We start from the raw sequence: 230,686 nt of genomic DNA, 5'->3' as shown, positions 1-230,686 counted from the left end.
GCCTCGGCCACGTCGGCCGCCATCGTCCCGAACGAGTAGTGCCCACGCCACGGCGCCTCACCGTGCCCGCGAAAGTCTGGTGCGTAGACATCGCCGTCCCACAGCTCGGCCACGACGTCCCACACGTGCCGGTTGGCACCCAAGCCGTGCAGCAGGACCAGCGTCAGGCCGTTGCCCGCCTGCCCGCTCATCGCGGCCGCTCGCCGTAGTCGCCGTGGGGAGCATCCCGCTCAGCGATGACCTGGCGGAAGCCCTTCGTCTCGAAATCCTCCACCCAGCGGTAGGCCTCCTCGGTATGCCGAGTGACGCCGTCGAAGAACGTGCCGAGCAGCTGACTCGTGCGTAGTCCCATGTTCTCGAACGCCTGGTTGATGAGCAGCTTGTTGAGCGCCAGCTGATTCGCCGGGATATGCGCAAGCCGGCGGGCGAACGCCTCAATCTGCTCGCCGAGCTCGTCGGGCGGGTACACGTAGGCGACCAGCCCGATGCGATGGGCCGTCTCGGCGTCAATGGCGTCGCCCGACAGCAAGAACTGCTTGGCGTGCTCGAGGCCCAAGCGGTAGACCCACATCATCGTGGTGGGCGTGCCGTAGATGCGTGAGGGGGCATAGCCGATGTACGCATCTGAGGCCATGAACAGCAGGTCGCAGCACAGGATCATGTCGGTGGCTCCGCCGATTGCCCAGCCGTGGATCTGCCCCAGCACCGGCTTGGGGCATTCCCAGATCTTCATGAATCGCTTCACGTTGTGGCCCATGAACTGCCAGTCCCGGACAGGGTCCCAGGCACCCTCGCGAGGCTTCGGACCAGGAGCGCTGTAAGGGCTGCCCCACGAGTCGTACAGCTCCCCTGAGCTCGATTCTCCAGTGCTCGCTGCCACATTGCCGTGGCTGCCGCCACGGGTGCTGCCCCCGCCGGGGTTGAGGTCATATCCCGCTGTCAGCGTTGGGCCGCTGCCTCGGAGCACGATCGAGCGAACGCTTCTCGATGCCGTCGCCCGATCGATCCCGTCCGCCACCCCCGCAATGACGCCCTCGGTCAGCGTGTTCATGCGCTCGGGCCGGTTCAGGGTGATGAAAGCGACAGTGTCGGCCTCGGTGTACAGCACCACCGGCTCAGCCTCTGCTCTACCTCCCGGACGGCCTTCTGCGGATGGTTCTGCGCTCATGACGCGGACGCTAGTTGGGCGTGCAGCCAAAGCTCGGAGTGAAGTTGCTGTGAGGGCAGCTCAGTCTTCGACATGGAGACCCAACGCCACGGCAAGTTCGGTCACGAAGGCCAAGCCGTTGCCGACGCTGAGGTCTGCGTGAACGATGTCTGTGTTGAACCAGTCGTGGCCTCGTCCGTTGCTGTCGTAGATGATTGCCGTATGTCCAGCTTGTTCGACGATGGCCAGCAGTATTCGCATCGGCTCACGTGCGTGGTCAGCGGCGACTTCAACTTGTCGCGAGTGCCAGATGAATCCGGCGGTCGGTTGCCCGCCGATCGATGCCTGAGCTCGTTGCTGCGCCCATCTGCGTGTGCACGCATAGTGCTCTGGGGGACTGGCAATGAGCTGCTCACGCCCGATCCCGTAGTGGTCGAGTTGGTCGTCGCGTAGGTCTATGACGCGAAGGTCTGTCAGGCATGTGACGCGGCGCAGGCATCGTCCACGCAGATCTGTGCGCTGAATGGTTGCAGTTGCACCCCAGACGTCGTGCAAGGCGCTCTCCAGCAGCGCACCTACGTGGTTCTGTGCCAGATAGACGTGGGGGATCGGCTGGCCGTCGGTGGCGGGAAGTGGGCTGAATCGGCTGTCGCCGACTCCTGTGCTGTTGAAGACCTCGGCGTGGCGCGACACGTTGAACCACGATGTCCCAGCTTTGATGACGTGAGAGCGGAGATGCTTGGGTACGTCAGGGCGCGCTACCGGACAGTTGCCCGGATCGGGGCAGTTCACGCGGCGATTTGGATGACCCGTCGCCGGGCCGCTGCGTAGACCCGCTCAGGACTCGACTCGATCAGCTCGGCGGCGATCTCGCCGGACAATCCTGCGTTGGGTTCCGCGATCCATCGCCAGATGCCCCAGCCGGTCATCCCAGCGTCTTGCAGGACAGAGATCACCCGCTGCCAATGTGCACGGAACTCAAGTGCCTCATCGAGTAGGACGGCCGGAATGTGAGTCTCGCCGTTCACTGTGACGGCCAGCACTTCGCCTCGCTTGCCGGCCCGCTGGATCTGTTTGTGCACGGTGTTCACAGGCCGCCCATGCGCTGCTGCGAGTTGCTTGACAGTGAATGCCCCGCTGTCGAGCAAGGTCTGTCGAGCGGCATGCACACGGTGGGCGTTGAGGATGCTGACTTCCATGTCGGGTCGCAGATAGTGATCCTCTACGACCCCAAGGACATCTTCGGCGCTCGGCTCGCCTTTTTCGGGACCAACGGCGATGCTCCGCGGCGGGTTCGCGAGCACGAGATCAGATGTCGTTAGGCCCCACTCGGTGAGCCATGCGCTGGCCGCGGCCATCCGCCCAGCCATCCGTCGACCTGCCTGCGTCGCCTCATCTTGACCGAGCGTCTGTGCCATGCCGCCTCTCTTGTCCAGATTATACACGACAGCACTATTGGTGACAGTTATGACACACGATGCGGCGCTCGGGCATCGATGTGCTTGTCACCGAGTGACTATGGCTCGCGAAGCGGATCGTCGTATGTCAGCAGTTCGACGGCGCTGACGGCCGTGATGTGCTCGTCGAGGGCGAACCGGTGAGTGCCTGCGTGGACGACGTAGAGGTGGTCGAGTTCCAAGTCGGCCAGGGCGCTGCGCATGGAGCGTGTCACTGAGGGACGTTCGGTTCGCTTGATCTCGATTCCCAGTGTCCGCCCTTCGATTTTGAGGCGCAGATCGAGTTCGGCGCCGCTGTGGGTGGACCAGAATGCCGCCGTTGCGCGGGCTGCGCTGTCGAGTTGGGCGAGGAGTTGCTCGATGACCATGCCCTCCCAGCTCGCGCCGAGCTGCGGATGCCGTTCCAGGTCAACACGATCGGCAATGCCGAGCAGACGGTGCAGCAGGCCGGTGTCGCGCAGGTAGACGCGGGGCGCCTTCACCTGCCGTTTGGAGATGTTGGCGAACCAGGGTGGAAGTTGGCGCACGACGAGCGCATCGGTGAGCGCGTCGAGGTAGCGGCGCACAGTGCTAGCTGAGGCGTCGATCGACCGGGCGACGGTGGCGCCGTTCCATGTCTGGCCGTGATAGTGGGCGACCATCGTCCAGAAGCGCCGCATGGCAGCGGCGGGGATGCGGAAGCCGAGGTTTGCAAGGTCGCGTTCGAGGAAGGTGGCGATGTAGTCGTCCCGCCAGCGGTTCGAAGCAGAGAGGTCTGGTGCCAAGTAGGAAGGAGGCAAGCCGCCTCGCAGCCAAAGTTCGTCGAGGTGATCCCCACCGAGGTCGCCGACTCGGAAGCCCGAGAGCTCGACAAGGCTGACACGCCCGGCGAGCGTTTCGGCGCTCAGCCCGGTGAGGTCGGGGGAGGCGCTGCCGAGGACGACGAAGCGACCCGGTCGGCGGTTCTCGTCCACGAGCACACGCAGCGATTCGAAGAGCTGGGGCATGCGTTGTGCTTCGTCGATCACGATCGTCTCGCCGGTGTCGCGCAAGGCGAGCAGGGGCTCGGCGAGACGCGCTTGGTCGCGATAGTCCTCGAGATCGAAGAACGCCGCCGGCGAGGGATCGATGACTTGGCGTACCAGCGTCGACTTGCCTGCCTGGCGCGGCCCCGTGAGCAAGGTCACGGGTGCATGCGCCACTGCAGTACGTAGCGAATCTTCGTCATGCGGCCGAGGCACAAACTCCACAGCAGCAATCCTATCCTTGAAAATCAGAGTGTTGACTACTGATTTTCAAGGATAGGAAGCGGAGCTGTGCATCAGCAGGGCGGTCATGCCCGCCGGGACACGCCAAGAGGTCGTCGGGACAGCCACAGATGCGTTCCTGTGAGAGAAGTGTGCGGGCCGAATCCTTCAACGTGCCAGCCGCTCCCCGGTAACGACGCGCACGACTACTGTCGCGCAGCGCGCAGCTGCCCGCTCCGATGACCAGGCTGGTCGCCAGGAGTGTCCGAGCGACGCCAACTCCGGTTGTGGAGAGTCCACGGTGAACATTTCAACCATCCTTGATCTCATCGACAGCGGCGACATCGCTTTGCCGAAGTTCCAACGTGGCTATGTGTGGAACCGCGACCAGGTACGGGGGCTGATGGATTCGCTGTACCGTCGTCACCCGGTCGGGAGCCTGCTCGTGTGGGCGACGGCAGCGGAGGGAGCGCCGCACCGCGGTGAGCAGGATCTCTCACCGGGTGTCGTGCGGCTGCTTCTGGATGGGCAGCAGCGAGTCACGTCGCTCTACGGCATCATCCGCGGGACTCCGCCAGCGTTCTTCGACGGCCACGCGAGCGCTTTCGCTGGTCTCTATTTTCACCTTGAGAGTGAAGAATTTAGGTTCTATCAGCGCTTGAGGATGAAGGATGATCCACTCTGGATCGATGTCTCCGCGCTCATGAAGGAGGGGAACGCAGGACTTGGGCAGCACATCACTCGGCTGGGACAGCTTCCCGATCTCGGCGCGATGCAAGGTGAGTTCATCGGACGGCTCAACCGGATTGTCGGCATTCGCGACATCAACTTGCACATCGAAGAGGTGACCGGCACTGACAAGACGGTCGACGTTGTGGTCGACATCTTCAACCGGGTCAACAGCGGCGGAACCAAGCTCTCGCAGGGCGACCTCGCGCTCGCGAAGATCTGTGGCTCGTGGCCGGAGGGACGCGAGCGCATGCAGTCGATCCTCGGGCGCTGGCGGGGGAATGGCTACGACTTCAACCTCGATTGGTTGCTGCGCAACGTGAACGCGATCGTGACGGGCGAGGCGCGCTTCGTGCATCTTCACGACGTGTCGACGGCCGCTGTCAAGGATGGACTTGCTCGCGCCGAACGGAGCATCGACTACGCCCTCAATCTGATCGCTGGGCGCCTCGGTCTCGACCACGATCGAGTCCTCTTCGGCCGCTACGCCCTGCCCGTGCTGTCGCGCTACATCGACAAGCACGGCGGCCACTTGGCCGATACCGCAGAACAAGACCGGCTGCTTCACTGGTACTTCCAGAGTGCCATGTGGGGCCGCTTTTCCGGCTCGACGGAGACCACGCTCGATCGAGACTATGAAGCGATCGAGGACCTGGACGGCAGTCTTGACCGGTTGCTTGATCAGCTGCGCCTCTGGCACGGCAGCCTGCGCATCGAGCCAGAGCACTTCCGCGGCTGGAGTCTCGGGGCACGGTTCTACCCCGTGCTCTACGCCCTGACACGCGTGGGCGAGGCGAAAGACTGGGGTACGGGACTCGTTCTCAAGAACGCACTGCTGGGCCGCATGAACGCGCTTGAGGTGCATCACATCTTCCCGAAGGCACTGCTGTACCGGCACGGGTACCACCGCTCGCAGGTCAATGCTGTGGCGAACTTCTGCTTCTTGACCAAGAACACGAACCTGAAGATCAGTGACCGAGCGCCTGCTGAGTACTTCGTGGAGATTGAGAAGCGGCATCCGGGAGCGCTCGGGTCTCAGTGGATTCCCATGGACGAAGCGCTCTGGGAAACGGCCAACTATCCCCAGTTCCTCGAGGAACGTCAACGACTGCTCGCTGCGGCCGCGAATGCGTTGCTAGGGGAACTGCTCCACGACGAGACGCGGGTCGAGTCGGTGGTCGAGGCACCGCCGGTCGGAGTTGTTCCGGCGAAACCTTCGGCGTTGGCATCGATTCCGGGCGGTATCGAGGACGAGGAAGAGGAAGCTGTTCTGCGCGCTCTGAACGAGTGGGTACGCAAGCAGGGCCTCCCGGCGGGGCAGATCGAGCACGAGATCTCCCATCCGGGCACGGGGGACCCGGTTGCCATTCTCGACTTGGCGTGGCCGAATGGTTTGCAGGCGGGTTACAGCGAGCCCGTGGCGTTGCTGCTCGGCGAAGAGCAGGAGACGCTGCAAATCGCAAACGACCACGGGTTCCGCCACTTCACGACTCCTAAGGCGTTCAAGCGGTATGTGGAAGCCGATGTACTGGCGCTGGCCGGTGACGGGGCTGAACTCACGCCGAGTAAATCTGCGGCACTGCCCTCGCGATGACTTCAGTCGAGGCGGTTCGCGACAGTGGCTGGATCCTGTCGGGTGCCGGATGTCGTTCGGCGCAGTCCGGGCAGGTAGTCCTCCGGGGACGTGCCTGTGAGCCGCAGGTAGAGCGCATCGGCGCACAGGTCGATGCTGTCGCCCCAGCAAATCGCCCGCGCCGGACCGATCCGCACCGAAGCCAAGACGGCGGGCTCAGGTCAGTGCACTGATGGTCAGCGGCACCCAGATGGTCAGCATGAAGCCGGCCACAGTGACCATGAGCATCCGCGTCTGGCGCGCCAGTGCGGTACTGATCGCGGTACTGACGGCGCTGTCGACGTAGTTGCGCATTCGTTCTTCGAGTGCTCGGAGGTCGTCCTTGGTGGCCAGGTAGTCGGTGCCGTTGGGATAGACGCACTTCATGAGGGTGGCGGCCGGTTTCTCGCCGAGCGTGTCGATGAGCTGTTGCCCCATCTCGGACCGTTCGATCTCGTCGATTGCCATCGGGCGTTGCTCCTCAGTGTAGGTGTGGCCTGGGGGTCGCCTCCGATGGCTGACAAACGAGGGCAGCGATGTGCGGTGCGGTGGTGAACGTAGGGCAGGGAAGCGGTGCGGACCAAGCGATTTGCCGTTGAGCGCGGCATGCCGGTTGCGACGCGCAACGTGGCCGATTTCGCCGACATGGGCCTCGATACCATGGATCCTTGGACTGTGCGAGGAGGCGGTGCCACAGGTCGATGACGTCACAGAAGCGACCGGCGATGCCGGCTCTCATCGTGGAGCGGTTCGATGGCGGGAGCCGCCGCGCTCAACGGATATTCGGTGGATCGCTGCTGGTCATGGGTGTCGGGTTGGGCGCGCTGGCCGTATTCGTGCCCGACGATGACCTCTCCGGTGCCGGCCGGCTGTGGGTTTCGATTCTGCTGGTGGCTGGGTTCGTTGCTGCGTCGTGGATGTTCGGCCGCATGCGTTTGGATCTGCAGATCGACGATCGCGGCTTCACCGCCCGTGTGCGGCCGTTTCGCCGGGTGCGTGTCGATGCCCGAGCAGTTGTGCATGCAGAGCTCGTCGAGGTGCAGCCCTTCAGCGAATTCGGCGGCTGGTGGGACAAAGGCCTGCGAGGCAACCGCCTGCTCGGCGGCACCGGCCAAACGGCCCTGCGGGTGACCTACTTGGAACAGACCGCAGCACGCGAGCCGAAGACCTGCCGCCTCACCCTGCTGAGCACCCACGCCGAGCGCCTGTTCGCCGTGGTCGGCCCCGGTGCGGGGCCGAGCGAGAGCGCTCAACCGGTACAGCGGCGACCGACGCTGGGTTAACCTGCGTCAAATCTTCCCCGTCTTTCAGGACGCCTCGCGCTTGACCTGGAATGGCGGGGCTCTTAATTCCAGGCGCATTGCGATCCCAGAACTTGCGCTTTGACGCGGGACCGGCAATCGGTTAGCACCAAGTCGCCCCTTGGGCCTCGTACATCTTGGGACGTGGGGACTCGACGCCCGGCAGAGTGCGTCGCGGCCATCGCTGGGCGGTAACGCATCAACTCGCTCAAGAGTCGCATCTGCGGCGTCCACAGCGGTGTCGCGCTAGCGAGGTCCTCATTGCTGTTGCACCCCGTCACTACCGTTAGCGACGTGCAAGAAAGCATCATCAATTCAACGGGAATAGAGGCACGCCCATGACGGACTTACTCGACTTGGATCGACTCCTTCGGGGCTGCGCGGACGATTCGTTCGACGATGGGCTGCTGATCGAGGCAGAGCTCCAGCCGACGGCCGGTACGGGAGCACCGGTGAAGCCGGCTATCTACGAGGGGGGCCGCTACCAGCAAGACCGTCGATGGGCTTCGCCGGATGATGCGGTCCCACAGAACGTCATCGTGATCGACAACGTCCCATCGCAGGCCAACCGGCACGAGGAGCAACTGCGGCGCGCGCGTGCACGTTGTGGGTTGCCCGAAATCGTGCTTGATCTCGCAGACATGGACTGGATGCCGCCGCATCTGCCTCGACAACTTTCGAGCTACCAGTTTCCGCACCGGAACGCCGATGCCTATCTACGCGATGCCGAGCTCGACGGGCAGCAGTTCATCAAGACCGAGATGGGGAGTCAGATCGTCGGGGCGACGCCGTGGTTAGCGGGGCCTCTCGTCGCTTGGTTCCCCCAGGCATTGCTGTACGGCTTTTGGCAGTCGCACTTGGGCAAGAAGGGCGCGCGGACCAAGCACGCTCGCGGATGGGTGTCCGAGATTGTTGGCTGGCAGCCGGCGGCGCAAGGAACTAAGGCTCTGGGACTGAAGGGTGATCCCTTGAACCTGAGTGTGGACGAGAGCGCAGTCTTTGATCCCAACAACCAAGCCGGGTGGCGACTCGGTGAGAAGGCAGAGAAGGGTGAAGAGAAGAAGAAGCTGTCTGAACTCGGGCATGGCCAAGTGCCCTTCATGAGAGACGATGAGACTGCCCCTGCCGGCATTTCCTTCCGACGGGTTGCCCAGCGCGCATCGCTGTCGTTCGCGCAGCTCCGACGGGTCGGACTCGGGACTGGTTGTCCCGACGCTGACGCGGCTGCCCGCGCGCTGGTTGTGGCGCTCGGACTGCACGCTCACACGATGGCCTTCGGGCGCGGCTTTGCCCTGAGATCCGGGGCTGAATTGCGGCCGGAACGGACGTCGATCACTTGGCTGGGTGCGAATGGCGACTCGCCAATCGATCTCGGTGGCGCGGAACACACTGAGGCGCTCCTGTCAGAGGCCAAAGAATCGGCGCGGGCCGTATCGGTGCCGCTTGACGGTTGGGATCGCGAACCGTTGGTGCTCCACGCCAACGAATCGCTGCGCATTTCCATCGCCAAGACGTGGCCAAATCTGGACGCGTGATGCTGAGCGCAACTGTCGAACTCTTGCTCGGCACCTATCGGGCTGACCCGGACGGAACCGCACATACCGGACGTCTTGAGCAGGGCGAATGGCCCCCGTCGCCGTCGAGGCTGTTTGCGGCGCTCGTTGCGGCGGACGGCACGCGAGATCGCTGTCGGTACACAGACGGTTCGGAACTCGAGTTCCTGGAGGCGGCTCCTGCGCCGTTCATTGAGGCCGCGATCGAGGTGTATCACGAGCAGCTTGAGTCCCGGTTCGTGGTCAAGCAGACGGGCCGCTCGCAGCCGAACAAGCAGCAACAGGAGTACGTCGCGAGAGATGCCTCTCTTGTGCGTCCGGGTGTCCGGGTAACCCCGCGGCAACCTGTGATTCGGTACCTCTGGCCAGTGGAAGTCGAAGATCGGCAGTTGCGCGCTCTGCAAACGCGGGCGGCTCGCATCGGCTACCTGGGCTGTGCCGATTCTCCGGTGCGTGTTCGCGTCGAGCGCATACCGGATGAATCTGAGGTCGCGAACGATCTGATGTATGCGCCGGATCCCGACGGTGCTGTGTCGGTTGATGTACCTGTGCCCGGTCGACTTCGGCTGCTGGACGCGGCATTCGATGAATGGACTGAACACGGCACATCTGTGGGACGCAATCAGTATCCGGCGCTCTCCGCCAAGGTGAGTTATCGGTCACCACGTGCCGAAGCTCACGCCGCATCGAGTGGGCGAATTGTGGCGTCGTTGGTGCTACGGCCGAGCCTTTCTGGGCGTCGGATCTCGTCAGTCACCGCGACCTTCAAAGCAGCCGTTCTGGACCGTTTTCAGGAATTGATCGGTGATCCTCCCGCAGAACTACACGGTCACGGGTTCGCGGAACGTGGCTACGACCTTGCGCATTTCTTGGCGCTGCCCGATGTCGGCCACTCCCACGCCCGGGGACGCATTCACGGAGTTGCTCTGTGGCTACCGGCGGCCTGTGATGACGATGTCGCTCGTGCGGCCCGCGATGTCGTTCATTCAATTCGGCGACTCGTCGGGCCAGGCGTCGATGCCAGCTCCGAAGTGTGGGCTGGCCAGAGGAAGCCGAGAGCCGCAGCACCTGGTCGCTGGGTGGGGCCGTCGCGCCGTTGGGTCACCGCATTTCCGGCCATTCACGAACGGCACGTGCCACTGACTCTCGAGGAGATCTGTCGTTGGTGTAACCACACAGGAGTTCCGCATCCGTCGTCGTTTCGATCGTTGCGTTCTGCGCTGATGCCCGGAGCTGTGTCCCTGATGCCCTCAGAAGTCCATCGTCAGGGCATGCCAAGCCGACCCTATTCGCATCTGGAGTTGCTGTTCGAAGAGCCGGTGCGTGGTCCGATTGTGATTGGCTCAGGGCGCCAGCGCGGGTTTGGGATTTGTGCACCCGTCGGTGACCGATCGACTCTGCCGAAGCCTGAGCGTCATCGTGACTGAAGCTCTGACGCCTGCTGCCGACGCTCGGTCACTACCCGACATGCCGAGCTTCAATGCGTTCTATGCCGCCGTCAACGACGGCCGGCGTCCTTTCCCGTGGCAGTCGCGACTTGCAGAGCAGGTGCGTACCGGCGGCGGATGGCCGCAGGAGATTGGGATCCCGACGGGGCTGGGCAAGACTGCATGTCTTGATATTGCGGTGTGGTGGCTCGCTGCCGATGCGAGTTCTGAACTGTGTCGGCGCGTGGCGCCGACTCGAATCTGGTGGATCGTAAATCGCAGGCTGCTCGTCGACGCGACCCATGAGCACGCCGAGCACATAGCGAGCCTGTTGCGAGAGCCAAGCAGGGCGAGTGGTGAGGATCAGCGCGAGACGCTCGCCGCTGTGACGTTACGCCTGAAGAGCCTGTCGGGCGCAGACGGCGAGGTACCTCTGCAGATCGTGAGGCTCCGCGGTGGCATCGCTGCCAACCGGCCCCGTGAGCCTTCGCAGCCGGCAGTGATCTTGTCAACAGTGCCAATGTTCGGCTCCCGGCTGCTGTTTCGCGGCTATGGCTCGTCCCGTTCAATGCGGCCCATCGATGCTGCTCTCGCAGGCACAGACAGCTTGGTGCTCGTCGACGAGGCACATCTAGCTGCACACCTCATGCGGCTTGTGCCCGCGTTGGCGGAGTGCGTCCCGACCGCAGCACCTGTCCTGCGCAAGGAGCGTTCCAGCGCGCAGATCGTGTCGCTCACCGCCACCGGGGACGCAACCGACGACCGATTCGAGCTCGACGATGCGGATCTCGCCCATGTGATCGTGCAAGAGCGCCTCGACGCGCCCAAACGGCTCGAAGTGCGCAACGAAGCGAAAGGCAGCGCGCCGAAGCTCCTCGTGGACGCTGCCATTGACTTGATCGGACGGGTGGACCAACCGACATCGTGCGTCGTGTTCACCAACACCCCCTCTTGCGCGAGGGACGTGTTCTCCGCACTTGGTCCGCGACTTGGGAGCCAAGCCGACGTGCTGCTGTTGACGGGACGCAACCGGGAACGAGAAGCGGAGTGCATTCGGCAACGCATCTTGGATCCCGAGAATGGTGTCTCAGCAAGTCGAGCGGCAACGCCGCGGGTATGCACGCTCGTCGTTGTTGCCACTCAAACGCTCGAAGTCGGCGCGGATGTCGATTTCGAGTTCCTAGTGACTGAACAGTGCGGTGTTCGATCCCTCATCCAACGTCTCGGCCGGCTCAATCGGCTCGGTGAGTTCTCGCACTCCCGTGCGATCTACGTGCACTTGCCGCCGCCGAAGCGGGATGGTGGAAGCAATCAGGGCTGGCCCGTGTATGGGGAAGAGCCCGCGTCTGTGCTCGAGCAGCTCGAACGCGCGCAAGGATTCGCTGTCGATGTTGACGTCTCGCCGCGACGAGTTGCAAACGTGCTCGGTGCGCCCATGGAAGACCTTGGCAGGGCGCCCGAGGTCTTGCCGGCCTTGCTGTGGGAATGGACGAAGACCTCGACCCCACCGCCGGGCGAGGCCCCGGTCGAGCCGTACTTCTCAGGCATCGCAGATCAAGATCGATCGGTCTCGCTCATATGGCGCTGCCACGTTCCGCCCGCCGGGAACCGATTGTGGCCGCGTCCCCGGGCCACAGAGACTGTCGACGTACCTCTTCGCGAATTCCGCGACATTTTGCGTGACGACGAGGCGATGTGCCGGCTCGGATCTGACGGCACCACCATCGAAGGAGTCAGTAATTTCCAGCTGCGGCCCGGCGACACCGTGGTGTTGGAAGCGAATAGGGGACTGCTCGATGAATTTGGCTGGGCACCCGAGTCATCGGCGATCGTCACTGACGACTCTCTCGCTGATGCAGGTTTGCCGCTTGATGCGGTTGCGCTACGGCATTCTTGTGGCGCCGACGTAGCCACCGAAGTCGCGGGCGTACTGCAACTTGAAGTTGAAGAATCCGATGACGACGAACGAAACAGAGCCGCATCGGCATTGATCGAAGTGCTGCGCGAGCATCAGGCCGCGGGTCTGACTGAGGCAGCATGGACTGAGTTCCTCAACCAACTCGTGCCGCAGCCTGCGGACGTCGCTGGCGAGGTCAGTCGGCTTCAATTGAGAAGCGGTGACGAGGGCGGCTCGTCGTACGACGAGTTCGACGAGGTATCGCTTTCTCCCGAGGCGGTCGAACTGGATCGACACGGTGCTGCGGTGGGCTCTCGCGCCAAGAGGATCGCTGAGGCTCTCGGCGTCGAACGCGAGTCAGTCGAGGTGATCGCGCGTGCTGGCGAATCTCACGATCTTGGCAAGGCCGACCGGCGGTTTCAAGGTTGGCTCAGGGACGGCGAACCGGGAGAACCAGCGCTGGCCAAGTCGAAGGTGGCCCGTCGGCGGTGGGCGGCGGCAAGAGTCGCCGCAGGCTGGCCCCGTGGCGGCCGGCACGAGGAACTCTCGGCCCGTCTTGTGCGCAGCTGGCTGTGCAGCAACGCTGACCCGGCGGACGGTCTTGACACGGACCTACTTCTGCACTTGGTAGTGAGCCACCACGGCTGGGGCAGACCGCTCGTCTTGCCCGCCGTCGACGGAACCGATGCGATCGTCGAGTACGAGATCGAAGGTGTGCCGGTGTCAGCCAGCGCGGATCTGGCCCGAGTCGATTGGGAGCAGCCCGAGCGTTTCGCGCGCCTGAATGACCGATTCGGCCCTTGGGGCGTCGCTCTGCTCGAAGCCATTGTGAGGCAGGCGGATCACATCGTGTCGGCAGCGACAGAGGTGCGCTGATGACAGAACTCGAGTGCCCGGGGCTCCCGGCGTCGTGGCTCAACGCATGGTTAGCCGCCGTTGGCACCACCGTCTTGGTGCCCAATCTTCGTCTGTCGTGGACTGAGAGCCCAAGCCCGCACGCCGTCCTTGTATGTGACGGTGATATCAATCCCGTCGACGCGGTTGTCGAATCGTGGCCGGATAGCGATCGCATCGGTGATATGCCAATCGCAGAAGACTGGCGATCATGCGAGCCGACAGTACCGAACATCCCACTGCCAATCTTTCGCGAGCGGGCAAGCAAAGGCAGGGGCCACAAGGACGCTTGGTCGTTGTCGTCGACGTACACGGACATGCATGTCGACGCAAGCAAACCAGAATCAATGATCGTCGCACGTTCCAAACTGGCGCCCGCTGCTCCAGGGTCCAACAGAACAATCCACTTCCGCTTGGCGCGTGTTCATGGTCTTGTTGGTGATCTACGAGATCGTGTCGCTGCGACTCTCGCCGGCGAGGCTCGGCGCGTCAATGCCAATGGGCTGGGGTTCGACGTAACCCGCATTACCGCGCTCGGAGACGCCTCCGACAAGCGAGTTGACCCGGTGATTGAGGTACTCGCCTTCTTTGGACTCGCACTATTTCCGATACGAGGTTCCGGCAGCCAACGCTCCGGCGCGCGCGAAGGCGTCCTGAGTTTCGCCCGACAGCGTGGCTGGAACGCGGCTGATGATGACGTACCGCGGATGACATGGCCCGCATGGAGCAGTCCCGTAGCCAAGAGCGGCATCGACGCTCTGCTGGACGCGTGGAATCCGTACCGCCTCGACACATGGCGCCGAATGGGTGTCCATGCAGCATGGAAGAGTGTCGAGTTCATCTGGCAGGGCAAAGATCAAACTCGCGGTATCGGGTCAGAGGCTCTCTAATGCTTGAGCCCATCGTCCTGATCTCGGCCCTCGAGCACTATGAATATTGCGAACGCCAATGCGCGTTGATTCACGGCGACGGCGTCTGGGCGGACAATGCGCACACCGTGCGAGGTACCCGGGCGCATCGCCGCGTCGACAGCGGCAAGCACCGCCGTGAGCGAGGTGTGTTGACGTTGCGCTCCATTCCGCTGTGGAGCGAACACTTGGGCTTGTCTGGTCGGGCGGATGCTGTCGAGATTCGTGACGGCGACATATTCCCCGTGGAGCACAAATCCGGGACGCGCCACGGTCGAGCAGCGGATTTACAGGTATGCGCGCAGGCGATGTGCTTGGAGGAGATGCTGCAAGTCGAGATTCCGTCGGGATTTGTTTGGTACGGCGGCCCACGGCGGCGAGAGATTGTCGTCCTCGACGCGCATCTGCGTTCGGCGGTCGTCGACGTGGTCACGGCGATTCGAGATCAGATGATTTCTGGAAAGCTGCCGGCTGCGCCAAATGACAGTCGCTGCGATGAATGCCAGCTCGAGCCGCACTGCCTGCCCCACGTCACGGCGACTGCTGACCGCATCGGTCGCCGGACCGCAGAGGAGTTGATGGTGTGAAGGTTTTGAGCACCGTGTACGTCACTGAGCATCGCGCCAAGGTCGGGTTCCGCCGCGGATCGCTGACGGTGACTCGGGAATCTGGCGCTACCAGAATTCCGATGGAGGGCATCGACAGTCTCATACTCCTCGGCCGCGCCCAGGTCACATCAGACGCCTTGGCCGGTTGTGCCGAGCGTGGGATCCGTGTCGCATCCCTGAGGCGTAACGGATCGCTCCGCTTCGTCTGTGGTGGCCCTATGGGTGGCAATGTCCATCTCCGGACGGCCCAGCACGCCGTCGCTGCCAACGAAGACCAGTCCCTCGACCTCGCACGTAGGTTCGTAGCGGCCAAGCTCCGGAATTCCTCCACGGTTGTCGATCGGTGGGCGCGCGACGCGAGCGGCACACTCGCCAGCACGCTTCGGAGGAGAGCTAAGCTCATCCGTGAGCGGCTGAGCCGTATCGCAAGCGCCCGTGACGGGGATCATCTGCGCGGCATTGAAGGTGACGCTGCGCGGCTGCACTTCGCTTGTGTCGGCCAGGCGCTGGCAGAAAGCCCCTTGCGCTTCGTGTCCCGCACGCGCCGGCCGCCTCGCGATCCAGTCAATGCTGCCTTGAGCTACTGCTATGGCCTCCTGTCCACTGAACTCATCGGTGGCCTAGATGCGGTTGGCCTCGACTACCAAGTTGGCTTCTTGCATCGTGCAAGATCCGGCAGGCCGTCGCTCGCGCTCGACTTGGCTGAGGAGTTTCGCCCAGTCTGTGATCGATTCGTCGTTACGCTGGTTCGGCGCCGGCAACTTGGACCGGGTGATTTTGAACGGGTGCCCGGCGGCGCCGTCTACCTCAATGACGTTGGTCGGCCCCGCCTGCTCGAACGCTGGGAAGAGCATCGTGAGCACTCGTTCCGGCACGCCGTGCTTGAGCGCTCGATCGACCGCTGGGCGCTCCCGACAGTCCAAGCAACCCTCCTTGCGCGGCACTTGCGAGGCGATCTGCCCGTATACGCGCCATTTATCCTGTCGTAGCGATGGATGTACTCGTGACCTACGACATCGCCACCGACAAGAAGTCAGACGCCAAGCGCCTCAAGCGCGTCTCGGATCTGTGCGCAGAATATGGTCAACGCGTGCAGTACTCAGTCTTTGAGTGTCGGGTGACTCCAGCTGCATTGGCCAAGCTTCGAGCCGACTTGGAAGACACAATCGACTGGAGCCGCGACTCGATCTCCCTCTACCGGTTCCGAAGTTCCATTCAGGAAGCCAAGACCACTCTCGGAGTCGACCTCGATCACCACACAGGCAATCCATGGATCCTGTGAGAATCCTGCGAACCCGCAGTGCTCCTTGAAAATTTCATACTCAGCTTCTCGCGGAGATACCCAATTCGCGCGCATTGTGGCTAAATCGGCCCGTTTCGTCCCTGTATTGTCACGTAACGTGGCAGCAAGGCTTGAAGGGGGAATATTTCCCCTTCCTTTGTTGAGCGACGAGGGTCGCGCATCTGCTCGGCTCGCAGGGTGTCCGCTTGAAGGGGGAATATTTCCCCTTCCTTTGTTGAGCGCCGAGTGCGTCCTATGTCGATCTGCATCAGGAGGTGTCTTGAAGGGGGAATATTTCCCCTTCCTTTGTTGAGCGAATAGTGCCGGCGGCTGGAACAAGGAGGACCCAAGATCTTGAAGGGGGAATATTTCCCCTTCCTTTGTTGAGCGCGGCTCGCCACCAGCCCGCACGTCCCGGCGGTCGCTCCTTGAAGGGGGAATATTTCCCCTTCCTTTGTTGAGCGATGTTGACTGGTTCGGTGGGTGCTGCTGTGGAAGAGCTTGAAGGGGGAATATTTCCCCTTCCTTTGTTGAGCGCACCAGGTAGCGCCATACCGGTGCCGCTTCCCCTTCCTTTGTTGAGCGACGTACACCCCGCCGGGAGGAGTGCCGACGGTGCTCCTTGAAGGGGGAACATTTCCCCTTCCTTTGTTGAGCGAGCTGGCTGAGGCGCCCGAACACAGGCCTCGGGATCCGGTTGCAGGGGGAATGCTCCGCCTCCCTTTGTTGAGCAGTGGACGCTCGGATCGAGGCCCAGACAGCGGAGCACCTGTTGGAGAGGGAGTATTCCCCTTCCCTTTGTTGAGCGGAGCGTCGGCTCGACCAAGAGATCACTCAGCCCACAGACTTGGCGGGTCAATTGACCCGCCCTTCATTGAAGCACCTGTGTGAACACCGGTTGGCTGGCTCCTCGAGAGCGTTTGACGGGTCGATTGGCTCGTTCTTCATTGAGCATTGGTGAGCTGCGTGCGGCTTCGTGCTCTTGGACGTTGCTCGAGGCGGGGGATCCCTCTTGGGTCGAGAACAGGCGTGACGACGGGTTGGCCTCCGTCGCGAGCTATGGACCAACGGCTACGCTCTCGCCGGTGAGGTTCGCCTCACTCACACAACCCAAAACTGACAGACCAGGCAGCGCCCTCAAACGTGAAACCGTTCGGGGGCGCTGTCGCGTACTGAGCGGTGGTCGGAACTTGGTTCGGCCTTGCCGAGTTCTTCAGCCTCGACTGAGACTCAGCCCGGCGGTTCAAGAAGCGAGTGCACGCGCAACGGCGTTGACGATGCGTTCGGCTACATCGGCTGCTGCGCGGACATGAGTCGCGTTGAGCTTCCTGGAAGCAAAGTCCCCGTATTCTGCGAGCGCCCGATCCTGACGGATCTCGTTCGCATCGACGAGATCGCTCGCGGAAATGGCTCCTGCCAATTCGCGCCTGGCGTAGTCAATCGCCAAGCGGTGGGCACCTTCGCCAGCGCGCACTCGGAGTCCGTGTGCCGACATGTGCCCAACCAGGGCCTTGCGGATGGCGTCGTGGCATGCGGACATGGCGAGGGTTGTGTCGCTCTCAGCGAGCTTGCGAGCCGACGCGACGTGTCGTCTGGCGTCGTTGACGCGTTCGCCAGCCGCTCCCATGTTGGCCTTGACTCGTTCAATCCGGCGGGTCGCGATCGCTTCAGCAAGCCAGTCAGACGCCACGTTCGACTTCTAGCACGATCGGCACCAGGGGCTGCTCTCGAATATGAGCGACGAACGGTTCCGGCGAAGGGGAGTCCCAGCTCTCACGGTCGATCACGATGGGGTTGACCTCTACCCGCAGATCCTCTTCGACGTCACGGCATGCCGCGCGAACCACCCGCAGCGGCGCTATGCCAATCACAGCGACATCGATGTCGTTGGGAAAGAGGCCGGGCTCGCCTACAAAGCGGCTTGCCCACGAGCCGTAGACAAACGCATCGTCCACATCCTCAACGCCAGCCAGCGCGTCACCGAGACGTCCCAGCACGCCGACAGTCTGGAGCAGTATGGAGCGGAGTTCCGGGGCCCACGGAAGTTCCCAATTGGGGCGGACGAGCCTGTTGCGGCCCAGCAGGCGGGTGACCAGGAGCCCGTGCTCTTCAAGTCGTGCCACTTCCCTGCTCACCGTGGCTTGCGCGACGCGCGCTCGTTCGGCGATTGCCCCGATTGTGAGTTCGCTTCCAGTGCCGGCGAAGAGGACCCCGAGGATGCGCAGTTGTTGATCTGACCTGAAGAGCGGCGCCAGAGCCGGCGCTGACCTACTCACAATCTCGATTATATCATTGAGAGTGCAGATATAAGAGAATCGGCTGAATTCGACACGCCCGGCAGGGCTAGGTGTAATGCCCATGGACCTTGTTGACAGTTCTGCTGCTGTGACAGGTTGAGCCTCCGTGGCAGTGTGGGGTTTGTTGGAATCCCAGGCTGCGAACGGAGGCTCAGTGTCGGACAGTACTTCAATCAGGGTTCGTGGGGCTCCGCGGCCTCGGCTGTCGGTTCATTCTCGGATGGTGATGGTCGAGCGGATGGCAGCGGGCCAGTCGGCGACGGCGGTCGCGGCGCAGATGGGCTGCTCGCGCCAGACCGTGCACAAGTGGGTCAAGCGCTTCGACGCTGAGGGCGTGGTGGGTCTGGAGGATCGTTCCAGCCGGCCTGCGAGGTCCCCGGCGAAGGTCTCGGCGCGGGCCGAGAAGAGGATCTGCGGTCTGCGTCGGCGCCGCCGGTGGGGTCCTGTGCGGCTGGCGGCTGCGACCGGGGTGCCGGCTTCGACGGTGCATCGGGTGCTGTGCCGGCACGGGCTGAACCGGCTGGCGTGGATCGATCGGCCTACCGGGGAGCGGGTGCGCCGCTATGAGAAGGCTCATGCGGGCGAGCTGGTGCACATCGACGTCAAAAAGGTCGCCAAAGTGCCGCCCGGCGGGGGGTGGCGCGTCCACGGCCGCGGCTCGGCGGCCGCCAAGCGCAACAACAAGCGCCGCAAGCGCCTCGGGTACACCTATCTCCATGTCGCCGTGGACGACCACTCCCGCCTCGCCTACGTCGAGGCGCACGACAACCAGAACGCCCAGACCGCCGCAGCGTTCTATCGACGCTGTCGGGACTGGTTCGACCGCCTCAACGTCGCCGTCGACGCCGTCATGACCGACAACGCCAAGAACTTCACCGCCACTGCGTTCGCCGACGCGCTCGCCGAGCGGCACGTCACCCACCGCCGCACGCGCCCCTATCGGCCCCAGACCAACGGCAAAGCAGAGCGGTTCAACCGCACCCTGGCCGACGAGTTCCTCTACAACTACAAATTCCGCTCAGAACCCGACCGCCGCCGCAGACTCCAGACCTGGGTGCACACCTACAATCTCCACCGGCACCACACCGCCATCGGAGACACACCCGCCAGCCGCGTCAACAACCTCTGTGGGCATTACAGCTAGGCGAGGCGGCGACAAACGGCGACCAGCTATTCCAGCGGGAATGGGAGTTGGAGCCACCAAGGGCGGTCGACGGGGTCGATGCGGCTCACCCACTTGACCCACCAGAAACCCCGCCTTCCAGGCACCACCAGCCGTACTGGGGAGCCGTGTCCGCGGCGCAGCGGCTCACCGCCGTAGCCGACGGCCAGGTACAGGTTGGCAGCGTCGCGAGCGGGGAAGAGGCGGCTGTAGCCGGTCAGCGACGTGACCTCCAACGTGGGCGCGTCCACCGACGGCAACAGCTCGGCCAGCGGCACCGCGTCCCACGACTGGTGGCTCCACCACCCACCCGTGCAGTCGAGGACGGCTGGCACCGGCGTGGCCCGGGCCCCCAAGCTCTCGAGCGTCACCGGCTCGCCTGCGACAGTGAGGTCCCAGTCCGAAGCGGCCACTCGTGGCGACTGGTCGTTGAGCCACATGGTCGTTGGCATCTGCGACGGGTTGAACGAAGCGATCTCGTGTGAGCCGGTGAATCGCCGGTTGTCGCCCACCGCCAGCTGCTGAATCCAATACACCGCTCCAGCGGCTGCCAGTGCGATGCCCCCGCCGATCAGTGCCCTGCGGTCGAGGTCGACCGCTTTCGGGCGACCCGGTCGGCTGACGATATGCCACACCAACAGAGGGGCCAGCAGAGCGGCCAGCAGAACATGGGTCCACAGCGCCGACCAGTAGCCCACCCCGTGCCACAGCCCGGTGGCGTGGAGGACGCCGAGCACGACGGTGGCAGTGACCAACGCTCCCAGCAGCATCGACAGCCACCGGGTAGCGCGGCGGCGCTTCAGCCCGGAGCGCACCGAGCCTCGGAGCTTGGCCGGGGCCAGCGCCAGCAGGCTCAGGCCGGCCAGGGCGTGCATGATCGTTAACCAGCGAGCCCATCCGGTGCCCACCGCCCAGGACGCCAGCCCGGACCCGGCCGCCGCCGTCGCCGCGACAGCCAGGAGCAGATCCACCCGCCGCGCAGTGAGCCAATTGCCAAGTCTCATGTCGTGTCGATCTTTGTCGCTGTTCCCTGATGGTCCGGACGGATGAACAGTTCAGGTCGGCCACCGAATGGGCGATGGCCTTTCCGAACTGTTGCTTGCATCAGTTGAAGCAATTGATGCAAATGATTCCGCCTACTGATAACGTCAGCGCATGAGGCGCGTCACGGTGACCATTCCTGACGAGCTGGAGGCTGGCTTGGACCGGTTCGTCGCTGAGCAGCCGGTGCCACCCTCGGTGACTGCCGTGCTGCAAGCGAGCTTGGAGCAGTTTCTCGCCCAAGGCGGTGGACCTGGCCGCTCGACCCAGCTTGACCGAGTGTTGCGAAGCCGTCGGCACATCTCCGCGACCGCCCGAAAGTACGGAATCAGCGATATACGCATCTTCGGCTCGGTCGCTCGTGGCGAAGCGCGCCCCGACAGCGACATCGACATCCTCGTCTCAACGGGTCGCGGGACTGGGCTGTTCGATCTGGCTCGGCTGAGGATGGAGCTGGAGCAACTCCTTGAGGCTCCGGTGCATCTTGCGACCGACGGCGGCATGACAGATGCTCAGCGTGAAGCGGTCCTCGCTGAGGCCATCACACTGTGACCGACGCAGACCGGCATCGGTGGCAGCACATTCTGGAAGCGGCCGAGGCAGTTGCGCTCTATGCAGCAGTCGGCCACGATGAATTCAGACGCGATGCGATTCGCCGCGAAGATCCGGCGCATTGTTGACGAGGCCTGACCAGAGCCTGGCCCGAGCGTCACAAATGCTCCCCGCAAAGCGGTCTCTGGCCGACAGGGGCGACGGCGATTGACTCGCCGCCGCCCCCAAATCGGTCTGGTGAGTGCGCGAGTGGTTACTCGCCGCCGGGGAGCAGCTCGACAGTGACTCGCTGCCAACCGTCACCCACGACATCGATGCCGGCCTCCCGCAGATTCGCCACCGCCTCGGTCGCGATGTCGGTGCGGTAGGCGCCCTCGGTGGGTGCCGAGGCCAGAATGCCCTCGCTGGTCGCCACCTCGACGGTCTGCGCCCACAGGTCAGGATCCATGATGCCAGCGCCCAGTGGCGATGGCCAGATCAATGCGCTGATCTCGTTCATCTGCCATGTCTGGTGCGATTCGCCCAGCGTCGGGACATTGTCGAGCACGATCTGCACGCACTCGGCGGGATTGTCGCGGCAGTGGATCCAGCCTCTCAGCGACGCCTCAACGAACCGGACAGCCGCATCGCGGTAGGCCGGATCGTCGTCGAGGCGGTCGGCGTCTGCCCACAGAGCGTCCTGCAGCATCGCCGTGCCCACGTCATTCCAGTTGATGACGTTGAGATCCCCAGGCTGGAAGAGTTCGCCGGTGGCGGGGTTCTCCGTCTCGAGCACTTGGGCGTACTCGTTGTAGATCATGGCCTGCGCCGCGTCGATCTGTCCATCGATCAGAGCCAGCATGTCGAAGTTCTGCTGCACCAGCTGAACGTCGGAGTCCGGGTCGAGCCCGTTCGTGCGAAGTCCCGCCAGCAGCTCGAACTCGTTGCCGAATCCCCAGTTGCCGACCGTGCGGCCCTCGAGGTCGCCGACCTCGCTGATGCCGGAGTCGGCGAAGGACACCTGCAAGGTGGCGCTTCGCTGGAACACCTGGGCAATGTTGGTGATGTTGGCACCCTCTTCCCGGGGCACCAAACCTCTCGGCACCCATGAGACCGCGAATTCGGCGGCGCCTGAGTCCAGAACCGAGGCCGGCACGATGTCAACACCGCCCTCGAGGATCTCCACGTCGAGCCCGACATCTTCATAGAAGCCGAGCGCTTGGGCCGCGTAGTAGCCGGCGAACTGTGCCTGCGTGAACCACTGCAGCTGCAGCGACACTTCGGAAATGGGCTCGAATTCGGGCTCATCGGTTGCGTCATCGCTGCCGGTGCAGGCCGCGGTTAGTAGGCCGAGTGCCAGCAGCGGTGCCAGCGCCCGTATCAACGTTTTCTTAACCTTCATAATTCCCCCCTGTTAGGTTCCCCAATGGGATCTCACGCTGAACGATCACCTCATGCCGCCTTCCGCGCCGCGAAGTACCACGGCATGATCAGCCGTTCGAGCACCGCAGCAATCGCGTACAGGCCGATGCCCACCAGCGATCCGGCCAGCACCGCCGCCCAGGCGTCGTCGTAGCGGGTCAGTCCGGCCGAGTTGGTGATGACGTTGCCAAGCGCGTCCTGGCGGCCGCCGAAATACTCGGCCACGATGGCCGCGATCACCGCCAGCGACGTGGCGAGCTTGAGCGCAGTGAAGAAGTACGGCATCGCGTTCGGGATGCGCACTTCGCGCATGATCCTCCACTTGCCGGCGCCGTAGGACTCCATGAGCTCGACCTGGCTGGGCTCGGGCTGCCCGAGCCCCCGGGTCGTGTTGATGAACACCGGGAAGAAGACCAGTACGACCACGACGGCCTGATTGGAGCGGGGCGACAGAATCCCGAACCAGGCGTTGAAGATGGGTGCCAGCGCGATGATCGGCACCGCGTTGACGGCAACAGCCAGCGGTGTGATCGTCTCGTGGGCCGAACGAAAGGCTGTGACGAGCACGGCGGCCGTCGCTCCCGCCAGGACCCCAGCGAGGAGTCCGGTGACGATGATGAAACCGGTGATGCCGGTCGCTGTCGCAATCGTGCCGAAGTTCTCGGCCACCGCACTGCCGATGCGCGAGGGCGGCGGGAGCACGAAGCCGTCAGGGCTGATCACTGCCAGGAGTGCCTCCCAGCCGCCGAACATGATCAGCGCGGCCACCATCGGAGGCAGCCATGAGCGAAGCAGCGCCTTTGCCGCGGTCACGAGGTGTGACCTGCGCGCAGTGCGTTTCGCACTGCCGTCACGTTGGCGAAATACGCCGGGTTGTCGCGGGTTGCCTCGCTGCGCTCCCCAAGGTCGGTGTCGATGACAGCGGAGATCTTCCCCGGACGGGGCGACATGACCACCACCCTCGTGGACAGGAAAACCGCCTCGCTGATGGAGTGGGTCACGAAGATCACAGTGGTCTGTGTCTCGGTCCAGATCCGCAGCAGCTCGTTCTGCATGTGCTCGCGGGTCATCTCGTCGAGGGCGCCGAACGGTTCGTCCATCAACAGCAGCTTCGGATCGAACGACATCGCCCGAGCGATGGCGACGCGCTGCTGCATGCCGCCAGACAGCTCCGCCGGGTGGTACCTCGCGAACTCGCCCAGCTTCACCAATTCGAGCATTTCGGCTGAGCGCTGCCGACGGTCGGCCGCTTTCCAGCCCATCAGCTCGAGCGGCAGCTCAATGTTGCGCGACACGTTGCGCCAGTCGAACAGACCTGCCCTCTGGAACACCATCGAGTAGTCGCGGTCGAGACGGGCACGGTCGGCTGGCTTGCCGTTGACCTTGACCGACCCGTCGCTCACGTCGATCAGTGCAGCGATCAGCCTCAGCAGGGTGCTCTTGCCGCAGCCGGACGGGCCGATCAGCGTGACGAACTCGCCGGAGCCGATCCGGAGATCGATGTCGGTGAGTGCGACGACTTCGTTGGGGCGTCCCGGGTTGAACACCTTGGAGACGCCCTCCACCTCGACGGCTGCCGCACCGTCGAGGTTGTCCATGTCGCCCGCACCGCTCATGTGCCCACAACTCATGTGACAGACTCCCGGCCCTTGCGTCCCACGAGCGCGTACTCGACGGACGAGATCACCGAGAAAACGACGACCCCGAGAACCGCCGCCCCCAGCACGGCCACATAGAGGCGCTCGGGCCCTGTCGTGTAGCGCTGGGCCTCCAGCAGCACCCGGCGGCCCAGACCGCCCTTCACCCCGGCAGAGATCTCGCCCACGATGGCGCCCACAACGCTGGCTGTGGCCGCAATCTTGAACGCAGCGAACAGGTAGGGCAGCGACGCCGGCAAGCGCAGCCGCCACAGCGTCTGGCCCCATCGCGCCGCGTAGGAGTCCATCAGCTCGAGGTTCTCGGGCCGGGGGGACAGCAGGCCTCGCAGGCCGTTGATCGTCACCGGGAAGAAGGTCAGGTAGGTGGCGATGACCGAAACCGACATCCAGTCCTGCCACTCGAAGGGCAGGAAGTCCAAGCTCTTGCGGCCCCAGATCACGATGATGGGCGCGATGGCGATCAGCGGGATGGTCTGGCTGGCGATGACGTGGGGCACCAGCGCGCGCTCCAAGCGCCCCGACGTGGTGAGCACGATGGCGATGCCCAAGCCGACCAATACCCCGATGGCGAACCCCACCGCTGCCTCTCGCAGAGTAAAGGCGGCTTCGGTGGCGATGATCGTCCAGAAGGCCTGGCCCGTGCCCCTGGGCTCAGCGAAGATCCCCGAGACGATGTCGGTCACCGGCGGCATCTTGAGGTCGTTGGTCTCGGGCAGGAACGACCCGATCACAGGCCAGCTGGACTGACCGTCGTCAATGGCTGTTCCCACCTTCTTGTAGGCGGTATAGGCAAGGCCCAGCAGGCACACGAAGAGGGCCAGCACGACCACCTGCCGCAAGGTTTGGCGGACGCGAGCGCGGCGGCGCTCGCGGGCCGCCTGCTGTCGAAGAAACTGGTCTCGGACGATCGGGTCGATCGTCGCCGGGGCAGTGGTGTCTGCTTGCACGACGCGCCGGTCAGGTTCCCAGCGCCGGAATGATCTGCTGGCCGTAGGCGCTCAGTGTCTCATCTTTGGCGTCGTGCATCAGGTAGATGGCGAACTGGTCAACGCCCAGTTCGCGCAGCTCGGCGAGCCGGGCGATGTGGCTGCTGGCGTCGCCGAGAATGCAGAAACGGTCGATCACGTCGTCGGGGACGAAGTCAGTGTGGACGTTGCCGGCCTTGCCGTGCTCGGCGTAGTCGTAGCCCTCGCGCCCGGAGATGTAGTCGGTGAGTGCTTGAGGCACCCCGCCACCGGTGTCGCCGTAACGCTCCACGAGGTCGGCCACATGATTGCCGACCATGCCCCCGAACCACCGGCACTGATCGCGCTGATGGGCGAGGTCGTCGCCGACGTAGGCAGGCGCGGCGACGCAAATGTAGAGGTCGTCGGGATTGCGACCAGCCTGCGCCGCGGCCCGCCGGACGGCGGCAACGGTCCACTCGGTGATCTGAGGGTCAGCCAGCTGCAGGATGAAGCCATCGGCCTGCTCGCCGCAGAGCTGCAGCGCCCGCGGCCCGTAGGCGGCCATCCAGATGTCGAGCCGACTGCCCGCCGACCACGGGAATTGCTGCCGCGTGCCGTTGTATTCGACCTCGCGGCCCTCGGCCAAGCCCTTGATGACCTTCATCGACTCGGCCAGCGTGGCGAGGCTGGTGGGGGCGTGCCCGAGCACTCGCATGGCCGAGTCGCCCCGGCCGATGCCGCATACCGTGCGGTTGCCGAACATGTCGTTGAGCGTGGCGAACATCGAAGCGGACACCGTCGGGTTCCGGGTGCCCGGGTTGGTGACCATCGGGCCGACGACCATGCGATTCGTGGCCGACAGCATCTGGCTGTAGATCACGTACGGCTCCTGCCACAGCACGTGGCTGTCGAACGTCCACCCGTAGGAAAAGCCCAAGGTCTCAGCCCGCCGGGCCAGGTCGATCACTCGCCACGCGGGAGGATCCGTTTGCAGAACAACGCCAAAATCCATGTTCTCAGTCCTCCGATCTGATCAGCGGGAATTGCGTGTGGTCGAGCTGGGTCCTGGCGTCGCCTCCTATTGCAGGTATTGGCAGAGGCCCCGGGGCAGGTAGTGCCCATCGCCGGCGCGGCCTAGGTACTGGCCGTCGTCGATGATCCTGCGGCCCCGCGAGAACACGGTGTCGACGTGGCCGGTCACCTCGACACCCTCATACGCCGAGTGGTCGATGTTCATGTGATGGTTGTCGACGCTGACGGTCCACCGCTTGTCGGGGTCGTAGATCACGACGTCGGCGTCGGAACCCGCCGCGATGATCCCCTTGCGGGGGTACAAGCCCATCATGCGGGCCGGAGTGGTGGCGCACAGCTCGACCCAGCGAGCCAGGCCGATCTCGCCGGTGACCACGCCCTGGTAGATCATGTCCATGCGGTGCTCGACGCCGCCGATGCCGTTGGGAATCGCCCGGAAGTCGCCGAGCCCCAGCTCCTTCTGCTCCTTCATGCAGAACGGGCAGTGGTCGGTGGACACGACGGCCAGGTCGTTGGTTCGCAGGCCCTTCCACAGTGCGTCCTGGTGGCCTTCGGCCCGTGAGCGAATGGGTGTCGAGCACACGTAGGCCGCGCCCTCGAAGCCCGGTCGGTTGAGGTGCTCCTCCAGGCTGAAGTGCAGGTACTGCGGGCAGGTCTCGGCGAAGACATTCATGCCGGCGTCGCGTGCGAGCGCCACCTGCTCCAACGCCTCGGCCGCCGACAGGTGCACGATATACAGCGGCGATGCCCCCACCTTGGCCAGCTGGATTGCCCGGTGGGTCGCCTCGGACTCCAGCTCGGGGCGCCGCACGTAGCCGTGGGTGACCGGAGCGGTCTCGCCCCGCTCGAATGCCTGCGCGGCCAGCACGTCGATGGCCAAGCCGTTCTCGGCGTGCATCATGATCAGCCCGCCATTGCCGGCTGCCTGCTGCATGGCCCGCAGGATCTGTCCGTCGTCAGCGAGGAACACTCCCGGGTAGGCCATGAACAGCTTGAAGCTGGTGATGCCCTCGTTGACCAGCAGGTCCATTTCCTTGAGCGAGTCGTTGTCGACGCCGCCGATGATCATGTGGAAGCCGAAGTCCACAGCGCAGTTGCCTTCGGCCTTGGCCATCCAGGCGTCGAGGCACTCACGCACGTTCTCGCCGGTCTTCTGCACCGCGAAGTCGACGATGGTGGTGGTGCCGCCCCAGGCCGCGGCCCGCGATCCGGTCTCGAATGTGTCGGAGGCATAGGTGCCGCCGAACGGCAGCTCCATGTGGGTGTGCACGTCCACCCCGCCGGGCACCACCAGCCGTCCGGTGGCGTCGATGACTTCGGCACCGTGGGTGGCCGCAACTGCGATGTCGCTGCCTGGTTGCAGAACGGCCACGATCTTCTCGCCGTCTATGAGCACCTCGGCCGGATCTGCACCGGTCGAGCTGACAACGGTGCCTCCCTTGATCAGCGTCGCCATCGTCGTGTCCCCCTGTGCGGCTAGCTCAGCGTTGTGGCGGTGTAGTCGGTGATCCGCGTCAGGATCGCCCGGTTCAGGGCGCCGTCAGCGACCCGTAGGAGTCGGGGCGGCGGTCCCGGTAGAAGGCCCACTGGTTGCGGACCTCGTCGATCATCTCGAGGTCGAGCTCGCGCACCAAGAGCTCTTCGTCCCGGTCCGATGCGGCCGTCTCCACGATCTGGCCCCGCGGGTTGGCGAAGTACGACGTCCCGTAGAAATCGTTGTCGCCCAGCGGCTCGACGCCGACCCGGTTGATGGCCCCGACGTAGTACATGTTGGCCGCCGCGGCGGAGGTCTGTTCGAGCTGCCACAGGTAGGCGGACAGTCCCCGGCTGGTGGCGGAGGGGTTGAAGACGATCTCCGCTCCGGCGAGCCCGAGTGCCCGCCAGCCTTCGGGGAAGTGGCGGTCATAGCAGATGTAAACCCCGACCGTGCCGACTGCTGTCTCGAATACCGGGTAGCCGAGGTTGCCAGGCCGGAAATAGAACTTCTCCCAGAACCCCTTGACCTGCGGGATGTGGTTCTTGCGGTACTTGCCGAGATAGGTCCCGTCGGCGTCGATCACGGCTGCGGTGTTGTACAGGAACCCGGCCTTCTCACGCTCGTACATGGGCACGACCAGCACCATCTCGTGCTGCGCGGCGAGCTCACAGAAGCGCTTGGTGGTCGGGCCATCGGGGATGGCTTCCGCGTAGGAGTAGTACTCGGTGTCCTGCACCTGGCAGAAGTAGGGACCGTAGAACAGCTCCTGGAAGCACATCACCCTGGCACCGGCAGCGGCGGCCTCGGCGACGTGCTTGGTGTGCAGCTCGATCATGGAGTCCTTGTCGCCGGTCCAGGCCACCTGGACGATCGCGGCGGTCACCTTTCGGGCCATGTGGTGCCTCCCTCGCTCGATCGCTGGACGAGTTTCCGTGGTGAATAGAAAGAAAGGGGTCTAGATCAGGGTGCAGAGGGGCTTTTGCCCCCGACGCGCACCGGACTGGATCGGGCAGGATGTACCGATGTCGGGACGCACCACCACCTTCCGCGGATGGAAGGTGGTGCGTGCAGGGGCAGTGATCCAAGGGCTGCAGAGTGCGTTCGTCATGCACTCGCTGGGTGCCTACTTGGTGGAGATCGAGAGGGAATACGGCTGGAGCAAGACGGCCCTGTCGGGCGCGTTTGCCGTGAACCGAGCCGAGACGGCACTGCTCGGGCCAGCGCAGGGCTGGCTGATCGATCGCTTCGGACCCCGTGTCATCACCCGGGCGGGTGCGGTGGGCATGGCGGTCGGTTTCGTGTGGTTCAGCCAGCTGCACTCGCTGTGGCAGTTCTACGGCGCGTTCTTGGTCATGGCGGTCGGCAGCGCGTTCTGCGGGTTCCTGACGGTCACCGTCTCGATCGTGCGCTGGTTCGAGCGGCTGCGGGCCCGGGCGCTCGCGTTCGGGGGCATGGGCCTTGCGGCGGGCGGCATGTGCGTTCCCCTCGTGGTCCTGTCGTTCTCGTGGTTCGGCTGGCGCACGACCGCCGCCGTGACCGGCGTCGCGGGAGCTGCCGTTGCATGGTGGCTTGCCAAGTATCTCGACGGCCGCCCCGCTGATTTCGGCGAGGAGGTCGACGGCGGGAAAGAGGTCGTCGCGAACGGCAGGACGGTGCGCGCGGAAGGCGTGAGCGACGTCCATTTCACGGCCAAGGAGGCGATGCGCACGAAAGCGTTCTGGACGATCTCGTTCGGGCACCTGAGCGCACTGTTCGTCGTCGGCGCAGTGATGGCGCACCTACAGCTCTACCTGACTTCTGAGCGGGGCTACACCTTGCAGCAGGCCAGCTTCGTGGCCGCCGCGCTGCCCCTGATGCAGCTCGGCGGCATGGCCGTGGGCGGCTGGCTGGGAGATCGCGTCAACAAGCGGCTGATTGCATCGATCGCCATGTTCGGGCACGCCGGCGGCGTGCTGCTGCTGGCCTGGGCCGTCAATGTGTTCATCGTGGTGTTGTTTGTGATCCTGCATGGCCTCGCGTGGGGAGTGCGCGGTCCGCTCATGCAGGCGCTGCGCGCTGACTACTTCGGGTCGTCGGCCTTCGCGGCGATCATGGGGGTCAGCTCGCTCATCGTGATGATCGGACCGATTGTGGGTCCGCTCGCCGCGGGCTGGCTGGCTGACACAACCGGCAGCTACGCGACTGGTTTCGTTGCGCTCGCCGTGCTGACGGCTCTGGGAATGCTCTTCTTCGTCATCACCAAGCCACCGGCACCGCCACTGCGAAGCACTGTCGACAACACGGCCGCGACCACCCCGCAGATGCAGCCCAAGATGGCACGCTGAGCGCTATGCCCGGCTCCGGTACTGAGTTCCGATCCGACCTCGACCCGACGCCGCTGTTCGATCCGCGCACCTACCTCGACGGTGTGCCTCACGACCTGATTGCCGAGCTGCGGGCACGCGCCCCGGTCCATTGGGTGCCCGAGCCCGAGCTCATGGGGTGGGAGGCCGGACCCGGCTTCTGGGCGGTGCTCACCCACGAGCTGATGAACCGGGTGCTCCGTGATCCGGGAACATTCTCGTCACACCTGGGCGCTACGCAGATCCGCGACCCGCAGACCGCTGAAATGCTCGAGTTCGTCCAGCGGATGATGCTCAACCAGGACCCGCCGCAGCACACACGGCTGCGCCGCCTGCTGATGCGCTCATTCACGCCGAGCGCAGTGTTGGAGTTGGAGGCCACCATCTCGGCTCGTGCTGAACGGCTCGTCAGCGCCGTGGAGGACCGGGGACGCGCCGACTTCGCCAAGGACGTCTCGGCCGAGCTGCCACTGCTGACGCTCGCCGACATCATGGGCGTGCCGACGCAGGACCGGATGCTGCTGTTCGACTGGTCGAACCGGGTCATCGGCTATCAGGACGCAGAGTACGCGGCCTCGGACGTTTTCGATCCGGCGACCGGCACCGAGATGGCACGGCGTTCCCGGGAGGTGCGCGCCGATATCCGCCCGGGACCCGACGGTCGCATGCCCGACCCTCGCTCCCGCGAAGGCCTCGCAGACATGTACGCCTACGCGCAGGACCTCGCCACCTACAAGCGGGCGAACCCGGGCTCCGACGTGGTGTCGATCCTGCTGGCTGCGCCCGACGACGAGGGCGGCATCACCAACGAAGAGTTCGAGACCATGTTCTTCCTGTTCGCGGTGGCGGGCAACGAGACGCTGCGCAACGGCATGCCGGGCGGCATGTGGGCGCTGCTGCGCCATCCCGACCAACTTGGGAAGCTGCTCGCGGACCCCGCTCTGCTGCCGGGCGCCATCGAGGAGATGCTGCGTTTCATTCCGCCGGTCGTGCACTTCCGGCGCACCGCTACCCGCGACGTCGAACTCAGCGGCTGCCGGATCGGGACTGGCGACAAGGTGGTGGTCTTTCACGTGGCGGCGAACCGGGATCCAGCCGTGTTCGCCGAGCCCGACCGTTTCGACATCGAGCGCAGTCCGAACGACCACCTCACCTTCGGCGCTGGACCGCACTTCTGCCTGGGTGCGCACCTGGCGCGCCGCCAGATGACCGCCATGTTCACTGAGTCGCTATCGCGGCTCCACAATCTGCGGCTCGATCCCGCCCGCCCGCCGCTGCGCCTGCTGTCGAACTTCCAGCACGGCTTCAAGCACCTGCCGGTGATCTGGGATGTGACGCGCGCCGAGCGGATCGCAGCATGAGAGCGGCTGAGCGCGCCGCCGTGCCGTCTATCCGGGTCGGTGTCACGCCCGACGTGAAGCTCTGGTCGCGACCGTGGGCTGAGCGCCGCCGCATGGTGGAGCTCGTCGCCGATGCCGGCATCGACTGCATGTTCTTCGCCGACCACGTCAGCTTCCGGATCGGGCACGGCAATGACGGCATGGTGACCGCAGCAGCGCTGGCCAATCTCCACCCCGAACTCGGTGTGTACCTGGGCGTGTACCTGCTGCCGCTGCGTCACCCGGTTCCCGTCGCCCGCCAGCTGGCGAACCTGGCCGAGATGGCCCCCGGGCGCATCAGTTTCGGCGTCGGCATCGGCGGCGACGACCGGCACGAGGTCGAAGTGTGCGGTGTCGATCCCCGCACCCGCGGGCGACGGTCCGACGAGTCGCTCGACATCGTGTTGCGGCTGCTGGGCGGTGAGACCGTCAATCACCAGGGCGAGTTCTTCTCGCTGTCACAAGCCCGCATCATCCCGGTGCCCGACCCGCCTATCCCGACTTACGTCGGCGGGCGATCCGACGCGGCGATCCGCCGCGCCGGTCGCTTCGCCGATGGGTGGCTGGGCATCTGGTGCACCATCGAGCATTACCAGACGGCGCTGCGCCTCTACGCCGAGACTGCTGAGACCGAGCGGGCGGTTCCGGGTGCGGCCCCGGACGTTCCCGACCATGGCATCCAATTGTGGGTCGGCATTGGCGACAGCCGGGAACAGGCGGCGGGCTGTGTCGGCCCCGAGCTCGAACGCTTCTACCGCGTGCCCTTCAAGGCCTTCGAGAAGTACACGCCCTATGGCACCGTCGATGACATCGTGGACTTCTTCTTGCCGTACCTCGAGGCGGGCTGCCGGCACGTGAACATGACCCCGTGCGGTCCCGACCCCAATGAGGCGATACTTGCGGCGGGGGAAGTGGCACGGCGCCTGCGTCAGGCAGATCCGCTGGCGAAGGCCACGGCGGAGACCGTGCCCCGCGGGACGCAGCACGGGAGCGAGGACCGATGAGCACGACAGCGGCACCGGGGTCGACGGCCGTTTCAGAACAGCCCATATCAGGACAGCCCAAATCAGAACAGCCCGGCGCAGGACTGCTCGACGTCCGGCCGCTCGCGGGCGCGCTCGGCGCCGAGCTGTGGGCGGCTGGGGGCGGCGCACTCAATGTGAACGCACTCGATGACGAACACATTGCATCGATCCGCGAAGCGCTGTGTGCCTGCCACGTGGTGGTCATCCGCGACCAGCACATGGAAGTCAGTGACGTGGCCCGCTTTGGACGTCGCTTCGGCGAGTTGGAGCGTCACCCATACCTCGGCGGCACATCGGACGAGCCCGAGGTGGTCCCCGTCATCAAAGAGCCCCATGAGACGGTCAACTTCGGCGGTGGCTGGCATTCGGAGATGTCGTTCTTGGAGTGCCCCCCCATGGCGACAGCCTTGTATGCGGTCGAGGTGCCGAGCTTCGGCGGGGACACGCTGTTCGCCAATCAGCAAGCGGCCTACATCGGCATGTCCGACACGATGAAGGGCTTCGCCGAGAGTCTCAGCGCGGTGCACTCAGCGGCCCGCCAGTACGGGCGGGGCGGCGAGGGGGACCGGTACTCCGGGCGGCGCAGTGCGATGACGGTCAACGTGTCCGACGACGCCCATGAGCAGCTGACCCATCCGGTCGTGCGGACCCATCCCGAGACCGGTGCGAAGGCGCTGTACGTGAATCGGGCGTTCACCGAGGCCGTCTCGGGCATGCGCCGGCACGAATCGAAAGCGCTGCTCGAGATGCTGTGGCGCCATGCAGTGGACGAGCAGTTCACGTGCCGGGTCCGCTGGGAGCCGGGAACGCTGACCATGTGGGACAACCGCAGCGTCCAGCACTACGCATTGAACGATTACCACGGGCAGCGCCGGCACATGCTCCGGGTGACGATCGCCGGCGATCGGCCCCGCTGAGGGCCATCGAGTTGAGGACCGGCCCGACACTGCAGGCCGACGGGGGATACGAACGCTGATGAAACCGCTGGCTGGCGTCCGAGTGGTCGACATGAGCCGCGTGCTGGCGGGTCCGTTCGCCGGACGGATCCTCAGCGACCTCGGCGCGGACGTCGTCAAGGTCGAGCCGCCCGAAGGCGACATCTCCCGACTGTGGGGAGTGACCCGCGCTGGGCTCGCGGGCTTCTACACGCAGCAGAACGTGGGCAAGCGCAACGTCTGCATCGACCTGCGCGCCGAGGGCGGGTCCGAGATGGTGAAGCGCCTTGCCTCGAAGGCGCATGTGCTCATCGAGAACTTCCGCCCCGGCGTCATGGCACGTCATGGCCTGTCGTTCGCCGAGTTGTCCGAGGCGAACCCGGCACTGGTGATGCTCTCGATCAGCGGTTTCGGCCAGGAGGGTCCCGAATCGCATCGGGCGGCTTACGCGCCGGTGCTGCACGGTGAATCGGGCTGGTTGACTCGGGCGGCCGAGATACACCAGCAGCCGGTACAGGAGCCGTACCTGGCGGTGGCTGACACCTACGCATCGCTGCATGGGTCGGTCGGCGTCCTGGCGGCGCTGCGTGTCGCGGAGCTGACTGGTCACGGCCAGCACATCGACATCGCGATGCTCGAGTCGTTTCTGGCCACCGACGAGGGCAGCCAGGCAGGACTCGACGGTGTGTCCTACCAGTCTCAAGGCGGGTTGGTGTGGGACGGCGTCGACGGACCGATCTTGACCGCAGGCGATTTCCGGTGGATCTGGAAGCAGCTGAGCGAGACCCATCAGATAGCCGATCCCTCGCCTGCTGATGCCGACATCGGGACCAAGCGGTCGCACCGCTCCGACGCGATCAACGCTTTCCTGAGCTCGTTCGAGACTCGAGCGGAGATGCTGGCAGCCCTTGATGAGGCGAACCTGGCGTGGGGCGACATTCGCACGACCGCGGAGGCGCATGAGTCGCCCACGGCGATTCATCGTGGCTCGTCGGTGGAGATCGACGCTCGGGACGGGGGTACCCGGCGGGTGACCCAGACGCCCTACCGATTCACCGGCACCTCCGCGGAAACCTCGGTGACCTCCGGCATCACATCGGGAGCGCTGGCGTCTCACTTGGGCGAGCACAACGACGAAGTGCTGGCCGAATGGCTTGGCTCCGGTCGCGCAGAGATCGAGGCGCTGCGACAATCGGGTGTGCTCACCGAGGACATGTTCGCGGCGGAGGCGCGCTCCGACGAGCATTCATGAACGACACGGAACCGAATCGGTCTGGCGGGAGTCTGAGGGGGCAGGCAGTCTTCGTGGGGACGTGGAATGACTGGCGCGCTCGTTGCATTCGTAGATCTGCATTCGCCGATCGGTCACGGTCTGGTGGGCGCAGGCACGATCCGTACTGGATTGACAGTGAGCGCTGCTGAGGGTGCGGCCTCAACCGGATCCGCCCGGGTGGATGCCGTGGCGCTCCGGTTCGAGGACTTCTATGCGGCCCACCGCGACGAGATGGCGCGAGCGCTCGGGTTGGCGATGCGCGATGCCGCGCTGGGCGCCGAGGCTGCCGACGAGGCATTCGCCCGCGCCTGCCAGCGCTGGGGACAGGTCAGCGCCTATGCGAATCCGCAGGGCTGGGTGTACCGGGTCGGGCTGAATTGGGCTCGATCGTGGCTGCGACGGGTCCGGCGGGAGCGTGAACGCCAGCCCTTGCTGGCACAACCGCACTCCACCGAGGACCGGGCGCGCGATCTGGATCTTGAACGTGCGCTCGCGACGCTCAACGAGGCACACCGCGCCGTGATCGTGGCGCGCTTCTACCTGGACTGGTCGGTCGCCGAGACTGCGGAGGCCTTGGGCATCGCGACCGGCACGGTGAAGAGCCGGCTCAGCCGGGGTCTCGAACAGCTGCGGGAAGTGCTGGAGTCGGGTTCCGACGAAGGAGAGGCGTCATGACGGCTGAGGATCGCCTCCGCAGCCAGCTGCGTGACGCTGGGGCGTCAATGCCGGTCGGCTCGGGCTCGCTCGCGGGCGTCCAAGCACGAGCGGCTCAGTTGCAGCGCCGGCGCAACGCGGTGCGCGGCGGGGCGGGCGCGTTCGCGCTCGTAGCCGTGGCGGCCGTCGGTCTCGTGTCGCTGCGAGACGGCGGCATCGAGGATTTTGCAGCATCCGTCGAGACAGAGTCGCTGAGCGAACTCGAAGGCATGCCCGCAGCTACACAAGCGAGCAGCGCCGAGAGCGTGGACCTCGACGAGATGACGGAAGACGAAGTCTTCGAAACTGCCCCTTCGGAATCGATGAGCGCCGACGAGTCTTTCGAGGAACAGATTGAGGTCGCGGCAGCCTCGGAAGACAGCGTCGAGGATCCCCCAGCAGTGTCCGACGGCGCCGAGATGTCCGAAGGCGCCGTGTTCGCCACAGCGGTGTCGGCGGTGTCGCCTCCGGCCCAAGCCGAAGGCGTCGCGATGCGCTATTCGTTCAGCGGCGCGCACGCGGTCGCTCAAGCTGCCGACGACTGGTACGCCTACGACGGCTCGCAGTGGCAGTCAGTGGGCTTGCCCGAGAACATCGAGGTAGTGGCGGTCGACCTGTCGGGGTCCGAGCGGATCGCGATTCTGGGAGTCGTGCGGCCGCTCGAATGCGCCATCGAGTACGTCATCGGCGTACAAACGGCAGATGGCTGGAGCTTCGCACGCATTGATGACGACACCCCCCCGATGGTGAACTCCGAGATGCTCGGGGCGCGCATACGTGTTACCGACTCTGCCGTCGAAGTGGAGCGGACCGAGCTGCTGACGCTGTTCGATGAGTGTGCCGATCCCGAGGAGTACGCCGACCCGTTCGGCGACGCTGCGAAGCTGGTGGCCGACTTGGAGCAGCTCGGCGAGATTCAGCGGCAAAGTTGGCTGGTCGCGGAGCTCGAACCGGACTTCGCTCAGCACTGGCCGCGGGTGGCAAGCGATGACGCGCCGGCGGCGGCGCTGCAGGGTTCTGAGTTGCGGTGGACGGCGACGGAAGCACCCCTGTACACCGTCGAGGCGCGAGAACTCACTGCTGCGCGCACCATCACGGACGATGCGATCGCAGTTGCACTGCACGAGACCACGATGCTGGAGGTCGCGACGAGCGTCGAGGTGTCCGACGGCATGGCAGTGCTGCGACACGGCGACCAGTCCTGGGACGTCTGCCCGATCCCGGACCCCGACGAGGCGCACGGGGAGATCGGCTGGGCTGGCGAGCATCTCGCCGTCGTGGTCGGCAAGCCCGAGCAGACGTTGTTCGTCGTCAAGCGCGCTGGGTAGCGCTTCGGGCCACGGCGCTAGTCCACGGCGCCACTTCAGAGCGTCAAGCAGGAGTCTCAGGCGAGGACATCAGCGGTCCTAGTGTGACCCGGGTGTCTGGCAGTACGACGAGAACACAAGAGTTTCCCGAGCTGGGCTTCTACATGCTGGCTGGTGAAGCTGATCAATCCGCAGATGCGTTGACCCAGGTCCAGGCGGCGGAAGAGCTCGGGCTTGGGCGAGCCTTCCTGGGAGAGCGGCCGAACCGCAAGGAGGCGGGTGCCATCTGCGGTGCCGCTGCCGCGGTCACCAACTCCATTGGTGTCACCCTGGGAGTGACAAACATCAATACTCGCCACCCACTGCTGACTGCTGGCCTTGCGCTGATCGTGCAGAATCTCGCTGGCGGGCGATTTGTGATGGGTATCGGTCGTGCTTTGCGGTTGTGAGCGACGAGGTGCCCTACGACTTGCAGCTGCGCAAGACGGTCGGACGCCTGGCCACCTACTTGCAGTACTACGGCGACTTGCTCGTGCGGATCAACCGGTGGGACCCCGATGCACTGGCACCGGTCCTTGACGCCTACCGGCGCAGCGCTGCGTGACCGGTGGGACTCCGTCCGGCGCGGTGCCGGTTCTCGGTGAGATCGGTGCTGAGGGGTTGACCGCCGCTTGCGGGAGGCTGTTCGCGACGATGGCCGGCCACCACGCGACCTACGTCCACGACATGGATGCAGCCGAACTGCTGGAATGAGCTCATGGCAGATGATCTGGCACTGTGGAGCGCGACCGATCAGGCAGCGGCGATTGCATCGGGGCAGCTGTCGAGCCGTGAGCTGACGAGTCATGTCGTTGATCGCATCGAGCGGCTCGACGGCGACATCAATGCGGTGGTGACCCGCGACTTCGAGGCTGCGCTGCAGCGTGCCGAGACTGCAGATGCCGCACAGGCCCGCGGCGACACGCTCGGGCCGTTGCACGGTGTCCCGTTCACCGCCAAGGACGCTCTGATGACTGCGGGAATCCGCTCCACTGGCGGGGCGCGGGAGCTGACCGACAACGTTCCCCAGATGGACGCCGCCGTCGTCGCCGCGACCCGTGCTGCCGGTGCGATCGTGATCGGCAAGACCAACCTGCCGCGCTGGTCGGCCGACAACCAGTCCTTCAACGACCTGTTCGGCACCACCAGCAATCCTTGGGATCTGTCGAAGGTTCCCGGCGGCTCCTCGGGCGGTGCTGCAGCCGCCACGGCGATGGGTTTCACCGGATTCGAGATCGGCACCGACATCGGCGGCTCGATCCGCTTCCCGGCCTCGTACAACGGCATCTGGGGACACAAGCCGAGCTTTGGGCTGATCCCGACCACCGGTTATCTGGACCACGTCAGCGGCGGCACGACCGAGTCCGACATCAACGTGTTCGGCCCGCTGACCCGGAGCTGCGACGACTTGGAGCTGCTGTTCGACGTGCTGTTGCGCCGCGAGACGCCGTGGGTGCCGCAGCTGCCGCCCGCACCCGACGACGCGGGGTCGCTCCGGGTGGCTGCGTGGCTCGACGACGAGTACTGCCCGGTCGACGGAGATGTCCTGGGCGTGATGCATGCGGCAGTCGAGGCGCTCGAGAGCAGTGGCGTGAGCGTCGACCACGAAGCGCGGCCCGACATCGATCCGCTGCCGGCGTGGGAATCCGGCCTGTGGCTGGTGCGAGCGGCGATGACGTTGGCCGGCCGGGGCGAGGGGCCGAAGCATCGTGAGTGGCTGGAGCGCCACATCGCCCGTGAGGAATGCCGCCGCAAGTGGGCGGAGTTCTTCACCCGCTACGACGCGATCCTGATGCCGGTGAGCTTCCATCCGCCCTTCGACCACATGCCCGAGGGCACCTTCGCCGAGCGTCGGCTGCCGGCCAACGGCATCGAGCGGCCGTACATCGAGATGACCCGCTGGACCATCCTGACCGGCATGTCCTACCTGCCCGGCACCGTGCCACCGCTGGGGCTCACCCCCCACGGCCTGCCGATCGGCTTCCAGGTCGTCGGCCCGTACGGCGGCGATCGCACCACGATGGCGCTGGCACGCCGCATCGGCGAGCTGACCGGCGGCTACCAGCCCCCTCCCCGCGCGCTGGGCTGAGCGCCCACGAGCTGCGTCTGTTGACGCGACGCTCTCGTCACTCGACGTGTGCCGACAAGTCCGTCAGCCTGAGTGCTCAGGCGGCGACGTTCGACGCTACGTCCTCGACTTCGACGATGGCTCTTGCCAGGTCGTCTCCTGCTAGAACGCCTGACCGAGCAGGCCCGTCGCTCGAGAGGAAGAGGAACACCACCTCGGAGACGCGGCGCCCCGTCGATCGCTCAAGGCACCAGGCGTACGTGGCGCCCTGCAGGCGGTAGTCGTCAACCTTGCGCCGAAGTGAGGCCTCGTCGTCGACCCGGTCGGTCTTGTAGTCCACAACGACGAGACCTCCGTTCTCTCGCTCATAGAGCAGGTCGATGTAGCCCTCGATGACTGGGGCAGAACGGCTGCCCATGTGCGTGCCTCCGCGGTTGCTCGCTGAGTCGGAAGGTGCCGCCGTATAGATCTCACGCCAATGGCGTCCTCGTATGGCTTCCGCCACAGTCGGGCTATCGAGGGCAGAGCGCACATACCGCTCGATGGCACGTCGCTGATCGGAAAGACCCTCAGCTGCTGCGGCGGCCTGGGCCAGCGGCGCCAAGTGATCGCCGTTCCGCAGATCGACGTCTTGGAGCACGGCGTGCACAGCCCGGCCCAAAGACGTTCCGTAGCGCCCCCGGGAGCCGATCGCGTGTTCGACCCCAAGGTGGTCGTCGGGACCATCCTTGGCGAGTCCCGCCGCAAGATCGGTCGTGTCGGCATCGTCAAGAGGTTCCCCCTGCTGGGCACTGGCTCGGGCGATGGCGGTGGCGCTGAGCGAGGCCGCTGCCTCCGTGGACGCCAACGCCGCGTCGAGGCGGCTTCGCCATTCGGGGCGTTCGATCATCGGAACCGGTTGCGCCGGCCCACGGGCGGGAGACACGGCGTCGAAGTCACCGGACCAATCGCCTGCCCACACTGCGTGATCGATCGCGTCACCCGCACCAATCGCTTCGCAGATGACCTGCGCGCTGGTGAGTCGATGCTCTTCAGGCCTGGATGCCGCGAGCGGCTTGCGGTGGAGCGACACGACCAGATGGTCGCGGGCACGGGTCGCTCCCACGTACAGCAGGCGGACTCGCTCGTGGTGGTCGGCCACCTGCTCGTCGGTGACCCAATCGTCGTAGTCGGCGGTCTGCACGCCGCTGCGAAGCCGAATGGCCGGTGGTGACCCTGCTGCCCCAAAACCGACTTCAGTGGAGTCGCGATTTCCTCCAGCGGTGTTCTGCAGGCCCGCCACGATGACGATCGGGAACTCGAGGCCCTTCGAGGCGTGAATCGTCATAACCCGAACCGCGTCGTCGTCGGACTCCGGCAGTACCGCTTCGGTCACCTTCGCGCCCTCGGATGCTTGACGGCGCGCCCAACGCAGAAAGCTCCGCAAGCCGCTGTGCTGGCTCTCGGACCACGCGCGCGCCTGGTCCACGACGAACCGGAGTTGTCGCCATGCCTCGCGCGTCCGCGGCCCGGCGACTGCCTGTTCGAACACCCGGCGATCGCGTAGCAATCGGTCGGCGATGACGGCGGGCGATACCAACGAGTGGGCCTCGTGCAACTCGCGCAAGTGGGCGAGGCCATTGGCAACCGGATGATCGGGGCCGTCTGGAACACCCTGGGGACAGGGTGAGAAGTAGTTCCACCCGGACGCGTGCTGCGCGTACACGTACAGGTCGTCGTCGCCGCATCCGTAGAGAGGGGTGCGCAGCGCGCTCACGATCGCCAGATCGTCGGTCGGGTCGGCTATCGCCTGCAAGCACATCATCAAGTCGCGGATAATTGCACTGCGCCAAACAAACGAGGATGCTTCGAGTCGATACGGGATGCCCGCATTCGACAGGCCCACTTCCAATTCGTCGAGGCTCGTGCGCGTCGGGATCAGCACTGCGACGTCCTCGAACCGAGCTTGGCGAGACTCGCCGGTGTGGGGGTCGGCAACGCTCCAGTGGCCCTCGACGACAGCCACGATCGCTCTGGCCACGTCAGCGGCTTCGGCGACGCGCACTTCGGCGGCCGAAGTGTCCCTGCTGTGCTCGTTGCGACCCAGCAAGGTGACCGGTGCACCCTCCTCGGCAGCAGGGCGCCACGGACGCAGGGGCGCGTAGTCGGGCTGGCTGGACGGGTGCGGCACGATCATGACGCTGAACACGCGGTTGATCCACTCGATGATGGGCGCTGTGGTACGGAAATTGACGCTGAGCGATGTCTGCGTGCCGGTGAGAGTTCCGAATCGTTCACGAGCAGCCAGGTACAGGCCGATGTCGGCTCGCCGGAAGCGGTAGATCGATTGCTTGGGATCGCCGACGAAGAAGAGCCGACCTGGCTCAGTTTCGACCTGCTGCCAGTCACGTGGTGATTCGTCGACGTCAACCGAACACATCAGCGTTGCAAGCTCGACTTGGATCGGATCGGTGTCCTGGAACTCGTCCAGCAGCAGGCGCCGGTATCGCTGGCTGAGCGCGGTGCGCACCTCCGAGCTTTGCGGCGAGTCGCGCAGCAGCCACCGGGCCCACACCAGCAAGTCGTGAAACTCGAGCGTGCCACTCGACCGCCGATCCTCCGCGGCGTCGAGTGTGAATGTGCGGATCTCTGTGGCGAGCTGCCCGATGGCGGCGTCCAGCACCTCGCATGCCGCTTCACTGCGCGCCTCGTCGAGCTCTGCGAAGCCATCCCGGATCGACACCACATCAGGCCAGTTGGCCTTGCTGCCGACCCTCCCGACCTTCGGGATGCCTTCGGCTCCACTGGCGAGCAGCACGGCCAGACGCTCTCGGTCGTTGCGCGCCGCATCGAGACGTGCGGTCCATGCTTCGAGCTGGCCGAATCGTGCCAGCAGCTTGTCGGTCGACTCGGTGCACTCGTTGCTGCGCAGGAGCAATCGTCGTGCGGCATCGACCAGGGATTCGACGGGGATCGATGGTGTCGCGGCAGTGCCTGGCGTCCAGTTCAGGCGATCCCAGTTGTCGTTGAAGTGCAGGGCCATCTGCCGCAGCGAGTCAATCCCCACGCCAGCGGCATCGACCATCTCGATGGCCCAGCGGCATCTGGAGTCTGACGACAGGAGTGAGTCGACGAATGCGCTCCAACGCTCGTCAAATTGGACCTCGCTCGCGATCGGGTCGAGGGTCTCGAACATGGGCGGCAGCCCGGCCTCGACGGGATGCTCGCCCAGCAGGCGCCGAGCGAAGCTGTGCAGCGTCGAGATGGCAGCCCCGTCAAGTTCATCGAGCGCAGATTGGAGCCGTTCGACGCTGATGGCGTCATCGTCCGAGGGATTGTCGACGGCACGGGTGAGTTCGACATGCAGCTCGGCTCGGATGCGATTGCGCAACTCTGCAGCTGCTTTATCGGTGAAGGTGATCGCTGCGATGTTCGAGAGCGGGATCGATTCGGGACCTGTCACAAGCGACAAGACCCGCCGGATCAGCGAGTTCGTCTTCCCCGTTCCGGCCCCAGCCTCAACGAACAAGGTATTGCCCAATTCGTCCCGGACGCGATCTCGCTCGGCCTGGTCGGCCGGCAATACCCCAGGCTTGGCGGAGGCATTCATGATGAACCGACGCCCTCGGTATGAGTGAGATCTGCGGCCGCCTCGTCCGGCTCGGCCAGCTGAAAGAACGGGGCGAGGGCCGGGTCGCTTCGCTTGGCAATCCACTGCCGGCGAAGCTGTGTCGAGCCGAGCCCGTCTGGATCGCACGCAGGACAATGCATGCCGCTGTGACGGCCATCCGCAGCCGTGACATATCCCGGAAAGACGCCCGCGTCGATTCCCTCCAGAATCGTCCTGACAACTTCGGCAAAGCGCTGCATCGCCCAGTCCGTCACATCGAAGCCCATCCACTGCCAGTCGCCTCGTACCGACGTGATGAACCAGTAAGCGACGTGGGCGACGGAATCGCGGGGATCCGTGCTGCCGCCGAAGTGGTGAGCCGCGGCGAGTGCGTAGACGCCAAGCTGCAGTTTGGTGCCGCGCACGGTCGGATCGTGCGGACTGGCACCGGAACGACTCGGCGGCGCGACTCCCCGGTAGCTGCGGTGGCTGCCGGTCTTGTAGTCGATGACGACGAGCCGCCCGTCGGATTGCCGTTCGATCCGATCAATGGCGCCTCGGAAGTACACCTCGCGGCCGTCGCCAAGATCCCAGCGCACCGGAGGGGCAGAGTCATCGCCGAATCCGAAGCGATGCTCTGACGCGATGATCTGCCCAGAGGGACCTGATCGCTCGAGGTCTCGCTGCACGAATTCGCCGAGATCCGCCAGCATCGTGGCGCGATCGAGTTCCCACAACAACTCGAGCCCGGTCAATCCTCGCCGCTCGAGATCGGACGCAAGCTCTGCACCGATGCCCACGAGCTCGCTTTGACCGGGTTGCATCGCCGATCGTCGGATGCCGTCACTGCGTGATGTCCCGGCGAGCAGATCGGAGAGGAATCGGTCGATCGCATCGTGCATCATCCGGCCGCGCTCGAACGGGCTCAGCCGCACAATGGACTCGGGCTCCTCGATCTCGGTCACTCTCAGCAAGCGGTCCAACATGTACTGCCGAGGACACCGCGCCCACTGTTCGATCCGCGTCGCAGAAAGGACACTTGCGGGCCCACCGGTTGGGACTGTGACGCCGCTCAGGTTGCCGTCGAAACGGGTGAAGAGGGAACTGCGACGTGCCGCTGCAAGCTCGACCCCTCGCCGGAACGCGACATCGACGCCGAACAGCGGGTGTCGATCGAACGTGGTGCCGTCGCCCCGGGCTGCGAGCAGGCTCGCAGAGTCGTATTCCTGGGCTGTTGCGGGGAACGGCGCGTTGCGCACGCTCCCGATCAATGACGCAACCTCGATGATGTCAGCGGCCTTGCGGTCTCGCGCTGCCGCAGCGAGATCATCCCCATCGACGTAGTCGCGGACCTTCCGTTGAGCTCCCGATGTGAGCTTGCGCGCGGTCGGCAACAGCCATCGTGACGGCACATTCTCGGCATTTCGTCGAAGATCGCCCCTCGGGAACAGCAGCGTGACGCGGCCGGAGGCATTCGAGAGTGCGGCGAGGAAGTCGCGATGCTGTTCAGCGGTGTAGCTCCCGCTGTGCACCAGGGCGTTACCGAGCAGCTTGCGCTCTTCGTCAGCAACGAGCCCGTCGGTTCGCTGCCGCGTCGGAAACGTGCCTTCTGCCATCCCCAGCACGTACACGCGCTCGGTGACGAGATCGACCGCTCCGGCAATCTTGCCCACGAACACGCCGCGGCCCGTTGTTCCGCTCCGGCCATGGGGCTGGTCGAGTGCTCCCGCCAGGATGCGGGCCATGACGGCCACGCTCGCCGCGTCCTCGACGGCGGCGAGATCTCTGAGCTCGCCGATCACTCTGTCGATGCGTCCCGAAGCAGTCACTTCCCACTCGGGCCACTCGGCGGGGTGGGACTCCGCGGTGACGGTGCCGAGGTAGCGATCGATCAGGCCACCAAGCCAATTGCACAACTGCGGCCACTGCTTGAGAGCACGCCCCTTATTGAGGTTGGCTGCGAGTTCTCGCATGAATGTTGCAAGGTCTTCGCAACGCCGCGCATCTTGTTCGAGCCGGTTGATTCTGGTTTCGGACGGATCGTCACTGGCACGCTCGCGTTCGGCCTCGGCGTTCAGCTCTTCGCGATGCCGAGCCAGTCGGTGCTCCCAGTCGTCACCTTCGACGACGTGTGCCGCGCGCGCCAGGCGTTCCCATGAACCCACGGGCACTAGAGCCGAGCTCCTGGAACTGTTCCAAGATCGACCCAAACGTTGGATCGGCACATCGGCCAGCAGCTCGAAGACGTCCGACCGATGCAGGCGCCGCCCGAAGGCTGTGGTGGCCGCCATGCCTGCCAGGCCCAGGACGAGACGACCGACCGCAGACTCGGCCAGCGTGCGACCCGAGTTGCCGTGCGTCGTGACTCCGACGGCCTCGAACTGTTCGGCCAGAATGCGTGCGTACGGCTCCGTTGGGCCGTGGAGCACGGCGATGCGACTCGGCGCGACGCCCTCGTCGAGGTCCGAGATCACCGAACGCACGACCGTCCGAACTTCGGTGTCTGCGTCGCTGACGCTGACGATGCGGTTTGCGGTCGTGGGGCTGATTTCGTGGTGGGGGAGGGCCACGCTCAGCCGTCCACACACGGCTTCGGCAATCTCATCGGCTCCTGGCTCGCCCGTGACGCCGAGCACGATGTGGACATCGCGCACCGGCGCAATCGCCCCCAGCAGTGCCGCTTCGTGCCGCAACAGCCTTCGGGGGAGGTGAATGATGAGCGTTCCGAGACCATCGATGAGTTCTGCATCGTCAGTCGAAGCCGCTCCCGATGCGGCCGGATGTCGCCGAGCCAGACGGGCTGCCTCGCGCAGCAGGTCGAATTCGTCGTACCAGTCGTCGGCGAGAATCTGGGAGGCGCGTTGGTGCAGGCGGACGACTTCACGAGCCCGCGAAGACATTTGCTGCAGGTGTTCGAGCTGGTCGGCTCGCAGATCGCGCAGTTCTCGGTGCACACGCGCGAGCGCTGTTTGAGTAGCGGGGTGATCGGCGACGGCTGCGAACATGCCGGCGTCTTCGGCAAGCGCATGCCGGATGGCTCCATCGACGATGTGGTTGGTGACAGGGCGGCGACCGCGTACGTGCATCCTCGGCGCCGCCAACCGCTGCGCCAGTCCGAACATCGTGACTGCGGTGACCGCAGCCAGACCGTCTCCGAAGCTCGACACGGGACCGCACGTCCCGGAGGCCAGCGCGCGCCGAAGCGCGACACCCGCATAGTTGGTCGGCACGACAACCGTCACTTCCGCGAAGGGATCGTGCGCCTTGGAGCTCGCGATGAGTTCGGCGAGTAGCGCGAGCGCGGGACCTCCGAACTCGACCGGGTGCACCTTGATGCCCGCCAACACGGACGGGTCGGCTCCTGAGTCGGAGGTGGTCACGACGGACAACCTAGGACTGCGGTGTCACAGGAATTGCAGATCTACGACGGCGTTCACTTAAGGCGCAGGCGCTTCGGCAGCAGCGCTCAGGTGCCCGCCAGCCGAGCTACCACGGGTGCCATGGCATCGACCTCGGGATCGTGGATGGCGATGTAGCTGGCGCCGTAGGCCTCACGGTGATGGTGCAGCTGCTCGCAGATGTCATCCACCGTGCCCGCCAGCACCAGGGGCACCTCACGCGCCTCGGCCACCGTCAGACCAAAGCCGGGCGCGAACTGCTCGAGAATGCTGTCGGCGTCTTCGGTCACGAGAGCCATGAACGTGTTGAGCTGGATCTCGATGTCTCCGAAGCGCTCGCCCGCGGCGTCGGCAATCCATTGACGCCGCTCAGCGAACTTGTTGGCCACCGAACTGCGTGCCGCATCGGCTCCCACGGTGCCTTCCCGCAGGTTCGGGTTCAAGCTGATGATGTCGGCCAGCCGGGCTGCCTCTGTCAGCACTCGCTTGCCACCGCCGCCGATGATGATCGGCGGCCCGCCCGGCGTGTGCGGCAGTGGCCGACCGACCATCCCCGAGACCTGGTAGTGCTCGCCGTCGTATTCGAACGGCTCGCCGAGCCACAGCCCCTTGATGACCTCGAGAGCCTCGATCATCCGGTCGATACGTACGCCGGGCCGGTCCAGCCGGATGCCCGACTGCTCGTAGTCCTCAGTCAGCCAGCCGGCACCGATCCCGAACTCAGTTCGGCCCTCGGCAAGCAGGTCAAGCGTGGCGAAGTCTTTCGCCAGTACTGCGGGGTGGCGGTAGTCCGCAGCGAACACCAGGGTCCCGACCCGCAGCGTCGTGGTGATCTCCGCCGCGATCGCAGGATGCACGATCGGCGACCAGCTGTCCCAGAAGTGGTCGTGGCAGTAGAGCGTCGAGTAGCCCAGGTCCTCGACCTTGCGCGCCATCTCCCGAAACGCCGCCGGACTCTCCGGTTTGCCGTACTGGACTGCGAATCTGAATGGATGCACAGCGGCACCCTACGCGCCGCCGAGCGGTGCTCGATCGTGGCCGCCGCAAGCCAGCCAATGGGGTGCAAACGCGCCCACACAGCGGCACGCATGGACATCGTCGCCGTAGCGGTGTCTGTCACGGTGCCCCCTCCCCAACCAGGTGAGCCAGCATCGCAGACCAGCGACTTGTCATCCTGCCACCTAGATGATTAGTTCCAAGGGTTTAGTGGTCGTAGGCGGTGAGTGAGCGGCTGGGGCGTGTTCGGTGGTAGGTCTCGTTGTGCCAGATGGCGGCGGTGAGGGCGAGGAGCCGGGCGCCGATGCGCGCGGCGACGCCGGCTTTGGTGCGGCCTTTGTGGCGTTCGAGGCTGAGCTGGCCTTTGAGGGTCTGGTTGATCGATTCGATGATCTGGCGCAGGGGCCGCAGGAATCTGGCGCCGGGCCGTGGGGCCTCGGATCGGGTGGCGGGGCGCAGCACGGTGATGCCGACGTCGTTGAGGTCGGCTTCGAACGCAGCAGAGCGGTAGCGGTTGTCGGCGATGAGGGTCTGGCCCGGCCGGGCGATCCCGGCGGCGTCGATCATGTCGGCGCAGACGTCGCGTTCGTCGGCTTTCGCGCCGGCGAGAGCGAACGCGATCGGCAGCCCCGCCGGGGTGGCCACAAGATGCAGCCGCAAGCCCCAGAACCAGCGGGAATGCGACGCGCAGTAGCCGTATTGGGCCCATCCCGCGAGGTCAGAGCGCTTTTGGGTCTCGCGGCTGGTGCCGCACTCGACCGGGGTGGAGTCCACCAGCCACACGTCGTCGTGCCACGACTCGCACTCGCGTGCGAGGCATCCCATGACACGAGCGATCATCTCGGCGCTGCGCCGCAGCCGCTTGTTGTAGCCGTCGCGGTTGGGCAGATACGGGAACCACGGCCCCAGATGCGCTCTCGCGTAGCGCACGAACTGCGACTCGTTGTCATAGCCCAGCAGCGCCGAGATCACCGCCAAGGTGACCAGCTCCGCGTCCGACAGCTTCGGGGCGAACCCCACCACAGGCCGCCGCGGAGCCCACCCAGGGTTCTGCGCCAACAGGTCATCGATCCTCACATACAGTGCGGTCGCGAGGGTGTCCAAGTCCGGGCCCATGCTGAGAACCTCCAAGATCGAAGCGTGAATACACACCCCGAGCTTGGACACCCTCACCCCACAACCGGTGGACCCGACCCCTTGGAACTAATCATCTAGCTTGTCGCCGTGGCGAGCATGCCCTCAGAACGCCCTGGGGCGACCGCGGATTCCCGGGCCGCAGCACCGCAGGGGGTCATGCCGCCTGGGCTGTACGTGCAGGAGCCGGGCGGGGTGCGCGCCACGGAGTTGACGCGCGGTCCTTGGGCCCTTCAGGTGATGCACGGCGGTGCCATCTGCGGGCTGCTGGGCTGGGCAGTCGAGCGCGAGCAACGGAGCCTGGGCATTGCTCAGGTGTGCAGTCGGTTGACCGTCGAGATCCTCTCGGGCATGCCGATGGCTTCCTACGAGGTCACGGCAACCACCGTCAAAGCCGGTAAACGGACCGCGCTGATCGATGCCGAAGTGCGGGCCGCGCCGCCTGAGACAGGTGCGCCTGGAGATGGTCGCCTTGTGGCGCGCGCCACCTCGCAGTGGCTGACGCCCACAATTCCAAGCGGTGAGCTCGTGAGCGACGGGCAGGCGCTGCCGCCGATCCCGGCGGAGCGTGCCGACCCTGGCGCCAACCCCGACATCGACTACCCGCGGCCCGGCTTCAATGCCGACGCCGTGGATCTCCGCTTCGTCGGCGGATCAACCGAGGAGCCGGGCCCTGGCCGCACGTGGGCACGGCTGAATCATCCGCTCGTGGCGGGCGAGGAGACATCGCCGCTGGCCCGGATTGCGACGCTCGCCGATCTCGGGGCAGCTGTCGGCTGGGACTATTCGCCGACGGGCGGCGCCTACATCAACACTGACGTGACGCTGCAGCTGCTGCGGCCGCCAGCAGGGGAGTGGATCTTCTTCGACGCAGAGACTCTCGGCACGTCACAGGGTCTGGCCGGTACCCACTCCGTGATCTTCGACCAGCACGGGCTGCTCGGCTGGGTGCTGCAGAGTCAGGTCACCGCACCCGCCGAGATCGGCTTCCCCGGCGGCATGGCTGCCGCCCGCAAGGCCGCATCCGGCTGACTAGCCGGCCCGTGCTTGCTTGTCGCCGATTACCCGGCGACCTCGGCGAGGAGGTCGTCGATGACGTGGGCCATCTGGCTGTAGTCAGGCCGCTTCATCACGAAGGCGTCGGCGCCGAGGTCGTAAGCCCGGGCACGGTCGTCGGCAGCCTCCTCGGTGGTCAGCGCAACCATCATCACCTTGTCGAACTCGTCAGCGGCACGTATCTCCGCGAGCAGGTCGAACCCGCTCACGACCGGCAGTTTCAGGTCGAACAGCACCAGATCGACCTCCGACGGTCCCACGGCGCGCACGAACGACAGCGCGTTGGCGCCGTCGTGGGCGACACGCAGCTGGTTGCGAGTTCCCGCCTCGGCGAGCGCCAGGGTGATGACGTCGACGTCGTGCTGGTTCTCTTCTGCCAGCAGCACGTGGACGGTGTCGTCGGGAGTGTGCAGCACGGGCGGCTCGAAGATCCCTGCACGGTCGACGGTCTGGGTTGCGGCCGAGATGTGCTCCACCGGCACACCGAAGCGTCGCTGGAGGCGATGCGGCAGGTCCAGGTGCAGCCACCGGCTGGCACCGGCGGGCAGCGTGCTCAGGATGATGAGGTCGGGGTTCAGCCGGTCGATCGCCAAGTTGACCGCTACGACAGGGTGTGCGGGACCCACTTCGCCGGTGACGCGGGCGCCGATGTCGTCGAGGGAGTCGAAGGCCTGGCTGAGCCGACGGCGAGCGCCCGCCAGCGCCCGCGCGGGGTCGGGGCCATTGGCGCCCGTCGCGGGCACGACGATGTGGAACCGGGTTTCGGGGTCGACGGCCAAGATGTGCTCGACCCGCTCATGCAGGTGGCTGCCGACGAGGGTCTGGTTGGCCACGATCAAGACATGTCGCATGCCCGTGCCTCCTTGCGGAGAGAACTGTGCGGGCGAACTTAGCCTGAGGTGTTGGTCTGTACCGGGTCTAGTGGAGGCGGGTTGTTGGATTCTGTTGCCTTGGTCATCGAGGAGGGCTAGTGGCACGGAGGGGTTATCCGCGGTTCCACGGACCCCTTCAGCGGCGCAGAACCTTGGGGACGGTCGTGCCGAAGTCCGACGGCAGCTTCACTATCGTCACGCCACACTCCCGCATGAGCTGCACCTTCTCGGCGGCCGACTCCCCGACGGTGGACACGATGGCGCCGGCGTGGCCCATCGTTCGGCCCTTGGGCGCGGTGAGTCCGGCGATGTAGCCCACCACGGGCTTGTACATGTGGTCGCGGGCGTAGTGGGCGGCCTGGGCCTCCTGAAGCCCGCCGATCTCGCCGATCATCACGATCGCCTCCGTCTCGCCGTCGGCCTCGAACCGTTTGAGGTGGTCGAGGAACGAGCTCCCGTTGATGGGGTCGCCGCCGATCCCGACGCTGGTGCTGACCCCGATCCCCACCGCCTTGAGCTGCGACGCCGCCTCGTATCCCAGCGTCCCCGACCGGCTGATGACACCCACCGGGCCGCGCTCGTAGATGTGCGGGGGCATGATGCCCATCATGGCCCGGCCCGGGCTGATCACCCCCGCGCAGTTGGGGCCGATCAGGCACATTCGCTTGGCGTGCTGGTAGCGGCGCAGGTAGCGCTTCACCCGCATCATGTCCTGCACCGGGATGCCGTCGGTGACGCACACGCAGTGCTCGATGCCGGCGTCGGCCGCCTCCATGATGGCGTCCGCCGCGAACGGCGGCGGCACGAACACGATGCTGGCGGTGGCGCCGGTGGCGGCCACGGCCTGCTTCATGGTGTCGAACACGTCGACGCCGCAGTGGGTCATCCCGCCCCGGCCCGGCGTGACGCCTCCGACGACGTTGGTGCCGTACTCGCGCATTTCGGAGGTGTGGAAGGTGGCGATGCGCCCGGTGATGCCCTGCACAACCACGGGTGTGGACTCGTCGAGGATGATACTCATCGCCCGACCCTCCCCAGGGTGCCCGCACGCCATCTGCGGCTGTCTTCTGTTACGTCGAGCATGATGCTCATCAGGCCGCCCTCCCGGCGATGGACTCGACCGCTCTCGCGCCCGCCTCAGCCAGCGAGTCGGCCGTGATCACGGCCACGTCGGCCTCGGCGAGGATGCGCCGCCCCTCCTCCACGTTGGTGCCCGACAGGCGCACCACCACCGGCACCGGCACCTCGAGCCGCTGCAGGGCCTGCACCACGCCTTCGGCCACCCAGTCGCAGCGGTTGATGCCGGCGAAGATGTTCACCAGCACGGCCTTGACCTTCTCGTCGGAGAGCACCAGCCGGAACGCCTTCAGCACCCGCTCAGGGGATGCTCCCCCTCCGATGTCGAGGAAGTTGGCGGGCTCGCCCCCGGCCTGCTTGATCATGTCCATCGTGGCCATGGCCAGGCCCGCCCCGTTGATGATGCAGCCGATGTCGCCCTCGAGCCCTACGTAGCTGAGGCCCCGGTCGTTGGCCGTTCGCTCCCGGGGATCCTCCTGCGACTTGTCCCGCAGCTCCGACACGTCTTGGTGGCGGAACAGGGCGTTGTCGTCGAAGGTCATCTTTGCGTCCAGCGCCAGCAGGCGGCCGTCAGCGGTGACGGCCAGCGGGTTGATCTCCAGCATGGTGGCGTCGAGGTCGAGGAATGCCCGGTAGCAGGCCGTCATCAGATGCACGGCCTGGGGGACGAGGCTGGCGTCGAGACCGACGGCGAAGGCGATCTCCCGGGCCTCGAAGGACTGGATCCCCACTGCCGGCTCCACATTGACCCGCACGATCGAGTCAGGGTCGTTGGCCGCGATCTCCTCGATGTCGGTTCCCCCGGCGGCCGACGCCACCACCATCACCCGCTCAGCGGCACGGTCGAGCACGAATCCGAGATAGACCTCGTGCTCGCTCGCGACGGCCGCCTCCACATAGAGCCGGTATACGCCCTTGCCCCGCGCGTCCGTCTGGTGGGTGACGAGCCGCTTGCCCAGCAGCTCGTCGGCGGCCTCCCAGATCTCGCCCTCATGGCTGCAGATCCGTATGCCGCCCGCCTGCCCGCGGGACCCGGCGTGGACCTGGGCCTTCACCACCCACTGCTCGCCCCCGATCTCGGAGGCCCGGTAGGTGGCCTGCTCCGGGCTGTAGGCCAGCCCGCCCTCTGGAATGGCCACCCCGTAATCGGCCAGTATCGCCTTGGCCTGGTACTCGTGTATTTCCATGAACGCCCCTCCGTTCATCGTTGGATGCGGGGTCCGCGGCTGCGGCCCGCTCTGCGACGTCTCCCGACGCCCCCTCGGCTGCCCCTGTGTCCGACCCTTCCGACGCCCCGGTGCGTGCCGTCAGCCGGTGACGGCGGCGATGGCGTCGGCCGTCTCCACCACGTTGCGGGCCATCCGGGCCGACGCCGCGTCGATCATCCGCCCGTCGAGCTGGGCCGCGCCCCGCCCCGCGGCAGCCGCCTCATCCAGCGCCCCGAGCACCCGCCGGGCCTGCTCCACCTCGGCTGCCGGCGGCGTGAAGACCTCGTTGGCCAGATCGACTTGGGTCGGGTGGATGGCCCACTTGCCGTCGTATCCGAGGGCGGCGGCCCGTCGGGCTCCGGCCATGAACCCCTCAGGATCAGAGAAGTCGCCGAACGGTCCGTCGATGGCGCGTAGACCGTTGGCACGGCAGGCCACGAGCAGGCGGGACAGGGCCGAGTGCCACTGGTCGCCGGGGTAGTCGGGATTGAGCCCGCCGATGGTCATGGTCCGAGCCCGGCACGAGGCCGCGTAGTCGGCCACTCCGAAGTGCAGCGCCTCCAGGCGGGGGCTGGCCGCAGCAACCGCCTCCACGTTGGCCATGCCCAGCGCCGTCTCGATCAGAGCCTCCACGCCTATGCGGTGGCGGAGGCCAAGGGCCTGCTCCATCTGGGAGAGGAGGGCGTCCACCGTGTACACGTCTCCCGGAACCCCGACCTTGGGGATCATGACGGTGTCGAGGTGCACCCCTGCCTGCTCCACCACATCGACCAGGTCACGGTACATGTAGTGGGTGTCGAGCCCGTTGATCCGCACTGAGACCGTCTTGCCGGCCGCTCGCCAGTCGATGCCAGCCAGAGCCTCGATCACGTTGTGTCGAGCCGATTCCTTGTCGTCGGGCGCCACCGCATCCTCAAGGTCCAAGAAGACGTAGTCGGCGGAGCTCGCGGCCGCCTTCTCGAACAGCGAGGGAAGCGATCCGGGCACGGCCAGCTCGCTGCGATGCAGCCTGCGCCTCCGCTCGGTGATTTGGTGATGGCTCATGGGGTGCATCCGATCTGCCGGCCGGCCCAAGGGGGGGTCAGCCCTGAAAATGTGATGGATTCTGCTCCACACAGTGGTTTCTCTGTCGGCGGATCGCGCGACCTTACCACTAATGTGGTGGGTGATATCACTAATCTGATGGAGGATGTCTCAATGACGCAGCACAGCGAACGGATTCTCATGGACCCCGGCCCCTCCAATCCGTACCCGGCGGCGATCGCGGCTGCCTTTGTCCCGTGCGTCCTACAGGTCCTTGCTGTCGCTACGTGCGCACCTCATCACAGGGGCGATCCAGCCATGGCACGGGTAGCCATCATCGGCGCCGGGCCACCCTGACCCTGTTCGGCGGTTTCCTCACGGACAACCGCATCACCCTGGCGCCCACCACCCTCACGGTGACCATCGTGGACTAGCCGAGCGGCGACCGGGCTCACTCCGCTGAGGATTCGTGCACCGCGCCTTCGGCGATCAGCCTGTCGATTGCTTCGTCTGACATGCCAGCGGCGGTGAGCAGCTCGCGTGTGTGATCGCCCAGCTTCGGAGACGGTCCACGCGGTCCGACGTCGGCCGTCGCGAACCGCATCGGGATGCCCACGCTGCGGTACTCGCCGATGTCGGGGCTGTCGAGCGTGGGGAACAGGCCCAGCGCTTCGGCCTGGGGGTCGTCGGCCACTTCGTGCAGCCCCAGCACCGGGCCCCAGATGATTCCCTCGGCGTCGAAGATCTCGCCCCACTCGTCACGGGTTCGGTGCGCGAGTGCCTCGTCTATGCCGGCCACGATCTGTCCCATGTGGGCGAACCGGCCACGGATGTCGGCGAAGCGCTCGTCTTCCAGCCAGTCGAGCCGCTCGATGACCCGGCACAGCAGCGGCCATGCGCTGTCCTGGGGCATGTTGAACACCACCCACTTGCCGTCCCCGCACGGATAGCGATTGGCGGTGGGGATGATCATGTTCTCGCGGGAACGCTGGCGCAGCGGCGCCTTGTCCATGGCGGTGATGGCGTAGTCGGACGCCTGGGTCCACACGGCTGTCTCGTACAGCGATGTTTCCACCACTTGGGCCTCACCGGTTCGCTCGGCCATCCGCAGCGCGGCGAGCACCGCCCCCACGAGCGCGAGGCCGGTGGTGTGATCGCCCTGGGCGGGGCGCGCCATGGGGACCGTCCCGTTGGGCCCTTCACGCATTGCGTCGTAGATGCCCGAGCGGCCGAAGAAGGCGGTCACGTCGTAGCCCGGACGCCACGCCTCCGGACCCGTGGTGCCGTAGCCGGTCAGCGTGGCGTGCACGATGCGCGGGTTGACCGCCGTCACCGTGGCCGGATCGAGCCCGAAGCGTTCCTGGCGGTGGACGAGCAGGTTGCACATGAACACGTCCGCGCCTGCGATGAGCCGGTGGACCACCTCGCGGCCGGGTGCCGAGTCCAAGTCGACTGCGATGGAGCGCTTGCCGCGGTTGTCCACGTCGAACTGGAAGTCGTAGTCCTTGATCTCGGGCGGAAGCTTCGCCGGCCGGCTGAAGCCCCGGGCCGGATCGCCCTCGAGCGGCTCCACCTTGATGACGTCCGCACCGAGGTCGGCCAGGATCGCTCCCGCCGACGGCGTGGCCATCCAGCTGTCCACCTCGATCACTCTCACATCGTCCAACGGTGCTGCCACTGGCCCTCCAACGCTGCACTGACCTTCAGTGTCGACCCCGCACCAGCCTGACACTGCGCTACTCGCCGTGCTCCCGGCCAGCGGGACCCGACGGAGGGTATGGCAGCACGAAGCCAACGGGGCGGGCGCCACTACGCTGCCGGGCCATGGAGCTTGCAGGCAAAGTCGCTGTCGTCACCGGTGGGGCGAGTGGAATCGGGGAGGCGCTCGTGGAGCGCTTCGGGGCAGAAGGGGCGCGGGCGCTGGTCGTGGTTGACCGCGATGAGGCTGGCGCGCAGGTCGTGGCGGATCGGGTTGGCGGCACGGCCGTCAGGCTCGATGTCACCGATGAAGAGGCCATCAAGACGGTTGTGGCCGACACAGTGGCAGCCCACGGCGCACTCGATGTGTTCGTGTCCAACGCCGGCTACGTGACCCAGGGCGGCCTCGAGGTCTCCAACGACGAGATCCAGCGCATGTGGGAAGTCCACGTGATGTCTCACGTGTACGCGGCCCGGGCAGCCGTTCCCGTCATGGTGCACAACGGCGGCGGCTACCTGCTGAACACCGCCTCGGCGGCGGGGCTGCTCACGCAGCTCGGCTCGCTGCAGTACGCCGTCACCAAGGCGGCTGCGGTGTCGCTGGGCGAGTTCCTTTCGATCACCTACGGCGACAAGGGCATCGTGGTGTCGATGCTGTGCCCGCAGGCCGTGGAGACGAACATCTTGGCCAACAGCCCCGACCGCACCGGCAATGGCGACCAGGGGCGAGGCACGCCAGGGGCTGCTGCGGGCGACGGCGTCCTGCAGCCGTCCCAGCTCGCAGACACGGTCATCGAGGCGATGGCGGAGGAGCGCTTCTTGGTGCTGCCCCATCCCGAGGTGCAGACCTATCGCGAGCGCAAGGCATCCGATATCGACCGCTGGCTGTCGGGCATGCGCCGCTTCCAGGCGCGCCTGTTCGCTGATTCCGACATCACCCCAGCGGACTGGCTGCTCAGCTGATCGTTCGCTCCGCTGGCGGGTCGTTCAGCCGGGTCGGCGGGCCACCAGGCGCGCTTCGTGGCGCGTCGCGAACCAGCCCTCTTCGAAGCTGACTGTCTCGAGCCCACTGCAGAGGTCTGGCAATTCGCCCTGCTCGACGAGGTAGCTGCGGCTGGGGCGCGCATTGACCAGCAGGTTGTTGACGGTGGCGATTTGCACGAAGGCGAGACCGCCCCGAACGAGCAGTTGGTCCAGCGAATTGAGCAACGGACGATGCAGAAAGTTGCTGCACACAGCGGCGTGCCAGCCTTGTTCGCTGCCGAGTTCGCGAACGGTCGGCAGCGGTTCGGCTTCCAGATCAGCCCGCACTGTACGTAGCCGAAACCCCCGCTCGTCGGCAGCGCCGCGGGCGATCTCCAAGGCCCGTGGGGAGACGTCGACGAGCGTTGTGTCGATACCGAGGCTCGCGAGCCACAACGCAGTACCGCCCGTTCCTCCGGCGAGATCCACAGCAGTCGAGCACTCGGCCAGCAGCTCAGCGTGGCCCGTCACGAACTCCGAGGGCGACCCGGGCTCATGCCACTCGGCGTATTTCGCATCCCAGCGGTCAGCGGCGGTCACGCGTCGTAGGTCCGGACTGCTTGCGCCCGGCGGCTGCGAGCGTAGGCAGCCACCAGCAGCAGCACCGCATAGAGGAAGAACTCCGACTTCACGAGACCAATCCAGCCGCCTTGGGTTACCCATCCGGGCCGGTCGATGAGCCAGACCGGCAGCAGCACCAGCACGGTGGCGGCGGGTACGGTCGTGATGAGCCGGCTGCCGCCGATGGCAGTGCTCCCGAAGGCGATTGTGAGCGCGAACAGCTTGATCGACAACTCCTCGGGATACAGCGATTGATCGTTGAAGTTCACCGGTACGAGCATGAGACCGCCTGCCAGGCCCGCAAGTCCGCTGCTGAGGCTCACCCCCACCAGCCGCAGCCGGTACACCGGTACGCCGAACGTGGCTGCCGCCGTCGGCTCGTCCCGGGTGGCGACGAGCGCTCGCCCGATGGGCCCCGACAGCAGTCCGTGCAGCAGCCAGAAGGCGATCACTACCCACGCGACGACGATCCAGAACTCCCAGATGTGCTCGTCGTTGGGGGCGATGCCTGTCCAGCTGGGCGGGACAAACTCGCCGTCGAGGGTGACCGGCAGCGGACCGTCGAGTTGCCGCAACACGATCGGGAACGCCACCGCGGCCGAGAGTGTCAACAACGCCAGGTAGGCCTTGGGCAAGCGCAGCGCTGGAATGCCCAGCAGCGCGCCCACCGCGCAGCCCGCGACGAAGCCGACCAGCGGCATCAGCAACAGCGGCAGCCCGAAGTCGTTCGCGGCGTGCAGCGCCGCGTATGAGCCGCAGCCGGTGAGTGCCCCATGACCGATGGAGAGCAGACCCATCCGGTGCGTGAGCAGCCAGAGCCCGGCGAAGACCAAGCAGAACGCTGCCAGCTGGGTGACGTCGGTGACGAAGGTCGACGAAGCACGCAGCGGCACGATGACGACGAGTGCCGCTATCACGGCGAGCGCACCGACAGTGAGCGCGAGGGGCAGCTGCTCCCGCTGGGTCCTCTCCCGCCGCGGTGCGCGGGCTGGTGGAGGCTCCGCTGGCGCCTCCGTGGCCAGTGGGGCACTGCGCTCGTGCGGCTCCAGGCGGAACACCGACGGTTCGGGGCCCTGAGCCAGCGGTTCGTCGCCGTTCGTCACGCCTGCAAGCTTCCGCGGGCTGCCTTGCGAGACAGCAATCCCGATGGGCGCACCGACAGCACCACGATGAGCACGCCTAAGGCCCACACCAGCGTGACCTGACTGTCAATGAACCCGACATAGCCAGACATCAGCGTCTCGGCGAGGGCGAACAGGTAGCCGCCGGCGAGCGCCAACGCCGGGCTGCGCAGTCCGCCGAGCGTGGCTGCTGCGAGGCCGAAAATCAAGAGACGTTCCATCATGCTGGGACGGACATTGAATTCCCCGGCAATGAGCCCGCCTGCCAGACCGCCCAGCGCCGCCGCCACGGCCCACCCGCCCATCACGACCCGCTCGACCCTGATGCCCAGCAACGCGGCGCTGTCCCGATTGGAAGTGATCGCTCGGAACGCCAGCCCGATCTTGGTTGTGCGCTGCACCAGTGCCAGCAGGCCGATCGCAGCAAGCATCGTGAGCGTGAGGCCGATGCTGTCGAACCACAGCCGCGCACCCCCGATGACAAAACGGTCAGAGTGCTCTTGCGGGAACGGCGAGCCGAGGAACCTCTGGCGACCGCCGAAGTGCTTCACCACGAAGACGCCGACGAGCAGGTAGAGCCCGAGTGTCGCCCCGATGGTCGGTACTGGATCGCCGTGCATTGGCCGGATCACCGTGTATTCGAGAAGCGCACCCAGAACTGCAGACACGACGACCGCAGCAGCGACCGCGGCCCAGATCGGCCACGGCGTTGCGAACGGCGTCAGCCAGTTCGCGAATGCGACATGGTCGGCGGGGAGTGCAGCGAACACCACGGCGATGTATGCGGACAGCATCGCAAGCTGTCCTTGGGCGAGGTTCAGTACCCCGGTCGACCGGAACACCATCGAGATCGCCACTGCCAGGGCCGCATACGCGGAGCCGTTGGCGAACGAGTCGAAGACCCGCTGCAGGAACAGGGTCATGAAGCCGCGATTGTGGCATGAGCCGGAGCGTTGACGGGAAGCTGCGCACCGGTGCGAAGATAAGGGCGTGCCGAATGATTCAGATGGCCGGACAGATGGCGCTCGATTCCTCGCCGATGTTGTGCTGACGTGTGATGAAGGCTTCTCGACGATCGAGCGCGGTGCGTTGGACGTGGGAGCCGACGGGCGCATTGCGTGGGTGGGCCCGGCGGCGGACGCGCCCGCGACGGACACGCCCGTGATCAACGTGGGCGGCCTGTTAATGCCGGGGCTTGTCAACACCCACGCGCACACGCCGATGACGCTGGTGCGAGGCGCTGGCGACGGGCTGCCGCTCATGGCATGGCTGACCGACGTGATGTGGCCCCGCGAGGGCAGGCTGCGGCCCGACGATGTGTGGTGGGGGATGACGCTGGGCGTAGTCGAGATGCTGCGCTCGGGCGTCACCACGACGTGCGAGATGTACGCCTACGAGCAGGCCGTCACCGATGCGGCCCGCGAGGCCGGCATCCGGCTGGTCATGTGCCCGGGCGTGATGTCGGTGGTGCACGCCGACCAATCGGGCAGCGTGGCCGGCCGCATCGACGACATCGCTCGATTTCACGCTGCCGAACACGATCCCGACGGCCGCGTCACGGTCGGGTTCGCCCCGCACTCGGCCTACGACCTAGGTGTGGAGGCGTGCGCCGAGATCGCAGCCGCCGCCCGCGAACGCGACACGCTGTTGCACATCCACCTGGCCGAGACGCGCACCGAGGGAGATGCTCTGTCCGCTGCTCACGGCGGTGCCAGCGTGCCGCAGCTCCTGGCTGACGCCGGAGTGCTGGAGGGCAGGGTGCTGGCAGCGCACAGCGTCTGGCTCGACGACGGCGACCTCGACATCTACGAATCGACCGGCGTAGCCGTGGCGCACTGCCCCGTCAGCAACATGAAGCTGGGCTCGGGCGTGGCGCGGGTACCCGAGATGCTCGAACGAGGCATCACGGTCTCGCTCGCCACCGACGGGCCGGGCTCCAACGACGACCTGGACCTGTGGGAAGAGATCAAGATCGCCTCGCTGTTGGCCCGGGTGACCGCACTCGACCCCACATTGATGAGTGCACAACAGGTGATCTCGATGGCGACCCGCAGCGGCGCCGAGGCGCTGGGTCTGCACACCGGGGTGCTGGAGCCGGGCCGCTGGGCCGACATGATCCGGCTCGACATCGACGACGTGGCGTTCGTGCCGGTCACCTCGCCGCAGGAGTTGATTGCCCATGTGGCGTGGTCCGGCGGCAGCCGTCACGTCACCGATGTCTGGGTGGGCGGCGAGCGTGTGGTTGCCGGGCAGGTCTGCTTGACCGTTGACGAAGCACGGGCCCGCTTCGAGGTACAGCATCGAGCGCAGCGGCTCGCTGAGGAGTCGGGGACGTGAGCGCGATGAGCGAGGCTGGCGAGACGAGTGAGACCAGCCCGGAGCGCCCCCCGGTCGGGATCATTGCCGGGACGGGCTTCTACGAGCTGCCTGGCCTGACGGAAGTCGAGCACCGTATGGTGCAGACCGACTGGGGCGAGGCATGGGCGATGACCGGCCGGTGGCATGGGCGGCGCATCGTGTTCGTGCCACGTCACGGCGGCGACCACTCGATCCCGCCGTCCGCGATCAACTACCGGGCCAACATCGCCGCAATGCGCGACCTCGGGGCCACGGCCATCCTGGCCGTGAGCGTCGTGGGCTCGATGGTGCCTGAGCGTGGCACCGGTTCGTTCCTGCTGCTCGATGACTACCTGGAATTCACCACCGGCCGTGCCGCAACCTTCTTCGATCAGCCAGGCCAGGTCGTCCACACCGACATGAGCACCCCGTACGACCCAGCGCTGCGTGCGGCGATGGCTGCCGCGGCCCTAGCCGAGGGCATCGACGTCGCACCGAGCGCCACCTATGTCTGCACGAATGGACCGCGCTTCGAGACACCGGCAGAGATCCGCATGTATGCCCAGATGGGCGGGAGCGTCGTCGGGATGACCGGCTATCCCGAAGTGGCGCTTGCTCGCGAGGTCGGGATTCCCTACGCCGGCGTGGCGGTCGTGGTGAACATGGCCGCAGGCATGTTCGACGGCGAGATCTCCCACGAAGAGGTGTCGGCGGCGCTTGAAGCCACCAAGGACCCGCTGTTCGCCCTGCTGAGCCGCACCGTTTCAACGACCTAGCCACCCGATGGCGCCGCGGGGCCGTGTTCGGGCGGTGTGGCAGCATATGTGCACAAGTATTGACAAACCGATACGGGCGCGCACATGACCGATCCCATCAGTGATGCCACGTTCTCTGCCTTGGCGGACCAGACGCGCCGGGCCATTCTCGGCCTGATCGGTGAACATGGCGAACTCTCTGTGGGAGAGATCGCATCACGTTTCGATGGCGTAGGCCGGACTGCCGTCTCCTCGCATCTGCGGATCCTGCGCCTTGCAGGCCTGATCACTGAACGCCGGGACGGCCGCTTCCGGCACTACTCGCTGACATCGACCCCCGCCGACACGGTCGTGGCCTTCCTTGCCTCGGTGTACCAGAACTCGCTGGAACAACTTGAAGCAGCCATCACAGAGGCGGTGGCAGCCGCCGGCAACACGGTCCAGCGAGAAGACGGGCTGAGCGCCTAGGTGCGCAGCCATGGCTGAACTCGTTCTGAGCAGCGAGGCGCGGCTGGAGGCGTGCCCCAGCGATTTGTTCGCCCTGTTCGGTACGGGCGACCCGTCGCTGGGGTGGCTGTTCGGGTCGGAGGCCGATGCGCTGCGACCCGGCGCACTCGTGCGTCTCAGCCTCCCCATCGGAGATCTGGCACGTGCACCCGGAACGGCGCGGATTCTGCGCTGCAAGCCCGGGCGCCGGATCGATCTGGTGCACGAGTCACCTTGGGCTGGGCGTGTGGTGTGCCATCTCGATCCGCTCAGCGGCGGCGGCACCCGCCTGCGCATCCGCGTCACGATCGACGATCGCGAATTCCTGCGCCTCGGTGCCGACTTCGGACTCCTTTCCGGCGCCGACGTCGACGCCTGGGAGATTCCTCTCGGACTGCTCACGTCGTTGTCTGGGAGCGCCGGGATCCTCGGGCGCTCAACCGTGAACTGTGCACAGCTCGCAGTCGACGAGATCAATGCCGATGGCGGAGTGATGGGCCGTGACGTTCGCCTGGTTATTGCGGATGACGCCACCGATCCCGGCGTCGGCGCGATAGCGATGCGTCGCCTCTGCCGGGTGTCCGACATGCCCGCCGTCATCGGCATGCACTCTTCGGCGACCTATGCGGTCACCTCGCCGATGGCCATCGCAAACGCCATTCCCTACCTCTACACCCCGACCAGCGAGGCGACGGCCACGCATCCGCTCCTGATCCGTTTCGGTGAGCGACCCCAAGACCAGCTGCACCGTGCCCTGCCGCTGATGGCAAAGACGACGGGTGGAACTCGCTGGTTCCTCACCGGAAACGATTACTCGTGGCCACGGGCGATCGGCACTGCGGCACGGGACGTCATCGAGCGCATGGGCGGCACAGTCACCGGCGAGGGCTACGTGCCACTGGGCACCCAGGACTTCGCACCGGTGATTTCTGCCATCGATGAATGCGGAACCGACCATGTCGTCTCGAGCTTCGTCGGGCAGGACCACGTTCGTTTCGAGTGCGATTTCTCTGAATCCGGGTTGCGTGGGGCGACTCGTACCTTTGCCCCGCTGATGGATGATGCCGTCGTCGAGCACCTGGGCCCCTCAGGGGTGGGCATCTGGAATGCCCTCGGCTACTTCGTTGCCATGGACACCACAGAGAATCATGAGTTCCTGCGGCGATACGAGGACCGCTTCGGTCAGTGTGCCCCACCGGTCTCCGCTGCCGCAGAAGGGGTGTACGAAGCCATCCACACATGGGCCAGCGCGTGCCGGTCCGGTGGCGGCACCGAACCAAGCGCCCTGCTTGGAGGACTTCGCACGGCCGGTTTTCGTGGCCCGAGGCGCTGCGGCCGTGGCGGATCACTGGAGTCGCTGTTGCTGGGGGAGGCGACGCCGTCGGGCATCAAGGTGCTGGACGAACTTCCCGCCGCTACTCACTCCCGCTGACAGCGCTCGCCTCTCGGTTGCAGAACTCCGTGCTCGGATAGCCACGCCACAGGCGGCACTTGACCGCGCCCTCCTGACAAGACAATATGTCAACATATACTCACATATAGGGGGAGGGCCAAGTCATGGGAACGCCAGGGAGCCCATGGAAGCGGTCACTCGGACGAACAGCGATCATCTTGGTTGCTCTGTTCTCGATGATCGCCGCCGCATGCGGAACGAGCGACGACGAACCGACGGCGACGGAGCCGGCGACGACCGATGCCATTGCCGCGCCGACTGCCGACGACACAACCGACGAACCGGCGCCGGAGACGACCGAAGAACCTGCGCCTCCGGAACCCGATGAGTCCCAGGCACCATCAGGGGAGCCGGTGCGTATCGGGATCCTGTTCTCCAATAGCGGCCCGGCAGGCATCTTCGGTCCCCCGACGGCCAACATCGCAGAGCTCATCGAAGAGGACATCAATGCCGCTGGCGGCATCAACGGACGCCCTGTCGAGACGTTCCTCGCCGACGACGCCACCGATCCCGCAATCGGTCGCCAGGCGATGGAGCAGCTCATCGAATCGGACGGGGTCGACGTCGTGCTCGGCACGCATTCCAGCGCGACCCGTGAGGCGGCCAAGCCGCTCGCAGAGGACGCCGGTGTGCTGTACATCTACGCGGCGCTGTACGAAGGCGGCGAGTGCTCTCCGGTGATGTTCAACACCGGTGAGGTCCCGAGCCAGCAGCTCGCGCCGGTCATCCCCTGGATGATGTCCGAGACGGGCGGCCGGACGTGGTTCCTGCTCGGCAACGACTACGTGTGGCCTCGGCGGAGCTTCGAGCTGGCACGCGAGTACATCGAAGCCTGGGGCGGTGAGGTCGTGGGCGAGGAATACGTCCCGCTGGGAACGCAGGACTTCTCGTCTGTCGCTCAGCAGATTGCAGGCTCCGGTGCCGACTTGATCTTCCCGGCGCTCGTGGGCGGCGATGCGATCGCGTTCGAGACCCAGGCCGTGGACTTCGGCATCGGACAGGACGCCATTCCGCGTCTGGCAAACATCTATGAGGAAAATGTCCTCGGTGCGATGGGGCCGTCGGTCACGGCTGGCATGCGCGTCACGATGGGCTACTTCGCCGAAGTCGACAACGCTGCGAACGCCGAATTCGTGCGCCGCTACTACGAGCGCTTCGGTGCCGACGCGCCGCCGCACGCCACCTTCAGCTCGCACATCTACGACGCAGCCTTGCTCTATGCAGCAGCGGCGAATGCGGCAGGCACGACCGACACGGCGGCCGTTGCCGCTGCACTGGAGGGGCTGACGCTCTCGACACCCACGGGGGACATCACCGTTACCGACAGCCGTCACTTGGCGCAGCCGATCTACGTGGCCCAAATTCAGCCCGATGGTTCCCAGCTGATCGTCGAGTCGTTCCCGTCGGTTGAGCCGGACGAGATCTGCGACCCCTCCTAGCTGAGGGCCGAGACCTCCCTGGTGAAGATCCTGGGCAGTCGGTGCGACCAGCGAGCCCCAGCAGCCGCACCCTCTGCCCGGATCTCAGCAGGACGTAGACACCGGGGCACAGTCCGTTGGATGCGCTGACACTGGAACTGCTCAACGGTCTCAGCCTGTTCGCGATCCTCGCGATCGTCGCGCTCGGACTCGGCATCGTCTTCGGGCTGATGGGCATCATCAACCTCGCGCACGGTGAGTTCGTGATGATCGGCGCGTACGTCTCGTACGTCGTACACGCCAATGACCTCAACCACTGGGTGTCGGTACCGGTGGCAGCCGCCGTGCTCTTCGTGTTGGGCGCAGTCATCGAACTCGTGCTGATCCGTCGAATTCACCGTCAGCCAGAGATCACGATCCTGGCCACCTTCGGCCTGTCGGTGTGCCTCCGACAGGCCGCTGAACTGGTCTTCACCAAGGACTTCCGGAGCGTCCCCAATCCCGTGCCAGGCGCGACACGGGCCTTCGGCGTCCTGTTTCCCACGTATCGCTACCTTCTGGTCGGCATTTCCGTCGTGGTCGTGGTGGCGACGCTGCTTGCGTTCACCAAGTCACGCTTCGGTTTGACCGTCCGAGCCATCGTCGCCGATCGAGATCTTGCCGAAGCATCCGGTATTCGGACCGGCATCGCCAACTTCTGCGCGTTCGGCATCGGCGCAGCGACCGCTGGCATCGCAGGAGCGCTGGTTGCCCCCCTCGGTGCGATCGAACCTCAGGCGGGGCTGCCCTATCTGCCCGGGGCCTTTCTCGTCGTGATCGTCGGCGGGTTCAACAAACTTTGGGGCGTCGTTGCCGGAGCATTGACGGTCGCCGCTGTGCAGATCGGCGTCATTCACTTCTACGACGCCGTGTGGGCTCAGATCGCGTCGCTGGGCCTCGCCGTCCTCGTTCTCCAGTTCCGGCGGCTCTCCGTGGAGAGCGCTTCCACATGAGCCGCGCACTTACCGTCGGCGCAGTCTCCGCCGTTGCGGCAATAGCCATGAGCGCGGCTCTTGGCGGTTTTCGAGCTGGGCAGCTCTCGCTGTTTCTGATCTTCGCCGTGCTCGCCGTGAGCCTCGACTTCGTGTGGGGATACACGGGCATTCTCTCGCTAGGCCAGCTGCTGCCCTTCGGCATCGCCGCCTATACGGCCGCGAAGATCGCCACCGCCGCGCCGTCGCTGAGCGTGCCTGCGCTCATCGTCGCAGCCATCGTCGGCGCCGCGATTGCCGCAGGAGTCGGCGTGGCCATGCTCCGGCGACGCCCGACGGCGATCGTTGTGGGGCTCTTGACATTGGTGCTGTCGCTGACACTTGAGCAGATCGCCGAACAGTGGCGGGATGTCACCGGCGGATTCAACGGCCTGACGGGCGTCCCCCGCATCGGCGCGTTCGGAACCCAGTTGCCGGATGCCGCGCAGGACATCGGGATCTCAGTGCTCGCACTGGCGGTCATCACCGTTGTCGGTGTCGTGGTCAGCCGCCCGATCGGTGCGGTGCTCATCGGCATACGTTCCAACGAACGCCGCATGGAGGCACTCGGCTACGACACGGTCCGGATCAAGATCTGGGCGTTCACCGTCGGCGGCGCCGTCGCCGGATTTGCAGGTGCGCTGTATGTGTATCGCACGAGCTTCGTGTCGCCTCAGATCTTCGGCTTCGCTCTCGCAACCAATGTGGTGCTGTGGACCCTCGTCGGGGGACGAGGCACGATCGTGGGACCGGTCATCGGTGCATTGGCGATCAACTTCGCCTCAGCGACGCTGGCCGATGTCTGGCTGCAGTACTGGACGCTCGCCACCGGCGTGATCTTTGTGCTTGTCGTCGTGGTGATGCCCCACGGACTGGTCCCGAGCTTGCAGCGGCTGTTCCGCTTGCCGACAGCTCGCCGCCGCCAACCCAGACTGATCCGATCCGACAGTCATGCGGTCACGACGAGTCCGTCTGTGCGACGGGCAGCAATCTTCGAGGCGGTCGATGTCGAGAAGAACTTCGGGTTCTTCCGATTGCTCGACGGTGTCACGCTCACTATGGACGAGCCCGAGCTTCGATGCCTGATCGGCCCCAACGGCGCCGGCAAGTCCACGCTCCTGGACATCCTGGGCGGCCAGCAGGGCTGCCAAGCCGGCACCGTTGAGGTGCTCGGTCAAGAGTGCACCGGCCGTCGTCCATGGGAGTTCGCGAGACATGGCGTGGGCCGCAAGTTCCAGTCGCCGCAGCTCATTGACGACCTGTCCGTGGCCGCCAACGTCGCTATCGCTGCGTGGGGGACTCGTTCGTCGCCTTGGAGCCTCGTCCGCAGCAGCTGGAACGCTCACATCCCGCAGCCTGCGCTGGAGATTCTGGAACGAACCGGGCTCGACGAACGGCTCGAGACGCCCGCTGGGGAGCTCTCCCATGGAGACAAGCAGTGGCTCGAGATCGCGATGGCGGCGGCGGGAGAGTGCCGGCTCTTGCTCCTGGACGAACCCACAGCGGGCATGACCGTTGCCGAGAGCCTCGACGCAGCCGCACTGCTGCGGGAACTGCACGCCGAGCATCGACTGCCGATCGTGATCGTCGAACACGACATGGCGTTCATCCGCGCCGTCGCAGATCGCGTCACCGTGCTTGCGCTCGGTGCGGTGCTGGCGGACGGCACCGTCGCCGAAGTCGAGAGCAACCCCGACGTGCACGCGATCTATTCCGGGGTCGACAGCTGATGCGCCTTGAAGCAGAGGGGCTGCGTTCAGGACACGGAAATGTGCCAGTCCTGCACGGCGTCAGCTTCGGTGTCTCGGGAGGAGAGATCGTGGCGCTCGTCGGTCGGAACGGAGCTGGCAAGACCACCCTGGTCAAGACGATTGTGGGTCTGCTGCGGGCAACCGGCGGACGGCTGACGCTTGACGGCGCGGAGATCACTCGGTTGCCGCCGTCGGGTCGCGTCCGGGCGGGCTTGAGAGCGGCGTTTCAGGAACGACCGCTGTTCAGCCAGCTCTCTGTGGGCGACAACTTGCGACTGAACGGATACCCGCCCACCAGTCACGACGAGGTACTCGCCATGTTCGGGGCGTCACTGGCTGGGCGTGCAGCTCAGCGAGCCGGGACCCTGTCCGGCGGCGAACAGAAGATGCTCGCATCGGCCTCAGTGCTCGCATCGACCGCGTCCCTTCTGGTGATGGACGAGCCAACTGAAGGCCTGCAGCCCTCCAACGTGGCGTTGCTCGGCGATCGTCTCGACGCGGCTCGGAACTCGGGCCGAGGAATACTGCTCGTCGAGCAGCATCTGGCGCTTGCAACCCGCATAGCTGACCGCTTCATCGTGCTTGAGAAGGGCGAACTCGTCGACAGCGGCTCAGCCCGGGATCCCACGTTGGCTGGCCGACTGGCCCAGCATCTCGCAATCTGACAGCAAAGGACGACAGCCATGACAGAACTGACTCAGATGAGCCTCGCCGAGGCGGCGGGAGCCGTGAGGGCTCGCGACGTGACTGCCGTCGAGTTGCTTGACGCATGCCTCGCGAGAATCGAACAGACCGAGCCCGCCGTCAGTGCGTTCGCTTCGATCCAGGTCGAAGCCGCACGCACCACGGCTGAGCAACTCGACCGAGGCGAGATTCGGGGACCGCTGCACGGCGTGCCCGTCGCACTCAAGGACCTCTTCTTCACGGAAGGGGTACCGACCGAGGCGAACTGCGAGGCCTTGCGGGGATTTGCGCCCGATCACGACGCAACTGTCGTCGGTCGACTGCGAGACGCCGGCGCGGTGATCGTCGGCAAGACGAACACCCATGAGCTTGCGTTCGGCGTCTCCTGCCCGGCCTCGCATAACCCGTGGGATACGCAACGTTCGACGGGCGGTTCCTCCGGCGGCAACGCAGCGAGCTTGGCGGCACGCCAGGTGTTCGGCACGCTGGGTACCGACACGGGCGGATCGGTCCGCATCCCGTCGAACTGCTGCGGAACGACCGGCCTCAAGACGACGCGCGGAACCGTGCCCCGCGACGGCGTCCACTTGATCTCGTGGACCTACGACACCGTCGGCCCGATGGCGCGGACCGCCGAAGACTGCCGGATCTTGCTCGAGGTCATCGCTGGCCATTCACCGGCGGACCCGTTCACCTCCAAGACGCTGCTGAGAGATGCACGAGAACCGGGCGAACTGACGCTCGGCGTTCCCAGCGACAGCTTCTTCAACGGGTTCGACACTGATCCGAACGTGCGCGCAGTGATGGATGAAGCGGTCGAGGTGCTCCGCTCGCTGGTGGCGCGGGTGGAATCGGCGCACGTGCCGAACAATGCAGAGCACGCCGAGGCGGGCATAGCGATCGTCTTTGCCGAATCGGCAGCACTGCTCGCGAGCGTGCGAACCGAACACAACGACCTGATCGGCGAAGAGGTTCGGGGAATCCTCGACGCCGGCACGGCGATCGAGGGCACGGCCGTCGCGAGCGCCCTCGCCCATCGGGTGGCGTTCGAGCGGACCTACCTTGACGTGTTCGACGACCAGGGAGTCGACTTGATCGTTGCCCCGGTCAATCCCAACCAGGTGCTTGAGCACGGCGCGGTCGAGCTCAACGGGGTGCCGCTCATTCCCGCGACCACGCAATTCACGTTCCCAGTCAACGGGGCCGGACTCCCCGCGATCGCCCTGCCGGGGGGCTTCGGCCCCGATGGGATGCCCATCGGCTTTCAGCTAGTGGGCCGGCCGTTCACCGAGAGGACCCTTTGCGTCGTGGGCGAGGTATTCCAGCGCGTGACCGATCATCACTCGCGCGCTCCTGAGTTGTGATATCACGCGATCAGCATCACGCGATCGGCATCACGCGGCTCAGGCGTAGCATTCGAGTAATCCGAGTTAGCTGGGGGGCACAGATGCGCAGCTGGAACTCGATGGAGGAGTTCGAAGCGTTCCTGGACGACGGCGGTTTAGTTGAGCCTGACGACGACATGCCCGACGCGTACCGCCAGGCTGTCTTTCGCTTCATCGAGCTGCACGCCAACAGCGAGTACATGGGTGGGCTGACCGAGCGGGACTGGATCGCCAAGGCGCCGGGGCTGTCCAACAAGCTGACGGCGCTGGCCAAGACCCAGGACGAGATCGGCCACGCGCACCTGCTGTACATGGTGGCGGCGGACATGGGCGTGAAGACCCGCGACGAGATGACCGCCGACCTGCTGGCAGGGCGCACCACGTTTCATAACGTGTTCCACTACCGGGCTTACACGTGGGGCGACCAGATTGCGATCGCGTATCTGGTAGACGCTGCCGCGCTCGCCAGCCAGCAGGCCGTCTTCAAGAACTGCAGCTACGGCCCCTACAAGCGCATCCTGCGGCGAATCATCGTCGAGGAGGGCTTCCACATGCGCAACGGCGAGGAGCTGCTGCTGAAGATGGCCAAGGGAACGCCCCAGCAGCACCAGTTGATGCAGCAGGGGATCGAGCGGTGGTGGTGGCCGTCGGTGCAGCTGTTCGGGCCTGACACCCGGCCGAACGATGTGTTGCTGCGCTGGCACATCAAGTCCGAGCGCAACGAGGTGATGCGCGACCGTTTCGTGCAGAAGATGGTGCCCCAGCTGCAAGCTGCCGGCTTTACCATTCCCGACCCGGACCTGCGCCAGGATCCCGAGACCGGTCGCTGGATCAGCGGCGAGATCGATTGGGATGCGCTCTCCGATGCGATCGCAGGCCGCGGGCCTGACAGTGAGCGACGCCTGCGCGACGCGCGCAATGCCTGGGACGGCGCGGCGTGGGTGCGCGCCGCACTCGACGAGGCCGCGGCGGTGGCTGCGTGAGCAACACCCGCGGCTTGGACGCAGGCGTCGTAGATGCCGTGCGCGAGGCTGTGTCGTTCGTGTGCGATCCCGAGTACCCGGAGGTAACGATCGCTGAGCTGGGCATTCTCGAGAGTGTCTCGTTGAGCGAGGACGGCTCAGCCGCGCGAGTAGAGCTGGTGCCGACCATGCTCGGCTGTCCGGCTCTCGACGTGATTCGCCGCGATGTGCTCGCAGCAGCTCAATCAGCGTCTGCCGGCACCGACGTTTCGATCGATGTGGTGTTCGTCGCCGATCCGGTCTGGACGCCGGATCGCATAGCGCCTTCGGCGGTGAGCTTCATGGCCCACGAGTACTTCGTGGCAGTCCGAAATGCACGGGCCGAAGCGACGTGCCCGATCTGCGGGAACCAAGCGCTGGAGCACCGGTCGAACTTCGGGCCGACGCCGTGCCGCAGCGTCGAATGGTGTCCGCAATGCCGTAACCCGGTGGAAGTGGTCGGCCGCGTCGACATTTCACTGCCCACGGCCGCCATGGGGGCGGCGCCAACAAGCACGGCCGCCATGGGGGCGGCGCCAACACCCAAGGTGCCGGCGTGAAGACCTACGAGGTGTTCCTGAAACGTCCTGGCAAGGATCCCTTCATCCACGTCGGTGCACTCGAAGCACCCGACAACGATCTGGCACTGAGCTTCGCCCGCGATTGCTACGCGCGCCGCTCCGAGGGGGAGCAGATGTGGGTCGTGGCCCGCGAGGACTTGCTGGTTGCCGACCCCACTGAGCTGGCGATGGCCGATCGTGAACACCGTCACAACGACGGCGCGCTGTTGCGGGATCTGAGACGGGCCCCAGACTCGCCGGCTTCATGAGCGACGTGGACCCTGAGAGCGTCGGCGGCGCGCACGAATTGGTGCTGGCGCTTGCCGACGACGAGTTGTGCATCGGCCAGAACTTGGCGTGGTGGATCGCTGTCGGGCCGTTTCTTGAAGAGGACTTGGCGCTGACCTCGATCAGCCAAGACGAGCTGGGCCACGCTCGGGCGCTGTACGGGTTGCTCGGCAACGACATCGATGCGCTGGCCTACGGGCGCCAGCCGCACGAGTACCGCTGCGCGCATCTCACCGAGCTTCCTTGCCGCGACTGGGGAGAGACCCTGATACGGCACTTCCTCTACGACACCGCCGAGACCGTCCGCTGGGAGGCGCTGGCCAACTCGACGTGGGAGGCCCTCGGTGCAGTCGCACGCCGAGCCTTTGCCGAGGAACGGTCGCACCTGCGCCACGCGTCCGGTCTGCTGTCGCGGCTGCTGCGTACCGATACGGGTTGTTCGCAACTGCTCCCGCTGTTCGACCAATTCGCGCCGATGGCGTGCGAGCTCTTCGATGTCCCGCCGGGCTGCTCGGACGAGGCTCTTGTTGCTTCGGGCGTTATGGCCCGCGGGTTGAGCGATCAGCGTGCCGAGTGGCAGGCAACGGTCGACGACGCGGTCGCTGCGGCTGGGTACCAACCGCAGTGGCCTGCCCACGACGGCACGCCAGCACAGGCAAGCGGTCGAGCCGGCCAGCGATCACCCCATTTTGCGGCCTTGCACGCCGAGATGGTCGAGGTGCTCTCGATCGATCCCTCGGCGGTCTGGTAGCGCGAACCCCCTTGGTCTAGGGCGGTCGGCGGTGCTTCTGGCACCGTGCGACACATGTGAGCGGGGCGCGGACCTGCCACAATCGCCGGGGCTCAGCCCCCGGACGCGCAACGGAGCGACTTCATGGCATTACGAGGAACATCCGTCGTGCGACGCGAGGACGCTCCGTTGCTGCGGGGTCAGGGACAGTTCGTCGCCAACCTCAACTGGGACGACATGGCGCACGCCTGCTACGTGACGTCGACCGTGTCGCATGCCGTGATCGCCGGTCTCGATGTCGGCGGGGCCCGCAGCGCGCCCGGTGTCATCGATGTCGTCACGGCAGCAGATGTCGATCTCGAGCCGTATCCGTCGCCGAGCCCTGCATTCGACGCCGCCATCGTGCGCCCGATGCTGGCCACCGACCGGGTGCGGTTCGTGGGCGAGCCCATCGCCGTCGTACTGGCTGACACCCCGGCTGCGGCGGTCGATGCGGCTGAGCTGGTCGTGGTCGACTACGAGCCGCTGGGGGCGCTCGTCGATCCCGAGGCAGCGCTCGACGGGCCGGCGCTGTTCGAGGGCATGGCGGAGCCGAACGTAGTGGTTCGCATGGTGCTCGAGGGCGAGCAGGCCGATTTCGACTCATGCGAAGCGGTGGCCGAGGTCCGCACGGTCAATAACCGCATAGCGCCGTGCCCGCTGGAAACTCGTGTGGCCGCGAGCCGATGGGCGGATGACGGGCGCCTGCATCACGTCAACGCCGGCCAGGGCCCCCACCCGGTTCGCGCCGGTCTCGCCAAGATCCTGGGCCTGGATCGGGAGCAGATGCGTGTGCTGTCACGAGATGTCGGCGGCAGCTTCGGCGCCAAGGCTCGGCCGCATCCCGAGGAGGCCTTGCTGGGCTGGCTGGCAGCGCGCATCGGCCGGCCGGTCATGTGGGTGCCGTCGCGCAGCGACGACATGGTGGGGCTCGTCCACGGTCGCGGGCAGATCCAGTACTGCCGCATCGGCGGCACCCGCGTCGGGCGCATCACCGCATTCAAGGTGCACGTGGTGCAGCAGGCCGGCGCCTACGGGAACATGGGCGCGGCGCTGCCGAACAATGGCCGGGCGATGCTGACGGGCTGCTACGACATCGCCACGCTCGGTTTCACCTCGGTCTCGGTGCTGACCAACACCACGCCGACCGGTCCCTACCGGGGCGCCGGACGTCCAGAGGCCGCAGCCGCCATCGAGCGCGCTGTCGACGTATTCGCAGCCGAGATCGACATGGACCCTGCCGAGGTTCGGCGCAAGAACTTCCTGCAGCCCGACGTGTTCCCGTTCGAGACTCGCACTGGCATGCCCTACGACTCAGGCGCTTATGAAGCCAGCCTCGACGCTGCGCTCGAAGCAGCCGACTACGCAGCGCTGCGTGCCGAGCAGGCCCGCCGCCGCGCCGACGGGGACGTCAAGCTGCTCGGCATCGGTCTTGCGACCTACGTCGAGCGCACTGCGGGCATCGGACGATCGGAGTACGGCGCAGTGGAGTTGGTGCCGGGAGGTCGCATCGTGGCCCGTACCGGCTCATCTCCCTACGGGCAAGGCCACCACACCTCCTGGGCGATGCTGATCTCGGACCGCACGGGTGTGCCGATGGACCAGATCGACGTCGTCCACGGCGACACCGACGAAGTGCCCCGTGGCGAGGTGACCGGCGGATCGCGATCGGTGCAGTTGGCCGGCTCGGCCATCTGGGAGGCGTCGGGCACGCTGGTGGATCAGGCCCGCGCTGTGGCGGCCACGCTGCTTGAAGCTGATCCGGCCGACATCACGCTCGACACCGCCTCTGGGGCGTTCCACGTCGTGGGCACCCCGGCGGTCTCGGTGGACTGGAGCGCGGTAGCTGAACACCTCGCTTCGACAACTGGCGAGGCGGGGCCGCGACTGCTCCACGCCGAGGAGGTGTTCGACTCCGAAGCGCCCACGTTTCCCTTCGGCACCCATGTGGCCGTCGTGGAGGTGGACCGCCACACCGGCGACGTGGAGCTTCGACAGCTCGTCGCCTGTGACGATGCCGGCACCATCTTGAACCCGCTGCTGGCAGCGGGACAGGTTCACGGCGGCCTGGCGCAAGGAGCGGCGCAGGCGCTGTTCGAGGAGTTCGTCTACGACGACGACGGCAATCCCCTCACCGGGAACTTCGCCGACTACCCGATCATCTCCGCCGCGGAGCTGCCGTTCTTCGACCGCGTCGTGCTCGAAACCCCGACGCACATCAACCCGCTGGGTGCCAAGGGCATCGGCGAGTCCGGCACGGTTGGCGCAACCCCGGCAGTCCAGAACGCCGTGATCGACGCCGTTGCCCATCTGGGCATCCGTCACATCGACATGCCGCTCACCCCGCAACGCGTCTGGCAAGCCATCACCGAGGCCACCGCGGACGCACCCTGAGCCGCAGTTCCGGTTAGTCCTCGCCAGGACCCAACTCGGGGGCGTTGACCGTGCGCACGTCCGGCTCGACCAGGTTGGGCTCGTTGAGCTCGTCGTTGCTGCTCACTGAGCCCAGCTCACGGAAACGTCGAGCCTGCGGCAGCACCATGCGCTCGAACGAGCCCACACTGCCGTTGTAGGCATCGACCGCGCTGCGCAAGCCGCGACCCATCTTGTCGACATGCTCGACGTACTTTGAAAGCCGGGAGTACAGCTCGTTTCCGAGGTCGGCGACTTTCTCTGCGTTGCGGGCGATGTCTTGTCGCTGCCAGGCCAATGCCACCGTCCTCAAGAAGGCGATCAACAGGCCGGGGGTTGCGATCAGCACTCGGTGTCGGTGCCAAGCGTTCTGCCAAACATCGCCGTCAGCGTCCATGGCCACGTCGAGCATCGGGTCGGTCGGCACGTACATCAGCACGAAATCGGGCGATCCTGATACCCACCGGCCGTAGTCGCGGTCGCCAAGCTCCTTGGCGCGCTCACTGAGAGCCGCGGCATGCTCAGCCAGCGCCTGCTGCTGCTCAGCTTGATCCGAGGTCCGCACAGCCCGGTCGTATGTGGCAAACGGCGTCTTGGCATCGATCACGACGCTCGCGCCCCCCGGCACCTTCACCACCACATCAGGTCGCAGCCGTCCTTCGGCGCCAAGTTCGCCGACGGTGGCTTGCTCGATGTAGTCGATGTGGGGGCTCATACCTGCGGCCTCGATGACGTTGCGGAGGTGCTGCTCACCCCATGCGCCGCGCATCTTGGAGTCGCGCAGGATCTGGCGCAGACCACTCGTCTCGGAGACCAGTTGATCGACGCTCTGTGAGACCTTGGCCGTGTCCTCCACTCGGGCCTTGTCGGCCTTGTTGACGTGGTCCCGCAGTTCCCGCAGACGTTCTCGCATGGGCTCGACGAGTTCCTTGACGGTCTTGCCTGCGTTGACCGTTTGCTCGGTGGTGAGGTCGCGAAACTCCTTCATGAAGTTGGCGCGCGTGGTCTCGCTGACCTGGGCGGCAATCTCCTTGAAGCGACCCTCGATCTCAACCTGCTTCTTGGCCATCTCCTCGACGCGCGCGTCGCGGTCGGCTGTCGCTGACGCCAACTCGGCTTGCAGACCGGCGTTGACGTCGCGGTGCTGCGATGCCTCAGTGCGGGCCGCATCGCGCTCGCTGGTCAGCTCGGCGACTCGCCGCTCCATCGAGTCGTGTGCTGCACCCGCCTGCGCCAGCCGGCGTGACAGCACCGACCATGCGATGCCCCCGCCCACGGCGAGGCCCGCCAGCACTCCTAAGACGACTGCGAGGCCGGTGGACATATGGATCACTCCTTGGTGGAAGCTGGCGACAGACGGTCAGGGGATGAGCCCTGCCCGCAGGCGCCTCTCATTGTCTAACGAGGGGGTGTGACGCGGTTGCGCCGATGAACACCCGCGCAGCCGGGCCCCACCGTCGCGCCACTAGCGTCGGCGTCGGTGTATTGCATGATCGCTGGCGAGCGCGAATGGTTCACGAGCGGCGAAGGCTGCGGTTCCTGAGACCCTGGCGCGCCCCCACGACGGCCCTCGTAACGGTCCTGCTGCTGGTTGCGGCCTGCAGTCCGGGCGCCGAGGAGGCGGCCGAGTCGACCGTCGCTCCATCGGCGACCCAACTCCCCGACGACACCTCCGCCGTTGCGCCCGCACCCACCACCGAGGTGCGGCAGGCCGTTGCGCCAACCACACAGGCGCCCCCGGACACAGCGCCGCGCCGCGGCGGCACGCTGCACGTGCTGATGGCCGCCGACCCGACGCCCATCACCGGCTGGACGCCGTGGGACCACGTGTGCGCATGGTCGTGTCGCAACGTGCTGGACCACGTTCTCGAAACGCTCACGGTGGTCCTCCCGGATGGTTCTGTCGCGCCGTGGCTGGCGGAGTCGGTCTCGGCCGATGCGTCGCTGCAGCGCTGGACCGTCACGCTGCGGCCCGACATCACCTTCACCGACGGCGAGCCGATGGACGCGCTCACCATCAAGACCGGCGTCGACGACTACCTGCGTTCGGGCCGGGCCAGCGGCGGCCATTTGCGGGATGCCCGCATCGCATCGGTCATCGTTGCCGATGAGCTCAGGTTGATCTTCGAATTGAGCGAGCCCAACGCCGGGCTGCCGGTGGCGCTCGCGGGGCCCGTCGGACGCGTGTTTTCCATCGCAGCCGCCGAAGCGGACCCGGACATCTTTGCCAGAGGACCGGTCGGCACTGGACCGTTCTTCTTTCGGCGCTGGTCGGCGGGTGAGCCAGCGGTCCTGGAGGCCAATCCCGACTACTGGCGTACCGCAGCCGACGGCTCGCCTCTGCCGTGGGCTGCTGAGATCCAATTCACCGAGATCTCCGACGAGCGTGAACGGCTCGCCGTACTGCTGGGCGGTGGCGGCGACATTCTGATGTCGAGATCGGCGGAGCTCTCTACAGCCGCAGCCGTCGCAACCGATGGCGGAGGTCGCCCGCTCAACGTGATCGGACGCTTTGACGACAACGCTGGCGTCGTGCTGTTCAATCTGCTGCGAGCGCCTCTCGATGACATCCGGGTGCGGCGGGCGCTGATCGCGGCGGCCGACCAGACCAAACTGCTCGAGGCGCTAGGACCCGATGTCGAGCGGCTCGCGGCAACGCAGTGGTGGGCGCCCGGCAGCATCTGGCATTCCGCTGAGGTTGCGGAAGCCTGGCCGGGTCATGACCTGCAGCGGGCTCAATCCCTGCTGCGCGAGTACACGGAGGATCCCGAGCGTTCCGACGATCGAGATCCTGGCGAGCCAGTGCGGATCCGAGTCTTGTGCACCGACGATCTCGCGCTCGCGCAGATGACGGCAACGCTGGAACGCCAGTGGGAGGACACCGGCCTTGTCGATGTCGACGTCGAGACAGTCGCCCGCACGGGGCTCATCAGCCGTGTCATGGGCTCGGTGGTCCAGAGCCCGTCCTTCGCTGGCGACTTCGGTGCCACGTGCTGGCGGGTTGGCGGCGAGTCCGATCCAGCGGTGCTGGCGTCCGCAGCTGTCGGACCGGTCCGCACCACGCCGCTGAACGTGTCCAACTTCACCGGCGAGCATCTCGCGGCGTTGGCGAGCCTGATCAAGGCGACCGACGCGGGGGACGACCGACGACAAGCCGTAGCGAAGCTCATGCTGGAGCTCACCAACGAGGCTCCCTACGTGTACCTGGGCTACGCCTCGAGCGTCGTGGCAGCGACGGCGGATGTTGCCGGGCTTGGCACCACGACGCTGCCCGACGGCAGCGTGGTCCAAGGCCAGCGACTCGGTGTCGGCCGTTATGACGAGGTGTGGCTGCGCCGTGAGTGACGGCACTGAATCGTTACCGCCGCCGATGCCGAACCCCGAGCAGCTGGGCTGGTCTCGACGAACCGGACCGGCCCCCCAGATCCCGAAAGGTCACACCGTGAGCCGCGTTGGCGTCGAGCACCGCGGCGCGTATGAACTCCTTGACGACGAGGGCCCCAGGATTGGGGCGCTGGATGCCGCTGTCCGCGATGCAGCCCGAACACCGTTGGATTATCCGACCGTTGGCGACTGGGTTGTTCGCTCGCTGGAAGTCCGACACAACCGCCGCGTCGTGATCACCGACGTGCTGGAGCGCACCTGCTTGCTGTGCCGTCGCGCCTCTGGGCCACGAGCACGGCCCCAGCTGGTGGCGGCGAACGCCGACATCCTCGCAGTCGTCACGACGCCTGCTCCAACCAGCGACTCCCCTTCGACCGAAGCGGCCAGCGTCGGCCATCGGATCGAGTGGTATCTGACTGCGGCGTTCGCCGGAGGCGCTCGACCGGTGATTGTCGTGAACAAGATCGACACGGTGTCGGGCGCCGAGTGCGAGGCGAGCGTCGATGCCCTGCGTCACCGCCTGGGCGCCGCAGCAGCCGAGGTGCCGATCCTGGTGACGAGCGCCCTCGATGGTCGCGGCCTTGACGGCTTGGGAGCGTTGGCGAGCGGCGGCACGACCGTGGCGCTCAGCGGGCCGTCGGGTGTGGGCAAGTCGTCGCTGGCGAACCGGCTCGCAGGGGCCGAAGTAGTACCGGTCGCCCCGCTGAGTCCCGATGGTCGAGGCCGGCACACCACCGTGCGGCGCCAGCTCGTTCCCGTCGGCGGGCCGGCCGGAGGGACGCTCGTGGACACCCCGGGCTTGCAGGATCTGATCCCCTGGGGCGGCGATCTGGGGTTGCCCCGCTCGTCAGGCCCGCTTGACGGGCTTGCGATGGCATTCGGCGAGATCGCCGCACTCGCGCAGAGCTGCCGCTTTGGAGACTGCGCGCACACCGTCGAGCCGGACTGCGCTGTGACGGCTGCAGTGACAGCCGGCGAGCTGCCAACCGAGCGCCTGAGCACCTACCTCGAACTCGTGGCGGACATGGATACCGGGGATCCATTCGGCAGCTAGCGCGCGTCTGGCTGAAGTACTGCCTCAGCGCCGCGCTTAGCGGCCCTTGAATTCGGGCGGGCGCTTGTTCATGAAGGCGTCGACGCCCTCTTGGTAGTCGTCGCTGTCGAAGCAGGCCCGGATCATCGCTTCTACCTCGGCGAAATCGCGCTGAGACTCCGGCTTCTGCCACTGCGTCAACGCCGCCTTCGCCGCCGCAATGGTGAGCGGTGCGTTCTGGCCGATCAGCTCGGTCCATTCGTCGACGGAAGCCTCTAGGTGCGCCTTGGGCACGACCCGGTTCACGAGGCCCATCTGCAGTGCCTCCTGCGCTCCGAAGCGATCAGCCAGGAAGAAGATGCGCTTGGCCGCTGATGGCCCGACCAGACGCATCAGTGTGCCGATACCTGCGGCGCCATAACCGAGTCCCAGGCGAGCGGCGGGGATCGTGAACTGGGCGTCCTCGGCCGCGACGCGCAGGTCGGCCGTCAGCGCCACCGCGAGCCCGCCGCCGATGCAGTAGCCACCGATGGCGGCGATGAGCGGCTTGGACAAGCCCAGCAGCGCTGCGTGCGCCCGGGACGTCGTGTCGTCGTAGCTGCGGTTGCCGCTCGCGTCGGAACGCTGCGCGCCGAATTGGCTGATGTCGGCACCTGCTGCGAAGGCGCGCTCGCCGGCCCCTCGGATCACCACCACCCGGATCTCGTGGTCGTTCTCGAGCTCGGAGGCGGCAGCGGTGATGCCGTCCCACATCTGCGCGCTGATGGCGTTGTGCCGCTCCGGATGATCCAAGATGATGCGGCCCACGTGGCCGTCACGTTCGAGATGCACCTGTCCGCTCACGGCGGCCGACGCTACCGGTCGTGCCGTGGCCATGACGGGAGCGATAGGCATGGCTGCCCTACCGGCGCCCGAGTCTCTGCCGCGTTGCAGGCAATTGAAGAGAACGAACTCACTCCTCGGGTGGGACCCAGCTGGCGTCGCGGCGTTCCCGGAAGGCGGCGATGCCCTCGGCGGCCTCGTCGCTTTGAAAGAGCCGCTGGCTGAGTTCCGTCGTCCACTCCCAGGCCTCGGCGCGGGGCATCTGCGGCACCCTCGCAACCAGCTGCTTCGTGTGTGCCAGCGCGTTGGGACCGCCCCGCACCAACCGCCGCAGCGTCGATGCGACTTCGTCGTCGAGCAGCTCTCGGGGTACGGCACGGTTGATCAGCCCGGCCGCTGCGGCACGCGGTGCGGGCACCCGTTCGCCCTCGAGGAACAGCTCGCTGGCATCGGCACGGCCCAGCTTCGGCAAGCAGACCACCGAGATCACCGCAGGCGCCACACCGATGCGGACTTCGGTGAACCCGATGATTGCGTCGTCGGCCGCGATGGAGATGTCCATCGCCGCTGCTAGTCCCACGCCGCCGGCGGTGACGTGACCGGCCAGCCGGCCCACCACGGGCTTGTCGCAGGTCATGATCTTCTCGAGGATCTCCACGAAGTTGTAGCGAAGCGTCGGCTGAGGCACCCCGGGCTGGGCGGCCCGCAAGTCGGCGCCGGCGCAGAACGTGTTGCCGACATGGGTGAACAGCACGGCGCGCACCTCGGGATCGGCAAGCGCAGCCTCGAAGTGGTCGCCGATGGCGTTCACGATCTCGACGCTGAGCGCGTTGCGGTAGTCGGGCCGGTTCAGGGTGATCGTCGCCACCCCGCCTGCCACCGAATAGAGCGCAGCAGCGTCAGGGTCGTCGGTGGGTGTGCGGGCGTGAGCGTCTTTGCCAGCGTTGTCCTGAGTCATCGCAGCGATGCTAGGCACCGAGCCTCTGGCTCACGGGCTTTGGGGCGACTCCTAGGCTGCCCGAGATGACCTCACTCCTCGCTCAGGCCCCCTCCGCCACCGATGCGGTGGATGCACTCCTAGAAGCCAGCCGCAGCACGGAGGTGTGCGGTACCGAGCCCAGCTGGATCTGCGAGCGCCTGCTGGATTGGACCGGCAGCGAGGGGCTGGCGTCGGCGTCGGTATGGATCGTGGACAAGCCCCTCACGGTGCTGGTGATCCTGCTGCTCACCGTTGTCGCTCGCCGAGTCATGCGGCGCGCCATCGACCACATGGTGGAGCGGATCGCCAGCGACAAGAAGAACGCAGAGCAACGTGAGGCCGCCCGCACTGCCAAAGAGGGCCGAACGTGGGATCCCGACCGGCTCGCGGCCAAGATGAGTCAGCTGCGGGAGCGAACGGAGCGCGCCAGCCAACGGGCGAAGACCCTCGGGACGCTGTTCAAGAGCGTCGCCACCACGATCATCTGGGCCGTCGCGCTGATGATGCTGCTCGGCGAGTTCGACGTGAACCTCGGCCCTCTCATCGCAGGCGCCGGCATCATTGGCGTGGCGGTCGGCTTTGGCGCCCAATCCCTCGTCCGAGACCTGCTGACGGGCGTCTTCATGCTGATCGAGGACCAGTACGGCGTCGGCGACGTGGTCGATCTCGGCGATGCGGTGGGCACCGTCGAGTCCGTGGGGCTGCGGACCACACGCCTTAGGGACCTGTCAGGCACGGTCTGGCATGTGCCCAACGGCGCGATCGCCCGGGTCGGAAACATGTCGCAGCTGTGGGCTCGCGTGCCGCTCGACCTTGACGTGGCCTATGACACTGACCTTGACGAGGCAATGGCGATCATCAAGCGGGTTGCGGACGAGGTGTGGCACGAGCAAGGCGAGAGCACCACCGTGCTCGAAGAGCCCACAGTGTCCGGCGTGCAAGCCTTCGGTGCCGACGCGGTCACCCTCCGGGTCATGGTGAAGACTGAGCCCGCTGAGCAGTGGGCCACGGCACGCCTGCTGCGCAAGCGCATCAAGGACGCGTTCGACGAAGCCGGCATCGAGATCCCGTTCCCCCAGCGAACAGTGTGGGTGCGCAGCGGTGAGCCAGACCAGACCGCGCCCGCAGCAGCGGCCGCATTCGATCGTCCGGTGGTGCCAGCCTCAAGCGAGGCCGGGCACGCCGAATCCGACAGCGACGGCGGCGACTCAGACCTGTAGACCCCAAGAGCGGCGCTCGTCCGAGCAGCGCTCACCGCAGCGGTGCTGGGGCCGAGCTGCTCGGGACCGTCTTGCGTCAGTCTGCGTCGCCGAGCACGACGGCGACCTCGGGACGGGTCGCCGATCCGTTGGCGCGAAGCGAGAGCTCGCCGATGTGACCGGCGTCGGTGAGATCGCTGCGAGTGAGATCCAGCAGCGCGATGTCGGCGGCCGAAGCGGTGACCGTGACGTGGTCCGCAGGCACTCGAAGACTCCGCTTCGCCTCAGTCTTGGCGCGGCGCACCTCGCTCAGCACTGCAGCAGTGACGGACAAAGCGCCAGAGTGATTGCCTGAAGCGAGTGCTGTGAGGTCTTCGGCGTTCGGCCAACTTGCAGCGTGGACCGAGCCGTCGCGCCACCACGACCAGATCTCTTCGGTGACGAAGGGCAGGAACGGCGCGAACAGGCGCACCAGGGTGTCCAGCGTCACGGTGAGCGTGCGATGCGCGTCTGCTGCCGCCTCGGCACCTTGACCGCCGTACGCACGTCCCTTGACCAGTTCGACGTAGTCGTCGGTGAACTGCCAGAAGAACTGCTCGGTCCGTTCCAGAGCCCGCGCGTAGTCGAATACCTCGAATGCGTCGGTAGTGGCGCGCACCAGATCTGCGAGCGCAGCGAGCAACGCAGCGTCGAGCGCATTGCCGACTGGTTCGTCGGGGCGGCTGCCGTCGCCGTGGGCGGCATCGCCCGCCAGCGTCAGCACGAACTTCGCGGCGTTCAACAGCTTGATCGCCAGGCGGCGCCCGATCTTCATCTGGCCTTCGTCGAAGGCGGTGTCGGTGCCGGGCCGTCCGTTGGCTGCCCAGTAGCGGACAGCGTCGGCGCCGTAGGTGTCGAGCAGGTCCACCGGCGTCACCACATTGCCCTTGGACTTGGACATCTTCTTGCGGTCCGGGTCGAGGATCCAGCCCGACAGGGCGCAGTGCTTCCACGGGGCACAGTCGTGGCCGAGGTGACTGCGCACTGCAGTCGAGAACAGCCAGGTGCGGATGATGTCGTGACCCTGGGGGCGCATGTCCATGGGGTAGGTGCGCGCCCACAGGTCAGGATCCTCACTCCACCCGCATGCGATCTGGGGCGTCAGTGACGATGTCGCCCAGGTGTCCATCACATCGAGATCCCCGACGAAGCCGCCGGGCTGGCCGCGCTGCGATTCGTCGTAGCCGGCCGGCACGTCGCTGTTCGGATAGGCCGGCAGAGCACGGTCGTCGGGGACGAGCGGACGCTTCCAGATCGGCTCGCCGGCGTCGTCAAGCGGGTACCACAGCGGGATCGGCACGCCGAAATATCGCTGACGGCTAATCAGCCAATCGCCGCTCAGACCCTCGATCCAATTCGTATACCGGCCCTGCATGTACGGCGGGTGCCAGGTCATCTCCGAGCCACGGGCGATCAGCGCGTCACGCAACTCGGCATCCCGCCCGCCGTTGCGGATGTACCACTGGCGACTCGACACGATCTCGAGCGGCCGGTCGCCCTTCTCGTAGAACTTCACCGCGTGTGTGATGGGTCGCGGCTCGCCGATGAGCTCGCCCGAGTCGCGCAGCAGCCCGACGGTCGCAATCCGAGCGCCTCCAACGGTGCGGCCTGCCAGGCGCGCATACGCCTCGCGCCCCGCAGGCGAGTCGATGCCCGGAGGCGGATCCGCAGCAATGCGACCCCGGCGGTCCACGATCGCCCGCACGGGCAGGTCCAGCTCGCGCCACCACGTCACGTCGGTGGTGTCGCCGAAGGTGCAGATCATGGCGATGCCGGTGCCCTTATCGGGCTCGGCCAGCTTGTGGGCAACCACTGGGACTTCCACTCCGAACAGCGGCGTCACCACGGTTGAGCCGAACAGCGGCTGGTAGCGCTCGTCATCAGGGTGGGCCACGAGCGCCACGCACGCGGCCAGCAGTTCCGGCCGGGTCGTCTCGATCTCGACTGTGCCATTTGACGCTGGGCCACTCGATGCTGGGACGTTGCGGCCGCCTTGTGAGTCCATGCGATGGAAAGCGATGCGGTGGTAGGCGCCGGGCCGCTCGCGGTCTTCGAGTTCGGCCTGGGCGACTGCGGTGCCGAAGGTGACGTCCCACAGCGACGGCGCTTCGATCTGGTACGCCTCGCCACGCGTGAGGTTCTCCAGGAATGCACGCTGCGCGACTCGCTGGCAGCGTTCGTCGATCGTGGCGTAGGTCATCGACCAATCCACGCTCAGTCCGAGTTGGCGCCACAGCTCCTCAAAGGCCCGTTCGTCGGTGGCGGTGAGCACATGACACAGTTCGATGAAGTTGCGCCTCGAGATCGCCAGTTCGCCACGTGCCTCGACCGCCGCCGGATCGCCGCCGTCGGACGGAGGCGCGAAGCCCTCGTTATAGGGGAGCGAGGGATCGCAGCGCACGCCGAAGTAGTTCTGCACACGCCGCTCGGTCGGCAGGCCGTTGTCGTCCCAGCCCATCGGGTAGAAGACCTCGTCGCCGGCCATGCGTCGGTAGCGGGCGATGTTGTCGGTGTGGGTGTAGCTGAAGACGTGGCCCATGTGCAGCGAGCCGCTGACGGTCGGCGGTGGCGTGTCGATGCTGAACACCTGCTCGCGGGTGGCGGTGCGATCGAAGCGGTACACGCCGTCGGCTTCCCAGCGCTGCGACCACTTCGCCTCGAGCCCGTCGACCGTGGGCTTGTCGGGCACCTGCGTCATGCGTGGCAAAGCTACCGGCGCGCTCGGGCGGTGGCCGAGACTGAGCGACCGCCCCGCACGCGAGGTGAATCCCAAGAAAACAGAACTGTTACAGAATTGTCACAGAAGCGCAACGACATTGACTAGAGTGTGCGGTGGTTGCCGACTGCGGGGGCGGAAGGCAGCTGCAGTCAAGTACTGCCGACCAAAAGGGGGGTCGATAAGCATGATGGCGACAATTCTGACGCTGATCATCCTGGGCATGGTGTTCCAGGGAGCGATGGTCGTCGTGGACAGTGTCCTAGACACGGTCAAAGTGAACGACACACTGAAGTCGATACCGATTATCGGCAGCAACCTGAATCTGATCTGGGCCTACTTGCTAGTACTGGTTTCGCAAGCCAATGACGGCGGAGCCTTGTTTGGGTACGGGGCCAGTTTCGAAGTGCTGTCACTCGGACGCTTCGGTATGGATGTGGCCACGGCCATCGCCATTGTTGCGTTCGTCCCGGTTCGAGACGCTGCAATCAGCGCCTTGAAGCAGGGCATTGGAGGACGCGGCAACTAGCCAGCGTCATGAGCGGCATCCGTGAGGGCGCCGCGCTATCGGCAACGAGCCGACGTAGGGGCACCCCTGCAGGGGTGCCTTTTGCGTTGCCCTCGATGAGTTCGGAATGGCTGGGGGCTCGACGTGACCGCTAGCCCGGCACGACGATGATGCACTCGTCTCGCATGCCGTCAATTTCGGCCGCGTCGTAGCCGAGCTCACTGAGAATCTCGACCGCGTGCTCGCCCAGCAGCGGTGCATGACGGCGCAGGCGCGTCGGCGTCTCGGAGTAGACAACCGGGTCGGCCACATAGCGGTATGCCCCTTCAGTGGGATGCTCAGCGATGCTCACCAGGCCGACAGCAGCCAGCTGAGGATCGCCGTCGAGATCAGCCAGGTCCATGACCCTCGCGGCCGGGATCGAGCGCTCGTCGCAATAGGTGATCCACTCGTCCGTCGTGCGGCGCAGCGAGAGCTCGCCGAACAGCGCATACAGCTCGTCGACATGCGCAATCCGGGAGTTGTGACTGGCGAAGCGCGGATCGTCGGCCAGCTCGGGCCGGTCGACGAATGTGAAGAAGGCCCGGTATTGCGCATCGTTGTAGGGCAGCAGGCACACCCAACCGTCGGCAGTGGGGTAGGGGCGCCGGTGCGGAGTCAGCAACCGGTCGTAGCCGAAGGGTCCCTCTGGTGGCTCGAACACTGCGCCGCGGTAGTGCTCCACCAGATTGAACGCCACCATGGTCTCGAACATGGACACCTCGATGGTCTGGGCCATACCGGTGCGCTCACGGTGGAAGAGGGCGGCGAACACGGCTTCGACGACATGCAGTCCGGTGACCTTGTCGGCAATCACGGCAGGAACGAAGCCGGGTTCGCCAGTGACGCGGCCGATCAGATCCGACAGGCCCGAAGCGGCCTGGATAGCGTCGTCGTAAGCGGGTTTGTCGCGATATGGACCGCCACTGCCGTAGCCGCTCCCTCGGCAGCAGATGAGCTGCGGGTGTTGAGCCCGCAGGGTGTCGGCATCGAGACCGAGGCGTTCTAGGGCCGCCGCTCGCATGTTGGTGATGAGCACGTCAGCGCTGGCCAGCAGCCTTTCCATTGCCTCACGCCCGGCCGGAGACTTGAGATCCAGCGCCAGCGAGCGCTTGTTGCGCTGAATGTTGAGGCTGAACCCAGACATGCCAGCGGATCGGGCCGGCACGCCGTTGCGCGTGGAGTCGCCGACGAGCGTTTCCACTCTGATGACGTCGGCGCCGTGATCTCCCAGCATCCGGCACGCCAGCGGTCCCATGAGCACCGTCGTCAGATCGACAACGCGTATGCCTTCGAGAGCGCCTGAGTGCTGGTTGTCGCCCGCAGTTTGCGCCATTCGATCCTCGTTCACTGTGTCGATCTGGTCGCCGCGGCTCGACGCTCTTCACGCTCGGCGGCTTTGATGCCGTGGCTTATGACGATGGTGGGCGCAAGCAGCATCGATCCGACCACGAGCGCCACGGCGATCAGCGTGGCGAGCAGCGGGGTGTATCCCCAGCGGATGCCGATGGCCCCGCAGACAAGCGATGCCACATACAGGCCGTACCCCGTCCGTTGTCCGAGGCTGGAGATCCGCTTCAGCCGTGCTCGCCGGACGAGAACATCGTCGAAGGGATCGACTGCCGTATGCGCTGGGCCGCGATCGATGTCGGGTATCTCGCGATTGGACTTCGGGGCGGTGGCCACGGCCCCCATTATCTCGTCACGGATCACGGCACAGGCATCGTCGGGCCGTCGTAGGCGCAGTAATGCGTCGGCGCCGTAGCCGGAGACTGCGGATGGGCGGCGATGCCTGCCTGCCCCGATCGCCCTGACTTTGTGCAGAAATGCCGCCACAGGCGGCAAATTTGCACAAAGAAAGCGTGAAAGGCGTTCAGGCTCCGAAGAGCTGCGGATCGTGAGCTTCGGTGGGCTCGCCGCTCGAGGTGCGGTCGGGGGTTTCGATCTCATTGGGCCACGGGGCCGGGGCCGGCCACGGTGCTGGTTCGACTCGCGATGCCCACGCCGGCTCGTTGTGTGCCGGCACTGGGCTCGGCGGTTCCGTCGGGGCTGCGGGTGCCGTTGGTGCTGGCGACGCTGCTGCCGCGCCGACCAGCGGCGGATGCTCCAGGGTTGTGGGCGGCGCCACCGGCCTGAGCACGACTGTCCCATCGTCGTAGTCCTCAAACTGGCTTCCCGACACCGCTTCGAGCCGTCGTAGATCCCACGCTGCTGGCCACATGAGCCGGAATCCGATGTTGGCCAAACCGGCGGCGGTCACCAGATCGCCCAGCGTGATGACATCTCTCAGCAGTGCGAGCGGGATTGCACCGCCCAGCCACGCGGCAATCGTCGCGTCGTCGGACCACCGGCGGGCAGCGCCGAGCAGTACCCGGTCAAGTCCATCGAAGTCGATGATGCCTGCAGCCACCACAGCGCCCTCGTTCACTGGCAGGTAGCCGTTCACGAGGAGCACTGCGAGGTTTGCGGCAATGCCGATCGCAGCGATAAGTGCACCGGTGATGTGTCGGTTGAGCAGGCAACCTGCGAGCAGCAGCGCAAGCGAGACGCCCAGCGCGAAGCGGCCCGCGAGCATGTTGGTGTCCAACCCGACAGCGAGCGACAGGACAACTCCGAGCGCGAGCACTGGCCAATGGTTGATCCGAAGTGCTCGCAGCCTGCCGAAGATCTCGCGCGGCGTGCCGCCTGAGACAAGGGCGACAGCGAAGCCGATGCCAATTCCGATGGTCGCCACGAGCACGATGAAGAACACCGCATGTCGACAGTACAGACCGGTTCGCGCGCACTTGTGGATGGTGAAGCGCCAATAAATGACGCTGCAGTCAGAGGTTCCAGCCACGAGACCCGGGCGTTCGGTCGCCGCCTCGATTAGCTTTGCGCAGGCTTTTCGCCCCGGGTTCGTGGAGGAGAAACGACTTGTTGGACGTTCGAGCAGAGTTGACAGCGACCGTGTGGAAGGTGGTCGCCGAGGTGGGAACCGCCGTCGTTGCCGGCGACGAATTGCTCATCCTCGAGTCCATGAAGATGGAGATTCCTGTCACTGCTCCCGAGGGCGGCACGTTGGCGGAGATGCACGTGGCCGAGGGCGACACCGTCGCCGAGGGCGATGTGCTTGCGGTGGTCGCCACGCCCTGAGCGGCCGAACCCACCCGTAGCCTTGACGCTCCGTGGCAGCTGCCGTTGCCTTCGAGGGCGTCGTGGCCCTGTTGGACCGCTTTCCTGCGTTGGCGGGTGTGGACCTCACGGTGCAAGCCGGCGAGATGGTCTGCCTGAGGGGTCCCAACGGCGCAGGCAAGAGCACGTTGTTGCGGGCGTGTGCGGGTCTCGTGCCCTTACGAGGCGCGCGAGCCGAGGTGCTGGGCTTCGACCTCATCGCAGACCGTCGCTCAGTGCGGCGACACGTCGGATTGCTGGGACATCGGGCCCCGCTCTACGGCGATCTGAGAGTTGACGACCAGCTGCGCCACTGCGCGGCCCTGCATAGCGCGGCCTCCGCCGAGGTGTCAGCCGCGGTCGAACGCTTTGCACTCGGTGGTCGCCTGACCGCAGTTGCCATTCGACGACTCTCCGAGGGGCAGCAGCGGCGAGTGGCGCTGGCCTGCCTGACCATCGCCCGCCCGCGGCTGTGGCTGCTGGACGAGCCGCACGCTGGACTCGACGAGTCGAACAGGGACGCGCTCGACGAGTTGCTGGCCTACGCCGTCGAGGCGGGAGCCACGGTGATGTTCGCGACGCACGAGACGGGCCGTGCACGGGTTGCGGCCGCTCGCCAGGTAGTGCTTGCCGGCGGCCGGGTCGAGGCGATAGCTCCCGGGCCACGCACGGACGGTCCAACCGATGTGGCGTGAGATCTGGCTCGTCTGCCGCAAGGACCTGACCGTCGAGCGACGGGCTCGTATCACGCTCATCCAGATCGTCCCGACAGTGCTGCTCATACTTGTGGTCTTCGCATTCGCATTCGACGCAAACCAGTCCTTGCTGGGCGCCGGGGCGGGCGGTCTGTTCTGGGTGGCCGTCTTGTTCGGAGGCGTGCTCGGGGCGAAGCGCAGCTTCGATATCGAGGCCGAAGGTGGGAACCTGGACGCGCTGCGCCTCGGCGGGCTGGTGCCGGCGGCCATCCTCTGGGGCAAGGCGGCAGCGCTGGCCATCCAACTCATCGTGGTAGCCGTGTTCACCGCCGCGGGGCTGCTGGTGCTCTATTCGGTCACCGTCGACGACTGGCTCCTGGTCGTCGTTGCAGGGCTCTGTGGCACAGCTGCGTTTGCCATCTGCGGGACGCTGTACGGGGCGATGACGGTAGGTCTGCGGTCGGCGGATACCCTGCTCCCGCTGCTGCTGATCCCGGTGGCAGCACCGGTGCTCTTGGCCGGAACCCGGGCGTTCGACGTGGCGCTCGGGACCAGCGCCGACCAAGGCTGGAGCTGGACAGCACTGCTGGCAGTGGTGCTGGTTACATACATCACAGTGGGTTGGGCGGCGGCTGGTCCGCTGCTGGAGGACGCCTGAGTCATGAACGCGGGCTCACGATGATCGGGGCCGCTGAGCCCGACCTGCGCCAGCAGGCGCAACGCCCTGTGCCCTTGCTGAGTACTGGTCGCTGTCGATGACCGGCAGCGTCGCGACCCGGGTGCTGGGTGTCGTGGCGATCGCGGCAGTCGCCGTGATGGCACTGCTGGCGCTGTGGATCTCGCCCGCCGACAGGGTGCAAGGCGACGCCGTCCGGCTGATGTACGTGCACGTGCCCTCGATCTGGGTCGCCTATGGCGGCTTTGTGCTGACCGCATTCGCCAGCGCCAAAGTGCTGTGGCGGACCCGTAGCGGCGCCGGAGGGTTGGAGGGCGTCATCGCGGATCGACAGGCGCGGCAGTGGGACCGCGTGGCTGGAGCTGCCGCCGAGCTCGGCGTGCTGTTCACCGCACTCACGCTGGTGACCGGGTCGCTGTGGGGGAAGGTGACCTGGGGCACCTACTGGCAGTGGGACGCCCGGCTGACCACCACCGTCCTGCTATTCGTGACCTATCTCGGCTACCTGGCGCTGCGGCGCCTGCCCGCCGAACCTCGCTCGAGGGCGCGGCGGTCGGCGGTGATGGCCCTCATCGCGGTCGTCAACCTGCCGATCGTCCACTACTCGGTGGATTGGTGGCGCACGCTGCATCAAGAGGCCAGCTTGAACCTCGGGCTCGGGGGCGACCGCAATTTCGCCGGCGAGATCTATTGGACCCTCCTGTATTCATGGGCCGTCTTCACTGTGGTGGCGCTTTGGATCGGCATCCACCGCTACCGGGTGCTGCGCCTCGAAGAACTCGCCGAGGAAGCAACCCTGGAAGAGCTCCTCGAAGAGCGCCGCAGCGAACAGGCGGCGGGACGATGACCTACGCAGCAAACGTGCTCACTGGTTACGTGCTGGTGGCGGCCGCAGTTGTGACCTACGCCCTCTGGCTAGTCCGCCGCGGCCGCGCACTCGGTCGGGACCTGGGGATTGGCAAGACAGAGTCTGCGGGGGATCCGAGCAACGAGACCTCACAGGCATGACGGACCTCAGCCCCCGGCACCCGCTCGAGGAGGCTCCCGATCGTGCAGCGGCACGCAGGGAGATGGGGCGCCGACGCAAGGCCATGGTCGGCGGGTTCGTGCTGCTGCTGCTCATCGTGGGTGGCGCGGCAGCGATTGCCGGCCTGCGCAACGCCACCCTGTTCTTCCGCAACGCCGATGAGGCCATCGCCGAGCGCGTCGAACTCGGCGACCGCCGGTTCCGTCTGCAGGGACGGGTGGTGCCTAGGTCGGTGGAACTCGACGGCGGCGTGACCACCTTCGAGGTGATCCACAACTGCGCATCGGTGTCGGTGCGGCACTCAGTCGACCCTCCAGACCTGTTCGAATCGCCGTGGATCCCGGTGGTGCTCGAAGGCCGCTGGGTGCCGGGTGACGTCGTCACGGTCGCCGGTCGCGACACGCACTTCTTCTCGAGCGACAACATGCTCATCAAGCACACCAACGAATACGAGGCGGCGAACGAGGAGCGCATCCCGGATCCCGACGAACCGCCCGAGGGCTTCCTGGACAAGTGCCCGTTCGAGGTGCCCCGACTGTGATCGCCGTGCTGGGCACGCTCGGCGTGGCCGTCGGCCTCGTCAGCGCGCTCGGCGGTGCCGGAACGCTGGTCGCTGCGAGAGCACTCAAGCAACCCGAGCGGTGCCGCCAGGCACTGGCGTGGATCGCGGCAATGGCTGCGGGCTGCGCGCTGGCCGTTGGCGCCATGGAGTTCGCACTGCTCAGCGACAACTTCTCGGTTGCCTACGTGGCGCGCAACTCCACCATCGCCACCCCGTTCATCTACAAGATGGCGACACTGTGGGGCGCGCTCGAAGGGTCCATCTTGCTGTGGGCACTGGTGCTGTGCGGCTACGTCGGCACGGCCGCGTGGCGATTCCGCGGCCGGACTGCCGAACCAACGGTGGCATGGGCGCTGGCGGTGATGTTGGGCGTTTGCATCTTCTTCTTTGCACTGCTCGCAGGCCCGGCGAATCCGTTCGCCACGCTGGCCAACCCTCCCGCAGATGGCGGCGGCTTGAATCCGCTGCTGCGCAACCACCCGTTGATGGCGATTCATCCGGTGATGCTGTACCTCGGGTACGTCGGCTTCACCGTGCCGTTCGGGTTCGCTGTGGCTGCGCTCGTCACGGGGCGGTTCGACAGCCGCTGGCTGGCCGATACACGCCGCTGGACGCTCGTGGCATGGGGCAGCTTGGGCGTGGGAATCCTGCTGGGCGCCTGGTGGTCGTACGAGGTCCTGGGCTGGGGCGGGTACTGGGCGTGGGATCCCGTCGAGAATGCCTCGCTGCTGCCGTGGCTGACTGCCACAGCGTTCGTGCATTCGCTCATCACCCAGCAGCGGCGCCAGATGCTGCGTGTGTGGAACCTGTCGTTGCTCATTGTGACGTTCGCGTTGACGATCTTCGGCACGTTCCTGACTCGCTCAGGCGTGCTCGAATCGGTGCACGAGTTCAGCGAGTCCTCGCTGGGGCCCCTACTGCTCGCGTTCTTCGCCGTGATTGTGGCGACCGGTGTGGTGCTGGTGGCGTGGCGCGGCGAAGCGCTGAGAAAGCCCGCCAGCTTGGGATCGATCTGGTCCCGGGAGGGATCGTTCCTGGGGAACAACCTGCTCTTCGCGGTGGCGGCGTTCGTGGTGCTGCTTGGCACGGTGTTCCCGCTTCTGGCCGAAGCTGTGTCGCAGGAACGGCTGGCTGTCGGGCGGCCGTACTTCGATCGGATGCTGGCACCGGTGGGCATTGCACTGCTCGGGTTGATGGCCCTGTCCCCGGCGCTGAATTGGCGTGACACGTCTGCTGAGCTGCGTTCGCGGCGGATGCTGTTGCCGGCTGCGATCGGCGCGCTGACCATGGTGTTGTCGTTGTGGGCCGGTGCGCGCGGTCTGTGGCCGGTGCTGGCGCTGGGCTTGGGCGGATTCGTGATCGGCAGCGCCACGCGGCTGCTATCGCTGGGTGTGCGGCGCAACGGCTGGCGTGGCCTGCTCGGTCGCACCGGCGGCGGCATGATCGCCCATATCGGCGTGGGCGTGATCGCATTCGGTTTCATCGCGTCGAATGCATACGGGTCCGAAGGCGAGTTCACGCTGTCGCCGGGCGAGTCCGGCGTGGTTGCGGGCCACGAAGTCACCTACCTGGGCCTGACCGACACGATCGAGAACGGCAACCGGGTGGTCCGGGTGCGTGTGGACGTAGAAGACCGGGGCACCTTCGAGCCTGCGGTGACGCGCTTCGCCGAATTCGGCCAGCCGATCTCGACGCCGTCGGTGGCGACGAGCCTGGTCGACGACGTGTACCTGTCGCTTGCGACCATTCCCGAAGAAGGCAGCAGCGAGGTGGCGCTGCGTGTGCTCATCAAGCCGTTGGTGGCGTGGATGTGGCTGGGCGGCGCCGTGCTTGCGCTGGGCATTGCCGCGGCATTGGTGCCGAACCGCATCGGAGCGCGGGACCGGGTCCCGCGCGGGGGCGGTGCTCGCCCAACCCTCGACTCTGCACAGGAGCGAGCCGGTGCGGCTACAGGGGAGCGCCGCTCGTGACGCCGGAGTCCGAAGGGATGTCGAGCGCCGAGCCGCAAGCTCCCCTCGACAGCGACAGCCGCGAGGCGGCGCCGCGCCGCCGAGCCTGGGTTCGGATCACGGCGGTGCTCGTCGGACTGGCGGCGGCGGGCCTGATCGCGCTCCTGGCGACGCGAGACTCCGACGGCGGCAGCATCCGGGCTGCCAGCCCGCTCATCGGCGAATTGGTGCCACCGCTTCGAGGCGAGCTGATCTGGCCGCAGGAGCAGTTCGTGCAGGCCGGCGGTGCGCAGGCGATGCCGGGTGTGCACATCGGTCCCGACGGCGTGGCGCGCTTCGACATCGACGCAGCGTCGCCCCGGTGGGTGCTCGTCAACTTCTTTGCGTCGTGGTGCGTTCCGTGCGAGCGCGAACACCCTGCATTGGCCGAATGGGTCTTCCGCCATCCCTATGACGGCGCCTTGATTGCCGTCCCGTTCGGCGATCGGACCGACGCCGCCGTCGCGTTCTATGAGCGTCTCGGAGGCAATTGGCCGGTCATCGATGATCCCGATTCCCGATGGGCCGTCGAGTTCGGAGTGTTGCGGCCGCCCGAGTCGTTCCTGATTACGCCCGAGGGCATCGTGGCGGCCCGCTGGCAGGGTCAGATCAGCGCTGGCGATCCCGACGCTGTCATCGCGCTGCTGCTGGGTTCCGCTAGCGAGGGCGCAGCGACGTCGCAACCCGGTTCATGAGCGCAGCATGAGCTTGCCCGAGGGCACCCCGCCCGCCGCGACGACCCGGCCGCAGCACCGTGGTCCCAGGATGCGCCGTATCGGCTGGCTCGTCGTCGTTGCCGTGGCGATCATCGCTGCCGTCGTTGCCGCCACGGCGTCACGCCCGCCCGCGACGGAGGCCGAGCGCGCCTACGAGCTGAAGCAAGCCACGCTCTGCCCGGTCTGCGACGGCCAGAGCGTGCTCGAGTCGAACGCGCCAGCGGCCGCTGCCATGCGGCGCCAGATCGATCTCTGGGTGGACGCCGGTCGCAGCGACACCGAGATCCGGGCCGACCTCGCTGCCGCCTACGGCGACGATGTGAACGCGCTGCCGCCAGGGGAGGGAGTGGGCACGTTGGTGTGGGCGCTCCCGGTGGCCGCGTTCGCCGCGGCTGTGGCAGGCCTGTGGGCCGCAACTCGTCGCTGGCGGGCTCGGGCGCGTGCTGACGAACCACACCGAGACGGCGCCGGGGAAGCTTCTGCGCCTCAGTATCCGCCTGAAGAGCCACGGCCGCGGCGATTTCGCTTTGTCTCGGTCGTGACCGTCGGCGCCCTCGTGCTCGTCGGCGCGCTGGCTGGCGTGGTCGTGGCGCGTTCGGTCGGGCTGCGCCTGTCGGGCGAGACCATCTCGGGAGATATCGACCGCTCGGCCCGTTCGCTGCTGGTCGATGCTCAGCGCCAGTTCGCTGCGAACCAGCTCGACGCGTCCCGCGCCACGCTGGAGGAGATCTTCCGCCTCGACCGCGACCTGCGCGGCGCACTGGTGTTGTCTGCTCGCTTGCACCTGCGTCACTGCGAATCGCTGTCTGCTCAGGACTCGTCCAGTTCCGGCGAAACCGCCGATGCACTCGTCGCCGGCTGCGACCTGCAGTCGGCGCTGGTCGATCTCGACCGGGTGCTGGCCGAAGATTCCAGCGACACCGAGGCACTGGCCCTTCGTGGCTGGCTGCTGGTGCGCATCCCCGATCCCGAGCTGATCACCGCGGGCATCGCATCGCTCGATGCGGCGGTGGCGCTCAACCCTGGTGAGTTCGATCCGTGGGTGTTCCGCGGCTACACGGCCCGCTTTGTCGAACGCGACCTGCCTGCTGCCATCCGTTACTACCAGTCGGCGCTCCAACGCAACCCGCCCCCCGCCATGGCTGCGGCCCTCGAGAGCGCGATCACCGAAATGCAGGCCGAACTCGAATAGCTGACCACAGGGCGAGAGCAAAATCCCGCAGTCGAACACCTCCGAACGCGGATCCACGGCGGCCGGCGTAACGACCGCAGGCCGAGCGGATCCAGCGTCATGCCTACGCAAGCCGCAGCGCCGACAGCTTCGAATACAAGACGCGTTCAGGATCGGCGGGCGTTGTCCTCGACGGCGCGCCTCCACCGCTCGCTGTATTTGCGTTCACGCCCAGCTCGTCGTCGGTACTTGGCGGCGGATTTCTGGTCTCCGCTGGCTCTCGCCGCTTCGGCTCGAGCCAGGAACTCCTCCGCCTTCTGGTCGCAACTCCGAATCGCGTAGTCGTCGAAGCGGCTGAGCTGCTGGTTGACCCAGTCCTCAACACTCGCCTTGACCTGTGCCCGCCCTCTGCCGCCTTGGGTCTCGACCCGACGCACGGTGCGTCGCAAGCGGATCCTTGCGACAAGTTCCAATGCAAGGCTGCTCGCAATACTCAGCGGTATCAGCACCCACCACGCCGCCCATCTCGAAGAGACCATCCACACGATGGTCACTGCGATCGCCGACGCCATGGACAACAGGTGGAGGCCAAACGCCACATGGTCCTCCCGGTAACTGGCGAGACGTCCGTCAGACCAACGGACCCTGCCGAGCACTTCCGTTACCCATGTCATCAACCGATTTCAGAATCCGAGGTTCCGCGGCGCATGATCATGGAATACAACGACGTATCGCAGCGATGATTAGCACCCGCTCGGGTTTCTCGCGTTGCACGTCGGAGTATTCCCTGGGCGGCCGCCGCCAGATCCGCCACGGGGGTCTGGTGACGGCGTTGTGGCACCGTCACCAAGAAACTGCCTGCCAGAGTCAGGGTGGCCGCCACTGCGCAAAAAGGTACTTGTCGTTTCACCTTGACCCCGTCGGTTGTGCATTCTTGTTTACGTAGACGTTAGATATCGATATTTCTTCATGTCGCATTGCGATGACTTCGTACTGAGCGATTCGGCAAGAGTTGCTTTCGGACGCGGGCAGTCGGCGGGCCCAAAATCGCTGCCACGACCACAACGGAACGACCCTCAATGGGCCGGGAGTGTGCTGACTGGACCGACTATCGGGTCCCTGTGACGCGCGTGCAATTTGCCGGTGGCATGCTCACTTGTAGCGAACAGCCAATTGCCGTGAGCGTTGGCCAGGGCTCAACTGCAAGGTCGCGCCAGTAGCGTGCGAGGCGGGCCGCAGGTGCGGCTGCAACGCCGGTGCAGCCTCCACGCGGCAATCCATCGCAACCGGTCGGGGGCACCCAGTGAGGGCCAAGCGCCGAAATTCAGCCGCCGACAGCGGGGCAGCGACCGTCACCGATCAGCAGCTGGCCGCAGCCGTGGCTGGCGTGATCGACCCGGAGCTGCGTCGGCCCATTGGCCAGATGGGCATGCTGCGCGCTGCGGCCGTCGCGGGGCGTGCCGCACAGGTGCTGGTCGCCGTGCCGTCGCGCGATTGGCCCGCTGCCGGACACGTCTCGCACGCTGTCAGCGAGGCCGGGCGTGCGCTCGACGGCATCGACGACGTGGTCGTGGAATTCACCGTGATGGACGAGGCCGAGCAATCGGCGCTGCGGGCTCAGCTCATCGGCGATCCTGCTGCCACAGCGGGCACCCACGAAGGTCACGGTCACGCCGAGGGGCGGTCCGTGCCGTTCGCCCAAGCTGGCAACAAGACCCGTGTGCTGCTGGTGGCCAGCGGCAAGGGCGGCGTCGGCAAGTCCAGCGTGACGGTCAATCTTGCTATTGCGCTGGCCCAACGCGGCACCCGGACAGCGATCATCGACGCCGATGTGTGGGGCTTCTCTATTCCCCGGATGCTCGGCGTGAACCGTCCCCCCACCGTGATCGACCAGATGGTGGTGCCCACCGAGGCGCACGGTGTGCGGTGCATGTCCATGGGCTTCTTCGCCCGCGAGGACCAACCGGTCATCTGGCGCGGCCCGATGCTGCACAAGGCGCTTGAACAGTTCCTCACCGATGTCTTCTGGGACGATCCCGACCACCTGCTTATCGACCTGCCGCCAGGCACCGGTGACATCTCGCTGTCGCTGGCGCAATTCCTGCCCCGCTCGGAGCTGCTGGTGGTGACCACACCGCAGCCCGCGGCCCAGAAAGTCGCCCAGCGTGCCGCCCACATGGCCTCGCGTGTCAACCTGCAGGTGCGGGCGGTAATCGAGAACATGAGCTGGTTCACCGGTGACGACGGCAAGCGCTACGAGCTGTTCGGTTCGGGTGGCGGCCAGGCCCTGGCCGATGAGATGGATGTGCCGCTGCTGGGTCAGGTGCCGCTGGTGCCGCAATTGCGTGCGGGCGGAGACGACGGCATGCCGATCACGGCTGTCGACCCTGACAGCGAAACCGCCGGCATATTCCGGGACATGGCGCGCCTGCTCTGCGAGGAACACCTGCCGACCCGTCGCTACAACGAAGGTCTGAAGCTGCTGTGAGCACTGTCGGTGCAGCGCCGCCGATTTCCTCGTTGGACGACGTGCGCTTCGACAACCGGTTCACGTCCGCGCTCCCGGCCGATCCCGACACCGTCAACCACCGCCGGCAGGTGATAGGCGCCTGCTACTCGCGGGTCGCGCCAACACCGGCGCCTACGCCGCAACTGCTTGCGCACAGCGCCGAGATGGTTGACCTGCTGGGGTTCGACCGCGACGTGGTGAACGATCCCCAGTTCGCCGCCGTGTTCGCCGGCAGCACGCTGCTCGACGGCATGGACCCCCACGCTCATTGCTATGGCGGGCACCAATTCGGCTCGTGGGCCGGTCAGCTCGGTGACGGCAGGGCGATTGCGCTCGGCGAGATGGTCGACCGCAACGGTCAGCACCAAACCCTGCAACTGAAGGGCGCCGGGCCGACGCCGTACTCCCGCACGGCTGACGGGCTGGCGGTCCTGCGAAGTTCGGTACGCGAGTTCCTGTGCAGCGAGGCCATGGCGCACCTCGGCGTGCCCACCACGCGGGCGCTCAGCCTCGTGGGGACCGGTGACTTCGTCATCCGCGACATGCTCTATGACGGCAACCCGGCGCCTGAGCCGGGAGCAGTGGTCTGCCGGGTGGCGCCCTCGTTCGTGCGATTCGGCAACTTCGAGATCTTCGCCTCCCGGGGCGACGTCGAGACGTTGCACACGCTGGCAGATTTTGTCATCGGTGCCGATTTCTCCCATCTGGCGGGCGAACCCGCACCCGGTCGATACGTGCAGTTCTTCGATGAAGTCGTGCGGAGCACCGCGGAGATGGTCTGCGAGTGGCTGCGCGTCGGCTTCGTCCATGGGGTGATGAACACCGACAACATGTCGATCCTAGGCCTCACTATCGACTACGGCCCCTACGGCTGGATTGACAACTACGACCCCGACTGGACCCCCAACACCACCGACGCGGCCCACCGCCGTTACCGGTTCGGCACACAGCCGGCGGTTGCGCAGTGGAACCTCATGCAGCTTGCCAACGCGCTGTACCCGCTGATCGGCGAGGCGGAAGGACTGCAGGCGGCGCTCGACGGCTACGGGCCGTACTTCGAGCAGAAGTGGTCGGCGATGATGGCCGCCAAGCTCGGCCTGCCGGGGCTCGACACCGATGCCGACCGTGAGCTGGCCACGGGGGTGCTCGAGGTGCTGCGGCTGGTCGAGACCGACATGACGGTGTTCTGGCGACGCCTCGCCACGGTGGCTACCGCCGAGGGCATCGACCCGGCTGAGCGCATAGCCCCGTTGGCCGACGCCTGCTACCGGCCCGCCGAGGTGACCGACGAACACCGCTCAGCCACGAGCGAGTTCATCGAGGGCTACGCAGCCCGGCTGCGGACGCTGGGCATCGCCGACCAGGCAAGGGCCGAGGCAATGAACCGGGTCAATCCGAAGTACGTGCTGCGAAACTACCTGGCCCAGGTGGCCATCGACAGCGCCACCGAGGGCCGTCCCGAGGCCATCGGCGAGCTGCTCGACGTCATGCGCCGCCCCTACGACGACCAGCCCGAGCGGGAGTCCTACGCGGCGCTGCGTCCGGACTGGGCGCGCACCCGCGTCGGCTGCAGCCAGCTCTCGTGCAGTTCTTAGCACCCCGATCCCAAGGTCCAGGGACGGCCTAAAACTGCTAGTCAGAGACGGGTTTTCGCCGTAAACGAAACGTTCATATCGAGGCGGGACGGCAACGATCATGCGGGCACTGTGGTTGAAGATCGGCTGCGGTACTGCCGGTCGGCCTCGCCGGTGCGCTATTGCGGCGGGAGCTGCACGGTGCGCTGTGATACCCAGGCCCTTGCAGTGGGGTACCCGAACGCGACGGTGTTCCTCGCGGTGGTCACGATCATGCCGGCGCGCTCCAGCCGGCGCCGGTAGACGTGGGCGTAGTTGGTGGAGACGCCCATTCGTTGTGCAATGGCGTCGAGCGTGGAATCGCCGGTGTCCTCGGTCATGGCCGCAAGGAAACGCCGATCCGTGTTGGAGAGTTCGTTCCACGTCGGCGCAATGACCAGGCGGCCGATCCTGCTCTCGGAGCGGTTGATGCCGACTGTGAAGTCGGCGTCATTGATCCCTGCCGCTGGATCGTGTACGGCTTTCCACGTGTAGAAGCCGATGAGTTGCACCATGAACGGGTATCCGTTGGCGGCCTCGACGGCGCGCCCGAGGGCATGGTCCTCGATCGTCGCCGCCGACCGGCTCATCGGAATCTCAAGGGCGTTCCGCGTAGCGGCGGCATCGAGCGGGCCGATGTCGTAGCGGGAGCACCGCTGCAGGAATGTGGCCAGCTGGCCCTGTAAGAGCTCGTCCTCGATGTACGGCAGTGCTGCACCGGCGAAAGCGATGGGTCGGCCCTCGCGGCGAGTGACATGCTGGAGGATGCCGCCGAGTTCGCGCACTTCGCCGACATCGGCCGCATGCAACTCGTCAACGGTGATGAGCAAACCGCTGCCAGTCTGCGCGAGCCGGTCGCCGAGGCTGCCGAGAATGCTGCGAAGGTCCTGCGGTCCTTGCGACGAGGAGCGGTGCTCGAAGGCGATGCCCACACCGGCCGCCTGCAGCTCGCTGACACGGCGCGACGGCTCGCTGTCGAACTCGGCGAGCAAACGTGCGGCGCCATCTCGCAGGCGTTCAATGAGGCCGCTGGGGTTGCCTTGTTCAGCGACCACGAGCCAGCCTCGCTTGCGGACCATGTCCTCGGCTGCATTGAGCATCACCGTCTTGCCGGTGCCGCGAATGCCGATGAACAACACGGTGTAGTCCGGGTGTGACGGTCCAGTCTCGAACGCCTCGTCGAGGTCTTCCAAGATTGCGTCTCGCCCTGCCAGTGCAGGAGGCGAGGTGCCGAAAGTCGGCGAGAACGGGTTGTTCTTGGCCACGGACTCAGCGTACTCGGGATCCACTCGCAGCAGTTTTGTGAGATTTGTCAGTTTTGCAGCATTTGTTTTGTTTGCAATATTTGCAAATCTCGAATCGCCGGAATTCTGCGCGGCAGCCACCTAAAGCGGATCTCTCGTTCGGCAGGGGTCGCGGGTACCACCGGTAGCCTGCGGCCATGGACATCCGGATCGGCATCACGCACGGTGGTCGGGAGCTCAATGTCGAGATCGACGATGATGTCGCGGCAGATGCGGCTGCAGCGCTCGAAGCCGCATTGAGCGGCGACGAATCGGTGCTTTGGCTGAACGATCGCAGCGGACGCCGCGTCGGAGTGCCCATCGACAAGCTCGCATTTCTCGAGTTGGGCCCGACCGGCGACCGGCGCATCGGCTTCGCCGCGGACTGAGGCTCCTATGCGGGCGCCCGCCGACCGGCCGCGCCCCGCAGCGAACGTGCGCGACAGCCCGCGTGAGCACCTGCGGCGTCTCATGGCGTGGTGGTCCCTGCTGGCCGACCTGTCGTTCTCGGACTTGCTGCTGTTTGCGCCCGGGCAGGTGACGTCGCTCGAAGAGCTGCCCGACGACGTATCGGACCCTGAACCGCACGACGACACCAGCACGCCCCGACCCTGGCGGCGTCTCGGCCCAGATGCTCCTTTGACCGTGATCGGTCAGATCCGGCCCACCACCGGCCGCACGCTGTACCGCGACGACCACATCGGGCTCTGCGTTGCCGCCAGCGAACGGCCGCTGGTATCGGAGGCCTTCGCCCGTGGGGTGATCGTGACTGGCGAGGGCCTGCGGGTGCCTGGGGACCGGCGGGCACGCATCACTGCGGTGCCGGTGACGTTCGATGGCGTGACGATTGCTGTGATGAGCAGCGAAGTGACGCCGCGCTTCACCGACATCCGCGACCCCGGCGAGCTGGAGCGGACCTACATCGCCACGTTCGGCCGGCTGGCCCGAATGCTTGCCGCAGGCCTGTTCCCCTACCGCGACGCCGATGTCGCCGACGAAGAGGCGCCGCGAGTCGGCGATGGCCTGTTCCTCACCGACGACACGACTCGCATCGGATTCGTGTCGCCGAATGCCGTGAGCGCCTTGCACCGCATCGGCGTCGGGGGCAACGTGCAAGGACGGCGCGTGCGAGATCTCGATCTCGGCCCGGACGTGGTGGGGCGCGCCATGAGCGGCGGCATCCCGGTCGTGGGCGAGGTCGAGCACCGATCCGTGACCGTGCAATTGCAGGCGCTGCCGCTGACCGATACCCCCGTGCGCAATGCCCTAGTGCTGCTGCGCGACGTCACCGAGCTGCGCCGCCGCGACCGGCTGCTCATCTCCAAGGACGCCACCATTCGCGAGATTCACCACCGGGTGACGAACAACCTGCAGACGGTCTCGTCGCTGCTGCGCATCCAGGCCCGCCGCCTGGAGTCCCGCGAGGCAAACCGGGCGCTCGACGAGGCGGTACGGCGCATCCGTGCCATCGCCTTTGTCCACCAGACGCTGTCGAGCGAGACCACCGACGATGTCGATTTCTGCGATGTCGCCGAGACGCTGACCGAGACGATGCGCCAGAGCATCACCTTCCCCGAACGACCAATCGACTTCAGCGTCACCTGCGAGGCGGGAATGCTGCGGTCGCAGACTGCGACATCGCTGGCGGTGGTGCTCAACGAGTTGTTGCAGAACGCTGTCGACCATGCGTTCCCCCGGTTGTGGGAGATCGAGGATCACACGCTAGAAGCCGCGCCGGGACTCGACGAGAGCCCCATCGGGAGCGTGGAGGTCGAGATCACCCGGCCGTCGACGGACGTGCTGTCGATGGTCGTGCGCGACGACGGCATCGGCATCCCAGACGAGTACGACACTCAGCGTTCCGGCGGCTTGGGCACCTCGATCGTGCGCGCACTGTGCGGGACCGATCTCGGCGGCACCTTCGAGGTCAGGCGTCGGACGCCCCCGCCGGGTTCCGAGGCGGTCGTGCAGATCCCGCTGCGAACGATCGCCTGACCGCACCGCGCCTGATCAGGCGGCGCTGGAAGGCATGACAAGCCTGAGCACGTCGGGCACCCACTCGATGCGCAGCTGGTCGACCGCGCCGAGATGGTCGCCGTCGAGCTGGTGACCGAACGGGCGGATCCCCGTCACGGTGAGTTCGCGGACATCGTCGATGCGCTGCACCACGCTCGGATCCATATCGCCGAGGCTGCCATTTGCGCGGAATACCGCTGAGAGCACGTCGAGCGAGTCGGCCAGACGCAGCGATCGTAAGCCCACCACCGACAACCCGTTGTGCAAGGTTGCCGCTGGGGCGATGTGCACTGGTCGGCTGCCGAGAAACGTGTAGGGATCGGTGTTCGCCACCACGATGACGAAACAGCCGTCCACCTGTGTCGACTCTGGCCCCGCAGTGCGGGCGGTCAAGGTCCCGGTGCGCCGGTCGTAGTGCCGCAGCAGCGTGTCGACGCCCGCGAGCAGGAACAGCGGATGGCCCAGGTAGCGCTTGAGGGTGGGGTGGCGCTCGACCCGCTCCACGATCGCGGCGTCGAGTCCCATGCCGCAGTGGAACAAGAAGAAGCGGCCCGATGTGCGACCGAGCCCGGCCGAGGTGATGCTGCCTGCTTCGAGTGCGTCGAGGACTGCCTCGGTCGCAACGAGCGGATCGTCGGGCGTCCCAATGGTTCGTGCGAACACGTTGGTCGAGCCGCCCGGCAGCGCGGCAAGCCTGCAGTCGGTTCCGGCCACGCCGTTGGCCGCTTCGTTCAGCGTGCCGTCGCCGCCGAGCACCACCACTGCATCGGTGCCGGTCGTCGCGGCACCGCGTGCGAGACGAGCGGCGTGCCCGCGGCGGTTGGTGAACGCCACCTCGGTGTCGTGGCGCTCCGAGAGCACAGTGTGAATCAACACTCGCGTGCGAGCAGTCGTTGACGACGCCGAGTCGTTGACCAGCAGCAGGACGCGCACGGCGCAAGTCTCACCGATGCGGAGTGGAAGACCTGCCACAAATCGGCAGACTCTCGGTTCATGAAGGTCGTTGTGTGCGTCAAGCAGATCCCAGACCCGGCTATCCCGGGACAGCTCCAGTCCGATACCCGGACGCTGAACCGGGACGACAAGCTGATTCTGGACGAATCCGACTCCTACGGCGTCGAGATGGCGCTGCAGCTCGTAGAGGCTGCCGGTGGCGGCCAGGTGACGCTGGTGTCGATGGCGCCCCGCTCTGAGACCAGCGGGTTGCGGACTGCGCTGGCGATGGGCGCCGACGACGCGGTGCTGATCAGCGACGACGCGCTAGCCGGCAGCGACGCACTCGCCACCGCCAAAGTGCTGGGTGCAGCTATCGGCGAGCTCGATGCCGACCTCGTACTGGCCGGCACCGAGTCCAGCGACGGCTACACCGGCACCGTTCCCGAGATGGTGGCCGGCGTCATGGGAATGCCGTCGGTCACGTTCGCGAAGCACATCGAGATCACCGACGGCATCGCGAGCGTCCAGCGCCAGACCGAAGCCGGCTACGACCAGGTGGAATGCGCGCTTCCAGCGGTCGTCTCGGTGACCGCAGGCGTAGTGGAGCCGCGCTACCCGTCGTTCAAGGGGATCATGGCGGCCAAGAAGAAGCCGGTCGATGCGAAGGATCTCGCCGCGCTGGGCATCGATGCGAGCGCAGTCGGTGTGGCAGGCGCCCGGCAGGAAACGGTCGAGGTGACCGATGCGGCCGAGCGTGAGGCCGGCGAGATCATCACCGATGAAGGCGATGCGCACACCAACATCGTCGAGTTCCTCACCGAGCTGAAGATCATCTGACCTGACCGTCGTTCCCGACCGGCTCGCCCGCTACCCGAACTACTGACCTACGAACCCCACAGGAATCACTCGCAATGACGCTTGCACAGATTCTGCTCTTCGCTGAAGGCGACGCCGACGGTCCCTCGGGCCTCACGCTCGAGTTGGCCACCAAGGCCCGAACGCTGGCCGATTCCGTGACCGCGTTCGCCCCGGCGCACGGCGAGGCCATGGCCGCCGAGCTGGGCGCGCACGGCGTGTCCACCGTGTACGCGCTCGAAGGACTCGGCGACGGGCTGGTCGGCGTGCACGCCGCTGCTGCGCTTGCCAGCCACATCGAAGCAACCTCGCCTGATGCCGTGTTCTTCGGCCAGACCGCCGACGGGCGCGACACCGCCGCCCGGCTCGCGGTGCTGGCAGATCGTCCGGTGTCCACCAACAACGTCGGCGTCGAAGTTGTCGATGGTGCGATTGTCACCGAGGAGCCGATCTTCGGCGGGACGCAGAACATCTTCACCGCCTACCGTGCGCCGGCGCCGGCATTGGCGATGTTCCGCCCGAAGAGCTTCGAGGCCGAGCCGAATGACGGCGCCGCCGCGGCTGGCGTCGAGACCGTAGGGGCAGTCGACCCGGGCGAAGCAGGCCGGGCCGTCGTGACAGGCCGCCACGCTGAGGAGCGCTCGGGCCCACAGCTCGACGACGCTGCTGTAGTGGTGTCGGGCGGGCGCGGGCTGGGTCAGCCCGAGGCGTACTCGATGGTCGACGAGTTGGCAGGGCTGCTCGGGGCAGCGTCGGGCGCCTCACGCGCCATCGTGGACGCCGGCTGGGTTCCCTACGCCAAGCAGGTTGGGCAGACCGGCAAGGTCGTGAAGCCGAACGTCTACATCGCCTGCGGCATCTCGGGTGCCACGCAGCACTTGGTTGGCATGAAGGGCTCCAAGAACATCGTCGCGATCAACAAGGACCCTGAGGCACCGATCTTCGGCGTGGCCGATTTGGGCATCGTCGGCGACGTGCACAAGGTGATGCCGGCGCTGATCGAGGCGCTCAAGTCCCGCTAACTAGACCAGCGGCTGTCGTATTCCCGCTGGCTACACCAGCGGCCAGGGCCAGCGACGGCCGCCGTCGTCGTCGGGGAACTTGCCGAAGTTGGCGAGCCACTCGGCTCGCTCCGCCAGCGCGCTGAACTCATCTGGCCGCAGCCATTGCGACAGCGCGGGCGTCGGCTGCGCTGCCGATCCGATGGCGCCAGCCAGATCGTCGTCGAACGGTTCGCCGCCGAAGTCCCAGATGACCGTGCGCAGCTTGAAATTGCTTGCGAAGCACAGACCCTGATCGATGCCGTAGATCGGTCCCCAGCGCGACGCCAGGCAGTGCCCCGACTTGCGGTCGGTGTTGTTGGCGATGAGGTCGAAGGCGCAGATCCGCCGAAGGTCGGCATGGTGCCGATCTTCGTTGACCAGGGTGAAGTAATGCTCTTCGAAGTTGGCGTCGATGAACAGCTGGATCGAGCCCACGCCAAAGGGCCCGTCCCGCTCGACGGTGGGCGGAATGACGTGCCAGCCAAGCGCCTCCGACAGCTCGAACGCGGCAATCTCCCGCCGATACAACCCGGAGGGGAAATCCCAGAGCGGACGCTCTCCCCGCTCGGGCTTGTAGATCGCAGCGGTCGGCATTGTGGGGTGGTCGATTCGTACCAGGAACGTGGCGTTGCTGCTGTAGGGCATCCGCCCCAGCACGGAGATGTCGCCCGTGCGCAGCACACCCAGGGCATCGGCCACGGACGCGTCCCAGATGACCGGCAATTCGAGTTGTGTGCCGTCTTCGTTCTTCGGCAGCAGGTGATGTGGGGCCGGTTCGCTCACGCCGGCCAATCAATCTCGGGGCGGGCGGTGCCCATTGCGCTGGCCGAAGTCGCGGCCTTCGGAGACCAGCAGCAGCGCTTGCTGCGCGAATCCGAGCGCCATCGCGTAGTCGAGGTGGAAGCGGGCGCGACCGCCAGTGCGCTCGTCGTCATCAGCCAGCTCCTCGCCGCCCGAATCTGCGTCGTCGTCGGGATCGTCGCTGTCGCCGTCGCTGTCATCGAGCTCGTCGGCAATGACCACGATGACCTTGCCCTCGGTGTCCATGCCCGTCGCCATACGGCCGACTGTCCATGCGGCGGTCACCGGCTCGACCAACTTGGCAAAGGTTGACGCAGGACCCTCGTAGCTCTCGCCTTCGAGAAGTTCGCTGAGCAGGTTTGCCAGCGCCCAGACCTGCCCCTTCTCCAGCTTCAGCGAGACGACGTGACCGGCTTCTGTGGCCTGCAGGAAAAAGATCCGCTGGCCAGCCGGCCCGACCGTTCCCGCCACGAAGGCGTCCGGATTGCGCAGGTCGAAATCGTCAGTCATGCCGGAGAGAGTGCTGCGAGGTCTGAAGTGCTGTTGGTGGCCAGCACCACGGGGCCGTCATTGCTGTACAGGATCGCAGTCACCGAGCACGGCGACACGACGATCCGCTGGAAGAGGTCGAGATGGGTTCCCATGGCGTCAGCTACCAGCGCCCGAATGGGGTCGGCGTGGCTGACGGCGACAACCGTGGCGCCGCGATGGCGGGCTGCCAGCTCGCCTGCCGCCGCAGCGATGCGCGCCTGCATCTGGCGGAACGTCTCGCCGTCGGGGAAGCGGAAGCCGCTGGGATAGCGCTGCACCTGCGACCACGCCGCCAACTTGCGCAACTGGCTGAGCTTGCGACCCGTCCAGCGGCCCATGTCGAGTTCGTTGAGGCCGTCGTGTATGCGCACGCTGCGGCCGAGGGCCGCACCAATCGGGGCGGCGGTTTCCTGGGCCCGTTCCAGCGGGCTGGCATACACCGCCGCGACGCGGCGTCCCCCCGCAGCAATGCGCTCGGCGGCATGCTGCGCCTGCTGGACGCCAGCGTCGGACAGGTGCACTCCCGGACGACGGCCGTACAGCTCGACGCCGGTCGTCGGGGTGAGACCGTGGCGGACGAACAGCAGCAGCGTGGGTCGAGGTCGGGCTGGCACCGTGCCGAAGCTACTTGTCTGGATCGTCGCGCAGCGGCGCCAGACGGCACGCGCGCAGCGCCGGCGACTGGCACACTCGCAGCGATGAGCGCCGCATCCCCGTCGTCCGGTAACGCCTCTGGCGGCGCGGCGCTGCGCTTGCTGAACAACGAGGTCGCGGCGTGCATGCGCTGCGACCGGCTCGTGGCGTGGCGCGAGCAGACCGCAGCCCACAAGCGAGCAGCATTCGCCGACGAGGACTACTGGGGGCGGGGCGTGCCCGGCTTCGGAGATCCGGCCGCAGCGATTGTGTTCGTCGGGCTGGCGCCGGCTGCACATGGCGCGAACCGCACCGGTCGGATGTTCACCGGCGACCGTTCTGGCGACTTCCTGTACGCGGCCCTGCACCGCTGCGGCTTCGCAAATCAGCCGACCTCTGAGCGCGCAGGCGACGGACTGGAGCTGCGTGATGCGTACATCACCGCTGCGGTTCGCTGCGCGCCGCCAGCGAACAAGCCCACCCCTGCTGAACGAGATGCCTGCCGGCCGTTCCTCGAACGCGAGCTGGCACTGCTCGTCAATGCCCGCGTTGCGGTCGCCCTCGGCGCCTTCGCCTACGGTGTGCTGTGCACGCTTGGTGGTGTGCGGCCTCGGCCCCGATTCGGCCATGGCGTGACCGCCGAGGTGCCCGCTGTTGGAGGATCGAGCGGCTCGGAAGCGTTGGGCGGGATCGCCCGCATCGTGTGCTCGTTCCACCCCAGTCAGCAGAACACGTTCACCGGCCGCCTCACCGCCGGCATGGCCGATACGGTGCTTCGCGATGCGCGCCGACTGGCGAATCTTCCATCCGCCTGAGGCATGGCGGCCTCTGCTGCTGCGGGGCGCGCGTTGGGTTGCAGCGGTGTTGGCGTTGGCGGGCGTTGTCGCATGCTCAACGACCGTGATCGAGGTGGCGCCGGCGACCACCCGAAATGGCGCAACGGATTCCGACGCGCCCATCGGCAACCCCGGCACGCTTGCCCCGCCGACCGTTCCCGGCGACGGCGCTCCCGGGGTGCTCGCAATCGAGCCGCTGATCGCCTTCATGGATGCGTGCGTCGCCGACGCTGGGCTCGTGGGACCGTGCCACTGCGCCGCCGACCGCATGGAGGGCAACCTCACTGCCATCGATCTCGAGGTCTTTGAGGATCGCATGTCGGGCGCTCTGGAATTCTCTCCCGATCTTGCCGCAGCGCTCGTCAACTGCCGTGAGGCTGGACCGCCGGCGCAGTGGACCGAGGCCCAGCAGCAGGCCTACCTCAACGAGTGTTCTGCTGGCTCGGACCGCTTGCGCAGCTTGTGTGCATGCTCGCTGGCCCGAGCGCAGGATGTGGTGCCGGCCCACCGGCTGAACCACTTCATGGCCAGCACCGAGGTCCGACCCGACATCGTCGACTTCATCAACCTCTGCCTGTGAGCCGACGCCGGCTGCGGCGTGGGCTACCTCTTCGTGGGTTCAGGCAGCAGCGCGGGCTTGTCCCAGGCGAACTTCGGCCAGCGGACCCGCGACTTCTCGCTGAGCTTGTGCATGAGTGCGATAGCACCCGGGTCTTCGTCGCCAGGACGCCCGATGAGCGAGCCGTCGGCCAGCATCTTCATGATGATCTCGCGGCCGATTTCGGTCCGGACGATGGTGAGGGTCCAGTCGCTGTACTTGCCGATACCGCCGGTCGAGATGTCAGCGTGCTCGGCGGCGAAATCGGGGCAGTGGTTGCATCCCTCGCGGGTCCAAGCGTGGCATTCCTTGAGGTTGATCTCGTAGTAACCGCCGTCGTGCGTCCAGATCTGGAAGACGCCCTTGATGTTCGTCTTGCGGATGAGATGGCGGTCGAGCCCGTACTTCTGCTCGAACAGCTCTTCGAAGATGGCCTCGTCGAACGACTTCGAGCACAGCAGCCCGATGTTCAGCACGAACCGGTTGCCGACCTTGCCCACCTTGCGGGACTTGGCGACGGGCACGATCGAGCTCTGGCAGCTCATGCCGACCAGAGCGAGCTTCTGAGCGCCGGCCTCGATCGCCTCGTTGTAGGCGAGCGTGTTGGCCGAATAGGTGTAACGGCTGCCAGCACCGCGCAGCACGTCGTCGCGGTTGAAGGCAACGCCGGGCGACGCCGTCCACTGGTTGCCCTCGCCCTCGCCGACGTAGGACGTCAGGGCGGCGTCGATGTAGCCGTGGTCGAGCGCCCAGATGAGGATCGCCGACACCAGCCCGCCGTCCTGGCCGATCTCGTGGACGAAGTCGTCAGAGGCCCTTGTCAGGATGATGTCCTTGAACACGCCCGAAGGCTCTTCGCCCGTGCGGTGCCGGCCGAACATGAAGTCGTCGGCTTCGTCTTCCCAGGTGCGGAAGCGGGGGCAGGCGCGGGTGCAGCTTGTGCAGCCTTTCTGGCCGTGGCCGCAGTCTTCGAGCCCCAGCTCCTCTTCGAGGTGGAACGGCATGAAGCCGCCCTGGACGTGCTCGTAGCCGATGACGTCGTGCGGGCAGGAGATCACGCAGCCGGCACAGCCCGTGCACAGCCCTGTGGTGATGACCTCGTCGTACAGCTCCTTCCACTGGAAGGTCCAGCGTGGCGGCGCGCCGCCCGATGCCGGGGGAGCCCCAGTCGTTGCCCCAGTCATTGCCCCGGTCATTGCCATGGCCCAAGACTATGGCAGGTGCCTCGCGAACGGTCCGGGACGACCTGGCTCGGAGACCGTGGGAACATTGGCGCTCAAGTGCTGGATCGACGCCGCGGTGCTCTAGGGTGGCCCGCCGTGACCGAGGCCGAACTGCTGGCGCTGCTGTGTGAGGGTCGGGTGGCGACGCTAGCGACGATCCGTGCCGACGGGCGCGTCGATCTCGTGCCGTGCACGTACGCATTCGAGGACGACGTCGTGGTGACAGCCGTCGACCACAAGCCCAAGACGACCATGGACCTCAAGCGGCTCGACAATGTTCGACGCTTTCCCGAGGTCACGATGTTGATCGAGCACTACGACGACATGAACTGGGAGCGCCTGTGGTGGGTGCGCCTGCGCGGCCGCGCTGTGGTGCACACCGAGGGTGCACAGCACCGACATGCGATCAAGCTGCTGTGCGAGCGCTATCCCCAGTACGCCACGCAGCCGCCGGTCGGCGCTGCCATCGTCATCCAGCGCACCGAGTTGACCGGGTGGTCAGCGGACAGCTGAGCCGGCGAAGCGCCCTCGGCCGGCATGGAGCCGACGAAGCGCCCTCGGCAGGATTCGAACCTGCGCACATGGCTCCGGAGGCCAATGCTCTATCCCCTGAGCTACGAGGGCTGAAGGTCCGGGCTGAGCTCGAATGTCCGGACTCAATGTCCGGCAAAGCTACCGACCGCTGTCGCGCCCCGCTCTTGCGAAGACGTCCAGCCGCCAACGCCGCACAAGACCGGCGCGCCGGCTGGGCGGGTTCGCTGGCGAGCCGTCGGGCACGGCTTGGGTGTACAGCGGCCGTGCCACGCGACCGTCGGGCGTCATCACCCTGCGTGCGGTCCCGAGCACCACGACAGCGACCGTGAACGCGACGCCCCCCAAGATCAGGAACATCACGATCATCTGTGCTGCTACAGCGTCGAGCGGGTCGGCTCCCGCCAGGATCATGCCGGTCATCGCGCCGGGCAGCGCCACGAGGCCCACCACGCTGGTGCGTTCCACCTGAGGGACGAGCGCTGATCGGATCGCCTTGCGAACCTGCGGGCGGATTGCCGAGCTGCCGTCAAAGCCCAGGGCGAGCATGGCGTCGATCTGGCCGCGTTCGTCGGACAGCAGTTCCTCTATGCGCGCCGCTGCGGCAATCGTTGTCGGCAGCGAATTGCCGAGCAGGATGCCGGCGACGGGAACCAGCGCTGTCGGCGTCAGGGCAAAGACGCCGAGCCCGAACGTCACCGCGAGGCAGACGCCCAGCGGCACGATCACCGCGGCCACGATCAAGCCGATCGACGGTTGGAACGGTTTGAGCCGCCGCGTGCGCCGCCGCACCACACCGGTCGCCAGCACCACCATGGCAGCCACCCACAACCACGACCACACGAGGGCGGCCTCGGGTCGCAGCACCACGATGAGCACGCCGCCCACGACCGAGAGCTGGACCGCTGCCCGTGCTGCCGCCACGACGACACCTCGCGTGATGCCGAGGCGCAGCCATGCCGATAGCACTACGACAGCGGCCACCAGAGTCAGGCTGGCGGCAACGTTGACCCACGTCAGGTCGAGATCCATAGCGCGAGGTTGTCACGCCGCCGAGTCGCGCGGCATTCACGCCGCCGAATGTTCGGGGACACCCCGTGCGGCGAATTACGCCGCGCCGAGAGCCGGGTGCGATGGAGGCTCGTACATCGTCGGTGCCGACGAGGAGGCAACGACAAACCACGGCTGTTCGGCCGCAATTGAACCCGGGATCAGCGTCCAGCAGGGGTAGCTTCGCAACGGTGATAGAGCAGGCGCTCACCGGCGCGATCGCAGGTGCCCTTGCGGGTCTTGGCATCGACGCCGACGGGTCGCGTCTCCGTTTGGAACGTCCATCGCGAGCCGATCACGGCGATTGGTCGTCGAACGCTGCCATGGTGTACGCAAAGGCGGCAAAGATGGCTCCGCGCGAGCTGGCGGAACGCGTCGTGGCCCAGCTCGAGCTCGCAGGCCTGCCGCACCTCGAACGCGCAGAGGTCGCCGGCCCAGGATTCGTCAACCTGCACTTGGCGCCGTCGTGGCTGCACGAGGTGCTGATCTCGGTCCTGCGCGAGGGGACCGAGGGCTACGCCTGCCCCGACATCGGCCAATCCCAGACCGTGAACCTGGAGTTCGTCTCCGCCAACCCGACCGGTCCGCTGCATGCCGGCGGAGGGCGGTGGGGTGCGTACGGCGACAGCCTTGCCCGCCTGTTCCGTCGCTGCGGCTACGAGACCGTCACCGAGTACTACATGAACGACCTCGGCGTGCAAGTGCAGCTCTTTGGACAATCGCTGGTGGCACGCATGACCGGCGAACCCGTGCCCGACGACGGCTACCACGGCGATTACGTCGGTGAGTGGGCAAGCGAACTAACAGCCGAACTGCGTTCAGGTTTGGAGGCAGAAGCCGATGTCGCGCAGTTGTTGCGGAAAGCGGCGCTCGAGGCGGGGCATGCGCCGATTCCCGTCGGAACCCCCATCGAAGTTCAATTCGCTGCGAAATGGGGCATGAGGCGCGCCCTGCGCGACGTCGGCGAGTCGCTGTCGGCCATGAACGTCAGCTTCGACCGCTGGCAGAGCGAGGCCGCGCTCGTGGACTCCGGAGCCATGGACGAGGCCATGGGGCGGCTTCGCGATGCCGGGTGGGTGTATGAGGAAGAGGGGGCTGTCTGGCTGCGCACTAGCGAGCACGGTGACGACAAGGACCGGGTGCTGTACCGCAGCGACGGCGAACCCACCTACTTCGTGCCCGACATCGCCTACCACGACGCCAAGTTCAGCCGCGGCAGTCACGTCATCGACGTCCTGGGAGCCGACCACCACGGCTACGTACCTCGCATCGCCGCTGCGATGCAGATGCTCGGACACCCGCCCGATTCCTACGAGGCGATCGTCGGCCAGAACGTGACGCTCATGCGTGACGGCCAGGTCATCGAGCTGTCCAAGCGCACCGGCACGATGGTGGAAGTGCGCGAGCTCATCGACGCGGTGGGGCCCGACGTGGCGCGCTTCGCCTTTCTGCTGCAGTCGATCGACTCGCGTCAGACCATCGATATCGATTTGCTGTCGGCGCAGGCCTCGGAGAACCCGGTCTTCTACGTGCAGTACGCCCACGCTCGGATCGCGTCGGTGGCTCGACGGGCTGAATCGGATGGGGTCGCGCCCGTACCGCCTGCCGGCACTGATCTGTCGACGCTTGACGGCGAGCGCGAGCTGGCGCTGCTGCGAGCGCTCGAGGTGCTGCCCTCAGTGGTGGAGATCGCGCAGCGAGAGCGCGCGCCCCACAAGGTGACGACATGGGTGCGCGACCTGGCTGGCGCCTTCCACGGCTTCTACAACGACTGCCCGATCCTGCTCCGCGACGTGCCGCCGGAGGTTCGCGACGCTCGGCTTTGCCTGACTGAGGGCACGCGCATCGGCTTGGCGATCGGGTTGGACCTCCTCGGCGTGGACGCGCCGTCGGCGATGTGAGCAGGAAGTGACGGTCCGGCCATGAGCCCTGATTCACTCAGCACCGCAGCCGGTGGCACCGATGCGCCCACCGACGATCCCAGCGACCCGATCCCGTTCCGGCTGCTGCCGCAGACCTCTGAGGTCTCCGAGGAGGGGCGCCTGCGTGTTGGTGGCTGCGACCTGGTTGACCTGGCAGCTCAGTTCGGCACACCACTGTTCGTCTATGACGAAGCGCACCTGCGTGCGCGCTGCCGCGAGGCCGTATCGGCCTTCGATGGGGGAGCGGCGTATGCCGCCAAAGCGTTCTTGTGCGCGGCCATGGCGCGGTTGGCGATCTCCGAAGGCATGGACATCGACGTGTCGAGCGGTGGTGAGTTGGCGACCGTGCTGCGGGCGTTCGATGGCGACACCGCCGAGAGCCTGGCGCAGCGGATCGTGCTGCACGGCAACAACAAGTCAGTCGCGGAGCTGGGGATGGCTCGCGCAGCAGGTGTGGGCCGCATCGTCGTCGATTCGGCGGACGAGCTGGACCGTCTCGACGAGCTGCACCGTGCCGACGGGATGGTGCCGCGGGTGTTGCTGCGGGTCACGCCCGGCGTGCGGGCTGAGACACACGAGTACATCTCGACCGGGCAGGCCGACTCCAAGTTCGGCTTCGGCATCGGCCAGGGCGTTGCGATTGCCGCAGTCGAGCGGGCCGCTTCTGCGGCCTCGGTCGAGCTCGTGGGCATCCACTGCCACATCGGCAGTCAGGTGTTCCGAGTGGAGAGCCTCGCCAAGGCGCTGGAGGTGGTTGCCGAGTTCGCGGCCCCGCTGTTCGGCGGCTCGGGGCTGGCTGCCGGCCGTCTGGAAGAGCTGTCGATCGGCGGCGGGCTCGGCGTCGCCTACGTGGAATCGGAGCGGGCGCCGACGATCACCGAGTGGGGTGCCGTCCTGTCGCAGAGGTGGGATGCGCTGAGCAACCAACACGGCTTCGAGGCGCGCTTGGTGGCTGAGCCGGGGCGTGCCATCGCCGCAGCTGCCGCGGTGACTCTCTACACGGTGGGTGCCATCAAGGAGGTGCCGGGAGTACGGACCTACGCCGCCGTCGACGGCGGCTACGGCGACAACCCGCGCCCGATGCTCTACGGCAGCGACTACACGGCGTTCATGCCTGCCCGGGCAGCAGAGCCACGCCCGGCTCGGGTGCGGCTGGTGGGCAAGCACTGTGAGTCGGGCGATGTGATCGTGCGCTCAGCTCCCATGCCGGCAGGACTGGCTGCGGGCGACTTGGTGGCAACACCGGTGACGGGCGCCTACGGCTACTCGATGGGCGCCCCCTACAACCGCATCGGCCGCCCCGCCGTCGTCTTCGTGGCAGGCGGAGATGCCCGCTTGGTGATCCGCCGCGAGACAGTCGACGACATGGTGGCGCTCGACGTCGTTTGACTCGACGCAAGGTGCGCTGAGGGTCAGCTCTTGCCTTCATGGGTGCATAAGTAGTCTCAACACTTGTCAGGGTCTTGAGGCGTTTGGGATGGGCGCACACATCTCGCGTTCGGTGAATCACACCGGGTCTTGTAGAGACTGGGGGTCCCTGAGACGCGGTGGTTGCCGCGCCGCTGGCAGGAATGCTCAAGGCGCCGGTGCTCACCACGCCTTCGGGCGAATTGCGCTCCGACGCTGCAGCGTTCCTGCGGCGCACCGGTGTGTCCAACGCCTTGATCGTAGGTGCGAACTGCGACACCGACGGAGTCGGGCCCTCCGTGGTGACCGAACTCGAAGCGCGGGGCATATCCGTCGAACGTGTCACTCGACCGGACCAGTACGCGACATCGGTTGCGGCTGCGCGGCGGCTCGGCACGCCCGGCGACATGAAGGGACACGGCCGGACCGCGATCGTGGCCAGCGGCAGAGTGTTCGCTGATGCTCTCGTCGCTGGCCCGTTCGCGGCGCAGGGCCACCATCCGATCCTGCTGACCAAACCCAGCATCTTTCGCCGCGACGTCGCCCGCTATCTGACTGAAACGGACGTTGAGCACGTCATCCTGATGGGCGGCACCAGCGCACTGCCCGAGATCATCGAGGATTCGATCACTGATCTCGGCATCGAGGTCACGCGCCTAGCTGGCGCGACGCGCTATGACACCGCCGTCGCCGCTGCAGAGTTCGTCGTGCGCCGCTACAGCCTTACGTGCTTCACCGAGCGCCGTGCCGGCTTGGCGCGTGGCCAGGTGCCGTTCGACTCATTCAGCGCCGCACCCCTGATGGCCCGCTTGTGCACTCCCTTGCTGCTCGCAGATCCCGACCGGATCCCCGCAGAAACCGCCGAGCACCTCCACCGGGCACGCACGGCCATCGGATCCGCTACCGGCGACAAGCTCGCTGTGCACGTTCTTGGCGGACAAGCAGCAGTCTCGGACGCCGCAATCGACAACTACCTCGCGATAGGTACTGCGCCCGGCGTCGAATGCGATCTGGGGCTCGGCACCGAACCCAGAGTGATCATCGACGACGTCGACGCAATCTTCCCCACATGGTCGCCGGATTGCCGCCGTATCGCCTTCCAGAGCAACCGCGAGATCTGGACAGCAGATGTCAACGGCAGCAACCGAGCCAAGCTGACCAATGGCTCGTACCCGGCTTGGTCACCTGACGGCACGCGCATTGCGTTCGTCCGATTCACCGACCAAGTTCTGCATGGGGAGGTAGTAGCTCATGTCTACGTCATCAACATCGACGGAACCGGGGAAATCCAACTCACCGCTTCGAGCGTGCAGGACATCGCCCCGAGATGGTCGCCTGACAGCCGGCGAATCCTGTTCCGCCGCACGGATCTCTCAGACGACCCCGATCCCGAGGACCACTTCCGCAACTCACGCCTAGCGATCATCGATGCCGACGGAAGCAATGAGACCAATGTCGATGCGAGCGCCGTCTTTTATCAAGGCCACGACTGGACCGATGATGGCGAACGCATCTCGGTACAGAACGGCGGGGGCGTCGCAACGGTGCGCGATGACGGATCCGATTGGAAGCCGGTATGGCCAGTCAGCCTCAGCAGAATCAAGTTCTCGAAGTACGCGTGGTCACCCGATGGTTGCCGGATCGCACTGCTCGGCAGTGCCTCATTAGGAGACGGTCAATGGGAGAGCTACATCAAAGTGCTGGACCTCGACGACGATGAAGTCGGGACGGTGGTCCGCTATACCGGCAGCGTCTTCCAAGCATTCAAGATCCTCACGCCCGAGTGGTCGCCCGACGGCCGCAGCATCGCCTTTTCCCTCCACGACGGAAAGATCAGACCTCAGCGGCCGATTCACGTTGCCAAGGTGCCCCCACCGTGATATTGGCAAGTGCGGCATGGCTAGCTCGACGTCAAGGAGGTCGGCAAGGTTCCGTGTCATCTGCATTCGCCCTCTACCAAGTCCCAGGCACAATTCGGCGTCTGGCCGTTGACGTCGATGATGCTGCCGACTTGATTCCAGGCCTGAGCGGTGGCGTCGAACCGGAGAATTTCTGAACCCTCGATGAAGAACGCGTCGTCGTTGCCGTTGAACTCGGCGACGATGCCGTCGATGATCATCGGATGGTGAATGCTCAGCGAACGCATCGCCAGGATGAAATTTGTGCGGTCGAGGCCGCCAGGCAGCTCCGCTGCGATGCGCAGCGCCTCGACGTATGGGTAGCCGAAGGTGTAGCCGATGGCGGGCAGCGAATCGGTGGGGTCCAAGCCTCCCGCGGCGAGGTTCTGATTGACGAACTGAATGAACGGGTCGTCCGCGTACTTGGGGTCGGTGGAGTCCTTCGACGCGCCGCCAACAATCCACCAGCCGTCCGCGAAGTCGCCGGCCGGCTTCATGTAGTTCTCGATGCTCTTGCACAGCGACGGCGTGAACAGTGCTCCGCCCCTGGCCCGGATGTCATCGATCAGACCGCTCACGCCGACTTCCTGGACGGCCATCAAGCACGCCAAGCCCACCGTCATCGAGATGAACACCTCAGGCTCTGAGGCTGCGATCTCGGCCATCTCGTTGGTCAGCGTCGGCGCAGCCGGGTCGTCACGCACCGGCAGGAACTCCGAGACGACGTCGGGATTGGCGTCCGCCCACACCTCGAAGGCCTCCTCGTAGACCCGACTGACGCTGTTGTCCATCACCAGACCGGCCACCTTGACGGGCAGCAGATCAGACAGGTTGTCCCTGATCCAGGCGCCCCACAGGATCGACTCGGTCGATCGCGACGTCTGCAGACCGGTGGTCCACGGGTGGTTCACCGGGTCGCCCCAAACCGGATAGCCGCCGAGCACGATCGGCTGCGGGATGCACTCCTCGTTGATCTTGCCGTACACCGGCAAGGCGTTCACCGCATCCAAAGTGCTGATCGCGAACACGTTCTCTGCTCGGATCAGCTCGTCCACAAGAACGATCGTGTGAGCACCGATGTAGCCGTCGTCCTTGACGATCAGCGTCAGGTCACGCGGGGAGCCGTCGACCATGATCGGGTCGTTCTCGTTGACCCAGTCGAAGTAGTTCCCCAAGCCGTGGGCGATGTTGCCGTAGGCAGCGAGGTTGCCCGACTGAGGGGCGGTTTGGCCGATGCGGATCTGCGAGTCGGTGATGCCGGTCGCGGCGGACCACTCAGCGGGGCATTCGCCCATGTCGATTTCGAAGCCGGCAGGGCCTCGAAGGACGTTGTCGCCGTCGATGCCGTACTCGCCCGAGTCGATCATCGCTGTGAGCGCAGCCACGATCTCAGCGCGCCGCCCCGCCGCAGCGGCGAACAACTCCTCGAGCGCCTCTGCCCCTTCGAGTTCGCGAGGATAGAAACGCGGGCTCACCTGCACGACGGAACTGAACGAGCCGCCAGCGAGGAGCGCATTGTCGGAAACAGCCGCTGTACCGCCGAACACGACCGCGTCAGCCCCGAACGCCGAAGCGCCAACCTCGATCGCGTTCGCAGTTGCCGAGTCCAGCGAGCCGGCATTGGTCAGCAGCAATGGTGCGCACAGCTTGGCCAGCACCGGACCCGCACTGAACGCGTCGAACGGGACATGAGCGTTCGCCAACCCGATACGAGAATTGTCGAAACAACGGTCCGGCGACCCGGAGTACTTGCCGTCAATGAACGCTGCGGTTCTTGCTGCGGTCTCGAAACGCGTCGCACCAGCCAATCGTGTGACGGCCACGCCGAGACTGCGAAGCTCTTGCTCGACCTCAGCGGAGACGGCCGCCGCGCCGCCCATGACCACGACGTGCTCGACACTCCCACGCGAGAAATAGCTCGCGGCCCCTGGATGCAGCGAGTCGCGGGGCGTCAGCAGCACCGGGTGGACGCCCCGAGCGGAAAACGTGCCGGCAACCATGGCGTCAGCGAACACCTCGCCATTGGCCAATATCGCGGTGCCGCCCAACGATCCCATCGCCCCTGGATCACCAATGCGCTGCGCGACGGCACTCGCCGTTGCGTACTGATCGTCGCGGGTGATTCGCTCAATTTCGCTATCGAACTCCGCCAAGGCGTCGACCGCGGTCGGCGTTACCAGCCGCTCATTGCCGATGACCACAATCTCCGATACACCCGCAGCCCTCAAGAAACCCATCGCCTCTTCGCCGAGCCCGTCAGCGGGCGTCAGCAACACCGGAGCATCCAACTGACCCGCGACTGAGGCGGCAACAACTGCGTCATGCCATGACTGGCCAGACACCAGCACCACAGAATCCAACGCACCAGCGGGTCGGCGACTCAGGAATTCCGAGAGCGACGAACCGACCACGGGGGAAAGTGCCGCCGCGAACACCCGCGCCGCCTGCAACGACGTCGCGTAACGGTCAGGGCCAGAAATCCGCTCCGCAATCGACGGATCACCATTCGCAGCACCCCCATTCGCGCCTGCCGGCAGCGCCACCACCGGCAGCGCCACCAAAGCCACAACCAAGGCCAACACGACCGCAACGGTCCTGTTCCTCTGACCTCGTGGCGCCTTTCGCGTCTGTTCAGTCCCGTCTCGGCCCATACCCGAATCCCTTCGCACCCCACCGGCGGAAGGAATCAAACGCAAGAGCGGCACCCCCTCCCCGACAACCTCACCCAACGCTAAAGCGCGAAGAGACGGCACACCGCGCTTGGCACGCTCACACCCATCGAGTTCGAGACTCGACATCAACACCAACCCGCAGCATGAATCCAGCAATCCACCTCCGCGAAACGCAGGGACCCCCACAGTCTCTACAAGACCCGGTGTGATTCCCCCTCGTTGTGTCGCACATGTGGCTACGGTTCACGCGTCACCCAGACAGTCGGGGCGGACCGGATCGGGCGGCCGGGACGGTCGTGGTGCAGGGATGATCTACTGCCCTGCCTGCGTCTCAACGGACTCGGGCTTCACCAACGCGGGGTGAGGCATCCGTGGCACATCACGGGTGGTTGAGCAGCGTGCTGACGATCTCGCTGACGTGCCACCTGGTGTCAACGTCAATCGCGCCAAGGGGACGAACCAGGCGATTGGCGTTGACCGATCGCAGCAGTTCGCATTGCACGTAGCTCGTCTCGTCCAGGCCTGTGTGTGTGTTCGCGGGGACTTCGACATGGAGGTCCAGTCCTCGGTGGGTTGTCGTGAGCGGTGCCACGATTGCGATCGGAAAATCGGAGCCGAATATGTCCGGCGGCCCGAGCACGAGGGCAGGCCGGCGAGAGGCAGGTTCGTTCGGATACGGCTCTCCGAATTCGGTGAGCCAGATCTCGTCAATCGACGCCATCGCTCACGTGGGTCGATTCGAGCTCTGTCAGGTAGCTGGCCCATGCCTCCGGATCCCTGCGCAAATCGGCGTATTGCTGTTGCACTCGCAGCCCGAATCTCAGCCGGCGCAGGGCGTCAGCGGCCTGACGGACCGTCTCGGTGAGGCTGTCGCCGCTTGAACGGCTCATCTCGACCAGGCCCGCATGAGTGCCTCGGTCGACACGGATCGTGGTGGTTTCCATGGCGTGACGCTACCGCGTCTGGCTACAAGATATCTACAAAACATCTACACGGACCCCTCAGGCGCTGTTCCGCCTCACATCGAGATCGGCCGGTGAAGGGACACCGGGGTCAAAGACCACATGCCTCAGACTCGAATGATCTTCGGGGGCAGTCAGCAAAATCCCTGCTGGGGCGGGGGTGCGATGCCGGTACCGTTTCGGCCGTGCCCGAAGCCGATGTCGCATCTCAGCAGGCTCCTGCCGGCGAGGCCCGGCCGTTGCGCGTCGGCATTCTGGGCTGCGGCAACGTGGGGGCGGCGCTGGTGTCGCTGCTGCAGCGCGACAACGAGCATCTCGCGGGACGCACTGCGCTGGACTTCGAGGTCATCCGTGTCGCGGTCCGCAATCTCAGCGCTGAGCGAACGGTGGAACTGCCCGATGGCGTATTGACCCGCGACAGCGAATCGCTGGTGGTGGCCGATGACGTGGATGTGGTGGTCGAGGCGATGGGCGGCATCGAGCCGGCTCGCCATCTCGTCGCTGCCGCCCTTGGAGCAGGCAAGCCCGTCGTCACTGCCAACAAGGAGCTCATCGCCAATGTCGGTGAGGAGCTGTTCGCCGCGGCTGCGGCCAACGGCGTGGACTTGGCGTTCGAGGCGGCCGTAGCGGGCGGGATCCCGCTGATCGGCGTTCTGCGCAACTCGCTCGTCGGCGAGCGCATCACCCGGGTGATGGGCATCGTGAACGGGACGACCAACTACATCCTCACTCGGATGACCGAGGACGGGGCCGACTACGCGGACGTCCTTGGCGAGGCGCAGCGTCTGGGCTATGCCGAAGCCGATCCGACTGCCGACGTCGAGGGATTCGATGCCGGAGCCAAGGCGGCGATCCTGGCGATGACGGCGTTCGGGGCCAAGGTTGTGGCCGGCGACGTCTACGCCGAAGGCATCAGCGGGATCGGCAAGGACGACATCGCCGCGGCGGCCCGGATGGGCCATGTCATCAAGCTGCTTGCAGTCGCTGAGCGTCAGAACGGCGAGATCGCTGTGCGGGTGCATCCGGCGATGGTGCCGATCGACCATCCGCTGGCCTCGGTGCGTGACGCCTTCAACGCCGTCTTCCTTGAGGGCGAAGCCGTCGAAGATCTCATGCTCTACGGGCGGGGAGCGGGCGGCTTCCCGACCGCCAGCGCCATGCTGGGCGACCTCATCACAGTGTCGCAGAACCTGCGCCGGGGTGTCTGCGATGGCTTCGGCCCGCTGGCCGCGGCGCGGCTGCGGCCTATCGACGAGACCTACACCGCGTATCACCTGCAGTTCGACGTGACCGACAAGCCCGGCGTGCTTGCCGCGGTGGCTGGCGTCTTCGGCCAGCACGGCGTGTCGATCCGCTCGGTCGAGCAGACCACACGGGGCGGTGCCGCCGACGGCATCGCACACTTGGAGTTCATCACCCACCGCGCTCGCGAAGCCGACGTGGCGTCAACGCTGCGCGACGTGCGCAACCTCGACGCCGTACGGAGCATCGGCAACGCGATCCGTGTGATCGGCGAGTAGCCGGCGGGATTGACTGGCCGGAACATGCGTTACATCAGCACCCGGGGCGACGCCCCGATCCTGGAATTCGGCGATGTGCTGCTCGAGGGCCTGGCCTCCGACGGCGGGCTGTATGTGCCCGTTGAACTGCCGGCGATCAACGCGAGCGACTTGGCCGACTTTGCAGGTCTGGAGTACCACGAGGTGGCAGCACGGGTGCTGGCTCCGTTCGTAGCGCCGTCGCTGGATGCCGATGATCTGGCCGCACTGACACTCGACGCGTACTCCACCTTCACCCATCCCGACGTGGTGCCGACCAGCCGGTTGGCCGCGGGTGAACACCTCGTGGAGCTGTATTGGGGGCCGACGCTGTCGTTCAAGGATGTGGCGCTGGCGCTGCTGGGCCGTCTGTTCGAACACGAGCTCGCCCGGCGCAGCACGACCATGACAATCGTGGGCGCCACCTCAGGAGACACCGGCTCGGCGGCCATCGATGCGTGCCGCGACCGTGAGGGCATCGAGTTGGTGATGCTGCATCCGGCTGGCCGGGTCACCGAGATCCAGCGGCGCCAGATGACCACGGTGGACAGCCCGAACATTCACAACGTGGCCATCGACGGCACTTTCGACGATTGCCAGGACTTGGTGAAGGCGCTGTTTGGCGACCGACCGTTGCGCGAGCGGATGCGGCTGGGAGCGGTGAACAGCATCAACTGGGCCCGCGTGGCTGCGCAAACCGTCTACTACGTGACCACTGCGGTGAAACTGGGCGCACCCGAGCGGGCCGTGTCGTTCTGCGTGCCGACCGGCAACTTCGGCAACGTTCTTGCGGGCGACGTGGCCCGCCGCATGGGCGTCCCGATCGACCGGCTCGTGGTTGCCACCAACCACAACGACATCCTGGCTCGCACCCACCGCACCGGCGACATGGCCATCAGCGAGGTGCGGCCCTCCACCAGCCCGGCCATGGACATCGGAGTGTCCAGCAACTTCGAACGCCTGCTGTTCGAGTTGGGTGGTCGTCGCGGAGCCGCGCTGGCAGCCGACATGGCCCAATTCCGGACTGAGAATTCCTTGACGCTGGCTCCGGATGTGCAAGTCGGCCTGCGCGCCGACTTCGATGCCGGCGCAGCGAGCGAAGCCGAGGTGGCTGCCACCATCGCCGCAGTGAACGAATCCGACGAGCGGCTCATCGACCCTCACACCGCGGTCGCTCTCACGGTGGCTCGCCGCGACGTCCCTGCCGGCGGCTGGCGCACCCCCATGGCCGTGATGTCAACTGCCCATCCCGCGAAGTTCGGCGAGGCCGTACTCGAAGCCACCGGCCGCCAACCCGAGCTACCGCCAGCGCTCACAGCCCTGGCAGACCGCGAGGAGCACCTCACTGCGCTGTCCAAAGATCTTGCCGCCCTACGCGACTTCGTCACCGCCCGCTGCAGCCGTTGAATGTGAGTTGCACATCTGTTGGCGCAGCCTCGACCTCAGTTGCAGGCACCAGGTGGGTAAGTGATATCAAGATAGTGATGCTATGATGTCATCTTATGCGAACGGTCATTACGCTGCCGGCTCAGATGCATACCCAAGCGAAACGGCGCGCCGCAGAACTCGGCATCAGCTTCGCTGAATTCACCAGAAGGATCTTCGAGAAAGAACTCGATGCCTCGGCACCTCAAGGAGACCTTGAGACGATCTGTGGCATGGTGCAGGGGTCGCCATTCGACATGGCGCGTGACGGTCACAGCATTGTCGGCGCGGCGGTCACGGCAGAGCTGGCCGAACGCTCGGATTGAGTGATGGAGCTCAGCTTCGTCGACACCTCAGCGTGGGTTTCGATGGCCGATCGTTCAGAGGCGTCGCACGCTCGAGTTGCTGATGCGCTGCGGGAGCGACGGGGCCGTTTGCTCACGTCCGATCATGTGCTGCAGGAAACGTGGACAGTCATGCGATTCCGGCACGATCCCGCTGCAGCGGAGGCACTTGTCAATTCCATCCGCGGTGGCATCGCCCGCATTGAAGTCTCGCTGCTCGCCGATCTCGAAGTGGCAGCTGCAATCGGCACCGCCTTCGGCGACCAGGACTTCTCGCTCTCGGACCGCACGAGCTGGGCGGTCATGGAACGGCTCGGCATTGAAGAAGTCATCTCACTCGACCGCGACTTCCGTATCTACCGCTACGGCCCAGGACGTCGTCGAGCCCTCCACGTCGTGCCCTGATCGAAAGCGTCAGTACGTCGCACAACTGCTCTGGGCGATGATGTGAACGGGTGGTGATGCAAGTGCGGCGTTCCGAGCACGCCTCGAAGCCCAAACGGTCGGCTGCCGTTGTGGAGCTTGCGGTGCCAATGCGAACGGCCTCTGCCTCGCCGCACGGTGCTCGGACACGTCAGGCAATGACCAACCGGTCGGGCAACGAGCCTCGGCCCGCGCCTTGCTGGAGCGTCTGACAGGTCCCGCCAAGGGAACGCCAGCAACGAAGCAGCAACCGACTCGGAACTACGTTGGCGGCGTGATTGACATCTACGCAAAGAGAGCCGCCGCCGCAGTGCTAGCGCTGAGCTTGGCAGTATTCGGTTTGTCTGCCGCGCCCGTGGCTGCACACCCGACGCCTGAGCCGGAGTGCTCCGGGGAGACATACGCCGTAGTGGCCGCCGAAGGCGACGCTGCGATGGCGGAACTGATCGCGTCATGGCAGGTGCTTGATACGAAGTGCGTAGTCGAACCGGACGAAACGGACCGGATCGGATCGCACGAAGTCGTAGTGCTCGGCGGCACGAAGGCTGTTCAGGACTCTGCCGTAACCGGCTTGAACATCATCGTGAGGCTTGCCGGCGCGGATCGTGTCGCCACGGCGCGTGCTGTGCTTGAGTGGATCGACGCCCGCGCCGCCGTCGGCAGCGCGCAGCGGATCACCGCCGGCACCGGCGGCTCGTGCGCAATCCGCTCCGACAACACCCTCGCCTGCTGGGGTGTCACCGGCTCGGGCCTGCTCGACGCGCCGCCGGGGACCTACACCGCGGTCGCCGCCGGCGTGACCCATGCCTGCGCGATTCGCTCCGACAACATCCTCGCCTGCTGGGGCGACAACGACCTAGGCCAACTCGACGCGCCTGCTGGTACCCACACTGCGGTCTCCGTAGCCGGCGACGGGCGTGCTGGCTACGGCTATTCGTGCGCGATCCGCTCCGACAACGCCATCGCGTGCTGGGGCAACAACGAATACGGCAAGGCGGACCCGCCCGCTGGCTCCTACATCGACATCTCCGTCGGCCCCCGCCATTCGTGCGCGATCCGCTCCGACAACGCCATCGCGTGCTGGGGCAACAACGAATACGGCAACGCGGACCCGCCCGCTGGCTCCTACATCGACATCTCCGTCGGCCCCCGCCATTCGTGCGCGATCCGCTCCGATAACACGATCGCGTGCTGGGGCCGAAACAGATGGGGCCTGCTCGATGCGCCGGCCGGCACTTACACCGACATCGACGCCCACGCCCATTCGTGCGCGATCCGCACCGACAACGCCATCGCGTGCTGGGGCGGCGTCAATGTCACCGGAGCGGCGGACGCGCCCGTCGGTGCCTACACCGCGGTCGCCGCCGGCTCGTTCCATTCGTGCGCGATCCACTCCGACAACACGATCGCGTGCTGGGGCTTCGATGAACTCGGCCTGCTCGACGTGCCCGAGGGGCTGCGAGCAACCCCATAGCACCGCCCGCCTTCTGATCTGGGGCGCTGCGACTTAGCGCCGTTGCTGAGCTTGGCCCCGGTTTCCGTGCTGCCCCTGAGAGCGTTGAATTTGCTCGTTTGTCGGGGTTACCGCTTCTAAGCAGTTGTAGCTGTTTGCCGAACTATCGGCGGCTTTCGGTAGTGGCGTCGGTTGGACGGCGGTAGCGTCAGCGTCGATCGACGGTTCCCCAGTGCAGGGCTCGCTCGGGCGTCACGGGACCGGATCACTGGGTCGGGCGCCGAGGCTCGCCAAAGGAAATGCAGACTCACTTCGCGGCTCGAAGGCCGGAGCGAGTGCAGGCTGGAGCTTCTGAGGTAGCCATGTCGGACATGCCGGATCGTGCCTTGCTGGAGGCCAAGGAGCGGGACGAGTTGATGCAGATCGCCGCAGCGCTCGGCGTCGACATCGCCCCTGTGCCCGCAAGAACACCATCAACAGCGCGATCCTTGCGCCCGACGGTGGCGACAGCGAGGGCGATGGGGGAGTCGGATCCGAAGGACCTGTCGAGTCAGCGGAGTCCTCGCAAGCTCCGCCAGTCTCCAAGCGCACCCGAACTCCGGCGCCGCCGCCCGACGCTGACGCAGGTGTTGAGCCGTCGCCGGAGGACTCACGGGAGACACCCACTCAGAACGCGAGCGAGACCCCGCCGGACGACGGATGCTCCCGTCGGTGGTTGGGCCACGCCTATCGCTGTCATGTCCACCGCCCATCCGGCCAAGTTCGGCGAGGCGGTCCTCGAAGCCACCGGCTCCCAACCGGAGCTCCCGCCAGCGCTAGCGGCCCTCGCCGGCCGCGACGAATACGTCACGGTGCTCCCGAACGACCTCGCCAGCCTGCGAGAATTCGTCACAACCCGCTGCTCGCACTGACCGACGGACTCCGTGCCGACCGGTTTCGGGATAACCGGTGCGATCGGCGCCCACGCGCAGCGCATACGCGCTAGAGAGGGAGTGGATGCGACGGTATTGGATCAGTTGCGGAGCGCTGATGGTCGTCCTCGGCGTACTGATGCCGGTGGCATCGAGCGCACAGACCGACAGTGGTCCTGCTCCGGAGACCCCCAGCTCGCCGACGACGCCGGCGCCTACATCGCCCTGTCCTGACGATCAGCACGAGCACACCTACACGGGCAGCCCGTGGTGCCACAACGATCACACAGCCGAGAACGGCGACTGCCGTATTCATCGTCCCGACGGCACCCATGCGGACGGCCGCCATACGCACATTTACACGGGCAGTGCGTGGTGCCATAACGATCACACGGTTGAGAACGATGATTGCCGTACTCATCGATCTGACGGCACACACGCGCCCAACCCGTGCAGACCCGACCCCGCGACCGCGAAGTACATCATGCTGGCGCCTGGCGGCTCGCATGCCTGCGGCCTGCAGGTCGAGGGGACGATCGGCTGCTGGGGTTCGAGCGGTGTCGGCCAGACCGATGCTCCGTTAGGCACGTTCCGATCGCTCGCTTCAGGCGGCAGTCACACGTGCGCCGTTCGCACTAACGGCACCCTCGAGTGCTGGGGTTGGAACAAGCAGGGCCAATCGGAACCTCCCGACGGTGCGTTTGCCACAGTGTCCTCAGGCCCTGCGCACTCTTGCGGCTTGCGAGTCGATGGCACGGTCGCGTGCTGGGGTGACAACGACAGAGGCGAGGCGGACGCGCCAGCCGGACGTTTCACCGCTGTTGAGGCTGTCTGGGGCGCAACGTGCGGCCTGACCATCCGCGGCGAGATTGAGTGCTGGGGAGGCAACTTCATCGGGCGGAGGGGAGCACCCGCCGGGCCGTTCTCAGTGATGTCGGTCAGTGATGACGGCGGCGTGGTTTGCGGAGTGCGCGACGACGGCACGGCAGAGTGCTGGGGTCGCGACTATGCGCCTGTCTCCGAGCCGCCGTCTGGGGAGTTCACCACCATTGAGGCGAGCGGCTTTCACGCGTGCGGGCTGCGAGTTGACGGCACGGTCAACTGCTGGGGCAAGGATGATCTGGGCCAATCATCAGCACCGGCAGGACGGTTCAAGGCGATCACGGTGGGCAACGATCACTCGTGTGCTGTGCGCGTGGACGGAGCCGTCTTCTGCTGGGGGAATGTGAAGGAGTCCCAGGCCCAGCCTCCGGCCGGGCAGTTCACCGACGTCACTTCCCGGTGGGACCAGAACTGCGGCCTGCGCATCGATGGTGCAGCTGTGTGTTGGGGCGCGGGCTACGACCGCCGCGACATCGCGCCTGCGGGCAGGTTCAAGTCGATCGGCACAGGCGACTGGCACGCTTGCGGAGTACGTGACGGCGGCGCAGTCGAGTGCTGGGGGTGGAACTTTGCACGACAACTTGATGCGCCCGAAGGCCACTTCACCTCGGTCAGCGGCGGCAGCTACCACACGTGCGCGCTGACTGTTCAGGGAAGCGCCACCTGCTGGGGCGAGTTCGGCACTCCAGAAGCCCCCGGCTATTACAGCCCGGAGGAATCGTTTGACTCTCTCGACTCTGGAGGTAGCCGCGCGTGCGGCCTTCGCGCCAGTGGGACGGTCCTGTGTTGGGACGATAGGGGCCCGGTGGACGCGCCCTCGAAGCAATTCTCGTCCGTTTCCGTCGGCGTGGGGCATTCGTGCGGAGTCTTGACCGCTGGCGAGATTGAGTGCTGGGACTTCAATGACCGCGGCCAAGCCGAGCCGCCATCGGGGCAGTTCTCGTCGGTGTCTGCGGGCGAAGGGCTGTCGTGCGGGTTGCGCACCGACCACACCGTGACCTGCTGGGGCTGGAACCAATGGGGACAGACAAACGCGCCCGCGGGTCACTTCACCCAGGTAGTTGCGGGAGCTTGGCACGCATGCGCCCTCCGCCCCGACGGCGGAATCGTGTGCTGGGGCGACAACAACGACGGAGAACTCGAGGCGCCAGAAGGGAACTTCGCTCATCTGGCGATTGGCCGTAATTTCGCATGTGCGATGCGCCCGCAGGGCACCGCGGAGTGCTGGGGCAATGGCGGTCGCGGCAGATTCGCGCCCGCCCAAGAGGCTGCAGCGTCGGCAACGACACTGACCGGCGCACGCGCGCTGATAGATGTCAGTCTCACCCATGCCTGCGGGCTGGACGGTGACGGAACGATGACGTGCTGGGGAAACGTCGATGCTCAGCCGCCGTCATCGCAGTTCTCGACGCTGGCGGTAGGCGACAGGTTCTCCTGTGGCCTGCGCGCCAATGGCGCCATGACGTGCACGGGAGCGCTCGGCGAGATCGCCTTCGACGGCGGAGGTCGTCGTTACAAGTCGATCTCGGCCGGGACGTCCATGCTGTGTGCGCTTGGCGTCGACCGCGAGGTCGCCTGCTGGACCCGTGAGGATCGGGGATCTCACATCGCCGCGCCCGGCGGCACCTTCGTCTTCGTCACGGTCGGGCACCAATCTGGCTGCGGGATTCGTGACGATGGTTCGGTGGATTGCTGGGATTACCTGTCGACGGAGAATGGCCTCAATCAGGTCAACCCACCGGCGGGACCGTTTACGACAGTCTCGGTCGGACCGGACGGAGTTCTGGCGTGCGGCATCCGCGAGAATCAGACCGTCGCCTGTTGGGGTGATGACCATTTCAGCCGGACCAGGGTTCCTTACGGTCGCTATACGCAGCTCGCCATCGGCCGGAATCACGTTTGCGCGCTGCGAGCAACAGGCGACGCCGAGTGCTGGGGCAACGGGTCGTTCCCAAGAGGGCGCCCGCCGGACGACCGTTTGATCGCGATTGCTGCTGGGCAGGATCACACCTGCGGTCTGAGGCCGAATCGAACGCTGGTGTGCTGGGGCGACAACGACCAAGGACAGACCAAGGCGCCCAGCGGCAATTTCATTGCACTGGCGTCCATGGGTGACCGCACGTGCGCACTGCAAGCCGACAGATCTGCTGTGTGCTGGGGCAAAGGGTTCTCATAGCCCCCGCACCGCTTCTGCCCGAGGTGGCAATCCAAACGACTGCATTGCCTCCAACAGCCACTGGTAGCCGTCGGGAATCGTCGCCGGTAGCGTCAGCACTGATCGACGGTTCCTCAGTGCAGGGCTCGCTCGGGCGTCACGGGACCGGATCGCTGTGTCGGGCGCCAAGGCCCGGCACAGGAAACGCAGACTCATTTCGCGGCCCGAGCGGCGTCGCGAAAGCAGGCCGGAGCTTCTGAGGTAGCCATGTCGGACATGCCGGATCGTGCCTTGCTGGAGGCCAAAGAACGGGACGAACTGCTTCAGATCGCCGCGGCGCTCGGCATCGAGGTAACACCCCGTGCCCACAAGAGCACGATCATCAGCGCCATCCTTGCGCCCGAAGGTGCCAGCGATGCTGGCGGGGACGAGACAGAGGATCCCGCCGACGCCGACGCCGACGCCGACGCCGACGCCGAAACCGAAGCTCCCGTGGTCACGACACGCACCCGTACCCCAACACCGCCGCCCGAACCTGTCGCTTCGAGCGATGCCGGCGCCGATGCCGATGCCGATTCGTCCCCGGCCGTCGACGATCAGGACGCGCCAGCAGCGGATGCCAGCGATACGCAGTCCGACGATGAGGGATCCGGGCCCGATGTGCCAGTGGCCGAGGAAGGCAACCGCCGCAGCCGCCGCCGCGGTCGAGGCCGCGACGACGCACCGATTGTCGGCGAGACCGTCCATTGCGATGGCCTGCTGGACCTGCGAGACGAGGGCTACGGCTTCCTGCGCACCAACGGTCCGCTGCCTTCGGCCGACGATGTCTATGTCGCGGCCCGGCAAGTGCGTCAACACGACCTGCGACGCGGCGACCGGATCACCGGCGTCAGCCGTCCAGCGGCCCGCAGCGAGCGCAACCCTGCGCTGCTGCGTCTCGACACGCTCAATGGCGAGTCGCCGCCCGAACAACCTGACCGACCGCTGTTTGATGACCTCACGCCGGTGCTGCCCACGGACGCATTGCCGCTCGCGGGCGGACAGAGCGCAGGAACGCTTGCGGCCATCGACGACCTCGCCCTGATCGGAATGGGCTCTCGCGGCCTGATCACGGCGAGCGGGACGCGCTCTGCATCACCACTGGTGGCAGCAATGGCCGCTGCCATTGGCGACCAACATCCAGACATCCACCTGATCGTGCTGCTCATCGAGGAGCGGCCCGAGGACGTCACCGAGTTGACCCGCCGGCTGGAGACCTCGGGCGAGGTTCTGGCATCTACGTTCGACCGGCCGCCCGAAGAGCACCTCGCCGTGGCGGAGCTCACGCTGGAGCGCACGAAGCGCATGGCGGAGTCTGGAGACGACGTCGTGATCCTCTTCAAGGGATTGACGCGGCTTGCACGTGCCTACGCGGCAGGTGGGAATGGGCGACACCAGCCCGCCGACACTGTGGGTGCAGCCATCACGTCGACGCTGCGGTTCTTCGGAGGTGCCCGGAACCTGGAAGACGCCGGCTCCATCACCATGGTGGCAACGGTGCGAACGTCAACGGGCAACCAGGTCGACGACCTGGTGGCGGCGCGGCTGCGCGAGGCGGCGAACCTCGAGATAGCGCTCACTGGGGGTCTGCCCGGAGTCGCTGATCTGGAGGCCGGCGAGGTCTCCTTGGACCGCGACCGCAGCTTCAGCCTCGGTGAGCACCGTTGATCTGCACTCGATGCGGTTGCACCCCCGGCGCCTTAGGCTGATCGCCGCGGAACCTTCGAATCAGGGAACACGATGAAGAGCGACATCCATCCGAATTACCGGCCGGTGGTGTTTCGCGACGCCAGCGCCGACTTCTCGTTCCTCACCCAGTCCACGATCGAGACTAACGACACGATCGAGTGGGCCGACGGCAACACCTACCCGCTGGCCAACGTTGAGCTGTCCAGCGCCAGCCACCCCTTCTTCACCGGGCAAATGAAGATCGTCGACACGGCGGGCCGCGTGGAGCGCTTCGAGCGCCGCTACGGCCAGCGGAAGCGGCGGAGCTGAACGGGCCACCGGTTCGGCGCGGCCGGCGGGTGCTACGAGCGTCACCAATGGGCCGGCACCGCAGTCTCGAAACGCCCCACGCCTGAGGGCAGCCACCATGGCGCTCGACGCTGATCGCATCCGGGCCCTTCACGCGGCGAAGCTGCGAGCCCTGGCCCGTGCCGTGCTTGACGTAGATCTGGCCGAAGTCTCGGGCACCGATGACGGAGCCCTGGCCGTTGCCTCCGATGCCGAGCCGGCAGTGGTGTGCCTTGCCCAGGAGCGAACGCAGCGAGCGTTGGGTGGCGCGTTGGCGCTGGCGGTGCGCTCTGGTTGCGACGGCGTGCATGTCTTTGCTGAGAACCACAGCGACGTGCTCGCTCGGCGGGCAGCGTGCTTTGTCCCAGCACCGATCGTGTGGCAGATCGAAGGGTCCGGTGCCACCATCGCCGAGGCGGCGCCGCGGTCGACCGAGCCCCCACCTCCGCGTGCGCCCGAGCTGGTAGCGCTGCTCGGCGCTGCCGGTGTCGAGGTCACGGTCGAGCACGGCGTGATCACGGGCGAGGTGGAGGGTCTCGAAGTGGCCCGCATCGTCGCTGTGCCCTCCAGCGGCGACACGGGAGCCAGCGACGACGACGGCGATTCGGGCGATGTACGCGAAACCTCGGCGGAGTGGCAGATCGAGGTCGGAGTTGGTGCTCACGATCGCGAGGCCTTCTCGTTGCTGCACGCAGATGAGCCGACAACCGAGGCCATCCGTCGCGTCGCCGACATAGTGCGGAGCCATCGCACGCCGGGAGCGTCTCCCCATCCGCTCAACCGCATGGGTGCGGCTCGCTGGCTTCGCTCGCTGCTGATACGGCGACCCGATCTCGTGGGTGCAGGCAGGCTGCGAGCGGCGTCGTCGCCGCTGCCTCGAGGGGGTCCAAAGGACCCGGCGCCCGCTGTGGCCTACGGCCTGACGCCCGACGGCCGCCGCTTGGTGGTGGTGGTGTGCGTCGGCATCGACCTGGACGTGGTGCCGTTCGCAGCCGACGCTCGGTTGTTCCTCGATCCTGACGCCGAACTGGTGGTTGCGCTGCCTCGTCGCGACGCCCACGAGGTCATCGCAAACATGGCGGCTCGGCTTCGCAGGCCTGCACAGATCGTCGAGGTCGACGACGGGTGGCGCACTATCACCGCCATCGATCACTGATCCGCTCACTACCCCCGCAGTTAGCCTGAACGCGTGTTGGGCGCCCTCGAAGCCTTCGAATCTGAACGGCTTGTCGCGCTCGAAGCCGAGCGGGCCGAGCTGGAACGGAAACTCGGCGAAGGCGCTGCCTCGGGCGACCGAGCGCAGTTCGCCGAACTCGGCCGGCGCCTCGCGCGGATCGGCGAGATCATCGACGTCGCCCACGAGGCTCGAGATGCACAGGCCGACGCCGAAGCTGCCCAGGACCTTCTCGACGCCAGCGACGGCGACGATGCGGCCGAGGCCTCAGAGATGCTGGAGGTCGCGACCGAGCGAGCAGCAAGTCTCGACGAGCGGCTGAAGGAGCTGCTGCTGCCCCAGGATCCAAACGACGAGCGCGATGTCATCGTGGAGATCCAAGGGGCCGAGGGCGGCGAGGAAGCCAACATCTGGGCACGAGACCTGTTCGAGATGTACCGGGCGTATGTGGCCGCGCAGTCGGGATGGTCGTTCGAGCTGCTCGGCAGTCAGGACAGCGACATGGGCGGGTTTACCAACGTGACGTTCGCAGTGCGCGGACCCGGGGTGTGGCGGACGCTGAAGCACGAGGGCGGACCGCACCGAGTGCAGCGAGTACCGGTGACCGAATCCCAAGGCCGCGTCCACACATCGTCGGCGACGGTGAGCGTGCTGCCCGAAGCCGAGGAAGTGGACGTCGAGATCAATCCGAACGATCTCATCGTCGACACGTTCCGCTCATCGGGACCGGGAGGCCAGTCGGTCAACACCACCGATTCGGCGGTGCGTGTCACCCACAAGCCCACCGGGGTGGTGGTGTCGATGCAGGACGAGAAGAGCCAGCTTCAGAACCGAGCCAAGGCCATGCGGGTGCTGCGCTCGCGGCTCCTGCAGCTCCAGCAAGAGGCCCACGCTGCCGAGGTGGCAGCCCACAAGCGGGACCAGGTCCGCGGCGGAGGCCGCTCCGAGAAGATCCGCACCTACAACTTCAAGGAGAGCCGGGTCACCGATCACCGCGTCGGTGTCACGATCTACAAGCTGGACCGGGTGCTGGCCGGCGAGCTGGACGAGATCGTCGACGCTCTCGCGAGTGCTGAGCGCGAGCAGCTCTTGGCTGCTGCCGTCGCCGACGGCGGTGCTTGACACCGTCGCCGGGGGAGGGAACGGAGCTCGGTCATGGCCCATCCCGACGGGCTGACGCTGGGCGACCTGTACCGGGGACTGCGTGCGCAGTTCGAGGCTGCCGGTGTGCCCGAACCCGAGGTGAGCGCGCGCCGCATCGCGGCCGAAGCCAGCGGGCGCGACGCCGCCGAGGTTTCCCTGGCACCGCAGACGCCGATGACTGTGCGCATGGTGGCGCACGCCGACGCCATGGCCGCCCGTCGGGTGGCGGGCGAGCCGCTGCAGTACGTGCTCGGCAGCTGGGGTTTCCGCAAGCTCGACCTGGCCACCGACCGCCGTGCGCTCATCCCTCGCCCTGAGACGGAGGTGGTGGCGGGCATCGCCATCGACTGGCTCCAAAGGACAGTGCGCCGCCGGCGTCTGCCAGAAGTGAACGTGGCCGATCTGGGCACGGGGTGCGGCGCGATCGCTTTGTCGATTGCAATCGAGGTGCCCCAGGCCCGCGTGTTCGCCACCGACAGTTCAGCCGACGCGCTGGCGCTGGCGGCAGCGAACATGGCGGGCGCTGGACGCGCAGCCGCCCGCGTCTCGCTGCATCAAGGGAGCTGGTTCGAAGCACTCGAAGGACTGCACGTCGGGAACGACTGCGTGACCGAGCCCCGGTTCCAACGACTTGATCTCATCGTGTCCAACCCTCCGTATGTGGCCGACGGCGATGTGCTTTCCGCTGAGATCGACGACTGGGAGCCACACGAGGCGCTCTACGCCGGACCGGACGGACTCGACGTGGTACGCACGATTGTGCGTACCGCCCGCAGCTGGATGGCACCGGGCGGCCTGCTCGTGCTGGAGATCGCGACGGCACAGGCACCGGCGGTCGCGGCCATGGCGGTCGCGCGCGGTTACGAAGAGGTGCGAATCGAGCGCGACTTGGCGGGCCTCGATCGGGCGCTCGTTGCGTCGCGCCCGCGCTCTGAACCCGACGCATGGACCATTGACCAAGCGGCCGAACGGCTGCGCGCCGGTGAGTTCGTGGTCGCACCCACCGACACCCTCTGCGGGGTCATGGCCCGCTACGCCGACACCGACGCGGTCGCCCGTGTGTGCGACGCCAAGGAGCGTCCCCACAGCGAGCCCATGCCGATCCTGGTGTCGGGCCTCGAACAGGCCGACGAACTAGTGGAGCTGTCCCCACAAGCCCGCGCGCTCGCGCAGCGACACTGGCCTGGCGGTCTGACGCTGGTGGCGCGGCGCCGAGAGGGTCCAGACCCGTTGCACGGTCGGGAGACGCTCGGCGTCCGAGCCCCGGCGCTGGGCTGGCTGCGCTGGCTCATCGACGAGGTCGGGCCCGTCACCGGCACGAGTGCCAACCGTCACGGCTACGAGACGCCGGCCAGCGCCGTGGAAGCAGCTGCGAGCCTCGCTACGCGTCCGGGCGAGATGGCCTCGCCTGGACGGATCATCCGCGGACGGGCACTCGGGGGATTCGCCTCCACCGTGGTGGACGTCACCGGAGACAAGCCCGTTGTCCTGCGAACCGGTGCCGTGCCCGCCGAATCGCTCAAATTCCCAGAATTTCCCGAAGAATCTGGCGCCTGAGGGGCATCGGCGGCTGCGAGACTTACGCGGTGGCTCACGACAATTTCCCAATCACGCCTGCGCCAGTGATTGCGCTCGCCGCCGATCACGCCGGCTGGGAACTGAAGGACCGCTTGGCGGAACACCTCCGGGCCACCGGCTACGACATCGTCGACCTCGGCACGAACGGCCCCGAATCGGTCGACTATCCCGACTTCGGTGCAGCGCTCGGCGAAGCAGTCGCGGCTCGAACGGCAGAGCTTGGTGTGGCCGTGTGCGGCAGCGGCATTGGCATCGCCATGGCCGCCGGCAAAGTGGCGGGCATCCGGGCCGCCACGGTCCACGACGAGACCTCGGCCCGGCTGGCCCGCGAGCACAACGACGCCAACGTGCTCTGCCTCGGCGCCCACCTGCTCGATGCAGACCTGGCGACAGGTGCACTTGACGCCTTCCTTGGAGCGGCCTTCGAGGGCGGGCGCCACGAGCCGCGGGTCCGAAAGATCGACGGGAATCCACGCGGCCCCGCCCACCCGCGCTCTGCGAGCTGGGCGCCGCTCGGCGATCCCGAGATCGATGCGGTACTGGAAGCCGAGCTCGAACGCCAGATGAGCACGCTGCAGCTCATCGCGTCGGAGAACTTCGCCTCTCCTGCAGTGATGGCCGCGACCGGCAGCGTGCTCACCAACAAGTACAGCGAGGGCTACCCCCGCCGCCGCTACTACGGCGGCAACGCGAACGCCGACATCGCCGAGCAGCTCGCCATCGACCGGGTGAAGGGGCTCTTCGGCTCGGAGCACGCGAACGTGCAGCCGCACTCGGGCTCGCAGGCCAACGCTGCGGTGTACTTGGCGTTGCTCGACACCGGCGACACCGTGATGGGCATGAGCCTCGACCAGGGCGGTCATCTCACACACGGGTCGCCGGTGAACGTGAGCGGGCGGCTCTACAACTTCGTCAGCTACGGCCTGACGCGAAGCGACGAGCGGATCGACTACGACGCGATGGCCGAGCTGGCCCGCGAGCACCGGCCCAAGCTGATCGTGGCGGGCGCGACGGCCTATCCGCGCCGCATCGACCCGGTGCCGTTCCGCGAGGTCTGCGACGAGATCGGCGCGGTGTTCATGTTCGACGCCGCGCACATCGCCGGGCTGATCGTGGGCGACGTGCACATCAACCCGGTGCCGTACGCGGACATCGTCACCTTCACGACCCACAAGACGATGCGCGGACCGCGCGGCGGAACGATCCTGTGCACTCAGGAATATGCCAAGCGCATCGACTCAGCGGTGTTCCCCGGCAGCCAGGGCGGCCCACTTGATCACGCGGTTGCCGCCAAGGCCGTCGGCTTTGCCGAGGCAGCACGCCCGGAGTTCGCCCAGTACCAGGCCCGAATCGTCGAGAATGCAGCAGCGCTGGCTGACGCGCTTGGCAGCCACGGTTTCAGGCTGGTCTCGGGTGGCACGGACAACCACCTGCTGCTCATCGACCTGCGCACGTTCGATGCTGACCTGACCGGCAAGGTCGCCCAGGAAGCGCTCGACGCCGCGGGTGTCACGCTGAACCGCAACTCCATCCCCGACGACCCTCGCTCGCCGTTCGTCACGAGCGGCCTGCGGATGGGCACACCCTCGGTCACCACCCAAGGCATGGGACCGGCCGAGATGGCCCGAATCGCCGAGTTCACAGCACGGGTGCTGCGGGCCCCAGATGACGAAGCGATCATCACCCAGGTGCGCGCCGAAATAGCTGAGCTCTGCGCCGCTTTCCCGCCCTACAACCAGTAGACGACGCCCCCGCTGAATCGGTGCGATTCGCAAACAAGTTGGCGTCGAGTCGGTGAACCCGCGCCTCATGTGCGGAGGCTTGGTCTAGGCCGTAGATTGCGGGCGGCTTGGCTGGCGCTCGCCTCGTTAGTTCGTGCGGAAATGATCGCTGATCGGGGTGCGCGTCGGCACGCTTACCCAGGCATCGGAGACCCCCGGACCCATGCGACCGCACGCTGCGCGCGAAGAGAAGCGGACGAACCGCAGCCGCACCGGCAGTGAGGACGGCCTGGCCAAGGCCATCGAGATCGTGGCGACACCGGCGATCTTCGCCGCGGCAGGGTTTGGCTTGGATCGCTGGTGGGGCACTGGGCCGTGGCTCGCGCTGAGCTTCGGCGTGGTCGCGTTCATCATGAAGCTTCTCGTCGAGTGGTACCGCTACGCCGAACGCATGCAAGTTCACGAGGCAGACATCGCCGCCAGCCGTCCTTCCGGGCAGCGGGGCATCGATCGCTCTGCTGGCATCGACGAGCCGACATCGCTGCCGACTGGCGTCTCGCTCGAGGCCGACACCGCCTCGACGCCAACGCAATCATGACTCCGGCGACGTCCGACGAACGAGCCGAGACCGGCAGCGGCACGTATCCCGCCAGCGACGACGGCTCGCCAGAGCGCGACATCGCGTTCGACATGGCACGTCGCAGCCTCTGGGTCTTCCCTGCCTGGGTGATCGTCAGCGGATTCATCTGGGGCATGGGCGGGGCACTCTCATCAGCGCTGGGTTACGTGCTGGTCATCGGCAATCTTGCTGCGGCCGCGGCGCTGATGGCGTGGGGTGCACGCACCTCGCCGGTCGCACTCATGGGTGTCACGTTGGGTGGTTTCATCGTGCGTCTCGCGGCGCTCGCCGGCATCGTGCTCGCGGTCAGCCCGCTCGGCTTTTTTGAGCCCATACCCATCGCAATCACCATCCTCGCGAGCCACCTCGGTCTGCTCGCGTGGGAGATCCGATATGTTTCCCTGCGGCTCGCAGCCCCAGGCCTCGATCTTCAACGTCCCGGCAAGGAGCAGAAGTGAACTTGCTAGCGCTGACCTTCCCTGACATCGGTCACCTCTTGGAATGGCCGAACATCATTCCGGGTCTCGACGACTCGGTGTTCGCGCTGAACAAGGTCGGCATCATCTACATCTTCGCTCTCGTCGCTCCCGTGACGATCTTCGTGATGGCCAAGCGTCGTTACGAGCGGGCGGAGGTCATCTCGGCACCTCGTGGCATTCAGACGGTGGCGGAGACCTCCGTGACGTTCATCCGCGAGAACATCATCATGCAGACCATCGGGCCTGACGGCTTGCGCTACCTGCCGTTCCTGCTGACGCTGTTCTTCTTCATTCTCTTCTCGAACATCACCGAGGTGTTCCCGTTCATCCACTTCCCGGCCAATGCCCGCATGGCGATGCCGGTTGTCTTGGCGGTGCTCGTCTGGGTTGTGTTCAACGCCGTCGGCATCAAGAACCACGGCTTGTTCGGCTACCTCAAGAGCGTTGTGATTCCGCCCGGTGTGCCCAAGGCACTGCTGCCACTGGTGGCGCTCATCGAGTTCGTGTCCACATTCTTCGTGCGGCCCTTCTCACTGGCGGTGCGGCTCTTCGCGAACATGCTTGCCGGGCACCTGCTACTCGTGACGTTCGGCGTGCTCACTGCTGCGCTGTGGGACACGAGTCCATTGGCAGCCATCGTGTGGGCTCCATTCGTTGTGCTCATCGGCCTGACAGGCTTCGAGATCCTCGTCGCGTTCCTGCAGGCATTCATCTTCACGATCCTGGCCGCCGTGTACATCGGTGGCGCCTTGCACCCCGAGCACTAGGCCCGGAACCAGCCCAAACGATCCAGCCCGACCACCGGCCTCACCGTGCCTCAGCGCTGCGGCCCCTGCCTCATCAACCCTTACAACACAGGAGAAAACGAGTAATGGAATTGCTCGCACAAGCGGACAACGCACTCGACGGCCTGAAGGCGCTCGGCGCCGGCCTCGGCTATGGCCTCGCGGCCATCGGCCCGGGCGTCGGCATCGGCCTCGTCGTCGGCAACGCCATCACAGCGATGGCGCGCCAACCCGAGTCGGCGGGCATGGTCCGAACGACCATGTTCCTAGGCATCGCGTTCACCGAGGCCTTGGCCCTCATCGGTTTCGTGGTGTTCATCCTCCTCAACTTCGCGTAGGAGGCACACATGAGCGCCAATTTGAGCAATATGGCATCCGGCCTGCTCGCGGCGACCGAGGGCGAGGCCACCTCCAACCCGATCATTCCCGAGTGGAATGAGGTCATCTGGGGCTCGGCGGCTTTCCTCATCCTCCTCATCGTGATGTGGAAGCTGGCCCTGCCGCCGATCCGGCGCGCCATGGAGGCTCGTACCGAGCGCATCCAAGGCGACCTCGACGGCGCCGCAAGTGCCCGCTCTGAGGCCGAGGAACTGCGCATGCAGTACGACACCCGACTGGCTGAGGCCAATGCCGAGGCTGCTCGGATCATTGAGGAGGCCCGTGCGGCTGCCGAAACGGTCCGCCAGGAGCGTCTCGCGGCGATCGAACCTGAGATCGCCGAGCGCCGTGCCCAGGCCGAAGCCGACATCGAAGCGGCTCGAGCACGGGCCATGGCCGAGGTTCGGGCCGACATCACGTCGATCGCCGTGGGCGCCGCCGAGCAGGTGGTGCGCGCCAGCATCGACGAGGCGGCCCACGCCCAGCTGATCGATGACTACATCGCACGGGTGGGGAACTGAACGTCCCGCGTCACGCCCGTTGCCGCCCCCTGATCGGGGCCGGCGACCGGTGCGGCTCGGGACAGGAGATGAGCAGATGACCAGGATCGAACAATGAGCGAGCGAACCGAGGGGTACGCCAGCGCAGTTGTGGCGATCGCGCAGGCCGAGGACGTGCTCGACCGCGTGACCGAGGAACTGTCCGCAGTCGGTCGGGCCGCCGCGGAGAACGAGGAACTGCGCCGCGTGCTGACCGACCTCACGGTCCCGGCCTCGCGTCGCATCGGCATCATCGAGGACCTGCTGGCTGCGCAGGCGTCGCCAGTCACCCTCAACGTGGTGACGATGCTGGTCGGTGCCGGCCGCGGCGGCGAAATCGATGCGATCGCGGACGAAGCCCTCACGCTGGCGGCTGCCACGCGAGGAGAAGCGGTGGCCGAAGTCCGCTCGGCCGTCGCACTCACCGATTCCCAGATCGCCCGAGTTGCCGAAGCGCTCACCCGGGCCAGCGGCCGCAATGTGACCGTCCATGTCGTAGTGGACCACGAGATCATCGGAGGCTTGTCGGCCCAGATCGGCGACACCGTCTTCGATGGCTCAGTTCGCACTCGGCTCGACAAGATGAAGGAGCGCCTGTCGTGACCGACCTTTCCATCAACCCGTTGTCCATTGATACGGGCGATGTCACCTCGGCAATTCGCCGGAACCTCGAAGGTTTCGACCCGTCGATCGAGTCTGGCACTGTCGGGCGCATCCTCGAGGTGGGCGATGGCATCGCCCGCGTCTCAGGGCTGCCGGGCTGCTCGGTGAACGAGATCCTGGAGTTCTCCAGCGGAGACGTGGGTCTTGCACTGAACCTTGACGAGAATTCCATTGGCGCGGTCGTGCTCGGCAGCGTCGAGTCGATCGAAGAGGGCCAGGCCGTGAAGGCAACTGGCCGCATCCTGTCGGTGCCGGTCGGCGACGCAGTGCTGGGCCGCGTCGTCAACGCGCTGGGAGAGCCGATCGACGGGCGAGGCGAGATCACCGGCGCTATCGAGCGCCGCATGGAGATCCAGGCACCTGGCGTGATGGGTCGCAAGCCGGTGCACGAGCCGCTGCAGACCGGTATCAAGGCCATTGACTCGATGACTCCGGTCGGGCGAGGCCAGCGCGAGCTCATCATCGGCGACCGCAAGACCGGCAAGACGTCGATTGCCGTCGACACGATCCTCAACCAGGCGGGCCTCGGCGTGAAGTGCATCTACGTGGCGATCGGGCAGAAGGGTTCGACGGTTGCGCAGGTGGTCAACACGCTGCGGGAGCGCGGCGCCATGGAGTACACGGTCGTGGTCTCCGCGCCTGCTGGAGATGCTGCGCCGTTCAAGTACCTGGCTCCCTATGCCGGCTGCGCGATGGGCCAGCATTGGATGGAGAGCGGCGACCACGCACTGATCGTCTATGACGACCTCTCCAAGCAGGCCGAGGCGTACCGCCAGATGTCGCTGCTGTTGCGCCGTCCGCCGGGACGCGAGGCTTACCCGGGCGATGTGTTCTACCTGCACAGCCGGCTGCTCGAGCGTGCCGCCAAGCTGTCCGACGTCAACGGTGCTGGCTCACTGACAGCGCTGCCGATCATCGAGACGAAGGCCGGGGACGTCTCGGCGTACATCCCGACCAACGTGATCTCCATCACGGACGGCCAGATCTACCTCCAGGACGACCTGTTCAAGTCCGGAGTTCGCCCCGCGGTGGACGTGGGCATCTCGGTGTCGCGCGTGGGTTCTGCTGCGCAGACCAAGGCCATGAAGAGCGTGGCTGGCACCCTCAAGATCGACTTGGCTCAGTTCCGCGACCTCGAAGCATTCGCCACATTCGGCTCCGAGCTCGACGCCGTGTCTGCCGCCCAGCTGGGCCGTGGCTACCGACTCGTCGAGCTGCTCAAGCAAGGGCTCAACTCGCCCATGCCTGTCTCCGAGCAAGTGGTGGTCATCTACGCGGGCACCAACGGCTACGTGGACGGCATCCCAGTTGAGGACGTGAACCGCTACGAGACCGAGCTGCTGGCGTACATGAGCACCCGCCACAGCGCCCTGATGGAGGACATCCGTTCAACCGGCGCGCTTGACGAGGCGGCGCTTCAAGCGGCTCTGGAGGCATTCGGCGCCCAGTTCGTGACGTCGGACGCCGTAGGCAGCGAAGACACTGCCGTCGCCGTGGAGAGCTGATCCTCTATGGCAAGCGGTCAGGAGCGCATTCTTCGGCGTCGCATCAAGTCGATCGAGGCCACGAAGAAGATCACGCGCGCCATGGAGCTGATCGCGGCATCACGCATCGTGCGGGCGCAGACCCGAGTACGCGCAGCACGGCCGTACAGCGAGAAGGTAACCGCGGTCATTGCCAACCTGGCGTCCGCGGGCGGCGAGGCCGATCACCCGCTTTTGCGCGAGCCGGTCGACGTCGCCAAGGTGGCCTACGTGGTCATCGCTGCGGATCGTGGCCTGTGCGGCGGCTACAACAACAACGTCCTGCGAGCCACCGAGCGTGCAATCGCGGCTGACGCCGCTGCGGGCCGTGGCTACGAACTGGTGCTGTCGGGCCGCAAGGCCCAGGGCTACTTCCGATTCCGGGACTGCCGCATCGCTGCCGGCTTCGAAGGCTTCAGCGACCAGCCGAGCTACTCCGATGCCCGGCGGATTGCTGAGGCGGCCACGGCGCTGTTCGAGAGCGGCGAGTGCGGCCAGGTGAAGCTGGCCTACACCCAGTTCCACTCCATGGGCGTCCAGGAAGTGGCGATCGTGCCGTTCATGCCACTGGACTCCGGCGACTTCGGCAGCGGTGACGCTGATGCGGACGGGTCGGCCGGTGGTCCTTCGGGCAGCTATGAGTTCGAGCCCGAGCCCGCCGCCATCCTCGAGCGTCTGCTGCCGCGCTACGCCGAGGCCCGGCTGTACTCGGCCCTGCTTGAAGCCTCGGCTTCGGAACATGCGGCCCGCCAGCGAGCCATGAAGGCGGCCACCGACAATGCCGAGGACCTGAAGACCAACCTGACGCGCGTCATGAACCGTGCCCGCCAGGACGCCATCACCACCGAGATCATGGAGATCGTCGGCGGCGCCGAGGCACTGTCCCAGACGGCCGGCGGCGAAGTCGACTTGCTCTCAAACACCATCGAAGCTCGTACTGCAAACCTGTTCCGCGCACGCGAGTAACCAGACCGAACCCCGCCTCCGAGGAGAGACAGCGATGACGATGACCGAAGAGAGAACTGGCGCAATAACTGGCGATCACGCCGGTGGACGCGTCGTGGCCATCGCCGGGCCGGTCATCGATGCGGAGTTCCCGTCGGGGGCGCTCCCCGAGATCAACACCGCCGTCGAGATGCATGTCGAGCTGGAAGGCGCACCCGTCACCATCACCGGCGAGGTCGCCCAGCAGATTGGCGACAACCGCGTTCGCATTGTCTCGATGAAGGCCACCGACGGACTGACCCGCGGCATGACGGTGACAAACACCGGCCGGGGCATCGCCGTGCCGGTGGGCGACGGCGTGCTCGGCCACATCTTCAATGTGCTCGGTCAGCCGCTTGACGGTGCCGATTTGACCGACGGCATAGCGGATCAGTGGGAGATCCACCGTCCGGCGCCGGCCTTCGACACGCTCGAGCCGAAGGCGACGATGTTCGAGTCCGGCATCAAGGTCATCGATCTGCTCGAGCCCTACGTGGAGGGCGGCAAGATCGGCCTCTTCGGCGGTGCCGGCGTGGGCAAGACGGTGCTCATCACCGAGATGATCAACCGTGTCGCCTCCCAGCACGGCGGTGTGTCGGTCTTTGCTGGAGTCGGAGAGCGCACCCGTGAGGGCACCGACCTCTATCTGGAGATGGAAGAGTCCGGTGTGCTCGAAAAGACAGCGCTGGTCTTCGGCCAGATGGACGAGCCGCCTGGTGTGCGGCTGCGTGTTGCGCTGTCGGCGCTGACGATGGCGGAGTACTTCCGCGACGTACAGGGTCAGGAAGTGCTGCTGTTCATTGACAACATCTTCCGCTTCGTGCAGGCCGGCTCGGAGGTGTCCACGCTGCTGGGCCGTATGCCGTCAGCGGTGGGCTACCAGCCCAACCTGGCTGACGAGATGGGCGAGTTGCAGGAGCGCATCACTTCGACGTCAGGCCACTCGATCACGTCGCTGCAGGCCGTGTACGTGCCGGCGGACGACTACACCGACCCGGCGCCGTTCACCACCTTCACCCACCTCGACGCAACGACCGAGCTGAGCCGGCAGATTGCCTCGCTGGGCATCTACCCGGCGGTGGACCCGCTGGCGTCGACCTCCACCATCCTCAGCCCCGAGGTGGTGGGCGACCGGCACTACGCCGTGGCGCGGCGCACGCAGGAGATCCTGCAGCGCTACAAGGAGCTGCAGGACATCATCGCCATCCTGGGTCTCGACGAGCTGTCCGAGGAGGACCGCATCACGGTCAACCGGGCGCGCAAGATCCAGCGGTTCTTGAGCCAGCCGTTCTTCGTGGCCGAGGTCTTCACGGGCCTGCCGGGCGTCTTCGTGCCAGTCTCGGAGACCATCGAGTCGTTCGAAATGCTGTGCAACGGCGATCTCGACGATCTGCCCGAGCAGGCGTTCCTCAATGTCGGCAACGCCGAGTCCGCGATGGCCAAGGCACGAGACCTGGCCCAGGGCGGGGCCTGAGGGCTGCCTGCGCATGCAGCGGACTCGGGTATCGACGGCAGCGCCAGAGCGGCACAGGGAGTCACACGGGATGCAGGTTGAGCCAAATGCAGGTTGAACTGGTCTCGCCCGAAGCGGTGCTGTTCAGCGGCGAGTGCAGTCAGGTAGTGACTCGCACAGTCGACGGCGACATAGCGTTCTTGGACCACCATGCTGCCTTCATCGGCGCGCTCGACATCGGGCAGACCCAGCTGTGGGCCTCCGATGGCATCGTGACGCTGGCCCTGAACCGTGGCTTCGTGGAAGTCAGCAACAACGTCGTCACCATCCTCAGCGATGCTGCCTTCGCAGCCGACGAGATCGACGTGGCAGCCGCTCAGGCAGACCTCCAAGCCGCCCAGGCTGCATTTGCGGCAGACGCAGACGACGACGAAGCCAAGGCGGCGCTCGCTTGGGCCGAGACACGCATCGCGGTCGCCGGAGCCGCTTGAGCAAGTCTCGTCGTCGCGGGGTGATCCGGGCGTCTGCGAACATCTGCGAGTCCTGCTGCTGCACTGGGAGGACTCGACACGATCGAACTGCCTGATCAGTTCGTGCTGATGCCCGAGAACTTCGAGGAGTAGCAGTGCTGATTCAGCTGTCGAGACAATTCAGCTGTTGAGGTGCCGCAGCTGGCTCGAGTCGTCCAGAGCGCGGTAGTAGCAGCCTGGACGGGCTGAACCACTGGCGTCGCGGGTGTGACACGCTCCGCCTGCGTCGCGCCGCACCCGGTACAGCAACGAGTTCTGCTCGCAGTTCACACGCACGTCGACGAGTGAGAGGGTGTCGCCCGAGGTGGCGCCCTTGTGCCAGATCTCGTTGCGCGAGGTGGAGTACAGCACGGCACTGCGTCGCTCGAGGGTGAGTCGCAACGCCTCGTCGTTGGCGTAGCCGATGAACAGCACGTCGCCGGTGTCGACGTCCTGCAGTACGACCGGCACGACCTGGTGGCTGTCGCGGCCGATCTGAGCAACCTTGCCGAAGTCGATGCGGGCGACCGTGCCTTCTTCAAGGTCGTCGAGCGCTGGCTCCGTCTGGGGCGCGATATCGGTTCGGGAGTCAGGCATGGCTCAGGTGAAGTCCACCGCCGCGTAGGCGCTGAGCTTGTCGATGTCGTGGGTGGCTTCGATGCGCCGCACTGTGCCGCTGCGCGAGCGCATCACCAGCGAGTCGGTGGTGGCACGCTGCGCGGTGAACTTGACACCCCGCAGCAACTCTCCGTCGGTGATGCCCGTGGCGGCGAAGAAGACATCGTCGGACTGCACCAGATCGTCGATGTGCAGTACGCGCTCGAGGTCGAAACCGGCCGCTACGGCCGCTCGCCGTTCGTGGTCGTTGCGCGGCCACAGGCGACCCTGCAACTCGCCGCCGAGGCACTTGAGCGCCGCCGCGGAGATAATGCCCTCGGGCGTGCCGCCGATGCCGAAGAGCACGTCAGTGGTATCGCTGGCCGCCGCGGAAATGGCCCCGGCGACATCGCCGTCGGGAATGAGACGGATACGGGCGCCGGTCTCTCGGATCTCCCGGATCAGCTCACCGTGGCGGTCGCGGTCCAGTACGACAGCGGTCAGGTCTCGCAGGCCTTGTCCGGTGACTTCAGCGATCGCCCGGAGGTTCTCCGACGGCGAGCGGTTCAAGTCCACTACCCCCTTGGCGTCGGGACCAACAGCGATCTTCTCCATGTACACGCACGGGCCGGGATCCAGCATGGTGCCTCGCGGCGAGACCGCGATGACCGAGATGGCGTTCCCCCGGCCGAGCGAGGTCAGCGTGGTGCCGTCGATCGGGTCCACCGCTACATCGGTGAGTGCGCCGGTGCCGTCGCCGATGAGCTCGCCGTTGAACAGCATCGGCGCTTCGTCTTTCTCGCCCTCGCCGATGATCACGATGCCGTCCATGGGCACAGTGCTCAGCACCACTCGCATCGCGTCGACGGCGGCGCCGTCGGCACCGTCCTTGTCGCCGCGACCCATCCAGCGAGAGGCGGACATGGCCGCTGCTTCTGTGGTGCGAACCAGTTCCAGCGCCAGGTTGCGGTCCGGAGCCTGGTGGGCGAGATCCGGACGGTCGTCGCGGCCTCGATCGCCGAACGATCTGCGATTGTCATTCATTGCAGCCGACCATAGTGCTGCCGTCGTATCGAACCCACGGCGGCGGGCCGTAGACCGCCGCGCAATCAACTCGGCGGCGGGCCGTAGACCGCCGCGCAATCAACTCGGCGGCGGGCCGTAGACCGCCGCGCAATCAACTCGGCGGCGGGCCGTAGACCTTTCGATTGGCCCGCTAGCTTCGCTTCGATGACTAGCGCCCGGTCCTCGTCAGCCCGCGTGGATCTCGCCGTGGTGGGGGCGGGGATCATCGGGCTGGCGACCGCGCACCGCTATCTGGCAGATCATCCCGGTCGCCGCGTGGTGATCCTGGAAGCTGAAGACCGGCCGGCGATGCACCAGACGGGCCGGAACTCCGGCGTACTGCACTCGGGTGTGTATTACCGGCCCGGTTCAACCAAGGCGGAGTTGGCGGTCGCCGGCCGCAGTTCGATGGTCGAGTTCGCCCGACAGCGGGGCATCGCTCACGAAGTGTGCGGCAAAGTCATCGTGGCAGTTGACAGCTCCGAGCAGGAGCGGCTCGCTGCGCTCGCCGAGCGGGCCGCGAGCAATGGCGTTCCCGCCGAGCTCATTGACGCTCGGCGCTTGGCTGAGCTGGAGCCGTATTGCGCTGGGGTGGAGTCGCTGCTGATTCGAGGCACTGGGATTGTGGACTTCGGCGCAGTGTGCGACGCGTTGATCGGCGAGATCGAAGCCGCGGGCGGCGAGCTGCGCACGGGTACGGCGGTGGTCGGGCTCAGCGAGGGCGCCGACGGCGTGCGGGTCACCACGACGACTGGCGAGTTGGTGGCGAAGAGCCTGGTGAACTGCGCGGGGCTGCGCTGCGATCAGGTGGCAGCGCTGATGGGTGCAAGGGGCGGTTACCGGATCGTCCCGTTCCGCGGCGAGTACTACGAACTGGTGCCCGAGCGCTCGCATCTCGTCAACAACCTCATCTATCCCGTGCCTGATCCGAGCTTTCCGTTCCTCGGGGTGCACCTCACCCGCATGATCGACGGCACTATCCACGCCGGCCCCAACGCCGTGCTTGCGTTGTCCCGTGAGGGCTACCGCTGGAGCGACATCAGCGGGGTCCAGCTGCGCGAGCACGTCACCAACCGCGGCCTGTGGCGTCTTGCTCGGCGCTATTGGCGCACGGGCGCGGGGGAGGTGTGGCGGTCGCTGAACAAAACAGCGTTCACCCGGGCGCTGCAGCGGCTGGTGCCCGACATCGAGTCGTCCGATTTGATCCGCTCGGCCGCTGGCGTGCGTGCCCAGGCCATGGATCCCGCCGGTGAGCTCGAGGACGACTTCGCTGTAGCGACCGCTGGGCGTAGCACCCATGTGCTGAACGCCCCGAGTCCCGCCGCCACCTCCAGCCTGGAGATTGCCAAGATGATCGTGAAGCGGATCGACGGCTGAGGCTGGCGACAGCTCAGCCCTCGAGCCCGTCCAGCCAGTTCTCGACGTGTTTGACGACGGCGCGGCGTGCAGCGATGGTGTTGGGATCGTGTCGAGCGCCGTCGATGAAGCGGAGTGTGACCGGACCTGCGAGAGCGCTCGTGTGCTCGCGCAGCTCGTCTGGCGTCGCGAACGGATCACGCGTGCCTGAGATGAACAAGCACGGCACCGTGATCTGGCCGAAGTGAGCGCTGCGCAGACGCTCGGGTCGCTCGGGTGGATGCAACGGGTAGCTGAGGAGCACGAGACCAGCTGCGGGAGCGCCGGCAGCGACTGCCATGGAGCAGACACGGCCGCCGAAGGATCTGCCGCCGAGGAACATGCCTGCTGGCGGCATGCCGAGTTCGGCCGCGATCTTCCGCAGGTCCTCCAGCAGTTCATCGACGACGTTCTCCGCGCGGGGCGGTGCTCGCCGACCGGCCCGCCGGTAGGCGAAGTCGTGTCGCCTCACCGGCATCCGGTCGGTCAAGGCTGTCTCGATGTCAACGAGCGTGCGGTGGTCCGCGCCACCGCCGGCACCCGGTGTCAGCAGCAGTCCTCGAGCGTCGCTCATCGCAGTCTCATCTTGACCCGGTCAGGACTGGTCGTGTACCGACGTGTCACATCGGTGCTGGGGGCGGCGCAGGGGGCCGCAGCCCTTCGGAGTCCGCAGCAGCGTCGGCCGGGTGCAGTTCCTCGAGTTCGTGGCCGCTGCGTTCGACCAGCCACAGCACGGCGATGGCTGCTGCGACAAGCGGCCCGACCCACAGCAGCGCGATGACCTCGCCGAAGCTGCCCCACGCCGTACGTAGACGCCCAGCGATGAGCACGCCGGCGGCCGCGCCGCCGACACCCATGGCACCGGTCAGTGTCGCAGCGCGTGCCCGCACGGCGGTCGGGAACAGCTCGCCGCGGTACACACCGAGCGAAGGCAGCAATCCTGCCGACAGCATCGCCCCGACGAGGCCCAGCAACCACAGCGCCGCCCCGGACACGTTGAACATCACCACGAGGGAGCCCAGGCCCGCCACCGAAGCAATGGCCAGGATGACGCGCCGGCCCCGGGAGTCCGCCAACCGGCCCGCCGCATACACGGCGAGACCCGCAGGCGTCGCCGTGCCTAGCACGAACAGCGACACCAACGTTGCGCTGAAGCCGTGCTCGTCACGCAGGTATTCGTTGCGGAACCAGTCGATGGGCCCCAGGAACAGGCCGAATGCCAGGTAGATGGCGCCAAGAAGCGCGATCGGACGCCAGTACCCGCTCAGCCTCACTCCACGGCCGCGTCGTTCGAAGCGACGGCTCTCGGGCAGCCTGCGCAGCAGCGGACGAGCGGCGAACAGTGCGAAGAGCGGAACGCTGAACAGCAGTCGCCACGCCCACGGGGCCAGGTCGGACAGGGGTTGCAGCCAGACGACCACGCCGGCGCCCAGCGCAGCCGCCATCGCCAGCACTGACAAGCACCACGCTCGGCAGCCCGCTGGGATCTCCTCGAGCGCCATCACGACGATCGTGGCGCCGAGTGCCGCGTTGGCGGTGCGACCGATGAGCCAGAACGCGCCGAGCCATGCCATAGAGGGCGCCAGCGCCGCCAGCGCCGCGCTCGAGATGCCGACGAGCATGGCGCCGGCCACGATGCGCCGCCGCCCGTAGCGATCCGCTAGCACCGACACACCGATGGCGAGCAGCGTTCCGATGCGCACCACTGCCCCCAGCGTTCCCTGGGCGGATTGATCGGCCCCGAATTCGTCCGCTGCGTAGGTGTGGAGTTCCGATGGAGCGTTGGCGAGGTAGCCGCTCAGCATCGCAGCGGCGGCGAGCATGGCCATGATGGTTGCCGAGCGTGCGGTGAGGCGATGCGGCGGTGCCCACACCGGCTGCGTGCCGTCGCCTGTTCGCGCGGTGCGCATTGCGCGCCGGACAGCAACGTTGATGGCCGGTCCGAACCACGGCACCGCCAGCTGCCACTCAAGCGTCTCGGTCACTTGGTGGCGCGCTGTGCCTTCCAGGGGGGTCACGCGCACCGAGCGGGCATAGCCCTCGAAGGGACCCTCTGCGAGATCGAAGGTGCGTGCGCCGTCAACGGCGGGGCCAGGGGCCTCGAGCACGATGTCGTCTCGCGGGCGCAGCAGTTCAGATACCTCGTCGGAGTCGGCAACGAAGGTGCGTACCTGCCGGGTCACGCTGGGGGCCTAGCACAGCTGCACCCTGGGCAGGTACATACTGCTCTGGCCCCGCGGCACCGCATCGGTGCCCGGCAGTGGTATCGGTAGGGCGATGAAAGAGCCGGATTCGGGCGAGCTTGACACGATCGTGGCCCAGCGCAGCAGCGCCCTCGAAGGCGAGGTCCGCATCGGCGGCGCCAAGAACAGCGTGCTCAAGCTGATGGCAGCGTGCCTGCTGGCCGAAGGCCGACACGTGCTGGCCAACGTGCCCGACATTTCCGACGTGACGCTCATGTGCGAGCTGCTCGAAGCGATGGGTGTGACGGTGACGCGTGCCGATCACCGGCTCGTCATTGACGTGCCGGAGGAGTTGGACACAGCGGCGCCGTACCACCTTGTCGAGCGCATGCGAGCCTCCATCGTGGTGCTCGGCCCGCTGCTGGCGCGATTCGGCAAGGCCCGTGTGGCGCTGCCGGGCGGGGACGACTTCGGACCGCGCCCAATCGACATGCACCTGAGGGCGTTGGAGAGCCTCGGGGCAGTGTTCAGCACCGCCCACGGCGACATCTCGGGCACCGCGGAGGTGCTCACCGGGACAGAAGTCGTGCTGGAGTATCCCTCGGTGGGCGCGACCGAGAACGTGCTGATGGCTGCGGTGCGAGCCAAGGGCCGCACGCTCATTCACAACCCGGCCCGCGAACCAGAGATCGGCGACCTCGTGAACTTCCTCAACCAGATGGGAGCGCAGGTGGGCTGGGCAGGGGATCGCCTCGCGGTCGACGGGGTGGAACGCTTGGCGCCCGCCAGATCCACCGACGGCTACCGGGTGATTCCCGACCGCATTGAGGCAGCCACATTCCTTGCGGCGGTCGGCATGTGCGGTGGGTCGGTGTTCCTGCGTGACGCGGTGGCTGACCACATGACGATGCTGATTCGCAAGCTCACCGAGATGGAGGTGCGCATCGTTTCCGACGCGGCGGGGGTGAGGGCGACCGCGACCGGACGGCTCTCGTCCGCGGACGTCTCCACGCTGCCGTATCCGGGCCTGGCGACCGACTACAAGCCGTTCCTCGTCTCGATGCTCACGACGGCGTCCGGCGTCGGGATCGTCACCGAGAACATCTTCACCGGGCGGTTCCGCTACATCGATGAGTTGCGGCGCATGGGTGCCGACATCCGCACAGAGGGCCATCATGCCGTAGTGCGCGGCACCGAACGCCTCTCGGGAGCGCCGGTACGCGCGCATGACATCCGAGCTGGCGCGGCACTGGTGGTGGCCGGCCTCGCAGCCGAAGGCGAGACCGAAGTGGCAGGCGCCACGCACATCGATCGTGGCTACGAGGATCTCGTCAGCAAGCTCGCCGGCATTGGCGCGACCATCACACGCCGCTAGAGCGTGCCACCTTCGGCGCGCATCGCTACCGTCGGCGCGCCGATGACGCCCACCGAAGGTTCCCTGACTGCCGATGTGGCGAGCCTGCTCGAGGCTGCTCGCACGGGGCACCGGCGCGCCCTGGCGCGGATCATGTCGCACGTCGAGCGTGGGGGTCCGCAGGCACGGGAGCTGGGAGCGCTGACGTTCGCCCAGTCAGGCAACGCTCACACGGTCGGAATGACGGGTGCCCCTGGGTCCGGGAAGTCCACCCTCAACTCGGCAGTGGCCGGCGTGGCCCGCGAGCGCGGGGAGCGGCTTGCCGTGCTCGCCATCGATCCGTCGTCGCCGTTCAGCGGTGGGGCGATCCTCGGCGACAGGGTGCGCATGTCCGACCACACCTTCGACGAGGGCGTCTACATCCGTTCGATGGCCACCCGGGGCCATCTCGGCGGTCTCACGCTGGCGACGCCGCTCGCGGCGCGGGTGCTGGATGCGCTGGGCTGGCCGTGGGTGGTCATCGAGACAGTCGGCGTGGGACAGGTCGAGACCGAGATCGTCGGCGCCGCCGATACCACGGTCGTGGTCGTGAATCCGGGTTGGGGCGATTCGGTGCAGGCCAACAAGGCGGGTCTGATGGAGATCGCCGACATCTTTGTTGTGAACAAGGCCGACTGGCCCGGCACGTCGGAAACGAGCAGGGACATCCGCCAGATGCTGGACCTCTCTGCGCCGGGTGACTGGGACCCGCCGATTCTCACCTCGGTTGGCACCACCGGCGAAGGCGCGGCCGAGCTGTGGGACGCCATCTGCGCGCACCGCGATCACTGCACGGCTTCGGGGGAACTGGAGGCGCGCCGAGCGGCTCGTGTGGAGACCGAGTTCGATGAGGTCTTGCGGGCCAGCATCGCTGAGCGTGTTAAGGCGCTGACCGATGGTCCTGCCGCAGAACAGCTCCGCGAGCGTCTTGCTCGGAGAGAGCTGGATCCCTACGCCGCTGCCGAAGTCCTTCTCAGCCAGGCTCGCTGAGTCGCCAGAGTTGATCTTGTGGACGCCCTGGCGCTGCGGGACTCAGTCGAGTTCGCCGCGGGCGAGCGCGAAGACCGCCTCGCGCTCGTTCGGGTGCAGGTTGCGGTCGAGCAGCCGCAGGTCGGCCGCGGCGCGCAGGCGCGAGAGAATCTCGTCGGCGCCGAACGCCTTGAGGAAGGCGCGCGCGAAGCGGGTGCGGAATGCGTTGATGACCGCACGGGCGGCGGCGTGGTTGTCGGGCGAGCCGGTGCGCAGCCGCACGTAGGTGGAGGCAGCGTCGAATCCGCAGTCGCCGGCGGCTGCGTTCGACCAGTCGATGACGACGGGGCCGCCGGGGGTGAGCTTCACGTTGTCGGGCTGCAGGTCGAGATGGACGACCGAGCTGCCGCCTGAGACCTTGACCCAATCGCCGGGCGCCGGTACCTCGCCGAGTCGCCGGTGCAGTCTCGCCAAACCCTTCGCGTGTCGCGACAGCAGCCACGGCTTTGCCGCTAAGTCGTCGAGCATGGTGGGTCCGGAGAGGCGCTCCATCACCACCGAGTGATCGTCGGGCACCGAGATCACTTTGGGCGCAGGAAAGCCGTACGACCGCACGTGGCGCATCGCTTCGGCTTCGTGGCTCAGATCTCGCCCGCGGAGGCTGACGCGAATGATGTGCGGGCCGTAGGCACGCACTTCTGAGTCACGTCCCATCCCGAGCAGCGGTCCAGGCTCATGGCCGGTCGGTCCTTGCTGCCGTTCGAGAATCCGGGCCCGCAGCGTGCGCAGATTCTTCCGCCACATGCGCTCGAGCACCAACGAGGCGGGCTGCCGCCCGAAGCGCCCGCCGAAGTACCACGGCAGCAAGAGTTCCTCGTTCCAGGTGAAGCGTGTGCCTTCATCAATCGGAGTGAGCGTGAACCGGCCAGTGCCACGCACGGCTCCGTGGTGCTCGACGCCGAGCGTTCGCGGCGGGTCCCACTCAACGACTTCGATGCGATCTGTTGTCTGCAGCGGGCCGAGCTTGGTCACGCAGTCGAACGTCGTGCCGACACCTTCGGTCTGATCGGAGGTGAAGGTGATCAATTCGGCGTCAACCATCCACTCCACATTGCGAGCAAGGTCCGCCGCGAAATCCCAGACCTCTTGTTGCGATGCGGGAATGTCGATCTTGACCTCGATGCCCATGTCGCCGGCTGCCCTGTCGTTGCCCGTCGCAAGTGCGTCGCATCCAATGGGTCTCGTAGCCCGGCAAGGGAGCGAGGCCAGCGAGTGCGAACGCTCAGAGAGTGTGGCACCGCAATCGGCTGCTGTCATTCCGCGTCTGGCGCGTCTCCAGGTTCCTGCCTCGCTGCTGCCGGCGGCGAGGTGTTGTTCAGATCCGCCAGCCGTTCCGCAATTAGGACTGCCAGCTCGCGGTACAAGGGCGCGGCGGGTGACCGACCACGCCAAGCGAGTGCCAGTTGGCGGCTCGGGATTGCGTCGCTGAACGGGCGGACAACGATTCCTGCGCCTCGTCGCGCCTCGATGGGGGCGGCGCTCCTGGGCAGCAGCGTCACGCCCATCCCGGCTGCAACCATCTGGCAGATCGTCGTCAGGCTGGTACCGCCCTTGCCGACCTCATGGGCGCCAGCGTCGCGGCAGACCTCGAGCGCTTGACCACGCAGACAGTGGCCATTTTCGAGCAGCAGCACCGTCTCATCAGCGAGTTCGTCCGACGTCACAGCGGGCCGGCGCGCCAAACGATGCCGGGGCTCCATTGCCAGCAGGAAGGGATCTTCGAGCAACACGAGATGTTCGATGTCCCCGGACGGAATCGGCAATGCCAGCAGCCCAAGATCGAGCTGGGCCGTGGTCAACACGTCGACCAGCGCAAGTGTCTTGAGCTCGTCGAGATGTATCTGCACGTCAGGGTGTCGCTCGCGGACGATGGGCAGGATTCGCGCCAGCAGGTACGGCGCTGCCGTCGGGATCGCGGCGATTCTCAAGGGGCCGATGAGTTCGTCAGTGCTGCTGCGGCCCCATTCGAGGAGCTCGTCGGCATCGCGCAGGACGGTCCGGGCACGGTCCGCCAGCTCGCGACCTATATGAGTCACGACGATGCCGCGGCCGACCCGTTCGGTGATCGCGACGCCGAGATGGCGTTCGAGCTGCCGGATCTGTGTACTCAGCGTGGGCTGGGAGACGTAGCAGGCCGCTGCCGCGCGTCCGATGTGCCCGTGCGTGTCCAGTGCCGCTAGATACTCCAACTGGCGCATGGTCGGTCGACCGACGGAGTTGGTATTCGGACGTGTCGCCGACGGGGGACTCACGTGACGCTTCCGGCTGTCGGCGATGGGGACGTCCGACTCACCAGTGAGGTGATGTCCATGAAGTTCTTTCCTCCAGGCTGAAGAGGTCGGTTGCGGTTGTCCCCACATGCATTGTCTCCCGGCTCCGCACGCAGGTGGTCGCGCAAACGGCCCCAAAACCATTCGTTTGTCCCTTCGTGTCGATTAGGCCAAAGCCATGAATGAGTGCTCGGAGTGGCACATCTGCGCCCGCCGGCGGACGGCCTTGGGCAGCACCCGTAACCTCACGATGTGAACGTCGACGGGATTCGGACCGCTGATCGGCCCGCCTATCTCGACTGTGCTGCGTCGACGCCGATGCGGCCGTGTGCCGTCGAGGCCATGACGCCGTTCTTTGAGACCCAGTTCGCCAATCCGTCGGGAGCTCACCGCATGGCGCGCAGGTCAAGGTTAGCGATCGACGACGCCCGCGAGATTGCGGCCCACGCGCTCGACTTCGACCCGCACGGCATCGTGTTCACCAGTGGCGGGACCGAGGCCGACAATCTCGCAGTGCGCGGCGTCACGGCTGCGACCCGAACGACCGCACTGTGCCCGGCGACCGAACACCACGCAGTGCTGCATCCGGTTGAAGCGGTCGGCGGACGGAAGGTGCGAGTCGATTCCGGCGGCGCGGTCGATCTCGAACATTTGGCAGCACAGCTGGCTCCCGATGCGGGTCCGCCGGTCGGATTGGTCTCGGTGATGCTCGTCAACAACGAGTCAGGCGTCGTTGCCGACCTCGATGCGGTCGCCGAGGTGGTGCGTGCACACGCCCCCGAGGCGCTGCTGCACACCGATGCCGTGCAGGGCGTCAACTGGATTGACATCGCCGCAGCGGCGCGCCCCGCAGACCTGCTGTCGTTGAGCGCTCACAAGTTCGGCGGCCCCAAGGGCGTCGGCCTCATGGGCATCCGGCCCGAGGTGCCGCTGTCGGCGCAGCTGCTCGGCGGCGGACAGGAGGCGGACCGGCGCAGCGGCACGCACAACACCGCTGGCATCGCCGCGCTCGGCGCCGCGCTTGGGGAGCTGACCGAGACGCGCGACGCCGACATCTGCCGGATAGGCGCTATGGCGGATCAGTTGGCCGACGGTCTGCTCACAGCAATCGACGGATGTGCCGAGACCGTCGCCAGGTCGTGCCGCGCCGCGGGCATCTGCCAGTTGCTCCTCGAAGGCATCGAGACCGAGGCGTTGCTGGTGCTGCTCGATCGATATGACGTGATGGCCTCCGCAGCGGCCTCATGTGCATCGGGTGCCATGGAGCCCAGCCATGTGCTTGCCGCCATGGGCGTTGACCGCCAAGCCGCAGCTGGCTCGCTGCGCCTGTCGCTGGGCTGGTGCACCGAACCGTGGGAGATCGAGCGGGCCGTCGAAGCGATTCCCGGCTGCGTGGAGCAGCTGCGATGACACAGCTGCATGGGGCAGCGACGAAGACACAGCTGCATGGGGCAGCGACGAAGACACAGCTGCATGGGGCAGCGACGAAGAGCAAGGTACTCGTCGCGATGTCGGGCGGCGTCGACAGCTCCGTCGCTGCCGCGCTGTGCCTGCGCAAGGGCCATGAAGTAGTCGGCGTCACGCTGAAGCTGTGGGGAGGGCCCCAGGATCAAGGCTGCTGCGCGGTGTCAGACGTGGACGATGCCCGCAGGGTGTGCCAGCAGTTGGGCATCGACCACTTCGTCTTCAACTACGCGGCCGAATTCGAGCGCGATGTCGTCGAGACGTACGTGGATGCACACCGCAGAGGTCTCACTCCAAACCCGTGTATCGCCTGCAACCGGCATGTCAAGTTCGATGTGCTGTTGGACCGAGCCCGTCGCTTGGGCTTCGACCGCTTGGTCACCGGACATCACGTGCGCATCAGCTCCCGAAGCGGCGGGTTGGCGCTGCAGCGCGGTACCGACAGCGCGAAAGACCAGTCCTACGTCCTGTACATGCTCTCGGCGTCAGATCTGGCGGACGTGTGGTTCCCCGTCGGCGACTACCGCAAGGACGAGCTGCGGGCAATTGCATCCGAACTCGGACTGCGCACGGCCCAAAAGGCCGAGAGCCAGGACGTCTGCTTCATCACCGAGACCGCGGGCAGGGAACGCTTCCTGGCTGAACGCATCGACCTGCACACCGCGGAGCTGGTCGACACCTCGGGCAGGCGCATCGGCACCGCTCCGGCGGTGGAGTTGGTTACGGTCGGCCAGCGCAAGGGTCTCGATCTCGGCGGCGCGCCGCAGCGTCGATACGCCATCGAAGTAGACATCGGAACCCGTCGTGTCACCGTCGGCGGGGTCGATGATCTGGCAGCACGGGGTGTCCAGCTGGTCGACCATCGCTGGGCCAACAGGTCCGTTGCCGGCGACATACTCGCCCAGACCAGCGCGCACGGGCACGCGCTGCCAGCGAGCCTCGATGCTGAGGGTCAGTTGCACTGGATCGAACCTCAGCGCCGCGTCGCTGCAGGACAAGCTGTCGTCTTCTACGAAGGTGACGAGGTGCTCGGCGGTGCGACCGCCGCCGGACATCTCGCATGAGGCGCGCGAGATCCGAGGGCAATCCCAACGGCAACGATCCGCCCGTTTCCTGGGCGTTGCGCAAAGGTGTCTCGACGGCCATCACGCTTGGCGTGCTCGTCGCCGCGGCGGGCGTCGTGCTCGCGGTGTGGCTGACTCGCGGCGGCGAGTCAGCTCCGCCATATCCGAGCGGCCTGCAGACAGTGACGCCGGTGCCCGGCGCTCAAGTGCCACACCAGAGCCCGATCGGTGCTCGTCTCGACCCCGGCTGGAGGCCGACACTCGTCATCAACGGGACGACCATTCCCGCTGGACAGCTCGACGCCGGCACGACCCAACTCGGTGAGTATTTCTTTGCTCCAGGGACTGGCAAGGTCATCGAGAAGCTGCGCAGCGGGCAGACATGCGCTCGTGTGACCGCCACTCCGACGATCGACATCGAAGCGGCCGACTTCAGCTTCGAGTGGTGCTTCTCGACGTTCTGATCTCGAAGTCGAACGTGGCCTTCAGTCTGCAGGGTTCCTCGTGCTTGAGGGACCGCGCGGCTGTGGCAAGACCTGGACGGGACTGCGTCACGCCCGCAGCGCCATCCGCCTCGACACTGATCTCGACGCGCGCGCTCTCGGCAGCATCGACCCTTCGACGCTGTTGGGCGGCGAGGCGCCCCGGTTGCTCGACGAATGGCAGGTGGTGCCTGGGCTGTGGAACCACGTGCGCCACGCCGTTGACGCCACGGCCGAATTCGGGTGCTTCATCTTGGCAGGGTCGGCCCGGCCCGCCGCCGACGCCACCCGCCACACCGGTGCAGGACGAGTTCGCCGGATCCGAATGAGGCCGATGTCGCTGTTCGAGTCAGGGGATTCCACGGGTGAGGTGTCTCTGGGAGGACTTCTCAGCGGCCAACCGGCGAGCGCAAGCCGACCCGATTCGGGACTCGCAGAAGTCACGCAAATACTGTGCCGGGGTGGATGGCCCGGTCAGGTGGAGATGCCGTTGCCGGAGATTCAGCGCAACCTGCGCGGCTATCTCTCCGAAGCTGCCCGATCCGATGTTCGACTCCTCGATGACGCTGCCATCCGAAATCCCGCCGGTGTGGAGCGACTGCTCCATTCACTGGCACGAAATGTCGCGACCGAAGCCAGCATGAGCACATTGGGCGCGGACGCGGAACTGGAGTCACTTCACCGCCACACCGTTCGTGCGTATCTGGAAGCACTGCGACGCGTCTTCGTGGTCGAAGAACAGCCCGCGTGGTCGGTTCGCCTGCGTTCTCGAGCACCGCTGCGCAAGTCGGCCAAGTGGCATCTGGCCGATCCCTCGCTGGCGGCTGCCGCACTCGGCGCCAATGCTGAGCGCCTCATTGGTGACATGTCCACGCTCGGCCTGCTGTTCGAGTCGCTCGTGGTGAGGGATCTGCGAGTGCTCGCTCAGCCCCACGACGGACGCGTCTCTCACCTGCGCGACGCGGCGGGCACCGAAGCCGACGCCATCGTCGAATTGCCCGACGGGCGATGGCTCGCGGCAGAAATCAAGCTCGGCGGCAGCGACGCGATCGAAGCAGCGGCCCAGTCGCTGCAACGCGTACGCGACAACGTTGCCGCTGACCGTGCCGGGCAGTTGGTCGGCATGGTGGTCATCACCGCCCTCGGCTTCGCCTACACCCGCCGCGACGGCGTCCGAGTCACCCCCGTCACCGCCCTCGGCCCCTAACCCCCAAGTAGGTGCCACCGGCTGGGAGGGGTGGGCGCCTAGCCGGCTGCGAGTTCCCCGGTCTCGAGCAGGGTTCGTAGGCCGTTGTCGTCAAGGATCGGCACGCCGAGGTCGGCGGCCTTGTCGAGCTTGGTCTGTCCGGCGTTCGCTCCTGCCACCAGAGCGAACGTGCTCTTGTTGACGCTGCCTGGGGTCTTGCCTCCTCGTGCTGTGATCGCGGCCTTGGCTTCGTCGCGGCTGAGATGCCAGCCATCGAGATTGCCGGTCACCACGACTGACTTGCCTGCAAGCACCTGTGGCGCATCCAGCTCGCCGTCAACTCGGTCGAAGCGCACCCCTGCTTGGTCCAGCCGTTCGACTAGCGCAGCGTTGCCCTTATCGGCAAAGAAGCTGGTGACGCTTGCGGCAATGATCGGGCCAATGCCATCGATTGCTGCGAGTTCCTCATCGTTCGCGGCCACGATCCTTCGAAGTGAGCCGAATCGCCGTGCCAGCAGTTCCGATGCCGTCGGACCGAGGTGCTCGATGCCGAGACCGATGAGCAATCGAGCCAGTGGCGCATCACGAGCAGCCTCGATCTCGACAAGAAGACTGTTGGCGGATTTTTCGGCGAATCCCTCGAGCCCGACAAGTTGATCGATGATCAGCCCGAAGAGGTCTGCTGGGCCAGCGATGAGTCCCCGTTCGTAGAACGTCACGATCGTTCGCTCGCCGAGGCCCTCGATGTCGAGCGCGCCGCGGCCAACGAAGTGACCGATGCCCTGGATCACTCGGTCTCGGCATGTGCGGTTCCGGCAGTAGGTGTTGGCATCACCCTCGTTGCGTTCCAGCTTGCTGCCACACGAAGGACACTCGTCGGGGAAGCGCCAGGGCTCGGAGTCTGAGGGGCGTTCGGCGAGCACTGGGCCGACCACTTCGGGGATGACGTCGCCGGCCTTGCGCACGATGACCGTGTCGCGCGGGCGGACGTCCTTGGCGGCGACCTGGTCCTGATTGTGCAGCGTGGCGAGCGACACCGTCGATCCGCCGACGAAGACGGGCTCCATGTCGGCGAAGGGAGTAGCGCGACCTGTGCGGCCGATCGAGACCATGATGCTGCGCAGCTTGGTCGTGCGTTCCTCGGGAGGGAATTTGTAGGCCACTGCCCAGCGCGGCGCACGGCTGGTGTAACCCAGTTCCGACCGGAGCGCCAGATCGGCCACCTTCACGACAACGCCGTCGATTTCATAGGAGGGCTTGTGGCGGTCGTGCTCCCACGTCGTGCAGAAATCCTCGACTTCGGCGAGCGTGCCGAAGGTGCGGATCTCGGGACTCACCGGCATGCCGAGCGTGCCTAGGTACTCGAAGACCTCGCCCGCACCGCCGAGGTCGGGGCCGCCAACCAGCTCGCCGACGTCGTAACTCCAGAATGACAGTCCTCGCATCGCGACAATCGAGGGATCCTTCTGGCGCAGGCTGCCCGCAGCTGTGTTTCGGGCATTTGCGTAGTCGGGATGGCGGCGCTGCACATCGACCGACGTGAGCCTGGCCAGCGACTCGAGCTTCCGCCGCTCAGTCACCGGCATGTCTTCGGTGGTGCTTGCAAGCCGTTGCCTGGCGCTCTCTGTGGCTTCGGTCAGGGCATGGCGCGCCTTGGCCTGCGACTCGTTCAATTCGCGGAACCTGTGCAGCGGCAAGAAGACCTCGCCGCGCACCTCGATGACCTCGGGCAACGGCGCCGACGTACTCAGTTCCCGAGGGATGTCCGCGATGGTCACGATGTTCGCGGTGACGTCCTCGCCGACGCGCCCGTTCCCCCGTGTCGCTGCCTGAACAAGGCGTCCCTGCTCGTACCGAAGCGAAACGGCCAGCCCGTCAAACTTCAGCTCGCAGATCAGGTCCGGTTCGGGCACGTCGACCTCAGCCCCGTCTCCATCGTCGTCGGGGTCCGCGTCGTCGAACAGTGTCGGCTGCGCCGCAGCGAGCCCGCGCATGACACGGCCATGCCACGAGCGCAGCTCATCGAAGTCCATGGCGTTGTCGAGCGACATCATCGGTCTGGCATGGACGACTTCGCTGAAGAGTGCCGACAGCTCTGCGCCGACACGCTGGCTGGGCGAATTCGGATCCGCGAAATCGGGATAGCGCGCTTCGAGTTCGATGAGTTCGCGCTTGCGGGCGTCGTACTCCCCATCGGGCACCGACGGCGCATCGTCTCGGTGGTACTCAACGTCGTAGCGGCTGATCAGACTTGACAAGTGCCGCATTAGGTTGAGAACGCTCTCGGGAGCGGAGCTGAGCGCCGCCGCACGGCGCTCGCCTGTTGAGTCGTTGCTGTCGGAGGGCATCGCACTGCCGAGAGTACTGAGGGGCTGCAACACTTTCGGCAGCAGTTGGGCGGGGTATCGCGGCATCCAGCGGCGAGACTTCACCCGTGACCGCAACGCTTCGCGCGCATCCGACGCTGTGGCTGATGCGGCTGTTGTGGTTGGTGATGCCGTGGAGCGTCGGAGCCGCTGCGGCGGACGCGCTCAGCGCTTGCTCGGAGATGTCGGCACGCATCCTCAGCGCCGAATTGTGGGCTGCCTGGGCACTTGTGCTGACAGCAGCCTTTGTGCGGCGGCCGTGGGCTCTCACCGTCGTTCGCATCTGCGTGCCTGCCTCCATCGGCGTGGCGGTCGGATCGGTCGTGGCCGCGGCGGCATGGGATGCCGACCTGGCGGCCCCACGTGCAGCAGCAGCCATCGCGGGTGCGGCCATCGCGACCGCTGTTGCTCTGCTGCCCGAGACCGGCAATTCCATCGTGGACGGTCTCAGCTATGGCAATGAACGACGGATGCTGTTGCGTACCCCGTTCCTGCTGGCAGTGGCGCCCGTCCCGCTGGTGTGGGCGGCTGTCGTCGCCGGGACAACGACGCCGCTGGTGCTGTGGGCCATCGAGCAGTGGATCTGGGCTGCCGTTGCCACGGTCACGGGGTTCACCTCGGCGGTGCTGGGCTTCCGGTCGCTGCATCAACTGGCCCGTCGCTGGGTCGTGTTCGTGCCCAACGGATTCGTCCTGCACGATCGCATGGCGACGCGCGAGCCGTTCCTGCTGCGCCGCGCCGATATCGCGTCGCTCGGTCCAGCGCCCGCTGACATCGACCTTGGTGCGGACGACCTGGCGGACGTCAGCGGCAACGCGCTCGGCCCCGTGCTGCTCGTCACCTTGGACGGTCAGGTCGAAGTGGTGCCGCGCACGACAGGCACTGCACAGGTGATGGCGGTTTCCCGGGTGCTGTTCAGCCCAACCCGTCCGGGCGAAGTGCTGTCCGAAGCCGCCCGCCGACGAATTCCCCGCTGATTGGCTCCCCCTGATCGAGGGCCGATCCGTCGCTTGTCGGCCGTTGATCGGTCGTCGAGCAGCCACCCGTTTCCGGTCGATTTCTCGATGACAACGCACCGGTACCCTGCCGCATGCGATGGCAGAATCGACGCCTGTGATCAGCACAGACCAAGTGGCGCATGTGGCGCGCCTGGCGAGGATCGAGCTCACGCCAGCCGAGATCGATCACTACACCGGCCACCTCGGGCGCGTCCTGGACCACGCCCGCGAGCTGGAAGATCTCGATCTGGCAGATGTGCCGCCGCTTGCGCACCCCTATCCGCTGCAAAATGTCTTCCGCGACGACGTCGCCGGTCCGCCGGTGGACCGGGACGAGGTGCTGGGCCAAGCACCCGCGGTATCCGATGGACAGTTCGAAGTGCCGCCAGTGCTCGGCGGCGAGTCCTGAGCCGGTGATGACCCGCTCGCGAACCCGGATGAGCCCAGTGCAATGAGCCCAGCCCGATGAACACAGCGAAGGCCATCGCGCAGGACGTGCGCAGCGGCACCCGCCGAGCAGCGGACGTGCTGGAGGAGTATCTCGGCCGCATCGACATGCACGAAGGCGACATTCACGCGTTCAACACGGTGACAGCCGAGCGGGCCCGTGCTGCGGCCGCGGCCATCGATGCCGCTGTCGACGAAGGCCGCGATCCGGGTCCGCTGGCAGGTGTGCCCGTCGCATTCAAGGACAACCTGTGCACCAGCGGCGTGCCGACCACTTGCTCATCCCGCATGCTCGAGACGTGGTCGCCTCCCTATGACGCCACGGTGGTGCAGGCGATGACGGCCGCTGGTGCGGTGATGGTCGGCAAGACCAATCTGGACGAGTTCGCGATGGGCAGTTCCACCGAGAACTCGGCATTCGGCCCCACACGCAACCCCTACGACCTCGCTCGGGTGCCCGGAGGCTCCAGTGGGGGCTCGGCTGCCGCGGTCGCCGCCGGCTTTGCGCCGCTCGCTCTGGGGTCTGAAACCGGCGGCTCGGTCCGGCAACCCGCTGCGCTGTGCGGCATCGTCGGCATCAAGCCCACCTACGGCCGCGTCAGCCGCTACGGGCTCGTGGCCTTCGCCAGCTCGTTCGACCAGGTCGGCCCGTTCGCAGCCGACGTTGCCGACGCGGCGCTCGCGCTCGAAGTCATCAGCGGCCATGATCCAGCTGACAGCACGTCCATCCCAACTGCCGTGCCCGACTACGACGCCGCGCTGAGAAGGGGTGTCGAGGGTCTGCGGGTGGGTGTGGTCAGCGAGCTGACCGGGGGCGGACGCAACGGCGCGGGAATCGGCGGCAGCAACGGCGACGTCCTCGACGGGATCGACGCCGACGTCACCGAACGGGTGCTCGAGGCGGCCGATGCCCTTGCCGAAGCCGGGGCCGTCGTCGGTCGCGTGTCCGTGCCAGCGGTCATCTATGGCCTCACGGCGTACTACCTCATTGCGCCGGCGGAGGCCTCCAGCAATTTGGCGCGCTACGACGGCACTCGCTACGGGCTGCGTGTCGAAGGTGCCGACGTCGAGGAGATGAACCGCTTGACTCGCAGGGCTGGCTTCGGGGACGAGGTCAAGGCGCGCATCATGCTGGGAACGTTCGCCCTCAGCGCTGGCTACTACGACGCCTACTACGGCAAGGCTCAACGGGTTCGCATGCTGACGCGACGGGACTTCGACGCTGCGTACGCGGACTACGACGTGTTGCTCTCGCCAACCTCGCCGTGCGTGGCATTCCGCTTCGGCGAGCGCTCCGATCCCATGACGATGTACCGATGCGACACCTGCACCATCCCGTCAAACCTCTCAGGCGACCCGGCCATGTCGGTGCCGTTCGGAACGGGGGCGGAGAGCCTGCCGGTGGGCGTGCAAGTGCTGGCTCCCGCGCTGGGCGAGGAGACGATGCTGACGGTAGCGGCAGCACTTGAGCGCGTTGCGCCGGTGCTTCCGGCACCGCAGTTGGCCGCTGGCAAGTCGACGCAGCTGGGGGGCGCGTGATGGCGACTGCGAATCAGGACTCCGCGCTCTCGACGCCGACAGACTGGGAGATCGTTGTCGGGCTCGAGGTCCATGTCGAGCTGGCGACTGACACCAAGCTGTTCTCCGCAGCGCCGAGCCGCTTCGGCGACGAGCCGAACACCAACGTCACGCCGGTCTGCTTGGGCCTGCCCGGCTCACTGCCCGTGCTGAACCGCCGCGCCGTCGAACTGGCCATGGCGGTGGGTCTCGCGCTCAACTGCGAGATACGGCCGTCGGTGTTCCACCGCAAGAACTACTTCTACCCCGACATGCCGAAGGACTACCAGATCAGCCAGTACGACCAGCCGATCTGCTCGAATGGCTGGCTGGATGTGCCCGGCGGGAACCGGGTTGGCATCGAGCGGGCGCATCTGGAAGAAGACGCTGGCAAGACGACGCACTTGGGGGGTGCAGATGGCCGCATCCACGGGGCGGTCGGCGCGCTCGTGGACTACAACCGGGCGGGCACACCGCTGCTGGAAATCGTCTCACGACCTGACATCGGATCGGCCGACGAGGCCAGCGCCTATGTCACCGAACTGCGGGCGATCCTGCTGGCGCTCGGCGCGTCCGACGCTCGGCTTGAGGAAGGCTCTCTGCGCGTCGACGCAAATATCAGCGTGCGGCCCGCCGGCTCGGGCGAACTGCGCACTCGCTGCGAGGTCAAGAACCTCAACTCGCTGCGGTCGCTGCGCAACGCCATCGACCACGAGGCCCGGCGGCACATCGGGCTCTATGAAGCGGGCGAGTTGCCGATTCAGGAGACCCGGCACTGGTCCACCGACGGTCGCACCCACTCGTTGAGGTCCAAGGAAGAGGCCGACGACTACCGCTACTTCCCCGAACCCGACTTGGTGCCGCTCGCGCCGGATCCCGACTGGATCGAGCGGGTGCGCTCTGCGATGCCAGCACTGCCTGCCGCTCAGCGCGAGCGCCTCGGTGCACTGGGTGCCGACCCCGACGACGCGGAGGTCATCGTGAGCCGCGGCATGGCCCCGCTGGTGCTGGGAGCAGTCGAGGCCGGCGCTGATGCGGCCCGCACCGTCACGCACGCCGTGCAGAACCTGGCGCTCGAGGGGGCCGAGCTGCTCGACGTCACGCAGCTGACGTCGCTTGTCGCAATGGAAACGTCGGGCCAGCTCACGGCCACGCAGGCGAAGACCGTGCTCGGGATCATGTGCGAACGGGCGCCTGGTGCCGGTGCCGAACCGGGCGCGATTGCAGCAGGGTTGGGCTTCGAAGCCATGGACTCTGGAGAACTCGAGGCCCTGGTGGACCAGGCCATCGCCGAGAACCCTGAGGCCTGGGAGAAGTTCTGCGCCGGCGAGTCCAAGGTGGCCGGGGTCTTCGTGGGTGCAGTGATGAAGGCCACCCGCGGCCAAGCTGACGGCAAGGCCGTCAACCGGCTCCTCGCGCAGCGCCGCGACGCTTGACTGGTCGGCGACCGTTCGCGGCGCTCAGGCGTCGCCAGTGCGGAGCCAGGCGTCGCCTCGGAAGTGAATCCACTGGGGCGCAACGCGCAGGCACATGAACAGGATCAGCGCGGCCCACAGCCAGCCGAGTCCCAGGTCCAGCAAGCGCACGGTCCCCCCGACAATCGTGAATCCCACCGCGGCGCCAGCCATTGCCCGTGCCAAGAAGCCCAAGTCACCGGCGCCGATGAAGATGCCGTCGAAGGCGAAGGCGGCGGCATTGACCGGCTGCATGGCAGCCACGAACAGCAGCACGAAACCGCCGAGGGAGACCACTTCGGGATCGGTGCTGAAGATCGATGCCAATGGCCCGCGCAGCACAACGAGTGCTGCCCCGAAGATGAAGCTGAGCTGGAGGCTCATGCCGATCATCCGCACGCTGGCGGCGCGTGCCACCTCGGGCCGACTGGCGCCAAGCTCCTTGGCCACCATGGCTTGACCCGCAATCGCGACCGCATCAAGGGCGAGGGCGAGCAGCGACCAGATCTCCGCACCGATCTGGTGGGAGGCGATCTCCGTGGTGCCGATGCGCGAGGCGAATACTGCCGCCAGCACGAACGAGCCCCGGAGCGCGCCCGTGCGCACGAACATCTGCAGGCCAACACGGGCATAGCGGCGTGCGGCGGCCGCGACCAGCCGCAACGAAGCGCCTGCGGCCCGTGTCCGGCGGCGGACCGCTACAACGAACACGATCGCCGCGCCCCACTGCGCAACAACCGTCGACCAGGCCGAGCCGGCGATTCCCATGTCGAGCTCGAATACCAGCACGAGCTCGATCAGCAGATTCGCGAGAGCAGACGCCACGGCAACGATGAGCGGCGTGACCGTGTCCTGTGCGCCTCGCAGGTAACCGGTGGCGGCCATGGCGGCGAGCAGCGCGGTGAAGCCGATCAGGCTGATCCGCAGGTAGGTGAGCGCCAGCTCGGCGACCTCGGGCGTTGGATCGAACAGACCCACGAGCCAGTCGGATCCCGCCCACATGGCCAGGCTGACGGCGATGCCCAGGCCGACCGACAGCCACATGCCAGCGATTCCCTGCTCGGCTGCCCGCTCCGGCGAGCCGGCGCCGACCAGCCGACCGACCAGCCCCGTCGTGCCGTAGGCCAAGAAGATCAGCGCGGCATGGGCGCTGAGCAAAATGGCCGATGCAATGGCTAGCCCTGCCAGCTCGGGTGTGCCAAGCCTGCCCACGATGGCCGTGTCGGTGACCACATAGAGCGGCTCGGCAATCAGCGCGCCGAACGCTGGCACGGCCAGCAGCAGGATCTCGCGGTCATAGACCGTGCGGCGCAGCACAGCTATGCCCCGGTTGCAATCGATGTTTCTGGCATCATCCGGCGAAAGAATCGGCGGTGAGTCGCCACACGCCGGTTTCTATGTCGATGACGTACAGCTCGCCGGCTCCGTCGACGGCGAACCCGACCGGCCGCGGCGTGCTCACGCCCAGATGCCAGACCTCGTCGGGCTGTGCACGGGGCTCTACCGATGCGGCGTAGATGTCGCCCCCGCAGAAATCCGCAAACACGTAGCGACCCGCCAGCCACTCCAGCTCGCTGCCGCGGTAGACGTGTCCCCCGATCACCGCGCACAGGCCGCGCCCGTGCCGGTACTCGAGGTCCGGTGCCCGGTGGTTGCTGAGCTCATCGCCCACAAAGCGCCGAGTGCCCTCGTAGGCGTTCCACCCCAAGTTGGCGCCGCCCTCGTCGGGTGCGAGCACGTTGACCTCTTCGATGCACTGCTGGCCCACGTCCGAGACCCACAACGTGCCGGTCGCCTCGTCGAACGACATGCGGTACGGGTTGCGCGTGCCGTAGACCCAGATGTGCGGATCGCTGCCGGGCCCAAGGTCCGGGTTGCCCGGCGCGGGCACCAGGCGCCAGTCGTCGGAATCAGTGCTGCCGCCGGTATCGAGGGCGAATCGCAGCACGGCCCCCAGCGGAGTGGCGAGGTTCTGGCCGTGATGACGAGGGTCGCCGAGGCCGCCGCCGTCACCGAACGACGCATACAGCAGCCCGTCGGGACCGAACAGCAAGTCGCCGCCATTGTGCTGTGCATTGGTTTGATTTACCTGCAGCACATCGGTGTAGTCGCCATGCAGCGCCGTGCGGTCAGCGGTCGGCGTGAGCACAGTGAGGACACTGGAACCGTGCCGGTCGGTGCGGTTGATCCACAGCCGGCCGTGCGGCCCCAGTGTCATGCCTACCAAGCCCTGATCGTGCTCGGCCGCCGTGTTCGACGAGAAGTCGGCCACGGGCTCCGCGCTCAAGACCGCACCGAATCCGGGGCCCCCCTGTACCGCCAGGCTGGGTGCAAATCGCCAGATGCGGCCCCTGCGGTCGCCGACAAAGCCACCGCCCGCGCCGCTGGTACCTGAATCACCAGTGCCCGATGTCGCCCCGTCAAACACCATGACGGTTGCCTCGACCAAGTCGATGTACGGCGCGAGCGTCACGACACGCCCGGAGGCCGCCTCGCTGAGTGGGACCGCCCCGAGCTCGGACAGACCCACCGGGCACGGCATGTTGGACGCCAGGTACTCGGGGGTCTGCGTCAGCGGCAGCGTCGTGGCAGGCACGGTTGCCTCGGCGCCCGTGCCGTCGCCCGGACTGCCGATGGCAGGGCCTGTGCCCTCATCAAGCCCGATGTTCGAGCACCCGGCCGCCATCACCCCAGCAGCAATAGCCACGGTGCAGACAGCGACGCTGAACAGCCGTCCGCCCTGCACCCGGCCAATGTACGCCCACCCAGCGGCATGCCGGCCTGATTTCGGTCGCGTGTGTGCCCAATTCAAGTTGTGGCTGCGGGGCAAGCACGACAGAATGGGTCGATGCGCGCGCGAGTGAACCAGTTCGGCTGCCCGGCCGAGCCCGCGAGGCGCAATGAGGTCGTAGGGGTACTTACCTAAGGCGAGCCCGTTTCGACGCGCTCGCCCTGCCTCCCGCTCGGGAGGCACAGTCATTTATGGACTCAGTCATTTGGGGCACAGTCATTTCAGGATTCGTTGCAGGAGAAACTTCATGGAGCTCACGGGCGCTCAGGCCTTGATGCGAAGCCTCGAGACGAGCGGTGTCGAGGTGATGTTCGGCCTGCCTGGCGGGGCGATCCTGCCCGTGTACGACCCGGTGCTGGACTCGTCGATCCGCCATGTCCTGGTGCGCCATGAGCAGGGTGCGGGCCACATGGCGCAGGGCTACGCGCACGTCACCGGCAGGCCAGGGGTGGCGATGGTCACGAGCGGGCCGGCTGCCACCAACATCGTGACGCCGTTGTGCGATGCCTTCATGGACTCGATCCCGTTGGTGGTCGTGACCGGCCAGGTGGCGATGTCGGCGATCGGCTCGGATGCCTTTCAGGAGTGCGACACCACGGGCATCACCATGGCGGTCACCAAGCACAACTATCTGGTCACCGAGGCGGCCGACATCCCGCGCATCGTCGCCGAGGCGTTTCACATCGCCACCACGGGCCGGCCTGGACCCGTGCTGATCGACCTGCCGAAGGACGTCAGCAACGAGATGATGACCTGGTACTGGCCAGACAGCGTTGACCTGCCCGGCTACCGGCCCCGAAGCGAAGTCGATCCCGCGGCCATCGCCGAAGCCGCCGCGTTGATCCGCACCGCTCAGCGCCCAGTGATCTACGCGGGCGGGGGCCTGCTGAAGGCACGTGCGGCGGAGGCGTTGCGTGAGCTCGCAGAGATGTGCGATATCCATGTCGTCACGACCTTGATGGCCCGCGGAGTGTTCCCAGACCGTCATCGTCTCTGCCTGGGCATGCCCGGCATGCACGGCAACTACTCGGCGGTGACCGCGATGCAGCAGGCCGACCTGCTCATCAACCTCGGGGCGCGCTTTGACGACCGGGTCACGGGAAACCCAGCACACTTCGCCCCCGGTGCCAAGGTCATTCACGTCGATATCGACCCAGCCGAACACGGAAAGGTGCGCGTGCCCGACGTCGCCATTGCCGGTGACGCCCGGGTGGCCGTCGAGGCGCTGATCGCTGCGCTGCGGCCTGCCGACGGCACCGACGTCACCGATGCCATGGCGGACCGGTCGGTCTGGAAGTCGACGATCTCGGGCTGGCAGGAGCAGTTTCCGCTGAGCTATGACCAGCCCTCGAGCGGTCACCCGCTCAAGTCCCAATACGTGGTGGAGCAGCTGCGCGATAACACGCCCGACGACACGATCGTCGTGGCGGGTGTCGGGCAGCACCAGATGTGGGCGAGCCAGTACTGGAAGTTCGACCACCCCTACACCTGGGTCAACTCGGGCGGCCTCGGAACCATGGGCTTCGCGGTGCCGGCTGCCATCGGTGCCAAGGTGGGCCGACCCGACCGCACCGTGTGGGCCATCGATGGCGACGGCTGCTTCCAGATGACTGCGCAGGAGCTGATTTCCGCAAGCGCCGAGAACATCCCGGTGAAGGTGGCCATCCTCAACAACGCCTACCTCGGCATGGTGCGTCAATGGCAGGAGCTCTTCTACGCCGAGCGCTACAGCCAGGTGTACCTCAGCGCAGATCACCCCGACTACGTGGGCTGGGCCGAGGCCATGGGCTGCGCAGGCATCCGGGTGGAATCAGCCTCCGAAGTGGTGCCCGCAATCATGAAGGCGAACTCGATCAACGACCGCCCCGTGGTGATCGACTTCCGCGTCGATACCGAGGAGAAGGTGTACCCGATGGTGCCAGCCGGCGGCTCCAACGACGACATCATCCTGGGGCCTGAAGGCGATGCCGGAGCTGCGCTGAAGGGTTCAGCGCCGTCGTGAGCGCCCCTCAGGAGCCGGATCTCCACATCTTCGCGGCCATCGTGGAGAACAAGTTCGGCGTGCTGGCGCGCATCGCCGGTCTCTTCAGCCGCCGCGGCTTCAACATCTTCTCCCTTGCGGTCGCTCCGACCGGCGATCCCGACTACAGCCGCATCACCATCGTGGTCGACGTCCACAACACCGACGTCACCCAGATCGCAAAGCAGCTCGACAAGCTCATCAATGTGATCCACATCAGCGAGTTGCACCCGTCGGACTCGATCGAACGCGAGCTGATGCTCGCACGCGTCGGGGCGGTCGATCTCGCAGCTGTCGTCGAGGTCATCTCCGAATACGGGGGGGACGTGCTTGATCACACAGACGGCGAGGCAATTGTGAGCGTCAGCGCCCATCCGGATCGGCTCGACCGATGCGAGCGTCAATTGCGCCCATTTGGCTTGCATGTGCTCCAGCGCACCGGCCGCATCGCGCTGCGAGCGCTCGATGCCTATGAGCCCGCCGTCGGCATGACCGGCTGAGCCTGCCCGCGAAGGGGCTGCCGCACGATCCGCACCGGAGAGTTCGGCATACTCCATCCGCACGATTCCTGAACGATTCACATAGGTCGAGGAGCGACAACGATGCCTGCAACCATCTACTACGAGGAAGACGCAGACCTGGGCCAGCTGGCGGGGCGCACCGTGGCCGTCATGGGCTACGGATCGCAAGGCCATGCCCACGCTTTGAATCTGCGCGACAGCGGTGTGGACGTCGTCGTGGGATTGCGCGAAGGCTCGTCGTCGCGGCCGAAGGCTGAGTCTGAGGGTTTGCGTGTCGCCGATGTTGCGGGCGCGGCTGCACAGGCCGACATCATCATGATGGCGCTGCCCGACACCGACCAGGCCGCCATCTACGACTCCTCGATCGCTCCGAACCTGAAGGCGCGTAACGCCATTGCCTTTTCGCACGGCTTCAACATCCACTTCGGCCAGATCAACCCGCCCGACGACGTGGATGTGTGGATGATCGCCCCCAAGGGTCCTGGGCACAACGTGCGACGCACCTACGTCGAAGGCGGCGGTGTGCCGGCGCTCGTGGCCATCCACCAGGACGCCAGCGGGCGTGCGATGGCAGATGCGCTGGCATATGCGAAGGGCATCGGGGGCACTCGGGGCGGCGTGCTGACGACCACGTTCGCCGAGGAGACCGAGACCGATCTGTTCGGCGAGCAAGTGGTGCTCTGCGGCGGCTTGACCGAATTGATCCGGGCTGGCTACGAGACCCTCGTGGAGGCCGGCTATCAGCCCGAGTCCGCCTACTTCGAGACCCTGCACGAGGTGAAGTTGATCGTCGACTTCATCTACGAGGCCGGCATCTCGGGCATGCGGTACTCGATCTCGACGACGGCCGAGTACGGCGACATGACCCGCGGCTCGCGCATCATCACCGACGAGACCCGTGCGGAGATGAAGCGCATCCTGGCGGAGATCCAGGACGGCAGCTTCGCCCAAGAGTGGATCGATGAGAACCGCAACGGGCTGCCGAACTACCGCCGCATGGTCTCCGAGGGCAAGCAGCATCCCATCGAGCAGGTCGGGGCGGAGTTGCGGGCGATGATGCCGTGGATCACCGCGGGCCGCCAGGACGTCACCGCCGCATCAGGTGGCGCCGTTTCCTGAGCGAACCGCCTCTGCTGGTGCAGTGGCAGAATCGGGGTGTGGTCGAAGTCGTCGTGACGCCGGTGCGGGTGCCCTCTGCGGGCGACCTGCTTGTGTCGACGCCGCGCTTGGTCGACCCCAACTTCGATCGCACCGTCGTCTTCGTGATCGAGCATCAGCAAGCAGGCACGCTGGGCGTCGTCATCAATCGCGTCTCGGACATCTCGTGCGCTTCAGCGGTTCCGCGCTGGGCGTCACGCTTCACCGAGGGAGCTGCGGTCGGGCTCGGCGGGCCGGTCGAACCGCAGGGACTGCTCGCTCTCGGGGCGACTGACGCTGCTCCTACGGTGCAAGCACAGCATCGCGAGGGCACTGCCACCGAGTCGTCCGAGACCGCCGGCGCATGGCGCACAGTGAATGGCGAGGTCGGCCTGGTTGATCTCACTGCCGATCCGTCTGAACTCGATGATGAGGTCGTTTCCGTACGCATCTACGGCGGGCACGCTGGCTGGGGGCCCGGCCAGTTGCGAGGCGAGCTGCAGGCCGGATGCTGGTGGGTGTTCAATTCGACACCGGGTGACTTGGCCGCCGATGCCACGACGCTCTGGTACGACGTGCTCGCACGCCAGAGCCCGCCTGCACGCCTGCTGGCGCACTATCCCGATGACCCCGCGCTGAACTAGCGCGTTGGGCTGTTTCACGGGACATACGCGGCTGCGCGAACGACAGGGGCACGCTCGCGCAGCGCGCTAGGTTCGTTTGTGAATCTGTCGGCCACCACATCGATGGCGGAGGTCTTCCATGAGCGATTACAACGAGCCGCCGACCTCGGACGAGGGGCGGCGGACTGGCTGGGCTGAACTCGCGACCGGCGAGACTGTCGAGTTGGCAAGACCAGGGACACGCTTCGGTGCACGGATTCTCGACGGGATCATCGTCGTCATCTTCTATTTCATTCTCGCCGCAGTGGCTTTCGGAGGTTTGGCTCCCTCCGGAGACGGTTCAGGGGTTTCTTCAGGCGGTATCGCCGTGATGTCCCTGGTTGGTCTGGCCATCGGTCTCGCATATGAGGTCGTGCAGATCGCTGTGTGGGGCCAGACTCTCGGCAAGCGGATGACCGGCATCAAGGTGGTCAGCGCAGCGCATGGCGGCGTGCCGGGCTGGGGCAAGGCCGTCGGCCGCTGGTTGATTCCGGGCCTGGTCTCGCTCATCCCGATCGTCGGTTGGCTCTTGGCCATCCTGTGCTACGTCAGCCTCACCTGGGACCGCGTCTATCAGGGTTGGCACGACAAGGCGGCTGGCACCCTCGTCGTCAGGGCTTGACCGGGTTCCCCGGGTGACCCTCGACTGAACATCGAGGCTGGCGCGAGACTCTTGAGCGAGTATCACGCTCGTCTATGAGGTCGTGTCGGTAGCCGTATGGGGACGGACGTTGGGCAAGCGCATCGTCGGGATCAAGGTCGTGCACGCCGTGAGCGGGGAACGGCCCAGATGGGACAAGGCGCTGTTGCGCTGGCTGGTTCCCAGCGTGCTCGCTGCCATGCCGTTTATTCCGTGGATCGGCGAGCTGTGGTGGGTGCTGTGTCAGGTGAGTCTCACATGGGACCGGGTATATCAGGGCTGGCATGACAAGGCCGCCGGCACGCTCGTGATCAAGGCCTAGGTGTCACATGAGCGACATCGATGAGAGGCGCGCCGCGCAGAGCAGGTGGCGGACCGGCTGGGTCGATGTGAATGACATCGGAACGGTGCGGCTCGCGAGTCCTGGAACTCGATTGGTTGCCCGGATCCTGGACGGAGGGGTCGTGTGCACGCTCTGGTTCATCGCTCGAGACGTTGTCGGCATGTACGTCGTTGACTCCAGGACTAGCGCCGCTGGCAGGCTCTTCGTCGGCCTTGCGATACTGCTGTTCTTCCTCGTCGGCTATGAGGTCATGCAGACAGCGCTCTGGGGCCGAACGCTCGGCAAGCGGATCGTGGACATCAGAGTGGTGAATCTGTCAACTGGGGGGCATCCCGGTTGGGGCAGGTCGCTGATCCGCTGGGCGGTACCGCTGGTGCCAGTAGCCGCCTTGGCGCGCCTCCTCCCCCCGCCCGTAGTACTCGCGGCATTCGTCGGCGCAGTGCTGTGCCCTCTCAGTCTCGTCTGGGACCGCAAGAACCAAGGCTGGCACGACAAGGCCGCGGGCACCGTCGTCGTCAGGACGGGCAACCTGTTCGTCGAGGTTTGAGGTGGGTCGTGCTCCACTCATCAGTCGCCTGGGCCGGGCGCCGGCTGGGCTCTATAACTGTTCCACCACGTAGTCGATGCAGGCCGTCAACGCTTCGGCATCGGCCGGTTCTATTGCTGGGAAGGCCGCGATGCGCAGTTGGTTGCGACCCAGCTTGCGGTAGCCCTCGGTGTCGACGATGCCATTGGCGCGCAGCGCCGCAGCGATGTCGTCTGCGTTGACGCCGTCGAAGTCGACCGTGCACACGACGGGGGAGCGAATCTCGGCATCGGTGACGAACGGCGCGGCGAAGTCCCGTTCTGCTGCCCAGCCGTATACGGCACCACTGGAGGCAGCCGAGCGAGACGCGGCCCAGGTGAGGCCGCCGCCGTTGAGCATCCATTCGGCAGTCTCGAGAGTCAGCAGGACCGTGGCCAGTGCCGGCGTGTTGTAGGTCTGGTCCTGACGGGAGTTCCGTACGGCAATCGCCAGGTCGAGCGTGGCGGGCTTGTAGCGGCCAGACACGTCGATCCGCTCGATCCGTTCGATCGCTGCCGGCGAGCACAGCGCGATCCACAGCCCGCCGTCAGCGGCAAACGCCTTCTGCGGCGCGAAGTAGTAGCAGTCGACATCGGCCGGGTCCCACGTCATCGCGCCCGCCGCCGAGGTGGCGTCGACCATGACGAGCGCCGGTGCGTCGCCCTGTCGGGTTGGGCCCAGCTGCGGTTGCGACAGCGGCATCGCCACGCCGGTCGAGGTCTCGTTGTGCGTCAGCGCGTACATGTCGATCTCGGTGTGGTCGGCGGGCTCGGGTACCGGATGGCTGCCATACGGCGCCGTGAGCACCACTGGATCTTCCAGGTGGGGCGCTGCCGCCGTAACTGCCGAGAATTTCTCGGAGAATTCGCCGAAGGTCAGGTGTTGGGCCCGGCGCTCGATGAGCGAGAAGGCGGCGGCGTCCCAGAAGCCCGTGCTGCCGCCGTTGCCCAGCACCACCTCCCATCCGTCGCTGAGACCGAACAGCTCGGCCATCGCGGCCCGCAACCGACCCACCACCGAACGCACGCCGCTGCGGCGGTGCGATGTACCCATGTAGTCGAGGGCGCGAGCCGCGAGTGCCTTGACGGCTTCGGGACGGACCTTGGAGGGTCCCGAGCCGAAGCGCCCGTCGGCAGGCCGCAGTTCTGCGGGAATGGAAATTGATGAGGGAGACACAGCCATCGGCTGCCACTATTGCGCCCGGCACCACTGCCGACAACCACATTTTCCCGACAATTTGCCGACACGCCAGTCTGTGGGGCTTGCGGCGCGGCCCACGCGCGCCGGAATGCGCGACTTGGCGGCGAGACTGTCGGGCGCTCGCGGCCGCGCTATGCACCCGAACCAACAAGTCAGAACCAGCAAGTCAGGAGTCGCCTCATGCCCACCTCACCAGGGTCCAGCCGAGCATCGGGCGGCAAACGGGTTTCCGAAGCGTTGGCGGGCATCGCCCCGTCGGCGACCCTGGCCGTTGATGCCAAGGCAAAGGCACTTCGGGCTGCAGGCGAGAACGTGATCGGATTCGGCGCCGGCGAGCCTGACTTCCCGACACCCGAACACATCGTGGACGCGGCGGTGGCCGCGTGCCGCGACTCGGCGAACCACCGTTATTCCCCGGCCGGCGGCCAGCCTGCGCTGAAAGCCGCCCTTGCCGCCAAGACCAAGCGCGACAGCGGTCTCGACTGGGACGCGAGCCAATTCCTGGTCACCAATGGCGGCAAGCAGGCCGTCTACAACACCATGGCCGCGCTGGTGGATCCGGGTGACGAGGTACTGCTGCTGGCGCCGTACTGGACGACGTATCCCGAAGCGATCCGAGTATTCGGTGGCGTCCCAGTTGAGGTCTTCGCGGGCATCGAGTCAGGATTCCAGGTCAGTGTCGACCAGCTTGAGGCGGCGCGGACCGACCGCACCAAGGCGCTGCTGTTCGTGTCGCCGTCGAACCCGACCGGTGCCGTGTACCCCCGTGACGAAATCGTTGCGATCGGTGAGTGGGCAATCGAGCACGGCTTGTGGGTGATCACCGATGAGATCTATGAGCACCTCACCTACGGCGATGCCGAGCATCACTCGCTGCCTGTTCTGGTGCCCGAGGTCGCCGACCGCTGCGTCGTGCTGAACGGTGTAGCCAAGACCTACGCCATGACGGGCTGGCGAGTCGGGTGGATGGCCGGGCCGCCTGACGTGATCGCTGCGGCCACCAATCTGCAGAGCCATTCCACTTCCAATGTGTGCAACGTGGCACAGGCAGCAGCGCTCGCAGCGGTCTCGGGAGACCTTGAGGCGGTCGCGATGATGCGAGCCGCGTTTGAGGTGCGGCGCCAGCGCATCACCGAGATGCTCAACGCCATCGAGGGCGTGGAGTGTCCCGAACCCGAAGGCGCGTTCTACGCGTTCCCGAACATGGAAGGGCTGCTGGTACGCCGTTTCGGCGGCGTTGAAGTCACGACGACGATGGAGTTGGCCGCAGCCATCCTCGAGCACGCCAAGGTGGCGTTCGTCCCGGGTGAGGCGTTCGGCGCCCCTGGCTATGCGCGGTTCTCGTTCGCCCTGGGTCTCGACGATCTGGCCGAAGGCATCAGCCGCATCGCAGATCTGGTTGCGTGACATGGCACGAGTCCTGGTCGCCGAGGAACTGGCTGATGCTGGCCTCGACATGCTGCGTGCAGCCGGCCACGACGTCGATGTTCGCACCGGGCTCAGTACCGACGAACTGCGCGACGCCATCGCCGCGGCACAGGCGCTGATCGTCCGCTCGGCAACGCAAGTAGATGCTGATCTCCTCGCGGCAGGTGATGCACTCGTTGTCGTAGGGCGTGCCGGAGTGGGACTCGACAACATCGACGTCGCTGCTGCTACTGAGCGCGGTGTGCTCGTCTGCAATGCGCCGTTGAGCAATGTCGTGTCGGCTGCGGAGATGACCATCGCATTGATGCTGGCGCTGGCTCGCCACATACCGCAGGCTCACCAAGCGCTCTCGAATGGCCGATGGGAGCGCAGCCGCTGGGGCGGCATGGAGATCTACCGCAAGACGGTCGGGATTCTCGGCCTCGGACGTGTCGGCCGCCTGGTGGCGCAGCGGATCGCCCCATTCGACGTCGAGCTCATTGCCTACGACCCCTATGTGAGCCCGGAGTCTGCTCGAGCGGCCGGGGTCGACATGGTGCGGTTCGAAGAGCTGCTTGAGCGTTCCGACATCATCACGTTGCACATGCCGCGGACGCCCGAGACGGTCGGCCTGCTGGGCGCCGAGAACCTCGCCAAGTGCCGCCCGCACGCATTGATCGTGAACGCCGCCCGGGGCGGCATTCTCGATGAGGCGGCAGCAGCGGCCGCGCTGGAGGAGGGACGGCTGGGCGGCGTGGCAATGGATGTCTACGCAACTGAGCCCGCCACCGCCTCGCCGCTGTTCGGACGTCCCGAGGTTGTGACAACCCCGCACCTCGGTGCGAGCACCAGCGAAGCTCAAGACCGTGCTGGCACCCAGATCGCCGAGCAGGTGAACCTGGCCTTGGCCGGCGATCCCGTGCCCTACGCCGTCAACGCCTAGCGCTTCTTCAATCCAGCCGGCTGCCCAGCGCACGACCCCTCAGCTGCGGTCAGCTGAGTTCTATCGCTGTTGCTTGTGGCCGTCCGAGAGGACATTGCCGTAGATCTTCTCGTTGGCGCCGGAGGTGCTGAATCCCGTGTTGCCCCGCGTGGCGTGCATAGCGTCACGCACGCGCCGGGCGGCCGCCTTGCGGGGGTCCGGAGCCGGCGGGTTCTTCTTCGAGTGTGAGAGCGCAGCAAGAAAGCCACGGACGTTCTTGACGAACTTGGCGAGTCCCTTGCGGACCATCTCGACTCCTCAACGGGTCAGATCGGGTTGAGTTCACCCTACATCGCGCCGGAAGTCGGCCATCTGCAAGGAAAGGGGCCTGGCTGGTTTCAGCGTTGGGCGGCGACAGCAGCTGCGTCGGGGTGATGCAGGTAGCGCTCAGGAATCTCGAACCCGAAGATGCGGGCAGCGTTGAGACCAAGGATCTTGGCCCGCTCGCCATCATCGAGATGGCTCATCGTGCGCTCGATCGCTTGGGCGGAATACGGCCAGGAGCCCTCGTGATGCGGGAAGTCGTTCGCCCACAGGAAGTTGTCGACCAGACCGTGCTCGCGGGCAAGATCAAGGCCGGCGGCGTCCTCCTGGAAGCTCGCGAAGCCCTGGCGCTTGAAGTACTCGCTGGGCAGCAGCTCCAGCTTTGGCCGGACCCACATGTGGTGCTTGAGATACGCCTCGTCCATGGCACCCAGCATCCATGGCGCCCAGCCGATGCCAGCCTCGATGGCACCGAAGCGCAGGTTCGGGTGTCGCTCCGCGACGCCTGAAGCACAGACGTTGACCAGCGGTTCCATAGTCGGCGCCAGCGAATGCACGGCGTAGTTGATGACGGCTCCGCCCTGGCTACGAGCGGTGCGCGGGTCGCGACCCGTCGAGACGTGGAACGTGACCGGCAGATCGACGTCGTCGATGCAGTCCCACAACGGCTCGAACTCGCGCAGGTTGTAGTTCGGGTCGTCGACGTCAGGTGGCCCGAAGACGGGCTTGCACGGCAGGCTCAGTCCCTTGAACCCGAGCGGAGCGCAACGCTGGATCTCGGCGATCGCCTTGTCCAGCGCTGCGGGGGCGATGCAGGCCATCGGAGCGAGCCGGTCGTTGTAGTCGGCGAACTCCTCCCAGGCCCACTCGTTGTAGGCCCGGCACATTGCGTGACTGAAATCGGCGTCAGGCGTGGCCCAGATAGTGAGGCCCTTGTTCGGAAACAGAACCTCGGCGTCACAGCCGTCCAGTGCCAGGTCACGCACGCGTGACTCGGGGTCGCGACCCGACTGATTGCGCAGCTTCTCGTGACCCTCGAACGGTTTGGTCCAGTTCAGCTTGGCCGGACGGAAGCCCTCGGCCTTCTGGAAGAACTGCTCCTCAGCAGTGTCGTTTCCGGCTGCGTCCTTATCGCCCTTGCCATGGGGATCCATGTCCTTGCTGACGGCAATGGTCGGCAGCCGATGGTGGTAGTCGGGGTCGATACGGTCGAACAGGAACGTGTTCGGCTCTTGGACGTGACCATCGGCAGAGCACATGAAGAACTTGTCGGCCGCATCCGGCCGAGCTGAACGCAGCCAGCCGGTGTTGCCGGGTGTCTCGAGACGCCACACATTGTTGACATCCGGTTGCGGAATGAGCGTCGTCATGTCAGGGCTCCAGAGTCAGCGAGGTGGGGACCGTGAGAGCCGAGTCGGTCCGGCTCCAGACGATTCTGGCACGCCAAGGCTTCGCTTGAGCCAGCCGGCCCGCAACGTGCCGCGCCGGGTAGATCACGAATGGCTCGGAGGCGCCAGGTGTGTCTGCGTTCATCGGTATTACTCCTCTCGTGCCACGAGGTGGCCGGGTTCGATCTCGGTGAGCACGACTGGCTCGGGAGCTGTGCCGGGCTCGAATACGGGGCTCGGGATCTCGTCGGTGCGCACCGACCGATCAGTACGGCGCTGCCGCGGATCGGCGATCGGCACGGCGTCCAGCGCTGACACGGCCTCATCGGCGATCACGAGTTCAGGGCGCAGCGCGAGCGCCCGGGCGATGCAAATGCGTTGACGCTGCCCACCCGAGAGTTGGTGCGGGTATTGCGACATGTCGTCGGCAGACATGCCCACGCGCTGCAGCAGCGTCGCCACCACATCGTTGATCCCCCGGCGTGGCACGGCCCGGTGAATCTCCAGCGGTTCGCCGATGGCCTTGCCGATCGGTCGGCGTGGATCCAGGCTGGCGAACGGATCTTGGAAGACGATCTGGACCTTGCGACGATGGGGGCGCAGGGCGCTCGGCCCGAGGTTGGTGATGTCCGTGCCATCGAGGCGGATCGTGCCGCTTGTCGGGTCGAGCAGACGGATGATCAGATACGCCAGTGTTGATTTTCCGCAGCCGCTCTCGCCGACGATCGCGAGTGTCTCGCCCCGTCCGACCTGCAGGCTGACCTGCTCGACGGCGTGCACACGCGCCTTGCCCGGAGCTGGGAAGTGTTTGGTGAGAGCGTCGACTTCGACGATTGGTGTCCCAGCGGCCGACGTCGTCATGCGTCGGTGCTTCCCTTGGCCGTCCTCGCGGCAAGCGATTCTGTGTCGCCTGCCTCATTGGGATCAAGCAGCTCGAATCGCCGGGGATCGGAGTGACCGGCAATCTCGGCGACGACGCCCATGTCGTGGGTGATGATCAGCACCGCGGCGCCCGTTTCGCGCTGCATCTCGGCCATCAGCGCCAGGATCTGCGCCTGGATCGTCACGTCGAGGGCGGTTGTGGGCTCGTCGGCGATGAGAATTGCCGGGTCACAGGCAAGTGCCATCGCGATCATCACTCGCTGTCGCATCCCGCCCGACATCTCATGGGGTATTAGTCGATCCGGCGTGCGGCGTCGGGAATCCGCACTCGGTCGAGCATCTCTAGGGTCCGCTGCCGCGCCTGCGCGCGATTCATGCCGCGGTGCAGTCGCAGCGCCTCGCCGATCTGGCTGCCGACGGTGTACACGGGATTCAGGCTGGTCAGCGGCTCTTGGAAGATCATCGAGATCCGGTTGCCCCGAATGGAGCGCATCTGCGGTTCGGCGAGCTTGAGCAGATCGACAACCTGTCCATCGTCGTGCCTGAACAGCACCTCCCCGCTGTCGATAGTGGCTCTCGTTCCGATCTCGATGAGCCGCATGATCGATAGAGCAGTCACCGACTTTCCCGAACCCGATTCACCGACCACCGCAAGAGTTCCGCCGTCATGGAGATCCAGAGAGACATCCGACACTGCAGTGAAGTCATCGAATCGGACGGTCAACCCCCGCACTGACAGCCGTGACACGCCGAAACTGGGAGACACTGCTCAGCGCTCGCGCAGCATGGGTTTGCAGACGTCCTGCAGGCCGTCGCCGATGATGACGGTGGTTGGATCTCCTGGCGTGATGCGGATGCGAAGGTAGTCGGGTGCGACCACAGCCAGCAAGATCTTGACCGGGCTCCCGTGGAGCCGGCGCTACCGTAACCGACGTCGCCATCCCCCACCGCAGTCGGCGCCCGTTGTCTGCGGAGCCCGGCGCGACGTTGCAGGCGAGGTGCTCGGCCGATGAAGGTCCACTGGTTCTTGCCAACCGGAGGCGACTCGCGCGACGTACTGCCCGACGAGCCGGGCGCGCATTGGCGGGCGCCGTCGATGGACTATCTCGCCCAGATCGCGACTGCCTGCGATCAGCTTGGCTACGAGGGGATGCTCACGCCGTGCGGGACGATGTGCGAGGACGCCTGGCTCTCCACCATCGCCCTGGCGCCGCTGACGCGCCGCATCAAGTTCCTGGTGGCGTTCAGGCCCGGATTCCTCTCGCCGACGCTCGCCGCACAGATGGCTTCCACCTACCAGCGGCTCACCGGCGGCCGATTGCTGCTCAACATCGTGACCGGAGCAGAGCCACGCGAGCTAAATCGCTTCGGCGACTGGCTCGACAAGGACACTCGCTATGCCCGTACGGGCGAGTTTCTGCAGATTGTGCGTGAGGCGTGGAGCGGGGACCCGTTCGACTTCGACGGCGACTTCTACAAGGTCGCCGGGGCAACGACCCGCGATGTTCCCGATCCGGTGCCGCCCGTGTACTTCGGCGGAGCGTCGCCCGCGGCCGAACGCATCGCGGCGACTCACGTCGACGTGTATCTCGCCTGGGGCGAACCGCCAGACATGGTGACTGAACGCCTGGGTCGCATGCGGACGCTGGCGGCCGAACAGGGACGCACTCTGCGGTTCGGCATCCGGTTTCACGTCATCACCCGGCCCGATGCTGCTGATGCTTGGGCCGTGGCGGACGACATGCTCGCCCACATGAGCCCCGAGGCGATCGCTTCGGCCCAAGCCGACTTCGCCACCACCATGTCCGAAGGCCAGCGCCGGATGGCGCAACTGCACTCAGAACAGGGCGGCCGACTTGAGATCCATCCCAACGTCTGGTCGGGCATCGGGCTCGTTCGGGGAGGCGCTGGCACCGCACTCGTGGGCAGCTACGCCGAGGTAGCCGACCGAATTGCCGAATATCACGAACTGGGCTTTGACGAGTTCATCCTGTCGGGCTATCCGCACCTTGAAGAGGCCTATTGGTTCGGCGAGGGCGTGATGCCGATCCTGCGTGAGCAGGGCTTGCTGGAGTCGCTGGAGACCGGCTCTGGCGAGGCGCTCGTCTCGTCGTTCCGCTGAGCGTCACATGTCAGGGCCCGCTTCGGACACTCTGCGCTTGGGCCTGTTGCGCTGCGACGATCCCGTGGGTGAGCTGAGATCTATCTGCGGCACCTATTCGGACATGTTCGCCGACGTGATTGCGCGGGTGGACCCGAGCGTCGAGATGGACACCTTCAGCCTTCCCGATGGCGAATGGCCCGATGACCTCGACGCCTACGACGGCTGGATGACCACCGGCACTCGAGCCTCGGTGTATGACGACGTGCCCTGGATCACCCAGTTCGCCGACTTCGTGCGGCAGCTGCACGCTGAGCGTCGCAAGATGTTCGGCGTCTGTTTCGGTCACCAGATGATCGCCCACGCGCTCGGTGGCACGGTGCAGCGGGCGCCCCATGGCTGGACGGTCGGCGCGAACGTCTGGAAGATTCATGAGCACCGCGAGTGGATGGATCCGCAATCGGACGAGATCCGCCTCATCCACAGCCATCAAGACCAGGTGGTGTCACTGCCCCCCGGTGGCCTCGTGTTGGCAGGCGCTGACCGATGCCCGATCGCGATGCTGGCGGTGGGGGACCACCTCATCGGACTGCAAGGTCACCCAGAATTCCAACCCGAATTCGTCGGGCCGCTGTACGAGAGCCGCACCGAGTTGCTGGGCACAGACGTTGTGGCCGAGGCCAAGACCAGTCTGTCCACGCCCTGCAACCAGGAACTCGCCGCAACCTGGATGCTGCGTTTCTTCGCCGGCACGCAGGCAGCCGCCGACGGCCACGATGCAGCTGTTACTCCGCAATGAACCCGGCCGCGATCGCCATTTCCACGCCCCGCGCACGGGCTTCTTCGGTGAGCGGTCGAGGGTCGATGATGGAAGTCTCATACGGGATGACCTGCTCGAAGTCGACAGCACGCCAGCCGACGCTCGCCCAGTGGCTGAACTCACTGCACTCACCCCCGGTCATGCCGCGAAACTTGTCAAGCGCCATATCGAGGTAGTGGAGGTCGTCAGCATCGAATAGCTGCTGAGGCTCCCGCAAGGGGCGCAGAACGTTCTCGGGGTGAGGCGCTCCAATATCGCGTTGACGCAGCTCGACGGCACCCTCCTCGATCAGAGCCTCGCGTGCGGGAACCTGGCGCACCGGTGCCGGCCCCTCCGGGAGCTTCTGATACATGGCACCGGTCACCGACCGGAGCCGTTCCCGAAAGCTCTCGAAATCGGCCCACCACAGGATCTTGTTCAACTTGACCGCGCCGCGACCCGCGGGGTCGTCTTCGAGCCGGCGCGCGACGTACAAGATCGCTTCTTGGAGCCGCTCGTCACCTGGCGGCGCATCCATGCCGTAGCGGGACACGTCGGTGAGCTCTACTGCTGCCACAGCGGCCCTCCCATCTCTCTTCATCCTGCCAGACACCCTGCCAACGGGGTGTGACTCGCTGCCGGAGACGGTCGCCCCCATTGAGTCATGGAACGGTGGCCCGCAAGCCCATCGAGCATCTGATTGCTGCCTCCCGGCGGCGTTGCGTCCCGCCTGGGCTGCTGCGCAGTCAGGTCGTGGGCATCCAGTCGGGACGGGTCGTCTCGTAGCCATCGATGGCAGCGACGCTGCGCATCGTGATGCCGATGTCGTCGAGGCCCTCCAAGAAGCGTTCCCGGGTGGCGTCGTCCATCGGGAACGATTCCTCGATGCCCGCGGCAGGGGCGCTGAGCAAGAGCCGCTCCACGTCGACGGTCACGATCAGGTTCGGGTCTTCGTCCACGGCGGCACGCAGGCGTGCTGCGGCCTCCTCGGACACCTGCACCGGCACGAGACCGTTCTTGGTGGAGTTGTTGCGGAAGATGTCCCCGAAGCGGGGCGAGACCACCGCAACGAATCCGTAGTCCATGAGCGCCCACACGGCGTGCTCCCGTGACGAGCCAGTGCCGAAGTTGGAACCAGCCACCAGCACCGTGGCGCCGGCGAAGCGCTCGTCGTTCAGCACAAAGTCGCGCTCGTCGCGCCACTCGCTGAACAATCCCTTACCGAAGCCGGTGCGTTCGACCCGCTTCAACCAGTCGCTGGGGATGATCTGGTCGGTGTCCACGTCGGAGCGATCGAGCGGCACTGCGCGCCCCTCGTGCACTCGTACTGGCTCCATGCCGTTCCCTCTCTGTCGAGCGTGTTGAGTCTGTCGAACCTGACCGTGCGGGTCTCAGCAGCCGTTCAGGCGAGATCGTCGGGGGTCACAAAGCGCCCGGCGATCGCCGTGGCGGCGGCCACCTCCGGCGAGCACAGGTGCGTCCGGCCGCCCCGCCCCTGCCGACCCTCGAAGTTGCGATTCGACGTCGACGCCGAGCGCTCGCCGGGCGCGAGCTTGTCGGGGTTCATCGCCAGGCACATAGAGCAGCCGGGTTCGCGCCAGTCGAATCCAGCCTCAGTGAAGATCGCGTCGAGCCCTTCGGCCTCGGCCTGCCTCTTGACGGCGAACGAGCCGGGCACCACCAGCGTCCGGACGCCGTCGGCCACCTTGCGTCCCCGTGCGACTGCTGCAGCAGCTCGCAGGTCTTCGATGCGCGAATTGGTGCAGCTGCCGATGAAAACCGTGTCGACATGTACGTCGGACAGCCGGGTGCCCGCGGCAAGTCCCATGTAGTCGAGTGCCCGCTGGGCAGTCGTGGCTTCGACGGGATCCTCGAAGTCGCTGGGTGCAGGCACGGCGCCGTCGATCGGGATGACATGCGCAGGATTGGTGCCCCAGGTCACATGCGGGCGCAGCGATGCGGCCTCGACGGTGACCGTACGGTCGAAGGTCGCGCTTTCGTCAGTGACGAGCGACCGCCAGTCGGACACGGCTGCGTCCCAGTCGGCACCGGTCGGCACATGCCGACGACCTGCCATGTACTCGAAGGTGGTTTCGTCGGGCGACACCATGCCGGCCTTGGCGCCCGCCTCGATGGACATGTTGCAGACGGTCATCCGGCCTTCCATCGACAGCGCACGGATCGCAGATCCGCGGTACTCGATGATGTGCCCGATGCCGCCGCCGGTGCCGATCCGGCCGATGATCGCGAGCACGATGTCCTTGGCGGTCACACCCGCAGGCGCGGCACCCTCGACCCGTACTTCCATGGTGGCGGGACGCGTCTGTGGCAGTGTCTGGCTGGCCAGCACATGCTCGACTTCGGAGGTTCCGATACCGAAGGCCAGAGCGCCAAAGGCCCCGTGCGTCGAAGTGTGGCTGTCGCCGCACACCACCGTCATGCCCGGCAGCGTGAGGCCGCGTTCGGGGCCGATGACGTGGACGATGCCCTGGCCCGGGTCGCCCATCGGGTACAGCGTGATGCCGAATTCGTCGCAGTTGGTCCGCAGTACCTCGACCTGTCTGGCAGAGATCGGATCGGCGATCGGCAGGTGGAGATCTGCAGTCGGGACGTTGTGGTCCTCAGTCGCCACGGTGAGGTCCGGGCGTCGCACAGTGCGGCCTGAAATCCGCAGGCCTTCGAATGCCTGCGGCGAGGTCACCTCATGCACGAGGTGAAGATCGATATAGAGGAGATCGGGCTGGCCGCCGCCGGTGCGAACGACGTGGCGGTCCCAAACCTTCTCGCTGAGCGTGCGCGGCCCCGCCGCTGGTGCGCCCGCGCTCGATGCGTTTGCCGCTGTGGTGTCTGTCACACCTTCACTATGGACCCTGTGCACCTGTCAAACCAACGTGGCGGAACCCGAAGGGGGCGAATCGTCAGGCCTCGATGGCCACGACTTCGATGCGCAGCTGGTTGCCATTCGCTTCGTAGGTGACCGTCTGGCCGGCCCGAGCGCCCTCGAGAGCTTGACCCATCGGCGAGCCAGGCGAGACGACCTCTATGTCGGGCCGACGTTCCTCGATCGAGCCGAACAGGTACTGCTCGACCTCGTTGTCGCCTTCGAAGCGGATCGAGACCACCAGCCCCGGTGCCACCTTGCTGTCGTCAAATCCCTCGACGATCTCGCAGTTCTCCAGAATCGACTTCAGCCGCATGATGCGGCCTTCCATCTTCCCCTGTTCCTCTTTGGCAGCGTGGTAGTCGCCGTTCTCGGACAGGTCTCCGAGCAGGCGGGCCGTTTCGATCTGCGCAGCGATGTCGATACGACCGCGACCGGTCAGATCGGTGAACTCGGTCTGCAGCCGATCGTGGGTCTCCGCTGAGATGTGATGGATCTCGCGCACCTGCGCGAGGTTACCGAGGGCTTCTCAAGGCACACTCACCATCGCATTTGCGCCGCAGGGCGTACCTAAGGCGTCGGCACCTGCGCCTCAGGGCGTCCCCGAGGCGTTGACGGCAGACTTGCCAACACGAATCGGCAAAGGACACCACAGTGACTCATCGCATCGCAGTCATCGGAGGAGACGGAATCGGACCCGAGGTCATCTCGGTCGCGCTCGATGTGATTGCCGCCGCCGGCGCGAGCATCTCGACGACTGAATTCGAGCTGGGCGGCCATCGCTACCTGCGAGATGGCACGGTGCTCGACGACGAGACCCTGGAAGAGTTGCGTACCTTCGACGCCATCCTGCTCGGCGCCGTGGGCACGCCGGAAGTCCCGCCGGGCGTCATTGAGCGCGGCCTGTTGTTGAAGGCCCGCTTCGAGCTGGATCTGTACGTGAACCTGCGCCCGTTCACCCTGTCCGACGGCCACAGCTTCACTGTGATCCGCGAGAACACTGAGGGCACCTATGCAGGCGAGGGTGGGTTCCTGCGCAAGGGCACACCTCATGAGATCGCCACGCAGGGCTCTGTCAACACCCGCATGGGGGCCGAGCGCGCCATTCGATACGGCTTCGAGCTGGCGCGCACCCACCAACGCCGTCACCTGACGTTGGTCCACAAGACCAACGTGCTGACGTTCTCCGGCGACCTGTGGGAACGCACCTTCAACGAGGTCGCCGCCGAGTACCCCGACGTGGAGACTGCGTACAGCCACGTCGACGCCGCCTGCATTCACTTCGTGGAAGATCCGCACCGCTACGAGGTGATCGTCACTGACAACCTGTTCGGCGACATCCTCACTGATCTCGGCGGCGCCGTGGCGGGTGGCATCGGGCTTGCGGCCTCGGCCAACCTCAACCCGGACCGAACGGGCCCGTCGCTCTTCGAGCCGGTGCACGGATCGGCACCTGACATCGCCGGCAAAGGTCTTGCGAATCCGACTGCGGCAGTTCTCTCAGCTGTGCTCATGCTCGAGTTCCTGGGAGAGGCAGACTGCGCAGATCGGGTTCGGGCGGCGTGCGACGCCGTAGTTGCCGATGAATCCGTGCCCGACATCGGCACCGACGAGATTGCCAAGGCGATCCTGGCCGGTGTCGAGGAGGGATGACGCCTGACATGAGTTCGAACCGAACAGGCGGCGCGGCCGGTGAGCCAGGCTCGGCGGCACCGCTGGACCGGGCCGGAGTGCGCGACCCATCGTGGCCCTCCAAGGTCGAGATCTTCGACACCACGCTGCGCGACGGCGTGCAGTTCGAAGGCATCTCGGTATCGCCCGACGACAAGCTCAAGGTGGCCCGTCAGCTCGATGCATTGGGCATTCACTGGATCGAGGGTGGTTGGCCCGGCTCAAATCCCAAAGATGAGGAATTCTTCGCCCGGGCAGCCAACGAGCTCGAACTGGAGCATGCGACATTGGTGGCATTCGGCTCGACCCGAAGGCCCCGCGGCCGCGTCGACGACGACCAGACCCTGGCTGCGCTCGTTGGGGCCGGAACCTCCACCGTGTGCATCGTGGGCAAGTCATGGGACTACCACGTCACCGAAGCTCTCCGGCAGCCGCTCAGCGAAGGCATCGCCATGGTCGGCGACTCGGTGGAGTTTCTGAAGGGGGAGGGGCTGCGCGTCTTCTTCGACTCGGAACACTTCTTCGACGGCTACAAGCGGAATCCCGAGTTCGCTCTGTCGGTGCTGGAGGCAGCGGCGGTCAACGGCGCCGACTGCCTGGTGCTGTGTGACACCAACGGGGGTTCGCTGCCGCATGAGGTCTCCACGATCGTGCGCAATGTGGTCCAGCACTTCGAAGGCGTCCAGATCGGCATGCACACCCAGAACGACACCGGCTGCGCCGTAGCTAACGCCGTTGCGGGTGTCGTCGCTGGTGCAACCCACGTGCAGGGCACCGTCAACGGCTACGGCGAGCGCACGGGCAACTGCGACAACACGGTGCTCGTGCCGAATCTCACACTCAAGATGGGCATCGAGACCGTGCCGCAGGAGTGCTTGACCCGCTTCACATCGGTGGCGCACCACGTGGCCGAGTTGGTGAACATGCCTCCACAGAACCAGCAGCCCTATGTCGGGGCTTCCGCATTTGCTCATAAGGCGGGCCTGCACACGAGTGCCATTGCTCGCCGACCCGACAGCTACGAACACGTCGACCCCGCCGCTGTCGGCAACAGCACCCGGTTCCTTCTCGGAGACCTGTCGGGGAGGGCGTCGGTGGAATTGAAGGCAGCCGAGCTCGGCATCGAGATCGACAAGGCGGCGATGTCGGGTGTCGTGGACGAGCTGAAGCGGCTCGAGCACGCCGGCTACCACTTCGAGGTCGCCGACGCCTCGTTGGAGATGCTGCTGCGCCGGGCCGCTGGGCAGACGTTCGACTACTTCAACGTTGAATCGTTCAAGGTGCTCGTTGAGCGGGGCCGCGAGGCCGAATTCGATACGGAGGCGACGCTGCGCATCATCGTGGGCGGCGAGCGTCGGGTCACCGTCGGCGAGGGCGACGGCCCGGTGAATGCCCTCGACAACGCCTTCCGACAGGCGGTGCGCAACGACTACCCGGAGCTCGATTCCGTACGCCTGACCGACTACAAGGTCCGTGTGCTGGACGCCGACCGCGGCACTGAAGCGGTCACACGGGTGCTCATCGACTCCACCGACGGCGAGACGACGTGGACAACCATCGGCGTTTCGGAGAACATCATCGAGGCGTCGTGGCTGGCTTTGCGCGACTCGCTCATCTATGCCCTGATGCGCCACCGCCAGGGTGAGGACGCAAGCGGGTAGCGGTCGAGGCGGCAGGTGCTGACCACGGTCGGCCCCGCCGTCACTTCCTAGACTGCGCGGAAATGGCTGCGCCACGCCACGTCCGGGTCGGACCGCTTTGCGAGGTCCGCGCGTACTCCTCGCCAGAGGTGACGCCCCGACGCTGGAAGGCCGCACGTCCCGGCGACCTTGCCGCTGGTCAGCCCACGGGGGCGTTGCGGGGACATCAGGGGCCCGACCAGGGCTACGCGTACGGGCTGGTTCATCTGTTCGACGACCGGGTGTACCTCGCCGACGGCGAGGATCGTCGCGATGTGGACACCGGCTGTGTGGCGGTGGCGCTCAAGCGCGCCTCGATCTTCAGGCGAGCGCCGGTCGTGTGGGACCTCGAGGCGGGGTACTTGGCCTTTGGCTACCTCGACCAGCACCCCCTGGCGGCGTTGGTTGCGCGCCGTGAGGCACTCTTCGAGGGTGCAGCCGATGCACACCACTACAACCACGTGCGCAAGTTGGTCGCCTGCGTCCCGACAGACGTGCTCGCCCTGACACCGGCAGAGATCAAGCGTCGCTACGAATCGGATGCCCTCGGCTTGACGCGAGATCCAGATGCGTGAGCGCAGGACCCGGGCGGGCACTCAACGAACCGACAACGCCGGCCACCACGACACTGACTGAGATACTCATGGCCCAGATGACGAACGCCCAGACCACCACTCCACCCACCAGCTCGACCATGCCGATGCCAACCGACCGCGAGCTGTTGCGGTTGCACCGCCGGGCGTGCACCGATTTCGCCGCGCGGATGCGGCTGCCTGCGTGGGAGCACATTCCCATGCCGCTGGCACCGCCGCTGGGCGCTTACGCGGTGGCTGACCTATTGGCCCGCGCGGCCGATGGGAACCTGGTAGCCGCGGCGCAGATGAGCGGCCAGCCAGTACCGCCGCCGGTGCAGTTCCCCACGCCTGCTACGGGTACCGGGCTCGGTTTCGGCACTCGCAGCGCCGATCGTCCCGATCCGACGCAGCCGATCATCGAGAGCGTCCGCACGGTGCTCGCTGTAGCAGCCGGCCTCGATGCCGGTGCTGGCTTCAGCCCCCGGCTGCGCGAGCTGCTGTGGACGCGAGTTGTGGAGCTGACGATCTTGGGCTACGACCTGCAGCAAGCAATCAGCGCCGGCGCCGGGCTCGATGAGCTGGTGGTGGACCGGGTGCTCGCAGCAGCACCCAGCGTGCGGGTCTGGCCGGGCCTCGAGGTGCTCCCGATCGACCTGTCCACGCCGCCGCTGCAGCGCCTGCTCGCGATGGCCGGCAGGCCGGTGGGCCGCTGGGTCGATTCGAGCGACCCGAACTGCAGCACCGGCCAGTGCTGAGCGGCGCCTCGAGCGCTCACGACCCACGTCTTCGGGTGGCCCCGTGTCTACGGTGAGCACACCATCAGCCGGCATGTCGGTGCCCGTGCGGCCCCGGCTGCGGTTCGCGCCCGCACCCACAGGGCTGCCGCATCTGGGAACTGCACGTACGGCGTTGTTCAACTGGCTCCACGCCCGTCACTGCGGCGGCGAAATGGTGCTGCGCATCGAAGACACGAACGCCGAACTCGCGACAACCGCTCACATCAACCAGATCTTTGAGATGCTCGACTGGCTGGGACTGGATTTTGATGGCGAGCCGGTCTTCCAGAGCGAGCGCGGTGCCCTCTATGACGCTGCCCTGGAGCGCTGGCTCGACGCAGGGCAGGCCTACCTCGATGAGGGTGCGGTCCGATTCTCGGTTCCCGATGACGGGGTGACGGCCTTTGACGACATCGTGCGAGGTCGCGTCGAGTTCCCGAACGCTTCGATCGAGGATTTCGTCGTCAGACGCAGCGACGGCAGCGCGACGTTCTTCGTCGCCAACGCCGTGGACGACCTCGATCTGGACATCACGCATGTGGTGCGAGGCGAGGACCTGCTGAACACGACCCCGAAGGTGCTGCTGCTACGAGCTGCGCTGGGCGCGACCGATGTGCCGACATTCGCCCACCTGCCGCTTATCGTCAACAAGCAGCGAAAGAAGCTCTCGAAGCGACGCGACGACGTGTCGCTCACCAGCTATCGCGACCGGGGCGTGTTGCCGGCGGCCATGGTGAACTACCTCGCGCTGCTGGGCTGGGGCCCGCCCGATGGAACCGAGGTGCGACCGCTCGCTGAGATCGTCGAGTTGTTCGATCTTGTCGACGTGAATGCGGCACCTGCCATGTTCGACATGGACAAGCTCACTGCGATCAACGGCCAGTACCTGCGTTCGCTCGACGACGCAGGGTTCGCTGCAGCGATCCAGCCTTGGGTGCGCGCCGAGCCCTGGGGAACTCATCTCGACGCAGCGACGTTGAGCGACGTTGCCTCGTTGATCCGCGAGCGCACGCGCCTGCTGTCCGACGCTCCCGACCGCATTGCGTTCCTTTTCGCCGAACCCGAGATCGATCCCGACGACTGGGCTGCTGCGATGGCTCCGCCAGCAGGCGACATCCTCGACCGCGCGCGTGCCGCATTTTCTGAGGCGGATTGGAACGCTGCGACATTGCATGCCACGCTGCGAGGGATTGGCGAGGAGTATGGCCTGAAGCTGGGCAAGGCGCAGGCACCAGTGCGCGTTGCGATCACCGGCCGTGCCGTGGGTCCTCCGTTGTTCGAATCGCTCGCCCTGCTCGGTCGAAATGTCACGCTCGCTCGACTCGCCGCAGCGCAGGCGAGGCTCGTACGCTGATCCGATGCGTGAAGAAATCCCCGGGCTGGGCAAATGTCCGCAGCGCTAGCCTGTGTGCGTTTTCGGGGATGGTGTAATTGGCAACACATCTGGTTCTGGTCCAGTCATTGGGGGTTCGAGTCCTCCTCCCCGAACCAGGCGACTGCGGGCACCCCTCGGCCGTTGAGCACTCGTCAAGACGGACGCACTGCGGCGTCGGCGGCGTTCCCGACCCGATTTGCACTTGTTGCACGTCGGCGGCCTAGCATCACCCGCTGGCTTGGCCCGTATGGGGCTCGATACGGAAACTCACGAAGCCGAGCCGACCTGATAACTTGCCTGCGGCCGGTCTCCTGATCGGCTCGGACCGGAGGGGGTTCAGCGCGTGGCGTTGCTCGAAGTCTCAGACATCTCCGTGCAGTTCGGCGGCATCCGCGCGCTTGACGATTTGTCCTTCACTCTGGACGAAGGACAGATCCTCGGGCTCATCGGACCGAATGGCGCCGGCAAGACCACCCTGTTCAACGTGGTCAGCCGGATCTACGACCCGACGACCGGCTCTGTGACGTTCGACGGGCATGACCTGCTGGCCATGCCGGCGCACCGGATCAGCCAGGTCGGCGTCTACCGGACGTTCCAGAACCTGGCGCTCTGGCGCGGCATGACGGTGATTGAGAACGTCATGGTGGGCGATCACACCAGCACCAAGGCGAACTTCTTCACGGCTGCATTCCGCCTCGGCACCCGCAGCGAAGAGACCAATCTGCGCCGACGAGCCTGGGATGTGCTCGAGGAACTCGGCCTTGAGCAGTACGCCTATAACCCCGCCGCGGGCCTGCCCTTCGGCACGCTCAAGCGCATCGAACTGGCCCGGGCGCTGATCTCGAATCCGCGTCTCATCATGCTGGACGAGCCCGCATCAGGACTCACCCACCAAGAAGTCGACTCGCTCGCCCAGGACATCAAGGACATTCGTGACCGGCATAACCTGTCGGTCCTGCTTGTCGAGCACCACATGCGCATGGTGCTCAACATCAGCGAGCACCTCGTCGTGCTCAACTTCGGCCGCAAGATCGCTGAAGGTCACCCCGATGTCGTGCGCAACGACCCGGAGGTCATCGAGGCGTACCTGGGGAGCTCTTCATGACAGAGATGATGCTGAAGGTCGAGGACCTCCACGCGCGTTACGGCGCGGTCGAGGTGCTGCGTGGCCTCGACTTCGAAGTGCCCGAAGGGAACGTCGTGGTGATCCTCGGCGCCAACGGTGCGGGCAAGACGACAACGCTGCGCGCAGTGTGCAACATGTGCACGACGTCCGGCACGATCTTGATGGAAGGCGACGACATCTCGCGGTCCAAGACGGCCGACATCGTACGGCGAGGCGTAGCGCACGTGCCGCAGGGTCGAGGCACGTTCCCCGAGCTGTCCGTCTTGGACAACCTGAAGATCGGCGCCTACACCCGCAGGGACAACGAGGTCAACGTCGACATTGATCGTTGGTTCGAGATATTCCCCCGGCTGGAAGAGCGACGCGAGCAGCTCGCCGGCTCGCTCTCCGGCGGCGAGCAGCAGATGCTGGCGGTGGCCCGGGCACTGATGTGCCGGCCGAGGCTGCTGCTGCTCGATGAGCCATCGCTGGGCTTGGCTCCGCTCATCATTGAGGACCTGTTCGAGCGTTTCGCCCAGTTGAACAAGGAGACCGGGTTGACGATGCTCCTCGTCGAGCAGAACGCCAACCTGGCCTTGGACATGGCCGACTACGGCTACGTGATCGAGAGCGGCGAGATCGCTCTGCATGGACTCGCCGATCAGCTCAAGAACGATCCTGCAGTGCAGGAAGCGTATTTGGGCGCTTGACGCGAAGGGACTGGATCAGACCGTGAACTGGAACTTCGACATTCTCCCGGATTTCATCTTCAACGGCCTTCGCGATGGTGCCGTCTACGGCGCGGTAGCGCTGGCGCTGGTGCTGATCTTCAAGGCGACGACGCTGATCAACTTCGCCACCGGCGAGCTGGCGATGCTCGGCGCGTTCTTTGTGTATGTGCTCAACATCGAGCGGGGCTGGTGGCTGTGGCTGTCGATCCTGGTGGCGATGCTCGTGAGCGCAGCAATCGGCGCCGCAGTTGAGCGAGCGCTCGTCAGACCCTTCGACCCCGACGACCACCTTCCGGTGGTGCTCATCACGCTGGGCTTGTTCTTGATCATCAACGCCGTAGCGGGCGATATCTGGAACTACCAAGTGCGCCGTGTGAACGATCCGTTTGGCGCATTCCCGAGCTGGGTGCCCAACGGCAGCGAACTCAAGACAACAAGCGACGGGATGATTAACTGCGCCCCCGACGCCGAGGGTGTCTTGCGGGAAGTCGCACCGGGCACTATCGATGCAGAGACCTGCGACATGGTCGGCCGGACATTCTGGGAAGTGCTCGGCGCTCGCCTGCACTACCGCACGATCGGCACGTGGGTCGCTCTGGCGCTGGCGCTGGTCGCTCTCGCCATCATCCTGGGCAAGACCAAGGCTGGGCTTGCGTTCCGGGCGGTGTCGTCCAACGCCGAGTCTGCCCGGCTCGTGGGTGTCAACACCGGCCGCACGCTGGGCTTCGGCTGGGCGCTGGCATCGGTGTTCGGCACGCTTGGTGCGGCACTCGTCGCACCCGCGCTGGGCGGTGTCAACCCCAACATGATGCTGACCATCCTGATCTACGCATTGGCTGCCGCAGCACTCGGCGGGCTTGACAGCCTCGGCGGCGCAGTGATCGGCGGCCTATTGGTCGGGCTCATCAAGGCGGTGCTGGTCTCGTGGTTCGGCGTCGTTGTGATGGGCCAGGCCTATTTCTCGATCTTGCAGCTGGCAATGGCATTCCTGCTGATCCTGATCGTTCTGCTGTTCCGTCCCGCGGGGCTCTTCGGAACCCGCCGCATCGAGCGCGTCTAGCTCAACGACCCAAGGGGAGTTGCTGAGGTATGAGTTCACCACTGCTCATCGTTTCCAAGGGGAGCACGCAGCACCGTCAGTGGCAGTTCCTGAGCTGGGGCTACGCCATTGCGCTGGCGGTCCTCGTGCCGCTCGTGCTGCAGCCGTTCGAGATCGGCAAGATGAACCGCGCACTCGTGCTGATGGTTGCAGTTCTTGCCGTCAACTTGGTCGTCGGGTTCAACGGCATGCTCGCCTTGGGCCACTCGGCGTTCATGGGCATCGGCGCGTTCGTCGCGGCCTCGATGGTCCAAGACGAGCTCTGGGACTACTGGATGATCATCCCGGTCGTCCTGGTTGTTGGATTTGCCATCGGGGTGGTCGTCGGTCTGCCGGCACTCCGCGTGAAAGGTCTATATCTCGCGTTAGTCACCATCGCGCAGGCAGCCGTGTTCCCAACTCTCGTCAACATCGACGAATTGGGCATCGCACGTCGCACCGGTGGACCAAACGGGCGAGATGTCGCCGAGGAAGTCGACCGGCAAGAGTCTGGCTTCTCCAGCTTCTTCGAGTGGCTGCCGGGTGTCGACGGCGCTCGCGGCGCCAATGCGTATCGCTACTGGATCCTGCTGGCCATCGTCGTGATGGCGCTGATGCTGGTCCGCAACATCATGCGAAGCCGGCCCGGCAGAGCAGTCCTTGCCATTCGTGACAACGAATCCGGTGCTGCTGTGTACGGCGTGAACTTGCCGCTGTACAAGACCGTGAACTTCGCGCTGAGCGCCTCGCTCGGTTCGCTGGCGGGCCTCATGTGGTGCTTGGACAAGGGTTTCGTGGCTGGCCAGGACTTCACCTTCCTGCTGGCAATCGACCTGATCATCGGCTTGGTGATCGGCGGTGTCGGCACCCTGCAAGGATCGGTGTTCGGCGGCCTGTTCGTTGTGTGGGTGCGAGACCTCACCAAGCGCATTTCGATCCCGCTGGGCTTCTACACACTTGATGGCGATGGCCCGCTGTCGGCTGCCATCTTCGGCCTGATCCTCATCTTGTTCACCTTCTTCGCTCCCGGCGGCATTGCCTCCATGGTGACTGCGGTCCAGAAGAAGATCATCCACGTTGTTCCGCTGACACCGGATGGTGACCCCATCGCATCGCTTGATGATCTGGATCCAGGGCCGTCGTCAACTCGAGCGACGTGGGCGCTTCGGTTCGCCGTGCTCGGCCCCGTGTTGCTGGTCATCGGCTGGGTGCTGATGAACGTCGACAACCTGATTCTCGGCACGCTGGCCTTTGCGCTTCGATTCGGCATCGTCGTGCTCGCACCGATCGTCGTGTTTGTGTCGATGAACGAGCTTCGAGCGGCCAAGTCCGGCCGACGTGGCGAAAACGCAGCTGCAGTGATCTCGCAAGCCACGACGGCCGGTGTGATCGGCGTGCTGAGCTTTGCGTACATCAAGACCTTGGCCTTGAACATCGCGCTGCGAGCCCACCACGTCGGGCACCTTGCTCGAGAGGCTGTGACGGTCAATCCTGACGGTAGGACGGTCCCCGCAATTCCTCTTGTCAACGAGGCCCGGAAGTCGAAGGACTTCGTGGGCACGGCTGGCGACTTCTGCGCCACCTTGCCGGAAGGCGAGATCAGCTCCATGTCGGTCGCCGAGCTGTGCGAGATCGCACGACCTGCCATCGACGCTTCAGAGACGCCGGTTGGCTTCTGGCTGGTCGGGTGGCCAACGCAGAGCATGCTCGCGCTGGTGTTGAGCGTCATTTCCATCGCAGTGGTGGTTGTCGTCGGGCTGCGGTACTTCGTCTTCGCCGAGCCCAAGGCTGAGTCTGCCCCCGCCCCCGAACCTGAAGACGTCGGCACCTCGGCGTAGCAAGAGTTCAGCGGCGAACCTCACGCCGCCGCTGGGTTGCTGGGCATCGTGGGGATCGCTGTCGGGCGACGCGCTGGGCTGCTTCTCCGAGCGGCGGCTTGTCGGGCCATGGGCCAGGCGACGGCAAGGGTGTCGAGTCAGGTGACAGTCAAGAACCGAGGAAGGCTGAGCAGCTGAGATGGATCTAGCTCTGCTGCTGCAGCGAATCTTCGACGCCCTGTTCAACAGCGCCATCTACTCATCACTGGCGTTGGCGCTGGTCATCATCTTCCGGTCCACCGGACTGTTGAACTTCGCCCAGGGCGAGATGGCCACCTTCTCGGCCTATGTCGCCTTCGTCCTGCTCGCCGGGGCGGCACCCGGCGTCACGGGGGGCGGGCTGGCGTCGTGGATCGGGGCGCCGCTGGTTACACCGTTGGCGATCGCCCTTGCTGTCATCATCGGCATCGCGGCCGGAGCTGCGACCGAGCGTGTGCTCATTCGGCCACTGCGAAACGCACCGGAGCTAGCGCTCGTAAACGTCACCATTGGCATCCTGCTGGCGCTGAATTCGCTGATGGGTCAATGGTGGGGAACCGGGCCGCGCGTTTTCCCGACGTTCTTCCCGTCCTCTCCCGACGACCACTTCGGCATCGCTGGGGCCCGGCTTCGATTCTCGACGGTCGGAGCGTGGCTCGTGCTGCTGACGCTGTTGGCACTGCTGGCTTTGCTCTTGCGCTACACGCGGGCTGGCCTCGCGTTCCGGGCAGTTTCGATCGATGCAGAGTCGGCGGCGCTGAACGGGATCCGCATCGGACCCACGCTGATGTATGGATGGGCACTGGCGGCAGGGCTCGGAGCCATCGCGGCGAATATGAGCGCCAACTCAGTGTTGCTCGAGCCCACGATGATGGTGCGGGTGCTGGTGTACGCCTTTGCGGCCGCCACCCTCGGAGGGTTGGACTCGCCGAAGGGGGCGCTGATCGGCGGCGTGGTGATCGGTCTGAGTCAGACGCTCATCCCCGCCTATGTCCCGTTCATCGGCTTCGAGCTGAGCGTGCTGCCTGCGATGGTCGCGATGGTGGTCGTGCTCATTGTGCGGCCGGCCGGCTTGTTCGGCACTCGGCAGATTGAGCGGGTGTGAGCGGCGACGGGTGGCCGACTCCGTTGCCTCGCCCAGGCGACGACGATGAGGTCTCGGGTTCCGATGCCAGCGTCTTTGCGGTGTTTGCCCCACCGGGGGAGGCGGAGCAAGCGGCGACCGGCGCGTCCCAAGCCGTACATGAGCGGCCAGTACCCCCCAGCGCTGGAGTTGTAACGGACGGTTTCCCAAAGGAGCCATCGCAAGCGCCCCCGGGGCGTCGGCGGATAAGCCCGCTCAGCTGGATCGGCGCCCTGCTGGCAGGAGCGTGGCTGATCGTGATGCCGCTGACCAGCACGGTGACCGAATTGCGGCAGAACACTCAGATCGTGGTCATGGTCCTTGCGGTGCTGGGCGTGAATATCGCCACGGGCTATGGCGGCATGATCAGCCTGGGTCATGGGGTCTTCGTGGCGGTCGGTTCGTTCGCTGCGGCATACGCCGTTGACGACATGGGGTTGCCATGGCTCCTCTCAATCCTCGCGGGGGCCGCTGTTGCGGGCGCGGTCGGTGCGCTGGTCGGCCTCCCGGCCCTGCGCATCAAGGGCATCCACCTCGCGCTCGTGACCCTCGGGCTTGCCATCGTGTTCCAGCCGCTCGCCAAGCGCGTCCCTGCATTCTCGGGGGGCGTCAGTGGCCGGGCGGTGGGCGCCGAAATGGTGCCACCAGAGTGGTTCGGCACGAGTCGCTGGGCTGAGGGGCTGTATCGCTACCTGATCTGCTTGGCGATCGTGGCATTGGCGATGTGGGTGACGCACAACGTCATCAACAGTCGGCCGGGTCGGGCGATGCGTGCAATTCGGGACAACGACACGGCCGCGGCTGTGTACGGCGTCAACCTGGTGGCCACCAGAGTCAATACGTTTGTGGTGAGTGCGTCCCTGGCTGGCCTCGCAGGAGCCCTTGGCATCGTGCTCGTGCCGTTCACCTCGCAGGAGTCATATCCGTTTCAGGAATCCTTGGTGCTGTATGCCACTGCCGTGCTCGGCGGATTGGGCTCGCTGTGGGGTTCAGTGTTGGGCGTTGTCATCCGGGAAGTCTTCTCGTGGATCGGAGAGCTCGTCGGCGGTGTGAGCGGGCTCGGTCCGGTCAGCGAGCTCCTGAGCCTGCTCGATGAAGAACAGTTCGTGTTCGGTGTGCTGCTGGTGGCGCTGACGTTGGTCTTCCCTCGGGGCCTTGTCGGGATGTTCGCACGACGCCGCGGAGCGCAGGCTCCCCGTTCTCCCGGAAATCGAACGCGCGCTTGAAATCGTCGCGAGATTGACGCACCTCAGCTCGCCGCGCCAAGGCTGTTGCAACGCTGACTGCGAAGATCGAGGCGGGGGAGTACGGCGTCGGTGACGACGGCATCCTGCGCGGCCCTGAGGGCTTCGAGGAGTGGGCAGGTGCCAATTCCGACGTGGTGAGCGAGTACCTGCCGGTGCGTCACGACCCGGCTGCGCCGACGCTGACCAACGAGATGACGACCATCTTGGCGTTCGAGCCTGATGTGTTCATTTCGATGACGGCGGGCAACCCGTGCTTGCTGGCCATCCAGGAAGCCGGTCAGAGCGGCCTGTACGACGACATCAACGCCAAGGGCGGCGCGCTGTTCACGCCGTCGGTGTGCAAGGGCATCGAGGCCTACATGAAGCCGGCAGGCCCATACGCGTCCTGTCACAGGATCGCGAATTCGAAATCGTTGCAGAATTGACATGGGCCGGCTGGTGACCAGCCCAACGCCGAGAACTAACGTCGCTCTCTACCGGTTGGGGTTTCTGTGCGATTCCGCCTCCGGTTTGTCTTTTGTAACCGAAGGGGGAGACAACATGACCAAGCGTCGAATGTGGCGCTTGCTGGCCCTGCTATTCGCGTTCTCGCTTGTTGCCGCTGCGTGCGGCGGCGGCGATGACGACGCGGATGATGGCGGAGCCGGCGAGACAGAGACCGAAACCACCGCCGCGCCAAGCGATGACGAGGCGATGGAAGAGGAGATGGAAGAGGACGAAGACGAGGGTGCCACTGGTGCTCTCGGCGGTGCCGCTGCCGAGGAGGACATCGAGGCGGCTGTTGCCGGCGAGACCGAAGAAGAGGAGATGACCGAAGAGGAGATGGCCGAAGAGGAGATGGCCGAAGAGGCGGAGATGATGTTTGATCGCTCCACCCTCGAAGGCATCTTCGAAGAGGCCGCTGCTCGCCGCGCCAAGGCTGTTGCAACGCTGACCGAGAAGATCGAGGCCGGTGAGTACGGCGTCGGCGACGACGGCATCCTGCGCGGCCCTGAGGGCTTCGAGATCGACATGAACGCGTGTCCCGACGACTGGTCGGACACGACGGGCATCACCGACTCGCAGATCCGCATCGGCCACACCACGGCTCAGTCGGGCAACCTTGCTGCGTACGGCAACATCGCCTACGGCTGGGAGAACTACTTCAACTGGATCAACGAGAACGACCCGATCACGGTCGGCGGCTCGGCGCGTGACCTGACGCTGATCGTCAAGGACGACGCCTACGTGGCCGCTCAGACGATCGAGTTCGTGGACGAGCTGATCGAGGCGGAGAACGTGTTCTCGATCCTGACGCTGGGCTCGCCGAACACCTTGGCGGTGTACGACAAGATCAACGAGGAGTGCATCCCGCACCCGTTCGTGATGACCGGCCACCCCGCTTGGGGCGACCCCGTCAACCACCCGTGGACCACCATCATGCAGATGTCGTACTCGACCGAGTCGATCCTGTGGGGTGCTTGGATCAAGGAGAACCTGGCTGACTTGCTGCCGGTGAAGGTTGCCGGTCTGGTGATGGACAACGACTTCGGTCTGGCCTACGAGCTCGGCTTCGAGGAGTGGGCAGGTGCCAACTCCGACGTGGTGAGCGAGTACCTGCCGGTGCGTCACGACCCGGCTGCGCCGACGCTGACCAACGAGATGACGACCATCTTGGCGTTCGAGCCTGATGTGTTCATTTCGATGACGGCGGGCAACCCGTGCTTGCTGGCCATCCAGGAAGCCGGTCAGAGCGGCCTGTACGACGACATCAACGCCAAGGGCGGCGCGCTGTTCACGCCGTCGGTGTGCAAGGGCATCGAGGCCTACATGAAGCCGGCTGGTGATTCCGCCGATAATTGGTGGATCATCGGCGGCGGGTCGAAGGACTCCACCGATCCGAAGTTCGTCGATGAGCCGTTCATGTCGTTCGTGAACGCCAACCTCGAGGCGGGTGGCTTGGACTCGAAGGTGTCGCTATACGCCATCGGCTATACCTACGGCTATCCGTACGGCGAGGCGCTGCGCATCGCGGCTGATCTTCCGGGCGGTCTGAACCGAACGAACTTCATCCTGGCGGTGCGTTCGATCGACGTCTACCACCCGATGCTTCTCGACGGCATCATCACCCAGCTCAACGGCAACGCTGATGCGTACTTCGTCGAGGGTTCGGACTTCAGCCAGTTCGACGCCACCGTGCAGACTTGGAACCAGGTCGGTGACGTCGTGGACGTCAATGGCAAGTCCACGAACTGCGCCTGGGACAAGGACAACGGCGGCTGCCGCTAGGCAACTGTCGATGGGGGACTAGGTGCGGCTGCATCTGAACCCCTAGCTGACCGAACGGTCAACGAAGAGGGCCGGCGGGCATCAGCCCGCCGGCCCTCTCGCGTTCGTGCTGTTGTGGCGTGGCTGGCGCTTGGCGAGGGTCTGGCGTCTCAGTCGCCGTCGACCAGTGCTTTGACGCCTTCGACGACGCGCTGCATGTTGGCTCGCAGGGTTTCCCGGCGTCGGTTCAGCACACGCTGCTCTTTCGCCGGATCACGGAGTGCGATCGGCACGGTGCCGTTGTTTTCCTGGCCGATCAGCATCGAGAATCGCAGCCGGCTGCCACCGCCCTGCTCGGCGAGGTCGAAACGCCACACCGCGCCAGGGTTCTCGGTGTCGGTCACCCACCACTCGAATGCTGTGCGCTCCTCCCAGGCAGTGACGATGCAGTCGGTCTGCCAGTCGAACACGTCCGGAATGGAGTTGCGGCCCTTGAAGGTGGATCCGACGCCTGGAGGACCGTCGGATGTCCACTCGGCACCCAGGAACTCCTCGGAGAACTCGGCTGGCATGTTGATGTCGGAGATGACCTCCCAGACCGCTCGAGGACGTGCATCGGTGTCGACCTCCACGACGACGCCCTGACCGTCGGTGACCCTGGCTGTGCCGTCGGCGCTCGGCCGCTGGCGAGTGAAGCCCCACTGGTCGAAGTAGGTGATCTCGCTCGCCGGCCGTCGGGGCGCTGGCGAGAATTCGGTCCCCTTGGTGTAGGCCACCGGGAAGCACACGAGCGTGGTCAGGCCCGGCGGCATGCCCAACAGCTCGGCCACTTCGTCGGGCTTGTTGTTGAGCATCGTGGCGTAGGCGGTGCCGAGACCGCGGGAGCGCAGGGCCAGGTTGAAGCTCCATGCCGACCCGATGGCGCTGTCGAACAGTCCCGGCCGGCCGCTGTTGTCGTGGATGCCCCAGATCGCGAGCATGACCAGCGCTGGCGCCTTCGCATAGTTCTCGACGAGGTAGGCGCTGGAGCTGACGATCTGCTCCTTGGGGTGACCCGTTCCGTCGAGACGCCCGCGGGCGTTGATGAAGATGGTGCCGACTTCGGCGTACAACTCCCCGAGCTGGCTCTTGAGCTCCTGGTCCCGGATCACGATCCAGCGACGGCTTGCGTCGTTGCCGCCCGTGGGCGCTTGTTCCGCGAGATCGATGCACTCGAAGATGAGTTCGTCGCTGACCCAGCGGTCGAAGTCGAGTCGTTTGCGCACGGCCCTCGTGGTCGTGAGCAGACGGTCCACCTGATCGAGATTGAATCCAGCTTCTGAGATGCGTTCACCCATGGCGGTACGTTAGGTCGCCGCGGGCCAGCGGTGCCTTGGCCGCGATGCACCCGCTACGGGGAGCCCGCTTCGGGGAGGGCGCAGTGCAGTTGACTGAGGAGCAGCAACAGATTCGCGACGTCGCGCGGAGCTTCGCTCAGCGCGAGATCGCTCCCTTTGCGGCAGCGTGGGATCGCGATGGGGGAGCGCCTCGGGAGCTGTACCGGCGGATGGCCGGCGTCGGGCTCATGGGCGTGATGATCGATCCTTGCTGGGGCGGTGCGGGCGCCGATTTCGTGTCGTACGCGTTGGCCATCGAGGAGATCTCAGCTGCCGACGGCGGGATCAGCAACATGATGGCGGCGAACAACTCGCCCGTGGCTGCGGCGATCGAGCAGTCCGGAACCGATCAGCAGCGCCGCGACTACCTCACCAAGCTCGCGAGCGGTGAGTGGCTGGGCTGCTTTCACCTCACTGAGCCGCACACCGGTTCAGACGCAGCGGCGATCCGGACGCGGGCCACCCCAGACGGTGACGAGTACGTGTTGAACGGCCACAAGGCCTTTGTCACTGCAGGCTCCAGCGCCGATCTAGCGATGATCGTGGCGGTGACCGACCCCGCAGCCGGCAAACGGGGCATCACGACGTTCGTCACCCCGACCGACAATCCCGGCTACCAGGTGATCGCCACCGAGACCAAGCTCGGTCACCGCACCAATGACACTTGCCAAGTGGTCTTCGAGAACATGCGGGTGCCGGCCGCGGACGTTCTCGGCGAGCCCGGCCGCGGCCTCGGCATCGCACTGGGAAACCTCTCGCTGGGTCGTATCGGCGTGGCTGCCCAGGCCACCGGCGGGGCGCGAGCTGCGCTGCGGGCCGCATACGAGTACGCCTTGGAACGGGAGACCTTCGGTCGTCCCATCATTGAGCACCAGGCCATCTCATTCACCCTGGCCGAGATGGCGACCCAGATCGAGGCTGCCCGGCAGCTCTACCTGCACGCCGCCCAGATGCGCGACCAAGGTCTCGAGTGCGCCCGGGAGGCCTCGATGGCCAAGCTGTTCGCGTCGGAGATGGCCGAGCGAGTGGCCTCGAAGGCCATCCAGATCCATGGCGGCTACGGGTACCTGGCCGACTACCCGGTCGAGAAGATCTACCGGGACGTGAGGGTGTACCAGATCTACGAAGGCACTTCTGAGGTTCAGAAGATGCTGATCAGCCGCATGCTCGATGGCACCGACTGGTAGGCCGCTGCGACAGTTCCGGCTACTCGATGCCGAGTTGGCGACCTGCCCGCCAGACCTCGGCGACATCGCACATGCGGGCGTAGCTCACGCCGAGATCGGTCATCTGTTCGATCCAGCGCTCCATCTCGTACATGCGCCCGCCTCGCCCGATCGCCTGGGGGTGGAACGTGACCGTGCATACGCCGTGTTCGACTTCGTTCACCATCCACTTCACGTCCGACAGGAACGTGTCGAACATCGTGCCGGGGTTCTCGAGTCCGGTCAGGATCGTGTTCTTGAAGGTGACGAACTCGAGGTGGACGTAGTCGTCGAGGTGCCAGCTGAACGGCAGCTCGACGAGGTCCACCTGCTCGCCGAACTCCATGGGCCCATCGGTCGGGAACCGGTCGCCAGTGCGCAGCCAGTAGGGCGCGTAGTCATGGCCCATGAGCGACGAGTCGTAGCTGAGGCCGTACTCGGTGAGCAGGTCGATCGTCCACGGATTGATGTCGCCTGAAGGGGCTCGATAGCCCTTCGGCGGAGCACCGGTGAGCGTCTCGATCTGTGCGAATGTCCGCTGGAGAATGGCGCGTTCCTCCTCTTCGCCGAGCCGGGGGTTGTACTCGTGGGCGTAGCCGTGCAGTCCCACTTCACAGCCGGCGTCGACGACCATCCGGGCGGCGTCGGGGTAGGTGTCGATGGAATGGCCGGGAATGAAGAACGTGCACGGAATCTCGTGGCGGGACAGCAGCTTCAGGATCCGGGGTACAGCGACCGCTCCGAATTCTCCTCGCGAGATGGGGGTCGGCGTGGTCTGGCGACGGGCTATCCACAGCGACGGTCCGTCGAAATCAAACGTCAGGCACACATAGCCCGCCGGGTTGTCAGGTATCGCGTCGGCGCTCAGCCCGTTGTCCATGTCGCTTCCCCCTTCGGTGTGCCGCAGCCGCGGCAGCGCATCCCGAGCGTCGTTCTAGTCCAACAAGCCCGACAGTGGCGCAGCGAAGCCCTGCCATAGGCTCGCCAGCCATATGCGAAAGCTGGTCTGCGTGGCCGTGGCCGTGGCCGTGAGCGTGCTCGTCGCCGCGTGCTCGACTTCGCAGGAGGACCCCGACGGCGCATCGGTCGCCGAGTCCACGACCACGCTGGCCCCGTCCGGCGGCGACGTGGTCGAAGACTCAGAGATGGTCGAGGATGCGCCAACAGAGACTGCACCCTCGAACACAGTGTCCTCTGACACTGTGCCCACTGAGACAATGCCCCCCGACACAGTGCCGCCGACGACGACCGAGCCGTTCTTCCCCGGCACCGAGGACGGGCGGCCATTTCTCGAGCTGAACCTGCTGGAAAAAATCGACGAGTTCCTGGAGCTGCCGAACACGGCGTTTGCAGCGAATATCGCAGGAGAGATGGGCCTGAGCGGCGAACAGCGCTGGGTGCCGTGGATCCTGGACGTCATGCGCTTCGGTGGCACGCAGGACGTCACGCTCGCGTCGATGCGGGCGCTTCAGACGCTCACTGGCATCGAGAGCACACAGGACTTCAGCTCCGACTACGTCAGGTACGGCTCGTGGTATCGCACGAATGGCATCGATCCAGGTGAGGGCTACGAGATCTGGAAACGGGTGCTGTATGCGTACGTCGGGTACCAGTACGAAGACTTGTTGGCGCAGGTCACCGACCGCGTGAAGCTGGGCGCCATCCAGTGGGGCGGTGTAGGTCGTGGCGGCATACCGGAGCTGAACAACCCCGAGCGGCTGACACCTGCCGAGGCCGACTTCATGACGCCCGAAGAACTGGTGCTCGGCGTGGTGATCGGCGGCGAGGCCGGCGCCTACCCGGTGCGCTTCCTGGCACGCCATGAGCTGCTGAACGACGTCGTTGGCGGCGTGCCGGTGGCGCTCGGCTACTGCACGCTGTGCTTGACAGCGCTCATGTTCGATCGACGGCTCCCGAACGGTGACGAGCTCACGTTCCAGACATCGGGCCTGCTGATGGACTCGAACAAGATCATGATCGACAACGAGACCGAGAGCCTGTGGAACCACCTCTCAGGCACCGCGTTCGCCGGCCCGCTGGCCGGCACGAAACTGGACCAGTACCCGGTCGCCACCGTGCGCTGGGAGGACTGGCTCGTCGACCACCCTGATACGTTCACGCTCGACACACCCCCGCCGACGTACTACCCCGAGATGCCCGAGCGTCCGCCGATCGCCTACGACTACACGCCGGGTGCGGCCTACCGCACGTACTACTCCAGCGAAGATCTCTGGTTCCCGACGTTCGAGACGCCGGACGTGTTCGCCCTCAAAGACGAAGTGGTCACGATCGACCGCAACGGCCATGCTCTGGCACTCAGCCTGACTGCGCTTGAGGCCGACGACCCGTTCGTGTACGTGCTGGGCGGCGAGCCGCTGGTGATCGTGCCAAACCAGGGCGGGGCCCGGGTCTACAGCGCAGCCGATGCCGAGGATGTGCAGGGCACAGTGTGGCGTCACGAGGCACCGGTTGAGCTCGCTCCCGATGGTGTCCTGCACGACCGCTTGCTGATAGCGGGACTTGACAGACACTCCGGTCTGGACATCACATTGCCGCGCATCGTGTCGTCGCAGTCGTTCTGGTTCGCCTGGTACGGCCTGCATCCCGACACCGAGATCTGGCCGCCGGTCGACGAGAAATAGGGACGAATCGGGCGGTGGATATGCTGGCGCGTCGCATCGCAACCAGCCCCCATCGTCTAGCGGCCAAGGACACCACCCTCTCAAGGTGGCGGCACGGGTTCGAATCCCGTTGGGGGTGCTCCATGTCAGCTCAAGTCGGGCGGCGCATTCGTCAAGAACCCAGCGGGCACGCGTCTCAGTGGTCCAGGCATCTGCCGCCCGGACGCAGTGCTGCAGACGTAGATCTCACTGCGGGTGGAACCCTGCCTGCGGTGTGGCTGAACCGCTGGACGGCCGATTCGCAACGCACGGTGGTGTGGGATTCGCACGATGGCTGGGTAACCGCCGCCGAGCTGTTTGAACGCGCTCAGGGAGTCGCTCAGCGTTTGGCTGGTGCAGGCGTCGTGCCCGGCGATCGGGTGCTGATGAGTGGCCCGAGTTCCTCCCGGCTCGTCGCGGCACACGCTGCGCTGCTGGGCATGGGCGCGGTGGTGGTCCCACTGAACGGTGCCTTCCGGGCCGACGAGGTGCGCGGCGTGGTGGCCGACTGCGGTCCCGCAGCCGCTCTGGTGGAGGGCGTCGGCAATCCCGGCGAGTGGGAGCAATGGATTGCTTCGGCCGATCCGGCTGTATTGGTCGGCGACTTCGACGTGGCCGATCTCGAGAGCGGTGCAGCGGAGGCTGACTTCGACCTGCCCGCAGAGGCCCGCCTGCGCCTGCCCTCCGACCCCGCGCTCATCGGATACACGTCCGGCACGACGGGGCGTCCCAAGGGAGCGGTGCTGAGCCACGCAAACCTGCTGGCATCGGTGCGAGCGCTGGAGCTGGCGTGGCGCTGGACGCCCGATGACGTGCTGGTGCTGCCGCTGCCGCTGTTTCACATGCACGGTCTCGGTGTCGGGCTGCACGGCACGCTGAACGTGGGGGCTCGGGCGGTGCTGCAGCCGAGTTTCGAGCCAAACGCTGTCTTCGATGCGATTGCCGAGCACCAAGCCACGCTGTTCTTCGGCGTCCCAACGATGTACTCCCGGTTGTTGGACTCGTTGAGGGCAGCCGAACTGTCGGCACTGCGACTGTGCGTTTCGGGCTCGGCGCCCATGCCCGCCGAGCTGCATGGCGCCGTACGACAGGCCAGTGGTCAACATGTCATCGAGCGTTACGGCATGACCGAGACGGTGATGCTGGTGTCCAACCCCTACGACGAGTCACGTCGCTCCGGCACCGTCGGCTTTCCGCTGCCGGGAGTGGAAGTACGTCTCGATGCTGTCCAGGCCGCCGACCAGACGTCTGTTGATGAAGCCGCCGAAATCCTGGTGCGAGGTCCCAACGTGTTCTCGGGCTACTGGGAGCGCCCCAACGCCAACGCCGAATCCTTCACCGACGGCTGGTTCCGAACCGGCGACCTTGGTCAATGGGATGACGGGTACCTGCGGATAGTCGGCCGTGCCAAAGAGCTCATCATCTGTGGCGGGTTCAACGTGTACCCCCGGGAGGTCGAAGAGGTCATCGGCGCCCATCCCGATGTGATCGAGTGCGCTGTGGGCGGCGAGCCGGACCCGGAGTGGGGCGAGGTGGTGGTGGCGTATGTGGTCGCCGAGCGGGACTTCGGCGACGACGAGCTGAAGGACTTCGTGGGCGAGCGCCTCGCCTACTACAAGCGGCCCCGCCGCACGCATCGGATCGCGGCGCTGCCCCGAAACGCGCTCGGCAAGGTGCAACGGCACGAACTCGCCACCGCAATCGGCTGCTAGGACGGGGGGTCGCCTGCGAGCGGCGCATCTGACACCCTTGTATGGGCCATGTTCCAGCTTCATCCCGTCCAGCAGGCATCCCCGCTGCCGCCCCGATTTGTCGCACCCGGCTCGCTTTCCGAGGCGGCCGACCTGCTGTCATCACACGGCGCTGCGGCGCGGCTGATCGCCGGCGGCACCGACCTGATGCTGGAACTGAGTCGCGGGGCCCGTTCGGGCGTGGAGCTGCTCATTGACATCTCCGGTTTGGCGGGTCTCGATCTGATCTCCTACGACGGCGGCAGAGTCTCGTTGGGACCTCTCGTCACCCATGCCGACGTCATTGCCTCGGCGCCGATGCTCATAGCGGGGCTGCCGCTGGCCCAAGCGTGCTTGGAGGTGGGTTCGCCGCCGCTGCGCAACCGGGCGACGGTGGTGGGGAACATCGTCACAGCCAGCCCAGCCAACGACACCATCTCGGCGCTGGTGGCGCTCGGCGCCGACGTCACTGTGTCCTCAGTAAGAGGTGAGCGCACGGTCCCCATCACCGAGTTCTTCACCGGCTTCCGCCAGACCGTCCTCGAACCCGACGAGATTGTCACCGCAGTCAGTTTCGAAGCCTTGGACGGTGTGAACCGGCTAGGCGTCTTCGTGAAGCTGGGTCTGCGCCGGGCGCAGGCCATCTCGGTGGTGCACGCCGCAGTGGTGGCGGAGACCGACGGCGGGGCCGTTGCCGATCTCGAAGTTGCCCTCGGCAGCGTTGCGGCCACGATCATCACGGTGCCCGAGGCCGCCGAACTGGCGCGGGGTCGGGAATTGTCCGAAGCCGCAGCCGACATCGTCCGTGCAGCACGACGGGCGGCGACGCCCATTGATGACATTCGCGGCAGTGCCGAATACCGGTCGCATGCCGTCGGCGTCGTGGTGGATCGCGCTGTTGCCGCGCTTGCCAGCGGCACTGCGGCAGATCGATGGCCGCACGAGCCGCCGCGGCTGGTTTCGGCGGCGGGCCGGGACCGTGCTGGGTCCGCGTCGACGGTGCTGGACGGATCCGGCGACGTCGTCACGACGACGGTGAACGGTGAGCAACGCAGCGCGACAAACGCTTCGGGCAAGACGCTGATGGACTGGCTGCGCGACGATCTCGGGCTTACCGGCACCAAGGAGGGCTGCGCAGAAGGGGAGTGCGGCGCGTGCACGGTTCACCTCGACGGCGTCACCGTGTTCTCGTGCTTGGTGCCAGCGGGCCGAGCCGACGGGGCGACGATCACCACGGTCGAAGGGGTGGCCTCGCCCGAAGGCGAGCTGCATCCGTTCCAGCAGGCCATGGTGGAGACTGGCGGAGCTCAGTGCGGGTTCTGCACCCCCGGCTTCGTGATGAGCGCCGTGGCACTGCTCGACGAGATCGCAGAGCCCACCTCCGAGCAGATCACCATCGGATTGTCAGGCAACCTCTGCCGCTGCACCGGCTACTGCTCGATCATCGAGGCGGTGCAAGCCGCCTCGGTTGACATAGGGGCGGTGCAAGCCGCCTCGTTCGACACGGAGGCTGTCGAAGAAGCAGCCGACACAGGGACTGCGTCATGAGGGACGGCGCCGCCCCCGGTGCGCCCGGCGCGGCCATCGAACTCGAGATGGCGACGCACACCGCGGGCGGCCTGGGCCATTCGCCGCCACGCGCCGACGGCCCTGCCAAGGTTTCTGGCCTCGCCGGCTATCCCGCCGACCGCATCCCCGCAGATGCGCTGTGGGCCTTTGTCGTCTTCACCGATCAGCCTCACGCCCGCCTCCGCCACCTCGACCTCGGACCTGCCGAACGCTCAGGGGGCGTCGTTGCGGTGTTCGGCTCCGCTGACGTGCCCCGCAACGAGTACGGACTGACCAAGTTCGATCAGCCGGTCTTCGTCGGGCTCGATCACAACGGGAGCAGCCCGGTGCCCTGCGATGTGTCCCGCTGGGAAGCCGATCACCTGGCGCTCATCATCGCCGAGAGCCTCGCCCAGGCTCGTGCCGCCGCAGCTGCAATCGACATCGAGTGGGAACCGCTGCCGGTCGTGGCCGATCTGGACGCAGCGCTGGGGGCTGGTGCACCGCTCGTGCACGCCTATGACGGCGTCGGCTCCAACCTGTATGAGTCGATGCGCACCCGAAAGGGCGATCTCGACGCCGGTTTCGAAGATGCCGAGGTGGTCGTGGAGGCCACCTACGAGGTGCCCTACCAGGAGCACGCGTTCCTGCAGCCAGAAGCGGGAACTTCGTGGGTCGACGCCGATGGGACTGTGTGCGTCGAGATTGCGGGCCAGTGGGCACACGAGGACCGTGGGCAGATTGCGCACGCGCTCGACCTGCCCGAAGACCGGATCCGGGTGCGTTATCCCGCCATCGGCGGTGCGTTCGGCGGGCGCGAGGACATGTCGCTGCAGATCATCCTGGCGTTGGCCGCCTACCGGCTGGCAGAGCGCGGTATCGATCGGCCCGTGGCCATGCAGTGGTCGCGTGAGGAGTCCATCGTCGGTCATCACAAGCGTCACCGGGGGCGCATCTGGGCTCGCTGGGGTGCCGACCGCAACGGCAAGATCACCGCCGCGCAGGCTGAAGCGTGGCTGGACGCGGGCGCATACAACTACACCTCGAACAAGGTGATGGGGAACCTGCATCTAGGCCTCGGCGGGGCCTATGAGCTGCCGAACGCCGCCATCGACACCCATGTCGTGTACACGAATGCCACGCCGGGCGGAGCGTTCCGGGGCTTCGGGGCACCGCAGGCGGCTTTCGCCGTGGAGTGCCAGGTGAACAAGCTGGCCGAGGCGCTGGGCATGGACCCCATCGACATCCGCCGCGTCAACACGCTGCGGGAGGGGTCGCCGAGCATCGCTCACACCCCGATGCCGGCCGGCGTGACCATGCCCGAAGTGATCGAGGCGTGCGCTCACGCCGCTGCCCTGCCTGCCAGCCCTTCCGGCTCTGACATCGACGGCTCAGGGCTCTTCAGCCCGTTCGGGTCGCTGCCCGCTCGCCCGTCGGCGTTGCGTCGGGGCAGAGGCTTCGCCTGCGCGTTCAAGAACGTCGGGTTCTCGCTCGGTTTCCCCGAGCGCTGCGAGGCCACCATCGTGCTGTACGGCGAGCCCAGCGACGAGACGCCGTCGGGGGCAGAGCTGTCCCATGCCGGCGCTGATGTCGGCCAGGGTGCGCACACAGCGTTCCTGCAGATGGCAGCCGAGGCCACCGGTGTGGATCCAGCAAGAGTGGCAGGTCGCTTCAGCGATACCGGCACATCGGGCGACTCAGGCTCGGCATCGGCGTCGCGCATGACCTGGATGGCCGGCAATTCAATCCTCGGAGCTGCCGAGGAAGCCGAGAAGGCGTGGCGTGAGGGCGATCGGCCGGCCATCGGACACTTCCGCTTCACCCCGCCACCGACCACCGAGCTGGATCCCGAGACCGGCGAGGGCATTCCCAACTTCACCTATGGCTACGTCGCGCAGCATGTGGAGCTGACGGTCGACATTGACACCGGTCACATCCGCATCGACCGGGTGATCAGCGCGAACGACGTCGGACGGGCCATCAATCCTCGCTTCGTGGTGGGCCAGATCGAGGGTGCGGTGGCACAGGCGCACGGCCATGTGCTCAGCGAACATCTGCGCAGCCGGGACGGCCGGCTGCTGAATCCCCGGTTCAGCACCTACCTGATTCCCGGCATCGGCGACATTCCCGTCACCACCGAGAGCGTGGTGCTGGAATTGGCTGATCCGCTGGGTCCCTTCGGCGCCCGCGGCATGGCCGAGATGGGCGTGATCCCCTACGCACCGGCGGTTGTCGCGGCACTGGCGGATGCAACGGGCGTGTGGATGGACGACTTCCCGCTCACTCCGGAGCGAGTCTGGGCGGCGCTGCGAGACGCCGGCGCCAACGGCTGACGCCTGGGTTCGGGCCGCCCGGCCATCGGCTCCAGAACTCACCGGGCCACCCTGCGGAGCAGTCCTACACTCCCGAAGGTGGCAACGCGATCACGGCCGGACGCAACCGAGCGCGTGATGGAACTCATGATGTACCTGCTGGCTCGCGACGTGCCCAAGACCCGCGAGCAGATCTGGCGGGACACTGGGCTCTATGCACCCGAGGGAAACACCGACCGGCTCCTGCACCAAAGTGCCCGCGCCTCATTCGAGCGAGACAAGGCGCTGATCCGCAACCTCGGTGTACGCATCACCGAGACGATCGAACACGACGGCGCCATGTCGTACACAATCCGGCGCCAGGACTACTTCCTGCCTGACCTGCAATTGACTCCCGACGAGCAGCTCGCGCTGCGCTTTGCGGCAGACCGGGTGGACATCGGCGAAACGTGGGACCTCGAGGCCGTCGCCAAGCTCACAAGTGCCGAGGCGGCGTCGGTCCGCGACTTGGAGCCACCCGCCGCAGAGGTGGCGCTGGAGACTGCCGCCGCGAGCCAGCAGTCAGCCGGCGCGCTGCTGCCCGCGTTGGCGGCTGCTGCCGCGGAACGCGCTGCGGTCCGGTTCACCTACGGCGGCCGTGAGCGACGCGTGCAACCGCTCGGTCTGCTGTGCCGGGCCGGTTACTGGTACTTCGCCGCCATCGAAGACGGCACGGCCAAGACGTTCCGCGTGGACCGCATGGAGGGCGACGCGGAAGTAGGCGAGCGGGGCGCATTCTCCAGAGCCGATGTCGACATGGCGGGACTGCTGCCGTCCGAGCCGATGGAGATCGATTTCGGCGACGACTTCGTGGCCCGGGTCCGGATCGACGCCACCATGGCGCACCAGCCCACTGCTGAGCGAGGCAAGGTCGTAGTGCGGCACGACGACGGCTCGGTGACGGTCGAGGCGCGGGTCCGCAACCGGACGGCGTTCCGTACGTGGCTGCTGGACATGGGCCGACATGCCGTCGTGGAATCACCCCCCGAGCTGGTCAACGAGATCACGTCGTGGCTGCGCGCGCTGGCTTGGGGAGCAGGGGCAGACCAGCCGTGAGGGGCCCGAGCACCTCGGCGAAGATTGAGCGGCTGCTGGCCATCGTTCCATGGGTGGTGGAGCGCGGTGGCGCCACCGTGGGCGACATTGCTCAGCGCTTCGATATGGGGCCGAGCGCGGTGTACGACCTGCTGCTGGCGGCCATGTGTTACGAGGTCGCGGGCGCTGGCGTCTATCAGAACCTCGGCGTGGTCGTCTTCGGCGACGACGCCGACAATGGCGACGCAGGCGAGGCCTGGGTGCATGTCGAGCCTGGAGCCATGCTGGACCGGCCGCTCAACCTGTCGGTGCCGCAGGCGTTCGGCATCTTGGTGGCCGGCCAGTCGGCGCTGGCGCTGCGCGGTGCTGACCGCTTGGGAGCCCTCGCGACCGCGCTCGACAAGCTGCGCGCTTCCTACGGCGAGCGAGTGCGGGTGTCGGTGGAACTGCCCGTGCCGCGCCACCTGGCGATCCTGCGGGAAGCGCTGCGCACGGGGACCACGGTCAGCATCGAGTACTACACGCCCAACACCGACGCCCTCACCGAGCGCCGGGTCGACCCGCTGACGGTCTCGCTGCACGACGGCCACTGGTACCTGCGGGGCTGGTGCCATTTGCGCACCGACCTGCGCTCCTTCCGCATCGACCGGATCGACGAGTGTGCCGACACGGGCGTGCGGCACGGCCGCTCCCCCGAAACGGGGGAGGTCGCGGACATCGCACCCGCCGAGTCCGACGAGACCACCGACGTCGTGATGTCGATTCCCCGCATCGACCTGTGGCGTGTGGAGGCCTACCCGTCTCGTGAGGTGACCGACGACGGGGATCGGTGCGTTGTCACCTACGCGATCCGCAGCCCGTGGGTGCTCAGCCAGATGCTCGTGCGCCTCGGGTCCGAGACGCACGTCGTCAACGCAGCAGAGCTGCCGCCCGAGCTGGCCGAAGCGGGACGCACAGGTGCTGCCGCGATCTTGGAGCTCTACGAGACCTAGCGGCCCGGCGGGGTTCAGTCGATGAGATCGACCGCCAGCCCGTAGTGGTCCGACGGCACCACGCCGTCGACCGGCTCGGTGCCGATGAGCTGGATGGCCGAAATGTTGCCTTGGGGGATCGGTCGGGGCGTCGCCACGAACACGTAGTCGATGCGCCGGTTCGGCCACATGGCCTGCGACAGGTACGGATTCTGGCCACTCCAGGTGTGGCCTGGACCGTCGCCCGCCTGTGACCACGCGTCGCTGAAGACTAGCTCAGGCACTGGCGGGGGACGCTCGCCGGTGAGCAGGCGGATCTCGTCGGACGTGGGCACCGCGTTGAAGTCGCCGGCCATGACCACAGGGAAGCCTGCGGGATCGTGATGAGGCGCCGCCAGCTCGCACAGCGTGGCCACCTGTCCCTGCCGGATCTCGCTGAGGTGGAAGCGGTGCTCGAGGTGCGTGCAGATGACAGTCATCTCGCCGTCACCACGGGCGATGCGTGCCACTACCGCACTGCGGTGGCCCGATTGGTTGTCGACGGCGAGCGAATGCACCTCGGAGCTGACGATCGGTGAGCGGCTCAAGATGGCGTTGCCGAACGATTCGCCACTGCGACCGAACCGTGGATGGTGCGCAACGTACATGCCAAGCCGATCCGCCAAGATCGCCGACTGGTCGGTGCCGTCTCGTTCCGCCCAGATCTCCTGGCAGCAGACGATGTCGGGATCGACCTCTGCGAGGGTGGCAGCGATCGCGTCGTGTCGAGCCTTCCAGTCGTCCCCGAAGCGCCACCACAGGTTCCACGTCGCCACTCGCACGGGCGCAACGGTAATTCGACGAGTCCCCTATCGTCGGCGGCCATGTCGACCGATGAGAACGCTGACTCCCAGACCGACCAGATCTATCTGCGCGACGCCTTCCAGACGAGCGCCCAAGCAACCATCGTCGCAGTGCGGGACGACGCGGTCGCGCTCGACCGGACTGTCTTCTATGCGACCGGAGGCGGCCAGCCCCATGACACGGGCACGCTCGCCGACGGGAGCGGCAACGAGTGGCAAGTGCTGAACGTGCGCAAGGAAGGCGACCTCATTTGGCACTGGGTAGATCGGGAGCCGCCATCGGTGGGAACGGCGGTCGCAGGCTCGATCGATTGGGGCCGGCGGCTGCAGCTGATGCGTACCCACACAGCGCTGCACATTCTGTGCGGCGTCATCTGGAACGAGTGGGGCGTGCTGGTGACCGGCGGGAACATGGAGCCGCTCTCGGCGCGCATGGATTTCGAATTCGGCCCGCTGCCGGAGGGCTTCGCTGTGCGCGTCACCGAGTTGGTCAATTCGGAGATCGCTGCGGATCGTCCGATCGAGGTGAGCTTCCTGGACCGTGGTGCGGCGCTCGCCGATCCCGAACTGATCCGCACGAAGGTGAACCTGATCCCTCCCTCGGTCACCAATATCCGGGTGGTGGACATCGTCGGGCTGGATCGGCAGGCCGACGGCGGCACGCACGTGGCGTCCACCGGGGCGGTCGGCCGTTTCGAGATCACCAAGACCGAGTCGAAGGGCAAGGGCAACAAGCGCGTGCGGATGGTGCTGCACGACGCTTGAACCGGCGCGGTCACCCCGATGCGCGCGTTTGTTCCAATTTGGTACTCTGTGACAAATGGCTCCCCGGGAGACATTGGGCGGAACGCGCCTTGTCACGCCGTCCGCTCGCCGGACGGCCACGTCGCGATTTGGTGCCTCCCGGCGCGAGGGGCACGACGCCTCAGCGTTCTACGCCCGCTTCACCCCACCGAATCTCTGCGATGACGACTCGGTTGCGCGGGGACCCGAGTTCGACACTGACCTGACCGAGCGTCTGGGTGACGGCTGCATCTGCCGCGACGCCCGACAGATGACTGCGCTGCCGAACGCCAGCGTGGCATTGGTAGTCACCTCACCGCCGTATTTCGTTGGCAAGGCGTACGAGGACGCGCTGGCTGCTGGGTCTGACGACCGGATTCCGACGAGCTATTTCGACTACTTGGGCATGCTGCGAGACGTGTTCGCCGAATGTGTCCGGGTGCTCGAGCCGGGCGGGCGAATCGCGGTGAACGTGGCGAATCTCGGCCGCAAGCCGTATCGCAGCCTGTCGGGGGATGTGGCGCGCATCTTCGAAGAGCTGGGCCTGCTGCTGCGCGGCGAGATCGTGTGGCAGAAGAGCAAGGGGTCGAGCGGGTCGTGTGCGTGGGGGTCGTTTCGCAGCCCGTCCAATCCGACGCTGCGTGACACCACCGAGCGCATCATCGTGGCGAGCAAGGGGCGCTTCGATCGAGCGCGGTCGGCGTCCCGGCGTGAAGCCGAAGGACTGCCTTACCGCAGCAGCCTGTCCACGGACGAATTCATGGAGGCCACGCTCGACGTGTGGGACATGGGGCCCGAGAGCGCCCAGCGGGTGCAACACCCCGCCCCGTTCCCGCTGGAACTGCCACGTCGCCTGATCGACCTGTACACCTACGAGGACGACCTCGTACTGGACCCGTTCATGGGCTCGGGCACCACGTTGGTGGCCAGCTTGCTGTGCGGTCGGAGGGCCGTCGGCTACGACCTCGATCCCGACTACGTGAAATTGGCGCGCTCCCGGGTCGCCAGTGCTCACGTCGCGTGGAGGCAGCGCCAACGGCCCACACAGCAGCCGGCGTTGTTCAGCGCGCTTGAATCCGCCGATGAGTCGGAAGCGGTGGCAGGCGCGATTGCGGATTCGATGAGCGCGGACAGTTTCGTGCGGCACGCCGTCGAAGCTGGTCGCAAGGCGCACGACATCGCCGCGGAGCTCTTGGAGGGCTTCGGTTTCGAGATACTGCGCAGCCCGGCCAAGGTACGTGGCGGCGGAGTGCAGTTCAGCTTCCTGCTCGCTGACCAAGCGGGAGGCGAGTGGTGGATCGATATAGCAGGCGCATTCACGACCGTGCGGCCAGGTCTGTTGCGGGCCGACACGTTGTGGAAGGCGCTCGGTCGGGCGTCAGTGCTCGCTGCAGCTGATCCCGACGCGAAGCTGCTCCTGCTGACCCCGCACCTGCCCCGTCCGGGGAGCGAGGGAGACCGGGCGTTGCACAGGCTGGGGCCCTCCGCCGTGTTCGATGTCATCGAGCTGTTCAGCGACGAGGCTGCTGCACGGTTGGCGGGCTATGCCCTTGGCGCTGTGGCGCCGCAAACCGGCTATTGGGACAAGGCCGAGATCGACGCCGCGCTCTAGCGACATCGCGACGCCGAGCGCTACAAGTCCTTGATTCGCTTGAAGAGCTCGGCGTAGGCGAGTCCGGCAGGCTGGCCGCTGGCCACCGCCACAGCGTCCACCCAGTCGGCGAAGCGCTGCACCTGGGCGGCGTCGTCTGGATCGGTGATGTCGTGGGTGGTCACGAATTGGCTGCGATGGCACAGCAGAGCGGCGGTCTTGGCGGCCGTCCAGCCCTCGGCGTTCTCGGCGTGGTCGGACGCGTCGGCTTCGAATAGCAGCAGCTCGTCGGGGCGATGCGGCGGCAGGCCCTGCTCGGGGAAGAAGAACGGGTCGCGTGCGGCAACCACGCCTTCGACCGCCAGCAGCCCGGCATGCCGATGATCGGGATGCAGCCGGTAGCGCTTCCACGGGTCATGCCCCAGCACAACAGCGGGCCGCAGCTCGCGGATGACTTGGGCGACCTGGGCCCGGGAGGAGAGACCGCTGTCCAGCTCGCCGTCGATGTGGCCGCCGAAGCGCACCTCGCCCCTCGCGCCCAGAGCCGCAGCGGCGGCGCGCTGTTCGCCTTGGCGGGTCTGGACTAGCTCGGCTTGGTCGCAATCGGTGTCCCAGGTGCCCTTGGAGCCATCAGTGCAGATGAAGTGATGCACGATGGTGCCGGCGGCAGCCCACTTGGCCAGCGTTGCGCCGCAGTCGAACTCGGCGTCGTCGGGGTGCGCAGCGATGACGAGCGCCGAGTTGGGCACCGGCAGGTCCACAGAGAACCCGGACTCGGCGAACTCAGCTTGAGGGGGCATCGGCAGTTGTTGGCACCGAGAGGCCGGCGGCGTCGAAGTCGTCGGGCGTGTCGATGTCGAATTCGAGCGCGGCAACGCGGCGCACGCGCAGGTCGAGGCCGCGGTCCAGAGCCTCGTCGCAGTGGGCGTTGAACGAGCCAGGCCCGTAGTGGAATTCGAAACCAGTCCCCAGCGGGAGCGCCATCACGTTGGTGCCGTCGAGATGCCGGTCCGGGACGATCGTGACCGTGCCGGCTTCTGCCAGCCCGGCGAGTGTCTCGGCATGGGGCAGGTCGGCGTGCGCGATGAGCACATGACCTGGGCTGTCGTGGTTGCGGCCTTCGGAAGTTTCAAGTTCTGCGACGGCAGCGATGAGGGCAGGGTTCAGGCCCTTGGCCTCGACCCACATCACATCTGCACCGACGCTGCGGGCCCAATCGGCCACCTCGTCGTTGTCGCAGACGACCTGCACGGGCAGTGATCCGGCCGCCTTGACGACCTGTGCGGCCATGTTGCGTGCCAGCTCGTCGCGCTCGGTCTCATTGAGACGCTCAGCGAGGCGGCCCTTCGCAAGCCGGAAGCCCTTGACGGGGATGAGTACGGTCGGCGTGACGCTCGTTGCAGTCACCCGCGGCGAGTGTATGGCTGCTCAGAGGTTCGAGCGCAGCCGCAGCCCGCGGACTCGACCGAAGTCCGATTGGTTGCGTGACACCAATCCCAGACCATGCTCGAGGGCTGTCGCCGCGATAAGCGCATCGGGCAGCCGCACATCGGACTCTCGTTGGATGCGACCCGCGCGCTCGGCAATGGTCCTGTCCACAGGCAGCTCACGTAGCGGCCCCAGAAGATCCGACACGATTGCCGTTGCGGCCGTGCCTGCGAACAGCTCTGCGCGTGTGATGACCGAGTAGTGGAGCCGGTGACTACCGAGTGCCAGCGACCGGTGACCCCGCAGATGGTCGATGAAAATGTCGGTGTCGATGAGCAGGTCAGCCACGCTGCCATTCATCTCGCGTAGGGGCGTCGATATCGTTCACTGCACCGAAGGTACGCGCCAGGCTCTCAGCAGCATCGGGGAAATATGACGACAGGTACGCGTCGAGTGCTCGCCGAACAACCTCGGCCAGGGTGACACCTTCGACGCTTGCGAGTTCGTCAATGCGTTCACGCTGTTGCTCGGTGAGGTATACCTGCGTGCGAGTTGCTGACATACAGCACAACATACAGCATCAATGTCGGGAGAAATACGAGCCAGCGTTTGCTAGGACAGGGCGGTGCGGATCGGCAGGCGTATGAGCGGCGATGGTTTGCGCCCGTTTGCGCATCTGTTCCGGCGCCGCCGGCCGTCTCTTCCGCCGCACGCCCGGCCCGCGAATCCGACCGAGCCGCCGGAGGGATGGGTTCGGCCGTGGTGGGCTGAACGTCAGCTCGATCCGAACTCGCCGGCCCATGCACCCGAACCGAGTCGTTGCCGCTACTGGAACCGCGACGACCATGTCGAGGCCAGCGTGCTCGCCAACACGCACGGTCGCTCATGGACGACTATCGGGCTTCCCGAGACGCTCGATCGCGCTGCGATCGACCCCCGCGGGTTGGTGGTGTGGACGAATTGGTCACTTGACTGGTGGGTGCGCGCTGGTGAGGAATGGGTATTGCCGTCGCGGGCCCCGGCGGTGCGACAGCGCTTGGTGGACGGGATGCCGGTGGTCGAGACGGTGCTACGCGTCGGCGACGGCGATGTCGTTCACCGGGTTGCAGCCGCCAGGGGCGCGGCCATCGTGCCCAGTGATGGAGCGAGCCGCAGTGCTGCTGGCCACAGCGGGCGCGACACAGTGGGCCAGAGTCCCGCAGTGCCCGAAGTGTTTGTCGTCGAGATCACCAACAGCACCTCCGCACCGGTGGCTGTCGCTCTGGCTGCCCGGCCGTACAACTTGGGCGCATTCGAACATATCGATGCCGAGATCTGGGAGTGGTCAAACGCCTGGGCGATCGATGAGATCGCCGTCGACGGGCGCGTCCTGAGCCTCAATGACACCGGTCGACCAGGGTTCGGACTCACGTCGGTGATCTTTGATCGCGAACCGGGTGATGTCGTGGTCGGCAGCCACGGGACGGACTGTGCAGCCGCGCTGAACGAGTCTCGTGACCGTTCCGCCGCGACAGAACAAGCAAGTTCGATGCTCGTCAGCATCCGCGGCGGCGCGACCCCCGCCGATCCGCCATCGACGTCAGGGCACGAGCGGGAGCCGATCTCGGTGGAGTGTCCGCAGCGATTGGCCAACGCGGCAGCAATCTTCCCGTTGGTCGCCGGGGCGACGCTGCGAGCGGCAGTTCCCGGCAAAGGCCTGGCTCTCAAGTGGGACGGTGCTGACAGCCCGCAGCTCGGAGCTGACGTGCTCGACGCGGTTCCGTCGCTGGACCGGGTGGCCAACGGTTGGCGGCGGCGCGTTGATGCAGGCTGCCGGCTGGAGCTGCCCAGCGGTCGGCTGGCCGATGCGGTGCTGGCCGCCCGGGCTGCTCAGCTGCTCTCGACTGCCCCATGTGATGACGGCCGCGGCGTTGTCGGGCCGATGCTGTGGCCTTCGATATACACCGACGCGCAGTTCGCCGGCGATGACCTGATGCAGCTGCTGGCACTCGTCGAGTCGGGTACGCCCGAATCGGTGCGGGATCTGCTGATCCGCCAAGCCCAGGCGCAGTTCGCATCGGGGCAAGCGGCGAGCATGGGATCGTCGGTGACAGGATCGACCCTGGTACTCGCCGAATACTTGCTGTCGCTGCATCCGGACTCAGCATTCGCCGAAGGCATCTCCGAGTTCGTCACGTCGGCGGCGAGGTGGCTGCTGTCAACCGATGCCGAACGTCGAGAGCAGCCTTGGACAATTCGTGAGGGTTTGCGAGCCGGCTTTCGCCTGTTGATGCGTCTGGGTGCCGAGCGAGCGGCCGACGCGCTGGCGCGTTCGGCGAGCGCATTGCGTGACACGCTGCGTGTCGATGCGGGCGGTCGGCCGGAGGCGTCGGCCTTCTATCTGGACCGCCAGGGGCGCGTGCCGTGGACGGCGCCGCATAGCGGGGCTTCAGATGCCTCTGTGAGCCAGTGCTGGGATTGGGTATCACACGACACCGGATTGTGGATCTACGCGGCCGTGCCCTGGGCGCCGCCGTTGCCGTTCGTTGTGGTCGAGCCTTCAGGGGCCACGCCGGAGGATCTTGTCTTGGACACCGCGGCATCGTGCGGCTACGACATCGTCGCCACGGCGTTGCTGGCCTTTGCGGAAGCGCGACCAGTGCCGGTCCGCGCCTTCCGAAGGCTGGAAGCGCTGGTGTCGGTGGCGTCGCCCACACTGAATTGGCCGACGTTCATGCATCCGCGACTGCGGACCGGCACCAATGGGACTGGACACGACTTGCAGGCCGGCGGACTGTTCGTGCGCACCCTGTTGCGGCTGCTCGTCGATGTCCCCGACGACGGCAGGCCGAATTCCCGGGGGCGGCCGAAGTTGCGAATTGCTGCGCACTGGCCTGCGGCTTGGCTCGGACAGCCGGTGGAAGTGCACGACGTGCCGACCCGGATCGGCACGGTGTCGTGGGCGGTGCGCTGGCATGGCGAGCGGCCTGCGCTGTTGTGGGACGTGGTGCCCCACGACTCGGGCGGCGAGGCGCCGAGCGTCACTGCGCCAGGCTTGGACCCGGCGTTCACCGCGACGCAGTGGCGTGGCGAGACCCTGCTCGCTCCGATGCCGGCGCACTAGACGGCGCTCTCGGGTTCTGATCGGGACAGGGTCGGCAGCTAGCTTCGATTCCATGACGGCACGGCCGAGCCTCACCTTCGAGCGGCGGTGCTGGGAGGCGGGCGAGGCCACGATCGTCGGCGTGGACGAGGTAGGCCGCGGGGCTTGGGCCGGGCCGCTGACGGTCGGTGCGGTGGTGGTGTCGCCGCACGGTCGTGTGAACGGCATCCGCGACTCCAAAGAGCTTCGGCCCGCCGTGCGCGAGGAGCTCTTCGAGCGCATCGACGGCTGGGCTCGTGCGTGGTCGGTCGGACACGCCACCGCAGCCGAGTGCGACGACCTGGGCATGACCGATGCGCTGAGGCTGGCGACCCGCCGGGCTCTGGACGTGCTCGGGGCCGAGCCGGATCGGGTCTTGCTTGACGGCAGCTTCAACTTCGTGGACTGGCGTCCGAGCAATGCTCTGGTGGAGGGCGACCGGCGCTGCCTCTCGATTGCGGCGGCGTCGGTGATGGCCAAGGTGGTGAGGGACCGGATCATGTCGGGGCTTGCATCTGAGTTCCCGCCCTATGGGTTCGACTCCAACAAGGGCTACCCGGCCCCCGTCCATCGTGCGGCGCTCGCCACCCATGGCCCCTGCGCCATCCACCGTTTGAGCTGGTCGTTCGCCGATGCGCTGCCCAACGCCGAGCCGGTGCCGAGCGCCGCACACGGCGATACGCCCAGCGCGCTGGCCGCCTACGGGCGAGCATTCGCCGGTCCGGACACCACCTTGTTCTGACCGCCGTCGCGCGGGCATCGGTCTGTTGGGACGCTTGTTGTGCGGCCTGCTAGAAGAAGGCAGCCCCGGCGGGGCGGTGCGGGAGGGATGACCCATGAGCGTGAGCGACGACCCCAACGCTGACCAGCGTGAGTTCTGGCGTAACGCAGCGGTGTGGGCCGATCAGCAGGAGCGGCTCGACATTCAGCTGAGCCACATCGGCTTGGCCGCGATGGGTGTGGCTGACGGCTTGCGGGCTGGAGCGCATGTGCTTGATGTGGGCTGCGGGTGCGGCCAGACATCGCTGCAGTGGAGCGAGCGCGTGACTGGATCGGTGCTGGGCGTCGACATCAGCGAGCTGCTCATCGAGGTTGCCCGGCGCAGAGGTGCGGAGCATGCCACTGCGCAACCAGAGGCCGCGCCAATCAGCTTCGCCGTGTCGGACGCGCAGACGGCTGACATTGCCAAGCTGGCGGACCGCACCGCCCCTGACAACGGCAGCTTCGACGGCTTCGACCTGGTGTATTCCCGATTCGGCGTCATGTTCTTCGCCGATCCGGTGGCCGCGTTCGCCAACATGCGGGCAGCGACGCGCCCCGGCGGTCAGCTCTCTTTCGTCTGCTGGCAGCGGGCGCGGAACAACCCGTGGCTGATCTCGATCAACAAGGCAGTGCTCGAGATCGTGGAGTTGCCGCCGAGTGACGGCCCGGCCGTCGATCCGTTCGCCTTCGCCGACCCCGACCATGTGCGGGGCATCCTCGACGCTGCGGGCTGGTCGGAAATTGCCCTCGAGCCGCACGACACCGAGCTCGTCTTCAGCGGGGGATGCACGCTCTCCGAGACGGTCGACTTCGCCATGGATCTCGGCATTGCTCGCCAGGCCCTCAAAGGCCACCCGCCAGAAGTCCAGCTGCAGGTCCGCGAAGCCGTGACCGCTGTATTGGCACCTCGACATACCCCTGCTGGCGTCGTCTTCCCCGCCGCCGCCTGGATCGCCACCGCCCGCAACTGATTCTCGAGCGAATCGTCCTGCAGGGGGCTGTGGCAGCGCACAAGGCCGAGGTGGCGTCTCGACACCTAGATTTTGTAAGGTAAGGTTACTAACAATATGGACGACCGAGCGCGTGCGGGGGGTCTGCGGCTGCTGAGCGGGCAGAGGATCGCTGACGCGATGTTCGCAGCACACCCGCGGCAGATGTCTCGCGCTGGCATTGCCCGGGCCACCGGACTGTCGAAACCGACGGTATCGGCCCTAATGGCTGACATGACGTCAGCGGGACTGGTGCGAGTCGCCTCGGAGGGTCACAGAACCGGATCCATCGGGAGGCCGGCGGCGCTCTACGAACTCGTCCCGACGGCACGGCAGGTGCTTGCGGTCGACATTGGCGCCACCAAGATGCTGGTCGGCGTCGGAGACCTCTTCGGGAATCTCATCGTTGAGCGTGAGATGGAGACAGGACCGGATGCTCCGACGGCGTTCGAGCGACTCGGGCGAGCCATCTCGTCGATGCTGGACGTCATCGATGAGCCGTGCAGCGCCGCGTGCATCGGTGTGCCAGGCATCTACCGAACCGGCAGCGACCGTGTTGAGCAGGCGCTGAACCTGCCCGGATTCGATGGGTTGGCGCCGCGTGCATGGCTCGCCGAGCAACTCGGCGTCCCCGTCGAACGCGTCCATGTCGACAACGACGTGAACCTCGCTGCGCTCGGTGAGCTGGCCCACCTGGACGACGATCAGCCGGGCGGCGACTTCGCTGCGATCTCGATCGGCACCGGCATCGGCGGTGCGATCGTGGTCGACGGGGAGCTGTATCGAGGCGGTACAGGGTCCGCGGGCGAGCTGGGCTCCCTGCTGCTGGCGCACCCAGGACCCGGTGAACCTCCAGTCACGCTCGAAGATGTGGCCTCGGCGCCGTCCATACGCAAGCTCTTCGGCCGAGCAATCGAGGATGGCTACGACAGTGGACTGGCTCCCAGCTCTGACGTTCCTGACATCCTTGCCGCGGCTGAAGCGAATGACGCCGCTGCGGGCCACGTCCTGCACAAGGTTGCGGAGTCGATGGCTCTCGCCGTGTCGCACCTCTGCCTGATCGCGGATCCGGCCCGGGTCGTGTTCGGCGGCGGAGTCGGCGTCAATTCTGTCTTCGTCGATGCGGTCCGGGAACGGCTCGAAGGCCTCGTCTCGGCTCCGCCCGAGCTGGCTGCGTCGAGTTTGGGACGTCGGGCCGCTCTCGCAGGAGCGGTGTCGATGGGTCTGCGGATTGTGCACGAGACCCTCGTGCCAGAAGTCTTGGGAGACCAGCGCAGATGAGCAGCGCCGCCGCGCTCGTCGCCGACGCGGTGGACGCTGACGCGGTCGTAGAGCTACTGCGGCAAGCCGTTCGCATTCCGAGTGTCACGCCCAATGAGTCCGACGTCGCCCGCTGGACGCTGAGCTGTCTCAACGAATCAGGAGCATTCCACGCAGCAGAGTTGATCGAATGCGAGCCGGGCCGGCCGAACGTGTACGGCAGCGCCGGGGGAGACAGCGGTCGGTCGCTGCTGCTCGCTGGTCATCTTGACACGGTCGCCGTTGACGACTGGGAGCGGCACTGGGCTGGGACCGAGCGTGCAGACCCGTTCGAGCCGTGCGTCATCGACGGCGAAATATGGGGACGAGGCGCCGCCGACCAGAAGGCGGGCATCTGCATCATCCTCGAGGCGCTCCGGGCATTCGCCAGGGTCGGGTTGCGTCCGGCCGGTGCAGTCTCCACCTGGTTCGTCTGTGACGAGGAATCTGGACAGCCGGGATCTGGCGTGTCGCTCGGAATGCGCACGGCGGCGAGCGACAGTCCTCGAGACGTCGCCGACTTCGCCATCTATACCGAGCCGACGACATCGGCCATCTACACCGCGCAGATGGGATTCCTCATCGCCGACATCGTCTGCATTGGCAAGTCTGCGTACTTCGGACGACCCGAACTCGGTGTGGATGCACTCAAGGCCGGCCACAGCTTGCTCAGCCGCTTGTGGGAGCTTTCCGACGAGCTGCGAGCAACGGTGCCGGCCCATGAGTTGCTCGGCGAAGCCTTCCTGCTGGTCACGTCGGTTTCTTCGGGTGGCAACATCGCCGTGCCGGGGCGCTTCGAGGCGTCGCTGATTCGAAAGATCAATCCGGGCGAGAGTCTCAACGCGGCCGCTGAGCAGATTCGCAGCGTTGTGACGGACGTCGCGGCAGAGCATTCCGTGGAATGCAGCGTGGACTTCAGCGCTCCCCGAGATCACGCCGTCGGCGGTACACCCGACGAAGTCTCCGCCGATCATCCGGGAGTGGTCGCTCTCGCCGCATCGATCACCGCGGCAACCGGCGAGCAGGCCCGTATCGAGGGCGCTCCCTACTGGTCGGAAAAGCCATTCCTGCGGGATCTGGGCATCCCTGGCGTCTATTTCGCTCCCGGAGACATCTCGCACTGCCACACACCGTTCGAGCGGGTCGCCATCGACGAGCTGGTGACCGCCACCCGCACGCTCGCGCACTTCATTGCCGAGTGGTGCGGTGTCGAGGACTCATAAGCCGGACCCGGAGGAGGGACCCATGAGAACCAAATCAGAAAGACACACGACCAAGTCCCGAGTGCGAGCGCCGAGGCGACTCTTGCTCTTGAGCTTGCTGGCCGTATTCGCCTTGCTCGCTGCGTCGTGCACCGGCGACACCGACAGCGATGCAGACGGCGATGCCGCGCCGGCGACCACCGCTCCTGCCGCCGCCGACGACATGGCTGATGACGACATGGCCGACGACATGGCCGACGACATGGCTGATGACGACATGGCCGACGACGCACCCGCCGCACCGGTTACCCAAGGCCCTGGTGGCGAGGAGGCGGTCGCGTCGAGCGAGATCACGCTCACCGATGACGAGATTGCGCAGGTGCAGGCAGGTGGCTACACGGCCGCTCTGCTCTGGCACACCGCGGGCGCGTTCACCGATGCAGTAAGCCAAGGCGCACGCGATGCCTTCGCAGAACTCGGAATCGAGGTGATCGCCGAGACCAATGCCTCGTTCGATGCGGCTCAGCAGGCGAACGATGTCGAGACGGTCATGGCGCAGAATCCCGACATCATCATCAGCTTGGCCATCGGACCTGACGCCGGCGCGGAAGCATTCCGTCCTGCGGTGGAAGCCGGTGTGCAGTTGGTCTTCCTCTCGAACGTCCCGCAGGGTTACGTCCATGGCGAGGACTACGTCGGCATCGTGACCGATGACCTCGCGGCGATGGGCATCACCGCAGCCAACCTGCTCGGCGAGGCCCTCGGCGGCGAAGGCGAGGTGGGATTCATCTTCCACGACGCCGCTTACTACGTCACGAACCAGCGTGATCAGGCATTCAAGTCATGGATCGAGATCAACTATCCAGGCATCGAGATCGTTGCCGAGCAGGGACTCGCTGATCCGGCCGCTGCGGAGGAGATCGCAGCGGCGCTGCTCACGCGCCACCCCGATCTCGACGGCATCTATGCACCCTGGTCCGCCGGCCCTGCCGACGGCGTGCTGGCGGCACTGCGCGCTGCGGGAGCATCTGATGTTGCCGTAGTGACGATGGATCTGGACACCAACGTGTCGCTCGATCTGGTCGAGGGCGGCAACATCGTCGGCATCGCTGCCGATGAGGCCTACAACCTCGGCCGCACCATGGCATTCGAGGGCGCCTACGGCCTTCTGGGCAAGGCAGCTCCGGCATTCGTCGTGGTGCCCGCCATCGGGGTGACGGCCGACAACATCGTCGACGCCTATCGTCAGTCCTTGGCCGCGGAACCCCCGAAGGAGGTTCTGGACGCCCTCGGCAACTGACGCAGACTCGTCCTTTCGGGGGCGAGCTGAGGAACCCATCGTGACGCAGGACTTCGGCGCCCCGGGCCAGTCAAACCCTCCCAGGGGTCTTGGGCGGCTCTTGTCCAATCGCCAGGACTCAGGATCTCGCGGATACGTCGTTTACGTGGCGTCGGCGCTCATCTTCGGAGTCTTCGCGGTGACCTTGCACGACGATGGGTTCCTCAGCGCGTCCAACTTGCTCAATATCGGCCGGCAGGCAACACCGATAGCCGTCATGGCAGTAGGGATGGCGTTTGCCCTCGCTGCCGCCGAGATCGATCTGTCCGTCGGCTCGATTGCGGCGCTCTCGTCGTTAGTGGCCGCAGAAGCGGTGGGCGGGTACGGATTCTTCGCCGGAGCCTTGGCCGCGGTCGCTGTTGGCGCGGGAATCGGGTTGGTCAACGGTCTGATCACCGTGAAGGTGCGCATTCCGTCGTTTCTCGTCACCTTGGGAATGCTCGGGATTGTCAGCGGCATAGCGCGCAACATGAACAACCTGCAGTCGCTGCCGATACGAAACGACACGTTCTCTGCGATCTTTGGCGCGGGCTCGCTGGGCCCTGTGTCCTCACTGCTCATCTGGACCGTGGTCGTTGGCCTCATCGGGCACCTGGCGCTTCATCAGCTTCGCTGGGGCCGCCATGTCCTGTCGGTCGGAGCCGACCGTTCTGCCTCAGATGCGGCGGGCATCAACGTGGACCGCATCCGCATAGCGGCGCTGGTGACCAGCGCTGGCGCGGCGGCATTTGCCGGCGTGCTGCTGGCTGGCCGCCTGGCCATCGGACGTCACGATCTGGGCGAGAACCTGCTGCTCACGGTGATAGCCGCCGTCGTCATCGGCGGGACCAACCTGTTCGGCGGGCGTGCATCGGTCGTCGGGGCGATTATGGGCTCGGTCATCATGGCCATGCTCAACAACGGCTTGATCCTGATGGGGCTGCGAGTTGCCGATCAGCTGATCGCAAGAGGCGCCATCATCATCCTGGCCGTCGCGCTGAGCATGCGCGAACAGCGGGAGCGCTGAGGAGATGTTCCTTCGATCCCTGCTCGACCGCAATCCCGGGTTCGTTCAAGCCGCTGTCGAATTGCACCAGGCGGGGAAGATCCCGGCGAACAGCTACGTGCTGGACCTAGACGCCATCGAGGCAAATGCAAGTGTGCTGTGCACGCGGGCCCGGACACTCGACCTCACCGTGTACGCGATGACCAAGCAGATCGGCCGGGCCGCCGGCGCGATGGCGGCCATGGCGGCCGGCGGCGTGGACGGCTTCGTTGCGGTCGACATGGCGTGTGCCCGTCCCATCACTCGCAATGGCCACCGACTCGGTCACCTTGGACACCTCGTTCAGGTTCCTCGCGCCGAAGCTGGCGAGGCAGCTTCGATGGCGCCTGACTACTGGACGGTTTTCTCTGCGAACAAGGCGACGGAGGCCGCGGCAGCAGCACGAGCCAACGGTCGAACTCAGCGCCTCCTGCTGCGGGTCTTCGATCCGGGTGACACGTTCTATGCCGGTCACGAAGGAGGTGTGCCGCTCGGCGACCTCGGTTCGGCGGTCGACGTCATCGCAGCGCTCGATGGGGCCGAGTTCGCCGGACTCACGACCTTTCCGGCCATGCTCTTCGATGAGCGACGGGGCAGCGTCGCTGCCACCCGCAACGTCGAGACGCTGGCACGGGCAGCAGACCTCGTACGACGGCACCCGGCCTGTCCCGATCGCCTCGAGATGAACCTGCCGGGGACCACCTCCACCGAAGTCCTTGGGCTGCTCGCCGAGTCCGGGGCCACCCAAATCGAGCCCGGCCACGGACTCACCGGCACCACGCCGCTGCACGCCGTTCGGGATCTGCCCGAGCAGCCAGGGGTCTTGTACCTCAGCGAGGTGGCCCACATTCATCAAGGCGTGCCGCTGTGCTTCGGGGGCGGTCTGTACGTCGATCCGGTGTTCGGCGAGTACCAAGTCCGTGCAGTCGTGGCCCATGACGCTGCGGAGATTTCGACATCCCCCGTGCTGGTGGACATGCCCGATCCGGCAGCGATCGACTACTACACCTGCTTGCATCCCGACTCTGGCCGCACCGTGACGGAAGGCGCGACGGTGGTCTTCGGCTTCAGGATCCAGGCGTTCGTGACCAGGGCGTTCGTCACTGGGCTGTCGGGAGTGTCGCAGGGCCAACCTCGGGTGGTCGGAGTGTGGAACGGCTTCGGCGATCCAGTCGAGGTGAGCTCGACATGACTGCCGCTACGGCCCTTGAAGCCACGGGCATCTGCAAGTCGTTTCGTGCCGTGCAGGCCCTCGACGACGTCACGCTGAGCCTGCGCTACGGCGAGGTGACGGCGTTGCTCGGCGACAACGGGGCCGGCAAGTCGACATTGGTGAAGTGCATCGCTGGGGTGTACCGGCCTGACGCCGGAAGTGTCTTTGTCAATGGACACAGGCGCGAGATCGGATCGCCGGAAGGGGCCAGAGCGCTGGGCATCGAGACGGTGCATCAGACGCTGGCGGTGATCGACCCGCTCGATGTCGTGGAGAACCTGTTCCTCAACCGCGAGCACACGCGTGGGGGACGGTTGGGGTCATGGCTCGGGGTGCTCGACAAGAAGCGCATGCGCGCCGAGGCCGGGGAGATTCTGGGTCGCCTCGACATCCGGCTCCCATCGCTGCGGCGGCCGATGAGCGCGCTGTCGGGTGGCCAGCGCCAAGCGGTGGCGATCGGCAGGGCTGCCGCGTGGGGCCAGCAGATCGTGCTGCTTGACGAGCCCGCCGCCGCATTGGGTGTCGAGCAGGCTGCACGCGTCCTGGACCTCATTCGCGGTTTGCGCAGCGCCGGCGTGGCCGTCCTGCTCATCACCCACAACATGGACAGGGTCATGGCAGTGTGCGATCGGGCGGTGGTGCTGCGTCAGGGGCGCACAGCTGCGGAGGTCGATGTCAGCGCGGTGACCAAGGACGACCTCGTCGCCTACATCACCGGTTCCCGCCA

General features: G+C 66.2%; 211 protein-coding genes, 3 tRNA genes, 2 pseudogenes and 1 CRISPR repeat array (2 of these 217 cut by a window edge). Of the genes and pseudogenes, 143 read left to right on the top strand and 73 right to left on the bottom strand.

All coding sequences use genetic code 11. The features are described from left to right. The 5 genes from ACOQPH_RS12000 to ACOQPH_RS11980 form a co-directional block, all read right to left on the bottom strand. Positions 1-191, bottom strand: partial view of an alpha/beta fold hydrolase gene (locus ACOQPH_RS12000; RefSeq protein WP_420621618.1) — the start only. It extends 631 nt beyond the left edge of the window; 191 of the gene's 822 nt are visible here — the first part of the coding sequence; the start codon lies at positions 189-191; the stop codon falls past the left edge of the window. Then, on the bottom strand, positions 188-1,168 hold the full coding sequence (locus ACOQPH_RS11995; RefSeq protein ID WP_420621617.1) for a crotonase/enoyl-CoA hydratase family protein: 981 nt from the start codon (positions 1,166-1,168) through the stop codon (positions 188-190). The genes ACOQPH_RS12000 and ACOQPH_RS11995 overlap by 4 nt, the downstream gene beginning before the upstream one ends. A 60-nt stretch (positions 1,169-1,228) precedes the next feature. After that, the gene (locus ACOQPH_RS11990; protein WP_420621616.1) at positions 1,229-1,840 is read right to left on the bottom strand and encodes an RES domain-containing protein; all 612 of its coding nucleotides are present in this window, start codon (positions 1,838-1,840) and stop codon (positions 1,229-1,231) included. A gap of 95 nt (positions 1,841-1,935) precedes the next feature. Further along, positions 1,936-2,565 (bottom strand): hypothetical protein, encoded by a 630-nt coding sequence (locus tag ACOQPH_RS11985; protein WP_419554278.1) that lies wholly within the window; start codon positions 2,563-2,565, stop codon positions 1,936-1,938. Positions 2,566-2,663: 98 nt separating this feature from the next. Beyond that, positions 2,664-3,833, bottom strand: coding sequence for an ATP-binding protein (locus tag ACOQPH_RS11980; RefSeq protein WP_420621615.1), 1,170 nt, complete (start codon positions 3,831-3,833; stop codon positions 2,664-2,666). 298 nt (positions 3,834-4,131) lie between these two features. Between ACOQPH_RS11980 and ACOQPH_RS11975 the strand changes: the two genes are divergently transcribed. Then, the gene (locus ACOQPH_RS11975) at positions 4,132-6,153 is read left to right on the top strand and encodes a GmrSD restriction endonuclease domain-containing protein (RefSeq protein WP_420621614.1); all 2,022 of its coding nucleotides are present in this window, start codon (positions 4,132-4,134) and stop codon (positions 6,151-6,153) included. A 2-nt stretch (positions 6,154-6,155) separates the two neighbouring features. Here the strand turns inward: ACOQPH_RS11975 and ACOQPH_RS11970 are convergent, their stop codons facing one another. Beyond that, the gene (locus ACOQPH_RS11970; RefSeq protein ID WP_420621613.1) at positions 6,156-6,338 is read right to left on the bottom strand and encodes a hypothetical protein; all 183 of its coding nucleotides are present in this window, start codon (positions 6,336-6,338) and stop codon (positions 6,156-6,158) included. Between the two features lie 10 nt (positions 6,339-6,348). Continuing rightward, positions 6,349-6,639 (bottom strand): hypothetical protein, encoded by a 291-nt coding sequence (locus ACOQPH_RS11965; protein ID WP_420621612.1) that lies wholly within the window; start codon positions 6,637-6,639, stop codon positions 6,349-6,351. A 233-nt stretch (positions 6,640-6,872) separates the two neighbouring features. On the opposite strand from ACOQPH_RS11965, the gene ACOQPH_RS11960 reads away from it, so the two are divergent. The 8 genes from ACOQPH_RS11960 to cas2 all read left to right on the top strand — a co-directional run bounded on the left by ACOQPH_RS11960 (position 6,873) and on the right by cas2 (position 16,041). Beyond that, positions 6,873-7,454: a hypothetical protein gene (locus ACOQPH_RS11960; RefSeq protein ID WP_420621611.1), complete on the top strand. Its 582-nt coding sequence runs from the start codon at positions 6,873-6,875 to the stop codon at positions 7,452-7,454. 356 nt (positions 7,455-7,810) lie between these two features. Continuing rightward, positions 7,811-9,007, top strand: a complete 1,197-nt coding sequence (gene cas7g / locus ACOQPH_RS11955) for a type I-G CRISPR-associated RAMP protein Csb1/Cas7g (protein ID WP_420621610.1) — start codon at positions 7,811-7,813, stop codon at positions 9,005-9,007. Then, positions 9,007-10,452, top strand: coding sequence for a type I-G CRISPR-associated protein Csb2 (gene csb2 / locus ACOQPH_RS11950; RefSeq protein ID WP_420621609.1), 1,446 nt, complete (start codon positions 9,007-9,009; stop codon positions 10,450-10,452). Before cas7g ends, csb2 begins: the two co-directional genes overlap by 1 nt. Then, entirely contained in the window at positions 10,445-13,225 is a 2,781-nt protein-coding gene (gene cas3g / locus ACOQPH_RS11945; RefSeq protein ID WP_420621608.1) for a type I-G CRISPR-associated helicase/endonuclease Cas3g, read from the top strand. Before csb2 ends, cas3g begins: the two co-directional genes overlap by 8 nt. Further along, positions 13,225-14,133, top strand: coding sequence for a hypothetical protein (locus ACOQPH_RS11940; RefSeq protein ID WP_420621607.1), 909 nt, complete (start codon positions 13,225-13,227; stop codon positions 14,131-14,133). The genes cas3g and ACOQPH_RS11940 overlap by 1 nt, the downstream gene beginning before the upstream one ends. Continuing rightward, positions 14,133-14,738: a CRISPR-associated protein Cas4 gene (gene cas4, locus ACOQPH_RS11935; protein WP_420621606.1), complete on the top strand. Its 606-nt coding sequence runs from the start codon at positions 14,133-14,135 to the stop codon at positions 14,736-14,738. The genes ACOQPH_RS11940 and cas4 overlap by 1 nt, the downstream gene beginning before the upstream one ends. After that, a complete protein-coding gene (cas1, locus tag ACOQPH_RS11930) occupies positions 14,735-15,748 on the top strand; it encodes a CRISPR-associated endonuclease Cas1 (RefSeq protein ID WP_420621605.1) in 1,014 nt (337 codons plus the stop codon). The genes cas4 and cas1 overlap by 4 nt, the downstream gene beginning before the upstream one ends. Positions 15,749-15,750: 2 nt before the next feature. Then, positions 15,751-16,041 carry a CRISPR-associated endonuclease Cas2 gene (gene cas2, locus ACOQPH_RS11925; RefSeq protein ID WP_420621604.1) on the top strand — a complete coding sequence of 97 codons (291 nt, stop codon included), beginning with the start codon at positions 15,751-15,753 and terminating at the stop codon, positions 16,039-16,041. Between the two features lie 130 nt (positions 16,042-16,171). Further along, positions 16,172-16,699: direct repeats of the CRISPR family, unit length 37 nt; unit sequence CTTGAAGGGGGAATATTTCCCCTTCCTTTGTTGAGCG. Positions 16,700-17,284: 585 nt separating this feature from the next. Here the strand turns inward: cas2 and ACOQPH_RS11920 are convergent. Then, on the bottom strand, positions 17,285-17,731 hold the full coding sequence (locus ACOQPH_RS11920) for a HEPN domain-containing protein (RefSeq protein ID WP_420621603.1): 447 nt from the start codon (positions 17,729-17,731) through the stop codon (positions 17,285-17,287). After that, on the bottom strand, positions 17,721-18,317 hold the full coding sequence (locus ACOQPH_RS11915; protein ID WP_420621602.1) for an ArsR/SmtB family transcription factor: 597 nt from the start codon (positions 18,315-18,317) through the stop codon (positions 17,721-17,723). Before ACOQPH_RS11915 ends, ACOQPH_RS11920 begins: the two co-directional genes overlap by 11 nt. Before the next feature lie 241 nt (positions 18,318-18,558). On the opposite strand from ACOQPH_RS11915, the gene ACOQPH_RS11910 reads away from it, so the two are divergent. After that, positions 18,559-19,482 carry an IS481 family transposase gene (locus ACOQPH_RS11910; protein WP_420621601.1) on the top strand — a complete coding sequence of 308 codons (924 nt, stop codon included), beginning with the start codon at positions 18,559-18,561 and terminating at the stop codon, positions 19,480-19,482. Between the two features lie 26 nt (positions 19,483-19,508). Here the strand turns inward: ACOQPH_RS11910 and ACOQPH_RS11905 are convergent, their stop codons facing one another. Beyond that, on the bottom strand, positions 19,509-20,504 hold the full coding sequence (locus ACOQPH_RS11905) for a molybdopterin-dependent oxidoreductase (RefSeq protein WP_420621600.1): 996 nt from the start codon (positions 20,502-20,504) through the stop codon (positions 19,509-19,511). Between the two features lie 151 nt (positions 20,505-20,655). Between ACOQPH_RS11905 and ACOQPH_RS11900 the strand changes: the two genes are divergently transcribed. Next, the gene (locus ACOQPH_RS11900; protein ID WP_420621599.1) at positions 20,656-21,093 is read left to right on the top strand and encodes a nucleotidyltransferase family protein; all 438 of its coding nucleotides are present in this window, start codon (positions 20,656-20,658) and stop codon (positions 21,091-21,093) included. A gap of 253 nt (positions 21,094-21,346) precedes the next feature. Here ACOQPH_RS11900 and ACOQPH_RS11895 read toward each other — a convergent pair whose 3' ends face one another. The 7 genes from ACOQPH_RS11895 to ACOQPH_RS11865 form a co-directional block, all read right to left on the bottom strand. Further along, a complete protein-coding gene (locus ACOQPH_RS11895; RefSeq protein WP_420621598.1) occupies positions 21,347-22,474 on the bottom strand; it encodes an ABC transporter substrate-binding protein in 1,128 nt (375 codons plus the stop codon). Between the two features lie 50 nt (positions 22,475-22,524). After that, positions 22,525-23,307 carry an ABC transporter permease gene (locus ACOQPH_RS11890; protein ID WP_420621597.1) on the bottom strand — a complete coding sequence of 261 codons (783 nt, stop codon included), beginning with the start codon at positions 23,305-23,307 and terminating at the stop codon, positions 22,525-22,527. Beyond that, a complete protein-coding gene (locus tag ACOQPH_RS11885; RefSeq protein ID WP_420621596.1) occupies positions 23,304-24,110 on the bottom strand; it encodes an ABC transporter ATP-binding protein in 807 nt (268 codons plus the stop codon). The genes ACOQPH_RS11890 and ACOQPH_RS11885 overlap by 4 nt, the downstream gene beginning before the upstream one ends. A gap of 11 nt (positions 24,111-24,121) precedes the next feature. Further along, the gene (locus ACOQPH_RS11880; protein WP_419554263.1) at positions 24,122-25,099 is read right to left on the bottom strand and encodes an ABC transporter permease; all 978 of its coding nucleotides are present in this window, start codon (positions 25,097-25,099) and stop codon (positions 24,122-24,124) included. A 10-nt stretch (positions 25,100-25,109) separates the two neighbouring features. Next, a complete protein-coding gene (locus ACOQPH_RS11875; protein WP_419554262.1) occupies positions 25,110-26,111 on the bottom strand; it encodes a TIGR03842 family LLM class F420-dependent oxidoreductase in 1,002 nt (333 codons plus the stop codon). A gap of 66 nt (positions 26,112-26,177) precedes the next feature. Continuing rightward, positions 26,178-27,587 (bottom strand): dihydropyrimidinase, encoded by a 1,410-nt coding sequence (gene hydA / locus ACOQPH_RS11870; RefSeq protein WP_419554261.1) that lies wholly within the window; start codon positions 27,585-27,587, stop codon positions 26,178-26,180. Between the two features lie 73 nt (positions 27,588-27,660). Further along, complete coding sequence (locus ACOQPH_RS11865) at positions 27,661-28,503, bottom strand: nitrilase-related carbon-nitrogen hydrolase (RefSeq protein ID WP_419554260.1); 843 nt, start codon at positions 28,501-28,503, stop codon at positions 27,661-27,663. A 127-nt stretch (positions 28,504-28,630) separates the two neighbouring features. Here ACOQPH_RS11865 and ACOQPH_RS11860 point away from each other — a divergent pair, with 127 nt between their 5' ends. The 11 genes from ACOQPH_RS11860 (at position 28,631) to ACOQPH_RS11810 (ending at position 38,690) form a co-directional block, all read left to right on the top strand. Beyond that, positions 28,631-29,932: an MFS transporter gene (locus ACOQPH_RS11860; RefSeq protein WP_419554259.1), complete on the top strand. Its 1,302-nt coding sequence runs from the start codon at positions 28,631-28,633 to the stop codon at positions 29,930-29,932. A gap of 5 nt (positions 29,933-29,937) precedes the next feature. Next, positions 29,938-31,311 (top strand): cytochrome P450, encoded by a 1,374-nt coding sequence (locus ACOQPH_RS11855; RefSeq protein WP_420621595.1) that lies wholly within the window; start codon positions 29,938-29,940, stop codon positions 31,309-31,311. Next, entirely contained in the window at positions 31,308-32,333 is a 1,026-nt protein-coding gene (locus ACOQPH_RS11850; RefSeq protein ID WP_420621594.1) for an LLM class flavin-dependent oxidoreductase, read from the top strand. The genes ACOQPH_RS11855 and ACOQPH_RS11850 overlap by 4 nt, the downstream gene beginning before the upstream one ends. Beyond that, on the top strand, positions 32,330-33,271 hold the full coding sequence (locus tag ACOQPH_RS11845; protein WP_420621593.1) for a TauD/TfdA dioxygenase family protein: 942 nt from the start codon (positions 32,330-32,332) through the stop codon (positions 33,269-33,271). Before ACOQPH_RS11850 ends, ACOQPH_RS11845 begins: the two co-directional genes overlap by 4 nt. A gap of 58 nt (positions 33,272-33,329) precedes the next feature. After that, entirely contained in the window at positions 33,330-34,541 is a 1,212-nt protein-coding gene (locus ACOQPH_RS11840; RefSeq protein WP_420621592.1) for a CaiB/BaiF CoA transferase family protein, read from the top strand. Between the two features lie 66 nt (positions 34,542-34,607). After that, positions 34,608-35,237, top strand: coding sequence for an RNA polymerase sigma factor (locus ACOQPH_RS11835; RefSeq protein ID WP_420621591.1), 630 nt, complete (start codon positions 34,608-34,610; stop codon positions 35,235-35,237). Then, positions 35,234-36,583 carry a hypothetical protein gene (locus tag ACOQPH_RS11830; RefSeq protein WP_420621590.1) on the top strand — a complete coding sequence of 450 codons (1,350 nt, stop codon included), beginning with the start codon at positions 35,234-35,236 and terminating at the stop codon, positions 36,581-36,583. The genes ACOQPH_RS11835 and ACOQPH_RS11830 overlap by 4 nt, the downstream gene beginning before the upstream one ends. Before the next feature lie 92 nt (positions 36,584-36,675). Beyond that, positions 36,676-37,011, top strand: coding sequence for an LLM class flavin-dependent oxidoreductase (locus ACOQPH_RS11825; protein WP_420621589.1), 336 nt, complete (start codon positions 36,676-36,678; stop codon positions 37,009-37,011). Then, positions 37,008-37,166, top strand: coding sequence for a hypothetical protein (locus ACOQPH_RS11820; protein WP_420621588.1), 159 nt, complete (start codon positions 37,008-37,010; stop codon positions 37,164-37,166). Before ACOQPH_RS11825 ends, ACOQPH_RS11820 begins: the two co-directional genes overlap by 4 nt. Beyond that, positions 37,163-37,315: a hypothetical protein gene (locus ACOQPH_RS11815; RefSeq protein WP_420621587.1), complete on the top strand. Its 153-nt coding sequence runs from the start codon at positions 37,163-37,165 to the stop codon at positions 37,313-37,315. Before ACOQPH_RS11820 ends, ACOQPH_RS11815 begins: the two co-directional genes overlap by 4 nt. A 4-nt stretch (positions 37,316-37,319) precedes the next feature. Beyond that, on the top strand, positions 37,320-38,690 hold the full coding sequence (locus ACOQPH_RS11810) for an amidase family protein (RefSeq protein WP_420621586.1): 1,371 nt from the start codon (positions 37,320-37,322) through the stop codon (positions 38,688-38,690). Positions 38,691-38,766: 76 nt separating this feature from the next. On the opposite strand, the gene ACOQPH_RS11805 is transcribed toward ACOQPH_RS11810, so the two are convergent. From ACOQPH_RS11805 to ACOQPH_RS11790, 4 genes are all read right to left on the bottom strand, one after another. After that, positions 38,767-42,258 (bottom strand): UvrD-helicase domain-containing protein, encoded by a 3,492-nt coding sequence (locus ACOQPH_RS11805; protein ID WP_420621585.1) that lies wholly within the window; start codon positions 42,256-42,258, stop codon positions 38,767-38,769. Continuing rightward, entirely contained in the window at positions 42,255-45,638 is a 3,384-nt protein-coding gene (locus ACOQPH_RS11800; RefSeq protein ID WP_420621584.1) for a PD-(D/E)XK nuclease family protein, read from the bottom strand. Before ACOQPH_RS11800 ends, ACOQPH_RS11805 begins: the two co-directional genes overlap by 4 nt. Positions 45,639-45,724: 86 nt before the next feature. After that, positions 45,725-46,654 (bottom strand): TIGR03621 family F420-dependent LLM class oxidoreductase, encoded by a 930-nt coding sequence (locus ACOQPH_RS11795; protein ID WP_420621583.1) that lies wholly within the window; start codon positions 46,652-46,654, stop codon positions 45,725-45,727. 205 nt (positions 46,655-46,859) lie between these two features. After that, positions 46,860-47,768, bottom strand: coding sequence for an IS982 family transposase (locus tag ACOQPH_RS11790; protein ID WP_420621582.1), 909 nt, complete (start codon positions 47,766-47,768; stop codon positions 46,860-46,862). A gap of 117 nt (positions 47,769-47,885) precedes the next feature. On the opposite strand from ACOQPH_RS11790, the gene ACOQPH_RS11785 reads away from it, so the two are divergent. Further along, positions 47,886-48,818, top strand: coding sequence for a thioesterase family protein (locus tag ACOQPH_RS11785; protein ID WP_420624351.1), 933 nt, complete (start codon positions 47,886-47,888; stop codon positions 48,816-48,818). Between the two features lie 29 nt (positions 48,819-48,847). Here the strand turns inward: ACOQPH_RS11785 and ACOQPH_RS11780 are convergent, their stop codons facing one another. From ACOQPH_RS11780 to ACOQPH_RS11765, 4 genes are all read right to left on the bottom strand, one after another. Continuing rightward, the gene (locus ACOQPH_RS11780) at positions 48,848-49,693 is read right to left on the bottom strand and encodes a response regulator (RefSeq protein ID WP_420621581.1); all 846 of its coding nucleotides are present in this window, start codon (positions 49,691-49,693) and stop codon (positions 48,848-48,850) included. Between the two features lie 157 nt (positions 49,694-49,850). After that, the gene (sucD, locus tag ACOQPH_RS11775; protein WP_419554245.1) at positions 49,851-50,735 is read right to left on the bottom strand and encodes a succinate--CoA ligase subunit alpha; all 885 of its coding nucleotides are present in this window, start codon (positions 50,733-50,735) and stop codon (positions 49,851-49,853) included. 70 nt (positions 50,736-50,805) lie between these two features. Then, the gene (locus tag ACOQPH_RS11770) at positions 50,806-51,978 is read right to left on the bottom strand and encodes a malate--CoA ligase subunit beta (protein ID WP_420624350.1); all 1,173 of its coding nucleotides are present in this window, start codon (positions 51,976-51,978) and stop codon (positions 50,806-50,808) included. A 120-nt stretch (positions 51,979-52,098) separates the two neighbouring features. Continuing rightward, the gene (locus ACOQPH_RS11765) at positions 52,099-53,043 is read right to left on the bottom strand and encodes an HpcH/HpaI aldolase/citrate lyase family protein (protein WP_420621580.1); all 945 of its coding nucleotides are present in this window, start codon (positions 53,041-53,043) and stop codon (positions 52,099-52,101) included. Between the two features lie 266 nt (positions 53,044-53,309). Here ACOQPH_RS11765 and ACOQPH_RS11760 point away from each other — a divergent pair, with 266 nt between their 5' ends. Continuing rightward, the gene (locus tag ACOQPH_RS11760) at positions 53,310-53,456 is read left to right on the top strand and encodes a hypothetical protein (protein WP_420621579.1); all 147 of its coding nucleotides are present in this window, start codon (positions 53,310-53,312) and stop codon (positions 53,454-53,456) included. Positions 53,457-53,473: 17 nt separating this feature from the next. Here the strand turns inward: ACOQPH_RS11760 and ACOQPH_RS11755 are convergent, their stop codons facing one another. Continuing rightward, on the bottom strand, positions 53,474-54,700 hold the full coding sequence (locus ACOQPH_RS11755) for a CaiB/BaiF CoA transferase family protein (protein ID WP_420621578.1): 1,227 nt from the start codon (positions 54,698-54,700) through the stop codon (positions 53,474-53,476). Positions 54,701-54,846: 146 nt separating this feature from the next. On the opposite strand from ACOQPH_RS11755, the gene ACOQPH_RS11750 reads away from it, so the two are divergent. Then, the gene (locus ACOQPH_RS11750) at positions 54,847-55,683 is read left to right on the top strand and encodes an SDR family oxidoreductase (RefSeq protein WP_420621577.1); all 837 of its coding nucleotides are present in this window, start codon (positions 54,847-54,849) and stop codon (positions 55,681-55,683) included. 24 nt (positions 55,684-55,707) lie between these two features. On the opposite strand, the gene ACOQPH_RS11745 is transcribed toward ACOQPH_RS11750, so the two are convergent. Genes ACOQPH_RS11745 through ACOQPH_RS11735 form a run of 3 tightly spaced genes read right to left on the bottom strand, consistent with a single transcriptional unit; the run spans position 55,708 to position 58,348 of the window. After that, on the bottom strand, positions 55,708-56,283 hold the full coding sequence (locus ACOQPH_RS11745) for a class I SAM-dependent methyltransferase (RefSeq protein ID WP_420621576.1): 576 nt from the start codon (positions 56,281-56,283) through the stop codon (positions 55,708-55,710). Next, on the bottom strand, positions 56,280-57,407 hold the full coding sequence (locus tag ACOQPH_RS11740) for a branched-chain amino acid ABC transporter permease (protein WP_420621575.1): 1,128 nt from the start codon (positions 57,405-57,407) through the stop codon (positions 56,280-56,282). The genes ACOQPH_RS11745 and ACOQPH_RS11740 overlap by 4 nt, the downstream gene beginning before the upstream one ends. After that, positions 57,404-58,348 carry a branched-chain amino acid ABC transporter permease gene (locus tag ACOQPH_RS11735; protein WP_420621574.1) on the bottom strand — a complete coding sequence of 315 codons (945 nt, stop codon included), beginning with the start codon at positions 58,346-58,348 and terminating at the stop codon, positions 57,404-57,406. Before ACOQPH_RS11735 ends, ACOQPH_RS11740 begins: the two co-directional genes overlap by 4 nt. A gap of 67 nt (positions 58,349-58,415) precedes the next feature. On the opposite strand from ACOQPH_RS11735, the gene ACOQPH_RS11730 reads away from it, so the two are divergent. The 14 genes from ACOQPH_RS11730 (at position 58,416) to ACOQPH_RS11665 (ending at position 73,716) form a co-directional block, all read left to right on the top strand. Beyond that, positions 58,416-59,762, top strand: coding sequence for an amidohydrolase family protein (locus ACOQPH_RS11730; RefSeq protein WP_420621573.1), 1,347 nt, complete (start codon positions 58,416-58,418; stop codon positions 59,760-59,762). 5 nt (positions 59,763-59,767) lie between these two features. Continuing rightward, positions 59,768-60,538, top strand: a complete 771-nt coding sequence (locus tag ACOQPH_RS11725; protein WP_420624349.1) for an S-methyl-5'-thioinosine phosphorylase — start codon at positions 59,768-59,770, stop codon at positions 60,536-60,538. An 84-nt stretch (positions 60,539-60,622) separates the two neighbouring features. After that, a complete protein-coding gene (locus ACOQPH_RS11720) occupies positions 60,623-60,985 on the top strand; it encodes an ArsR/SmtB family transcription factor (RefSeq protein ID WP_420621572.1) in 363 nt (120 codons plus the stop codon). A 10-nt stretch (positions 60,986-60,995) separates the two neighbouring features. Next, positions 60,996-62,435, top strand: a complete 1,440-nt coding sequence (locus ACOQPH_RS11715) for an ABC transporter substrate-binding protein (RefSeq protein WP_420621571.1) — start codon at positions 60,996-60,998, stop codon at positions 62,433-62,435. A gap of 125 nt (positions 62,436-62,560) precedes the next feature. Continuing rightward, positions 62,561-63,895, top strand: coding sequence for a substrate-binding protein (locus tag ACOQPH_RS11710; protein ID WP_420621570.1), 1,335 nt, complete (start codon positions 62,561-62,563; stop codon positions 63,893-63,895). Between the two features lie 116 nt (positions 63,896-64,011). Further along, entirely contained in the window at positions 64,012-64,866 is an 855-nt protein-coding gene (locus ACOQPH_RS11705; protein WP_420621569.1) for a branched-chain amino acid ABC transporter permease, read from the top strand. Continuing rightward, positions 64,863-66,614, top strand: a complete 1,752-nt coding sequence (locus tag ACOQPH_RS11700; protein WP_420621568.1) for an ABC transporter permease subunit — start codon at positions 64,863-64,865, stop codon at positions 66,612-66,614. Before ACOQPH_RS11705 ends, ACOQPH_RS11700 begins: the two co-directional genes overlap by 4 nt. Next, positions 66,614-67,300: an ABC transporter ATP-binding protein gene (locus tag ACOQPH_RS11695; RefSeq protein ID WP_420621567.1), complete on the top strand. Its 687-nt coding sequence runs from the start codon at positions 66,614-66,616 to the stop codon at positions 67,298-67,300. Before ACOQPH_RS11700 ends, ACOQPH_RS11695 begins: the two co-directional genes overlap by 1 nt. A gap of 18 nt (positions 67,301-67,318) precedes the next feature. Continuing rightward, positions 67,319-68,683 carry an amidase gene (locus tag ACOQPH_RS11690; RefSeq protein WP_420621566.1) on the top strand — a complete coding sequence of 455 codons (1,365 nt, stop codon included), beginning with the start codon at positions 67,319-67,321 and terminating at the stop codon, positions 68,681-68,683. Next, a complete protein-coding gene (gene paaA / locus ACOQPH_RS11685; RefSeq protein WP_420621565.1) occupies positions 68,680-69,687 on the top strand; it encodes a 1,2-phenylacetyl-CoA epoxidase subunit PaaA in 1,008 nt (335 codons plus the stop codon). Before ACOQPH_RS11690 ends, paaA begins: the two co-directional genes overlap by 4 nt. Further along, positions 69,684-70,265, top strand: coding sequence for a metal-sulfur cluster assembly factor (locus tag ACOQPH_RS11680; protein ID WP_420621564.1), 582 nt, complete (start codon positions 69,684-69,686; stop codon positions 70,263-70,265). Before paaA ends, ACOQPH_RS11680 begins: the two co-directional genes overlap by 4 nt. Further along, the gene (locus ACOQPH_RS11675; RefSeq protein WP_420621563.1) at positions 70,262-70,534 is read left to right on the top strand and encodes a 1,2-phenylacetyl-CoA epoxidase subunit B; all 273 of its coding nucleotides are present in this window, start codon (positions 70,262-70,264) and stop codon (positions 70,532-70,534) included. Before ACOQPH_RS11680 ends, ACOQPH_RS11675 begins: the two co-directional genes overlap by 4 nt. Next, positions 70,531-71,304 (top strand): 1,2-phenylacetyl-CoA epoxidase subunit PaaC, encoded by a 774-nt coding sequence (gene paaC / locus ACOQPH_RS11670; RefSeq protein ID WP_420621562.1) that lies wholly within the window; start codon positions 70,531-70,533, stop codon positions 71,302-71,304. The genes ACOQPH_RS11675 and paaC overlap by 4 nt, the downstream gene beginning before the upstream one ends. A gap of 147 nt (positions 71,305-71,451) precedes the next feature. Further along, the gene (locus ACOQPH_RS11665; RefSeq protein ID WP_420621561.1) at positions 71,452-73,716 is read left to right on the top strand and encodes a xanthine dehydrogenase family protein molybdopterin-binding subunit; all 2,265 of its coding nucleotides are present in this window, start codon (positions 71,452-71,454) and stop codon (positions 73,714-73,716) included. A 13-nt stretch (positions 73,717-73,729) separates the two neighbouring features. On the opposite strand, the gene rmuC is transcribed toward ACOQPH_RS11665, so the two are convergent. After that, the gene (gene rmuC / locus ACOQPH_RS11660) at positions 73,730-75,058 is read right to left on the bottom strand and encodes a DNA recombination protein RmuC (RefSeq protein WP_420621560.1); all 1,329 of its coding nucleotides are present in this window, start codon (positions 75,056-75,058) and stop codon (positions 73,730-73,732) included. A gap of 185 nt (positions 75,059-75,243) precedes the next feature. Between rmuC and ACOQPH_RS11655 the strand changes: the two genes are divergently transcribed. Both ACOQPH_RS11655 and rsgA read left to right on the top strand, forming a co-directional pair. Then, positions 75,244-77,079 carry an ABC transporter substrate-binding protein gene (locus ACOQPH_RS11655; protein WP_420621559.1) on the top strand — a complete coding sequence of 612 codons (1,836 nt, stop codon included), beginning with the start codon at positions 75,244-75,246 and terminating at the stop codon, positions 77,077-77,079. A 97-nt stretch (positions 77,080-77,176) separates the two neighbouring features. Next, positions 77,177-78,172 carry a ribosome small subunit-dependent GTPase A gene (rsgA, locus tag ACOQPH_RS11650; RefSeq protein ID WP_420621558.1) on the top strand — a complete coding sequence of 332 codons (996 nt, stop codon included), beginning with the start codon at positions 77,177-77,179 and terminating at the stop codon, positions 78,170-78,172. Between the two features lie 36 nt (positions 78,173-78,208). Here the strand turns inward: rsgA and ACOQPH_RS11645 are convergent, their stop codons facing one another. Together ACOQPH_RS11645 and ACOQPH_RS11640 are read right to left on the bottom strand one after the other, a co-directional pair. Continuing rightward, the gene (locus tag ACOQPH_RS11645; RefSeq protein WP_420621557.1) at positions 78,209-78,994 is read right to left on the bottom strand and encodes an enoyl-CoA hydratase; all 786 of its coding nucleotides are present in this window, start codon (positions 78,992-78,994) and stop codon (positions 78,209-78,211) included. Positions 78,995-79,103: 109 nt separating this feature from the next. Next, positions 79,104-79,931 carry an enoyl-CoA hydratase/isomerase family protein gene (locus ACOQPH_RS11640; RefSeq protein WP_420621556.1) on the bottom strand — a complete coding sequence of 276 codons (828 nt, stop codon included), beginning with the start codon at positions 79,929-79,931 and terminating at the stop codon, positions 79,104-79,106. Positions 79,932-79,996: 65 nt separating this feature from the next. Between ACOQPH_RS11640 and ACOQPH_RS11635 the strand changes: the two genes are divergently transcribed. Continuing rightward, on the top strand, positions 79,997-81,172 hold the full coding sequence (locus ACOQPH_RS11635) for a mechanosensitive ion channel family protein (RefSeq protein ID WP_420621555.1): 1,176 nt from the start codon (positions 79,997-79,999) through the stop codon (positions 81,170-81,172). A gap of 76 nt (positions 81,173-81,248) precedes the next feature. Here ACOQPH_RS11635 and valS read toward each other — a convergent pair whose 3' ends face one another. Further along, complete coding sequence (valS, locus tag ACOQPH_RS11630; protein WP_420621554.1) at positions 81,249-83,888, bottom strand: valine--tRNA ligase; 2,640 nt, start codon at positions 83,886-83,888, stop codon at positions 81,249-81,251. 205 nt (positions 83,889-84,093) lie between these two features. Between valS and ACOQPH_RS11625 the strand changes: the two genes are divergently transcribed. Continuing rightward, positions 84,094-84,435, top strand: a complete 342-nt coding sequence (locus tag ACOQPH_RS11625) for a hypothetical protein (RefSeq protein ID WP_420621553.1) — start codon at positions 84,094-84,096, stop codon at positions 84,433-84,435. Between the two features lie 130 nt (positions 84,436-84,565). Here the strand turns inward: ACOQPH_RS11625 and ACOQPH_RS11620 are convergent, their stop codons facing one another. From ACOQPH_RS11620 to ACOQPH_RS11610, 3 genes are all read right to left on the bottom strand, one after another. Next, positions 84,566-85,789 (bottom strand): CaiB/BaiF CoA transferase family protein, encoded by a 1,224-nt coding sequence (locus ACOQPH_RS11620; RefSeq protein ID WP_420621552.1) that lies wholly within the window; start codon positions 85,787-85,789, stop codon positions 84,566-84,568. Positions 85,790-85,800: 11 nt separating this feature from the next. After that, positions 85,801-86,139, bottom strand: coding sequence for a hypothetical protein (locus tag ACOQPH_RS11615; RefSeq protein ID WP_420621551.1), 339 nt, complete (start codon positions 86,137-86,139; stop codon positions 85,801-85,803). A gap of 187 nt (positions 86,140-86,326) precedes the next feature. Continuing rightward, entirely contained in the window at positions 86,327-87,205 is an 879-nt protein-coding gene (locus ACOQPH_RS11610; RefSeq protein ID WP_420621550.1) for a DUF5317 family protein, read from the bottom strand. A 164-nt stretch (positions 87,206-87,369) separates the two neighbouring features. On the opposite strand from ACOQPH_RS11610, the gene ACOQPH_RS11605 reads away from it, so the two are divergent. The 9 genes from ACOQPH_RS11605 to ACOQPH_RS11565 all read left to right on the top strand — a co-directional run bounded on the left by ACOQPH_RS11605 (position 87,370) and on the right by ACOQPH_RS11565 (position 94,462). After that, on the top strand, positions 87,370-87,588 hold the full coding sequence (locus tag ACOQPH_RS11605; RefSeq protein ID WP_420621549.1) for a biotin/lipoyl-binding carrier protein: 219 nt from the start codon (positions 87,370-87,372) through the stop codon (positions 87,586-87,588). A 32-nt stretch (positions 87,589-87,620) separates the two neighbouring features. Then, positions 87,621-88,301 (top strand): ATP-binding cassette domain-containing protein, encoded by a 681-nt coding sequence (locus tag ACOQPH_RS11600; protein WP_420621548.1) that lies wholly within the window; start codon positions 87,621-87,623, stop codon positions 88,299-88,301. Continuing rightward, a complete protein-coding gene (locus ACOQPH_RS11595) occupies positions 88,291-88,959 on the top strand; it encodes a heme exporter protein CcmB (RefSeq protein WP_420621547.1) in 669 nt (222 codons plus the stop codon). Before ACOQPH_RS11600 ends, ACOQPH_RS11595 begins: the two co-directional genes overlap by 11 nt. A gap of 97 nt (positions 88,960-89,056) precedes the next feature. After that, positions 89,057-89,824 carry a cytochrome c biogenesis protein CcsA gene (ccsA, locus tag ACOQPH_RS11590; protein ID WP_420621546.1) on the top strand — a complete coding sequence of 256 codons (768 nt, stop codon included), beginning with the start codon at positions 89,057-89,059 and terminating at the stop codon, positions 89,822-89,824. Continuing rightward, positions 89,821-89,985, top strand: coding sequence for a hypothetical protein (locus ACOQPH_RS11585; protein WP_420621545.1), 165 nt, complete (start codon positions 89,821-89,823; stop codon positions 89,983-89,985). Before ccsA ends, ACOQPH_RS11585 begins: the two co-directional genes overlap by 4 nt. Further along, positions 89,982-90,545: a cytochrome c maturation protein CcmE gene (locus ACOQPH_RS11580; RefSeq protein ID WP_420621544.1), complete on the top strand. Its 564-nt coding sequence runs from the start codon at positions 89,982-89,984 to the stop codon at positions 90,543-90,545. The genes ACOQPH_RS11585 and ACOQPH_RS11580 overlap by 4 nt, the downstream gene beginning before the upstream one ends. Beyond that, the gene (locus ACOQPH_RS11575; protein ID WP_420621543.1) at positions 90,542-92,536 is read left to right on the top strand and encodes a heme lyase CcmF/NrfE family subunit; all 1,995 of its coding nucleotides are present in this window, start codon (positions 90,542-90,544) and stop codon (positions 92,534-92,536) included. The genes ACOQPH_RS11580 and ACOQPH_RS11575 overlap by 4 nt, the downstream gene beginning before the upstream one ends. Beyond that, positions 92,533-93,249: a TlpA family protein disulfide reductase gene (locus ACOQPH_RS11570; RefSeq protein ID WP_420621542.1), complete on the top strand. Its 717-nt coding sequence runs from the start codon at positions 92,533-92,535 to the stop codon at positions 93,247-93,249. Before ACOQPH_RS11575 ends, ACOQPH_RS11570 begins: the two co-directional genes overlap by 4 nt. A gap of 7 nt (positions 93,250-93,256) precedes the next feature. Continuing rightward, complete coding sequence (locus ACOQPH_RS11565) at positions 93,257-94,462, top strand: cytochrome c-type biogenesis protein CcmH (RefSeq protein ID WP_420621541.1); 1,206 nt, start codon at positions 93,257-93,259, stop codon at positions 94,460-94,462. A gap of 146 nt (positions 94,463-94,608) precedes the next feature. Here ACOQPH_RS11565 and ACOQPH_RS11560 read toward each other — a convergent pair whose 3' ends face one another. Next, complete coding sequence (locus ACOQPH_RS11560; RefSeq protein WP_420621540.1) at positions 94,609-95,115, bottom strand: hypothetical protein; 507 nt, start codon at positions 95,113-95,115, stop codon at positions 94,609-94,611. A 629-nt stretch (positions 95,116-95,744) separates the two neighbouring features. On the opposite strand from ACOQPH_RS11560, the gene ACOQPH_RS11555 reads away from it, so the two are divergent. Both ACOQPH_RS11555 and ACOQPH_RS11550 read left to right on the top strand, forming a co-directional pair. Beyond that, positions 95,745-96,929, top strand: coding sequence for an Mrp/NBP35 family ATP-binding protein (locus ACOQPH_RS11555; protein WP_420621539.1), 1,185 nt, complete (start codon positions 95,745-95,747; stop codon positions 96,927-96,929). Beyond that, a complete protein-coding gene (locus ACOQPH_RS11550; protein WP_420621538.1) occupies positions 96,926-98,545 on the top strand; it encodes a protein adenylyltransferase SelO in 1,620 nt (539 codons plus the stop codon). Before ACOQPH_RS11555 ends, ACOQPH_RS11550 begins: the two co-directional genes overlap by 4 nt. 158 nt (positions 98,546-98,703) lie before the next feature. On the opposite strand, the gene ACOQPH_RS11545 is transcribed toward ACOQPH_RS11550, so the two are convergent. Continuing rightward, positions 98,704-99,828: an AAA family ATPase gene (locus ACOQPH_RS11545; RefSeq protein ID WP_420621537.1), complete on the bottom strand. Its 1,125-nt coding sequence runs from the start codon at positions 99,826-99,828 to the stop codon at positions 98,704-98,706. Positions 99,829-100,004: 176 nt separating this feature from the next. On the opposite strand from ACOQPH_RS11545, the gene ACOQPH_RS11540 reads away from it, so the two are divergent. After that, positions 100,005-100,235 carry a DUF3107 domain-containing protein gene (locus ACOQPH_RS11540; RefSeq protein WP_420621536.1) on the top strand — a complete coding sequence of 77 codons (231 nt, stop codon included), beginning with the start codon at positions 100,005-100,007 and terminating at the stop codon, positions 100,233-100,235. Between the two features lie 7 nt (positions 100,236-100,242). Next, entirely contained in the window at positions 100,243-101,841 is a 1,599-nt protein-coding gene (locus ACOQPH_RS11535; protein ID WP_420621535.1) for a sensor histidine kinase, read from the top strand. A gap of 15 nt (positions 101,842-101,856) precedes the next feature. On the opposite strand, the gene ACOQPH_RS11530 is transcribed toward ACOQPH_RS11535, so the two are convergent. Beyond that, positions 101,857-102,795, bottom strand: coding sequence for a diacylglycerol/lipid kinase family protein (locus ACOQPH_RS11530; protein ID WP_420621534.1), 939 nt, complete (start codon positions 102,793-102,795; stop codon positions 101,857-101,859). Between the two features lie 60 nt (positions 102,796-102,855). On the opposite strand from ACOQPH_RS11530, the gene ACOQPH_RS11525 reads away from it, so the two are divergent. Together ACOQPH_RS11525 and ACOQPH_RS11520 are read left to right on the top strand one after the other, a co-directional pair. Continuing rightward, complete coding sequence (locus ACOQPH_RS11525) at positions 102,856-103,635, top strand: electron transfer flavoprotein subunit beta/FixA family protein (RefSeq protein ID WP_420621533.1); 780 nt, start codon at positions 102,856-102,858, stop codon at positions 103,633-103,635. 74 nt (positions 103,636-103,709) lie between these two features. Continuing rightward, positions 103,710-104,675 (top strand): electron transfer flavoprotein subunit alpha/FixB family protein, encoded by a 966-nt coding sequence (locus tag ACOQPH_RS11520; RefSeq protein ID WP_420621532.1) that lies wholly within the window; start codon positions 103,710-103,712, stop codon positions 104,673-104,675. Between the two features lie 30 nt (positions 104,676-104,705). Here the strand turns inward: ACOQPH_RS11520 and ACOQPH_RS11515 are convergent, their stop codons facing one another. Genes ACOQPH_RS11515 through ACOQPH_RS11505 form a run of 3 tightly spaced genes read right to left on the bottom strand, consistent with a single transcriptional unit; the run spans position 104,706 to position 106,642 of the window. Then, entirely contained in the window at positions 104,706-105,479 is a 774-nt protein-coding gene (locus ACOQPH_RS11515) for an SCO1664 family protein (RefSeq protein ID WP_420621531.1), read from the bottom strand. A 9-nt stretch (positions 105,480-105,488) separates the two neighbouring features. Next, positions 105,489-106,007 carry a DUF3090 family protein gene (locus ACOQPH_RS11510; protein WP_420621530.1) on the bottom strand — a complete coding sequence of 173 codons (519 nt, stop codon included), beginning with the start codon at positions 106,005-106,007 and terminating at the stop codon, positions 105,489-105,491. Beyond that, on the bottom strand, positions 106,004-106,642 hold the full coding sequence (locus ACOQPH_RS11505) for an MSMEG_4193 family putative phosphomutase (RefSeq protein WP_420621529.1): 639 nt from the start codon (positions 106,640-106,642) through the stop codon (positions 106,004-106,006). Before ACOQPH_RS11505 ends, ACOQPH_RS11510 begins: the two co-directional genes overlap by 4 nt. Positions 106,643-106,726: 84 nt before the next feature. Here ACOQPH_RS11505 and ACOQPH_RS11500 point away from each other — a divergent pair, with 84 nt between their 5' ends. Then, positions 106,727-107,476, top strand: a complete 750-nt coding sequence (locus ACOQPH_RS11500) for a uracil-DNA glycosylase (protein WP_420621528.1) — start codon at positions 106,727-106,729, stop codon at positions 107,474-107,476. Further along, positions 107,442-108,077 (top strand): hypothetical protein, encoded by a 636-nt coding sequence (locus ACOQPH_RS11495; protein ID WP_420621527.1) that lies wholly within the window; start codon positions 107,442-107,444, stop codon positions 108,075-108,077. The genes ACOQPH_RS11500 and ACOQPH_RS11495 overlap by 35 nt, the downstream gene beginning before the upstream one ends. A 23-nt stretch (positions 108,078-108,100) precedes the next feature. Here the strand turns inward: ACOQPH_RS11495 and ACOQPH_RS11490 are convergent, their stop codons facing one another. Beyond that, positions 108,101-109,297, bottom strand: a complete 1,197-nt coding sequence (locus ACOQPH_RS11490; RefSeq protein ID WP_420621526.1) for a Coenzyme F420 hydrogenase/dehydrogenase, beta subunit C-terminal domain — start codon at positions 109,295-109,297, stop codon at positions 108,101-108,103. 117 nt (positions 109,298-109,414) lie between these two features. Between ACOQPH_RS11490 and ACOQPH_RS11485 the strand changes: the two genes are divergently transcribed. Continuing rightward, complete coding sequence (locus ACOQPH_RS11485; RefSeq protein ID WP_420621525.1) at positions 109,415-109,831, top strand: TIGR03668 family PPOX class F420-dependent oxidoreductase; 417 nt, start codon at positions 109,415-109,417, stop codon at positions 109,829-109,831. Between the two features lie 39 nt (positions 109,832-109,870). On the opposite strand, the gene ACOQPH_RS11480 is transcribed toward ACOQPH_RS11485, so the two are convergent. Both ACOQPH_RS11480 and ACOQPH_RS11475 read right to left on the bottom strand, forming a co-directional pair. Next, positions 109,871-109,942: transfer RNA gene (locus ACOQPH_RS11480), tRNA-Arg, on the bottom strand. Positions 109,943-109,990: 48 nt separating this feature from the next. Then, entirely contained in the window at positions 109,991-110,881 is an 891-nt protein-coding gene (locus tag ACOQPH_RS11475; protein WP_420621524.1) for an ABC transporter permease, read from the bottom strand. 209 nt (positions 110,882-111,090) lie between these two features. Here ACOQPH_RS11475 and argS point away from each other — a divergent pair, with 209 nt between their 5' ends. From argS to ACOQPH_RS11460, 3 genes are all read left to right on the top strand, one after another. After that, positions 111,091-112,800, top strand: coding sequence for an arginine--tRNA ligase (gene argS / locus ACOQPH_RS11470; RefSeq protein WP_420621523.1), 1,710 nt, complete (start codon positions 111,091-111,093; stop codon positions 112,798-112,800). Between the two features lie 21 nt (positions 112,801-112,821). Beyond that, on the top strand, positions 112,822-114,210 hold the full coding sequence (gene lysA, locus ACOQPH_RS11465; protein WP_420621522.1) for a diaminopimelate decarboxylase: 1,389 nt from the start codon (positions 112,822-112,824) through the stop codon (positions 114,208-114,210). A gap of 158 nt (positions 114,211-114,368) precedes the next feature. Beyond that, on the top strand, positions 114,369-116,108 hold the full coding sequence (locus tag ACOQPH_RS11460; protein WP_420621521.1) for a cell wall-binding repeat-containing protein: 1,740 nt from the start codon (positions 114,369-114,371) through the stop codon (positions 116,106-116,108). A gap of 56 nt (positions 116,109-116,164) precedes the next feature. Here the strand turns inward: ACOQPH_RS11460 and ACOQPH_RS11455 are convergent, their stop codons facing one another. The 3 genes from ACOQPH_RS11455 to ACOQPH_RS11445 form a co-directional block, all read right to left on the bottom strand. After that, positions 116,165-118,708, bottom strand: coding sequence for a cell wall-binding repeat-containing protein (locus ACOQPH_RS11455; protein WP_420621520.1), 2,544 nt, complete (start codon positions 118,706-118,708; stop codon positions 116,165-116,167). Between the two features lie 469 nt (positions 118,709-119,177). Next, the gene (locus ACOQPH_RS11450; RefSeq protein WP_420621519.1) at positions 119,178-119,519 is read right to left on the bottom strand and encodes a type II toxin-antitoxin system PemK/MazF family toxin; all 342 of its coding nucleotides are present in this window, start codon (positions 119,517-119,519) and stop codon (positions 119,178-119,180) included. Next, a complete protein-coding gene (locus ACOQPH_RS11445; RefSeq protein ID WP_420621518.1) occupies positions 119,506-119,742 on the bottom strand; it encodes a hypothetical protein in 237 nt (78 codons plus the stop codon). Before ACOQPH_RS11445 ends, ACOQPH_RS11450 begins: the two co-directional genes overlap by 14 nt. A 203-nt stretch (positions 119,743-119,945) precedes the next feature. Between ACOQPH_RS11445 and ACOQPH_RS11440 the strand changes: the two genes are divergently transcribed. From ACOQPH_RS11440 to atpC, 23 genes are all read left to right on the top strand, one after another. Beyond that, on the top strand, positions 119,946-121,280 hold the full coding sequence (locus tag ACOQPH_RS11440) for a homoserine dehydrogenase (protein WP_420621517.1): 1,335 nt from the start codon (positions 119,946-119,948) through the stop codon (positions 121,278-121,280). A gap of 24 nt (positions 121,281-121,304) precedes the next feature. Continuing rightward, positions 121,305-122,705 carry a threonine synthase gene (gene thrC / locus ACOQPH_RS11435; RefSeq protein WP_420621516.1) on the top strand — a complete coding sequence of 467 codons (1,401 nt, stop codon included), beginning with the start codon at positions 121,305-121,307 and terminating at the stop codon, positions 122,703-122,705. A 95-nt stretch (positions 122,706-122,800) separates the two neighbouring features. Further along, a complete protein-coding gene (locus tag ACOQPH_RS11430; protein ID WP_420621515.1) occupies positions 122,801-123,049 on the top strand; it encodes a hypothetical protein in 249 nt (82 codons plus the stop codon). Positions 123,050-123,052: 3 nt separating this feature from the next. Then, positions 123,053-123,472 carry a type II toxin-antitoxin system VapC family toxin gene (locus ACOQPH_RS11425; RefSeq protein WP_420621514.1) on the top strand — a complete coding sequence of 140 codons (420 nt, stop codon included), beginning with the start codon at positions 123,053-123,055 and terminating at the stop codon, positions 123,470-123,472. A 292-nt stretch (positions 123,473-123,764) separates the two neighbouring features. Further along, positions 123,765-124,964, top strand: coding sequence for an RCC1 domain-containing protein (locus tag ACOQPH_RS11420; protein WP_420621513.1), 1,200 nt, complete (start codon positions 123,765-123,767; stop codon positions 124,962-124,964). Positions 124,965-125,680: 716 nt separating this feature from the next. Then, entirely contained in the window at positions 125,681-125,854 is a 174-nt protein-coding gene (locus ACOQPH_RS11415; protein ID WP_420621512.1) for a hypothetical protein, read from the top strand. Positions 125,855-125,939: 85 nt separating this feature from the next. Beyond that, the gene (locus ACOQPH_RS11410) at positions 125,940-128,912 is read left to right on the top strand and encodes an RCC1 domain-containing protein (RefSeq protein WP_420621511.1); all 2,973 of its coding nucleotides are present in this window, start codon (positions 125,940-125,942) and stop codon (positions 128,910-128,912) included. A 255-nt stretch (positions 128,913-129,167) separates the two neighbouring features. Next, the gene (locus ACOQPH_RS11405) at positions 129,168-130,598 is read left to right on the top strand and encodes a hypothetical protein (protein ID WP_420621510.1); all 1,431 of its coding nucleotides are present in this window, start codon (positions 129,168-129,170) and stop codon (positions 130,596-130,598) included. Positions 130,599-130,670: 72 nt separating this feature from the next. Continuing rightward, a complete protein-coding gene (locus ACOQPH_RS11400) occupies positions 130,671-130,928 on the top strand; it encodes a type B 50S ribosomal protein L31 (protein WP_420621509.1) in 258 nt (85 codons plus the stop codon). Positions 130,929-131,025: 97 nt separating this feature from the next. Then, entirely contained in the window at positions 131,026-132,102 is a 1,077-nt protein-coding gene (locus tag ACOQPH_RS11395; protein WP_420621508.1) for a hypothetical protein, read from the top strand. A gap of 33 nt (positions 132,103-132,135) precedes the next feature. Continuing rightward, entirely contained in the window at positions 132,136-133,242 is a 1,107-nt protein-coding gene (gene prfA / locus ACOQPH_RS11390) for a peptide chain release factor 1 (protein ID WP_420621507.1), read from the top strand. 33 nt (positions 133,243-133,275) lie between these two features. Beyond that, on the top strand, positions 133,276-134,820 hold the full coding sequence (gene prmC, locus ACOQPH_RS11385; protein ID WP_420621506.1) for a peptide chain release factor N(5)-glutamine methyltransferase: 1,545 nt from the start codon (positions 133,276-133,278) through the stop codon (positions 134,818-134,820). 29 nt (positions 134,821-134,849) lie between these two features. Next, on the top strand, positions 134,850-136,583 hold the full coding sequence (rpiB, locus tag ACOQPH_RS11380; RefSeq protein ID WP_420621505.1) for a ribose 5-phosphate isomerase B: 1,734 nt from the start codon (positions 134,850-134,852) through the stop codon (positions 136,581-136,583). A gap of 202 nt (positions 136,584-136,785) precedes the next feature. After that, positions 136,786-137,160, top strand: a complete 375-nt coding sequence (locus tag ACOQPH_RS11375; RefSeq protein WP_420621504.1) for an AtpZ/AtpI family protein — start codon at positions 136,786-136,788, stop codon at positions 137,158-137,160. Next, entirely contained in the window at positions 137,157-137,639 is a 483-nt protein-coding gene (locus ACOQPH_RS11370; protein ID WP_420621503.1) for an ATP synthase subunit I, read from the top strand. The genes ACOQPH_RS11375 and ACOQPH_RS11370 overlap by 4 nt, the downstream gene beginning before the upstream one ends. Beyond that, complete coding sequence (gene atpB, locus ACOQPH_RS11365) at positions 137,636-138,427, top strand: F0F1 ATP synthase subunit A (protein ID WP_420621502.1); 792 nt, start codon at positions 137,636-137,638, stop codon at positions 138,425-138,427. The genes ACOQPH_RS11370 and atpB overlap by 4 nt, the downstream gene beginning before the upstream one ends. 104 nt (positions 138,428-138,531) lie before the next feature. Then, entirely contained in the window at positions 138,532-138,783 is a 252-nt protein-coding gene (atpE, locus tag ACOQPH_RS11360; protein ID WP_419554093.1) for an ATP synthase F0 subunit C, read from the top strand. Between the two features lie 9 nt (positions 138,784-138,792). Continuing rightward, on the top strand, positions 138,793-139,344 hold the full coding sequence (atpF, locus tag ACOQPH_RS11355) for a F0F1 ATP synthase subunit B (RefSeq protein ID WP_420621501.1): 552 nt from the start codon (positions 138,793-138,795) through the stop codon (positions 139,342-139,344). 93 nt (positions 139,345-139,437) lie between these two features. Then, positions 139,438-139,965, top strand: a complete 528-nt coding sequence (gene atpH, locus ACOQPH_RS11350) for an ATP synthase F1 subunit delta (RefSeq protein ID WP_420621500.1) — start codon at positions 139,438-139,440, stop codon at positions 139,963-139,965. Then, positions 139,962-141,530, top strand: a complete 1,569-nt coding sequence (atpA, locus tag ACOQPH_RS11345) for a F0F1 ATP synthase subunit alpha (RefSeq protein ID WP_420621499.1) — start codon at positions 139,962-139,964, stop codon at positions 141,528-141,530. The genes atpH and atpA overlap by 4 nt, the downstream gene beginning before the upstream one ends. A 6-nt stretch (positions 141,531-141,536) precedes the next feature. Continuing rightward, positions 141,537-142,514, top strand: coding sequence for a F0F1 ATP synthase subunit gamma (locus tag ACOQPH_RS11340; protein ID WP_420621498.1), 978 nt, complete (start codon positions 141,537-141,539; stop codon positions 142,512-142,514). 34 nt (positions 142,515-142,548) lie between these two features. Further along, entirely contained in the window at positions 142,549-144,006 is a 1,458-nt protein-coding gene (atpD, locus tag ACOQPH_RS11335) for a F0F1 ATP synthase subunit beta (protein WP_420621497.1), read from the top strand. Positions 144,007-144,092: 86 nt separating this feature from the next. Next, positions 144,093-144,476, top strand: coding sequence for an ATP synthase F1 subunit epsilon (gene atpC, locus ACOQPH_RS11330; RefSeq protein ID WP_420621496.1), 384 nt, complete (start codon positions 144,093-144,095; stop codon positions 144,474-144,476). A gap of 159 nt (positions 144,477-144,635) precedes the next feature. Here the strand turns inward: atpC and ACOQPH_RS11325 are convergent, their stop codons facing one another. Both ACOQPH_RS11325 and glpX read right to left on the bottom strand, forming a co-directional pair. Further along, positions 144,636-145,091 (bottom strand): phosphoribosyl-AMP cyclohydrolase, encoded by a 456-nt coding sequence (locus ACOQPH_RS11325; protein WP_420621495.1) that lies wholly within the window; start codon positions 145,089-145,091, stop codon positions 144,636-144,638. Positions 145,092-145,094: 3 nt separating this feature from the next. Continuing rightward, on the bottom strand, positions 145,095-146,135 hold the full coding sequence (gene glpX, locus ACOQPH_RS11320; RefSeq protein ID WP_420621494.1) for a class II fructose-bisphosphatase: 1,041 nt from the start codon (positions 146,133-146,135) through the stop codon (positions 145,095-145,097). A 186-nt stretch (positions 146,136-146,321) separates the two neighbouring features. Here glpX and lhgO point away from each other — a divergent pair, with 186 nt between their 5' ends. Then, a complete protein-coding gene (gene lhgO / locus ACOQPH_RS11315) occupies positions 146,322-147,533 on the top strand; it encodes an L-2-hydroxyglutarate oxidase (RefSeq protein WP_420621493.1) in 1,212 nt (403 codons plus the stop codon). Between the two features lie 13 nt (positions 147,534-147,546). Here the strand turns inward: lhgO and ACOQPH_RS11310 are convergent, their stop codons facing one another. Both ACOQPH_RS11310 and ACOQPH_RS11305 read right to left on the bottom strand, forming a co-directional pair. After that, the gene (locus ACOQPH_RS11310; RefSeq protein WP_420621492.1) at positions 147,547-148,125 is read right to left on the bottom strand and encodes an alpha/beta family hydrolase; all 579 of its coding nucleotides are present in this window, start codon (positions 148,123-148,125) and stop codon (positions 147,547-147,549) included. 46 nt (positions 148,126-148,171) lie between these two features. Further along, positions 148,172-149,734: an MFS transporter gene (locus ACOQPH_RS11305; protein WP_420621491.1), complete on the bottom strand. Its 1,563-nt coding sequence runs from the start codon at positions 149,732-149,734 to the stop codon at positions 148,172-148,174. A 94-nt stretch (positions 149,735-149,828) separates the two neighbouring features. Between ACOQPH_RS11305 and murA the strand changes: the two genes are divergently transcribed. Further along, positions 149,829-151,109 (top strand): UDP-N-acetylglucosamine 1-carboxyvinyltransferase, encoded by a 1,281-nt coding sequence (gene murA / locus ACOQPH_RS11300; RefSeq protein ID WP_420621490.1) that lies wholly within the window; start codon positions 149,829-149,831, stop codon positions 151,107-151,109. Positions 151,110-151,151: 42 nt separating this feature from the next. Further along, positions 151,152-152,117: a methylmalonyl Co-A mutase-associated GTPase MeaB gene (meaB, locus tag ACOQPH_RS11295; RefSeq protein ID WP_420621489.1), complete on the top strand. Its 966-nt coding sequence runs from the start codon at positions 151,152-151,154 to the stop codon at positions 152,115-152,117. A gap of 42 nt (positions 152,118-152,159) precedes the next feature. Here meaB and ACOQPH_RS11290 read toward each other — a convergent pair whose 3' ends face one another. After that, positions 152,160-153,284 carry an SRPBCC family protein gene (locus ACOQPH_RS11290; protein WP_420621488.1) on the bottom strand — a complete coding sequence of 375 codons (1,125 nt, stop codon included), beginning with the start codon at positions 153,282-153,284 and terminating at the stop codon, positions 152,160-152,162. A 125-nt stretch (positions 153,285-153,409) separates the two neighbouring features. Continuing rightward, on the bottom strand, positions 153,410-154,354 hold the full coding sequence (locus tag ACOQPH_RS11285; RefSeq protein WP_420621487.1) for a LysR substrate-binding domain-containing protein: 945 nt from the start codon (positions 154,352-154,354) through the stop codon (positions 153,410-153,412). A gap of 324 nt (positions 154,355-154,678) precedes the next feature. Between ACOQPH_RS11285 and ACOQPH_RS11280 the strand changes: the two genes are divergently transcribed. From ACOQPH_RS11280 to ACOQPH_RS11265, 4 genes are read left to right on the top strand one after another with little or no spacing between them, the layout of a single operon-like run. Then, positions 154,679-155,836 (top strand): cysteine desulfurase family protein, encoded by a 1,158-nt coding sequence (locus tag ACOQPH_RS11280; RefSeq protein ID WP_420621486.1) that lies wholly within the window; start codon positions 154,679-154,681, stop codon positions 155,834-155,836. After that, positions 155,833-156,954, top strand: coding sequence for a tRNA 2-thiouridine(34) synthase MnmA (mnmA, locus tag ACOQPH_RS11275; RefSeq protein ID WP_420621485.1), 1,122 nt, complete (start codon positions 155,833-155,835; stop codon positions 156,952-156,954). The genes ACOQPH_RS11280 and mnmA overlap by 4 nt, the downstream gene beginning before the upstream one ends. Next, positions 156,951-157,418 (top strand): hypothetical protein, encoded by a 468-nt coding sequence (locus ACOQPH_RS11270; RefSeq protein WP_420621484.1) that lies wholly within the window; start codon positions 156,951-156,953, stop codon positions 157,416-157,418. Before mnmA ends, ACOQPH_RS11270 begins: the two co-directional genes overlap by 4 nt. Positions 157,419-157,458: 40 nt before the next feature. After that, complete coding sequence (locus tag ACOQPH_RS11265; protein ID WP_420621483.1) at positions 157,459-158,643, top strand: ATP-binding protein; 1,185 nt, start codon at positions 157,459-157,461, stop codon at positions 158,641-158,643. Positions 158,644-158,681: 38 nt separating this feature from the next. Here ACOQPH_RS11265 and ligA read toward each other — a convergent pair whose 3' ends face one another. Next, positions 158,682-160,880, bottom strand: coding sequence for an NAD-dependent DNA ligase LigA (ligA, locus tag ACOQPH_RS11260; RefSeq protein WP_420621482.1), 2,199 nt, complete (start codon positions 160,878-160,880; stop codon positions 158,682-158,684). 176 nt (positions 160,881-161,056) lie between these two features. Here ligA and ACOQPH_RS11255 point away from each other — a divergent pair, with 176 nt between their 5' ends. The 4 genes from ACOQPH_RS11255 (at position 161,057) to gatB (ending at position 165,426) form a co-directional block, all read left to right on the top strand. Then, positions 161,057-161,965 carry a hypothetical protein gene (locus ACOQPH_RS11255; RefSeq protein ID WP_420621481.1) on the top strand — a complete coding sequence of 303 codons (909 nt, stop codon included), beginning with the start codon at positions 161,057-161,059 and terminating at the stop codon, positions 161,963-161,965. Between the two features lie 118 nt (positions 161,966-162,083). Next, positions 162,084-162,395 carry an Asp-tRNA(Asn)/Glu-tRNA(Gln) amidotransferase subunit GatC gene (gene gatC / locus ACOQPH_RS11250; protein WP_420621480.1) on the top strand — a complete coding sequence of 104 codons (312 nt, stop codon included), beginning with the start codon at positions 162,084-162,086 and terminating at the stop codon, positions 162,393-162,395. 56 nt (positions 162,396-162,451) lie between these two features. Next, a complete protein-coding gene (gatA, locus tag ACOQPH_RS11245; protein WP_420621479.1) occupies positions 162,452-163,972 on the top strand; it encodes an Asp-tRNA(Asn)/Glu-tRNA(Gln) amidotransferase subunit GatA in 1,521 nt (506 codons plus the stop codon). Next, entirely contained in the window at positions 163,972-165,426 is a 1,455-nt protein-coding gene (gatB, locus tag ACOQPH_RS11240; protein WP_420621478.1) for an Asp-tRNA(Asn)/Glu-tRNA(Gln) amidotransferase subunit GatB, read from the top strand. The genes gatA and gatB overlap by 1 nt, the downstream gene beginning before the upstream one ends. Before the next feature lie 24 nt (positions 165,427-165,450). Here gatB and ACOQPH_RS11235 read toward each other — a convergent pair whose 3' ends face one another. Together ACOQPH_RS11235 and ACOQPH_RS11230 are read right to left on the bottom strand one after the other, a co-directional pair. Continuing rightward, positions 165,451-166,761 (bottom strand): MATE family efflux transporter, encoded by a 1,311-nt coding sequence (locus ACOQPH_RS11235; protein ID WP_420621477.1) that lies wholly within the window; start codon positions 166,759-166,761, stop codon positions 165,451-165,453. Between the two features lie 34 nt (positions 166,762-166,795). Beyond that, on the bottom strand, positions 166,796-168,190 hold the full coding sequence (locus ACOQPH_RS11230; protein WP_420621476.1) for a PQQ-dependent sugar dehydrogenase: 1,395 nt from the start codon (positions 168,188-168,190) through the stop codon (positions 166,796-166,798). A 292-nt stretch (positions 168,191-168,482) separates the two neighbouring features. Between ACOQPH_RS11230 and ilvB the strand changes: the two genes are divergently transcribed. From ilvB to ACOQPH_RS11195, 7 genes are all read left to right on the top strand, one after another. After that, a complete protein-coding gene (gene ilvB / locus ACOQPH_RS11225) occupies positions 168,483-170,237 on the top strand; it encodes a biosynthetic-type acetolactate synthase large subunit (protein ID WP_420621475.1) in 1,755 nt (584 codons plus the stop codon). Beyond that, positions 170,234-170,755, top strand: a complete 522-nt coding sequence (gene ilvN, locus ACOQPH_RS11220) for an acetolactate synthase small subunit (protein ID WP_420444818.1) — start codon at positions 170,234-170,236, stop codon at positions 170,753-170,755. The genes ilvB and ilvN overlap by 4 nt, the downstream gene beginning before the upstream one ends. A 102-nt stretch (positions 170,756-170,857) precedes the next feature. Continuing rightward, positions 170,858-171,895 carry a ketol-acid reductoisomerase gene (gene ilvC / locus ACOQPH_RS11215; RefSeq protein ID WP_420621474.1) on the top strand — a complete coding sequence of 346 codons (1,038 nt, stop codon included), beginning with the start codon at positions 170,858-170,860 and terminating at the stop codon, positions 171,893-171,895. A 38-nt stretch (positions 171,896-171,933) separates the two neighbouring features. Continuing rightward, positions 171,934-172,557: a YqgE/AlgH family protein gene (locus ACOQPH_RS11210; protein WP_420621473.1), complete on the top strand. Its 624-nt coding sequence runs from the start codon at positions 171,934-171,936 to the stop codon at positions 172,555-172,557. Positions 172,558-172,675: 118 nt separating this feature from the next. Then, on the top strand, positions 172,676-173,197 hold the full coding sequence (locus ACOQPH_RS11205) for an RDD family protein (RefSeq protein ID WP_420621472.1): 522 nt from the start codon (positions 172,676-172,678) through the stop codon (positions 173,195-173,197). 82 nt (positions 173,198-173,279) lie between these two features. Further along, complete coding sequence (locus ACOQPH_RS11200; protein WP_420621471.1) at positions 173,280-173,537, top strand: RDD family protein; 258 nt, start codon at positions 173,280-173,282, stop codon at positions 173,535-173,537. Positions 173,538-173,544: 7 nt separating this feature from the next. Continuing rightward, positions 173,545-174,105 carry an RDD family protein gene (locus ACOQPH_RS11195; protein ID WP_420621470.1) on the top strand — a complete coding sequence of 187 codons (561 nt, stop codon included), beginning with the start codon at positions 173,545-173,547 and terminating at the stop codon, positions 174,103-174,105. 51 nt (positions 174,106-174,156) lie between these two features. On the opposite strand, the gene serC is transcribed toward ACOQPH_RS11195, so the two are convergent. After that, positions 174,157-175,305 (bottom strand): phosphoserine transaminase, encoded by a 1,149-nt coding sequence (gene serC, locus ACOQPH_RS11190; RefSeq protein WP_420621469.1) that lies wholly within the window; start codon positions 175,303-175,305, stop codon positions 174,157-174,159. 198 nt (positions 175,306-175,503) lie between these two features. Between serC and ACOQPH_RS11185 the strand changes: the two genes are divergently transcribed. Both ACOQPH_RS11185 and ACOQPH_RS11180 read left to right on the top strand, forming a co-directional pair. Continuing rightward, positions 175,504-176,730, top strand: coding sequence for a pyridoxal phosphate-dependent aminotransferase (locus ACOQPH_RS11185; RefSeq protein ID WP_420621468.1), 1,227 nt, complete (start codon positions 175,504-175,506; stop codon positions 176,728-176,730). 1 nt (position 176,731) lies between these two features. Then, entirely contained in the window at positions 176,732-177,673 is a 942-nt protein-coding gene (locus ACOQPH_RS11180; protein WP_420621467.1) for a hydroxyacid dehydrogenase, read from the top strand. A 60-nt stretch (positions 177,674-177,733) separates the two neighbouring features. Here the strand turns inward: ACOQPH_RS11180 and ACOQPH_RS11175 are convergent, their stop codons facing one another. The 4 genes and pseudogenes from ACOQPH_RS11175 to ACOQPH_RS11160 all read right to left on the bottom strand — a co-directional run. Next, positions 177,734-177,961 carry a hypothetical protein gene (locus ACOQPH_RS11175; RefSeq protein ID WP_420621466.1) on the bottom strand — a complete coding sequence of 76 codons (228 nt, stop codon included), beginning with the start codon at positions 177,959-177,961 and terminating at the stop codon, positions 177,734-177,736. 89 nt (positions 177,962-178,050) lie between these two features. Then, a complete protein-coding gene (locus ACOQPH_RS11170) occupies positions 178,051-179,346 on the bottom strand; it encodes an amidohydrolase family protein (RefSeq protein WP_420621465.1) in 1,296 nt (431 codons plus the stop codon). Between the two features lie 168 nt (positions 179,347-179,514). Continuing rightward, positions 179,515-180,225 carry an ATP-binding cassette domain-containing protein gene (locus ACOQPH_RS11165; protein ID WP_420621464.1) on the bottom strand — a complete coding sequence of 237 codons (711 nt, stop codon included), beginning with the start codon at positions 180,223-180,225 and terminating at the stop codon, positions 179,515-179,517. 98 nt (positions 180,226-180,323) lie between these two features. Continuing rightward, positions 180,324-180,994, bottom strand: a pseudogene (locus ACOQPH_RS11160) (ATP-binding cassette domain-containing protein); the annotation flags it as partial. 261 nt (positions 180,995-181,255) lie between these two features. Between ACOQPH_RS11160 and ACOQPH_RS11155 the strand changes: the two are divergent. Together ACOQPH_RS11155 and ACOQPH_RS11150 are read left to right on the top strand one after the other, a co-directional pair. Continuing rightward, positions 181,256-182,368 carry an LLM class flavin-dependent oxidoreductase gene (locus ACOQPH_RS11155; protein WP_420621463.1) on the top strand — a complete coding sequence of 371 codons (1,113 nt, stop codon included), beginning with the start codon at positions 181,256-181,258 and terminating at the stop codon, positions 182,366-182,368. A 7-nt stretch (positions 182,369-182,375) separates the two neighbouring features. Then, positions 182,376-183,146 carry a glutamine amidotransferase-related protein gene (locus ACOQPH_RS11150; RefSeq protein WP_420621462.1) on the top strand — a complete coding sequence of 257 codons (771 nt, stop codon included), beginning with the start codon at positions 182,376-182,378 and terminating at the stop codon, positions 183,144-183,146. Here the strand turns inward: ACOQPH_RS11150 and ACOQPH_RS11145 are convergent. The 4 genes from ACOQPH_RS11145 to ACOQPH_RS11130 form a co-directional block, all read right to left on the bottom strand. Continuing rightward, positions 183,133-183,723, bottom strand: a complete 591-nt coding sequence (locus ACOQPH_RS11145; RefSeq protein WP_420621461.1) for a Panacea domain-containing protein — start codon at positions 183,721-183,723, stop codon at positions 183,133-183,135. The genes ACOQPH_RS11150 and ACOQPH_RS11145 overlap by 14 nt on opposite strands. A 169-nt stretch (positions 183,724-183,892) precedes the next feature. Next, complete coding sequence (leuD, locus tag ACOQPH_RS11140) at positions 183,893-184,483, bottom strand: 3-isopropylmalate dehydratase small subunit (RefSeq protein ID WP_420621460.1); 591 nt, start codon at positions 184,481-184,483, stop codon at positions 183,893-183,895. 65 nt (positions 184,484-184,548) lie between these two features. Next, positions 184,549-186,000, bottom strand: a complete 1,452-nt coding sequence (gene leuC, locus ACOQPH_RS11135) for a 3-isopropylmalate dehydratase large subunit (protein ID WP_420621459.1) — start codon at positions 185,998-186,000, stop codon at positions 184,549-184,551. 64 nt (positions 186,001-186,064) lie between these two features. Next, complete coding sequence (locus ACOQPH_RS11130; protein ID WP_420621458.1) at positions 186,065-186,532, bottom strand: GreA/GreB family elongation factor; 468 nt, start codon at positions 186,530-186,532, stop codon at positions 186,065-186,067. Positions 186,533-186,681: 149 nt separating this feature from the next. On the opposite strand from ACOQPH_RS11130, the gene ACOQPH_RS11125 reads away from it, so the two are divergent. The 14 genes from ACOQPH_RS11125 (at position 186,682) to ACOQPH_RS11060 (ending at position 201,511) form a co-directional block, all read left to right on the top strand. Beyond that, positions 186,682-187,680 (top strand): 3-isopropylmalate dehydrogenase, encoded by a 999-nt coding sequence (locus ACOQPH_RS11125; protein ID WP_420621457.1) that lies wholly within the window; start codon positions 186,682-186,684, stop codon positions 187,678-187,680. 8 nt (positions 187,681-187,688) lie between these two features. Next, on the top strand, positions 187,689-189,359 hold the full coding sequence (cimA, locus tag ACOQPH_RS11120) for a citramalate synthase (RefSeq protein ID WP_420621456.1): 1,671 nt from the start codon (positions 187,689-187,691) through the stop codon (positions 189,357-189,359). Positions 189,360-189,421: 62 nt separating this feature from the next. After that, positions 189,422-189,952 carry a hypothetical protein gene (locus ACOQPH_RS11115; RefSeq protein ID WP_420621455.1) on the top strand — a complete coding sequence of 177 codons (531 nt, stop codon included), beginning with the start codon at positions 189,422-189,424 and terminating at the stop codon, positions 189,950-189,952. Next, a complete protein-coding gene (locus ACOQPH_RS11110) occupies positions 189,949-190,707 on the top strand; it encodes a hypothetical protein (RefSeq protein ID WP_420621454.1) in 759 nt (252 codons plus the stop codon). Before ACOQPH_RS11115 ends, ACOQPH_RS11110 begins: the two co-directional genes overlap by 4 nt. 73 nt (positions 190,708-190,780) lie before the next feature. Beyond that, complete coding sequence (locus ACOQPH_RS11105) at positions 190,781-192,082, top strand: glutamate--tRNA ligase (protein WP_420624348.1); 1,302 nt, start codon at positions 190,781-190,783, stop codon at positions 192,080-192,082. Positions 192,083-192,144: 62 nt separating this feature from the next. After that, positions 192,145-192,219: transfer RNA gene (locus tag ACOQPH_RS11100), tRNA-Gln, on the top strand. A gap of 227 nt (positions 192,220-192,446) precedes the next feature. Further along, entirely contained in the window at positions 192,447-193,208 is a 762-nt protein-coding gene (locus ACOQPH_RS11095; RefSeq protein WP_420621453.1) for an ABC transporter ATP-binding protein, read from the top strand. Beyond that, positions 193,205-193,918 carry an ABC transporter ATP-binding protein gene (locus ACOQPH_RS11090; RefSeq protein WP_419554036.1) on the top strand — a complete coding sequence of 238 codons (714 nt, stop codon included), beginning with the start codon at positions 193,205-193,207 and terminating at the stop codon, positions 193,916-193,918. The genes ACOQPH_RS11095 and ACOQPH_RS11090 overlap by 4 nt, the downstream gene beginning before the upstream one ends. Positions 193,919-193,940: 22 nt before the next feature. Further along, the gene (locus ACOQPH_RS11085) at positions 193,941-194,999 is read left to right on the top strand and encodes a branched-chain amino acid ABC transporter permease (RefSeq protein ID WP_419554035.1); all 1,059 of its coding nucleotides are present in this window, start codon (positions 193,941-193,943) and stop codon (positions 194,997-194,999) included. Positions 195,000-195,028: 29 nt separating this feature from the next. Then, a complete protein-coding gene (locus ACOQPH_RS11080) occupies positions 195,029-196,855 on the top strand; it encodes a branched-chain amino acid ABC transporter permease (protein ID WP_420621452.1) in 1,827 nt (608 codons plus the stop codon). A 178-nt stretch (positions 196,856-197,033) separates the two neighbouring features. Beyond that, positions 197,034-197,978, top strand: a complete 945-nt coding sequence (locus ACOQPH_RS11075; RefSeq protein ID WP_420621451.1) for a branched-chain amino acid ABC transporter permease — start codon at positions 197,034-197,036, stop codon at positions 197,976-197,978. Further along, a complete protein-coding gene (locus ACOQPH_RS11070; RefSeq protein ID WP_420621450.1) occupies positions 197,975-199,222 on the top strand; it encodes a branched-chain amino acid ABC transporter permease in 1,248 nt (415 codons plus the stop codon). The genes ACOQPH_RS11075 and ACOQPH_RS11070 overlap by 4 nt, the downstream gene beginning before the upstream one ends. A 155-nt stretch (positions 199,223-199,377) precedes the next feature. Further along, positions 199,378-199,668, top strand: a complete 291-nt coding sequence (locus ACOQPH_RS11065) for a hypothetical protein (RefSeq protein ID WP_420621449.1) — start codon at positions 199,378-199,380, stop codon at positions 199,666-199,668. 115 nt (positions 199,669-199,783) lie between these two features. Further along, a complete protein-coding gene (locus ACOQPH_RS11060) occupies positions 199,784-201,511 on the top strand; it encodes an ABC transporter substrate-binding protein (RefSeq protein WP_420621448.1) in 1,728 nt (575 codons plus the stop codon). 149 nt (positions 201,512-201,660) lie between these two features. Here ACOQPH_RS11060 and ACOQPH_RS11055 read toward each other — a convergent pair whose 3' ends face one another. Then, entirely contained in the window at positions 201,661-202,827 is a 1,167-nt protein-coding gene (locus ACOQPH_RS11055) for a nitroreductase family protein (RefSeq protein WP_420621447.1), read from the bottom strand. Positions 202,828-202,910: 83 nt separating this feature from the next. Here ACOQPH_RS11055 and ACOQPH_RS11050 point away from each other — a divergent pair, with 83 nt between their 5' ends. Next, positions 202,911-204,053, top strand: coding sequence for an acyl-CoA dehydrogenase family protein (locus ACOQPH_RS11050; RefSeq protein ID WP_420621446.1), 1,143 nt, complete (start codon positions 202,911-202,913; stop codon positions 204,051-204,053). Between the two features lie 19 nt (positions 204,054-204,072). Here the strand turns inward: ACOQPH_RS11050 and ACOQPH_RS11045 are convergent, their stop codons facing one another. Beyond that, positions 204,073-204,951: a polysaccharide deacetylase family protein gene (locus tag ACOQPH_RS11045; protein WP_420621445.1), complete on the bottom strand. Its 879-nt coding sequence runs from the start codon at positions 204,949-204,951 to the stop codon at positions 204,073-204,075. A gap of 112 nt (positions 204,952-205,063) precedes the next feature. Between ACOQPH_RS11045 and ACOQPH_RS11040 the strand changes: the two genes are divergently transcribed. The 7 genes from ACOQPH_RS11040 to ACOQPH_RS11010 all read left to right on the top strand — a co-directional run bounded on the left by ACOQPH_RS11040 (position 205,064) and on the right by ACOQPH_RS11010 (position 214,387). After that, positions 205,064-206,713 (top strand): DUF3179 domain-containing (seleno)protein, encoded by a 1,650-nt coding sequence (locus tag ACOQPH_RS11040; protein ID WP_420621444.1) that lies wholly within the window; start codon positions 205,064-205,066, stop codon positions 206,711-206,713. Positions 206,714-206,758: 45 nt separating this feature from the next. Beyond that, a tRNA-Glu gene (locus ACOQPH_RS11035) sits at positions 206,759-206,831 on the top strand. A gap of 133 nt (positions 206,832-206,964) precedes the next feature. After that, positions 206,965-208,443 carry a class I adenylate-forming enzyme family protein gene (locus tag ACOQPH_RS11030; protein ID WP_420621443.1) on the top strand — a complete coding sequence of 493 codons (1,479 nt, stop codon included), beginning with the start codon at positions 206,965-206,967 and terminating at the stop codon, positions 208,441-208,443. A 48-nt stretch (positions 208,444-208,491) separates the two neighbouring features. Continuing rightward, positions 208,492-210,009: an FAD binding domain-containing protein gene (locus tag ACOQPH_RS11025; protein ID WP_420621442.1), complete on the top strand. Its 1,518-nt coding sequence runs from the start codon at positions 208,492-208,494 to the stop codon at positions 210,007-210,009. Next, positions 210,006-212,342: a xanthine dehydrogenase family protein molybdopterin-binding subunit gene (locus tag ACOQPH_RS11020; RefSeq protein WP_420621441.1), complete on the top strand. Its 2,337-nt coding sequence runs from the start codon at positions 210,006-210,008 to the stop codon at positions 212,340-212,342. The genes ACOQPH_RS11025 and ACOQPH_RS11020 overlap by 4 nt, the downstream gene beginning before the upstream one ends. Before the next feature lie 78 nt (positions 212,343-212,420). Next, the gene (locus ACOQPH_RS11015) at positions 212,421-213,416 is read left to right on the top strand and encodes a helix-turn-helix transcriptional regulator (RefSeq protein WP_420621440.1); all 996 of its coding nucleotides are present in this window, start codon (positions 212,421-212,423) and stop codon (positions 213,414-213,416) included. Next, complete coding sequence (locus ACOQPH_RS11010) at positions 213,413-214,387, top strand: helix-turn-helix transcriptional regulator (protein ID WP_420621439.1); 975 nt, start codon at positions 213,413-213,415, stop codon at positions 214,385-214,387. Before ACOQPH_RS11015 ends, ACOQPH_RS11010 begins: the two co-directional genes overlap by 4 nt. Before the next feature lie 14 nt (positions 214,388-214,401). On the opposite strand, the gene ACOQPH_RS11005 is transcribed toward ACOQPH_RS11010, so the two are convergent. Next, complete coding sequence (locus tag ACOQPH_RS11005; protein WP_420621438.1) at positions 214,402-215,187, bottom strand: endonuclease/exonuclease/phosphatase family protein; 786 nt, start codon at positions 215,185-215,187, stop codon at positions 214,402-214,404. 42 nt (positions 215,188-215,229) lie between these two features. On the opposite strand from ACOQPH_RS11005, the gene ACOQPH_RS11000 reads away from it, so the two are divergent. After that, complete coding sequence (locus ACOQPH_RS11000; protein WP_420621437.1) at positions 215,230-215,973, top strand: alanyl-tRNA editing protein; 744 nt, start codon at positions 215,230-215,232, stop codon at positions 215,971-215,973. A gap of 55 nt (positions 215,974-216,028) precedes the next feature. After that, positions 216,029-217,603: a DNA-methyltransferase gene (locus ACOQPH_RS10995; RefSeq protein ID WP_420621436.1), complete on the top strand. Its 1,575-nt coding sequence runs from the start codon at positions 216,029-216,031 to the stop codon at positions 217,601-217,603. Between the two features lie 20 nt (positions 217,604-217,623). On the opposite strand, the gene ACOQPH_RS10990 is transcribed toward ACOQPH_RS10995, so the two are convergent. Genes ACOQPH_RS10990 through ACOQPH_RS10975 form a run of 4 tightly spaced genes read right to left on the bottom strand, consistent with a single transcriptional unit; the run spans position 217,624 to position 219,572 of the window. Beyond that, the gene (locus ACOQPH_RS10990) at positions 217,624-218,382 is read right to left on the bottom strand and encodes a PIG-L deacetylase family protein (protein WP_420621435.1); all 759 of its coding nucleotides are present in this window, start codon (positions 218,380-218,382) and stop codon (positions 217,624-217,626) included. Beyond that, entirely contained in the window at positions 218,366-218,989 is a 624-nt protein-coding gene (gene cofC, locus ACOQPH_RS10985) for a 2-phospho-L-lactate guanylyltransferase (RefSeq protein WP_420621434.1), read from the bottom strand. Before cofC ends, ACOQPH_RS10990 begins: the two co-directional genes overlap by 17 nt. 21 nt (positions 218,990-219,010) lie before the next feature. Beyond that, complete coding sequence (locus ACOQPH_RS10980; protein WP_420621433.1) at positions 219,011-219,358, bottom strand: type II toxin-antitoxin system VapC family toxin; 348 nt, start codon at positions 219,356-219,358, stop codon at positions 219,011-219,013. After that, positions 219,351-219,572 (bottom strand): CopG family transcriptional regulator, encoded by a 222-nt coding sequence (locus tag ACOQPH_RS10975; RefSeq protein WP_420621432.1) that lies wholly within the window; start codon positions 219,570-219,572, stop codon positions 219,351-219,353. Before ACOQPH_RS10975 ends, ACOQPH_RS10980 begins: the two co-directional genes overlap by 8 nt. Positions 219,573-219,635: 63 nt before the next feature. On the opposite strand from ACOQPH_RS10975, the gene ACOQPH_RS10970 reads away from it, so the two are divergent. The 10 genes and pseudogenes from ACOQPH_RS10970 to ACOQPH_RS10925 all read left to right on the top strand — a co-directional run. Then, positions 219,636-222,113, top strand: a complete 2,478-nt coding sequence (locus tag ACOQPH_RS10970; RefSeq protein WP_420621431.1) for a hypothetical protein — start codon at positions 219,636-219,638, stop codon at positions 222,111-222,113. Positions 222,114-222,165: 52 nt separating this feature from the next. Next, positions 222,166-222,873: a ribonuclease HII gene (locus tag ACOQPH_RS10965; RefSeq protein ID WP_420621430.1), complete on the top strand. Its 708-nt coding sequence runs from the start codon at positions 222,166-222,168 to the stop codon at positions 222,871-222,873. A 94-nt stretch (positions 222,874-222,967) separates the two neighbouring features. Further along, positions 222,968-223,864, top strand: coding sequence for a class I SAM-dependent methyltransferase (locus ACOQPH_RS10960; RefSeq protein WP_420621429.1), 897 nt, complete (start codon positions 222,968-222,970; stop codon positions 223,862-223,864). A 96-nt stretch (positions 223,865-223,960) separates the two neighbouring features. Further along, a pseudogene (locus ACOQPH_RS10955) lies at positions 223,961-224,101 on the top strand (hypothetical protein); the annotation flags it as partial. Positions 224,102-224,107: 6 nt separating this feature from the next. Then, positions 224,108-225,163 (top strand): ROK family protein, encoded by a 1,056-nt coding sequence (locus ACOQPH_RS10950; protein WP_420624347.1) that lies wholly within the window; start codon positions 224,108-224,110, stop codon positions 225,161-225,163. Beyond that, the gene (locus tag ACOQPH_RS10945; RefSeq protein WP_420621428.1) at positions 225,160-226,404 is read left to right on the top strand and encodes a M20 family metallopeptidase; all 1,245 of its coding nucleotides are present in this window, start codon (positions 225,160-225,162) and stop codon (positions 226,402-226,404) included. Before ACOQPH_RS10950 ends, ACOQPH_RS10945 begins: the two co-directional genes overlap by 4 nt. A 22-nt stretch (positions 226,405-226,426) precedes the next feature. After that, complete coding sequence (locus tag ACOQPH_RS10940; protein ID WP_420621427.1) at positions 226,427-227,683, top strand: substrate-binding domain-containing protein; 1,257 nt, start codon at positions 226,427-226,429, stop codon at positions 227,681-227,683. Between the two features lie 40 nt (positions 227,684-227,723). Beyond that, entirely contained in the window at positions 227,724-228,728 is a 1,005-nt protein-coding gene (locus ACOQPH_RS10935; RefSeq protein ID WP_420621426.1) for an ABC transporter permease, read from the top strand. A 4-nt stretch (positions 228,729-228,732) separates the two neighbouring features. Further along, complete coding sequence (locus ACOQPH_RS10930) at positions 228,733-229,938, top strand: alanine racemase (RefSeq protein ID WP_420621425.1); 1,206 nt, start codon at positions 228,733-228,735, stop codon at positions 229,936-229,938. Next, positions 229,935-230,686 carry the 5' portion of an ATP-binding cassette domain-containing protein gene (locus tag ACOQPH_RS10925; RefSeq protein ID WP_420621424.1) on the top strand. 19 nt of this gene lie beyond the right edge of the window, so only the first 752 of its 771 coding nucleotides appear in the window; it begins with the start codon at positions 229,935-229,937; its stop codon lies off the right edge, out of view. Before ACOQPH_RS10930 ends, ACOQPH_RS10925 begins: the two co-directional genes overlap by 4 nt.

This window comes from Candidatus Poriferisodalis sp. (assembly GCF_965221945.1).
GTDB lineage: Bacteria > Actinomycetota > Acidimicrobiia > Acidimicrobiales > Poriferisodalaceae > Poriferisodalis.
This window is presented reverse-complemented; position numbering and strand designations above follow the sequence as displayed.

Bases quoted from the DNA above. Each gene is read 5' to 3' on its own strand.
- ACOQPH_RS11995 (WP_420621617.1), bottom strand. From the start codon at position 1,168: ATGAGCGCAGAACCATCCGCAGAAGGCCGTCCGGGAGGTAGAGCAGAG.
- ACOQPH_RS11985 (WP_419554278.1), bottom strand. From the start codon at position 2,565: ATGGCACAGACGCTCGGTCAAGATGAGGCGACGCAGGCAGGTCGACGG.
- ACOQPH_RS11965 (WP_420621612.1), bottom strand. From the start codon at position 6,639: ATGGCAATCGACGAGATCGAACGGTCCGAGATGGGGCAACAGCTCATC.
- ACOQPH_RS11960 (WP_420621611.1), top strand. From the start codon at position 6,873: ATGACGTCACAGAAGCGACCGGCGATGCCGGCTCTCATCGTGGAGCGG.
- cas7g (WP_420621610.1), top strand. From the start codon at position 7,811: ATGACGGACTTACTCGACTTGGATCGACTCCTTCGGGGCTGCGCGGAC.
- csb2 (WP_420621609.1), top strand. From the start codon at position 9,007: ATGCTGAGCGCAACTGTCGAACTCTTGCTCGGCACCTATCGGGCTGAC.
- ACOQPH_RS11940 (WP_420621607.1), top strand. From the start codon at position 13,225: ATGACAGAACTCGAGTGCCCGGGGCTCCCGGCGTCGTGGCTCAACGCA.
- cas4 (WP_420621606.1), top strand. From the start codon at position 14,133: ATGCTTGAGCCCATCGTCCTGATCTCGGCCCTCGAGCACTATGAATAT.
- cas2 (WP_420621604.1), top strand. From the start codon at position 15,751: ATGGATGTACTCGTGACCTACGACATCGCCACCGACAAGAAGTCAGAC.
- ACOQPH_RS11910 (WP_420621601.1), top strand. From the start codon at position 18,559: ATGGTGATGGTCGAGCGGATGGCAGCGGGCCAGTCGGCGACGGCGGTC.
- ACOQPH_RS11905 (WP_420621600.1), bottom strand. From the start codon at position 20,504: ATGAGACTTGGCAATTGGCTCACTGCGCGGCGGGTGGATCTGCTCCTG.
- ACOQPH_RS11900 (WP_420621599.1), top strand. From the start codon at position 20,656: ATGAGGCGCGTCACGGTGACCATTCCTGACGAGCTGGAGGCTGGCTTG.
- ACOQPH_RS11895 (WP_420621598.1), bottom strand. From the start codon at position 22,474: ATGAAGGTTAAGAAAACGTTGATACGGGCGCTGGCACCGCTGCTGGCA.
- ACOQPH_RS11885 (WP_420621596.1), bottom strand. From the start codon at position 24,110: ATGAGCGGTGCGGGCGACATGGACAACCTCGACGGTGCGGCAGCCGTC.
- ACOQPH_RS11875 (WP_419554262.1), bottom strand. From the start codon at position 26,111: ATGGATTTTGGCGTTGTTCTGCAAACGGATCCTCCCGCGTGGCGAGTG.
- hydA (WP_419554261.1), bottom strand. From the start codon at position 27,587: ATGGCGACGCTGATCAAGGGAGGCACCGTTGTCAGCTCGACCGGTGCA.
- ACOQPH_RS11865 (WP_419554260.1), bottom strand. From the start codon at position 28,503: ATGGCCCGAAAGGTGACCGCCGCGATCGTCCAGGTGGCCTGGACCGGC.
- ACOQPH_RS11860 (WP_419554259.1), top strand. From the start codon at position 28,631: ATGTCGGGACGCACCACCACCTTCCGCGGATGGAAGGTGGTGCGTGCA.
- ACOQPH_RS11855 (WP_420621595.1), top strand. From the start codon at position 29,938: ATGCCCGGCTCCGGTACTGAGTTCCGATCCGACCTCGACCCGACGCCG.
- ACOQPH_RS11850 (WP_420621594.1), top strand. From the start codon at position 31,308: ATGAGAGCGGCTGAGCGCGCCGCCGTGCCGTCTATCCGGGTCGGTGTC.
- ACOQPH_RS11845 (WP_420621593.1), top strand. From the start codon at position 32,330: ATGAGCACGACAGCGGCACCGGGGTCGACGGCCGTTTCAGAACAGCCC.
- ACOQPH_RS11840 (WP_420621592.1), top strand. From the start codon at position 33,330: ATGAAACCGCTGGCTGGCGTCCGAGTGGTCGACATGAGCCGCGTGCTG.
- ACOQPH_RS11835 (WP_420621591.1), top strand. From the start codon at position 34,608: ATGACTGGCGCGCTCGTTGCATTCGTAGATCTGCATTCGCCGATCGGT.
- ACOQPH_RS11830 (WP_420621590.1), top strand. From the start codon at position 35,234: ATGACGGCTGAGGATCGCCTCCGCAGCCAGCTGCGTGACGCTGGGGCG.
- ACOQPH_RS11810 (WP_420621586.1), top strand. From the start codon at position 37,320: ATGGCAGATGATCTGGCACTGTGGAGCGCGACCGATCAGGCAGCGGCG.
- ACOQPH_RS11805 (WP_420621585.1), bottom strand. From the start codon at position 42,258: ATGAATGCCTCCGCCAAGCCTGGGGTATTGCCGGCCGACCAGGCCGAG.
- ACOQPH_RS11790 (WP_420621582.1), bottom strand. From the start codon at position 47,768: ATGGGCCCGGACTTGGACACCCTCGCGACCGCACTGTATGTGAGGATC.
- ACOQPH_RS11785 (WP_420624351.1), top strand. From the start codon at position 47,886: ATGCCCTCAGAACGCCCTGGGGCGACCGCGGATTCCCGGGCCGCAGCA.
- ACOQPH_RS11780 (WP_420621581.1), bottom strand. From the start codon at position 49,693: ATGCGACATGTCTTGATCGTGGCCAACCAGACCCTCGTCGGCAGCCAC.
- sucD (WP_419554245.1), bottom strand. From the start codon at position 50,735: ATGAGTATCATCCTCGACGAGTCCACACCCGTGGTTGTGCAGGGCATC.
- ACOQPH_RS11770 (WP_420624350.1), bottom strand. From the start codon at position 51,978: ATGGAAATACACGAGTACCAGGCCAAGGCGATACTGGCCGATTACGGG.
- ACOQPH_RS11765 (WP_420621580.1), bottom strand. From the start codon at position 53,043: ATGAGCCATCACCAAATCACCGAGCGGAGGCGCAGGCTGCATCGCAGC.
- ACOQPH_RS11750 (WP_420621577.1), top strand. From the start codon at position 54,847: ATGGAGCTTGCAGGCAAAGTCGCTGTCGTCACCGGTGGGGCGAGTGGA.
- ACOQPH_RS11735 (WP_420621574.1), bottom strand. From the start codon at position 58,348: ATGACCCTGTTCCTGCAGCGGGTCTTCGACTCGTTCGCCAACGGCTCC.
- ACOQPH_RS11725 (WP_420624349.1), top strand. From the start codon at position 59,768: ATGAGCGAGGCTGGCGAGACGAGTGAGACCAGCCCGGAGCGCCCCCCG.
- ACOQPH_RS11720 (WP_420621572.1), top strand. From the start codon at position 60,623: ATGACCGATCCCATCAGTGATGCCACGTTCTCTGCCTTGGCGGACCAG.
- ACOQPH_RS11715 (WP_420621571.1), top strand. From the start codon at position 60,996: ATGGCTGAACTCGTTCTGAGCAGCGAGGCGCGGCTGGAGGCGTGCCCC.
- ACOQPH_RS11710 (WP_420621570.1), top strand. From the start codon at position 62,561: ATGGGAACGCCAGGGAGCCCATGGAAGCGGTCACTCGGACGAACAGCG.
- ACOQPH_RS11700 (WP_420621568.1), top strand. From the start codon at position 64,863: ATGAGCCGCGCACTTACCGTCGGCGCAGTCTCCGCCGTTGCGGCAATA.
- ACOQPH_RS11695 (WP_420621567.1), top strand. From the start codon at position 66,614: ATGCGCCTTGAAGCAGAGGGGCTGCGTTCAGGACACGGAAATGTGCCA.
- ACOQPH_RS11690 (WP_420621566.1), top strand. From the start codon at position 67,319: ATGACAGAACTGACTCAGATGAGCCTCGCCGAGGCGGCGGGAGCCGTG.
- paaC (WP_420621562.1), top strand. From the start codon at position 70,531: ATGAGCGACGTGGACCCTGAGAGCGTCGGCGGCGCGCACGAATTGGTG.
- rmuC (WP_420621560.1), bottom strand. From the start codon at position 75,058: ATGTCCACCGGCCTCGCAGTCGTCTTAGGAGTGCTGGCGGGCCTCGCC.
- ACOQPH_RS11655 (WP_420621559.1), top strand. From the start codon at position 75,244: ATGGTTCACGAGCGGCGAAGGCTGCGGTTCCTGAGACCCTGGCGCGCC.
- ACOQPH_RS11640 (WP_420621556.1), bottom strand. From the start codon at position 79,931: ATGACTCAGGACAACGCTGGCAAAGACGCTCACGCCCGCACACCCACC.
- ACOQPH_RS11635 (WP_420621555.1), top strand. From the start codon at position 79,997: ATGACCTCACTCCTCGCTCAGGCCCCCTCCGCCACCGATGCGGTGGAT.
- valS (WP_420621554.1), bottom strand. From the start codon at position 83,888: ATGACGCAGGTGCCCGACAAGCCCACGGTCGACGGGCTCGAGGCGAAG.
- ACOQPH_RS11625 (WP_420621553.1), top strand. From the start codon at position 84,094: ATGATGGCGACAATTCTGACGCTGATCATCCTGGGCATGGTGTTCCAG.
- ACOQPH_RS11620 (WP_420621552.1), bottom strand. From the start codon at position 85,789: ATGGCGCAAACTGCGGGCGACAACCAGCACTCAGGCGCTCTCGAAGGC.
- ACOQPH_RS11595 (WP_420621547.1), top strand. From the start codon at position 88,291: ATGTGGCGTGAGATCTGGCTCGTCTGCCGCAAGGACCTGACCGTCGAG.
- ccsA (WP_420621546.1), top strand. From the start codon at position 89,057: ATGACCGGCAGCGTCGCGACCCGGGTGCTGGGTGTCGTGGCGATCGCG.
- ACOQPH_RS11585 (WP_420621545.1), top strand. From the start codon at position 89,821: ATGACCTACGCAGCAAACGTGCTCACTGGTTACGTGCTGGTGGCGGCC.
- ACOQPH_RS11580 (WP_420621544.1), top strand. From the start codon at position 89,982: ATGACGGACCTCAGCCCCCGGCACCCGCTCGAGGAGGCTCCCGATCGT.
- ACOQPH_RS11565 (WP_420621541.1), top strand. From the start codon at position 93,257: ATGAGCTTGCCCGAGGGCACCCCGCCCGCCGCGACGACCCGGCCGCAG.
- ACOQPH_RS11560 (WP_420621540.1), bottom strand. From the start codon at position 95,115: ATGACATGGGTAACGGAAGTGCTCGGCAGGGTCCGTTGGTCTGACGGA.
- ACOQPH_RS11540 (WP_420621536.1), top strand. From the start codon at position 100,005: ATGGACATCCGGATCGGCATCACGCACGGTGGTCGGGAGCTCAATGTC.
- ACOQPH_RS11535 (WP_420621535.1), top strand. From the start codon at position 100,243: ATGCGGGCGCCCGCCGACCGGCCGCGCCCCGCAGCGAACGTGCGCGAC.
- ACOQPH_RS11525 (WP_420621533.1), top strand. From the start codon at position 102,856: ATGAAGGTCGTTGTGTGCGTCAAGCAGATCCCAGACCCGGCTATCCCG.
- ACOQPH_RS11520 (WP_420621532.1), top strand. From the start codon at position 103,710: ATGACGCTTGCACAGATTCTGCTCTTCGCTGAAGGCGACGCCGACGGT.
- ACOQPH_RS11510 (WP_420621530.1), bottom strand. From the start codon at position 106,007: ATGACTGACGATTTCGACCTGCGCAATCCGGACGCCTTCGTGGCGGGA.
- ACOQPH_RS11500 (WP_420621528.1), top strand. From the start codon at position 106,727: ATGAGCGCCGCATCCCCGTCGTCCGGTAACGCCTCTGGCGGCGCGGCG.
- ACOQPH_RS11495 (WP_420621527.1), top strand. From the start codon at position 107,442: ATGCGCGCCGACTGGCGAATCTTCCATCCGCCTGAGGCATGGCGGCCT.
- ACOQPH_RS11490 (WP_420621526.1), bottom strand. From the start codon at position 109,297: ATGGCAATGACCGGGGCAATGACTGGGGCAACGACTGGGGCTCCCCCG.
- ACOQPH_RS11475 (WP_420621524.1), bottom strand. From the start codon at position 110,881: ATGGATCTCGACCTGACGTGGGTCAACGTTGCCGCCAGCCTGACTCTG.
- lysA (WP_420621522.1), top strand. From the start codon at position 112,822: ATGAGCCCTGATTCACTCAGCACCGCAGCCGGTGGCACCGATGCGCCC.
- ACOQPH_RS11450 (WP_420621519.1), bottom strand. From the start codon at position 119,519: ATGGCGTCGATTGACGAGATCTGGCTCACCGAATTCGGAGAGCCGTAT.
- ACOQPH_RS11445 (WP_420621518.1), bottom strand. From the start codon at position 119,742: ATGGAAACCACCACGATCCGTGTCGACCGAGGCACTCATGCGGGCCTG.
- thrC (WP_420621516.1), top strand. From the start codon at position 121,305: ATGCGTTACATCAGCACCCGGGGCGACGCCCCGATCCTGGAATTCGGC.
- ACOQPH_RS11430 (WP_420621515.1), top strand. From the start codon at position 122,801: ATGCGAACGGTCATTACGCTGCCGGCTCAGATGCATACCCAAGCGAAA.
- ACOQPH_RS11425 (WP_420621514.1), top strand. From the start codon at position 123,053: ATGGAGCTCAGCTTCGTCGACACCTCAGCGTGGGTTTCGATGGCCGAT.
- ACOQPH_RS11415 (WP_420621512.1), top strand. From the start codon at position 125,681: ATGTCCACCGCCCATCCGGCCAAGTTCGGCGAGGCGGTCCTCGAAGCC.
- ACOQPH_RS11410 (WP_420621511.1), top strand. From the start codon at position 125,940: ATGCGACGGTATTGGATCAGTTGCGGAGCGCTGATGGTCGTCCTCGGC.
- ACOQPH_RS11405 (WP_420621510.1), top strand. From the start codon at position 129,168: ATGCCGGATCGTGCCTTGCTGGAGGCCAAAGAACGGGACGAACTGCTT.
- ACOQPH_RS11400 (WP_420621509.1), top strand. From the start codon at position 130,671: ATGAAGAGCGACATCCATCCGAATTACCGGCCGGTGGTGTTTCGCGAC.
- ACOQPH_RS11395 (WP_420621508.1), top strand. From the start codon at position 131,026: ATGGCGCTCGACGCTGATCGCATCCGGGCCCTTCACGCGGCGAAGCTG.
- prmC (WP_420621506.1), top strand. From the start codon at position 133,276: ATGGCCCATCCCGACGGGCTGACGCTGGGCGACCTGTACCGGGGACTG.
- ACOQPH_RS11375 (WP_420621504.1), top strand. From the start codon at position 136,786: ATGCGACCGCACGCTGCGCGCGAAGAGAAGCGGACGAACCGCAGCCGC.
- ACOQPH_RS11370 (WP_420621503.1), top strand. From the start codon at position 137,157: ATGACTCCGGCGACGTCCGACGAACGAGCCGAGACCGGCAGCGGCACG.
- atpE (WP_419554093.1), top strand. From the start codon at position 138,532: ATGGAATTGCTCGCACAAGCGGACAACGCACTCGACGGCCTGAAGGCG.
- atpF (WP_420621501.1), top strand. From the start codon at position 138,793: ATGAGCGCCAATTTGAGCAATATGGCATCCGGCCTGCTCGCGGCGACC.
- atpH (WP_420621500.1), top strand. From the start codon at position 139,438: ATGAGCGAGCGAACCGAGGGGTACGCCAGCGCAGTTGTGGCGATCGCG.
- ACOQPH_RS11340 (WP_420621498.1), top strand. From the start codon at position 141,537: ATGGCAAGCGGTCAGGAGCGCATTCTTCGGCGTCGCATCAAGTCGATC.
- atpD (WP_420621497.1), top strand. From the start codon at position 142,549: ATGACGATGACCGAAGAGAGAACTGGCGCAATAACTGGCGATCACGCC.
- atpC (WP_420621496.1), top strand. From the start codon at position 144,093: ATGCAGGTTGAACTGGTCTCGCCCGAAGCGGTGCTGTTCAGCGGCGAG.
- ACOQPH_RS11325 (WP_420621495.1), bottom strand. From the start codon at position 145,091: ATGCCTGACTCCCGAACCGATATCGCGCCCCAGACGGAGCCAGCGCTC.
- glpX (WP_420621494.1), bottom strand. From the start codon at position 146,135: ATGAATGACAATCGCAGATCGTTCGGCGATCGAGGCCGCGACGACCGT.
- lhgO (WP_420621493.1), top strand. From the start codon at position 146,322: ATGACTAGCGCCCGGTCCTCGTCAGCCCGCGTGGATCTCGCCGTGGTG.
- ACOQPH_RS11310 (WP_420621492.1), bottom strand. From the start codon at position 148,125: ATGAGCGACGCTCGAGGACTGCTGCTGACACCGGGTGCCGGCGGTGGC.
- murA (WP_420621490.1), top strand. From the start codon at position 149,829: ATGAAAGAGCCGGATTCGGGCGAGCTTGACACGATCGTGGCCCAGCGC.
- meaB (WP_420621489.1), top strand. From the start codon at position 151,152: ATGACGCCCACCGAAGGTTCCCTGACTGCCGATGTGGCGAGCCTGCTC.
- ACOQPH_RS11290 (WP_420621488.1), bottom strand. From the start codon at position 153,284: ATGGGCATCGAGGTCAAGATCGACATTCCCGCATCGCAACAAGAGGTC.
- ACOQPH_RS11285 (WP_420621487.1), bottom strand. From the start codon at position 154,354: ATGCGCCAGTTGGAGTATCTAGCGGCACTGGACACGCACGGGCACATC.
- mnmA (WP_420621485.1), top strand. From the start codon at position 155,833: ATGACACAGCTGCATGGGGCAGCGACGAAGACACAGCTGCATGGGGCA.
- ACOQPH_RS11270 (WP_420621484.1), top strand. From the start codon at position 156,951: ATGAGGCGCGCGAGATCCGAGGGCAATCCCAACGGCAACGATCCGCCC.
- gatC (WP_420621480.1), top strand. From the start codon at position 162,084: ATGGCAGAATCGACGCCTGTGATCAGCACAGACCAAGTGGCGCATGTG.
- gatA (WP_420621479.1), top strand. From the start codon at position 162,452: ATGAACACAGCGAAGGCCATCGCGCAGGACGTGCGCAGCGGCACCCGC.
- gatB (WP_420621478.1), top strand. From the start codon at position 163,972: ATGGCGACTGCGAATCAGGACTCCGCGCTCTCGACGCCGACAGACTGG.
- ilvB (WP_420621475.1), top strand. From the start codon at position 168,483: ATGGAGCTCACGGGCGCTCAGGCCTTGATGCGAAGCCTCGAGACGAGC.
- ilvC (WP_420621474.1), top strand. From the start codon at position 170,858: ATGCCTGCAACCATCTACTACGAGGAAGACGCAGACCTGGGCCAGCTG.
- ACOQPH_RS11205 (WP_420621472.1), top strand. From the start codon at position 172,676: ATGAGCGATTACAACGAGCCGCCGACCTCGGACGAGGGGCGGCGGACT.
- ACOQPH_RS11195 (WP_420621470.1), top strand. From the start codon at position 173,545: ATGAGCGACATCGATGAGAGGCGCGCCGCGCAGAGCAGGTGGCGGACC.
- serC (WP_420621469.1), bottom strand. From the start codon at position 175,305: ATGGCTGTGTCTCCCTCATCAATTTCCATTCCCGCAGAACTGCGGCCT.
- ACOQPH_RS11185 (WP_420621468.1), top strand. From the start codon at position 175,504: ATGCCCACCTCACCAGGGTCCAGCCGAGCATCGGGCGGCAAACGGGTT.
- ACOQPH_RS11180 (WP_420621467.1), top strand. From the start codon at position 176,732: ATGGCACGAGTCCTGGTCGCCGAGGAACTGGCTGATGCTGGCCTCGAC.
- ACOQPH_RS11175 (WP_420621466.1), bottom strand. From the start codon at position 177,961: ATGGTCCGCAAGGGACTCGCCAAGTTCGTCAAGAACGTCCGTGGCTTT.
- ACOQPH_RS11170 (WP_420621465.1), bottom strand. From the start codon at position 179,346: ATGACGACGCTCATTCCGCAACCGGATGTCAACAATGTGTGGCGTCTC.
- ACOQPH_RS11165 (WP_420621464.1), bottom strand. From the start codon at position 180,225: ATGACGACGTCGGCCGCTGGGACACCAATCGTCGAAGTCGACGCTCTC.
- ACOQPH_RS11155 (WP_420621463.1), top strand. From the start codon at position 181,256: ATGAAGGTCCACTGGTTCTTGCCAACCGGAGGCGACTCGCGCGACGTA.
- ACOQPH_RS11150 (WP_420621462.1), top strand. From the start codon at position 182,376: ATGTCAGGGCCCGCTTCGGACACTCTGCGCTTGGGCCTGTTGCGCTGC.
- leuD (WP_420621460.1), bottom strand. From the start codon at position 184,483: ATGGAGCCAGTACGAGTGCACGAGGGGCGCGCAGTGCCGCTCGATCGC.
- cimA (WP_420621456.1), top strand. From the start codon at position 187,689: ATGAGTTCGAACCGAACAGGCGGCGCGGCCGGTGAGCCAGGCTCGGCG.
- ACOQPH_RS11115 (WP_420621455.1), top strand. From the start codon at position 189,422: ATGGCTGCGCCACGCCACGTCCGGGTCGGACCGCTTTGCGAGGTCCGC.
- ACOQPH_RS11105 (WP_420624348.1), top strand. From the start codon at position 190,781: ATGTCGGTGCCCGTGCGGCCCCGGCTGCGGTTCGCGCCCGCACCCACA.
- ACOQPH_RS11090 (WP_419554036.1), top strand. From the start codon at position 193,205: ATGACAGAGATGATGCTGAAGGTCGAGGACCTCCACGCGCGTTACGGC.
- ACOQPH_RS11080 (WP_420621452.1), top strand. From the start codon at position 195,029: ATGAGTTCACCACTGCTCATCGTTTCCAAGGGGAGCACGCAGCACCGT.
- ACOQPH_RS11075 (WP_420621451.1), top strand. From the start codon at position 197,034: ATGGATCTAGCTCTGCTGCTGCAGCGAATCTTCGACGCCCTGTTCAAC.
- ACOQPH_RS11060 (WP_420621448.1), top strand. From the start codon at position 199,784: ATGACCAAGCGTCGAATGTGGCGCTTGCTGGCCCTGCTATTCGCGTTC.
- ACOQPH_RS11055 (WP_420621447.1), bottom strand. From the start codon at position 202,827: ATGGGTGAACGCATCTCAGAAGCTGGATTCAATCTCGATCAGGTGGAC.
- ACOQPH_RS11045 (WP_420621445.1), bottom strand. From the start codon at position 204,951: ATGGACAACGGGCTGAGCGCCGACGCGATACCTGACAACCCGGCGGGC.
- ACOQPH_RS11040 (WP_420621444.1), top strand. From the start codon at position 205,064: ATGCGAAAGCTGGTCTGCGTGGCCGTGGCCGTGGCCGTGAGCGTGCTC.
- ACOQPH_RS11025 (WP_420621442.1), top strand. From the start codon at position 208,492: ATGTTCCAGCTTCATCCCGTCCAGCAGGCATCCCCGCTGCCGCCCCGA.
- ACOQPH_RS11020 (WP_420621441.1), top strand. From the start codon at position 210,006: ATGAGGGACGGCGCCGCCCCCGGTGCGCCCGGCGCGGCCATCGAACTC.
- ACOQPH_RS11000 (WP_420621437.1), top strand. From the start codon at position 215,230: ATGTCGACCGATGAGAACGCTGACTCCCAGACCGACCAGATCTATCTG.
- ACOQPH_RS10995 (WP_420621436.1), top strand. From the start codon at position 216,029: ATGGCTCCCCGGGAGACATTGGGCGGAACGCGCCTTGTCACGCCGTCC.
- ACOQPH_RS10990 (WP_420621435.1), bottom strand. From the start codon at position 218,382: ATGCCCCCTCAAGCTGAGTTCGCCGAGTCCGGGTTCTCTGTGGACCTG.
- ACOQPH_RS10975 (WP_420621432.1), bottom strand. From the start codon at position 219,572: ATGTCAGCAACTCGCACGCAGGTATACCTCACCGAGCAACAGCGTGAA.
- ACOQPH_RS10965 (WP_420621430.1), top strand. From the start codon at position 222,166: ATGACGGCACGGCCGAGCCTCACCTTCGAGCGGCGGTGCTGGGAGGCG.
- ACOQPH_RS10960 (WP_420621429.1), top strand. From the start codon at position 222,968: ATGAGCGTGAGCGACGACCCCAACGCTGACCAGCGTGAGTTCTGGCGT.
- ACOQPH_RS10950 (WP_420624347.1), top strand. From the start codon at position 224,108: ATGGCTGACATGACGTCAGCGGGACTGGTGCGAGTCGCCTCGGAGGGT.
- ACOQPH_RS10945 (WP_420621428.1), top strand. From the start codon at position 225,160: ATGAGCAGCGCCGCCGCGCTCGTCGCCGACGCGGTGGACGCTGACGCG.
- ACOQPH_RS10940 (WP_420621427.1), top strand. From the start codon at position 226,427: ATGAGAACCAAATCAGAAAGACACACGACCAAGTCCCGAGTGCGAGCG.
- ACOQPH_RS10930 (WP_420621425.1), top strand. From the start codon at position 228,733: ATGTTCCTTCGATCCCTGCTCGACCGCAATCCCGGGTTCGTTCAAGCC.